This window comes from Streptomyces sp. NPDC005811, assembly GCF_040630405.1.
Taxonomy (GTDB): Bacteria; Actinomycetota; Actinomycetes; order Streptomycetales; family Streptomycetaceae; genus Streptomyces.
Map to the genome: position 1 here is coordinate 1 of NZ_JBEXXK010000003.1, position 171,995 is coordinate 171,995.

153 protein-coding genes, 5 tRNA genes, 3 pseudogenes and 1 riboswitch are annotated in these 171,995 nt (G+C 73.4%); of the genes and pseudogenes, 104 read left to right on the forward strand and 57 right to left on the reverse strand.

What is annotated here, in order from left to right; translation table 11 throughout:
- Positions 1–11: 11 nt before the first annotated feature.
- Positions 12–767, reverse strand: a complete 756-nt coding sequence (locus ABZ490_RS03655) for a CoA transferase subunit A (RefSeq protein ID WP_358983621.1) — start codon at positions 765–767, stop codon at positions 12–14.
- A gap of 179 nt (positions 768–946) precedes the next feature.
- Between ABZ490_RS03655 and ABZ490_RS03660 the strand changes: the two genes are divergently transcribed.
- Positions 947–1,411 (forward strand): MarR family transcriptional regulator, encoded by a 465-nt coding sequence (locus ABZ490_RS03660; protein ID WP_358983623.1) that lies wholly within the window; start codon positions 947–949, stop codon positions 1,409–1,411.
- On the opposite strand, the gene ABZ490_RS03665 is transcribed toward ABZ490_RS03660, so the two are convergent.
- A complete protein-coding gene (locus ABZ490_RS03665; protein WP_358983625.1) occupies positions 1,402–2,412 on the reverse strand; it encodes a DUF3048 domain-containing protein in 1,011 nt (336 codons plus the stop codon). The two genes, ABZ490_RS03660 and ABZ490_RS03665, sit on opposite strands and share 10 nt — an antisense overlap.
- A 184-nt stretch (positions 2,413–2,596) precedes the next feature.
- On the opposite strand from ABZ490_RS03665, the gene ABZ490_RS03670 reads away from it, so the two are divergent.
- On the forward strand, positions 2,597–3,787 hold the full coding sequence (locus ABZ490_RS03670) for a zinc-dependent alcohol dehydrogenase (RefSeq protein WP_358983627.1): 1,191 nt from the start codon (positions 2,597–2,599) through the stop codon (positions 3,785–3,787).
- 1 nt (position 3,788) lies between these two features.
- Here ABZ490_RS03670 and ABZ490_RS03675 read toward each other — a convergent pair whose 3' ends face one another.
- Positions 3,789–4,895, reverse strand: coding sequence for an ATP-dependent DNA ligase (locus ABZ490_RS03675; protein ID WP_358983629.1), 1,107 nt, complete (start codon positions 4,893–4,895; stop codon positions 3,789–3,791).
- Positions 4,896–5,111: 216 nt separating this feature from the next.
- On the opposite strand from ABZ490_RS03675, the gene ligD reads away from it, so the two are divergent.
- Together ligD and ABZ490_RS03685 are read left to right on the forward strand one after the other, a co-directional pair.
- Entirely contained in the window at positions 5,112–6,191 is a 1,080-nt protein-coding gene (gene ligD, locus ABZ490_RS03680; protein WP_358983631.1) for a non-homologous end-joining DNA ligase, read from the forward strand.
- Between the two features lie 181 nt (positions 6,192–6,372).
- Positions 6,373–7,398, forward strand: a complete 1,026-nt coding sequence (locus ABZ490_RS03685; protein WP_358983633.1) for a LacI family DNA-binding transcriptional regulator — start codon at positions 6,373–6,375, stop codon at positions 7,396–7,398.
- 16 nt (positions 7,399–7,414) lie between these two features.
- Here ABZ490_RS03685 and ABZ490_RS03690 read toward each other — a convergent pair whose 3' ends face one another.
- Positions 7,415–8,206 (reverse strand): VOC family protein, encoded by a 792-nt coding sequence (locus ABZ490_RS03690; protein WP_358983635.1) that lies wholly within the window; start codon positions 8,204–8,206, stop codon positions 7,415–7,417.
- Positions 8,207–8,406: 200 nt separating this feature from the next.
- Between ABZ490_RS03690 and ABZ490_RS03695 the strand changes: the two genes are divergently transcribed.
- The 5 genes from ABZ490_RS03695 (at position 8,407) to ABZ490_RS03715 (ending at position 11,490) form a co-directional block, all read left to right on the forward strand.
- Positions 8,407–8,652, forward strand: coding sequence for a WhiB family transcriptional regulator (locus tag ABZ490_RS03695; protein WP_358983637.1), 246 nt, complete (start codon positions 8,407–8,409; stop codon positions 8,650–8,652).
- Between the two features lie 87 nt (positions 8,653–8,739).
- Positions 8,740–8,811: transfer RNA gene (locus tag ABZ490_RS03700), tRNA-Ser, on the forward strand.
- Between the two features lie 8 nt (positions 8,812–8,819).
- Positions 8,820–8,891 (forward strand) — tRNA-Asp (locus ABZ490_RS03705).
- Positions 8,892–8,920: 29 nt separating this feature from the next.
- A complete protein-coding gene (locus ABZ490_RS03710) occupies positions 8,921–10,282 on the forward strand; it encodes an SDR family oxidoreductase (protein ID WP_358983639.1) in 1,362 nt (453 codons plus the stop codon).
- Complete coding sequence (locus ABZ490_RS03715) at positions 10,279–11,490, forward strand: ribonuclease inhibitor (protein WP_358983641.1); 1,212 nt, start codon at positions 10,279–10,281, stop codon at positions 11,488–11,490. The genes ABZ490_RS03710 and ABZ490_RS03715 overlap by 4 nt, the downstream gene beginning before the upstream one ends.
- Here the strand turns inward: ABZ490_RS03715 and ABZ490_RS03720 are convergent.
- Entirely contained in the window at positions 11,471–13,264 is a 1,794-nt protein-coding gene (locus tag ABZ490_RS03720; RefSeq protein ID WP_358983644.1) for an AAA family ATPase, read from the reverse strand. The two genes, ABZ490_RS03715 and ABZ490_RS03720, sit on opposite strands and share 20 nt — an antisense overlap.
- A gap of 20 nt (positions 13,265–13,284) precedes the next feature.
- Entirely contained in the window at positions 13,285–14,685 is a 1,401-nt protein-coding gene (locus ABZ490_RS03725) for a hypothetical protein (RefSeq protein WP_358983646.1), read from the reverse strand.
- 90 nt (positions 14,686–14,775) lie between these two features.
- Between ABZ490_RS03725 and ABZ490_RS03730 the strand changes: the two genes are divergently transcribed.
- A tRNA-Trp gene (locus tag ABZ490_RS03730) sits at positions 14,776–14,851 on the forward strand.
- A 22-nt stretch (positions 14,852–14,873) separates the two neighbouring features.
- Here ABZ490_RS03730 and ABZ490_RS03735 read toward each other — a convergent pair.
- The 5 genes from ABZ490_RS03735 to ABZ490_RS03755 form a co-directional block, all read right to left on the reverse strand.
- Positions 14,874–15,710 carry a hypothetical protein gene (locus ABZ490_RS03735; protein ID WP_358983648.1) on the reverse strand — a complete coding sequence of 279 codons (837 nt, stop codon included), beginning with the start codon at positions 15,708–15,710 and terminating at the stop codon, positions 14,874–14,876.
- Between the two features lie 79 nt (positions 15,711–15,789).
- Positions 15,790–16,764: an acyl-ACP desaturase gene (locus ABZ490_RS03740; RefSeq protein ID WP_358983650.1), complete on the reverse strand. Its 975-nt coding sequence runs from the start codon at positions 16,762–16,764 to the stop codon at positions 15,790–15,792.
- A gap of 220 nt (positions 16,765–16,984) precedes the next feature.
- Entirely contained in the window at positions 16,985–17,761 is a 777-nt protein-coding gene (gene ddaH / locus ABZ490_RS03745) for a dimethylargininase (protein ID WP_358983652.1), read from the reverse strand.
- A gap of 161 nt (positions 17,762–17,922) precedes the next feature.
- Positions 17,923–19,545, reverse strand: a complete 1,623-nt coding sequence (locus ABZ490_RS03750; protein WP_358983654.1) for an ABC-F family ATP-binding cassette domain-containing protein — start codon at positions 19,543–19,545, stop codon at positions 17,923–17,925.
- A 298-nt stretch (positions 19,546–19,843) separates the two neighbouring features.
- On the reverse strand, positions 19,844–20,260 hold the full coding sequence (locus ABZ490_RS03755) for an SsgA family sporulation/cell division regulator (protein WP_358983656.1): 417 nt from the start codon (positions 20,258–20,260) through the stop codon (positions 19,844–19,846).
- A 237-nt stretch (positions 20,261–20,497) separates the two neighbouring features.
- Here ABZ490_RS03755 and ABZ490_RS03760 point away from each other — a divergent pair, with 237 nt between their 5' ends.
- From ABZ490_RS03760 to ABZ490_RS03770, 3 genes are all read left to right on the forward strand, one after another.
- Entirely contained in the window at positions 20,498–21,607 is a 1,110-nt protein-coding gene (locus ABZ490_RS03760) for an oxidoreductase (protein WP_358983658.1), read from the forward strand.
- A 98-nt stretch (positions 21,608–21,705) separates the two neighbouring features.
- Positions 21,706–22,401, forward strand: coding sequence for an endonuclease V (locus tag ABZ490_RS03765; protein ID WP_358983660.1), 696 nt, complete (start codon positions 21,706–21,708; stop codon positions 22,399–22,401).
- Positions 22,402–22,502: 101 nt separating this feature from the next.
- A complete protein-coding gene (locus ABZ490_RS03770; RefSeq protein WP_099054161.1) occupies positions 22,503–22,649 on the forward strand; it encodes a hypothetical protein in 147 nt (48 codons plus the stop codon).
- Between the two features lie 31 nt (positions 22,650–22,680).
- On the opposite strand, the gene ABZ490_RS03775 is transcribed toward ABZ490_RS03770, so the two are convergent.
- Positions 22,681–23,853 (reverse strand): saccharopine dehydrogenase NADP-binding domain-containing protein, encoded by a 1,173-nt coding sequence (locus ABZ490_RS03775; RefSeq protein WP_358983663.1) that lies wholly within the window; start codon positions 23,851–23,853, stop codon positions 22,681–22,683.
- A gap of 218 nt (positions 23,854–24,071) precedes the next feature.
- Here ABZ490_RS03775 and ABZ490_RS03780 point away from each other — a divergent pair, with 218 nt between their 5' ends.
- The 4 genes from ABZ490_RS03780 (at position 24,072) to ABZ490_RS03795 (ending at position 30,122) form a co-directional block, all read left to right on the forward strand.
- Complete coding sequence (locus ABZ490_RS03780) at positions 24,072–25,244, forward strand: CaiB/BaiF CoA-transferase family protein (RefSeq protein WP_358983665.1); 1,173 nt, start codon at positions 24,072–24,074, stop codon at positions 25,242–25,244.
- A gap of 36 nt (positions 25,245–25,280) precedes the next feature.
- Positions 25,281–26,495, forward strand: coding sequence for an acetyl-CoA C-acetyltransferase (locus ABZ490_RS03785; protein WP_358983668.1), 1,215 nt, complete (start codon positions 25,281–25,283; stop codon positions 26,493–26,495).
- A 43-nt stretch (positions 26,496–26,538) separates the two neighbouring features.
- Positions 26,539–28,716, forward strand: a complete 2,178-nt coding sequence (locus ABZ490_RS03790; protein WP_358983670.1) for a 3-hydroxyacyl-CoA dehydrogenase NAD-binding domain-containing protein — start codon at positions 26,539–26,541, stop codon at positions 28,714–28,716.
- Between the two features lie 143 nt (positions 28,717–28,859).
- On the forward strand, positions 28,860–30,122 hold the full coding sequence (locus tag ABZ490_RS03795) for an acyltransferase (protein ID WP_358983672.1): 1,263 nt from the start codon (positions 28,860–28,862) through the stop codon (positions 30,120–30,122).
- Here ABZ490_RS03795 and ABZ490_RS03800 read toward each other — a convergent pair.
- The 3 genes from ABZ490_RS03800 to ABZ490_RS03810 all read right to left on the reverse strand — a co-directional run bounded on the left by ABZ490_RS03800 (position 30,062) and on the right by ABZ490_RS03810 (position 32,875).
- On the reverse strand, positions 30,062–30,772 hold the full coding sequence (locus tag ABZ490_RS03800; RefSeq protein ID WP_358983674.1) for a MerR family transcriptional regulator: 711 nt from the start codon (positions 30,770–30,772) through the stop codon (positions 30,062–30,064). The two genes, ABZ490_RS03795 and ABZ490_RS03800, sit on opposite strands and share 61 nt — an antisense overlap.
- A 388-nt stretch (positions 30,773–31,160) precedes the next feature.
- Positions 31,161–31,328 (reverse strand): hypothetical protein, encoded by a 168-nt coding sequence (locus tag ABZ490_RS03805; protein WP_358983676.1) that lies wholly within the window; start codon positions 31,326–31,328, stop codon positions 31,161–31,163.
- 59 nt (positions 31,329–31,387) lie between these two features.
- The gene (locus ABZ490_RS03810; RefSeq protein WP_358983678.1) at positions 31,388–32,875 is read right to left on the reverse strand and encodes a M1 family metallopeptidase; all 1,488 of its coding nucleotides are present in this window, start codon (positions 32,873–32,875) and stop codon (positions 31,388–31,390) included.
- A gap of 217 nt (positions 32,876–33,092) precedes the next feature.
- Here ABZ490_RS03810 and ABZ490_RS03815 point away from each other — a divergent pair, with 217 nt between their 5' ends.
- Positions 33,093–35,036, forward strand: coding sequence for a Xaa-Pro dipeptidyl-peptidase (locus tag ABZ490_RS03815; protein WP_358983680.1), 1,944 nt, complete (start codon positions 33,093–33,095; stop codon positions 35,034–35,036).
- A 92-nt stretch (positions 35,037–35,128) separates the two neighbouring features.
- On the opposite strand, the gene ABZ490_RS03820 is transcribed toward ABZ490_RS03815, so the two are convergent.
- Positions 35,129–36,097 (reverse strand): FAD-dependent oxidoreductase, encoded by a 969-nt coding sequence (locus tag ABZ490_RS03820; RefSeq protein ID WP_358983682.1) that lies wholly within the window; start codon positions 36,095–36,097, stop codon positions 35,129–35,131.
- Between the two features lie 107 nt (positions 36,098–36,204).
- Here ABZ490_RS03820 and ABZ490_RS03825 point away from each other — a divergent pair, with 107 nt between their 5' ends.
- Positions 36,205–37,845: an ABC-F family ATP-binding cassette domain-containing protein gene (locus ABZ490_RS03825; RefSeq protein WP_358983684.1), complete on the forward strand. Its 1,641-nt coding sequence runs from the start codon at positions 36,205–36,207 to the stop codon at positions 37,843–37,845.
- Between the two features lie 90 nt (positions 37,846–37,935).
- Here the strand turns inward: ABZ490_RS03825 and ABZ490_RS03830 are convergent, their stop codons facing one another.
- Positions 37,936–38,499 carry a putative glycolipid-binding domain-containing protein gene (locus ABZ490_RS03830; protein ID WP_358983686.1) on the reverse strand — a complete coding sequence of 188 codons (564 nt, stop codon included), beginning with the start codon at positions 38,497–38,499 and terminating at the stop codon, positions 37,936–37,938.
- A gap of 63 nt (positions 38,500–38,562) precedes the next feature.
- Positions 38,563–40,980 (reverse strand): Tex family protein, encoded by a 2,418-nt coding sequence (locus ABZ490_RS03835; protein ID WP_358983688.1) that lies wholly within the window; start codon positions 40,978–40,980, stop codon positions 38,563–38,565.
- A gap of 154 nt (positions 40,981–41,134) precedes the next feature.
- On the opposite strand from ABZ490_RS03835, the gene ABZ490_RS03840 reads away from it, so the two are divergent.
- Both ABZ490_RS03840 and ABZ490_RS03845 read left to right on the forward strand, forming a co-directional pair.
- Positions 41,135–42,103, forward strand: a complete 969-nt coding sequence (locus tag ABZ490_RS03840; RefSeq protein ID WP_358983690.1) for a GlxA family transcriptional regulator — start codon at positions 41,135–41,137, stop codon at positions 42,101–42,103.
- A 32-nt stretch (positions 42,104–42,135) separates the two neighbouring features.
- Positions 42,136–42,772: pseudogene (locus ABZ490_RS03845) on the forward strand (DJ-1/PfpI family protein).
- On the opposite strand, the gene ABZ490_RS03850 reads toward ABZ490_RS03845, so the two are convergent.
- Positions 42,759–43,511, reverse strand: a complete 753-nt coding sequence (locus ABZ490_RS03850) for an enoyl-CoA hydratase/isomerase family protein (RefSeq protein WP_358983692.1) — start codon at positions 43,509–43,511, stop codon at positions 42,759–42,761. The pseudogene ABZ490_RS03845 and the gene ABZ490_RS03850 sit on opposite strands and share 14 nt — an antisense overlap.
- A gap of 280 nt (positions 43,512–43,791) precedes the next feature.
- On the opposite strand from ABZ490_RS03850, the gene ABZ490_RS03855 reads away from it, so the two are divergent.
- A complete protein-coding gene (locus ABZ490_RS03855) occupies positions 43,792–44,310 on the forward strand; it encodes an ATP-binding protein (protein WP_358984316.1) in 519 nt (172 codons plus the stop codon).
- A 12-nt stretch (positions 44,311–44,322) separates the two neighbouring features.
- On the opposite strand, the gene idi is transcribed toward ABZ490_RS03855, so the two are convergent.
- From idi to galE, 3 genes are all read right to left on the reverse strand, one after another.
- Positions 44,323–44,916 carry an isopentenyl-diphosphate Delta-isomerase gene (gene idi / locus ABZ490_RS03860; protein ID WP_358983694.1) on the reverse strand — a complete coding sequence of 198 codons (594 nt, stop codon included), beginning with the start codon at positions 44,914–44,916 and terminating at the stop codon, positions 44,323–44,325.
- Positions 44,917–45,090: 174 nt separating this feature from the next.
- Positions 45,091–46,032 carry a cation diffusion facilitator family transporter gene (locus tag ABZ490_RS03865; protein ID WP_358983696.1) on the reverse strand — a complete coding sequence of 314 codons (942 nt, stop codon included), beginning with the start codon at positions 46,030–46,032 and terminating at the stop codon, positions 45,091–45,093.
- Between the two features lie 139 nt (positions 46,033–46,171).
- Positions 46,172–47,134 carry a UDP-glucose 4-epimerase GalE gene (gene galE / locus ABZ490_RS03870; RefSeq protein WP_358983698.1) on the reverse strand — a complete coding sequence of 321 codons (963 nt, stop codon included), beginning with the start codon at positions 47,132–47,134 and terminating at the stop codon, positions 46,172–46,174.
- Positions 47,135–47,458: 324 nt separating this feature from the next.
- Between galE and ABZ490_RS03875 the strand changes: the two genes are divergently transcribed.
- The 20 genes from ABZ490_RS03875 to ABZ490_RS03970 all read left to right on the forward strand — a co-directional run bounded on the left by ABZ490_RS03875 (position 47,459) and on the right by ABZ490_RS03970 (position 68,760).
- The gene (locus ABZ490_RS03875; protein ID WP_358983700.1) at positions 47,459–49,252 is read left to right on the forward strand and encodes a DUF5941 domain-containing protein; all 1,794 of its coding nucleotides are present in this window, start codon (positions 47,459–47,461) and stop codon (positions 49,250–49,252) included.
- Positions 49,249–50,001 (forward strand): phosphocholine cytidylyltransferase family protein, encoded by a 753-nt coding sequence (locus tag ABZ490_RS03880; protein ID WP_358983702.1) that lies wholly within the window; start codon positions 49,249–49,251, stop codon positions 49,999–50,001. Before ABZ490_RS03875 ends, ABZ490_RS03880 begins: the two co-directional genes overlap by 4 nt.
- Complete coding sequence (locus ABZ490_RS03885) at positions 49,989–51,050, forward strand: iron-containing alcohol dehydrogenase family protein (RefSeq protein ID WP_358983704.1); 1,062 nt, start codon at positions 49,989–49,991, stop codon at positions 51,048–51,050. The genes ABZ490_RS03880 and ABZ490_RS03885 overlap by 13 nt, the downstream gene beginning before the upstream one ends.
- Entirely contained in the window at positions 51,028–51,807 is a 780-nt protein-coding gene (locus tag ABZ490_RS03890) for a CDP-alcohol phosphatidyltransferase family protein (RefSeq protein WP_358983706.1), read from the forward strand. Before ABZ490_RS03885 ends, ABZ490_RS03890 begins: the two co-directional genes overlap by 23 nt.
- 32 nt (positions 51,808–51,839) lie before the next feature.
- On the forward strand, positions 51,840–52,685 hold the full coding sequence (locus ABZ490_RS03895) for a glycosyltransferase (protein WP_358984319.1): 846 nt from the start codon (positions 51,840–51,842) through the stop codon (positions 52,683–52,685).
- A 98-nt stretch (positions 52,686–52,783) separates the two neighbouring features.
- The gene (locus tag ABZ490_RS03900) at positions 52,784–53,713 is read left to right on the forward strand and encodes an ABC transporter permease (RefSeq protein WP_340374580.1); all 930 of its coding nucleotides are present in this window, start codon (positions 52,784–52,786) and stop codon (positions 53,711–53,713) included.
- Complete coding sequence (locus ABZ490_RS03905) at positions 53,706–54,494, forward strand: ABC transporter ATP-binding protein (protein WP_358983709.1); 789 nt, start codon at positions 53,706–53,708, stop codon at positions 54,492–54,494. Before ABZ490_RS03900 ends, ABZ490_RS03905 begins: the two co-directional genes overlap by 8 nt.
- 361 nt (positions 54,495–54,855) lie before the next feature.
- Complete coding sequence (gene hpnC, locus ABZ490_RS03910) at positions 54,856–55,776, forward strand: squalene synthase HpnC (RefSeq protein WP_358983711.1); 921 nt, start codon at positions 54,856–54,858, stop codon at positions 55,774–55,776.
- Positions 55,773–56,723 (forward strand): presqualene diphosphate synthase HpnD, encoded by a 951-nt coding sequence (gene hpnD, locus ABZ490_RS03915; RefSeq protein ID WP_358983713.1) that lies wholly within the window; start codon positions 55,773–55,775, stop codon positions 56,721–56,723. The genes hpnC and hpnD overlap by 4 nt, the downstream gene beginning before the upstream one ends.
- Positions 56,723–56,893 carry a DUF6380 family protein gene (locus ABZ490_RS03920; protein ID WP_358983715.1) on the forward strand — a complete coding sequence of 57 codons (171 nt, stop codon included), beginning with the start codon at positions 56,723–56,725 and terminating at the stop codon, positions 56,891–56,893. The genes hpnD and ABZ490_RS03920 overlap by 1 nt, the downstream gene beginning before the upstream one ends.
- The gene (gene hpnE, locus ABZ490_RS03925) at positions 56,890–58,290 is read left to right on the forward strand and encodes a hydroxysqualene dehydroxylase HpnE (RefSeq protein WP_358983717.1); all 1,401 of its coding nucleotides are present in this window, start codon (positions 56,890–56,892) and stop codon (positions 58,288–58,290) included. The genes ABZ490_RS03920 and hpnE overlap by 4 nt, the downstream gene beginning before the upstream one ends.
- A 74-nt stretch (positions 58,291–58,364) precedes the next feature.
- The gene (locus tag ABZ490_RS03930) at positions 58,365–59,429 is read left to right on the forward strand and encodes a polyprenyl synthetase family protein (RefSeq protein ID WP_358984321.1); all 1,065 of its coding nucleotides are present in this window, start codon (positions 58,365–58,367) and stop codon (positions 59,427–59,429) included.
- 118 nt (positions 59,430–59,547) lie between these two features.
- The gene (gene shc / locus ABZ490_RS03935) at positions 59,548–61,794 is read left to right on the forward strand and encodes a squalene--hopene cyclase (protein ID WP_358983719.1); all 2,247 of its coding nucleotides are present in this window, start codon (positions 59,548–59,550) and stop codon (positions 61,792–61,794) included.
- Positions 61,795–62,436: a 1-hydroxy-2-methyl-2-butenyl 4-diphosphate reductase gene (locus tag ABZ490_RS03940; RefSeq protein ID WP_358983721.1), complete on the forward strand. Its 642-nt coding sequence runs from the start codon at positions 61,795–61,797 to the stop codon at positions 62,434–62,436. It begins immediately after the preceding gene.
- Between the two features lie 5 nt (positions 62,437–62,441).
- Positions 62,442–63,464, forward strand: a complete 1,023-nt coding sequence (hpnH, locus tag ABZ490_RS03945; protein WP_358983723.1) for an adenosyl-hopene transferase HpnH — start codon at positions 62,442–62,444, stop codon at positions 63,462–63,464.
- Between the two features lie 4 nt (positions 63,465–63,468).
- On the forward strand, positions 63,469–64,626 hold the full coding sequence (ispG, locus tag ABZ490_RS03950; RefSeq protein WP_358983725.1) for a flavodoxin-dependent (E)-4-hydroxy-3-methylbut-2-enyl-diphosphate synthase: 1,158 nt from the start codon (positions 63,469–63,471) through the stop codon (positions 64,624–64,626).
- A gap of 37 nt (positions 64,627–64,663) precedes the next feature.
- The gene (gene dxs, locus ABZ490_RS03955; RefSeq protein ID WP_358983727.1) at positions 64,664–66,565 is read left to right on the forward strand and encodes a 1-deoxy-D-xylulose-5-phosphate synthase; all 1,902 of its coding nucleotides are present in this window, start codon (positions 64,664–64,666) and stop codon (positions 66,563–66,565) included.
- Positions 66,562–67,947 (forward strand): aspartate aminotransferase family protein, encoded by a 1,386-nt coding sequence (locus tag ABZ490_RS03960; protein WP_358983729.1) that lies wholly within the window; start codon positions 66,562–66,564, stop codon positions 67,945–67,947. Before dxs ends, ABZ490_RS03960 begins: the two co-directional genes overlap by 4 nt.
- Positions 67,948–68,026: 79 nt before the next feature.
- Complete coding sequence (locus tag ABZ490_RS03965) at positions 68,027–68,641, forward strand: XRE family transcriptional regulator (RefSeq protein WP_358983731.1); 615 nt, start codon at positions 68,027–68,029, stop codon at positions 68,639–68,641.
- The gene (locus ABZ490_RS03970) at positions 68,638–68,760 is read left to right on the forward strand and encodes a DUF6126 family protein (RefSeq protein WP_358983733.1); all 123 of its coding nucleotides are present in this window, start codon (positions 68,638–68,640) and stop codon (positions 68,758–68,760) included. Before ABZ490_RS03965 ends, ABZ490_RS03970 begins: the two co-directional genes overlap by 4 nt.
- 22 nt (positions 68,761–68,782) lie before the next feature.
- Here ABZ490_RS03970 and ABZ490_RS03975 read toward each other — a convergent pair whose 3' ends face one another.
- Positions 68,783–69,580, reverse strand: coding sequence for a tyrosine-protein phosphatase (locus tag ABZ490_RS03975; RefSeq protein ID WP_358983735.1), 798 nt, complete (start codon positions 69,578–69,580; stop codon positions 68,783–68,785).
- Positions 69,581–69,801: 221 nt separating this feature from the next.
- Here ABZ490_RS03975 and ABZ490_RS03980 point away from each other — a divergent pair, with 221 nt between their 5' ends.
- From ABZ490_RS03980 to ABZ490_RS04000, 5 genes are all read left to right on the forward strand, one after another.
- Positions 69,802–71,907, forward strand: a complete 2,106-nt coding sequence (locus ABZ490_RS03980; RefSeq protein WP_358983737.1) for an alpha-galactosidase — start codon at positions 69,802–69,804, stop codon at positions 71,905–71,907.
- A 304-nt stretch (positions 71,908–72,211) separates the two neighbouring features.
- Positions 72,212–72,370: riboswitch (cyclic di-AMP (ydaO/yuaA leader) on the forward strand.
- A 4-nt stretch (positions 72,371–72,374) separates the two neighbouring features.
- Complete coding sequence (locus tag ABZ490_RS03985; protein WP_358983739.1) at positions 72,375–73,376, forward strand: peptidoglycan DD-metalloendopeptidase family protein; 1,002 nt, start codon at positions 72,375–72,377, stop codon at positions 73,374–73,376.
- A 174-nt stretch (positions 73,377–73,550) separates the two neighbouring features.
- A complete protein-coding gene (locus ABZ490_RS03990; RefSeq protein WP_358983741.1) occupies positions 73,551–74,132 on the forward strand; it encodes a hypothetical protein in 582 nt (193 codons plus the stop codon).
- Positions 74,116–74,853, forward strand: a complete 738-nt coding sequence (locus ABZ490_RS03995) for a DUF6250 domain-containing protein (RefSeq protein WP_358983743.1) — start codon at positions 74,116–74,118, stop codon at positions 74,851–74,853. The genes ABZ490_RS03990 and ABZ490_RS03995 overlap by 17 nt, the downstream gene beginning before the upstream one ends.
- Before the next feature lie 126 nt (positions 74,854–74,979).
- Positions 74,980–75,765 carry an SGNH/GDSL hydrolase family protein gene (locus ABZ490_RS04000; RefSeq protein WP_358983745.1) on the forward strand — a complete coding sequence of 262 codons (786 nt, stop codon included), beginning with the start codon at positions 74,980–74,982 and terminating at the stop codon, positions 75,763–75,765.
- 29 nt (positions 75,766–75,794) lie between these two features.
- Here the strand turns inward: ABZ490_RS04000 and ABZ490_RS04005 are convergent, their stop codons facing one another.
- Together ABZ490_RS04005 and ABZ490_RS04010 are read right to left on the reverse strand one after the other, a co-directional pair.
- Positions 75,795–76,427 carry a TetR/AcrR family transcriptional regulator gene (locus ABZ490_RS04005; protein WP_358983747.1) on the reverse strand — a complete coding sequence of 211 codons (633 nt, stop codon included), beginning with the start codon at positions 76,425–76,427 and terminating at the stop codon, positions 75,795–75,797.
- 69 nt (positions 76,428–76,496) lie between these two features.
- On the reverse strand, positions 76,497–77,678 hold the full coding sequence (locus tag ABZ490_RS04010) for a Glu/Leu/Phe/Val dehydrogenase dimerization domain-containing protein (protein WP_358983749.1): 1,182 nt from the start codon (positions 77,676–77,678) through the stop codon (positions 76,497–76,499).
- A gap of 145 nt (positions 77,679–77,823) precedes the next feature.
- On the opposite strand from ABZ490_RS04010, the gene ABZ490_RS04015 reads away from it, so the two are divergent.
- The 15 genes from ABZ490_RS04015 to ABZ490_RS04085 all read left to right on the forward strand — a co-directional run bounded on the left by ABZ490_RS04015 (position 77,824) and on the right by ABZ490_RS04085 (position 92,096).
- Positions 77,824–79,041, forward strand: coding sequence for an MBL fold metallo-hydrolase (locus ABZ490_RS04015; RefSeq protein WP_358983751.1), 1,218 nt, complete (start codon positions 77,824–77,826; stop codon positions 79,039–79,041).
- Between the two features lie 526 nt (positions 79,042–79,567).
- Positions 79,568–82,522 (forward strand): ATP-binding protein, encoded by a 2,955-nt coding sequence (locus ABZ490_RS04020; protein WP_358983753.1) that lies wholly within the window; start codon positions 79,568–79,570, stop codon positions 82,520–82,522.
- 65 nt (positions 82,523–82,587) lie between these two features.
- The gene (locus ABZ490_RS04025) at positions 82,588–83,022 is read left to right on the forward strand and encodes a roadblock/LC7 domain-containing protein (protein WP_358983755.1); all 435 of its coding nucleotides are present in this window, start codon (positions 82,588–82,590) and stop codon (positions 83,020–83,022) included.
- 2 nt (positions 83,023–83,024) lie between these two features.
- Positions 83,025–83,396, forward strand: a complete 372-nt coding sequence (locus ABZ490_RS04030; protein WP_358983757.1) for a DUF742 domain-containing protein — start codon at positions 83,025–83,027, stop codon at positions 83,394–83,396.
- Entirely contained in the window at positions 83,374–84,093 is a 720-nt protein-coding gene (locus ABZ490_RS04035) for an ATP/GTP-binding protein (protein WP_358983759.1), read from the forward strand. Before ABZ490_RS04030 ends, ABZ490_RS04035 begins: the two co-directional genes overlap by 23 nt.
- Positions 84,094–84,177: 84 nt before the next feature.
- Positions 84,178–84,738, forward strand: coding sequence for a GAF domain-containing protein (locus ABZ490_RS04040; RefSeq protein ID WP_358983761.1), 561 nt, complete (start codon positions 84,178–84,180; stop codon positions 84,736–84,738).
- Positions 84,739–85,320: 582 nt separating this feature from the next.
- Positions 85,321–86,349, forward strand: a complete 1,029-nt coding sequence (gene tdh, locus ABZ490_RS04045; protein WP_358983763.1) for an L-threonine 3-dehydrogenase — start codon at positions 85,321–85,323, stop codon at positions 86,347–86,349.
- Positions 86,350–86,385: 36 nt separating this feature from the next.
- Positions 86,386–87,579 (forward strand): glycine C-acetyltransferase, encoded by a 1,194-nt coding sequence (locus ABZ490_RS04050; protein ID WP_358983765.1) that lies wholly within the window; start codon positions 86,386–86,388, stop codon positions 87,577–87,579.
- Between the two features lie 31 nt (positions 87,580–87,610).
- Entirely contained in the window at positions 87,611–88,513 is a 903-nt protein-coding gene (locus tag ABZ490_RS04055) for a LysR family transcriptional regulator (protein ID WP_358983767.1), read from the forward strand.
- 46 nt (positions 88,514–88,559) lie between these two features.
- The gene (locus ABZ490_RS04060; protein WP_358983769.1) at positions 88,560–89,144 is read left to right on the forward strand and encodes an XRE family transcriptional regulator; all 585 of its coding nucleotides are present in this window, start codon (positions 88,560–88,562) and stop codon (positions 89,142–89,144) included.
- The gene (locus ABZ490_RS04065) at positions 89,141–89,668 is read left to right on the forward strand and encodes a GNAT family N-acetyltransferase (RefSeq protein WP_358983771.1); all 528 of its coding nucleotides are present in this window, start codon (positions 89,141–89,143) and stop codon (positions 89,666–89,668) included. Before ABZ490_RS04060 ends, ABZ490_RS04065 begins: the two co-directional genes overlap by 4 nt.
- A 30-nt stretch (positions 89,669–89,698) precedes the next feature.
- Complete coding sequence (locus tag ABZ490_RS04070) at positions 89,699–90,055, forward strand: MmcQ/YjbR family DNA-binding protein (RefSeq protein ID WP_358983773.1); 357 nt, start codon at positions 89,699–89,701, stop codon at positions 90,053–90,055.
- A gap of 97 nt (positions 90,056–90,152) precedes the next feature.
- Positions 90,153–90,226: transfer RNA gene (locus tag ABZ490_RS04075), tRNA-Pro, on the forward strand.
- Positions 90,227–90,407: 181 nt separating this feature from the next.
- Positions 90,408–90,746, forward strand: a complete 339-nt coding sequence (locus tag ABZ490_RS04080) for a hypothetical protein (RefSeq protein ID WP_358983775.1) — start codon at positions 90,408–90,410, stop codon at positions 90,744–90,746.
- Positions 90,747–91,445: 699 nt separating this feature from the next.
- Positions 91,446–92,096: a sigma-70 family RNA polymerase sigma factor gene (locus ABZ490_RS04085; protein ID WP_358983777.1), complete on the forward strand. Its 651-nt coding sequence runs from the start codon at positions 91,446–91,448 to the stop codon at positions 92,094–92,096.
- 4 nt (positions 92,097–92,100) lie between these two features.
- Here the strand turns inward: ABZ490_RS04085 and murJ are convergent, their stop codons facing one another.
- From murJ to ABZ490_RS04115, 6 genes are all read right to left on the reverse strand, one after another.
- The gene (murJ, locus tag ABZ490_RS04090) at positions 92,101–93,735 is read right to left on the reverse strand and encodes a murein biosynthesis integral membrane protein MurJ (protein WP_358983779.1); all 1,635 of its coding nucleotides are present in this window, start codon (positions 93,733–93,735) and stop codon (positions 92,101–92,103) included.
- A gap of 60 nt (positions 93,736–93,795) precedes the next feature.
- Positions 93,796–94,185: a (2Fe-2S) ferredoxin domain-containing protein gene (locus tag ABZ490_RS04095; RefSeq protein ID WP_358984324.1), complete on the reverse strand. Its 390-nt coding sequence runs from the start codon at positions 94,183–94,185 to the stop codon at positions 93,796–93,798.
- Positions 94,186–94,199: 14 nt separating this feature from the next.
- Positions 94,200–94,739, reverse strand: a complete 540-nt coding sequence (locus tag ABZ490_RS04100) for an NUDIX hydrolase family protein (protein WP_358983781.1) — start codon at positions 94,737–94,739, stop codon at positions 94,200–94,202.
- Between the two features lie 15 nt (positions 94,740–94,754).
- Positions 94,755–95,888, reverse strand: coding sequence for an amidohydrolase family protein (locus ABZ490_RS04105; protein WP_358983783.1), 1,134 nt, complete (start codon positions 95,886–95,888; stop codon positions 94,755–94,757).
- Position 95,889: 1 nt separating this feature from the next.
- Positions 95,890–97,293, reverse strand: a complete 1,404-nt coding sequence (locus ABZ490_RS04110) for a glutamine synthetase family protein (protein WP_358983785.1) — start codon at positions 97,291–97,293, stop codon at positions 95,890–95,892.
- Between the two features lie 75 nt (positions 97,294–97,368).
- Entirely contained in the window at positions 97,369–98,157 is a 789-nt protein-coding gene (locus ABZ490_RS04115) for an SAM-dependent methyltransferase (protein WP_358983787.1), read from the reverse strand.
- A 150-nt stretch (positions 98,158–98,307) separates the two neighbouring features.
- On the opposite strand from ABZ490_RS04115, the gene ABZ490_RS04120 reads away from it, so the two are divergent.
- A complete protein-coding gene (locus tag ABZ490_RS04120; protein ID WP_358983789.1) occupies positions 98,308–99,162 on the forward strand; it encodes a Cof-type HAD-IIB family hydrolase in 855 nt (284 codons plus the stop codon).
- Between the two features lie 13 nt (positions 99,163–99,175).
- Here the strand turns inward: ABZ490_RS04120 and ABZ490_RS04125 are convergent, their stop codons facing one another.
- The 4 genes from ABZ490_RS04125 to ABZ490_RS04140 form a co-directional block, all read right to left on the reverse strand.
- Positions 99,176–99,886 carry a response regulator transcription factor gene (locus tag ABZ490_RS04125; RefSeq protein ID WP_358983791.1) on the reverse strand — a complete coding sequence of 237 codons (711 nt, stop codon included), beginning with the start codon at positions 99,884–99,886 and terminating at the stop codon, positions 99,176–99,178.
- 114 nt (positions 99,887–100,000) lie between these two features.
- Positions 100,001–102,004 (reverse strand): FtsX-like permease family protein, encoded by a 2,004-nt coding sequence (locus tag ABZ490_RS04130; RefSeq protein WP_358983793.1) that lies wholly within the window; start codon positions 102,002–102,004, stop codon positions 100,001–100,003.
- A gap of 22 nt (positions 102,005–102,026) precedes the next feature.
- Positions 102,027–102,710 (reverse strand): ABC transporter ATP-binding protein, encoded by a 684-nt coding sequence (locus tag ABZ490_RS04135; protein ID WP_358983795.1) that lies wholly within the window; start codon positions 102,708–102,710, stop codon positions 102,027–102,029.
- Positions 102,707–103,075, reverse strand: a complete 369-nt coding sequence (locus tag ABZ490_RS04140; RefSeq protein WP_358983798.1) for a DUF4333 domain-containing protein — start codon at positions 103,073–103,075, stop codon at positions 102,707–102,709. The genes ABZ490_RS04135 and ABZ490_RS04140 overlap by 4 nt, the downstream gene beginning before the upstream one ends.
- Before the next feature lie 137 nt (positions 103,076–103,212).
- Between ABZ490_RS04140 and ABZ490_RS04145 the strand changes: the two genes are divergently transcribed.
- Complete coding sequence (locus tag ABZ490_RS04145) at positions 103,213–104,469, forward strand: amidohydrolase (RefSeq protein WP_358983800.1); 1,257 nt, start codon at positions 103,213–103,215, stop codon at positions 104,467–104,469.
- Here the strand turns inward: ABZ490_RS04145 and ABZ490_RS04150 are convergent.
- Positions 104,463–105,287 carry a lysophospholipase gene (locus ABZ490_RS04150; RefSeq protein ID WP_358983802.1) on the reverse strand — a complete coding sequence of 275 codons (825 nt, stop codon included), beginning with the start codon at positions 105,285–105,287 and terminating at the stop codon, positions 104,463–104,465. The genes ABZ490_RS04145 and ABZ490_RS04150 overlap by 7 nt on opposite strands.
- A 124-nt stretch (positions 105,288–105,411) precedes the next feature.
- Between ABZ490_RS04150 and ABZ490_RS04155 the strand changes: the two genes are divergently transcribed.
- Positions 105,412–106,185, forward strand: coding sequence for a sulfite exporter TauE/SafE family protein (locus ABZ490_RS04155; RefSeq protein ID WP_358983804.1), 774 nt, complete (start codon positions 105,412–105,414; stop codon positions 106,183–106,185).
- 6 nt (positions 106,186–106,191) lie between these two features.
- On the opposite strand, the gene ABZ490_RS04160 is transcribed toward ABZ490_RS04155, so the two are convergent.
- From ABZ490_RS04160 to ABZ490_RS04185, 6 genes are all read right to left on the reverse strand, one after another.
- A complete protein-coding gene (locus ABZ490_RS04160) occupies positions 106,192–106,647 on the reverse strand; it encodes a PaaI family thioesterase (protein WP_358983806.1) in 456 nt (151 codons plus the stop codon).
- Positions 106,648–106,695: 48 nt separating this feature from the next.
- A complete protein-coding gene (locus ABZ490_RS04165; protein WP_358983808.1) occupies positions 106,696–107,370 on the reverse strand; it encodes an enoyl-CoA hydratase-related protein in 675 nt (224 codons plus the stop codon).
- Positions 107,371–107,424: 54 nt separating this feature from the next.
- On the reverse strand, positions 107,425–108,021 hold the full coding sequence (locus tag ABZ490_RS04170) for a TetR/AcrR family transcriptional regulator (protein WP_358983810.1): 597 nt from the start codon (positions 108,019–108,021) through the stop codon (positions 107,425–107,427).
- Positions 108,022–108,164: 143 nt separating this feature from the next.
- A complete protein-coding gene (locus tag ABZ490_RS04175) occupies positions 108,165–110,252 on the reverse strand; it encodes an MDR family MFS transporter (RefSeq protein ID WP_358983812.1) in 2,088 nt (695 codons plus the stop codon).
- A gap of 70 nt (positions 110,253–110,322) precedes the next feature.
- A complete protein-coding gene (gene cobF / locus ABZ490_RS04180) occupies positions 110,323–111,096 on the reverse strand; it encodes a precorrin-6A synthase (deacetylating) (protein ID WP_358983814.1) in 774 nt (257 codons plus the stop codon).
- Positions 111,097–111,141: 45 nt separating this feature from the next.
- Positions 111,142–111,666 (reverse strand): DUF309 domain-containing protein, encoded by a 525-nt coding sequence (locus ABZ490_RS04185; protein ID WP_358984327.1) that lies wholly within the window; start codon positions 111,664–111,666, stop codon positions 111,142–111,144.
- Positions 111,667–111,803: 137 nt separating this feature from the next.
- Between ABZ490_RS04185 and ABZ490_RS04190 the strand changes: the two genes are divergently transcribed.
- Together ABZ490_RS04190 and ABZ490_RS04195 are read left to right on the forward strand one after the other, a co-directional pair.
- Positions 111,804–111,877 (forward strand) — tRNA-Pro (locus ABZ490_RS04190).
- Between the two features lie 78 nt (positions 111,878–111,955).
- Positions 111,956–112,519: a CGNR zinc finger domain-containing protein gene (locus ABZ490_RS04195; protein ID WP_358983816.1), complete on the forward strand. Its 564-nt coding sequence runs from the start codon at positions 111,956–111,958 to the stop codon at positions 112,517–112,519.
- Positions 112,520–112,534: 15 nt separating this feature from the next.
- On the opposite strand, the gene ABZ490_RS04200 is transcribed toward ABZ490_RS04195, so the two are convergent.
- Positions 112,535–113,581 (reverse strand): alpha/beta hydrolase, encoded by a 1,047-nt coding sequence (locus ABZ490_RS04200; protein WP_358983818.1) that lies wholly within the window; start codon positions 113,579–113,581, stop codon positions 112,535–112,537.
- A gap of 192 nt (positions 113,582–113,773) precedes the next feature.
- On the opposite strand from ABZ490_RS04200, the gene ABZ490_RS04205 reads away from it, so the two are divergent.
- From ABZ490_RS04205 to ABZ490_RS04220, 4 genes are all read left to right on the forward strand, one after another.
- The gene (locus ABZ490_RS04205) at positions 113,774–114,760 is read left to right on the forward strand and encodes an aldo/keto reductase (protein WP_358983820.1); all 987 of its coding nucleotides are present in this window, start codon (positions 113,774–113,776) and stop codon (positions 114,758–114,760) included.
- A 56-nt stretch (positions 114,761–114,816) separates the two neighbouring features.
- Complete coding sequence (locus tag ABZ490_RS04210; RefSeq protein WP_358983822.1) at positions 114,817–115,389, forward strand: TetR/AcrR family transcriptional regulator; 573 nt, start codon at positions 114,817–114,819, stop codon at positions 115,387–115,389.
- Positions 115,390–115,509: 120 nt separating this feature from the next.
- Positions 115,510–116,688, forward strand: coding sequence for an acyl-CoA dehydrogenase family protein (locus tag ABZ490_RS04215; protein ID WP_358983824.1), 1,179 nt, complete (start codon positions 115,510–115,512; stop codon positions 116,686–116,688).
- A 2-nt stretch (positions 116,689–116,690) separates the two neighbouring features.
- The gene (locus ABZ490_RS04220; protein WP_358983827.1) at positions 116,691–117,449 is read left to right on the forward strand and encodes an SDR family NAD(P)-dependent oxidoreductase; all 759 of its coding nucleotides are present in this window, start codon (positions 116,691–116,693) and stop codon (positions 117,447–117,449) included.
- 15 nt (positions 117,450–117,464) lie between these two features.
- Here ABZ490_RS04220 and ABZ490_RS04225 read toward each other — a convergent pair whose 3' ends face one another.
- Complete coding sequence (locus ABZ490_RS04225) at positions 117,465–118,250, reverse strand: GntR family transcriptional regulator (RefSeq protein WP_358983829.1); 786 nt, start codon at positions 118,248–118,250, stop codon at positions 117,465–117,467.
- A 422-nt stretch (positions 118,251–118,672) separates the two neighbouring features.
- Here ABZ490_RS04225 and ABZ490_RS04230 point away from each other — a divergent pair, with 422 nt between their 5' ends.
- From ABZ490_RS04230 to ABZ490_RS04250, 5 genes and pseudogenes are all read left to right on the forward strand, one after another.
- Positions 118,673–119,689, forward strand: a complete 1,017-nt coding sequence (locus ABZ490_RS04230; RefSeq protein ID WP_358983831.1) for a sugar ABC transporter substrate-binding protein — start codon at positions 118,673–118,675, stop codon at positions 119,687–119,689.
- On the forward strand, positions 119,689–120,765 hold the full coding sequence (locus ABZ490_RS04235) for an ABC transporter permease (RefSeq protein WP_358984330.1): 1,077 nt from the start codon (positions 119,689–119,691) through the stop codon (positions 120,763–120,765). The genes ABZ490_RS04230 and ABZ490_RS04235 overlap by 1 nt, the downstream gene beginning before the upstream one ends.
- 4 nt (positions 120,766–120,769) lie before the next feature.
- Positions 120,770–121,684: an ATP-binding cassette domain-containing protein gene (locus ABZ490_RS04240; protein WP_358983833.1), complete on the forward strand. Its 915-nt coding sequence runs from the start codon at positions 120,770–120,772 to the stop codon at positions 121,682–121,684.
- 3 nt (positions 121,685–121,687) lie between these two features.
- A pseudogene (locus tag ABZ490_RS04245) lies at positions 121,688–122,055 on the forward strand (hypothetical protein); the annotation flags it as partial.
- A 145-nt stretch (positions 122,056–122,200) separates the two neighbouring features.
- Entirely contained in the window at positions 122,201–122,374 is a 174-nt protein-coding gene (locus tag ABZ490_RS04250; RefSeq protein ID WP_358983835.1) for a hypothetical protein, read from the forward strand.
- Between the two features lie 41 nt (positions 122,375–122,415).
- Here the strand turns inward: ABZ490_RS04250 and ABZ490_RS04255 are convergent, their stop codons facing one another.
- Entirely contained in the window at positions 122,416–123,420 is a 1,005-nt protein-coding gene (locus ABZ490_RS04255) for a Gfo/Idh/MocA family oxidoreductase (RefSeq protein ID WP_358983837.1), read from the reverse strand.
- A 43-nt stretch (positions 123,421–123,463) separates the two neighbouring features.
- On the reverse strand, positions 123,464–124,240 hold the full coding sequence (locus ABZ490_RS04260) for an SDR family oxidoreductase (protein WP_358983839.1): 777 nt from the start codon (positions 124,238–124,240) through the stop codon (positions 123,464–123,466).
- A 230-nt stretch (positions 124,241–124,470) separates the two neighbouring features.
- Between ABZ490_RS04260 and ABZ490_RS04265 the strand changes: the two genes are divergently transcribed.
- Positions 124,471–125,502 (forward strand): LacI family DNA-binding transcriptional regulator, encoded by a 1,032-nt coding sequence (locus tag ABZ490_RS04265; RefSeq protein ID WP_358983841.1) that lies wholly within the window; start codon positions 124,471–124,473, stop codon positions 125,500–125,502.
- A gap of 25 nt (positions 125,503–125,527) precedes the next feature.
- Here the strand turns inward: ABZ490_RS04265 and ABZ490_RS04270 are convergent, their stop codons facing one another.
- Complete coding sequence (locus tag ABZ490_RS04270; RefSeq protein WP_358983843.1) at positions 125,528–125,872, reverse strand: cupin domain-containing protein; 345 nt, start codon at positions 125,870–125,872, stop codon at positions 125,528–125,530.
- 122 nt (positions 125,873–125,994) lie between these two features.
- Between ABZ490_RS04270 and ABZ490_RS04275 the strand changes: the two genes are divergently transcribed.
- From ABZ490_RS04275 to ABZ490_RS04310, 8 genes are all read left to right on the forward strand, one after another.
- Positions 125,995–126,507, forward strand: a complete 513-nt coding sequence (locus tag ABZ490_RS04275; RefSeq protein ID WP_358983845.1) for a hypothetical protein — start codon at positions 125,995–125,997, stop codon at positions 126,505–126,507.
- An 87-nt stretch (positions 126,508–126,594) separates the two neighbouring features.
- Positions 126,595–127,245, forward strand: a complete 651-nt coding sequence (locus tag ABZ490_RS04280) for a GntR family transcriptional regulator (RefSeq protein ID WP_358983847.1) — start codon at positions 126,595–126,597, stop codon at positions 127,243–127,245.
- Between the two features lie 49 nt (positions 127,246–127,294).
- A complete protein-coding gene (locus ABZ490_RS04285; protein ID WP_358983849.1) occupies positions 127,295–128,047 on the forward strand; it encodes a PIG-L deacetylase family protein in 753 nt (250 codons plus the stop codon).
- Positions 128,044–128,748, forward strand: a complete 705-nt coding sequence (locus ABZ490_RS04290; protein WP_358983851.1) for a 4-carboxy-4-hydroxy-2-oxoadipate aldolase/oxaloacetate decarboxylase — start codon at positions 128,044–128,046, stop codon at positions 128,746–128,748. Before ABZ490_RS04285 ends, ABZ490_RS04290 begins: the two co-directional genes overlap by 4 nt.
- Positions 128,745–129,821 carry a 4-oxalomesaconate tautomerase gene (locus ABZ490_RS04295; RefSeq protein ID WP_358983853.1) on the forward strand — a complete coding sequence of 359 codons (1,077 nt, stop codon included), beginning with the start codon at positions 128,745–128,747 and terminating at the stop codon, positions 129,819–129,821. The genes ABZ490_RS04290 and ABZ490_RS04295 overlap by 4 nt, the downstream gene beginning before the upstream one ends.
- Positions 129,818–130,768, forward strand: a complete 951-nt coding sequence (locus tag ABZ490_RS04300; protein WP_358983855.1) for a VOC family protein — start codon at positions 129,818–129,820, stop codon at positions 130,766–130,768. The genes ABZ490_RS04295 and ABZ490_RS04300 overlap by 4 nt, the downstream gene beginning before the upstream one ends.
- A 116-nt stretch (positions 130,769–130,884) precedes the next feature.
- On the forward strand, positions 130,885–132,210 hold the full coding sequence (locus tag ABZ490_RS04305; protein WP_358983857.1) for an aromatic acid/H+ symport family MFS transporter: 1,326 nt from the start codon (positions 130,885–130,887) through the stop codon (positions 132,208–132,210).
- A 108-nt stretch (positions 132,211–132,318) separates the two neighbouring features.
- Positions 132,319–133,107 (forward strand): alpha/beta hydrolase, encoded by a 789-nt coding sequence (locus tag ABZ490_RS04310; protein ID WP_358983859.1) that lies wholly within the window; start codon positions 132,319–132,321, stop codon positions 133,105–133,107.
- 99 nt (positions 133,108–133,206) lie between these two features.
- On the opposite strand, the gene ABZ490_RS04315 is transcribed toward ABZ490_RS04310, so the two are convergent.
- Positions 133,207–133,620 (reverse strand): cupin domain-containing protein, encoded by a 414-nt coding sequence (locus ABZ490_RS04315; protein WP_358983861.1) that lies wholly within the window; start codon positions 133,618–133,620, stop codon positions 133,207–133,209.
- Positions 133,621–133,821: 201 nt separating this feature from the next.
- On the opposite strand from ABZ490_RS04315, the gene ABZ490_RS04320 reads away from it, so the two are divergent.
- From ABZ490_RS04320 to ABZ490_RS04375, 12 genes are all read left to right on the forward strand, one after another.
- A complete protein-coding gene (locus ABZ490_RS04320) occupies positions 133,822–134,361 on the forward strand; it encodes a carboxymuconolactone decarboxylase family protein (protein WP_358983863.1) in 540 nt (179 codons plus the stop codon).
- Positions 134,358–135,845 (forward strand): sugar ABC transporter ATP-binding protein, encoded by a 1,488-nt coding sequence (locus ABZ490_RS04325; protein ID WP_358983865.1) that lies wholly within the window; start codon positions 134,358–134,360, stop codon positions 135,843–135,845. The genes ABZ490_RS04320 and ABZ490_RS04325 overlap by 4 nt, the downstream gene beginning before the upstream one ends.
- A complete protein-coding gene (locus ABZ490_RS04330; RefSeq protein ID WP_358983867.1) occupies positions 135,842–136,858 on the forward strand; it encodes an ABC transporter permease in 1,017 nt (338 codons plus the stop codon). Before ABZ490_RS04325 ends, ABZ490_RS04330 begins: the two co-directional genes overlap by 4 nt.
- Before the next feature lie 33 nt (positions 136,859–136,891).
- Positions 136,892–137,839, forward strand: coding sequence for a sugar ABC transporter substrate-binding protein (locus ABZ490_RS04335; RefSeq protein ID WP_358983869.1), 948 nt, complete (start codon positions 136,892–136,894; stop codon positions 137,837–137,839).
- A 15-nt stretch (positions 137,840–137,854) separates the two neighbouring features.
- Positions 137,855–138,763 carry a LysR family transcriptional regulator gene (locus tag ABZ490_RS04340; protein WP_358983871.1) on the forward strand — a complete coding sequence of 303 codons (909 nt, stop codon included), beginning with the start codon at positions 137,855–137,857 and terminating at the stop codon, positions 138,761–138,763.
- A gap of 123 nt (positions 138,764–138,886) precedes the next feature.
- Positions 138,887–139,801 (forward strand): VOC family protein, encoded by a 915-nt coding sequence (locus ABZ490_RS04345; protein WP_358983873.1) that lies wholly within the window; start codon positions 138,887–138,889, stop codon positions 139,799–139,801.
- Positions 139,802–139,814: 13 nt separating this feature from the next.
- A complete protein-coding gene (locus tag ABZ490_RS04350) occupies positions 139,815–141,263 on the forward strand; it encodes an NAD-dependent succinate-semialdehyde dehydrogenase (RefSeq protein WP_358983875.1) in 1,449 nt (482 codons plus the stop codon).
- Positions 141,260–142,030, forward strand: a complete 771-nt coding sequence (locus ABZ490_RS04355; protein ID WP_358983878.1) for a fumarylacetoacetate hydrolase family protein — start codon at positions 141,260–141,262, stop codon at positions 142,028–142,030. The genes ABZ490_RS04350 and ABZ490_RS04355 overlap by 4 nt, the downstream gene beginning before the upstream one ends.
- The gene (locus ABZ490_RS04360; protein ID WP_358983880.1) at positions 142,027–142,398 is read left to right on the forward strand and encodes a VOC family protein; all 372 of its coding nucleotides are present in this window, start codon (positions 142,027–142,029) and stop codon (positions 142,396–142,398) included. Before ABZ490_RS04355 ends, ABZ490_RS04360 begins: the two co-directional genes overlap by 4 nt.
- 25 nt (positions 142,399–142,423) lie before the next feature.
- Complete coding sequence (locus tag ABZ490_RS04365; protein WP_358983882.1) at positions 142,424–143,209, forward strand: alpha/beta hydrolase; 786 nt, start codon at positions 142,424–142,426, stop codon at positions 143,207–143,209.
- A complete protein-coding gene (locus tag ABZ490_RS04370; RefSeq protein ID WP_358983885.1) occupies positions 143,206–143,676 on the forward strand; it encodes a heme-binding protein in 471 nt (156 codons plus the stop codon). The genes ABZ490_RS04365 and ABZ490_RS04370 overlap by 4 nt, the downstream gene beginning before the upstream one ends.
- A 3-nt stretch (positions 143,677–143,679) precedes the next feature.
- Entirely contained in the window at positions 143,680–144,684 is a 1,005-nt protein-coding gene (locus ABZ490_RS04375) for a methionine synthase II (cobalamin-independent)-like protein (RefSeq protein ID WP_358983888.1), read from the forward strand.
- A 40-nt stretch (positions 144,685–144,724) separates the two neighbouring features.
- On the opposite strand, the gene ABZ490_RS04380 is transcribed toward ABZ490_RS04375, so the two are convergent.
- Complete coding sequence (locus tag ABZ490_RS04380; RefSeq protein WP_358983891.1) at positions 144,725–145,012, reverse strand: antibiotic biosynthesis monooxygenase family protein; 288 nt, start codon at positions 145,010–145,012, stop codon at positions 144,725–144,727.
- A gap of 172 nt (positions 145,013–145,184) precedes the next feature.
- Between ABZ490_RS04380 and ABZ490_RS04385 the strand changes: the two genes are divergently transcribed.
- From ABZ490_RS04385 to ABZ490_RS04405, 5 genes are all read left to right on the forward strand, one after another.
- The gene (locus ABZ490_RS04385; protein WP_358983894.1) at positions 145,185–146,651 is read left to right on the forward strand and encodes an aldehyde dehydrogenase family protein; all 1,467 of its coding nucleotides are present in this window, start codon (positions 145,185–145,187) and stop codon (positions 146,649–146,651) included.
- Positions 146,644–147,864: an L-2-hydroxyglutarate oxidase gene (gene lhgO / locus ABZ490_RS04390; protein WP_358983896.1), complete on the forward strand. Its 1,221-nt coding sequence runs from the start codon at positions 146,644–146,646 to the stop codon at positions 147,862–147,864. Before ABZ490_RS04385 ends, lhgO begins: the two co-directional genes overlap by 8 nt.
- Positions 147,865–147,999: 135 nt before the next feature.
- Positions 148,000–148,860 (forward strand): amidohydrolase family protein, encoded by an 861-nt coding sequence (locus ABZ490_RS04395; protein WP_358983899.1) that lies wholly within the window; start codon positions 148,000–148,002, stop codon positions 148,858–148,860.
- Positions 148,861–148,873: 13 nt separating this feature from the next.
- Positions 148,874–150,583 carry a thiamine pyrophosphate-dependent enzyme gene (locus ABZ490_RS04400; protein WP_358983902.1) on the forward strand — a complete coding sequence of 570 codons (1,710 nt, stop codon included), beginning with the start codon at positions 148,874–148,876 and terminating at the stop codon, positions 150,581–150,583.
- A gap of 14 nt (positions 150,584–150,597) precedes the next feature.
- Entirely contained in the window at positions 150,598–151,668 is a 1,071-nt protein-coding gene (locus tag ABZ490_RS04405; RefSeq protein ID WP_358983906.1) for an Ldh family oxidoreductase, read from the forward strand.
- A 41-nt stretch (positions 151,669–151,709) separates the two neighbouring features.
- Here the strand turns inward: ABZ490_RS04405 and ABZ490_RS04410 are convergent, their stop codons facing one another.
- From ABZ490_RS04410 to ABZ490_RS04440, 7 genes are all read right to left on the reverse strand, one after another.
- A complete protein-coding gene (locus tag ABZ490_RS04410; protein ID WP_358983909.1) occupies positions 151,710–152,654 on the reverse strand; it encodes an alpha/beta hydrolase fold domain-containing protein in 945 nt (314 codons plus the stop codon).
- Between the two features lie 96 nt (positions 152,655–152,750).
- On the reverse strand, positions 152,751–153,818 hold the full coding sequence (locus ABZ490_RS04415; protein ID WP_358983913.1) for a class I SAM-dependent methyltransferase: 1,068 nt from the start codon (positions 153,816–153,818) through the stop codon (positions 152,751–152,753).
- Positions 153,815–154,984, reverse strand: a complete 1,170-nt coding sequence (locus ABZ490_RS04420; RefSeq protein WP_358983916.1) for a nucleotide disphospho-sugar-binding domain-containing protein — start codon at positions 154,982–154,984, stop codon at positions 153,815–153,817. Before ABZ490_RS04420 ends, ABZ490_RS04415 begins: the two co-directional genes overlap by 4 nt.
- Positions 154,981–155,787, reverse strand: coding sequence for an alpha/beta hydrolase (locus ABZ490_RS04425; protein WP_358983919.1), 807 nt, complete (start codon positions 155,785–155,787; stop codon positions 154,981–154,983). The genes ABZ490_RS04420 and ABZ490_RS04425 overlap by 4 nt, the downstream gene beginning before the upstream one ends.
- A gap of 3 nt (positions 155,788–155,790) precedes the next feature.
- Positions 155,791–156,099 (reverse strand): acyl carrier protein, encoded by a 309-nt coding sequence (locus tag ABZ490_RS04430; protein WP_358983922.1) that lies wholly within the window; start codon positions 156,097–156,099, stop codon positions 155,791–155,793.
- Entirely contained in the window at positions 156,096–161,327 is a 5,232-nt protein-coding gene (locus ABZ490_RS04435) for a beta-ketoacyl synthase N-terminal-like domain-containing protein (protein WP_358984333.1), read from the reverse strand. Before ABZ490_RS04435 ends, ABZ490_RS04430 begins: the two co-directional genes overlap by 4 nt.
- Positions 161,328–161,345: 18 nt before the next feature.
- Positions 161,346–168,203 (reverse strand): SDR family oxidoreductase, encoded by a 6,858-nt coding sequence (locus tag ABZ490_RS04440; RefSeq protein ID WP_358983925.1) that lies wholly within the window; start codon positions 168,201–168,203, stop codon positions 161,346–161,348.
- 578 nt (positions 168,204–168,781) lie between these two features.
- Here ABZ490_RS04440 and ABZ490_RS04445 point away from each other — a divergent pair.
- Positions 168,782–169,624: pseudogene (locus tag ABZ490_RS04445) on the forward strand (LacI family DNA-binding transcriptional regulator); the annotation flags it as partial.
- Positions 169,625–169,783: 159 nt separating this feature from the next.
- On the opposite strand, the gene ABZ490_RS04450 reads toward ABZ490_RS04445, so the two are convergent.
- Positions 169,784–170,746 carry an enoyl-CoA hydratase/isomerase family protein gene (locus tag ABZ490_RS04450; protein WP_358983929.1) on the reverse strand — a complete coding sequence of 321 codons (963 nt, stop codon included), beginning with the start codon at positions 170,744–170,746 and terminating at the stop codon, positions 169,784–169,786.
- A 49-nt stretch (positions 170,747–170,795) separates the two neighbouring features.
- Between ABZ490_RS04450 and ABZ490_RS04455 the strand changes: the two genes are divergently transcribed.
- A complete protein-coding gene (locus tag ABZ490_RS04455; protein ID WP_358983932.1) occupies positions 170,796–171,968 on the forward strand; it encodes a CoA transferase in 1,173 nt (390 codons plus the stop codon).
- Positions 171,969–171,995: the final 27 nt, after the last annotated feature.

Sequence of the window (171,995 nt, forward strand, 5' to 3'; positions counted from 1 at the left end):
TGTCCAGGCCATCAGCTGCTCACCGTCCGCTGCTCGATCTTCTTGTCGGCCGCCTGCTCCGGGGTCAGCGCGACCACGCGCTGCACGAAGATGCCCGGCAGATGCACCGCGTCCGGGGCGATCTCCCCGGGCTCCACCAGTTCCTCCACCTCGGCGACCGTGATCCGCCCGGCCATCGCGGAGAGCGGGTTGAAGTTGCGGGAGGCCTTGTTGAAGACCAGGTTGCCGTGGCGGTCGCCCCGGGCGGCCCGGACCAGCGCGAAGTCGGTGCGGATGCCGCGCTCCAGCACGTACGGGGTGCCGTCGAACTCGCGCACCTCCTTCGGCGGGGACGCCAGCGCGACGCCGCCCTCACCGTCGTAGCGCCACGGCAGCCCGCCCTCGGCGACCTGGGTGCCCACCCCGGCGGGGGTGTAGAAGGCGGGGATGCCCGCGCCGCCGGCCCGCAGCCGCTCGGCGAGGGTGCCCTGCGGGATCAGCTCGACCTCGAGCTCCCCGGCCAGGTACTGGCGGGCGAACTCCTTGTTCGCGCCGATGTAGGAACCGGTCACCCGGGAGATCCGCCCGGCGGCGAGCAGGACCGCGAGGCCCGACTCCATCGCCCCGCAGTTGTTGGACACGACCGACAGCCCGCCCACGCCCCGCTCGTACAGGGCCTGGATGAGGACGTTCGGCACGCCGCTCAGTCCGAAACCGCCCACCGCCAGCGACGCGCCGTCCGGCACGTCGGCCACCGCCTCCAGGGCCGTGGCGACCACCTTGTCCATCCGTTGAGCCCCATCTCTGCGAATTAATCAGCGCACTGAGTATTTCAGCGAGGTGCCCCACGCTGCCACTGGCAGGTGAAAGCGTCAAGACCTGGGATGATGACGTGGCGCTTCCGGAGACAGCTGCGGGGGCGGCGAGTATTGTTCAGTACACCGACTAATTCGGACGGGGAGTGCACATGGCCGCGCTGGACCTCACCACCCACCCCGGGCACCTCGCCCGGCGGCTGCAGCAGGCGCACTACCTGCTGTGGAACACGATGGTCTCCGAGGAGATCACCTCCCCCCAGTTCGCCGTCCTCAACGCGCTCGTCGCCGAGCCGGGACTGGACCAGCGCACGGTGGGGGAGCGGGTCGGTCTCGACCGGTCGACCATCGCCGAGCTCATCAGCAGGCTCGGCCGCCGTGGGCTGCTCGACAAGGTCCGCGACCCCCAGGACGGCCGCCGCTCCCTGCTGCGCCTCACGGACGACGGCCTGCGCATCCACCGCAGGCTGACCGTACGCACGGCCCGGATGAACCAGGTCTTCCTCGCCCCGCTCTCCGCCGCGGAACAGGCACAGTTCTTCGACCTCATCCGCAGGGTCTCGGACGCGGCGGAAGGCCTGCGCAACCCCGCGGAACCGCTCGTACCTCAAGGCTGAGCCTTCGCGAAGACCACCCACACCTGCCCCTCGGCGAAGTCGACCGGGTTGCCGTCGGCGGTCGTGAAGTCCGTGCCGTCCCGCGCCGTCGGCCGCTTCCAGCGCACGTCGTAGGCCCGCCCGTCACGGAGCACCTCCGCCGTCCCCGAGCCCACCGTCTCGGTGTACGGCGTGTTGTTGCCGAGGAAGTCGTGGAACGCCGACGCGCGGGTCTTCACGTACTGCACCACCACCGTGGCCGGGGCCACCCGCTGTCCGTCGGCCGTCACCGTCGGCGTGCCGTCCATGGAGACCAGCCAGCGGGCCCGGTCCGCCGACCAGGTGAAGGTGAAGCGGGCCGCCGGATAGCGCACGGTGTGCGAGGCCTGCGTCCGGCCGCCGGAGGGTGCCGGGCCGTAGCGGAAGCCGGTGGTCAGCGCCGCCGCGCCCGGCGCCGACGGCAGCAGCCGGTCCGGGCGGAGGTAGAGGTTGTGCGGGGCGGCCCGGTCCGGGCCGCGGAAATAGGCACCGGACGCGTCGCCCGGCGTCACCGCGTCCAGGGGCGCCCGGTCGATCAGCGGCAGCAGCTTGTGCTGGGCCCCGGAGAACGCCAGCAGCGGCCGCCGGAACTGTTCCAGCAGCTCCAGATCGGACTCACGGGCGCTGCGCACCGGCCCCACCGCCTGCGGCAGCCTGCTCGCGTACACCGCCATCAGCCGGCTCAGCCCGCCCTCGACCTGCTCGACGTAGACGACGTCCGCGGCGTCCACCCCGGTCTGCGGACGGGCCGCGTCCGCGTTGTCGATCTTCACCGCGAGCACCGGGCCGAGGGACGTGGTGGGTGCGCCGGTGCCGTCCGGCCGCCCCGACGTGCTGTGCCCGTCGTCGGGCGACGGGGAGCGGGACGTCGTACAGCCGGCCGTGAGGGAGAGGGAGACGGCGAGGGCGGCGGCGAGCAGGGCGGCGGCCGGTGTCGTCCCGACCACCGCCCTGGAGCGTCTCGCGCGTCGTGCACCCACCATCGCCACCCCGTCTCCGTCCCTCGATTGTGCGCTCGTCCGTTCGGCCGCGCCTGCGTTCGGTACCGCCCGCGCGGGGGCGGGCCCGGTGTGACGGGGCCGCCGGTCCGGGTACCCGGGGACCAGCCGGGAACCGGGGCCCCGGGGCCGCCGGGGCGGACCGGACCGGCGGAGGGAGCGCGCCACCATGAAGGCAGTGACCTGGCAGGGGAAGCGGGACGTCCGGGTGGAGACCGTGCCCGACCCGGGGATCCAGGAACCCACCGACGCCGTCATCCGCATCACGTCCACCGGGCTGTGCGGCTCCGACCTGCACCTGTACGAGGTGCTCACCCCGTTCATGACCCCCGGTGACATCCTCGGCCACGAGCCGATGGGCATCGTCGAGGAGGTCGGCGCCGGGGTGCCCGACCTGAGGGCCGGCGACCGGGTCGTGGTGCCGTTCCAGATCGCCTGCGGCACGTGCTGGATGTGCCTGAACTCCCTGCCCACGCAGTGCGAGACCACCCAGGTCGGCGCCGAGGGCATGGGCGCCGCCGTGTTCGGCTACACCCGGCTGTACGGCGCGGTGCCCGGCGCCCAGGCCGGGTATCTGCGCGTCCCGCAGGCCCAGTTCGGCCCGATCAAGGTTCCCGAGGGCCCGCCCGACGACCGGTTCGTGTACCTCTCCGACGTCCTGCCCAGCGCCTGGCAGGCCGTCGCCTACGCCGAGGTCCCGCCCGGCGGCAGTGTCGCGGTGCTCGGGCTCGGCCCCATCGGCGACATGGCCTGCCGGATCGCGCGGCTGCGGGGCGCCGGGCGGGTGTTCGGCGTCGACCTGGTCGGCGAGCGGCTGCGCCGGGCCCGGGCGCGCGGCGTCGAGACGTACGACCTGCGCGCCTTCGACAGCGAGAAGGAACTGGTCACGGCCCTGCGCGACGAGACCGACGGGCGCGGCCCCGACGCCGTGATCGACGCCGTCGGCACCGAGGCGCACGGCAGCGCGGTCGCCCGCCTGGTCCAGAACGCCGCCGCGCTGATCCCGCGCACCCTCGGCGGCCCCCTGGCGGAACGCTTCAGCGTGGACCGGCTCGCCGCCCTGCACACCGCCGTCGAGCTGGTCCGGCGCGGCGGCACGCTCTCCCTGACCGGCGTCTACGGCGGCACGGCCGATCCGCTGCCCCTGGGCACCCTGTTCGACAAGCAGGTCCAGATCCGCATGGGCCAGGCCAATGTGCGCCGCTGGGCCGACGACATCCTGCCGTACCTCACCGACGAGGACCCGCTCGGCGTGGACGACTTCGCCACCCACCGGCTGCCGCTGACGGAGGCCCCGCACGCGTACGAGATGTTCCAGCGCAAGCAGGACGGCGCGGTGAAGATCCTGATGACGCCGTGACTCAGGGCGCCGTCGGAGGCGCCGGGGGCGGCGGGGACGGCGGAGGCGTGCCGAGGATCTCCGCGAGGTCGTAGCGCACGGGCTCCTCCAGCTGGCCGTACGTGCAGCTCTCCGGGGTGCGGTCCGGGCGCCAGCGGCGGAAACGGGCGGTGTGGCGGAACCGCGCCCCGTTCTCCATGTGGTCGTACGCCACCTCGGCCACCCGCTCCGGCCTCAGCGGCACCCAGGACAGGTCCTTCTTGCCCGACCAGCGGCTCGGCGCCCCCGGCAGCCGGGCCGTCTCATGGGCGGCCTCCTCGGCCCAGGCCGCCCACGGGTGCCCGGTGGGATCCGCCATCCGCGACGGCTCCAGCTCCTCGATCAGCTCGGCCCGGCGCTTCATGGGGAACGCGGCGGACACGCCCACGTGCTGGAGGGTGCCCCGGTCGTCGTACAGGCCCAGCAGCAGCGACCCGACGACCGGCCCGCTCTTGTGCAGGCGGTAGCCGGCGACCACCACGTCGGCGGTCCGCTCGTGCTTCACCTTGAACATGGCCCGCTCGTCCTGCCGGTAGAGCAGGGTGAGCGGCTTGGCGATCACCCCGTCCAGGCCCGCGCCCTCGTACTGCTCGAACCACCGCCGGGCCACCTCGACGTCGGTCGTCGCCGGCGCCAGGTGCACGGGCGGCGTCACCCCCGCCAGCGCCCTGGTCAGCAGTTCCCGCCGGCCGGTCAGCGGTACGTCGAGCAGCGCGGTGTCCGCCAGCGCCAGCAGGTCGAACGCCACGAACGAGGCCGGCGTCCGCCCGGCCAGCGTGCGCACCCTCGACTCCGCCGGATGGATGCGCTCGGTGAGCGCGTCGAAGTCCAGCCGGCCCTCCCGCGCGATCACGATCTCCCCGTCCAGCACGCAGCGCTCGGGCACCCGCTCCTTCAGCGCCTCCACCAGCTCGGGAAAGTACCTGGTCAGCGGCTTTCCGGTGCGGCTGCCCAGCTCGACCTCCGCCCCGTCGCGGAACACTATCGCCCGGAACCCGTCCCACTTCGCCTCGTACTGCATCCCCGCCGGGATCGCCGCCACCGACTTGGCGAGCATCGGCTTCACGGGCGGCATCACCGGAAGATCCATGGCTCCGACTCTACGAGCCGCCCGGGGCGCCCGCACGCCGCACCCATCCGCGCGGGCGACGGCTCCGAAGGAGAGGCGAGGGCCCATTGAAGCTGTGCTCTCGTCCGTCGCCCGGCTGTGGCCGACGCTCCGGCCGGGCGACCATCCCGCACGGCGACCGACGGGGGAGGTTTGCCCGGTATGCGCGTCCTGGGCGGTGCGCCTACCGTGGCTCGCATGGCTGATGCGGTGGAACTGGAGGCGGGCGGCCGGACCGTGCGGCTGTCCAGCCCCGACAAGGTCTTCTTCCCGGAGCGCGGCTTCACCAAGCTGGACCTCGCCCGCTACTACCGGGCCGTCGCGCCCGGCATCCTGCGCGCCCTGCGCAACCGCCCCACCACCCTGGAGCGCTACCCCGACGGCGTGACCGGCGAGTCCTTCTTCCAGAAGCGGGCCCCGAAGAACATGCCCGACTGGATCCCCACCGCCCACATCACCTTCCCCAGCGGGCGCAGCGCCGACGAGATGTGTCCCACCGAGGAGGCGGCCGTGCTGTGGGCCGCCCAGTACGGCACGCTCACCTTCCACCCCTGGCCCGTCCGCCGCGACGACGTGGACCGCCCCGACGAGCTGCGCATCGACCTCGACCCGCAGCCCGGCACCGACTTCGACGACGCCGTCCGCGCCGCCCACGAACTGCGGTCCGTCCTCGACGAGTTCGGCGGTCTGCGGGGCTGGCCCAAGACCTCCGGCGGCCGCGGCCTGCACGTCTTCGTGCCGATCCGGCCGGAGTGGACCTTCACCCAGGTGCGGCGCGCCGCCATCGCCGTCGGCCGGGAGATGGAGCGGCGGATGCCGGACCGGGTGACGATCAAGTGGTGGAAGGAGGAGCGCGGCGAGCGCATCTTCCTCGACTACAACCAGACCGCCCGGGACCGCACCATCGCCTCCGCCTACTCCGTACGGCCCCGCCCGCACGCCCCCGTCTCGGCGCCGCTGCGCTGGGAGGAGGTCGGTGAGGCGCACCCGCGCGACTTCGACCTCGCGACGATGCCGGCCCGCTTCGCCGCACTCGGCGACGTCCACGCCGACATGGACGAGCACGCCTTCTCCCTGGAGTCCCTCCTGGAACTCGCCCGCCGCGACGAGCACGACCACGGCCTCGGCGACCTCCCGTACCCGCCGGAGTACCCGAAGATGCCGGGCGAGCCGAAGCGGGTCCAGCCGAGCCGGGCCCGCAGCGAGGACGCCCCGCCGCCCGCCCGCTCCCACCGCCGCGAGAAGCCGGCGCCCCCGCCGGAGTCGGCGGGCCCCTGAGCCGAAGGGGCTGCCGGGGCTCTCCCCCTGACGACGGGTCACCGCCCGGCCCCGCCCCGCCCCCGCCCGGCGACGAGAGCGCTCTCACCCGACCTCGCCCGGACCTCGCCCGGACCTCGCCCGGACCTCTCCCGGAGCTATCCTGATCCGCACCCACCGAGGTCCGAGGAGGAGCCCCGACGTGACCGAGACCGCGCAGCGTCCCACCCTGGAGGCCGTGGCCGCGCGGGCCGGGGTGTCCAGGGCCACCGTGTCGAGGGTCGTCAACGGCGGGGACGGGGTCCGGGAGCCTCTGGTGGAGCGGGTCCGGCGGGCCGTGGAGGAACTCGGGTACGTGCCCAACCAGGCGGCCCGCTCCCTGGTGACCAGGCGGCACGGCGCCGTGGCCGTCGTCATCGCCGAACCGGAGACCAGGGTCTTCGCCGACCCGTTCTTCGCGCTCCAGCTCCGCGGCATCAGCAAGGAGCTGACCGCCCAGGACAACCAGCTGGTCCTGCTGCTCACCGAGGGCCGCGACGACCACACACGGGTCGCCCGCTATCTCGCCGGCGGCCATGTCGACGGCGCCCTGGTCTTCTCCCTCCACCTCGACGACCCGCTGCCCGGCCTCATCCGGGGCGCCGGTCTGCCGACCGTGTTCGGCGGCCGCCCCGGCTGGAGCGACGGCGAGGCCGGTGTGGCGTACGTCGACAGCGACAACCGCGGCGGGGCCCGCGAGGCCGTACGCCATCTCGTCGGCCTCGGCCGCACCCGGATCGCGCACCTCACCGGCCCCCTCGACCAGACCTCGGCGGCCGACCGCCTCGACGGCTACCGGGACGTCATGGGCGCGGCCGACCCGCGGCTCGTCGTGGAGAGCGACTTCACCCCCGGCGGCGGTGAGCGCGCGATGCGCGCCCTCCTGGAGCGCCGCCCGGACGTCGACGCCGTGTTCGCCGCGAACGACCTCACCGCCTCCGGCGCGCTGCGGGTGCTGCGCGAGCGGGGGCGGCGGGTGCCCGAGGACGTGGCGGTGGTCGGCTTCGACGACATGCTGCCGGTCGCCGAGGCCACCGACCCGCCGCTGACGACGGTCCGTCAGGACATCGAGGAGATGGGCCGGATCATGGCCCGCCTCCTGCTGCGCCGCCTCGACCCGCGCACCTCCGACGAGACCCCGGCCGGAGTGGTCCTGCCGACCACCCTGGTGCGCCGCGCCTCGGCCTGAGCCCGCCCGCCGGCCCTCAGCCCTCCCGCTGCGCGCTTCTGATCACCGCGAAACGCGCCCCGTACGGATCGGCCAGCCGGGCCATCCGGCCCACGCCCTCGACGTCCGCCGCCGGCATCCGGACCCGGCCGCCCCGCGCCTCCGCCTCGGCGGCCACCGCGTCCACGTCCGCGACCTCGAAGTACGGCAGCCAGTACGCCCCGTCCCGCGCCTCGGTCGGATCGTCGGCCAGCGTCACGAACCCGCCGAACATCTCGTCCTCGCCCGCGCCCGGAGGGTTGACACACGTGTACACGCCACCGGGGAAGGGGACCGCGGAGGTCTCCAGACCCATGGTCGTGTAGTAGAAGGCCGCCGCCGCGGCGACATCCGGCGTGTACAGCTCCACCCAGCACAGCGAACCGGGTTCGCCGGCCAGGTCCACGCCCTTGTTCCGACCCGGCTGCCAGAGGCCGAAGGGCACCCCCGCCGAGTCGGCGACGATCGCCATCATGCCCTGTCCCATGACGTCCATGGGGGCGAAGAGCACCCGGCCGTGGGCCCGTTCGGCGGCCTGGGCGGTGGCGTCCACGTCCGACGACTGGAAATAGACCGTCCAGGCCGGGGGACCCTGCGCGGGCGTGGTCTGCATCCCGCCCGCGACCGTTCTGCCCTCCGAGCGGAAGAAGCCGTAACCGCCGGCGTCCGGCCCCGCGGACTCGAAGCGCCAGCCGAACAGGGCGCCGTAGAAGGAGGTGGCGCCGTCGATGTCGGGGGTGCCGAGATCGATCCAGTTCGGAGCACCGTCGACGAAACGGGTGGTGAGCATCTCCGCCCTCCTCACAAGGGTCCCGTTGCCTGCACTGCCGAGTCTTGCACCGCCCACCGACAACCGCAGGGGCGCGTTCCGCGCGCCGCCGTGCGCGGAGGCCTCCCGGGGCGTCATCATCAGGGCGGCCGGAGGCCTGCGTCCGCCCCGTATATCGGGCGTTGATCGAACGTTTTTCGCCGCAGGGCACGATCCTGGCCATGCATACCGACACGATCCCCACGTCCGACCTCGGCTGGCAGAGCCAGGCGCTGTGCGCGCAGACCGGGGCGGACTTCTTCTTCCCGGAGCCCGGCAGCTCGGTGCGCGAGGCCAAGCGCATCTGCGGCATGTGCGACATGCGCGTGGCCTGTCTCGAGTACGCCCTCGCCCACGACGAGCGCTTCGGCGTCTGGGGCGGCCTGTCCGAGAAGGAGCGCCTCCAGATCAGGCGCACGTCCTGCTGACCCGTCACCGGGCGGCCGGCCAGGAGAGGTGCCTCGGAAATCCGGGCGACCGCGTCGCGGGGGTGCGGTTAGGATCCGGGGGCGCCACCGGGCGTAGCGCAGAGGCAGTCGCACCGGCTTGCTCAGCCGGATACGCCGGTTCGAATCCGGTCGTCCGGGCGCGGAGGGGTCCCGTAGAGCAGAGGCAGACTCGCCACCCTGTCAAGGTGGATACGCCGGTTCGAATCCGGTCGGGACCGCGGTACGGCGAGCACGGGGGCGGGGACGGATGGGCGAGGAGAGCGGACGGGCGGCGGTCACCGCGCCGGTCGGCGAGACGGAACTGGCCGCCTTCCACGCGCTGGTCGGCAGACTGCGCGCGCTCCCCGTCGACGATCCCGTACGGCTGCGCGCCGAGCAGGTCGCCGCGTCCTTCGCGCGCGACGGACGGCTGCGCCGCCGCAAGGCCCGCGGCGCCGAGCTGTCGGCCGCCGACGCCGCCGCGATGGCCGCTACCGCCACCGGAGCCCCGGACCGGCGCGAGGACGCGCCCCTGACCGGCGCCGGCACCGGCGACGGAGGCGTGTTCCTGCGGCCCCGCACCTGTTACGTCTGCAAGGTGTCGTATCGACAGGTCGACACCTTCTACCACCGGCTCTGCCCCGGCTGCGCCGCCGACAACACCGCCCGCCGCGCCCTGAGCACCGATCTGCGCGGGCGGCGCGTCCTGCTGACCGGCGGCCGGGTGAAGATCGGCTTCCAGCTGGCGCTGATGATGCTGCGCGACGGCGCGGAGGTCCAGGTCACCTCCCGGTTCCCGCACGACACCGTCCGGCGCTTCCGGGCCGAGCCGGGCAGCGGCCGGTGGCTGGACCGGCTCACCGTCCTCGCCGTCGACCTGCGCGACCCGCGCCAGGTGCTGGGCCTGTGCGAGGACCTGCGCGCCGAGGGCCGGCCCCTCGACATCCTCGTCAACAACGCGGCCCAGACCGTGCGCCGCCCCGCGCAGTCGTACGCCCTGCTCGCGGCCGGCGAGGTCGACGCGCTGCCCGAGGGGGCGCGGCAGGCCCCCGGGTTCGCGCCGATGCGCATGCTCCCCGGCGGGGCCGCCGCGCTGCCCGCGGCCCTGCGCGAGGCCGACGAGGCCGGTCTGCTGCCCGATCCCTCCCCGGAGAACTCCTGGTCGGCGACGCTCGGCGCGCTCGACCCGGCCGAGGTCCTGGAGACCCAGCTCGTCAACGCCCTCGCCCCCGCCCTGCTGTGCGACCGGCTGCTGCCGCTGCTGCTCGCCTCCCCGCACCCGCGCCGGTACGTCGTCAACGTCACGGCCGTCGAGGGCCGGTTCGCCGTGCGCAACAAGATGCCGGGGCACCCGCACACCAACATGGCCAAGGCCGCCCTCAACATGCTCACCCGCACCAGCGCCGCCGAACTCGCCTCCCGGGGTGTCCACATGTGCGCCGTGGACACCGGCTGGATCACCGACGAGAACCCGGCGCCGAAGAAGGCGCGGATGGCGGGCGCCGGCTTCCGCACCCCGCTCGACATCGTCGACGGCGCGGCCCGCGTGTACGACCCGATCGTGCGCGGCGAGGCCGGGGACCCGGTGTCGGGCGTGTTCCTGAAGGACTACCGGGAGGCGGAGTGGTGAACGAGGAGAACCCGGCCGCTGGGTTCGCCGGAGTGCCGCAGGTCGTTCCCCGGCCGCTCGCCGATCTCGCGCCGCTGCTCGACTGGCTGCGCGCCGGGCGGCCGGCGGGGGAGCGGCTGGACTTCACGGCCGGGACCGCGCTGCCGGACGGGCGGCTGGACCTGTGCAAGCAGGGGCTGGGCGCCGAGGGGGCGGCGCTGGTCGCCGAGGCCCTGGCCGACGGCCCGTCGCCGGTACGGCACCTGCTGCTGGGCACCGACGCCCTCGGTGACGAGGGCGCCGCCGCCGTGGCCGGCACCGAGGCGCCGGTGGAGACGCTCTACCTCGGCTGCAACGGCATCACCGCGGGCGGCGCCTGCCGGATCGCCGACCAGCTGCGCGCCTCGCCGCAGGTCGTCACCGGGGTCTGGCTCAAGCGCAACCCGCTCGGCGACGGGGCGGGCCGGGCGGCCGCCGAACTCGTCGGGTCCGCACGGACCCTGCGCACCCTCGACCTCGTCCAGACGGGACTGGACGCGTCCGGCGCCGCACGGCTCGCCGACGCGCTCCTGGCCGCCGCCGACGGCGGCCGGCGCATCGAGCGGCTGTTCGTCGGCGGCAACCCGCTGGGTGCGCCGGGCGCCGAGGCGCTCGCCGCGGTGATCGCCTCGGGGGCCGTCGACGAGCTGTACGTGTCCGCCGCCCGGCTGGGTGACGCCGGCGCCCTCCGGCTCGCCGACGCGCTGTCCCGGGCGCCGTACGGGCGGCTCACCCGGCTGTCCGTCGCCAGCAACGGCATCGGACCGCGGGCCGCGGCCGCGCTGGTGGACGCGGCCACCGCCGCCGGGGTCACCCTGCTGGACCTCGGCCGGGTGCGTGCCGCCGCCGTGCTCGGCGCCGCCGACAACCGGCTCGACCTGGAGGCCGCCGACCGCATCGGCCGGACCCTGGCCGCCGGGGAACACCGCCTCGCCCATCTGTACCTGCGCGACACGGGCCTGCGCAGCCGCGAGGCCCACCGCCTGCTCGACCACGCGCCCCGCGCCGCCACGGCGACCCGTTTCGTCCTCGGCCGGTCCGTCGCGACCAGTGTCAAACGCCGCCTCGCGGCGCTCAGCGCCCATGTCCCGCCCCCGTCCGTGTCCCCCGACGTGGCCGCCGTGCGCAGCGTCCACCGCACGGCACCCCCGGCGGATCCTGACCACGGCCTCACCTCCCCTTCCCCGTGAACACCTCCATCCAGAACCGCTGGTGTTTCTCCGAGGCCCCCACCAGATAGGTCGCCCGCAGCTTCGGCGGCAGATGGCGCACCAGCCGGGCCACCACCGTGCGATGCCGGCGCAGCTGGGACAGCTCGGCGTTGGCGAGGATCTGGTGGACGACGTCACTGTCGTCCGCGCCCTCGTCCGAGTGCGCGGCGGCGCGGCGCAGCCGGGCCTCCCAGGCGTCCGCGTCCCGGGCGAGTTCGCCGAGACCGGTGACCGGCCGGCCGCGGAGGCGGTCGATCAGCGCGGTCAGCGGCACGGGCGCGTACGCGCCGTCGCCGAGGTAGACCGTCGCCATCTCCAGCGGCAGCCCCCGCCGGTGCAGCTTGATCAGCCGCTCCAGGGTGCGTTTGGTGATCCAGGCCCGGCCCTCCTCGTCGATGTCGTGCTTCCACCACTCCAGGACCGTCTCGGCGTCCGCCCCGTACCGCTCCAGCAGCCACTCGTTGGCCGGGATGTCCTCCGGCGCCACCTCCAGGGAGGCCGTGAACCGGGTCGCCTGCGCGATGTTGTTCCGGGACACCAGCAGCTTGCGGCCCAGGTGGTACGGCGGGTTCTGCACGGCTATCTGGGCGCGCAGGTTCTCGATCCGCCGCCCGGCCAGTGACCACTCCTGGGTGATCTCCATCAGCTTCGCGAACGCGGCCCGGTCCTTGGGCCGGTTGTACTCGTCCCACACGATCGCCTTGGGCTCGGGCCCGGTGAACCGCACGGCGAGCAGGTTGTCCAGCGTGCCGGCCGGCGAGGGTACCGGCGCGCACAGGTCCTCGACGTTCGTCACCGGCAGCGAGAAGTACAGCGGGTCCCTCCCGAGCCCCTCGCGGAGCGTCTCGCGCACCAGTTCCGTCTTGCCGCAGCCGGGCGGCCCCTGGAGGAGCACCGTCCAGCGGTTGCGCAGCGCCGCCCGCACCACCTGCCGTACCGGGTCGGGGACGGTGGCCGGGTTGGGCACGCCCAGGGCCTCGGCGATCCGGTCCAGGATCTCGGCCGTGCGGTTCGGCCCGGGTCTGCCGTCCGGTCCGGGCTCGGCCAGCCGCAGCCGCTCCCCGTCGACCAGGGGCAGCCCCCAGCGCAGCGGGAAGCCCTCGCGCGCCTGGGCGAGGACATGGTCGAGGGTGCGCGGGGAGAGCAGCTCGCGCAGGCCGGGGGAGAGCGACGCCCACACGGCGAACACCGGCCGCAGGTCCCACGGGCGGTACGCGGCCGTGAGGTGGCGCCGCCACGACGTGTCGTTCGCCGTGATCCGCATCGTCACCATCCGGTCCAGCAGCGCGAGGTCGCCGCGCCGGGCCGAGGTCTCGGTGAGCGACTCGTTGTCGGTGAGGAAGACCCCGACACAGCCCAGGGCCCGCAGATCGTGCTCGCCCAGCGTCCAGTTGCAGGCGATCTGCATCAGCTGCGACTGGATGGTGTCGCCCGCCTGGAGCGAGTCGTCGATGAGCAGCACGAACGGCCGCCCCGGCGTCAGCTGGCTCATCACCAGCTGACGCAGCACGAGTTCACCCGAGCGGGGGTCGCGTACCGGCGCGTTGACGAGCAGGTCGTCGGGGGTGAGGTTCGCGGCCGGTACGTAGACCAGCGCGGTGTCCGGGCGGGTGCGCGCGAGGTACGAGAAGAACGTCGACGTCTTGCCGATGCCGTGTTCCCCGAAGACCTGGCCGGTCTGGCCGAGGTCGATCATCGCGTCGATGAACGACTCGAGACGCGAGGCGGTCTGCTGCGGTGCTTGCGTGGTCATGTTCCGGTTCCTGTGCTCGGTCACCGTGATCCGGTGGTCACGCGATGGCAGGCCATCGCCGGGGTGTGCCGCTCGGGCCACTCGTCGCCGCCCTCGGTGATCAGCCATATCCACTTGCCGGGCTCGGCCGGGGTGATCGGCGGCGCGTGGCCGTCGGTCAGGACGACGACCGCGTCCGGATTCCCGTCGAAGAGGCGGCCCTTGACCTCCGTACGCCCCTCCACGTGGTCGGCGACCGCCTGGAAGCTCGTGCCTCCGCCGCCGTACACCCTCCCGCCCGGCTCGAACGGCATCACCACGCCGTCGAAGGACAGCCAGTGCGCGTCGACGCCGTCGATCCGCCCGACCAGGTCGGTGAGCCAGCGCACCACGTGGTCCGGCATCGACCCCGAGGTGTCGTACGCGATCACCAGGACCTTCTCGCGGACCGGGCCGCGCCGCGCCAGCATCGGGTCCTGGCCGAGCGCCGCGAGCAGCGCGCCCCTTTTCCTGGGGTACACCAGCCGCTCGCCGTCCCGGAGTCTCGAGGCGAGCACGTCGACCAGCCAGCGCTGCCACCAGTGGACGGTCCCCGTGCGCGTGGTCCCGCCGCGCAGCGCGCCCGCGCCCAGGGTGCCCCACAGCCGGGCCGCCCGCGCCGAGTCGCCCTCGGTCCGGCCCATCAGCTCCAGCAGCTCCCGCTCCGCGCCGGCGTGCCCGCGGCGGGCCGCCAGCAGGGAGTTGAGCAGCGCCGAGGACGTCACCGCGTCGACGGTCTCCTGGTCGGCGGGGACCCGGCCCGTCAGGTGCACACAGAGCCGGTGTTCCACGACCGGCGGACGGTGCATCCGCTTCAGCTCGCCGTAGACCCGCATGTCCGTCTCGGTGAACGCCTCGTAGTCCACCGGCTCCCGCCCGTGGGCCGTCAGGTCCTCGACGTAGGCCTCATGGATCCGCCGCGGGTCGACGCCCGTGGGGCGGCCGTCCAGCAGGGGCAGGGTGTCGCGCTCCAGCCGGACCAGGGCCACATGGTTGACGGCCACCTCCGCGGCCAGCTCGAACAACGGGTCCTCGCGCAGCTCGGGTTCGGCCAGCAGATGCCGGTGGACCAGATGCCTCGCCTCGTGGAACAGGACGAACTTGACGCCGTCCAGGCCCAGTCGGACGAAGAAGTCCGGGTTGTACAGCAGCAGGCAGGTGCCGTCGCCGGAGGCCACCACGGCCGCCGTGTCCACGGCCGTAGTCGGGATCTGGTGGTGGCACCTGGTGTACAGCCAGGACGCCACCGCCGACTCCGTCAGCCCGAAGTCCAGCAGCGCCGCCTCCTTCAGCCGCCGCGCCCGCGCGACGACTTCGGGATCGGCCGGCCGGTAGACCTCCAGCGCCCGGCGGTCGGCCAGGTCCACCACCGGCGCACGCCGCCCCCGCTCTCCGTACCCCATGCCGCAGCCCCCCGTACGACGTTCCCCCAGTACCTCATTGGTAGCAGCCCGCACCGACAACGGGCCAAGGCATTAAGCTCCACGGCAAGGGCGGGGCCGTAGCGCAGCGGCAGCCGCACCGGTCTCCAGAACCGGAACACGCTGGTTCGAATCCAGCCGCCCCGCCCCCCTTCCCGGCCGTGCCGTGCTCAGGCGAGGGCGCCCGCCGTCCGCACCAGTTCCGGGGCGGTCCCGTGGAAGGTCTCGGCGAGCTGGGCCAGGACGGCCCAGGCCTCCTCGCGGTCGCCGAGGTGGGCGCGGACGAGCGGGCGCAGCGCGTCCTCGGCCTCGGGGACGCGGGCCGGGAACATCAGCCGCCCCATGGCGAGGACTTCGAGGACACGGACCGCCGGGCCGTGGCCGGTGGCGTAGGCGGCGGGTCCGTCCAGCACGCCCGCCTCCCGCAGCCGGTGCGTGAACTTGGCGTGCGTGCCGAACCCCGCGCGCAGCGCGGGCGGGCAGTCCGGGCGGGTCGAGAGCGCCCAGCGGGTGTAGCCCGGCAGCGGCTGTCCGGCGTCCGCCTCGGCGACCGTCGCCCAGTCGTCCCGGGTCAGCACCATGGAGCAGGCCGCGCGGGCCGAGGCCATGGAGTCCACCGCGCGCAGGGCGCCCACGAGGCCGTGGCGTAGGTAGCTCTCGGGGATCTCGGGTTCCTCCTCGCCCGCCAGCTCGCGATCCACCGGTACGGGGGCCGTGCGGCCGGGGCCGAACGGCAGCCCGCGGACGACGGCCCGCCGCAGCCCCGTGTTGCTGCCCAGGTGGGGCCAGACCAGGGCGTTCAGCCGGGGGTCGTCCTGCTCCAGCGTCCACAGCGCGACGGACGCCGGTACGGGGGACCAGTTCCAGGCCCGTCTGATCCGCCGCCGGGCCAGCCGCGCGGGTTCGCCGGCGGACAGGCCCGTGCGGGCCCGGACGCGGGCCGCGGTGTCGTCGTCGGTGAGGCCGACGAGGAAGTCGACCGCCAGGCGCGTGGTGTCGTCGAGCATGGCGGCATGATGCCGTACAGCGCCGACAGGGCGCACCGATGTTTCGGTGCGCCCCTCGTCGGTGGGCCGAGCCCGGGTGTCAGGCCCCGGCGCGCGCCGCCATGCGCGCCTTGCGCGCGGCCAGCTTCTCGTCGAACTTCGACGCCTCGGAGTCCAGGGCGTTCATGAACAGGCCCAGCTCCTCCTGCGCCTTCTGCCCCTCGGGGCCGAGGCCGTCGATCTCCATGATCTTCAGGAAGCGCAGCACGGGCTGGATGACGTCGTCGTGGTGGATGCGCAGGTTGTAGACCTCGCCGATGGCCATCTGCGCGGCCCACCGCTCGAAGCCGGGCATGCCGTGGCCGGGCATGCGGAAGTTCAGGACGACGTCCCGCACGGCCTGCATGGTGAGGTCGGGGGCGAGGTCGAAGGCGGCCTTCAGCAGGTTGCGGTAGAAGACCATGTGCAGGTTCTCGTCGGTCGCGATGCGCGCGAGCATGCGGTCGCAGACCGGGTCGCCGGACTGGTGACCGGTGTTGCGGTGCGAGATGCGGGTCGCGAGCTCCTGGAAGGCGACGTACGCGACCGAGTGCAGCATGGAGTGCCGGTTGTCGGACTCGAAGCCCTCGCTCATGTGCATCATCCGGAACTGCTCCAGCTTGTCCGGGTCCACCGCGCGTGAGGCGAGCAGGTAGTCGCGCATCACGATGCCGTGCCGGCCCTCCTCCGCCGTCCAGCGGTGCACCCAGGTGCCCCAGGCGCCGTCGCGGCCGAAGAGGGTGGCGATCTCGTGGTGGTAGCTGGGGAGGTTGTCCTCGGTCAGGAGGTTCACGACGAGCGCGATCCGGCCGATCTCGGTGACCTTGGACTGACCCTTCTCCCAGGCCTCGCCGTCCTCGAAGAAGCCGGGGAAGTTGCGGCCGTCGCTCCAGGGCACGTACTCGTGGGGCATCCAGTCCTTGGTGACCTTGAGATGCCGGTTGAGTTCCGTCTCGACCACTTCCTCGAGCGCGTACAGCAGCTTGGCGTCGGTCCAGACGGCGGGGCTGCCGAGGTGAGGGGAGGCGATCGTCACGAGGTACTCCAGGGGGACAGGAAAACGGAGCAGAAGACTCCGGCGAGCGGATACCGGAACCTACGGGATCGTAGGCTACGAAACCGTAGGTTACGAAGCCGTAGGTTAAGGCTGCTGTAAAGATCGCTGATCAGCCAGGTTCCCCAAGGGATTTCGAGGGGTGCCGAACGGCCCCGGGATCCGCAGGTCCCAGGGCTGAAGAGGTGATCCGCTCACCCGCTCAGGCGTACAGTTCCCGAAGTCGCACCGAGAGGCAAGTCACACACCCCTCCAGCTTCTCGAACTCGCCGATGTCGACCGTGACGGGTTCGAGGCCGAGCTCGGCGAAGAGCTCCGCCGACCGGGGCGCGGCGGCCGACATGAGCACCTTCGGGCCGCCCAGGAGCACCACGTGCGCGCCGGCCTCCTCGGGCACCGACAGGAACCGGGGGAACAGCGAGGGCCGGTCGACGTGCGGGATGTGCCCGATCACCGTGGCGTCGGGCAGCGCGGTGACCGCCGACTTCAGATGCAGCACCTTGCTCACCGGCACGGCGACCACCCGCGCCCCGAGCGGCTCGAACGCCGCCCGCACCTGCTGGAGCCCGGCGGCGTTGGTCCGTCCGCCGCGCCCCACGTAGATCGTGTCGCCGACCTTCAGCACGTCGCCGCCGTCCAGGGTGCCCGGCTCCCAGATCCAGTTCACCGAGCAGCCGAGACGGGCCACGGCCTCCTCGACCCCGTCCGTCTCCGCGCGCCGGGACTCCGCGCCGGAGCGCGCGATCAGGGCGACGTTCTTGTACATGACGACGGCGTCCTCGACGAACACGGCGTCGGGGCAGTCGTCGGCCGGGTCGACCTCGATCGTCTCCCAGCCGTGCGCGCGCAGCGTCTCCGTGTACGCCTCCCACTGGTCGAGGGCGAGGTCGGCATCGATCTTCTCGCGCTCGATGTGGGTCACCAGCCCCTCGGCGAGACGGGGGCCGGGGCGGCGGACGAGGGCTTTCCTGCTGGGCACGGACGGGTCTCCGAATCAGTGGCGGCTCGGGCCCGGCCGGCGGGTCGCGCCGGAGGTCCGACCGGCGCCCCTGACACGGCGCCGGTCCGCCATCATGCAGCGCGGGTCCACCAGGACAAAACCCCTGGCGCCCGCCTGTGCCCCTCCTGAGACCGCCCCGTCTACGCCGGGTCCGCCACCTCCTCCAGGCTGCTCTCGCGCAACTCCCCGTCCAGCAGCAGCCAGCGGGTGATCCCGATCGACTCCAGGAACGGCAGATCGTGACTGGCGACGACGAGGGCGCCCTCGTAGGACTCCAGGGCCGTGGTGAGCTGCCGCACACTCGCCATGTCGAGGTTGTTCGTCGGCTCGTCGAGGAGCAGCAGCTGCGGGGCCGGCTCGGCGAGCATCAGCGCCGCCAGGGCCGCCCGGAAGCGCTCCCCGCCGGACAGCGTGCCCGCGTTCTGGTCCGCGCGGGCGCCCCGGAACAGGAACCGGGCGAGCCGGGCCCGGATCCGGTTGTTCGTGGCGGCCGGCGCGAACCGCGCCACGTTCTCGGCGACCGTCAGCGCGTCGTCGAGGACGTCCAGGCGCTGCGGCAGGAACCGCAGCGGCACGTGCGCGTGCGCCTCGCCCGCGACCGGCGCCAGCTCCCCGGCGACGGTGCGCAGCAGGGTCGTCTTGCCCGCGCCGTTGCGCCCGACGAGCGCCACGCGCTCCGGCCCGCGCAGATCGAGACCGCCCGCCACGCGCGCGCCGTACGCCAGTTCCAGGTCCCGCAGGGTGAGGACCTCACGCCCCGGCGGGACGGCCGTGAACGGCAGCTCGACCCGGATCTCGTCGTCGTCCCGGACCGCCTCCGCGGCCTCGTCGAGCCGCTCCCTGGCCTCGGTGAGGCGCTCCTCGTGCAGGATGCGGTGCTTGCCCGCGGACTCCTGCGCCGCCCGCCTGCGCGCCCCCATGACGATCTTCGGCTCGCGTTTCTGCTCGAACATCTTCTGTCCGTAGCGCTTGCGGCGGGCGAGCTTGACCTGGGCGTCGGCCAGTTCGCGCTTCTGCCGGCGCAGATCGGCCTCCGCGACGCGCACCATGCGCTCGGCCGCCTCCTGCTCTCCGGCGAGGGCCTCCTCGTAGGCGGAGAAGGTGCCGCCGTACCAGGTGATCTCCCCGCCGCGCAGATCGGCGATCTGGTCGACGAGCTCCAGCAGTTCCCGGTCGTGGCTGACCACGATCAGGACGCCCGGCCAGGACTCGACGGCCGCGTACAGCCGCCGGCGGGCGTGGCGGTCGAGGTTGTTGGTGGGTTCGTCGAGCAGCAGGACGTCCGGGCGGCGCAGCAGCAGGGCGGCCAGCCGCAGCAGGACGGACTCGCCGCCGGACACCTCGCCGACGGTGCGGTCCAGGCCGATGTGGCCGAGGCCCAGCTCACCGAGGGTGGCCAGGGCGCGTTCCTCCACGTCCCAGTCGTCGCCGAGGGCCTCGAAGTGCTCCTCCGAGGAGTCGCCGGCCTCGATGGCGTGCAGGGCGGACCGCTGGACGGCGATGCCGAGGACGTCGTCGACGCGCCGGCCGGTGTCGAGCGTGACGTTCTGCGGGAGGTGGCCGACCTCGCCGGAGACCCGCACGGTGCCCTCGGTGGGGGTGAGCAGCCCGGCGACCAGTTTGAGCAGGGTCGACTTGCCGGAGCCGTTGACGCCGACGAGCCCGGTCCGGCCGGGGCCGAAGGAGGCGTCGAGGCCGTCGAGGACGGCGGTGCCGTCGGGCCAGGAGAAGGAGAGGGAGGAACAGGCGATGGATCGTGTCAAAGGGGCCTCGCGGTGTGCGTGTGCGGTCAGGGGCATACGCGTGTCGAGACACCGGAGGGCGGCGACCACCGCGGGAACGGCGGGAGCGGGGGCATACGGAAAGCCCTGTTGCTCAAGGACGGTTCGAGGACGGCTCGAAGACGCCGAGGTCGCACGCAGCGCCCGCACGGGTGCGGGGCATGGTGTCTCAGGACCTCAGACGAGCAACGTCCTTCTCCAATCGGCGGCAACAGGACCGCTTCAGACGATAGGAGGGGCCGGCGGCCGCGTCAAAGGATTAAAACCGGCCGCGCGCGGTTCAGCAGGCGTCCCGCATCAGTTCCGCGAGGTCGTGATCGAGATCGAGCTGGAGGTGCTCCAGACCGACCGGTACCAGCTCCCCGGTGGCGCTCAGGAAGCGGCGGATGTCCGACGAGTGGACGTGCACGACGGCGGTGCCCTCGGGGGCGTGGAACTCCAGCACCGTGCGGCCGTACCCGTACGGGCGGACGCGGACGTCGCCATGGCCCTCGGCGCGTTCCAGACCCGCGGCGAGCAGGTCACGGGCGAAGGTCCAGCAGACCTCGACGCCTTCCAGGGTCGCGGGGGCCGGGAAGGTCATCCGGACGGCGAACGGATCGCTCCGGTCGTAGTGCAGCATGGCGGGGATGCTCGGCATCCGAGGCGCGGCGGCGACCAGGCGGGCCTCAACGGGCTGCTCGATGACGGTGGACAACGCCTTGCTCCCTTGCTGACGAGGGGACGGACTTTCCGGCCGGACGGGGACCGGATACAGGAAGAGACGCTGGAACCGGCCGATCCGTGCACACCGAGGGCGAGTGACCTCGGTCACCGCCTTCATGCACCGGAGTGACACCGGAGTGACACACCTCTCCTGCCGTTGCGGGCAGGGCGGTGGAGGCGGCCGAGGCCCTCTGGACGCCATCGGGGCCGTGGGCTAGCTTCCCGCGCCATGAGGCGCTTGGGGAAGACGCGACGCACGGTAAGGACGGTAAGAACTGCACGAAGGAGGGCGTGGGCCGCCGCGGTGGCGGTCTGCGCGGCGGCGCTGGCCACGCTGCCCGCCGCGCCCGTCCACGCGCACGGCGATCCGCAGTGGGCGCCGAAGGACACCGGCAGTCCCGCGGTCCGCTTCCGTGGGCTGGCCGCGGTCGACCGGCACACCGCGTGGCTGTCGGGCACCCAGGGCACCGTGCTGCGCACCGGCGACGGCGGGGCGAGCTGGCGCGACGTCTCGCCGCCCGGCGCCGCCGACCTGCAGTTCCGCGACATCGAGGCGTTCGACGCGCGCCGCGCGGTGGTGCTGGCGATCGGCGAGGGCGAGGCCTCGCGGGTGTACCGGACCGACGACGGCGGGGCGACCTGGACGGAGTCCTTCCGCAACACCGACGCGAAGGCGTTCTACGACTGCATGACCTTCTTCGACCGCCGCCACGGCCTCGCGATGAGCGACCCGGTGGACGGAAGGTTCCGCATCCTGTCGACCGCGGACGGCGGCCGGTCCTGGACCGTGCTCCCGGACACCGGAATGCCGGCCGCCCTGGACGGCGAGGCCGGCTTCGCCGCGAGCGGCCAGTGCCTGGTCTCCGCCGGGCCGAGGGACGTGTGGCTGGCCACCGGCGGCGCGGCCCGCGCGCGGGTGCTGCACTCCGCCGACCGGGGACGGACCTGGACCGCCGCCGACACCCCCGTCCCGGCGGGCGACCCCGCGCGCGGGGTGTTCGCGCTCGCCTTCCGCGACCGGACGCACGGCCTCGCCGTCGGCGGCGACTACCGCGCCGGTCAGCCCTCCCCGGACGCCGCCGCCACCACGGGCGACGCGGGCCGCAGCTGGCGTCCCGCCGCCGGACCGCCGCCCGCCTACCGCTCCGGCGTGGCCTGGCTCCCGCACCGGCGCGCCGCCGCCCTCGCCGTCGGCCCCACCGGCACGGACCTGACCACCGACGGCGGCCGCACCTGGCGCACCCTCGACACGGGCTCCTACGACACCGTCGACTGCGCCCCCGACGGCGGCTGCTGGGCGGCGGGCGAACAAGGACGGGCGGCACGGCTGGAGCACTGACCGGCCCGGGACGCCGGGACGCCGGGACGCCGGGACGCCGGACCGTCGGGAAACCTGATCGCGGGCCCGCGCGGGGGAGCCGTACGCTCGTCACCACCATGACGACCGTAGACATTCCCGCGGGCTGGCCCGCGACCGAGGAGGAGGCCCGCGCCGTCCAGGACGAGCTGCGGGTCCGCGTGGTGCTCGGCGAACCGGGCCCGCCACCCGGGACCGGCCGGGTGACGGGGGTGGACGTCGCCTACGACGACGAACGGGACGTCGTCGCGGCCGCGGCCGTCGTGCTGGACGCGGCGAGCCTCGACGTCGTCGCCGAGGCCACCGCCGTCGGCCGGATCTCGTTCCCGTACGTGCCCGGTCTGCTGGCCTTCCGCGAGATCCCGACCGTGCTGGCGGCCCTGGGCGCCCTGTCCGTGGCGCCCGGCCTGGTCGTCTGCGACGGCTACGGCCTCGCCCACCCGCGCCGCTTCGGCCTCGCGAGCCACCTCGGCGTCCTCACCGGCCTGCCCACGATCGGCGTCGCGAAGAACCCGTTCACCTTCACGTACGACGACCCGGACGCACCGCGCGGAGCCTCCTCACCGCTCCTCGCGGGCGCCGAGGAGGTCGGGCGGGCCCTGCGCACCCGGCAGGACGTCAAGCCGGTCTTCGTCTCCGTCGGCCACCGCACGACCCTGGCGAACGCCTGCGCCCACACCCTCGCCCTGACGCCGCGGTTCCGCCTGCCGGAGACGACACGCAGGGCCGACGCGCTGTGCCGGCGGGCACTCAAGGAGGCGACGGGCGGGCCCTGACGGGTCCGCCCGGGAACCCGGCCCGAGTACGCGGCCTGAGTACGCGGTCTGAGTATCCGTACGGATGCGGGCGCCGCCCGTCGGCGGCGAGGCTTGGGCCCATGACCACGCACCGTGCCCCGAAGCCCCTCGCCGACCCGGACCGGCCCGTCGAGCGCGCCGTCAACGCCGCCCTGATCCTCGCCGTGCTCGCGGGCCTCGGCTGGATCGTCGGCATGATCTACACGCTCGTCGAGTGGCCGGTCTGAGCCGGCGCGCCGCGAGGGCGGCCGGTGCCGCTCAGCGGCTCGCCGCCACCCGGAAGCGGATGCCCGCGCGGATCAGCCGCTCGGTCAGCGCGTCGCCCATCGCCACCGCCGTGGTGACCTGACCCGCCGTCGGCGGCAGGTCGTCGCAGGCCAGCGCCAGCGCCCCCTCGGCGAACATCTTCGCCGTCTCGTCGTAGCCGGGGTCGCCGCCCGAGACCTCCGTGAACACCCTCCGGCCGCCGCCCTCGCCGACGAACCGGACCGAGAACCAGCTCCGGGCCCGCTTCTCCGCGCTCGGCCCCTCCCCGGGCCTGAGCCGGTCCGACAGCCAGCGGCGGGCGGGCGGCAGCTGGGCGGCCGCGACGACCGTCCCGACGGCCGCGGCCCCGCCCACGGCGACCGGCAGCCGCCGTACGGCCGCGTAGTGGCGGTAGCGGAAATCGGGGCCGTAACGTTCCAGCGCCTTCGCCGACCGGCCCACGATCCGCGGGTCCACCGTCGGCAGCGGCAGCGCCCAGGCGTCCACCTCCGGGGCGAACCGGGGCCCGCCCGCGGACGCGGTGGCCCGCCGGCCCATCAGCCGCGGCTCGTGCCGGCGCCGGTCCCGCGCGGCCGAGGCCATCTGCCTGCGGCGCCCGAACTGGCCCAGCGCCGAGGCGAACGTCCCGCCCGAGAAGGCGGCGTCCGCCGTCACGAAGCCGTCCACGGTCAGCGGCACGCCCTCGGGCAGCTGCCGGACGGTGAAGTACACGCCGAGGTCGTGCGGGACGGAGTCGAAGCCCGCGGCGTGCACCAGCCGGGCGCCCGTCTCCCGCGCGCGGATGTCGTGCCGGACGTACATCAGGTCCAGGAACTCCGGCTCGCCGCTGAGGTCCAGGTAGTCGGCGCCGGTGTCCGCGCAGGCGGCGACCAGGTCCTCGCCGTACTCCACGTAGGGGCCGACGGTCGTGGCCACCACGCGCGCGTGCTCGGCGAGGGCGCGCAGCGAGTCCGGGTCCGCGACGTCGGCGGTGAGCACCCCGGCCGGTACACCGAGCCGCTCGCGCAGCCGCTCCAGTTTCTCCCGGCTGCGGCCGGCGATCGCCCAGCGCAGCTCCCCGGGCGCGTGGGCGGCGAGGTACTCGGCGGTGAGCGTCCCGACGAATCCGGTCGCACCGAAGAGCACGATGTCGTACGGACGGTCCGTCCTCTTTAGCCTGCTCATGACACCCCTTGCCCGTTCATGACACCTCTTGGTCCCGCAGCCCGCGCCGCCGTCGGTGGCTGAGGCTAGCGTGAGGAGTGCGCAGGCCGACGACGGGCCGGAGGCGGCAGGTCGCGCCTAGACTGGCTAAGCGCTTGCTCGCTCCGCTCTTGTGCCCACTGGAACACGTTCTTAACATCACGGGTGTTACATCGGTTGTGTCACAGCAAGGGGGCTGGATGACGACGGCACACACGTCCGGGCACGGCCCGCTCGCCGGAGTGCGCGTGGTGGAGCTCGCCGGCATCGGCCCGGGCCCCTTCGCCGCGATGCTGCTGGCCGACCTCGGCGCCGACGTCGTCCGCGTGGACCGCCCCGGCGGCCCCTCCCTCGGCGTCGACCCGGCCCACGACGTCACCAACCGCAACAAGCGCTCGGTCGTCGTCGACCTCAAGGCACCCGACGGCCCCGCGCGCGTGCTCGACCTCGCCGCCCGCGCCGACGTGCTGATCGAGGGCAACCGGCCCGGCGTCGCCGAACGGCTCGGCGTCGGCCCCGAGGACTGCCACGCCCGCAACCCCCGGCTGGTCTACGGCCGGATGACCGGCTGGGGCCAGGAGGGCCCCCTCGCCCACCGCGCCGGCCACGACATCGCCTACATCGCGCTGACCGGTACCCTCGGCATGATCGGCGCCCCCGACACCCCGCCGCCCGCCCCCGCCAACCTGCTCGGCGACTACGCGGGCGGCTCCCTCTACCTCGTCGTCGGCGTCCTCGCCGCGCTCCACCACGCGCGCGTGAGCGGCACCGGCCAGGTCGTCGACGCGGCGATCGTGGACGGCACCGCCCACCTCTCCACGATGATCCACGGCATGCTCGCGGCCGGCGGCTGGCGGGACCGGCGCGCCGCCAACCTCCTCGACGGCGGCTGCCCGTACTACGGCACCTACGAGACCGCCGACGGCGGGTACCTGGCTGTCGGCGCCCTGGAACCGCAGTTCTACGACGAGTTCACCCGCCTCCTCGGCCTCGGCGACTTCCGGGACGCCCGCAAGGACCGGACCCGCTGGGGCGAGCTGCGCGAGGCGGTCGCCGCCCGCTTCAAGGCCCGCACGCGGGACGAGTGGACGGCCCTGTTCGAGGGCTCCGACGCGTGCGTGGCGCCCGTGCTGTCGCTGCGCGAGGCCCCGCACCACCCGCACCTCGCCGCCCGCGGCACCTTCACCGACCACGGCGGCATCACCCAGCCGGCCCCCGCACCCCGCTTCTCCGCCACCCCCACGGCCGTCCGTTCCGGCCCCGCGCGGCCCGGCGCCGACACCGCGGAGGTGGCCCGCGACTGGGACGTACCGGGGCTGGTGGACGACCTCGCGAAGACCCCCGTGGACGGCCTCCCGCGCCAGGGCGACTGACCCCGTTCGGCCCACCCTCCCCGAAAGGCTTGACCAGTGAGCACCGAAGCGTACGTGTACGACGCGATCCGCACCCCGCGCGGGCGCGGCAAGGCGAACGGCGCCCTGCACGGCACGAAGCCCATCGACCTCGTCGTCGGCCTCATCCACGCCCTGCGCGACCGCTTCCCGGGCCTCGACCCGGCCGCGATCGACGACATCGTCCTCGGCGTCGTCAGCCCGGTGGGCGACCAGGGCTCCGACATCGCGCGGACCGCCGCGATCGCCGCAGGGCTGCCGGACACCGTGGCGGGCGTCCAGGAGAACCGCTTCTGCGCATCGGGCCTGGAGGCCGTCAACCTCGCCGCCGCCAAGGTCCGCTCCGGCTGGGAGGACCTGGTCCTCGCGGGCGGCGTGGAGTCGATGTCCCGGGTGCCGATGGCCTCCGACGGCGGCGCCTGGTTCAACGACCCGATGACCAACCTCGCCGTCAACTTCGTGCCGCAGGGCATCGGCGCCGACCTCATCGCCACCATCGAGGGCTTCTCCCGCCGTGACGTCGACGAGTACGCGGCGCTGTCGCAGGAGCGGGCGGCGACGGCCTGGAAGGACGGCCGCTTCGACCGCTCCGTCGTCCCGGTCACGGACCGCGCCGGCCTCGTCGTCCTCGACCACGACGAGCACCTGCGCCCCGGCACCACCGCCGACTCCCTCGCCGCGCTCAAGCCGTCCTTCGCCGACATCGGCGAGCTCGGCGGCTTCGACGCGGTGGCGCTCCAGACGTACCACTGGGTGGAGAAGATCGACCACGTCCACCACGCGGGCAACTCCTCCGGCATCGTCGACGGCGCCTCCCTGGTCGCCATCGGCTCCCGCGAGGTCGGCGAGCGTCACGGGCTCACCCCGCGCGCGCGGATCGTCTCCGCCGCCGTCTCCGGCTCCGAGCCGACCATCATGCTCACCGGCCCCGCCCCGGCCACCCGCAAGGCCCTCGCCAAGGCGGGACTGACCATCGACGACATCGACCTCGTGGAGATCAACGAGGCGTTCGCCGCGGTGGTGCTGCGGTTCGTCAAGGACATGGGCCTGTCCCTGGACAAGGTCAACGTCAACGGCGGCGCCATCGCCCTCGGCCACCCCCTCGGCGCCACCGGCGGGATGATCCTCGGCTCCCTCGTCGACGAACTGGAGCGCCAGGACAAGCGCTACGGCCTCGCCACCCTCTGCGTCGGCGGCGGCATGGGCATCGCCACGATCGTCGAGCGCGTCTGACCCTCCCCAGCGGCACCCCACAGACTTCTACGGAGACCCCGTCATGACCGAGAGCACCACCATCCGCTGGGAACAGGACCGCACCGGCCTCGTCACCCTCGTCCTCGACGACCCGGACCAGTCCGCGAACACCATGAACGCGGCCTTCCGCGCCTCCCTCGCCGCGGTCACCGACCGCCTGGAGGCCGAGAAGGACACGATCCGCGGAGTCATCCTCACCTCCGCCAAGAAGACCTTCTTCGCCGGCGGAGACCTGCGCGACCTGATCCGCGTCACCCCCGAGACGGCCCAGGAGCTCTTCGACGGCGGCCTGGAGATCAAGCGCAACCTCCGCCGCATCGAGACCCTCGGCAAGCCCGTCGTCGCGGCGATGAACGGCGCGGCGCTCGGCGGCGGCTACGAACTCGCCCTCGCCTGCCACCACCGCATCGCCCTGGACGCCCCCGGCGCCAAGATCGGCTGCCCCGAGGTCACCCTCGGCCTGCTCCCCGGGGGCGGCGGCGTGGTGCGCACCGTCCGCCTGCTGGGCATCGCCGACGCCCTCCTGAAGGTCCTCCTCCAGGGCACCCAGTACGGCCCGCACAAGGCCCTGCAGAACGGCCTGATCGACGACGTCGCCGCCACCCCCGACGAACTCCTCGCCAAGGCCCGTGCCTTCATCGACGCGAACCCCGAGTCGCGGCAGCCCTGGGACAGGCCCGGCCACCGCATCCCCGGCGGCACCCCCGCCCACCCGAAGTTCGCCGCCAACCTGCCCGCCTTCCCGGCCACCCTGCGCAAGCAGACCAACGGCGCCCCCTACCCGGCACCGCGCGCCATCCTCGCCGCGGCCGTCGAGGGCGCCCAGGTCGACTTCGAGACCGCGCAGGTGATCGAGGCCCGCTACTTCGTCGAGCTCGCCGCGGGGCAGACCTCGAAGAACATGATCCAGGCGTTCTTCTTCGACCTCCAGGCCGTCAACTCCGGCGCCAACCGCCCCCGGGGGACCGAACCCCGCCGGGTCCGCCGGGCGGCCGTCCTGGGCGCGGGCATGATGGGCGCCGGCATCGCCTACGCGTGCGCCCGCGCGGGCATCGACGTCGTCCTGAAGGACGTCACCCCGGAGGCCGCCGCCAAGGGCAAGGGCTACTCCGAGAAACTGTGCGCCAAGGCCGTCTCCCGGGGCCGTACGACCCAGGAGAAGGCGGACGCGCTGCTCGCCCGCATCACCCCCACCGCCGACCCCGCCGACCTGGCGGGCTGCGACGCCGTCATCGAGGCCGTGTTCGAGGACACCGCCCTCAAGCACAAGGTCTTCCAGGAGATCGAGCACGTCCTCGCCCCCGACGCGCTGCTCTGCTCCAACACCTCCACGCTCCCCATCACCGCCCTCGCCGAGGGGGTGGAGCGCCAGGAGGACTTCATCGGCCTGCACTTCTTCTCGCCCGTCGACAAGATGCCGCTCGTCGAGATCATCAAGGGCGAACGCACCGGCGACGAGGCGCTCGCGCGCGCCTTCGACCTGGTCCGGCAGATCAGGAAGACGCCGATCGTCGTCAACGACTCGCGCGGTTTCTTCACCTCCCGGGTGATCGGCCACTTCATCAACGAGGGCGTCGCCATGGTCGGCGAGGGCATCGAGCCCGCCTCGATCGAGCAGGCGGCCGCGCAGGCCGGCTACCCGGCCAAGGTGCTCTCCCTGATGGACGAGCTGACGCTCACGCTGGGCCAGAAGATCCGCAGGGAGTCCCGGCGCGCCGTGGAGGAGGCGGGCGGCACCTGGACCGCGCATCCCGCCGAGGCCGTCGTGGACCGTATGGTCGACGAGTTCGGCCGCCCCGGCCGCAGCGGCGGAGCGGGCTTCTACACGTACGCCGAGGACGGCTCCCGCGGCGCCCTCTGGCCCGGCCTGCGCGAGCACTTCACGCGCGCGGGCAGCGAGATCCCCTTCCGGGACATGCAGGAACGCATGCTCTTCTCCGAGGCCCTCGACACCGTGCGGCTCGTCGAGGAGGGCGTCCTGACCTCCGTCGCCGACGCCAACATCGGCTCCCTGTTCGGCATCGGCTTCCCCGGCTGGACCGGCGGTGTGCTCCAGTACGTCAACGGCTACGACGGCGGCCTGCCCGGATTCGTGGCACGCGCGCGTGAGCTCGCCGCCCGCTACGGCGACCGCTTCACCCCGCCCGCCCTGCTGGTGGAGAAGGCGGAGCGGGGGGAGACCTTCACCGACGCCCGCTGACACCCCGTCCGCCGGCATCCCGCGCGCCGGACCCCGTGACCTCCCCAGGGCTCACGGGGTTCGCCCCGTGGGCCCCGCCGCGTAACGCTCCTCGCGCCCCGGTCCAAGAACAGCCGTAGGGACCACGGGAGGAAGGGACGCGCGTGGACGGCACGAGGCGGTCACGGTCGGACTGGCTGGACGCGCTGCGCGCCGTCGCGGCCCTCGTGGTGGTCTTCGACCACGCGTCCGCCACCTTCCTGCCGGAGTTCCGGCGGGACCTCATGCCGCACTTCAACACCAGCCGCTACGGCATCATGGTGTTCTTCCTGGTCAGCGGCTACATCATCCCCGCCTCGCTGGAACGCCGGGGCTCCGTCCGCAGCTTCTGGACCGGCCGGATCCTGCGCCTCTACCCGCTGTGGGCGTTCGCCGTCGGCGCGGTCCTCGTCCTCGGCCTCGCGGGCGTCGCCCCCCTGCGCACCGCCCACGGCGGCGGCAGCCCGGCCGCCACGGCGCTCGCCCATCTCACCCTGCTCCAGGAACTGCTGGGGACGCCCTCTCTGCTGCTCGTCCTGTGGACGCTGTCGTACGAGATGGCCTTCTACCTGCTGGTCGTCGCCCTCTTCACGGTCCGTCAGCACCGGCGGTCGGCGGCGGTCGCCGTCACCCTCGCCGTGCTGGCCGCGGTCGGCGCCCTCACGGGCGGTGGGCTGCCGGTCTCCGCGCTGTCCGGCCTGACCGGCACCGGCCCGCTGACCGCCGCCGCCGCGGCCGTCCTGACCGCCGCCGTGTGCGGCGCGAGCGCCGGCCCGCCCGCCGTGCGCGTGGCCGGGGGAGTGCTGGGCGGGATCCTGGCGCTCGCCCTGGTGACCTTCGACAGCACGGTCCCGCAGTGGGAGAGCCTGGTGATCCTCGCCGTGATGTTCCTCGGCACCGCCGTCCACCGGGCCGAACACGGCGAGAGCGGCCGGCGTGCCGCGGTCCGCGCGGCCGCCGTGGTGCTGCTCTGCGCGGTGGGCAGCGCCTGGTGGTACGGCGACGGACATTACGTCACCCGGCGCGGCTGGATCACCGCGTTCCTGGCGGCCGTGCTCACCTTCGCCGCCGGCTTCGCGGCCCGCAGGCGGCGGATCCCGCGCGGGACGGCCGCACTGGGCGTGATCAGCTACTCGGTCTACCTGCTGCATCCGGTGCTGCTCACGGCGGTCGACGGCACCATCGGCCGGCAACGGCACGACGAGCCCCTGCTCCTGCTGGCCTTCGTCGCGGTGCTGCTGCCGCTGTGCGCGCTGACGTACCGCTGGATCGAGGCGCCCGGCCAGGCCTGGGGCCGCCGGCTGACCCGCGAGCCGCCCGCCGCCCCTCAGCCGCCCGGCTGCGCCTCCGACAGCCACAGCCGCAGCTCGTCCCGCAGCGAACGCTGAAACGTCGTCAGCAGGGCCTGGACGACCAGCGGCCGCATCTGCGCGGTCAGCGAGCGCACATCCTGCGCGTCCCGCTCGGCCACCGCCTCCCGCAGCAGCCCGGACAGCTCCTGCGCCGCCGCGCGCGAGTGCGCGATCAGCGTGGTGCGCGCCGCGAGGATCACCTCCTGCGACAGCGGTACGTCGAGCAGCCGCACCCCGAGCGGCAGCAGACCGGAGTCGACCCGGTACCCGCCGTCGGGCGCGGCCTCCACGACGTCCATCGCCACCAGCCGCCGTACGTCCTCCTCGGACAGCGGCCGCCCCGCCCGCCGCCGGAGGTCCTCGCCGCTCACCGGTTCGCCGGTGCCCGGCGCCCAGGACGCCACCACCGCCCGGTGCACGGCGAGGTCGTCCGCGTCGAGGCCGTCCGGCAGCTGCCCCAGATAGCGCTCGATCGCCGCCAGGGTCATGCCCTGCCGCTGCAGCTCCTCGATCAGCTCCAGACGCGCGAGGTGCTCCGGGCCGTAGTGCCCCACCCGGCGCGGGCCGATCACGGGCGGCGGCAGCAGGCCCCTGGTGCCGTAGAAGCGGACCGTGCGGACCGTGACCCCCGCGCGTGCGGCCAGCTCGTCGACCGTGAGGGGCGGCTCGTCGGTCTCGATCGTCATGCGCAGCAGTATCGCCGTCGCGGGGGCGGCCGTGTGAGAAGCAACGCTCTGTGAACCGGGACACGTGCGATCCCGGGAGCTGCTGATCCCGGTCTTCGCGGCCGCCCTGGTCGGCGGCTGGTCCTCTCCCTCTCCCGCCGCCGGCCGGAGCCGGAGGCGGGGGTGCACTTGTCGTCACACGGTGAGACGTGCGCCCTGAAGGGGCGCGGGGAACTGCGCGACCAGCCCCCCACGGTCTGGAGACGCGTACCGGGGGGAGGGACCGCGGCGAGAGGGAGCAGCTGACCCGGCGGAGCCGCTCGTCACCGAGCGGCTCGTGCGCCGCGGCACAGCCGTGACGGTGTACGACCACGGCGAGGGGTGGCGTCCGCCGCCGCCGTCACCTGCGCTACTTCCGGCGCGCCGCGGTCAGGCCGATCACACCGACGATGACCAGGGGTGCTCCCAGCAGATTCAGGAAGGGCGCCCCCGCGATCAGCCCGATCCCGACGCACAGCGCGCCGATCCCGGTCAGTACCCGCCACACGCCCTCGTTGCCGCTCTGCCCGCCTGCCATGACCTCTCCCCTCGGTCTCCCCGACTCCTTCCCCCGGTGCTACCCGGGGCCGCCCGTGCTCAGTGCCCGTGCACCCCGTTCGTCGCCTCGATCTTCTTCCAGGACTTCGGCCGCACGCCCGTCGCCCGAGCCGCGAGCCCGGCCCGCGCCGCCGCCTCGGCGGGCTTCGCCGGCTGGTACAGCCAGGTGTCGAAGAGCGCGCCGAGCGGCTTGCCGGAGACCTGTTCGGCGTAGGCCCGGAAGTCGGCGATGTCGGCGTTGCCGTAGGCGTGACTCTGCGGCCAGCCCCTGAGGACGGCGAAGAACGCCTCGTCGCCGATCTCGTTCCGCAGCGCCTGCACCGCGAGGGCGCCCCGGTCGTACACGGCGATGTCGAACTGCCGGTCCGCGCCCGGGTCGCCCGGCTTCACCGTCCAGAACGCGTCGTCGGCCGGGTGCGAGGCGTACACGTAGTCGGCGAGCTCCTGCGCCGCGCCCTCGCCCTCGTGCTCGGACCACAGCCACTGCGCGTACCGGGCGAAGCCCTCGTTCAGCCAGATGTCCTTCCAGCCCTTGAGGGAGACCGAGTCCCCGTACCACTGATGGGCCAGCTCATGGACGACCACGGAGGTGTTGGCGCCGTTCGCGAACTGCCGCGGGCTGTAGTACACCCGGCCCTGCGTCTCCAGCGCGAACCCGGTCGTGGTGTTCGGCACGTACCCGCCGGCCGAGGAGAACGGATACGGCCCGAACACACCGCTCAGCCAGTCGACGATCTCCCCGGTGCGCTCCACGCTCGCCCGCGCCGCCCCGTCGTTGTCCCCGAGGTCCTTGCTGTAGGCGTTGACGACCGGGACGCCGCCCTCGGAGGTGCCCGTGGTGAGGTCGAACCTCCCCAGCGCGAGGGTGGCCAGATAGGTCGCCTGCGGCTTGTTCTGGCGCCAGGTGTAGCGGGTCCAGCCCAGGCGGGACGTGGCCGACTGGAGCGTGCCGTTCGAGATCGCCTGGGTGCCGTCCGGCACCGCCACCGACACGTCGTAGGTCGCCTTGTCGAGGGGATGGTCGTTGCTCGGGAACCACCACCAGGCCGACTCGGGCTCGTCCGCCGCGACCGCGCCGTCCGGGGTGCGGTGCCACGTGGAGAAGCCGTACGCGCTCTTCGTCGACGGCACCCCGGAGTACCGGACGACGACGGTCAGGGGCGTGCCCTTCGCCAGCGGCGCCTTCGGGGTGACGACCAGTTCGTGCGCGCCGGACGTGGCGAAGGCGGCGGTGGCGCCGTTCACCCGCACCTCGGAGACGTCCAGCAGGAAGTCCAGGTCGAAGCTCGACAGATCCTCGGTGGTCCGGGCGAGGATCGTGGCGGTGCCCGCCAGCTCGTCCGTCGCCGGACGGTACGTCAGCCGCAGGTCGTAGTGGGAGACGTCGTAGCCGCCGTTGCCGTACGCCGGGTAGTAGGGGTCGCCGATGCCCGGCGCTCCGGGGGAGGCGCCCGCGGCGGACGCCGGGATCGCCAGCAGGACGGACGCCGCGGCGAGTGCGCCGGGCACGAGGAATCTGCGGTGCACGTGAGCTCCAAGTCGTGGGGGTACCAGGGCTGTTCGGAGCCTATTGAGTCCCTGTGCCCGGCCCGCGTCCACCGCCGCCCCTGTCACACGATCGCCATTCGGCCGTCATGACACACCACTCGCATGGACCTGTTCCGGCCACCGCGCCCCCCGCGGTCACAGGCGGCTCACAAACGCCCTCTTCTGCGCGGGTGTTGACCGGGGTACCGTCCCGCGCATGCCGACACGCACGCGCTTCACGATCTGGAGAACGCTCGCGACCGCCGCCCTCACCCTTCTGGTGGCAGGCTTCCTCACCCCGGTGACCGCCCAGGCCGCCCCGCGCGAGAGCCGGCCCGTCTACTCCTACGCCCAGGCGATCCGCGAGGCCGTCTGGGTCGACACCGGCCTCGACGGCGACGGCGACGGGCGGCACGACCGGGTCGCCGTCGACATCGTCCGGCCCGGCGAACCCGCGGCCCGGGGCCGCAAGGTGCCCGTCATCATGGACGCCAGCCCCTACTACTCCTGCTGCGGCCGCGGCAACGAGAGCCAGCGCAAGACGTACGACGCCACCGGGAACGTCGTCCAGATGCCGCTGTTCTACGACAACTACTTCGTCCCGCGCGGCTACGCCGTCGTCGGCGTCGACCTGGCCGGCACCAATCGCTCCGACGGCTGCGTGGACGTCGGCGGCCGCTCCGACATCCTCTCCGCGAAGGCCGTCGTCGACTGGCTGAACGGCCGCGCCAAGGCCTACACCACCCGCACCGGCACCACCACCGCCACGGCGGGCTGGACCGACGGCAGAACCGGGATGATCGGCAAGAGCTGGGACGGCACCATCGCCAACGGAGTCGCCGCCACCGGCGTCAAGGGCCTGAGGACCATCGTCCCGATCGCCGCGATCTCCTCCTGGTACGACTACTACTTCTCCCAGGGCGCCCCCCTCTACGACTCCGGCCCCGATTGGCTCTCCGACTACGTCGACAGCCCCGACGCCCGCGCCAAGTGCGCCGCCGTCCAGCGCGCACTCGTCGACGGAGCCCCGCGCACGGGTGACCGGACCTCCCTGTGGACCGAGCGGGACTACGTCAAGGACGCGAGCAGGGTGCGGGCGAGCGTGTTCCTCGTCCACGGCATGCAGGATCTCAACGTCCGGACCAGGCACTTCGGCCAGTGGTGGGACGCCCTCGCGAAGAACGGCGTCGAGCGCAAGATCTGGCTCTCCCAGACCGGCCACGTCGACCCCTTCGACTTCCGGCGCGCCGCCTGGGTCGACACCCTGCACCGCTGGTTCGACCACGAACTCCTCGGCTACGACAACGGAATCGACCGCGAGCCGATGGCCGACGTCGAACGCCACCCCGACCAGTGGGCCACCTCGAAGGTCTGGCCGCCGACCGGCACCCGGTCCACGATCCTGCGCCCGGCCACCGGCGCCCAGCCGGGCGTCGGCACGCTGGGCCTGCGCCGGGGCACCGGCACCGAGACCTTCACCGACGATCCGCGGCTGAGCGAGACCGACTGGGCCGCGCGGATCGACACGTCCACCCCCGCCAAGGCCGGCTTCGCCACCGGGCCGCTCACCCGCGACCTGCGCCTGTCCGGCTCCTCCCAGGTCACCGTCACCGCGACCCCCACCACGGCGACGGCCCATCTCAGCGCCGTCCTCGTGGACCTCGGCCCCGACACCGTCCGGGACTACGCGGCGGCCGGCGAGGGCATCACCACCCTCACCGACCGCACCTGCTGGGGCGAGAGCACGGCGGGCGACAGCGCCTGTTTCAAGGAGACCGCGGCGAAGACCGCCGACGTCGGCTTCACGGTCCTCAGCCGGGGCTGGGCCGATCTCGGCACCTCCGCCGACCCCGGCAAGGGCGTGCCGCTCACTCCTGGCCGGCGGTACACGATCACCCTCGATCTGGCCGCCACCGACCATGTCGTGCCCGCCGGGCACCGGCTGGCGCTGATCGTCGCGGGCACGGACAAGGACCTCATCGACCCGCCTGCGGATACGCCCACGCTGGGTGTGGATCTGGCCCGGACGTCGGCTCGGGTGCCGTTCGTGGGGGGTGCGGCTGCGTTCGTGGCGGCCACGACCGGGGCGGCCGGGGATGGGATCGGCTCCGGTCCGTTGGACGGTGTGCGTGTGCCGGGTGGTACGTATCGGATTCCCTGACAGCTCCATCGGGTCGTCTGCCGGCTGCGGGTTCGCTGTGGCTGGTCGCGCCCACGCGGCGGAGCCGCACATCGATACGGCCCCGCGCCCCTTCAGGGGGTTGCAGCTGAGGGGGTGGCCAGGTGGGCCGCCTCCTCGGCGCAGCCCCAGGCCACCGTCACGCCCGCGCCGCCGTGGCCGTAGTGGTGGACCAGGAGGCGGCCGTCCGGCAGTGTCGTCCGCTCCAGTCGCACCGTGGGCCGTACCGGGCGCAGGCCCACCCGGTGGGCCAGGATGCGGGCGTCGGCGACCTCCGGGCGCAGGGCCGCGCACCGCCGTACGATCGCCTCGGCCTGGGCCGGGTCCGGCTCCGGGGACCAGTCGTCGTCCTGGGCCGTGCCGCCCAGGAGGAGACGGCCGGGCTGGGGGAAGAGGTAGGCCAGGTCGCCGCCCGAGGTCCCGGCGACGAGCCAGGTGTCGATGCCGGGGTTCTCGACCACGACCAGCTGCCCGCGCTGCGGCCGCACCGACAGGTCGCCGGCCAGTTCCCGCGCGCCGAGGCCCGTGCAGTTGACGACGACCGGCGCCTCGGCCTCGGCGAGATCGGTCACCGTGCGCTCCTCGACCGAGCCGCCCGCCCGCCGCAGCCGCTCCCGCAGCCAGGGCAGATGCACCGCCATGTCGATCAGCGGCAGCCGTGCCCACATCGCGTCCCCGCCCGGGTACTCCCGCTCGGTGGCCCGGCGCACCCCGGCCGGCCGGCCCGCCGTCCAGGCCCGGACCCCGGCCGGGTCGACGCCGCCCATCGCGCCCTCGACCAGCCGCACCCCGGTCTCCCCGGCCCGGCCGGCCAGCTCCTCGTACACCTCCAGCGAGCGCAGCGACCACCGGCGCGCCGCCGCGAGCGGCTCGATGTGGTACGGCCACCAGAGCGCGCCGGCGACCGCCGAGGTGGTCCGCTCCACCGGGTCCCGCGTCCAGAGCCGCACCCGCCGCCCGCGCTCGGCCAGGACGAGGGCCGTCGTCAGCCCGACGACCCCGCCGCCGATCACCACCACATCGTCCCGCCCGGCACTGTCCACGGGCGGACGGTAGCCGAGGCGACGGGGGCGCGGCGAGGGGGCACGGTGAGGGCCGCCGGGAAACCCGTGCGCCCGCCCGGCCGCGCGACCACTAGGATCTACGACCTGTGACCGCCACCCTCGTCGTCAAGAACCTCGCCGCCGGACACGGCGACCGCTCCCTCTTCTCCGGGCTGGACCTCGTCGTCGCGCCCGGTGACGTGATCGGGCTGGTCGGTGCCAACGGTGCGGGCAAGTCCACCCTGCTGCGGCTGCTCGCCGGGCTCGGCGCGCCCGAACAGGGCGAGCTCAGGCTCTCCCCGCCCACCGCGACCGTCGGCCATCTGCCGCAGGAGCCGGAGCGGCGCCCCGGGGAGACCGTGCGCGAGTTCCTCGCCCGGCGCACCGGAGTCGCCGAGGCCCAGCGGGTCATGGACGAGGCGACCCAGGCCCTGGTGGACGGCGCCCCGGGCGCGGACGACGCGTACGCGACCAGCCTGGAGCGCTGGCTCGGGCTCGGCGGCGCCGACCTCGACGAGCGCGCCGAGGAGGTCGCCGACTCCCTCGGCCTCGGTGTCGGGCTGGACCAGCCGATGACCGCCCTGTCCGGCGGCCAGGCCGCCCGCGCGGGCCTCGCCTCCCTGCTGCTGTCCCGCTACGACGTCTTCCTCCTCGACGAGCCCACCAACGACCTCGACCTCGACGGCCTGGAGCGCCTCGAACGCTTCGTGACCGGACTGCGCGCGGGCACCGTCGTCGTCAGCCACGACCGCGAGTTCCTCACCCGCACCGTCACCAAGGTCCTCGAACTCGACCTCGCCCAGCAGCGGATCAACCTCTACGGCGGCGGCTACGACGCCTATCTGGAGGAGCGGGACGTGGCCCGCCGGCACGCGCGCGAGGACTACGAGGAGTACGCCGACAAGCGCTCCGCCCTCCAGGACCGCGCCCAGATGCAGCGGTCCTGGATGGACAAGGGCGTGAAGAACGCCCGGCGCAAGGCGAACAACGACAACGACAAGATCGGCCGAAAGTTCCGCAGCGAGGCCAGTGAGAAGCAGGCCGCGAAGGCCCGGCAGACCCAGCGCATGATCGAGCGCCTGGAGGTCGTCGAGGAGCCCCGCAAGGAGTGGGAGCTGCGCATGGAGATCGCGGCCGCCCCGCGCTCCGGGGCGGTGGTCGCCACCCTGCGGGACGCGGAGGTACGGCGGGGCGACTTCGCCTTCGGCCCGGTGACCCTCCGGATCGACTGGGCCGACCGGGTCGCGGTCACCGGTGCGAACGGCGCGGGCAAGTCGACCCTGCTCGCCGCGCTCCTCGGCCGGATCCCCCTGGACGGCGGGCACGCGGCGCTCGGCTCGGGCGTCCTGGTGGGCGAGGTCGACCAGGCGCGCAAACTGTTCCACGGCACGGAGTCCCTGCTGGACGCCTTCTCCGCGGCCGTCCCCGACACCGAACCGGTCGAGGTCCGCACCCTGCTGGCCAAGTTCGGTCTGAAGTCGGACCACGTCCTGCGGCCGGCGGCCACCCTGTCACCCGGCGAGCGCACCCGCGCCGCCCTCGCCCTCCTCCAGGGCCGCGGCGTCAACCTCCTCGTCCTCGACGAGCCCACGAACCACCTGGACCTGCCCGCCATCGAACAACTGGAGTCGGCCCTCGACGCCTACGAGGGCACGCTCCTCCTCGTCACCCACGACCGCCGCATGCTGGACGCGGTCCATGTCACCCGCCGCCTGGAGGTGGCGTCCGGCAAGGTGACGGAACGCTAGGCGCCTGGCCGGACGCGGGTGCCCGGGCGCTGCCCTCCGGCCTGGCCCGGATGAGGCGCATGAGTCTCGTCGGGCCGTGCCCGACGGCTTTCAAGCGAGCCGTGTGGCCAGGTCAGGGTAGTCCTGTACGAAGCCGTCCCGGTCGAAGATGATCTCGGTGCGGAAGCTGCCGGACGTGAACCGTACCCGGGTGCCCCGTTCGTCCGGTCCGAGGTGGGTGTAGGTCTGCCAGGAGGGTCGTACGGTGAGGGCCGGTACCGACACCCAGGCCGTCAGCAGGCGTCGCTCGCCCGGTGTCCGGTGCAGGTCGTGCCGGAGCACCGGCGGGGTGTTGGTGAGCGGGCACAGGCCCAGATCGCAGTCGACGGCGTCCTGGAAGCCGGGCAGCGGCTCCCCGTCGGCCGTCCAGCCGCCCCGGCCGTCGTGCCGTAGATCCAGCGACCTGGTCCGCTCGGCGGTCTCCACCGTCACCCGCAGCCGCCGGGTCGTGAAACCGTCGGCGGTGTCGAGGTCGTACGACACCCAGTACGGCTCCGGCCGGGTGCCGACCGCGCGCCCCCGGGCCCGCAGCAGGCCCTCGCCGGTCTCGGTCCACGCGGTCTCGTAACCGCCGCTCGCCGTGACGGTCCAGGTGCGGACACGCGAAGTGGTCATACCGTCACTGTACGAGGGGCAAGGGCCCCGGCGCCCTGTCGGGAACCGGGGCCCGCGGTCAGGTCAGCCGCGGCCCTTCTTCGGGTCGAGCAGGCCCGCCTTGCGCAGGGCGTCGGCCATCGCGCTGTTGGCCGGCGGCGGTGCCTGGCGCGAGCCGCCGCCCCCGCGCTGACCGCCGTTCCCGCCGCGCCGGTCGCCCTGCTGCTGCTGCCGCTGCTGCGGCGGGCGTCCGCCGCCCCGCTGCGGCCGTCCGCCGCCGGAGGAGCGGTCCTGGCCCTGGGCGGCCGCCTCGTCGTCCAGCCGGAGGGTGAGCGAGATCCGCTTGCGCGGGATGTCGACGTCGAGGACCTTCACCTTGACGATGTCACCCGGCTTGACCACGTCCCGCGGGTCCTTGACGAACGTCTTCGACAGCGCCGAGACATGCGCCAGCCCGTCCTGGTGGACACCGATGTCGATGAACGCGCCGAAGGCCGCCACGTTCGTCACGACGCCCTCCAGGACCATCCCGGGCGCAAGGTCGGAGATCTTCTCCACGCCCTCCTTGAAGGTGGCCGTCTTGAAGGCGGGCCGGGGGTCGCGCCCCGGCTTCTCCAGCTCCCTGAGGATGTCCCCGACGGTCGGCAGACCGAACGTGTCGTCCACGAAGTCCGCGGGCCGCAGCGAGCGCAGCACCCCCGTGTTGCCGATGAGGGAGGCCACCTCCTGGCCGGAGGTCTTCACCATGCGCCGTACCACCGGGTACGCCTCCGGGTGCACGCTGGAGGCGTCCAGCGGGTCGGAGCCGCCCCGGATCCGCAGGAAGCCCGCGCACTGCTCGTAGGCCTTGGGACCGAGCCGCGACACCTTCTTCAGCTCCGTACGGGAGGAGAACGGCCCGTTGGCGTCCCGGTGCGCCACGATGTTCTCGGCGAGCCCGGAGGTGATGCCGGAGACCCGGGCGAGCAGGGGCGCCGACGCCGTGTTGACGTCCACCCCGACGCCGTTCACACAGTCCTCCACCACCGCGTCCAGCGAACGCGACAGCTTCACCTCGGACAGGTCGTGCTGGTACTGGCCCACGCCGATCGACTTCGGGTCGATCTTCACCAGCTCGGCCAGCGGGTCCTGGAGCCGGCGCGCGATGGAGACCGCGCCGCGCAGCGAGACGTCCATGCCGGGCAGCTCCTGCGAGGCGAACGCGGAGGCCGAGTACACCGAGGCGCCCGCCTCGGACACCATCACCTTGGTGAGCTTCAGCTCCGGGTGCCGGGTGATCAGCTCACCGGCGAGCTTGTCGGTCTCCCGGGACGCCGTGCCGTTGCCGATCGCGACCAGCTCGACCGCGTGCTCCTGCGCCAGCCGCGCCAGCTTGGCGAGCGCCTCGTCCCACTTGTTGGCCGGGACGTGCGGGTAGATGACGTCCGTCGCGACGACCTTGCCGGTCGCGTCCACCACGGCCACCTTCACGCCCGTGCGGAAACCGGGGTCGAGACCCAGCGTCGCGCGCGTGCCGGCGGGCGCCGCGAGCAGCAGGTCCCGCAGGTTCGCGGCGAACACGTTCACCGCCTCGTCCTCGGCGGCCGTGCGCAGCCGCAGCCGCAGATCGATGCCGAGGTGGACGAGGATGCGGGTCCGCCAGGCCCAGCGGACGGTGTCCGTCAGCCACTTGTCGCCCGGCCGGCCGCGCTCGGCGATGCCGAACCTCGACGCGACGATCCCCTCGTACGACGACGGTCCGGGCTGCTCGGAGGGCTCATCCGGCTCCAGGGCGAGGTCGAGGACCTCCTCCTTCTCGCCCCGCAGCATCGCCAGGATCCGGTGCGAGGGCAGCTCGGTGAACGGCTCGGCGAAGTCGAAGTAGTCGGCGAACTTCGCGCCCGCCTCCTCCTTGCCGTCGCGCACCCTGGCGGCCATCCGCCCCCGCCCCCACATCCGCTCGCGCAGCTCGCCGATCAGGTCGGCGTCCTCCGAGAACCGCTCGGTCAGGATCGCCCGCGCGCCCTCCAGCGCGGCCTGCGGATCGGCGACGCCCTTGTCGGCGTCGATGAACGCGGCCGCCGCCGCGAGCGGCTCCACGCCCGGGTCGCCGAGCAGGCCCTCGGCCAGCGGCTCCAGACCCGCCTCGCGCGCGATCTGCGCCTTGGTGCGCCGCTTGGGCTTGTACGGGAGGTAGACGTCCTCCAGCCGCGCCTTCGTCTCGGCGCCGCGGATCTGCGCCTCCAGCGCCTCGGTGAGCTTGCCCTGCTCGCGCACCGACTCCAGGATTGCGGTGCGCCGCTCCTCCAGCTCCCGCAGATAGCGCAGCCGCTCCTCGAGCGTGCGCAGCTGCGCGTCGTCGAGCATCTCGGTCGCTTCCTTGCGGTACCGGGCGATGAAGGGCACCGTCGAGCCGCCGTCCAGCAGCTCCACGGCGGCCTTGACCTGCCGTTCCCGTACGCCGAGCTCCTCGGCGATCCTGCCTTCGATGGACCCTGCTTCGAGGGATCCCGGTGTCGTCACGAGCCCGTACCGCCTTCTCCACTGAGGTTGCGCCGCAATTGTGGCAGGTGGCACCGACAACCCGCCGCCGCCCCGACGACATCGCCCCGCATGGCAGAAAAGGTGGGGTATTCGTCCTTGCCGCCCTCGGCGCGCGCCGCGAAGAATCGTGCCCATGGCGCAGCGCACCGTCCGCACCGTTCTCTTCGTGCTGTTCGACGACGTCCAGAGTCTCGACGTCACCGGCCCCCTGGAGGTCTTCACGGGTGCCGAGCGGCACACCCCGGGCTCCTACCGCGTCCGCACGGCCTCCCTGGACGGTGCCCCGGTGCGCACCTCCAGCGGGCTGACGGTCGTCCCCGACGAGGCCCTCACGCGTGCGCGTGCACCGCACACCCTCGTGGTCCCGGGCGGCCGGGGCGCCCGCCGGGAGATCCCGGAGCTGACCGACTGGCTCCGGGCGCACGCCCCGCGCGCGGAGCGCCTGGTCTCGGTGTGCACCGGCGCGATCCCGCTCGCGGCGGCCGGGCTGCTCGACGGCCGCCGGGTGACGACCCACTGGGCCTACGGCGACACCCTCGCCCGCGACCATCCCGCCGTCCGGGTCGACCCCGATCCGATCTACGTCCGGGACGGCCGGGTCTACACCTCGGCGGGCGTCACCTCCGGCATCGACCTGGCGCTCGCCCTGGTCGAGGAGGACCTCGGGCGGGACGCCGCGCTGGCCGTGGCCCGCCATCTGGTCGTCTTCCTGCGCCGGCCGGGCAACCAGGCCCAGTTCCGTGCCCAGCCGGCCGCCCGGACCGCGCGGAGCGGGCCGCTGCGGGAGATCCAGCACTGGATCACCGAGCACCCCGGCGCCGACCTGAGCGTCGAGGCGCTCGCCGCCCGTGCCCGGCTCTCACCGCGCCACTTCGCCCGTGCCTTCCGCGCCGACACCGGCACCACCCCCGGCCGCTACGTCGACCGGGTCCGCCTCGAACACGCCCGCCGGCTCCTCGAGGACACCGCCGACGGCGTCGAGGAGATCTCCCGCGCCAGCGGCTACGGCACCCCCGAGGCGATGCGGCGCGCCTTCGTCAGGACGCTCGGCACGGCCCCCGCGGAGTACCGCCGCCGCTTCCGCCCGGCATCCGTCCACTGAACCACCGGGAAGGGAACCCGATGCAGAATCCGATGCAGATCGCGATCCTCGTCTACGACCGCTTCACCGCCCTGGACGCCGTGGGCCCCTACGAGATGCTCGCCCGGACCCCGGAGGCGGAGACCGTGTTCGTGTCGCTGCGCCCCGGCCCCGTGCGCACCGACCGGGGCGGCCTCGCCGTCGTCGCCGACCGGGCGCTCGCCGACGTACCCCGCCCGGACGTGCTGGTGGTATCGGGCGGTCCCGGGCAGAGCGACCTGATGGAGCACGAGCCGCTGCTGGAGTGGCTGCGCGCCGCGGACGCCACCAGCACCTGGACGACGTCCGTGTGCACCGGCTCCCTGCTGCTGGCCGCCGCCGGACTCCTGCGGGGCCGCCGCGCCACCTCGCACTGGCTGGCCCTGGAACGGCTCGCGGCGTACGGCGCCGAACCGACCGGCGAACGCGTCGTCGTCGACGGCAAGTACGTCACCGCGGCTGGCGTCTCCGCCGGCATCGACATGGGGCTCGCCCTGCTCGGCCGGATCGCGGGCGACGACCACGCCCGGGCCGTACAGCTGGGCCACGGAGTACGACCCGCAGCCGCCCTACGACGCCGGCGCCCCGCACAAGGCCCCCGCGCACCTCGTCGACGCGCTGCGGTCCCGCAGCCGGTTCATCCTGACGTGACGGTCCAGGTGAAGCGCGGTTCCCGGCGTTCCAGGAAGGCGGCGACGCCCTCCGCGGCGTCGCCGGCGAGCCGGGCCTGCGCGGCCCAGTGGGCGTCGCGGTCCGTGCGGCCGTTCGCGAACTCCTTCGCGGCCGCCTGGGTCAGCCGGGAGCGCGAGACGAGGACCCGGGTGAACTCCGCGACCCGCTCGTCGAGTGCGTCGGGCGGCAGCACCTCGTCGACCAGACCGGTGCGCAGCGCCCGCTCGGTGTCGATCAACTCACCGGAGAACAGCAGGTACTTGGCGGCGGCGGGGCCGACGAGGGCCACCAGCCGGCGGGTGGCGGAGGACGGGTAGACGATCCCGAGGTTGGCCGGTGTCACCCCGAACAGCGCGCCCTCCTCGGCGAACCGCAGATCGCAGGCCGCCGCGAGCTGGGCGCCCCCGCCCACGCAGTGCCCCTTCACGGCGGCCAGCGTCGGCTTGGGGAACGCCGCGAGTGCCTCCTCGGCCCGTACGGCCAGTTCCTGGGCCTCGTCCGGGGAGCCCTGGAGCGTGGAGATGTCGGCGCCCGCGCAGAAGGTGCCGCCCGCGCCGGTCAGCACCAGCGCCCGGACCCCGGGATCGGCGGCCAGCTTCTCCAGCAGCGGCGGCAGCGCGGCCCACATCGGCGCGGTCATGGCGTTGCGCTTCGCCGGGTGGTGCAGGACGACGGTGGCGACCCCGTCGGTGACGCCGTGCAGCAGTTCGGGCTCCATGGCCCGGATGCTAGCCTCCGCGCCCCGGTCCCGGTCACAGCGGCCTCGGGGGACGAAACGGGCGAGGGGGACCGAGGGGGCCGCCGAACCCGTACAACCCGAAGAGTGCGCGAAAGCGGCACCATCGGATCAGGGTCGGTCACGGCCGCGACTTCCCCGGACAAGGGTGGTCGGGAACGCTCGATAATGGCTGACTTCTGGTCAGTCGGGAGGTGTGACGCAGCTCGTTGCCAACACTCGACGTGTGGTGACAATCGAGCGCGAGGGCGGCGACCGGACGATGGACAACCACGGGCGCGGGCCCGACCCACGCCCCGAGGGCGGCGCGGACGCACCTCCCGAGTCCCTGGCGGACCCGGCGCAGCGGCCGCTGCCCTACGAAGGCGTCTGGCGTTTCACCGCACCGGCCGTGGACGCCTCCGTCCCCCAGGCCCGGCACGCCGTGCGCGACCTGCTCCTGCGCCAGGGGGTGCCGGTCTCGGAGGACCTGGTCCAGGGGCTGCTGCTGATCGTCTCGGAACTCGTCACCAACGCCGTCCGGCACGCGGCGCTGCTGTCGCCGACGCTCGCGGTGGAGGTGGCGGTGGGGGCCGAGTGGGTGCGGGTGGCCGTCGAGGACAACCACCCCTACCGCCCGACGGCCCTGGAGGCCGACCACGAGGAGACCAACGGCCGCGGGCTGCTGCTGGTGCGGGAGATCACCAGGGAGGCGGGCGGGGTCTGCGACGTCGAGCACACCTCCGGCGGCGGCAAGGTGATCTGGGCCGCACTGCCGCTCAAGCCCGTACGGCTGCCCTGACCGCCCGTCGGCTCACCAGCCGGCCGACGGCCCCGTCAGCTCCCGCACGGCGGGCCGGGCCGCGTCCAGCACGGTCATGAACCACGCGGAGAACGGATCCTTCGCGTGCCGTTCGGCCAGCTCGTCGGGGGTCACGAAGGCCGTGTCGCCGACCTCCTCCGGGTCCGGCCCGAGCGGCGACTGCACCAGCCCGACGAAGAGGTGGTTGTACTCCTGCTCCACCAGGCCCGACGCCGGGTCCGGATGGTTGTAGCGGACCGTGCCCGCCTCCGCCATCAGCGACGGCGACACCCCCAGCTCCTCGAACGTGCGCCGCGCGGCCGCCGCGAAGGGCGCCTCGCCCGGGTAGGGGTGGCCGCAGCAGGTGTTGGACCACACGCCGGGGGAGTGGTACTTGCCGAGCGCCCGCTGCTGGAGCAGCAGCCTGCCCCGCTCGTCGAAGAGAAATACCGAGAACGCCCGGTGCAGCCGCCCCGGCGGCCGGTGGGCCGCGAGCTTCTCCTCGGTGCCGATCGTCACGCCGTCCTCGTCGACCAGTTCCAGCAAAATCGCTTCCGCGGTGCCGCTCGACGAGCTGTGCGTCGCGGTGGCAGGTGTGATCGGCATACCCATCCTTAGCATCGGTCCTCGCGTCCCCAGTCTGCCGTACGAGCCCGGTCCGCCCGGCGCTTCGCACGAACGCCGCGCCCGTCCCCCGCGGGACGACGGCGGGCCCCGCGGGTGATCTTGCCCGGGGCCCCGGGTGAGGAACCGTCCTGAACAGGTGTGCGAATCACTGGCTCAGTGGCAGAGCCGCGCCTCGTGCTCCGCGTGGCCCACCGGCTCCAGCTGGAAGGTGCAGTGCTCCACGTCGAAGTGGTCGCCGAGGCAGCCCTGGAGCTCGTGCAGCATCTTCTCGTGGCCGATCGCGTTCAGCACGTCCGAGCGCACCACCACGTGCGCCGACAGCACCGGCATCCCCGAGGTGATCGTCCAGGCGTGCAGATCGTGCACGTCCTCCACCCCGTCCAGCGCGACGATGTGGGCCCGCACCTCCGCCATGTCGACGTCCTTGGGCGCCGCCTCCAGCAGCACGTCCAGCGTCTCGCGCAGCAGCTTCACCGTGCGCGGCACGATCATCAGACCGATCACCAGCGAGGCGATCGGGTCGGCGTACTCCCAGCCGGTGGTGAGGATCACCACGGCCGAGATCAGCACCGCGACCGAGCCCAGCGCGTCCGCCGCCACCTCCAGGAACGCCCCGCGCACGTTCAGGCTCTCCGCCTGACCCCGCATCAGCAGCGTGAGCGAGATCATGTTCGCGACCAGGCCGATGGCGCCGAACCAGATCATCAGCCCGCCCTCGGTGCCGGCCGGGGTGACGAACCGCCGCACCGCCTCGTACAGGACGTACCCGCCGACGCCGAGCAGCAGCAGACAGTTGGCGAGCGCGGCCAGGATCTCGGCGCGGGCGTACCCGAAGGTGCGGTTGGTGCTCGCGGGCCGGTTCGCGACGTGGATGGCGAGCAGCGCCATGCCCAGGCCCAGCGCGTCCGTCGCCATGTGCGCCGCGTCCGCGATCAGTGCGAGGGAGTCGGCGAGGAGCCCGCCGACGATCTCGACCACCATGACGCCGAGCGTGATCGCCAGCGCCACGCGCAGTCTGCCGCGGTACGCCGCCGCGGCCGTACCGGTGGTCGGCGCATGCGTGTGTCCGTGGCCGTGGTCGTGCCCAGCCCCCATGGGAAACACCCTCCTGTGGTCGCCCGGGATCACAGTGAACTACGGGTGGGGGGTATCCGGCAACGCGGCACTGAACACCGTTGTCATGTGCCCTGACCTGCGTAAACGAACCGCAGGTCAGGGCACCCTCACTGGCCGCTCAGCCCTGGTGGAGCAGCCAGCCCCGCCAGGCCGACTCCACCATCTCGCGCACCCCGTGCCGGGCCGTCCAGCCCAGTTCCCGCGCGGCCAGCCCGGCCGAGGCGACCGCGCGCGGCGCGTCACCCGGGCGCCGCCCCTCGACCACCGCGGGCCGTGTGTCGCCGGTCACCTCGCCGATCAGCGTGACCAGCTCGCGCACCGAGACACCCTCGCCGCGCCCGATGTTCACGGTCAGGTCGCCCCCGTCGCCGGCCGGCCGGCGGGCCGCCGCGAGATGCGCCTCGGCCAGGTCCGCGACATGGATGTAGTCCCGCACACAGGTGCCGTCCGGCGTCGGATAGTCGTCGCCGAAGATCCGCGGGGCCTGCGCGCGGGTCAGCCGGTCGAAGACCATCGGCACGACGTTGAACACCCCGGTGTCGGCCAGCTCGGGCGCGGCGGCGCCCGCCACGTTGAAGTAGCGCAGACACGTCGTCGTGATGCCGTGCGCCCGCCCGGCCGCCCGCACCAGCCACTCCCCGGCGAGCTTGGTCTCGCCGTACGGGTTCACCGGGGCGCACGGGGTGTCCTCCGTGATGAGGTCCACGTCCGGGTTGCCGTAGACGGCCGCCGACGAGGAGAACACGAACCGCCGCACCCCGGCCTCGGCCACCGCCTCCAGGAGCGTGGCCAGACCGCCGACGTTCTCCCGGTAGTAGCGGGTCGGCTGCGCGACCGACTCGGCGACCTGCTTGTGCGCGGCCAGATGCACCACACCCGTCACGGCGTGCCCGGCCAGGACCTCCTTGAGCAGGGCCGGGTCCAGCGCGGAGCCCCGCACCAGGGCGACGTCCGCCGGCAGCCGGGCCGGAACGCCGGCCGAGAGGTCGTCCAGGACGACGACGCGCTCCCCGGCGCCCGTCATGGCCCGCGCCACATGGGCCCCTATGTATCCGGCTCCGCCGGTGATCAGCCACGTCATGGCCGCCCACCCTATGCCGAGGCCCCGCGCCGCCCGCAATGTCCCCCATGTCAGACACCTGGCCCCGTGGCGCGCGCCCGGGGACCGCCGCGGTTTGTCGGGCGGGCCGCCGATCGATGATGATGATCTCGGCAAAGGCCGGTTCAAACCAGTGCCGTCCGACCGCGTTGACCGGAGCTGAACGGCCGGTGAACGCGGCCTTCCCGGCATCCGATAGCCTCTGCCGACATGCCGCCCGCCCGGCCCCGACCGGGGCACGCCCAGGGCGCCCCCATCGTGTACACGACCGGCGCGGACGCGTCGGGACCCAGGGAGTGAGTTCGGTTGCCGACCGCCATCCTCACCGGTCAGCCGGTCCCCGGATCGTCGATCGAGGGCGATCTGCGCTCCCTCGGCTTCGACGTCCGGCTCGCCGCCGGCAGCGCCGACACCGAGGCGCTGCTCGCCGAGGTGCCGGCCCAGGACCGGGTCGCCGTCGTCGACGCCCGCTTCGTCGGCCATCTGCACGCCCTGCGCCTCGGCCTCACCGACCCGCGCTTCCCGCTCGCCGCGATCCCCGGCGCGCTCACCGCGCAGTCCGCCGGCCGCCCGGCCCTCACCCGCGCGCTGGCCCGCGAGAACGCCGCGGGCGGCGGCACCGCACTCGCCGTGGACAGCCTCGCCGACCGGGTCGTCACCGGCCTCGACGCCGACGGCGAGGGCGTCCACCGCCCCGAGCTCGGCAGCCTCGTCGCCGAGGTCCCCGCCGACCCCCAGGCCCGCAACGAGGCACGGCAGGCCGTCGCCTCCGTCGACGACGAGGCCGTACGCCTGAAGTCGGCCGTGAAGGCCCGCGACGGCTTCTTCACCACGTACTGCATCAGCCCGTACTCCCGCTACATCGCCCGCTGGTGCGCCCGCCGGGGCCTCACCCCCAACCAGGTCACCACCGCCTCCCTGATCACCGCGCTGATCGCGGCCGGGTGCGCGGCCACCGGCACCCGGGGCGGCTTCGCCGCGGCCGGCGTCCTGCTCATCGCGTCCTTCGTGCTCGACTGCACCGACGGGCAGCTCGCCCGCTACTCCCTGCAGTACTCCACGCTCGGCGCCTGGCTCGACGCCACGTTCGACCGGATCAAGGAGTACGCCTACTACGCCGGCCTCGCGCTGGGAGCGGCGAAGGGCGGCGACGACGTATGGGCGCTCGCGCTCGGCGCGATGATCCTCCAGACCTGCCGGCACGTGGTCGACTTCTCCTTCAACGAGGCGAACCACGACGCCACCGCCAACACCAGCCCCACCGCCGCCCTCTCCGACAAGCTCGACAGCGTCGGCTGGACGGTCTGGGTGCGGCGGATGATCGTCCTGCCCATCGGTGAACGTTGGGCCATGATCGCCGTCCTGACGGCCGCCACGACCCCCCGGATCACCTTCTACGCGCTGCTCGTGGGCTGCGCCTTCGCGGCCACGTACACGACGGCCGGGCGGGTGCTGCGCTCGGTGACCCGCAAGGCCAGGCGCACCGACCGGGCCGCGCAGGCGCTGGCGGACCTGACCGACAGCGGCCCCCTCGCCCAGGGGCTGGCCCGCGTCCTGCGCGGCACGGGCGGCCACCTGGCGCCGCTCAGCGCCGCCGGGGGCCTCGTCCTGGTCGTGGCGGGATCCTGGCTGTGGGGACCGGGCTGGTGGACCGTCCTGATGGCCGGTGCCTACGTCCTGGCCTCGGCCGAAGCCGTCTCGCGCCCCCTCGAGGGCGCCCTCGACTGGCTCGTCCCCCCGCTCTTCCGGGCCGGCGAATACCTCACCGTCCTGATCCTCGCGGCGAAGTCCGAGGTGAACGGAGCCCTTCCTGCGGCTTTCGGGCTGGTGGCCGCCGTCGCCTACCATCACTACGACACGGTGTACCGCATCCGCGGCGACGCCGGAGCGCCGCCGGCCTGGCTGGTGCGCGCCGTAGGGGGGCAGGAGGGGCGGACGCTGCTCGTGGCGGTGCTGGCCGCCCTGCTCACCGCCCCGCAGTTCACGGTTGCGCTCACGGTTCTCGCCGTGGCCGTCGCCCTCGTGGTGCTCGTCGAGAGCATCCGCTTCTGGGTGTCCGCAGGGGCCCCCGCCGTACACGACGAAGGAGAACCCGCATGATCGGCCTCGTGCTGGCGGCCGGCGCCGGACGGCGTCTGCGCCCCTACACCGACAGCCTGCCCAAGGCGCTGGTGCCGGTGGGGCCCGCGGGCATAGAGGGCGAGCCCACGGTCCTGGACCTGACCCTCGGCAACTTCGCCGAGATCGGGCTGACCGAGGTCGCGGTCATCGTCGGCTACCGCAAGGAGGCCGTGTACGCGCGCAAGGAGGCGCTGGAGGCGAAGTACGGCCTCAAGCTCACCCTGATCGACAACGACAAGGCCGAGGAGTGGAACAACGCCTACTCCCTGTGGTGCGGCCGTGACGCCCTCAAGGACGGCGTGATCCTCGCCAACGGCGACACCGTGCACCCGGTCTCCGTCGAGAAGACGCTGCTCGCCGCCCGCGGCGAGGGCCGGCGGATCATCCTCGCCCTGGACACCGTGAAGTCCCTCGCCGACGAGGAGATGAAGGTCGTCGTCGACCCCGAGCGGGGCATGACGAAGATCACCAAGCTGATGGACCCGGCCGAGGCCACCGGCGAGTACATCGGCGTCACGCTCATCGAGGGCGACGCCGCCCCCGAACTGGCCGACGCGCTGAAGACCGTGTGGGAGACCGACCCGCAGCAGTTCTACGAGCACGGCTACCAGGAGCTGGTGAACCGTGGCTTCCGGATCGACGTCGCGCCCATCGGTGCCGTCGACTGGGTCGAGATCGACAACCACGACGATCTCGCCCGAGGACGGGAGATCGCGTGCCAGTACTGACCCGGCTCATCCCCTCGCCGCTCGTCGTCGACATCCGCCCGGGTGCCCTCGACGACCTGGGATGCGTCCTCGCCGACGAGCGCATCTCGCACTCCGGCAGGCTCGCCGTCGCCGTCAGCGGCGGCTCGGGCGCCCGGCTGCGCGAGCGGCTCACCCCCCTGCTGCCCGGTGCCACCTGGTACGAGGTCGGCGGCGGCACCCTCGACGACGCCGTCCGGCTGGCCGGCGACATAAAGGCCGGCCACTACGACGCCGTCGTGGGCCTGGGCGGCGGCAAGATCATCGACTGCGCAAAGTTCGCCGCGGCACGGGTCGGCCTCCCGCTGGTCGCCGTGCCCACGAACCTCGCGCACGACGGCCTGTGCTCCCCGGTCGCCACCCTCGACAACGACGCGGGCCGCGGCTCCTACGGCGTGCCCAACCCGATCGCCGTCGTGATCGACCTGGACGTCATCCGCGAGGCCCCGGCACGCTTCGTCCGGGCCGGCATCGGCGACGCCATCTCCAACATCAACTCGATCGCGGACTGGGAACTCTCCAACCGCGTCACCGGCGAGAAGATCGACGGGCTCGCCTCGGCGATGGCCCGCCAGGCCGGCGAGGCGGTGCTGCGGCACCCGGGCGGCATCGGCGACGACGCCTTCCTCCAGGTGCTCGCGGAGGCGCTGGTCCTCACCGGCGTCGCGATGTCGATCTCGGGCGACTCACGGCCCGCCTCGGGCTCCTGCCACGAGATCAACCACGCCTTCGACCTGCTCTACCCCCGGCGCGCCGCCAGCCACGGCGAGCAGTGCGGCCTCGGCGCCGCCTTCGCGATGTACCTGCGCGGGGCGCACGAGGAGTCCGCCTACACGGCACAGGTGCTCCGACGGCACGGACTGCCGGTGCTCCCGGAGGAGATCGGCTTCACCGTGGACGAGTTCGTCCGCGCCGTGGAGTTCGCCCCCGAGACCCGGCCCGGCCGCTACACGATCCTCGAACACCTCGACCTCAAGACCGACCAGATCAAGGACATCTACGCCGACTATGTCAAGGCCATCGGTAGCTGAACTCAGACCGGTCGTCCACCCTCCGGGGGTGAAGGACCGGCGCAGCGGTGAGCACTGGATGGGACGCCTCTACATGCGTGAGGTGTCCCTGCGGGTGGACCGCTACCTGGTGAACACCAGGGTCACGCCCAACCAGCTCACGTACCTGATGACCGTCTTCGGCGTGCTCTCGGCCCCGGCACTCCTCGTGCCGGGGATCCCGGGCGCCGTCCTCGGCGTCCTCTGCGTCCAGCTGTACCTGTTGCTGGACTGCGTGGACGGCGAGATCGCGCGCTGGAAGAAGATGTACTCGCTGAACGGGGTCTACCTCGACCGCGTCGGCGCGTACCTCACCGACGCCGCCGTGCTCGTCGGCCTCGGGCTGCGCGCCGCGGACCTGTGGGGGAGCGGCCGCATCGACTGGCTGTGGGCCTTCCTCGGCACCCTGGCCGCGCTCGGCGCGATCCTGATCAAGGCCGAGACCGACCTGGTCGGCGTCGCCCGCCACCAGACCGGCAAGGAGCCGGTCAAGGAGGCCGCCGCCGAGATGCGCTCCTCCGGCATGGCACTGGCCCGCCGGGCCGCCGCCGCGCTGAAGTTCCACCGGCTGATCCTCGGCATCGAGGCGTCCCTGCTGATCCTGGCCCTGGCGATAGCCGACCAGATCCGCGGCGACCTCTTCTTCACCCGCCTCGGCGTCGCCGTACTCGCCGGCATCGCCCTGCTCCAGACCCTGCTGCACCTGGTTTCGATCCTCGCGTCGAGCAGGCTCAAGTGAGCGCCCTGAAGGTCGGGGCGGTGATCATCACCATGGGCAACCGCCCCGACGAGCTGAGGGACCTGATCGACTCGGTCGCGGGGCAGGACGGCGACCCGGTCCAGGTCGTCGTGGTCGGCAACGGCTCGCCCGTCCCGGACGTCCCCGACGGCGTGCGCACGGTCGAACTGCCCGAGAACCTCGGCATCCCCGGCGGCCGCAACGTCGGCATCGAGGCCTTCGGCCCGGGCGGCCGGGACGCCGACGTCCTGCTCTTCCTGGACGACGACGGCCTGCTGGCCCGCAAGGACACCGCCGAGCTGTGCCGGCGGGCCTTCACCGCCGACCCGGGGCTCGGCATCGTCAGCTTCCGCATCGCCGACCCGGACACCGGAGTCACCCAGCGCCGGCACGTCCCGCGGCTGCGGGCCGCCGACCCGATGCGCTCCTCCCGGGTCACCACCTTCCTCGGCGGCGCCAACGCCGTCCGTACGAAGGTCTTCGCGGACGTGGGTGGACTGCCGGACGAGTTCTTCTACGCCCATGAGGAGACCGACCTCGCCTGGCGGGCCCTCGACGCGGGCTGGATGATCGACTACCGGTCCGACATGGTGCTGTACCACCCCACGACCGCGCCCTCGCGGCACGCGGTCTACCACCGCATGGTGGCGCGCAACCGGGTCTGGCTGGCCCGGCGCAACCTGCCCGCCGTGCTCGTTCCGGTCTATCTCGGGGTGTGGCTGCTGCTCACCCTGGCCCGGCGGCCCTCGCGGTCCGCGCTGAAGGCGTGGTGCGGCGGCTTCCGGGAAGGCTGGACCACACCGTGCGGGCCGCGCAGGCCCATGAAGTGGCGTACGGTGTGGCGGCTGACCAGACTGGGCCGCCCCCCGGTCATCTGACAAGCTCGTCCCAGAGGGCTCCCGGCCGGACCGCGAGCCCCCCGGCTCATGCCGGCCCTGTCAAGGCCGTGCATCGCGAAGACGAAAGTTTCCTACTTGTGAGTGAGACAACGCATGACGGCGGAGTCGCGGTGAGCGCGCTTCCGTCGCCCGACGAGGGCCTGACGGCCGCCCAGCTGGCCGCCAAGTACGGGCTGGCCGTGAGCGGCGCCCGGCCCCCGGTGCGGGAGTACGTCCGCCAGCTCTGGGGACGCCGGCACTTCATCCTGGCGTTCTCCCGGGCGAAGCTGACCGCGCAGTACAGCCAGGCCAAGCTCGGCCAGCTGTGGCAGGTGGCGACGCCGCTGCTGAACGCGTTCGTGTACTTCATGATCTTCGGCGTGCTGCTCAACGCCAGCCGGGGCATGCCCAAGGACGTGTACATCCCGTTCCTGGTCACGGGCGTCTTCGTGTTCACCTTCACGCAGAGCTCCGTGATGAGCGGGGTCCGGGCGATCTCCGGCAACCTCGGCCTCGTGCGCGCCCTGCACTTCCCGCGTGCCTCGCTGCCCATCTCCTTCGCGCTCCAGCAGCTCCAGCAGCTGCTGTACTCGATGCTGGTGATGTTCGTCGTCGTGATCGGCTTCGGCAGCTACCCGGACGCCTCCTGGGCGCTGATCGTGCCGGTGCTGATCCTGCAGTTCGCCTTCAACACCGGACTGGCGCTGGTGTTCGCCCGGGCCGGCGCGAAGACCCCCGACCTCGCCCAGTTGATGCCGTTCGTGATGCGGACCTGGATGTACGCCTCCGGCGTGATGTTCTCCATCCCCGTCTTCCTCGCCGACAAGCCGCAGTGGGTGGCCAACGTCCTGCAGTGGAACCCGGCCGCCATCTACATGGACCTCATGCGCTTCGCGCTCATCGAGGAGTACGGCGCCGAGAACCTCCCCGAGCACGTCTGGGCCGTCGCCGGCGGCTGGGCCCTGCTGCTCGCGGTCGGCGGCTTCCTGTACTTCTGGAAGGCCGAGGAGAGGTACGGACGTGGCTGAGCAGGTACCGGGGCAGCACATCCCCACCGTCATCGCCGACGACGTGCACATCGTCTACCGCGTCAACGGCGCGAAGACGGGCAAGGGCAGCGCCACCGCCGCGCTGAGCCGGATGATCAGGCGGGGCTCCGACGACGAGGCGCGCGGTGTGCGCAAGGTGCACGCGGTCCGCGGTGTCTCCTTCGTCGCCCACCGCGGGGAGGCCATCGGCCTGATCGGCTCCAACGGCTCCGGCAAGTCCACCCTGCTGCGGGCCATCGCCGGTCTGCTGCCGCCGGAGAGCGGCAAGGTCTACACCGACGGCCAGCCCTCGCTGCTCGGCGTCAACGCGGCCCTGATGAACGACCTCACGGGCGAGCGCAACGTCATCCTCGGCGGGCTCGCCATGGGCATGTCCCGGGAGCAGGTCAAGGAGCGCTTCCAGGAGATCGTCGACTTCTCCGGCATCAACGAGAAGGGCGACTTCATCACCCTGCCGATGCGCACCTACTCCTCCGGCATGCAGGCCCGGCTGCGCTTCTCCATCGCCGCCGCCAAGGACCACGACGTCCTGATGATCGACGAGGCCCTGGCCACCGGCGACCGCAAGTTCCAGAGGCGCTCCGAGGAACGCATCCGGGAGCTGCGCAAGCACGCCGGCACGGTGTTCCTGGTCAGCCACAGCAACAAGTCGATCCGCGACACCTGCGACCGCGTCCTGTGGCTGGAACGCGGCGAACTCCGCCTGGACGGACCGACCGACGAGGTCCTCAAGGAGTACGAGAAGTTCACGGGCAAGTAGCGCGTGGCGACCCGGGGCCCCGCCGGAACGGTCCGGCGGGGCCCCGCGTCTGCAAAGGAAGCGTCAACTCCGGGACCGCGTAGGAATCTTGACGCCAATCGGTGTGTTGTTGTGATCTGCGGGACACCCGCGCGAACCTCGCTGCGTTGTACAACGTAAGCTGTGACAGGTCCCGAAACGCGTCAAGTGGGGCGATAATGCGCGACACCCTCGGTCGAGGCTGCCGTGCGGACAGCCGGGCGGCGTGTCCGAAATAGTGTGTCTTGGGTCGGCGGTGTAGAACGGGAGATGTGACGGCAATGGCTACGGAGACTCCCCAGCTCAACGCAGTACGTGCCGTCCCTGCCCCGGGTAGCGAACGATGACGGCGCCGGCCGTGCCCCGTACCGGCGGCCCCGGGCGCGGCACCCTCGACAAGGCCGCCGACGAGAACTTCCCCGTCGCCCCGTTCTTCCTGCCCCGCGCCTGGCGCGAGGACCTCATGGCCGTCTACGGCTTCGCCCGCCTCGTCGACGACATCGGTGACGGCGACCTCGCCCCCGGCGGCGCCGACGCAGCCCTCCTCGGCGTTCCGGCCACCGACGCCGAGGACCGCATGCTCCTCCTCGACGCCTTCGAGACCGACCTGCTCCGCGTGTTCGAGCGGTCCCCCGGACCCCACGGGGAACCCCGCCACCCCCTGCTGCGCGGTCTGCTGCCCACGGTCCGCCGGCACTCCCTGACCCCCGAGCCGTTCCTCGCGCTGATCGCCGCCAACCGCCAGGACCAGCTCGTCAAGCGCTACGAGACCTACGACGACCTCCTCGCCTACTGCGAGCTGTCCGCCAACCCCGTCGGCCGTCTCGTGCTCGCCGTCACCGGCACCTCGACCCCCGAGCGGATCCGCCGCTCCGACGCGGTCTGCACCGCACTGCAGATCGTCGAACACCTCCAGGACGTGGCCGAGGACCTCGGCCGCGACCGGGTCTACCTGCCCGCCTCCGACATGAAGCGCTTCCATGTGCGGGAGGCGGATCTCGCCGCGCCCTCGGCGGGCGCCTCGGTGCGCGCCCTGGTCGCGTTCGAGGCGCAACGCGCCCGCGATCTGCTGAATGAAGGCGCCCCCCTCGTGGGTAGCGTCCACGGCAGGCTGAGGCTGCTGCTCGCAGGGTTCGTGGCAGGGGGACGGGCGGCGGTCCACGCGATTGCCGCCGCCGGATACGACGTACTTCCCGGCCCGCCCAAGCCCGGCAAGCTCCGGCTGCTGCGCGAGGTGGGCGTGACTCTGCGAGGAGAGGGGTGATCCGGACCGTGGAGTCGTCACCGCACGTGTCCGCACCGGTACTCGCCGCCTACAGCTACTGCGAGGCCGTCACCGGACAGCAGGCCCGTAACTTCGCCTACGGGATCCGGCTGCTGCCCACACCGAAACGCCGCGCGATGTCGGCGCTGTACGCCTTCTCGCGCCGCGTCGACGACATCGGCGACGGCGCGCTGGAGGACAAGGTCAAGGCGTCCCGCCTCGAGGACACCCGCGTTCTGCTCGCGCGGGTCCGCGACGGCGAGGTCGACGAGGACGACACCGACCCCGTCGCGGTCGCCCTCGCCCACACCGCGCGGGTCTTCCCGGTCCCGCTCGGCGGCCTGGACGAACTGATCGACGGCGTCCTGATGGACGTACGCGGCGAGACCTACGAGACCTGGGACGACCTGAAGGCGTACTGCCGCTGTGTGGCGGGCGCCATCGGACGCCTCTCGCTCGGTGTGTTCGGCACGGAACCCGGGGCGCGCGGCGCCGAGCGCGCGCCGGAGTACGCCGATACGCTCGGGCTCGCGCTCCAGTTGACGAACATCCTGCGGGACGTCCGCGAGGACGCGGCCGGCGGCCGGACCTATCTGCCCGCCGACGACCTCGCCAAGTTCGGCTGCTCGGCCGGGTTCGACGGGCCGACCCCGCCGGAGGGCTCCGACTTCGCGGGACTCGTGCACTTCGAGGTGCGCCGGGCCCGGGCCCTGTTCGCCGAGGGCTACCGGCTGCTGCCCCTGCTCGACCGGCGCAGCGGCGCCTGTGTCGCCGCCATGGCCGGCATCTACCGGCGCCTCCTCGACCGCATCGAACGCGACCCCGCCGCCGTGCTGCGCGGCCGGGTCTCGCTGCCCGGCCGCGAGAAGGCCTATGTCGCCGTGCGCGGACTGTCGGGACTGGACGCCCGGCACGTCTCACGGCAGACCGTCAGGAGGCATGCCTGATGGGCGCCGTGGGCGACACCGCGGGTCGGGGTGGAGCCGCCGGAGAAACCACAGGAACCTACGGAAAGCGGCACGCAACCCTCCGCTGCGGCGCGGCGTCCCTGAGTGCGACCGCCCGCCGTGCACAGTTCACCTACCACGGCAGGGCGGCAGGGGAGGGTGCACGATGAGCGACGGACGGCAGGGCGCCGACGGACGGCACACGGTCGTCGTCGGCGGCGGGCTCGCCGGGATCACCGCCGCGCTCGCGCTCGCCGACGCGGGCGTGCGCGTCACCCTGCTGGAGGGCCGTCCCCGCCTGGGCGGTCTGGCCTTCTCCTTCCGGCGCGGCGACCTCACCGTGGACAACGGCCAGCATGTCTATCTGCGCTGCTGCACCGCCTACCGCTGGTTCCTCGACCGCATCGGGGGCGCCGCCCTGGCACCTCTGCAAAATCGTCTCGACGTGCCCGTTGTCGATGTCGAACGGCCCGCGGGACGCCGGCTCGGCCGGCTGCGTCGCGACGCCCTGCCGGTGCCCCTGCACCTCGGGCGCAGCCTCGCCACGTACCCGCATCTCTCCCTCGCCGAACGGGCCCGGGTGGGCCGGGCCGCGCTCGCGCTCAAGGGGCTCGACCTCGCCGATCCGGCGCTGGACGCGCAGGACTTCGGCAGCTGGCTGACCGCGCACGGCCAGTCGGCCCGCGCCGTCGAGGCCCTGTGGGACCTGGTCGGGGTCGCCACCCTCAACGCGGTGGCGGGCGAGGCCTCCCTCGCGCTCGCCGCGATGGTGTTCAAGACCGGACTGCTGTCCGACCCGGGCGCCGCCGACATCGGCTGGGCCCATGTCCCGCTGGGCGACCTGCACGACCGGCTGGCCCGCAAGGAACTCGACTCCGCGGGCGTGCGCACCGAGGTCCGCACCCGGGTCACCTCCGTCTCCGCCGAGGAGGACGGGCGCTGGAGCGTCCGGGTTCCCGGCGAGACGCTCACCGCCGACGCCGTCGTCCTCGCCGTACCGCAGGGCGAGACCCGCGATCTGCTGCCGCCCGGGGCGCTGCACGCCCCCGAACGGCTGCGGGAGATCGGCACCGCGCCCATCCTCAACGTCCATGTCGTCTACGACCGCAAGGTGCTGGACGCCCCCTTCCTCGCCGCGCTCGGCACCCCCGTGCAGTGGGTGTTCGACCGCACCGACGCCTCCGGGCTGCGCGAGGGCCAGTACCTCGCGCTGTCCCAGTCCACCGCCCAGGACGAGATCGACACCCCGGTCGCCGAGTTGCGCGCGCGCTATCTCCCCGAACTCGAACGGCTGCTGCCCCGCGCGCGCGGCGCCGGGGTGAGGGACTTCTTCGTCACCCGGGAGCGCCACGCGACGTTCGCTCCCGCCCCCGGCGTCGGGCGGCTGCGTCCCGGCGCCCGCACCGAAGCCCCCGGCCTGTACCTGGCCGGAGCGTGGACCGCCACAGGGTGGCCCGCGACCATGGAGAGTGCGGTCCGCAGCGGCGTGAACGCGGCGGACGCCGTGCTCGGCGCCCTCGGCCGGCCCCGACCCCACCGGCTCTTCGCGTTCGAGGAGGCGGCCTGATGCTCGATCAGCACGGCTCGGCACACCCCCGCACCCCCTCCGGTACCGCAACAAGAGGAGAAACTGTGCCCACTGTGCCTCCGGCCTCGCCGGCCGCTCGCAGGACCGCGGTGGACGTCACCGCGCTCCTGGAGCGCGGCCGCACCCTGGCCACTCCGGTGCTCCGGGCGGCCGTCGACCGGCTGGCGCCGCCCATGGACACGGTCGCCGCCTATCACTTCGGCTGGATCGACGCCCAGGGCAACCCGACCGACGGCGACGGCGGCAAGGCGGTCCGTCCCGCCCTCGCCGTGCTCTCCGCCGAGGTGACCGGCGCCGCCCCCGGGACCGGGGTGCCCGGCGCGGTCGCCGTGGAGCTGGTCCACAACTTCTCGCTCCTGCACGACGACCTGATGGACGGCGACGAGCAGCGCCGGCACCGCGACACCGTCTGGAAGGTGCACGGCCCCGCCCAGGCGATCCTGGTCGGCGACGCCCTGTTCGCCCTCGCCAACGAGATCCTCCTCGAACTCGGCACCGCGGAGGCCGGCCGCGCCACCCGCCGGCTGACCACCGCCACCCGCGCCCTGATCGACGGCCAGGCCCAGGACATCTCCTACGAGCACCGCGACCGCGTCAGCGTCGAGGAGTGCCTGGAGATGGAGGGCAACAAGACCGGCGCCCTGCTGGCCTGCGCCAGCTCCATCGGCGCCGTGCTCGGCGGCGCGGACGAGCGCACCGCCGACACCCTGGAGAAGTACGGCTACCACCTCGGCCTGGCCTTCCAGGCCGTCGACGACCTCCTCGGCATCTGGGGCGACCCGGTCGCCACCGGCAAGCAGACCTGGAGCGATCTGCGTCAGCGCAAGAAGTCCCTGCCGGTCGTGGCGGCGCTCGCGGCGGGCGGCCCCGCCTCCGAGCAGCTCGGCGAGATCCTCGCCGCCGACGCCAAGAGCAGCGACTTCGCGACCTTCTCCGAGGAGGAGTTCGCGGCCCGCGCCGCGCTCATCGAGGAGGCCGGCGGCCGGGACTGGACCGCCGGGGAGGCCCGCCGCCAGCACGCCGTCGCCATCGAGGCCCTGAACGCCGTGGACATGCCCGAGCAGGTGCGGGACCGGTTCACGGCGCTCGCCGACTTCGTCGTCGTACGAAAGAGATGATCACTATCGGTCGAATAGTCCTCGCGTAGTCGCCGGCCGGTGCAGCGAGGCGAGATGCGTACCGGCCGACGGCGTTCCCACAGCAGCACGACTCGCACGACTGCACGAAGGGGAAGCCATGACAGCGACGACCGACGGAAGCGCCGGGGCGGCCCTGCCGCCCCGGGCGGCCGCGGCCAGCGACACCGACATCACCATCCCCGTGGCGGCCGGGGGACAAGAAGCCGCCGCACGCGCCACGCGGCGCGCCACCGACTTCCTGCTCGCCCGCCAGGACCCCGAGGGCTGGTGGAAGGGCGACCTCGAGACCAACGTCACCATGGATGCCGAGGACCTCCTCCTCCGTCAGTTCCTGGGCATCCGCGACGAGGCCACCACCCAGGCCGCCGCCCGCTTCGTCCGGGGCGAGCAGCGCGAGGACGGCACCTGGGCCACCTTCTACGGCGGCCCGCCCGAACTCTCCGCGACCGTCGAGGCGTACGTCGCCCTGCGGCTGGCCGGTGACGCCCCCGACGCCCCGCACATGGCGAAGGCCTCGGAGTGGGTCCGCGCCCAGGGAGGCATCGCCGCCGCCCGGGTCTTCACCCGGATCTGGCTGGCCCTGTTCGGCTGGTGGAAGTGGGAGGACCTGCCCGAACTCCCGCCCGAGCTGCTGTACTTCCCGAAGTGGTTCCCGCTCAGCATCTACCACTTCGGCTGCTGGGCCCGGCAGACCATCGTCCCGCTCACCGTCGTCTCGGCGAAGCGCCCGGTGCGCCCGGCCCCCTTCCCGCTCGACGAGCTGCACACCGACCCCGACCGCCCCAACCCGCCGCAGCCGCTGGCGCCCCTGCACACCTGGGACGGCCTCTTCCAGCGGCTCGACAAGGTCGTGCGCGGCTACCGCACGGTCGCGGTGCGCCGGCTGCGCCGGGCCGCCATGAACTCCGCCGCCCGCTGGATCATCGAGCGGCAGGAGAACGACGGCTGCTGGGGCGGCATCCAGCCCCCGGCCGTGTACTCGGTGATCGCCCTGCATCTGCTCGGCTACGACCTCGAACACCCCGTGATGCGCGAGGGCCTGAAGTCGCTGGATCGTTACGCCGTGTGGCGCGAGGACGGCGCCCGGATGATCGAGGCCTGCCAGTCCCCGGTGTGGGACACCTGCCTGGCCACCATCGCGCTCGCCGACGCCGGTCTGCCCGCCGACCATCCCGCGCTCGTCAAGGCCGCCGACTGGATGCTCGGCGAGCAGATCGTACGGCCCGGCGACTGGTCCGAGAGCCGCCCCCAACTCCCGCCAGGTGGCTGGGCGTTCGAGTTCCACAACGACAACTACCCGGACATCGACGACACCGCCGAGGTGGTCCTCGCGCTGCGCCGGGTGCGCCATCACGACCCCGAGCGGGTGGAGCGCGCGATCGGGCGCGGGGTGCGCTGGAACCTCGGGATGCAGTCCCGTAACGGGGCCTGGGCCGCCTTCGACGTGGACAACACCAGCCCGTTCCCCAACCGGCTGCCGTTCTGCGACTTCGGCGAGGTCATCGACCCGCCGTCGGCCGACGTCACCGCGCACGTCGTGGAGATGCTCGCGGTCGAGGGACTCTCCCACGACCCGCGCACCCGGCGCGGGATCCGCTGGCTGCTGGCCGAACAGGAGCCGGACGGCTCGTGGTTCGGCCGCTGGGGCGTCAACTACGTCTACGGCACGGGGTCGGTGGTGCCCGCCCTGACCGCGGCCGGACTGCCCGCCCGCCACCCCGCCATCCGCCGGGCGGTCGCCTGGCTGGAGCGGGTCCAGAACGACGACGGCGGCTGGGGCGAGGACCTGCGCTCCTACCACGACCCCGCCCGCTGGAGCGGCCGCGGCGCCTCGACGGCCTCCCAGACGGCCTGGGCGCTGATGGCCCTGCTGGCGGCGGAGGAGCGGGACTCCCGGGCCGTGGAGCGGGGCATCGCCTGGCTGGTCCGGACCCAGCGGGAGGACGGCTCCTGGGACGAGCCCTACTTCACCGGCACCGGTTTCCCCTGGGACTTCTCCATCAACTACCACCTCTACCGGCAGGTCTTCCCGCTGACGGCACTCGGCCGGTACGTCCACGGTGAGCCGTTCGCCAAGAAGCCCGCCGGGGCTGCCTCGGCCGGGACCACCTCGGCCGGGACCACCTCGGCCGGGGCTGGCTCGGCCGGGGCTGGCTCGGCCGGGAGCGCCTCAGCCGGGGCTGCCTCCGCCGGGAGCGCCGCCGCCGGGACCGCTTCGGCCGGGACTGTCTCCGCCCGGAGCGCCTCGGCCGGGGCTGCCCCTGCCGGGACCGCTTCGGCCGGGAGCGTCCCGGCCGAGGCTGTTTCCTCCGAGCCCGCTCCCGCAGAGGTCAAGGGGAGCTGAATGAGCACACAGCCCGTCCCCGCCCCGCTGCTGATCGCCTGCGCCCTCGGCATCGAGCACCTCGCCCTGCGCATGGGCGACCGCAGCGGGGCAGGCGGGCCCGTCACCGTCCTGCGCACCGGCATGGGGCCCAAGGCCGCCGAGCGCTCCGTCACCCGGGTCCTCGCCGACCCGGTGCTCGGCGGGGCGGCCGTCCTGGCCACGGGCTTCTGCGCGGGACTCGCCCCCGGGATGCACCCCGGCGACCTGGTCGTCGCCGAGGAGACCCGCGATCCGCGCGGCACCGTGCCCTGTGTGGACACCGAGCTGCTCGTCAAGGAACTCGTGCGCACCCTGCCCGGGCGCACCGTCCACACCGGCCCCCTCACCGGCTCCGACCACGTCGTACGCGGTCATGAGCGGGCCGATCTGCTGGCGACCGGCGCGATCGCCGTCGACATGGAGTCGGCGGCCACGCTCCTGAGCGCCGTGCGCGCGGACGGACGCCCGGTTGCGGCCGTCCGGGTGGTCGTGGACGCTCCAGAACATGAACTCGTCCGTATCGGCACGGTGCGCGGTGGAATATCGGCTTTCCGTGTCCTTCGTTCCGTCCTGCCTGCATTCTTCGAATGGCACCGTAATGTGCTGCTCCCCCGGAGGTGAGCCGAATGGCCATGCCGCTGCGCCAGTCCATCAAGGTCGCTACATATCTCGCTGAACAGAAGCTCCGCAAGCGGGACAAGTTCCCGCTGATCGTGGAGCTGGAACCCCTCTTCGCCTGCAACCTGAAGTGCGAGGGCTGCGGCAAGATCCAGCACCCGGCCGGGGTGCTCAAGCAGCGCATGCCGGTCGCCCAGGCCGTCGGAGCGGTCCTGGAGTCCGGTGCGCCGATGGTGTCCATCGCGGGCGGCGAGCCCCTGATGCACCCTCACATCGACGAGATCGTCCGGCAGTTGGTGGCGAGGCGGAAGTACGTCTTCCTGTGCACCAACGCCATGCTGCTGCGCAAGAAGATGGACAAGTTCAAGCCCTCGCCGTACTTCGCCTTCGCGGTGCACATCGACGGGCTGCGCGAGCGGCACGACGAGTCGGTGGCCAAGGAGGGCGTGTTCGACGAGGCGGTGGCCGCGATCAAGGAGGCCAAGCGGCGCGGCTTCCGGGTCACCACCAACTCGACGTTCTTCAACACCGACACCCCGCAGACCATCGTCGAGGTGCTGAACTTCCTCAACGACGACCTCAAGGTCGACGAGATGATGATCTCGCCCGCCTACGCCTACGAGAAGGCCCCCGACCAGGAGCACTTCCTCGGGGTGGAGCAGACCCGCGAGCTGTTCAAGAAGGCCTTCGCGGGCGGCAACCGGAGCAAGTGGCGGCTCAACCACTCCCCGCTCTTCCTGGACTTCCTGGAGGGCAAGGTCGACTTCCCCTGCACCGCGTGGGCGATCCCCAACTACTCGCTCTTCGGCTGGCAGCGCCCCTGCTACCTGATGAGCGACGGGTACGTGCCGACGTACCGCGAGCTGATCGAGAAGACCGACTGGGACAAGTACGGCCGCGGCAAGGACCCGCGCTGCGCCAACTGCATGGCGCACTGCGGCTACGAGCCCACCGCCGTCCTCGCCACCATGGGCTCGCTCAAGGAGTCGCTGCGCGCGATGCGCGAGACGGTCTCCGGGAACCGGGAGTGAGGGCATGACCGCCGTCCCTCTCGGTGTCCCCGAGGTACCGGTCCGGCCGGTCGCCGCGCGGCGTGTGTCGCGGCGCATCCAGGTCGGGCCGGTGGCGGTCGGGGGCGGGGCCCCGGTGTCGGTGCAGTCGATGACGACGACCCGTACGTCGGACATCGGCGCGACGCTCCAGCAGATCGCCGAGCTGACCGCGTCGGGCTGCCAGATCGTCCGCGTGGCCTGCCCGACCCAGGACGATGCGGACGCCCTGGCGACGATCGCGCGCAAGTCGCAGATCCCGGTGATCGCGGACATCCACTTCCAGCCGAAGTACGTGTTCGCGGCGATCGAGGCGGGCTGTGCCGCGGTGCGCGTGAACCCGGGCAACATCAAGCAGTTCGACGACAAGGTCCGGGAGATCGCGAAGGCGGCGAAGGACCACGGCACGCCGATCCGCATCGGCGTGAACGCGGGCTCGCTGGACCGCCGGCTGCTCCAGAAGTACGGCAAGGCGACCCCCGAAGCCCTCGTCGAGTCCGCCCTCTGGGAGGCCTCCCTCTTCGAGGAGCACGACTTCCGGGACATCAAGATCTCGGTCAAGCACAACGACCCGGTCGTGATGATCGAGGCGTACCGGCAGCTCGCCGCCCAGTGCGACTACCCGCTGCACCTCGGCGTCACCGAGGCGGGCCCCGCCTTCCAGGGCACCATCAAGTCGGCCGTCGCCTTCGGCGCGCTGCTCTCCGAGGGCATCGGCGACACCATCAGGGTCTCGCTGAGCGCGCCGCCGGTCGAGGAGGTCAAGGTCGGCATCCAGATCCTGGAGTCGCTGAACCTCAGGCAGCGGCGGCTGGAGATCGTCTCCTGCCCGTCCTGCGGCCGCGCCCAGGTGGACGTCTACAAGCTGGCCGACGAGGTCACCGCCGGTCTGGAGGGCATGGAGGTCCCCCTGCGGGTCGCCGTCATGGGCTGTGTGGTGAACGGCCCCGGCGAGGCCCGCGAGGCGGACCTCGGTGTCGCCTCGGGCAACGGCAAGGGCCAGATCTTCGTCAAGGGCGAGGTCGTCAAGACCGTCCCGGAGTCGAAGATCGTGGAGACCCTCATCGAGGAGGCGATGAAGATCGCCGAGCGGATGGAGCGGGACGGTGTCGCGGCGGGGGAGCCGGCCGTCACCGTGAGCTGAACAGCACGGAACTGCACGGACCGAAGGGGGCCCGATCGTGACGATCCTGGAGAACATCCGGCAACCACGCGACCTGAGGGCGCTGTCCGAGCCGGAGCTCGGTGAACTGTCCGAAGAGATCAGGGAGTTCCTGGTGCACGCGGTCGCCAGGACCGGCGGGCACCTCGGGCCCAACCTGGGGGTGGTGGAACTCACCGTCGCGCTGCACCGCGTCTTCGAGTCGCCGGCCGACCGCATCCTGTGGGACACCGGCCACCAGAGCTACGTACACAAGCTGCTGACAGGGCGTCAGGACTTCTCCAAGCTGCGCGGGAAGGGCGGCCTGTCCGGCTATCCGTCCCGTGCCGAGTCCGAGCACGACGTCATCGAGAACAGCCATGCCTCCACCGCGCTCGGCTGGGCCGACGGTCTCGCCAAGGCCCTCCAGGTGCAGGGCGAGCAGGGCCATGTGGTCGCGGTGATCGGCGACGGCGCGCTGACCGGCGGCATGGCCTGGGAGGCGCTGAACAACATCGCGGCCGCCAAGGACCGGCCGCTGATCATCGTCGTCAACGACAACGAACGCTCCTACGCCCCGACCATCGGCGGGCTCGCCAACCATCTGGCGACCCTGCGCACCACCGACGGCTACGAGAAGGTCCTGGCCTGGGGCAAGGACGTCCTGCTGCGCACCCCGGTCGTCGGCGCCACCGTCTACGAGTCGCTGCACGGCGCGAAGAAGGGCTTCAAGGACGCCTTCGCCCCGCAGGGCATGTTCGAGGACCTCGGGCTGAAGTACGTCGGACCGATCGACGGGCACGACATCAAGGCCGTCGAGTCCGCGCTCCGGCGCGCCAAGCGGTTCCACGGACCGGTGCTGGTGCACTGCCTCACCGAGAAGGGCCGCGGTTACGAGCCGGCGCTCGCGCACGAGGAGGACCACTTCCACACCGTCGGCGCCATGGACCCCCTCACCTGTGCCCCGCTCACGCCCTCCGGCGGCCCGTCCTGGACGTCGGTGTTCGGCGACGAGATCGTCCGTATCGGCGAGGAGCGCGACGACGTCGTGGCGATCACGGCGGCCATGCTGCACCCGGTGGGACTCGGCGCCTTCGCCGAGCGGTTCCCGGACCGGGTGTGGGACGTCGGCATCGCCGAGCAGCACGCCGCCGTCAGCGCGGCCGGGCTCGCCACCGGCGGGCTGCACCCGGTCGTCGCCGTCTACGCCACCTTCCTCAACCGAGCCTTCGACCAGCTCCTGATGGACGTGGCGCTGCACCGGTGCGGGGTGACGTTCGTCCTGGACCGGGCCGGGGTCACCGGCGTCGACGGGGCCTCCCACAACGGCATGTGGGACCTGTCGGTCCTCCAGGTCGTGCCGGGACTGCGGATCGCCGCCCCGCGTGACGCCGAGCAGCTCCGCGCCCAGCTGCGGGAGGCCGTCGCGGTGGACGACGCGCCGACCCTGGTGCGCTTCCCCAAGGAGTCGGTGGGCCCCGTGATCCCGGCGGTCGACCGGGTGGGCGGCATGGACGTGCTGCACCGGGCCGAGGCGGCCGAGGTGCTGCTGGTCGCCGTGGGCGTGATGGCGCCGGTCTGCCTCCAGGCCGCCGAGCTGCTCGAAGCGCGCGGCATCGCCTGCACGGTCGTGGACCCCCGGTGGGTGAAACCCGTCGACCCGGCCCTGCCCGTGCTCGCCGCCGGACACCGGCTGGTGGCGGTCGTCGAGGACAACAGCCGGGCGGCGGGCGTCGGTTCGGCGGTGGCCCTGGCCCTCGGGGACGCCGAGGTCGACGTGCCCGTACGGCGGTTCGGCATCCCCGAGCAGTTCCTCGCCCACGCCAAACGCGGTGAGGTGCTCGCCGACATCGGCCTCACGCCGGTCGAGATCGCCGGGCGGATCGGCGCGAGCCTCGCACTCCAGGAGCCGGCCGAGCCAGTGAAGGAGAAACACGTATGACCAAGGAGTTCGACCTCGGCGCGCTCCTGGCCGAGCGCGGAGCCGAGCGCTACGAGCTGCACACGAAGTACCTCAACCACCAGCTCCCGCGCATGCTGCACACCATCGGCTTCGACAAGGTCTACGAGCGCGCCGAGGGCGCCCACTTCTGGGACGCCGACGGCAACGACCACCTCGACATGCTCGCCGGGTTCGGGGTGATGGGCCTGGGCCGCCACCACCCCGTCGTCCGCAGGGCGCTGCACGACGTCCTCGACGCCTCCCTCGCCGACCTCACCCGCTTCGACTGCCAGCCGCTCCCCGGCCTGCTCGCCGAACGGCTGCTCGCCCACAGCCCGCACCTGGACCGGGTGTTCTTCGGCAACAGCGGCACCGAGGCGGTCGAGACCGCGCTGAAGTTCGCCCGCCGGGCCACCGGGAAGCCCAGGATCCTCTACTGCGACCACGCCTTCCACGGCCTGACCACCGGCTCCCTGTCGGTCAACGGCGAGGACGGCTTCCGCGAGGGCTTCGACCCGCTGCTGCCCGACACGGCCGTACCGCTCGGCGATCTCGACGCGCTGGCGCGGGAGCTGGGGAAGGGCGATGTCGCCGCCCTGATCGTCGAGCCGATCCAGGGCAAGGGCGTGCACGAGGCCCCGCCCGGCTATCTGCGCGCCGCGCAGGAGCTGCTGCACCGGCACAAGGCGCTGCTCATCGCCGACGAGGTGCAGACGGGCCTCGGCCGGACCGGCGACTTCTACGCCTACCAGCACGAGGAGGGCGTCGCACCGGACCTGGTGTGCGTGGCCAAGGCGCTCTCCGGCGGCTATGTGCCGGTCGGCGCGACCCTCGGCAAGGACTGGATCTTCAAGAAGGTCTACTCCTCGATCGACCGCGTCCTGGTCCATTCGGCGAGCTTCGGCTCCAACGCCCAGGCGATGGCGGCGGGCCTCGCGACCCTGTCCGTCATGGAGAACGAGCAGATCGTCGCGAACGCGCGCGTCATGGGCGAGCGCCTGAAGTCCCGGCTGGCGGCGCTGACCGGCACCTACGAGCTGCTCGCCGACGTCCGCGGCCGGGGCCTGATGATCGGCATCGAGTTCGGCCGGCCGAAGTCGCTGAAGCTGCGCAGCCGCTGGACCATGCTCCAGACCGCCCGCAAGGGGCTCTTCGCCCAGATGGTCGTGGTCCCGCTGCTCCAGCGGCACCGGATCCTCACCCAGGTCTCCGGCGACCACCTGGAGGTGATCAAGCTGATCCCGCCGCTGGTCGTCGACGAGCGGGACGTGGACCGGTTCGTCGACGCCTTCACCGAGGTGATGGACGACGCCCACGGCGGGGGCGGGCTGATGTGGGACTTCGGCAAGACCCTGATCAAGCAGGCGGTGGCCAACCGCTGACCGACCCGGGCCGCCCCGGCTGTTTTGCCTCTGAGGCAAGAAATTTGCCCCAGAGGCAAGATTCCGGCTGAATGGACGTATGAGTTCGCCCGACTCCCCGTCCACCGCGGACGACCTGCCGGCCGTCGCGCCGCAACTGCGCTCCCTGCGCCGCAGGGCCGCCCTCACCCTGGAGGCCGCCGCCCGCGCGGCCGGGCTCTCGCCCGCCCATCTCTCCCGGCTGGAGACCGGGCAGCGCCAGCCCTCGCTGCCGATGCTGCTCGCGCTCGCCAGGGTCTACGGTACGACGGTCTCCGAGCTGCTCGGCGAGACGGTCGCCGACCGGGACGCCGTGGTCCGCGCCACCGAGATGGAACCCACCCGGGCCGGCGGCTGGACGTACTGGCAGGCCGGCGCGTCCGGGCGCGGGATGCAGGCCCTGCGGGTGCACGTCCCGTACGGGTCGCAGGGCGACATCGTGCGGGTGCACCCGGGCGAGGAGTGGCTGCACGTCCTGACGGGCCGGCTGCGGCTGCGCCTCGGCGACACCGTGCATCTGCTCGGCCCCGGGGACAGCGCGCACTTCGACTCGCTGACCCCGCACCGCCTCGCCGCGCAGGACCCCGACGGGGTCGACCTGCTCTTCGTCCACACCCTGTTGCAGAGTCCCACGGCCGCCCTGTGCCTGGGCCCCACCCCTGGAGAGACACCATGACCGACATGGAGGAGCGGTTCCCGCGCAGCCTCTGGATCCGGCTGATCATCTACATCGCGGTGGGGCACGTCCTCGCGGCGTTCATCTGGTTCCTGTTCGAGGCGGGGGCCAACCAGTAGGGGGCCCGCGGCGGGGGCGGCCTCAGTCGAGCAGCCGCTCGCGCAGCCGCTCCCGGGTCTGCGGAGCCAGCTTCAGGCCCTTCTCCAGATAGGGGTCGACCCCGCCCCAGGTCTCGTCGATGGTGTCCAGCGCCGCCGCCAGGTACTCCTCCCGGGCGTCGAACAGGGGGCTGAGCAGCTCCATCACCTCGGGGGTGTACGCGGTCGCCGCCGAGCCGCCGCGCCGCACCTTGTAGCGGCGGTGCTTGGCGTTGGACTCCAGGTAGTCCGCGAGGATCGCCTCGCGCTCCACACCGAGGGCGAGCAGCGTCACCGCGACGGACAGCCCTGCGCGGTCCTTGCCGGCCGCGCAGTGCATCAGCGCCGGCACACTGTCCTCGGCGAGCGCGTGCAGCACGCGCGAGTGCTCGGCCGTACGGCCCTTGATGATCGTGCGGTACGAGGCGATCATCCGGCCCGCGGCCTTGCCGTCGCCGAGGAGGACGCGCAGCTGCTCGATGTCGCCGTCGCGGACCATCTTCCAGAACTCCGCGCCGTCCGCCGGGTCCGACAGCGGCAGGTTCACATGGAGCACCCCCGCCAGCGCGACGTCCGGGCCCTCCAGCTTCTGGTCCGCCGCGTTGCGGAAGTCGAACACCGTGTGCAGGCCCAGGGAGGACAGGAACGCGGCGTCCTCGTCGGTCGCGTGCGCGAGATGGCCGCTGCGGAACAGTACGCCGTGCCGCACCCGCCGCCCGTCGGCGGTCGGCAGACCCCCCACGTCCCGGAAGTTGCGGACACCTGCCAGCTCGGGCTCGGTCGACGGGATCTGCTGCGTCACGGGGGCTCCCTCCCGGTTCGGGCTCCGCCGGTGCGGCTCGGGTGACCGACGGGGCCGATTCGACCATACGACATGGATTCCCCGGGCAACGGGTTGTCCACAGCCGGACGAATCCTTCGTCTCCCCAGGTGAAAGGTTTGTCCACAGACGTTGCCGGGCAGGGCGCGCGCAGCTGATGATGTTGGGGCTTGATCGCACCTGTTCGAATCAGTGGGGGTTTGATGCCCGAGACCGTGAAGCCCGAGATCGCCGCGGGCGGCCGTACCTGGCTCCTTTCGGGGCCTGGGAGCAGCTATGCCCTCCACCTCACCGAGGCCGACGAACTGGTGCATCTGCACTGGGGGCCGAGGATCGCGCTCGCCGACGCGGAGGCGCTGGCGGCCGTGCCCTTCGCGGGCCGCGCGTCCTTCGAGGCCGCGCTGGACGGGCATGAGGAGTACCCGGTGGAGGGCGGCCCCCGCTTCGTCCGCCCCGCCCTGTCCGTGCGCACCGGCACCGGGCGCCGCGGCACCGAGTGGACCTTCGCGTCGTACGAGATCCAGGACACCGACGACTCGGGCGCCGAGCTGCTGTTGCACTTCCGGGACGGCGCCCTGGTGATCACCCTGCACTACCGGATGCGCGGCGACGTCGTGGAGCGCCGGACGACCCTGCGCAACGACGGGGAGGAGCCACTGGAGCTGCTGCGCGCCGACTCCGCCACCTGGACCCTGCCCGAGCGCGACGACTGGCGGCTGTCGCATCTGCACGGCCGCTGGGCGGCCGAGTCCCGTCTCGTGCAGGCCCCGCTGACCTACGGCGAGAAGATCATCGGCAGCCGGCGCGGCCATACCGGCCACCAGTACCTGCCCTGGGTCGCCCTCGACACCGACGCGACCGAGGAGCGCGGCGAGGTCTACGGCTGCGCCCTCGGCTGGTCCGGCTCCTGGCGCATCGCCGTCGCCCAACTCCCCGACGCGCGCGTGCAGATCACCGGCGGCGCCGGACACGACGACTCCGGGCTGCTGCGGCTGGCCGCGGGGGAGTCCTTCACCACGCCCCTGTTCGCCGGACTGTGGACCGACGGCGGCTTCGGCGGGGCCAGCCGCGCCTGGCACGCCTACCAGCGCGCCCACGTCATCCCGGACGCCGGCCGGGACCGGCCGGTGCTCTTCAACTCCTGGGAGGCCACCTTCTTCGACATCTCCGAGGAGCAGCAGGCCACCCTCGCCCGGCGGGCCGCGGCGATCGGCGTGGAGCTGTTCGTCGTCGACGACGGCTGGTTCGGCGCCCGCACCGGCGACCACGCCGGCCTCGGCGACTGGTGGCCCAACCCGGACCGTTTCCCGAAGGGCCTCAAGCCCCTCGCCGACTACGTGCACGCGCTCGACATGCAGTTCGGCATCTGGGTCGAGCCCGAGATGGTCAACCCGGACAGCGAGCTGTACCGGGCGCACCCCGACTGGGTCCAGTTCCAACCGGGACGAAAGCGGACGGAGTTCCGCAATCAGCTCATGCTGAACCTGGCGCGCGAGGACGTCCAGGAGTACCTCTGGGAGCGGCTCGACGGCCTGCTGTCCAGCGCCCCCATCGACTACGTCAAGTGGGACTTCAACCGCTGCTTCACCGACGCCGGCTGGCCGGACGACCCCTACCCGCAGCGCCTGTGGGTGGACCACGTCCGGGCCCTCTACGCCCTGCTGGACCGGCTCCGGGCGGCCCACCCCGGGGTGGCCTTCGAGTCCTGCTCGGGCGGCGGCGGACGGATCGACCTCGGCATCCTCGCCCGCACCGACCAGGTGTGGACCTCCGACAACACCGACCCGCTCGACCGGCTCGACATCCAGCACGGCTTCAGCCAGATCCACCCCGCACGCGTGATGGCCGCCTGGGTCACCGACAGCCCCAACACCCAGCTCAACGGCCGGATCAGCTCGCTGCGCTTCCGGTTCGTCAGCGCCATGGCCGGGGTGCTCGGCGTCGGCGGCGACCTCTCCGAGTGGACCGAGGAGGAACTCGCCGAGGCCCGCCGCTGGGTGGACCTCTACAAGGAGATCCGGCCCCTCGTCCAGCACGGCGACCAGTACCGGCTGCGCCCTCCGGCCGGCGGGCTGAGCGCCGTCCAGTACGTCGGCGGCGACGAGACCGTCGTCCTCGCCTGGCTCCAGGCCCAGCGCTACGGCGAGCCGGTCGCGGCGTTGCGCCTGCGCGGCCTGGACCCGACGGCGTCGTACGAATGCCGCGAAACGGGCGAAGTCCACCGAGGTGCGGTGCTGTTGCACCACGGGCTGCGGACCGGGCTGCGCGGTGACCTCGATGCGACGGTTATCCGCCTGCGTCGCATCTGAGGGTTCTGTCCGAATTGAATCCTTCGTTCCAACTCGCTCTGGAATAAGGGATCCTGGAGGGGTATTACGTGAGCAGGGTCATATTCGTGACCCTGCGTCGCCCGTCATGCTCACGTAATCAAAGTGCTTTTCAAGGGCGTTAGCCGAAATTCCCGGTGCCAGATGCACGGAGCGTCACTGGGAATTCGCACAGCGGATCAAGAGAAAGACGTGAACAGGGCAACCACTGCTTGTTCCTGTGCGTCTTGGTCGCTTACGTTCCAGACCAATCCGGACGGACGCCGAATCCTGCCGCCGCCCGGAATCCGCACACTCACCCGTGCACGGCAGGAGCGGGGGACCCACAGGCAGAACCGCCTGTTCCGGTCTCCGGAACAGGCTTGGGGTAAAGCCGCGACCCGTCGCGGCCGGGCATCTCCAGTCCGCACCCGACAGCTCACCTCGCAGGCGCCGGAGAGGAATTCGCCATGCCCGCGAAGGGTAAGCACCGCCGCCCGAAGACCCAGCGCTTCACCCGCTCCATCGCCGTCGCCGGAACCGGCGGGGCCGCACTCGCCCTCCCGCTCATGGGGGCCACCGGCGCCCACGCGGCCACCCCGCAGTCGGTTTCCCAGGGTGCTTCCCAGGCCGTCGCGCAGACCGTTTCCCAGTCGGTGGCGGACAGTGCCGTCCAGGCCTCCGCCACGACACGGAAGTCCGCCGCGAGCGCCCGGAGCTACACCGTGCGGGCCGGCGACTACCTCGCCAGGATCGCCGACGAGCAGCACGTCGGCGGCGGCTGGCAGAAGCTGTACGCGGACAACCGCGAGGCCGTCGGCAGCAACCCCTCGCTGATCCACCCCGGCCTGAAGCTGTCGCTCGGCGCGAAGGCCGCGAGCACCGAGTCGTCGACCGGCTCCTCGTCGTCGTCCTCGTCGTCCTCGTCGTCCTCGTCGTCTTCTTCGTCCTCGTCGAAGTCGACGCAGTCGTCCTCCTCGCAGTCCTCCGACACGAAGGCGTCGTCGTCCTCGTCCTCCTCGGACACGGCCGCCCGGTCCGCCGAGAGCGCCACCGCCTCCAGCGGCTACACCCTCCCGGTGTCCGGCGCGACCGTCGGCACCGGCTACCGCGTGGCCGGCAGCATGTGGTCCAGCGGCTACCACACCGGCGTCGACTTCGTCGTCCCGACCGGCACCTCCCTCAAGGCCATAGCCGAGGGCACGGTCGTCTCCGCCGGGTGGGGCGGCGCGTACGGCAACCAGGTCGTCATCAAGCTCAACGACGGCTACTACGCCCAGTACGCCCACCTGTCGCAGCTCTCGGTCTCGGCCGGCCAGACCGTGACCGCGGGCCAGCAGATCGGCCTCTCCGGCGCCACCGGCAACGTGACCGGCCCGCACCTGCACTTCGAGATCCGCACCACGCCGAACTACGGATCCGACGTGGACCCGGTCGGCTACCTCCGCTCCCACGGCGTCGCCGTCGGCTGACCCCGCGCCTGACGCGCCCGCCTGACGCGCCCGCCTGACACGCAGAACGAAGGCCGGACCCGAGCCCCGGGCCCGGCCTTCGTTCTGCGTGTTCATGATTGTCGTATTGCGGTCTCGTGGCATCCCTTTTCGCCCCATCGACAGCCGGGCCAGGGTGGGGACACAGTGATCCCCGTGAAGGGCAAGCGCTTTCTGCCAAGAACCGTCGCCCCCGCGGGACAGGCGGCCGACGAGGACGGCCGCCGACTGAACCGCACGCCGCCGCGCAGGTCGACGACGACCTGCCGGGACACCTCGCCGGGCGCGGGGACGTACGCCGTGCGGCACGCTCGGCCCGGCGGCCTCGACGGCGACGGACGGGCGGAGGTGCTGGTGCACACCGCGGCCGGGGCCGACTTCGCCGACGGCGCGACCGGCGCCGAGCGCACCCGGCAGTCCGTACCGGACGGCTTCGTCGCCGACGGCCCCTCCGGCGGGCAGTTCGGCAGCGCCCACCTCGACGGCGAACACCGCAGCCTGGTCACCATGTTGGTGACCCGCGGCGACCTGACCGGCGCCTGTGCACCACGACCGAGCCGACCGGCACGCGGATCCGCGCCCTGGCCCAGAACCCCGCGTACCGCCTCGTCCGGACCGTCCGCGGTGGTCTCCAGTTCGACGTACACCGACCACCATCTCGGCACCGAGACCCGCCGGATCCCCCGTCCCGCCCTCACCACGACCCGAGGAGCCGACCGACGTGACGACCACGCGTAGAGCATTCGGAGCACTGGCGGCGGGCGCCGCCCTGGCGGCCCTCGGCCCGACGGCCGCCGCCGCGTCCGCCACCGGCCATGCCCCAGGTCACGCCAGAGGGTTCCGTCACCGCAGGCTGCTCGCCCGCGACGACTTCCGGCACGGCCTCGGACAGTGGGCCGTGGAACTGGAGCGGGGCGGGACCGTCACGGCCTCGCACGGCGTCCTGGAGGTCGACGTGCCCGCCGGGGCGACCCTGTGGTTCACGCGGCCGTTCGCGGGGCCGTACGTCCTCGAGTACGTCGCCACGCCGGTCTCCGCGGGCGGCGTCAACGACCGTGTCTCCGACCTCAACAACTTCTGGAACGCCGTCGACGTCCGCTCCCCGGACGATCTCTTCGCCACCCCGCGCGGCGGCGCCCTCGCCGAGTACGACTACCTGAAGACGTACTACGTCGGCTACGGCGCCAACACCAACACCACCACCCGGCTGCGCCGCTACGTCGGCGAGGCGGGCGTCCGGCCGCTGGTCTACGACTACACCGAGCCGCTGCTGGTGGCGAACGCGCCGCACCACGTCCGGATCGTGTCCGACGGCTCCACCCAGCGCTGGTGGAACAACGGACGGCTCGTCTTCGACTACGCCGACCCGGAGCCGTACACCCGGGGACACTTCGCCTTCCGCACCACCTGGAGCCATTTCCGCATCGCCAACTTCCGGGCGTGGGCGCTTATTCCCTGATTGACGCAGTCTTTAGGAGTGGCTTATGTCACCGCCCGTCAACCCCTTCCTACGGTCGCGTAGGCCACATTCGAAGGGGAATCATGAACCGTTGTGGCAGACGATTCGAAGAATGACAGCAGATCAGTGATCGGGTCGTACGTGGCGGTGGGGGACAGCTTCACCGAGGGCGTCGGCGACCCCGGCCCCGACGGGGCGTTCGTCGGCTGGGCGGACCGGTTCGCGGTACTCCTCGCGGACCGGCGCCCCGAGGGCGACTTCGCGTACACCAACCTGGCGGTGCGCGGGAAACTGCTCGACCAGATCATGGAGGACCAGCTGCCGCGGGCCGTCGAGCTCGCGCCGGACCTGGTCTCCTTCTGCGCGGGCGGCAACGACATCATCCGTCCGGGCACCGACCCCGACGAGGTCGCCGAGCGCTTCGAGCGCGCGATCGCCTCGCTGACCGCCGTCGCCGGCACGGTCATGGTGACCACCGGCTTCGACACCCGGGGCGTTCCCGTGCTCAAGCACCTGCGCGGGAAGATCGCCACCTACAACGGACATGTGCGGGCCGTCGCCGACCGGTACGGCTGCCCGGTGCTCGACCTGTGGTCCCTGAAGTCCGTACAGGACCGCCGGGCCTGGGACGGCGACCGGCTGCACCTGTCCCCCGAGGGGCACACGCGCGTGGCGCTGCGGGCCGGGCTGGCGCTCGGACTCCAGGTGCCCGCCGACCCGGAGCAGGCATGGCCGCCGCTGCCGCCGCGCGGGACGCTGGACGTGCGGCGCGACGACGTGCACTGGGCGCGGGAGTACCTCGTGCCGTGGATCGGACGGCGGCTGCGGGGCGAGTCGTCCGGGGACCATGTGACGGCGAAGGGCGCGCTGTCGCCGGAGGACATCAGGAACCGGATCGCCTCGGTGGCGTGACGCAGGGCCGGGCGGTCGGGGGCGGCCCTTCAGAGGGGCCCGTCCTCGGCGGCCGCCGGCGCCGGTTCCACCGGTGTGCCCAGCTCCCGGGACAGCGCCTCCTCCACCCACTCCTGCGCCCTCACCCGGGACACCGTGCCGCCGTACGACGTCAGCTGTACGGCCAGACCGTCCAGGAGGGCCGTCAGGCGCAGGGCCGCGGCGGCGGGGTCGGGGCAGGTGAACTCACCCGCGGCCACCCCCTCGGCGATCACCTCGGCCAGCGCGGCCTTCCACGCACGGTCCAGGTCACGGGCGACCTCCCGCAGCGCGGGCTCGCGCAGGCACACCGCCCAGCCCTCGATCCACAGCCGCCAGCCCTTGGCCTGGCCGGTGGGCGCGTACCAGCGCACCGCGGCCCGCAGCCGGCGCAGCGCGGTCGTGCGGCGGCCGAGCAGCTTGCGCAGATGCGCCAGGTCGTCCTCGGCGGCGTACGCGAAGGCGGCGGCGACCAGCTTCTCCTTGGTCGAGAAGTGGTACAGGACCAGCGCGTTGCTCACGCCGAGCGCCGCGGCCACGTCGGCGATCCTGACGGCCGCCACGCCCCGCGCCTCGATCTGCTCGATGGCGGCCCGCAGCAGCTCCTCGCGCCGCTCGGCCACGCTCAACCGGACCCTCGCCACGGCGTCACCCTACACAGGGGCCCTGTGCGGCACCGCTCCGCGCAGCCCGTTCGACCTGCGCCGACGCCCTCAGCGGTGGCTGCCGAACCGCTCCGCGATCACCGGCAGCCGCTCCGCCGCGACCGCGTGCGCGGCGGCCCGCGGGGTCGTCCCGTCCGCCGCGGCGCGCGCCAGGACCAGCTCCACCAGCGCCCGCATCGACCGGCGGGTGTACGCGAACGCCTCGTCCGCGTCCGCGCCGACGTCCCCGAACAGCGTCCACCACCACCAGGCGTTCGTCGCGGAGTTGACCACCACGTCCGGCAGCACCGTCACCCCGCGCGCGTGGAGCGACGCCTCCGCCTCCGGCAGCACCGGCATGTTGGCCGCCTCGGCGATCCAGCGGGCCCTGATCCGCCCCTGCTCGTCGGCGCCGATCGCGTACGACACCGCGGCCGGCACCAGCACCTCCGCCTCGGCCGACAGCCAGGCGTCGCCCGGCAGTTCGCGGTCGCCGGGCCGCAGCACCGCGCGGTCCACCGTGCCGTGGGCGTCGCGCGCGAACAGCAGCGCCTCCACGTCCAGCCCGTCCGGGTTGGCGATCGTGCCCTTGACGTCGGCGACCGCCACGACCGTCAGCCCCGCGCGCGTGAGGAAGCGTGCCGTGGCACCGCCCATGGTGCCGAACCCCTGGAGCGCGACCCGCGTCCCCGCGTACGGCACCCCGGCCCGGTCCAGGGCGGTCAGCACCGACTCGGCGACCCCGCAGCCGCCGGCCAGCTCGTCCAGCCCGATGCCGTCCACCTCGACCGCGAAGGCGTCCGCGAGCCGCGCGCGGGCCGCCGCCTCGTCGTCGAGCAGCGGGTACACCGCCTGCACGGAGGAGACCAGCCCCGCCTCGGTGGCCGCCCGGTCCACCAGGTCCTGGCTCAGCCCCAGGTCCTCGCCGGTGGTCCAGCAGCTCTCCACGTACGGCCGTACCGCCCGCAGATAGCGGACCAGCAGGCCGTACGCCTCCGGGTCCCGGGGATCGCAGTCGATGCCGCCCTTCGCCCCGCCCAGGGGGACGTACCGCGCCTCGGGGTCGTAGTGCAGCGCCTCCTTCAGGCTCATCCCGCGCGCGAGGCCCGTCACCTCCTCCAGGGTGCAGCCCTCCCGCATCCGCAGACCGCCGCTGCACACCCCGCGGACCAGCCGGTCGACCACCAGATGGCCGCGGCGGCCGGTGACCTCGTCCGTCCAGGTGAGGGACAACAGGGGCGCGGCGGGCATGGGGACTCCTCGGACGGGTAGAGCAGGCGGGACGGCTCGCTACTGAACAGTGGGTCAGTATCGGGAGGCCGGGCACGGGCTGTCAACGCGCTGTCGGAGGGGGCGACCATAATGGAATGCCTCAGCGACTCCACCTGGAGGTTCCGTGTCCGGTTTCCGTTCCCTGAGCTCCGGGCTCCGCGCACTGCAGCCCGAGGGCTTCGGCGCGGACCCGAGCGGTGAGCGCATGGCGCGCATCCGCAGATCCCCCCACTTCAAGGACGGGGTCTTCCAGAACCCCGGCGGCCCCGCGCGCACCCGTCCCTCGGGTTCGGCGCTCGACTTCGCCAAGGTGTTCTTCGACAAGGAGCAGCGGCCCCGCCGCGCCCCCTCCGGCACGGTCCCGGTGCACCCCACGACCCTCGCCGACCTCGCCAAGCCGCCCGTCACGGGGCTCCGGGTGACCTGGATGGGTCATTCCAGCGTCCTCGCGGAGATCGACGGCCACCGGGTGCTGTTCGACCCCGTCTGGGGCGAGCGCTGCTCCCCGTTCTCCTTCGCCGGGCCCAAGCGGCTGCACCCGGTTCCGCTGCCGCTGGCCGCGCTGGGCCCGGTCGACGTCGTCGTCATCTCGCACGACCACTACGACCACCTCGACCTGCCCTCGATCAAGGCGCTGGCCGGCACGGACACCCTGTTCGCGGTGCCGCTCGGCGTCGGTGCCCATCTGGAGCACTGGGGGGTGTCGGCGGACCGGCTGCGCGAGCTGGACTGGCACGAGGCGACCAAGGTCGGCGGTCTCACCCTCACCGCCACCCCGGCCCGCCACTTCTGCGGCCGCGGCCTGCGCAACACCCAGCACACCCTGTGGGCCTCCTGGGTGGTCGCGGGCGAGGAGCACCGGATCTACCACAGCGGCGACACCGGCTACTTCGAGGGCTTCCGCGACATCGGGGCCGACCACGGCCCGTTCGATGCCACGATGATCCAGATCGGTGCCTACTCGGACTTCTGGCCCGACATCCACATGACCCCGCAGGAGGGTGTGCGCGCCCACCTCGACCTCCAGGGCGGGGCGCCGGGCGGTGTCCTGCTGCCGATCCACTGGGGCACGTTCAATCTCGCCACGCACGCGTGGGCCGAGCCCGGCCAGTGGACCAAGGACGCGGGCGAGGCGGCCGGCCAGCCCGTCGCGACCCCACGCCCCGGCGAGCCCTTCGAGCCGGCGGGCGAACTCCCCACGGACGCCTGGTGGACGACGGCGTCCCGCCCGATCGCCCGACCGTGGCTTCGGCCCGAGCCGCCCGAGACCGCCGCCGAGCCCGGGACGGAGAAGGGCGCGACCGAGGGCGGCGAGACTCCCGAGGCGGTTCCGGCGGGCTGAGGGGCGGGCGCGGGCCGGAGTCCGGCACGAGGGTCGGTCTCGTGGCGGACCGGCCCCCTCGTGGCGACGTACGTGGCGCTCCGGGCGGTCAGAGGTGGGACAGGCCGGAGCGCGGTGTCGAGACCGGACCGCACCCTCGCCAAATCAAGGCCAAAGTCGATACGGAGAGTGATATTCGGCGGGGTGGTGGCCGGGCCCTCGGGGGTGGGTCCGGGGGTCGGGTGTGTCGTGGTGGAGCACCTGTGGTGGGGGTCGGGGGAGCGGAGGGGGCTCGGTCCCCGGTGTTCGTTCGGGATCGGCTCCGACGTGGTCTGATCATTGTCTTTTCGATCCCGGTCACGTCCGATGATGAGATATCGGACGGCCGTGCGAGGGCTCATACCAGAGCGGGACGTTCCCCGGGGGAGTTTGTCAACTGTCCGCCGCACATGATGCCTTGGTGACTACTGTGAGTGGCCGATGGCGTATGCCCGCCGTGCGTACCCGCGTCAGAAAACAGGCCCACGGACCCAGTACGAGGACACCGATGTCTCACCTCCGCGCACCCGTCGCACGTGCAGACCGCCGTGAGGGCGGGCGGCACGGACGCCCGGTGGCCCGCACCGCACCCGTGCCGGCCGAGACGCACTTAAGGCCCCAGCTGCTGCGGCTCGCCGTGCTGCCGCCGACCGCCGTCGCGCTCAGCGCCTGCGCGGTCGTCCTGTTCACCGTGCGCTCCACCGGCACCCGGCCCGGTCCGGTCCTGTGGGCCGTCCTGGCCGGCGCGGTGGCCGTCACCGGCGTCGGCATCCTCGTCGCGGCCGTCGCCGCCGACCGTGCCGCCCGCTCCGTCAGCGACCGCGTCGCCGCCCTGCGCCGCAGCAGTGCGCGCGGCGAGGCCGACCTGCGCGCGCTCGTCGAGTCGCTGCGCCGCGGCGAGGTCCCCGAGCGGCGCAAGTCGCGCGGCGGGCCGCCCGGGGACGCCGACGACTTCGAGCTGCTCGCCGCCGACCTCGCCCGCGCGCACTCGGGCGCCGTCACGGCCGTCGTCCAGGCCTCCCAGCTGTCCAGCCAGGCCGGCAGCGAACAGAAGCTGGAGGTCTTCGTCAACCTCGCGCGACGGCTTCAGTCCCTCGTGCACCGCGAGATCTCGATCCTCGACGAGCTGGAGAACGAGATCGAGGACCCCGAGCTGCTCAAGGGCCTCTTCCACGTCGACCACCTCGCCACCCGCATCCGCCGCCACGCCGAGAACCTCGCCGTCCTCGGCGGGGCCGTCTCCCGGCGGCAGTGGAGCAACCCCGTCTCCATGACCGAGGTGCTGCGCTCCGCCATCGCCGAGGTCGAGCAGTACTCCCGGGTCAAGCTCGTCCCGCCGATCGACGGCGAGCTGCGCGGGCACGCCGTCGCCGACGTCATCCATCTCCTCGCCGAACTCGTCGAGAACGCCACGGTGTTCTCCGCCCCGCACACCCAGGTGCTGCTGCGCGCCACCCTGTGCACCTCCGGGCTCGCCGTCGAGGTCGAGGACCGCGGCCTCGGCATGCCCGTCGAGGAGCAGGCCCGGATGAACGCGCTGCTCGCCGACCCCGACCAGGTCAACGTCGGACGCCTGCTGGCCGACGGCCGCATCGGCCTGTACGTCGTCTCCCAGCTCGCCCGCCGGCACGGCATCCGGGTCCGCCTCCAGTCCAACATCTACGGCGGTGTCCAGGCCGTTCTCGTCGTGCCGCAGGCCCTGCTGGGAGGTGCCGCGGGGGCCGACGTCGTACCGGCACGCGATCCGCTCGCTCCGACTCCGGCTCCGGAACCCGTGCCCGCCGCCGACCACCGGCAGGCCCCGGCCACGCATGCGACGGCCTCGCGGCAACTGCCGCGCCAGGGATCGGACACGGGACGCGGTCCGGCGGGGCCGGGAGCAGGCGCGGTGCCGCAGCCGACTCCGTCCCGGGGGCAGGGCATGACACCCCGGCGGCCCGGGCCGCCGCAGGGGGAGGACACGGGCGGCTGGGAACGCCTTCCGGTGCCTCCACGGTCGCAGAACGCGGGGGGCGGTGCGGGGCTGCCTCCGGTGTCTCCGGAGGAGCTGGGGGCGGGTGGTGCGGGGCGGTCTCCGGTGTCTCCGCAGGAGCTGGGGGCGGGTGGTGCGGGGCTGCCTCCGGTGTCTCCATGGCAGCAGGACACGGGTGGTGCGGGGCGGCCTCCGGTGTCTCCGCAGGACTTGGGGACGGGGGGTGCGGGGCGGCCTCCGGTGTCTCCGCAGGACTTGGGGGCGGGTGGTGCGGGGCTGCCTCCGGTGTCTCCACGGCGGCAGGACACGGGTGGTGCGGGGCGGCCTCCGGTGTCTCCGCAGGAGCTGGGGGCGGGTGGTGCGGGGCTGCCTCCGGTGTCTCCACGGCACCAGGACACGAGCGGTGCGGGGCGGCCTCCCGGGCACCCGCAGCCGCCGCGGAGCACGCGCGGTACGGAGCGGCCTCCGGTTCCACCGCAGTCGCAGGACGCCGACGCCACCACCGGGCGCCCGCTCAGCGCCCCCCACCACCCGCCGATCACCCCCGAGACCGACGGCTCCCGCGTACCGACCCGCCTCCACGGCGGTGCCGGCGCCGGCACCGGCGCCCCGGCTGCCGGTGGATCCGCCGCACCCACCCCCTCCTCCGAAGCCGCCTCCGAGCACGGCCGGGATTCCGGCTCCCTCGGCGGTCCCGGGCCGTTGCCCGTGCGGGGGGAGCGGCACGACCGGCCCAATCCCGCCGAGGCCGTGCCCGGGATCCGGCGGGCCGACCGGCGGGTCGTGGAGGAGAACGCGGGCATCGCGCCCGTCCCGCGCTCGGGCCCGGTGCGCGGCACCCTGGGCAAGCCCCAACTGCCCCGGCGCCGTGCCCAGGAGCACATCGTGCCCCAGTTGCGCGGCGGCCCGGCCCCCCGGCCGGACGTCGAGCAGCCCGCCGGCCACGACCCCGGTCTGATGGCCGCCTTCCAGCGCGGCATCGGCCTCGCCGAGGCCCAGCAGAGCCTGGAGGCGGAGGTGCTCCAGTCGGCCGTACCGCTCCCGGAGTGGGAGGCCCTGGAACGCAGCGCCTACCCGGCACCCGGCCCCTTCGACCAGCCCCGCACGCCGACCCCGGACTCACCCGCCGCCCCGCCCCACCGGTCCGCCGCCACCGGGTCCCCGGTCGCCGCCCCGGGCGGGCAGGCCGGCCCGCCCCAGGGGTCCGCCACCACCCCGGACAGGTTCGCCGCCCCGTCGCACCGGACCGCCACCGGCGCCCCCGCGACCGCTCCGGGACCACCGCCCGTCGCTTCACCCCACCAGCCCGCCGCCACCCCGGCCTCACCCCCCGGCGGCCCGTCCCGGATAGCCGAGGTGTCCTCCGCGCACGCCTCCGGCGCCCCCCGGGCGTACGGCGCGCGGGACTGGCTGGCCGGGGCCGGGCAGGCCTCCGACCCCGGTTCCGACCACCCCACCCCCCGGCACGACGGGAGCGCACCCGCCGGATGAGTCCCACCCCCACCCCCACCCCCAGCGCTCCCGCAGACCTTCGTACCCCAAGGAGTCGATCCACCATGGCGAGCGACGCGCCGACCGGCCAGGCATCCGATCTCGACTGGCTGATGAGCGGCCTCGTACAGCGCGTACCGCACACCAACAGCGCCGTACTGCTGTCCTGCGACGGACTGGTGAAGTCGGTCCATGGCCTCGACGCCGACAGTGCCGACCACATGGCCGCCCTGGCCTCCGGCCTCTACTCCCTCGGCCGCAGCGCTGGCGTCCGCTTCGGCGACGGCGGGGACGTACGCCAGGTCGTCGTCGAACTCGACGCGACACTGCTGTTCGTCACCACCGCCGGTTCCGGGACCTGTCTCGCCGTGCTCGCCGGACGGGAGGCCGACGCCGCCGTCCTCGGCTACGAGATGGCGATGCTCGTGAAGAGCGTGCGGCCGTACCTGACGACCGCGCCCCGGCAGCACGCCGTCGATGCGTCGGTGACGGGAACTTGAGCGTGGCGGCGGCCGGCGACGGGCCCTGGCTCGACGACGCGGCCGGACGGCTGGTGCGCCCCTTCACGGTCAGCAACGGGCGCACCGAGCCCACCGTCGCCCTCGACCTCATGTCCCAGGTGATGGCCACCGGAGCGAGACCCCTCGGCTATCTCGGCCCCGAGCACGCGACGGCCCTCGACCTGTGCCGGGCCCCCGTCCCGGTCGCCGAGGTCGCCGCCCATCTGAAGCTGCCGGCGGCGGTCACCAAGGTCCTCCTGTCGGACCTCGTCGACTGCGGGGCCCTGACCACCAAGCCCCCCGAGTTCCACCACAACCCCACCGACCGGGCCCTACTGGAGGCAGTGCTCGATGGACTACGACGACAGCTCTGAGAGCGACGAGTGCGATGCGTACGACGCATACGGCGCGGACGCATACGACGCACACGGTGCACACGGTGCGTACGACGCGCGAGAGACGTACGGGCGCTCCGACGACGGCCGCGCCGACCCCTTTCCGACCGCCCTGAAGATCCTCGTCGCGGGCGGCTTCGGGGTCGGCAAGACCACCTTCGTGGGCGCCGTGAGCGAGATCGCCCCGCTCAGCACCGAGGAGCTGCTCACCACGGTCGGTGCCACGACCGACAACCTCGACGGCATCGAGAACAAGGTCGAGACGACCGTCGCCATGGACTTCGGCCGCATCAGCCTGGACCCGCAGCATGTGCTGTACCTGTTCGGGACGCCCGGGCAGGAGCGGTTCTGGTTCATGTGGGACGAGCTGTCCGAGGGTGCCCTCGGCGCGGTCGTCCTCGCCGACACCCGCCGCCTCGAGGAGTGCTTCGCGGCCGTCGACTTCTTCGAGGAGCGCGGCCTCGGCTTCATTGTCGCCGTCAACGAGTTCGACGGCTCCCACCGCTACGACCCCGAGGAGGTGCGCGCCGCGATCGACCTGGACCCGGACATCCCGATCGTGCGCTGCGACGCCCGGATCTCCGCCTCCGGTGTGCAGACCCTGCTCACCCTCGTCCGGCACCTCATCGCCCACGCACCGGGGGCACCCCAGCCGAGCCGCGGCGCCACCATGTGACCCCGCATCCCCAGCCATGGAGCCGCAGATGACGACCTACGCCCACCTCCCCGGCGACCCGGCCCGCCCGCCCGGAGCACGCCCATGAGCTACGACCCGCCCCGCCCGGCCGGTCGCCTGCTGCTCACCCCGGAGGACCGGGACGCCCCCGCCCGCACCCGGAGGCTGCGCCGACTCGGCCTCGGGGAGTGGCCGGAGCCCGCCCTGGACACCTTCGCCGAGCGTCTCGCCGAGCTGACCGGCGCCGCCTACGCCATGGTCAACTTCCTGCGCGAGGAAGGGCAGTTCTTCGCCGGGCTGCACACCCCGGCGGGGGGCGAGCCGGCCCGGGGCGGAAAGCCCGAGGTGGGCAGGCGCCTGCCGCGCGAGTACGGCTACTGCCCGCACGTCGTCGTCCGGCGCAAGGCGCTGGTCCTGGAGGACGTCGCCGACTACCCGCGCTTCGCCGGGAACCCGGTCGTCGACGAGTACGGCATCCGCTCCTACCTCGGCGCCCCGCTCATCGACACGACCGGCACGGTCCTCGGCACGGTGTGCGTCGCCGACCTCGCACCCCGACGCTGGGGCACACCCGGCCTGGAGACCATCAAGGCGACCGCCGCCGACCTCGTCGCCCGCCTGGAGACGGGCACACCACCGGCGTAGGGCCTGCCCGGGCGGCCCACGGGAGCAGGGGCTGCCCGGTGGGCGGCGCGGCCTCTCCCGGAGAAGAACGCCGACCGAGCCTTCCGCGCGGGCGGCGCCTGCCGTCGTGGCGGCGCTTGTCGTCCCGGCGGGGTTTTCGCCCGGTCGTGCCTGTCGTCCCGGCGGTGCTTGTCGTCCCGGTCGAGTCTTTCGCCCGGCGGCGCCTTCGCCTGGCGGTGCGTGTCCTCCCGGCCGAGTCCTTCGCCCGACCGCGGCTCTCGCCCCGACCGCGGCTCTCGCCCCAACCACGCCTCTCACCCCAACCGTGCCCTCGCCCCAACCGTGCCTCTCGCCCCGGCGGTGCCTGTCGTCCTGCGCCCCGCCCCCCGCCGAGCGGGGCCCCGCGCCTGGGGTCGCCGGATGGCCCCGCGTGTTGCCGCGCTTCAAGATCAGGGCGTGAAGGAAACCTGTTGCTCCGCTTAAGAAAAGCTCGATGGACCGGGGCCGCCGGCATGCGGCAGATTGCTGAACGAATCCCTCCCCGGCAGCGGGGCGCCCCGGCCCGTCCGTGCGCCCCCGGGGCCTCATCACAGGAGCCGCAGCTTGAAGGCGCTGGTCAAGGAGAAGGCGGAGCCCGGGCTGTGGCTCCGGGACGTCCCGGAGCCCGAGGCCGGCCCCGGTGACGTACTGATCAAGGTGCAGCGGACCGGTATCTGCGGCACCGATCTGCACATCCGGGCCTGGGACGGCTGGGCGCAGCAGACCATCGGCACCCCGCTGGTCCTCGGGCATGAGTTCGTCGGCGAGGTCGTCGGGACGGGGCGGGACGTCACCGACATCGCCGTCGGCGACCGGGTGAGCGGCGAGGGACACCTGGTGTGCGGCAAGTGCCGCAACTGTCTCGCCGGCCGCCGCCACCTGTGCCGCGCCACCGTCGGCCTCGGCGTCGGCCGCGACGGCGCCTTCGCGGAGTACGTCGTGCTGCCCGCCTCGAACGTCTGGGTGCACCGGGTGCCCGTGGACCTCGACGTGGCCGCGATCTTCGACCCGTTCGGCAACGCCGTGCACACCGCGCTGTCGTTCCCACTGGTAGGCGAGGACGTCCTCATCACCGGCGCCGGACCGATCGGCCTGATGTCCGCCGCCGTCGCCCGGCACGCCGGCGCCCGCAACGTCATGGTCACCGACGTGAGCGAGGAGCGCCTGGAGCTGGCCCGCAAGATCGGCGCGAGCCTCGCCCTCGACGTCTCCCGCTCCTCCATCGCCGACGGCCAGCGTGAGCTGGGGCTGCGCGAGGGGTTCGACATCGGTCTGGAGATGTCCGGTCGGCCGGAGGCCCTCCGGGACATGATCGCCAACATGACCCACGGCGGCCGGATCGCCATGCTCGGCCTGCCGGCCGAGGAGTTCCCGGTCGACTGGGCCCGGATCGTCACCTCGATGATCACCATCAAGGGCATCTACGGCCGGGAGATGTTCGAGACCTGGTACGCGATGTCGGTCCTGCTGGAGGCCGGCCTCGACCTCGCCCCCGTGATCACCGGCCGGTACGGGTACCGCGACTTCGAGGCGGCGTTCGCCGACGCGGCGAGCGGCCGCGGCGGCAAGGTCATCCTCGACTGGACCGCGTAACCCCCTTTCGGCGACGGCACCCAAGGAGCTTCCCCCATGTTCGACTCCGTGCGCGACGACCTGCGCACCACCCTCGACGAGATCCGCGCCGCCGGACTGCACAAGCCCGAGCGGGTGATCGGCACCCCGCAGTCGGCGACCGTCGCCGTCACCGCGGGCGGCCGTCCCGGTGAGGTCCTGAACTTCTGCGCCAACAACTACCTCGGTCTCGCCGACCACCCCGAGGTCGTCGCCGCCGCCCACGCGGCGCTGGACCGCTGGGGCTACGGCATGGCGTCCGTGCGGTTCATCTGCGGTACGCAGGAGGTGCACAAGGAGCTGGAGGCCCGGCTGTCGGCGTTCCTCGGCCAGGAGGACACGATCCTGTACTCCTCCTGCTTCGACGCCAACGGCGGTGTCTTCGAGACGCTGCTCGGCCCAGAGGACGCGGTGATCTCCGACGCCCTCAACCACGCCTCGATCATCGACGGCATCCGGCTGTCCAAGGCCCGCCGCTTCCGGTACGCCAACCGCGATCTGGAGGACCTGGAGCGGCAGCTGAAGGAGGCGTCCGGCGCGCGCCGCCGGCTCGTCGTCACCGACGGCGTCTTCTCCATGGACGGCTATGTGGCGCCGCTGCGCGAGATCTGCGACCTCGCCGAGCGCTACGACGCGATGGTCATGGTCGACGACTCCCACGCGGTCGGCTTCGTCGGCCCCGGCGGCCGCGGCACCCCCGAACTGCACGGGGTGATGGACCGCGTCGACATCATCACCGGCACCCTGGGCAAGGCCCTCGGCGGCGCCTCCGGCGGCTATGTGGCGGCGCGCGCGGAGATCGTCGCCCTGCTCCGCCAGCGCTCCCGCCCGTACCTGTTCTCCAACACCCTCGCCCCGGTGATCGCGGCCGCCTCCCTGAAGGTCCTCGACCTGCTGGAATCGGCCGACGACCTGCGCGTCCGGCTGAGGGAGAACACCGCCCTGTTCCGCCGTCGCATGACCGAGGAGGGCTTCGACGTCCTCCCCGGCGACCACGCCATCGCCCCGGTGATGATCGGCGACGCCGCGAAGGCGGGCCGGATGGCCGAACTGCTGCTGGAGCGCGGGGTGTACGTGATCGGCTTCTCCTACCCGGTCGTCCCGCAGGACAAGGCCCGGATCCGGGTCCAGCTGTCGGCCGCGCACTCCACCGAGGACGTCGACCGCGCGGTGGACGCCTTCGTCGCGGCGCGCGCGGAACTGGAGGGCTGAGGAGCCCCGACATATTGCGATAATCGATCCCATGATCGAGGCGCGGCGGCTCCACATCCTCCGTGCGGTGGCCGACCACCGCACCGTGACGGCGGCTGCCGCCGCGCTGTACCTCACCCCCTCCGCCGTCTCCCAGCAGCTCGCCGCCCTGGAGCAGGAGACCGGGCACCGGCTGGTGGAGCGCGGTGCGAAGGGCGTACGGCTCACTCCGGCCGGCGAGATCCTGCTGGCCCACACCCATGCGGTCCTCGCCCAGCTGGAGCGGGCCGAGGCGGAGCTGGCCGCGTACAGCTCGGGTGAGGCGGGCACGGTCACCGTCGCCGCCTTCGCGACGGGGATCGCCCTGGTCGTGGCGCCCGCGGTGGCCCGGCTGGCCCGCAGCGCGCCCGGGATAAGGATCCGCGTCCAGGACGCCGAGGGGGACGCCAGCCTGCCGATGGTCCTGGACCGGCAGGTCGATGTCGCGGTGGCCGTCGAGTACCGGGGCGCCCCGGCCGCCGACGATCCGCGGCTCGCGCACATCCCGCTGTACGCCGAGCCCTTCGACGCGGTCGTCCCGGTCGCCCACCGCCTCGCCGACGCCGAGGAGGTCCCCCTCGCCGAGCTGGCCAAGGACCCCTGGATCGGCCCCTACCCCGGCAACCCCTGCCATGACGTGGTCGTCCTGGCCTGCGAGAGCGCCGGGTTCCAGCCCCGGCTCGAACACTCCTCCGACGACTTCCGCGCCGTCGTCGCCCTCGCCTCGGCCGACGCGGGCGTGGCGCTCGTCCCGCGCTCGGCCCTGCGCGGCATGGACCTCACCGGTGTCGTCGTCCGCCCGATAGACGGCGCGGCCCCGACCCGCCGGGTCTTCGCCGCCGTACGGCGCGGCGCGGAGGAGCACCCGCTGATCCTGCCGGTGCTGGACGCGCTGCGGGACGCGGCACGGGTGTGAGCCGCCCGTAACGTGCTCGTCTCATATCCGGGATAGCTTCCCGTATATGAGACGTGCCGAGGAGGCGGCGGCCCTGGACGCCGTCGATGCCCGGCTGGGCGCCCGCCTGGCCGAACTGCGCGCCGAACGCGGCTGGTCCCTGGGGGACCTGGCCGAGCGCAGCGGGATCAGCCGCTCCACCCTCTCCCGCGCCGAACGGGCCGAGACCAGCCCGACGGCCTCGCTGCTCAACCGCCTGTGCGCGGTGTACGGGCGGACGATGTCCCAGCTGCTCAGCGAGGTCGAGACGGAGTCCGCGCTGCTGGTACGCGCCGCCGACCAGCAGGTCTGGCAGGACCGCGGCGCCGGCTTCGTACGCAGGTCCGTGTCCCCGCCGCACCGCGGACTGCGCGGCGAACTCGTCGAGGGACGGCTCGCGCCGGGCGCCGACATCGCCTACGACCGCCCGCCCGTACCCGGCCTCGAACAGCACATCTGGGTCCTGGAAGGAGCGCTGGCCCTGACCGACCGGGACGACGAGCACCACCTCGACACGGGCGACTGCCTGCGCCTGCGGGTGTGGGGGCCGACCCGGTTCCGCTGCGTCGGCGACACCGGGGCGCGCTATGTGCTGGCGGTGGTGCTGCCATGACGGCGACCGTGCGGCGCCTGGCCGGGGCCGATCTCCGCCACGCGGCCGAGGAGCTGGCCGTCCTGCTCGTCGACACCGTGGCCGGCGGCGCGTCGATCGGCTTCCTGGCACCGCTGGACACCGCCGAGGCACTCGCCTGGTGGCGCGAGCGGGCCGAGGGCGCCGACGCCGGACGTCTCGCGGTCTGGGCGGCGTACGACACGGACCGCGTGGTCGGCACCGTCAGCCTCGCCTTCCCCGACAAACCCAACAGCCGCCACCGCGCCGAACTCGTCAAGCTCATGGTCCACCGCGACGCCCGCGGCAAGGGCCTGGGCCGCGCGCTCCTCACCACCGCCGAGCGGGCCGCCCTCGCCGCCGGTGTCACCCTGCTCCACCTGGACACCGAGACCGACAGCCCCGCCGAGCGCCTCTACGGCACCGCCGGCTGGACCAGGGCGGGCGTGATCCCCGACTACGCGGCGGACCCGGCCGGCGTCCTGCGCCCCACCACCCTGTACTACAAACGCCTCACCAGCGGCTGACTGTCAGTGCCGGCGGTTACGGTGCGAAGCATGCCCGACGCCGAAGACGTACGCCGTATCGCCCTCTCCCTGCCGGACACCACGGAGAAGGTCGCCTGGAACATGCCCACGTTCCGGGTCGCGGGGAAGATGTTCGCCACCCTGCCCGAGGACGAGACGTCGCTCGCCGTGCGCTGCCCCAAGGAGGAGCGCGACGAACTGGTCCTCGCCGAGCCCGAGAAGTTCTGGATCGCGTCCCACGAGGCACAGTTCGCCTGGGTCCGCGCCCGGCTCGCCGCCGTCGAGGACGAGGACGAGCTGCGCGACATCCTCGCCGACTCCTGGCGCCAGGCCGCCCCGCCCCGCCTCCTCGACGCCTACCCGGAACTGGGCCTGCCCCACCCCTGACCGGCCCCGCACGGAAACGGGTGCGCGACCACCGACCCGAGTGCGGTATGGTTTCCCTGCACGTTCACCCAGGGGAAACCCCAGGTCAGACGGGCAACGGGACGTGGCGCAGCTTGGTAGCGCACTTGACTGGGGGTCAAGGGGTCGCAGGTTCAAATCCTGTCGTCCCGACGTATACAGGACGCTTTCTGTCCAGGTCAGGGCCTTGGATCACATGACGTGAGCCAAGGCCCTCAGCTGTTTCCGGGCACAACCCGAAGATCCGATCTCCGATTGCGGCGGTCATCACGGACATTGACACTGATTTCGCTGTGTGAACCTGTCACGCAGCGAGTAGTCGATGGGAGTAGGGATGTACGAGCCCACGAACGGATTCGCCTGTACAGCCGGTCCTGAGGACTTCACGGCCACCGCAGACCGGGACGGCAAGGGCCGACGCCGGGTCACGGTGAAGGGCACCTGCTCATGCCGAACCCCGGGCTACGAACTCAAGTTGAAACTCGCGCCGCCGCCGCTCATCCCAACTGAAATCCATCTGGATCTCATCGAAGAGGCGCCCGGTGGGACCGTCCCCCAGGTCATCACGCCGACGGACGTGGAGGGAACGTTCGAGATCGGCGACGAAGTGAAGCGGGTGCTCATCACGAACCGCAAAGTGACCGTGGAGATCAAAGAGGCCGCCAGCCTGTGAGCTGGTCCGAGGGAGCTGTGGATTCGCCCAGCTCTCGTGGGTGTCCGTGAGCGTGCTGCCAGGATGAGGCCCCATGATCCCGGGGCGCTGGTCGCGCATGCTGCGGGCCGCTGTGTTCGCGGCCGTCTGTGTGCTGCTCGCCGCCCTGGGCCACGTCATGATGTCGGGCTCTCCGCTGTCCTGGTGGGCGCTGGTCGTCGGGTTCGCCGTCACGGGCGGTGCGGGCCGGTGCCTGACCGGACGTGAGCGGGGCGTGCCGCTGGTGACGGCCGTGGCGCTCGTCGCGCAGGCCCTGCTGCACCTCGCTTTCTCCCTCGCCTCGCCGGTCACCGCCGGCGCCATGAGCGGGATGGATCACATGGGTCCGGCCGACGGGACCCCGTCCGGCGGCATGCCGGCCGCCCACCTGCTGGCCGCCCTGCTGTGCGGGCTGTGGCTGGCCCACGGGGAGCGGGCCGGGTTCCGGTTGCTGCGGGCCGTGGCCGGGTGGCTGACCGCTCCGCTGAGGTGGCCCGCCCACCGGCCTGTCCTGCCCCGTCCTTCCCGCGCCGGGGTGCGCGGTCGTTCGGAGCGGATGCCGCGGCCTTCTCTTCTCGTCCACGCGATCACTTCCCGGGGGCCGCCCGTACGGACCGCCGTCCGCCGAGGACGGCCGGAACCGTACGGCACTTTCCCTCCACCCGAGAAGGACCCACGGCGATGCCCCCTGCTCCGACGACCCCGCACGACAAGAAGACCGGCAGGCACGAGAGCCCCCGCGACCACACCAAGGCCGCCCGGCACGGCACCCGCCGCCGCGCCCACAAGGACGACCCCGCCGACGAGACCACCACGGCCCTCGCCCTGGCCGCCCGGCACGGGGACGCCGGAGCCGTGGAGCAGCTCGTGCGGGCCCTGCACCGGGACGTGCTGCGCTACGTGGCCCATCTGTGCGCCGACCCGCAGGCGGTGGACGACCTGGCGCAGGACACCTTCCTGCGGGCGCTGGGCAGTCTGCACCGGTTCGAGGGGCGGTGCTCGGCGCGGGTGTGGCTGCTGTCGATCGCCCGCCGGGCCGTGATGGACAGCTACCGCTACGCCGCGACCCGCCCGCGCCTCGCGGACCTCCCGGACTGGCGGCCCGCCGTCGAGCTGGCGCAGCCGCGCGGGCTGCCCGGCTTCGACGACGGGATCGTCCTGCGCGAGCTGCTGGAGGCGCTGCCCGCCGACCGGCGCGAGGCGTTCGTGCTGACGCAGCTGCTGGGGCTGCCGTACGAGGAGGCGGCCCGGGTGAGCGACTGCCCGGTGGGCACGGTCCGTTCCCGGGTGGCCCGCGCCCGCGCCGCCCTCGCCGAGCAGGTCACCCGGTGAGGTGTCAGCGGACCCTGCCGAGCCGGCGCAGTTCCTCCACCTGCAGCAGCCGCGCCAGGGCCGCGTAGACCAGGCCGAGGGTGACGGTCCCCGCCGTGAGCGCCAGCGCGGTGGGGACCGTGCCGCCGCCCAGCCACTGGCCGCACGCCCGGTCCGCCGCCCAGCCGCAGGCCGCCGCCAGGGCCGAGGCGCCCATCAGCCGGGTGTACGTCCGGCGCAGGGCCCCGTCGTCGAGCCGGCCGCCGACCCGTCGGCGCACCAGCCGTGCGGTGAGGGCGAGTCCGGCCAGGTAGGACACGGTGTAGGCGCCGGCCATGCCGGTCACCGCCCAGCGGACCGGCAGCAGCAGATGACAGGCGGTGGCCAGCGCGATGTTCACCGCCGCGATCCACACCGCCATGAGGAACGGCGTCCGGGTGTCCCCGAAGGCGTGGAAGCCGCGCAGCAGCAGATACTGCGCCGAGAACGGGATCAGTCCGAGGCCGAACGCCTGGAGCATGTGCCCGAGCGGCTGCGCGGAGGCCGCGTCGGCCGCCCCGTGCGCGAACAGCAGCGTCGCGATCCGCGGGCCGAGCGCCAGGAACAGGAACGCGGCGGGCACGACGACGACCCCGCTCACCCGCAGCCCCCGGGACAGATCGGCGCGCAGATCCGCGATCCGGCCCTCCGCCACGGCCCGGCTCATCCGCGGCAGCAGCGCGGTCACCAGCGACACCGTGACCACCGACTGCGGCAGCATCCAGATGGTCTGGGCGTAGGTGTACGCCGTGTAGCCCGCGCCGGCGTCCGGCAGCGCCTGGTCGGCCGCGTTGGCGTAGTTGGTGACGACGGTCAGGGCGACCAGGTTCGTCAGGACGAACAGCAGCGTCCACTTGGCGGCGTGCACCCCCGAACCGAGCCCGGAGCCGCGCCAGTCGAAGCGCGGCCGGAACCGGAACCCGGCCGCCCGCGCGAACGGCACCAGCGCCAGCGCCTGTACGACGATCCCGGCGGTCGTCCCGACGCCGAGGAGCCGCACCTGGGTGTCGGTGATGTCCTGCACCCGGCCGGGCACGGTCATCAGCCCGAGGTAGGCGCCGAACACCCCCAGCAGCACGATGTTGTTGAGGACCGGCGTCCACATCATCGCGCCGAACCTCTCACGGGCGTTGAGGACTTGGCCGTACATGTTGAACAGCCCGTAGAAGAAGATCTGCGGGAGCAGGAACCGGGCGAAGACGACGGTGAGTTCGTACGCCTCGTGCTGGTCCGGGGTGTCGCGCAGATACACGCTGACGATCTCCGGCGCCGCCCACACCGCCAGCGCGGTCCCGACGGCCAGCACCGACACCACCAGGGTGACCAGCCGCTGCTCGTAGGCGCGGCCGCCGTCCGCGTGCACGGACCGGGCCCGCACCAGCTGCGGCACCAGCACCGAGTTGAGCGCGCCGCCGATCAGCAGGGTGTACAGGCTGGTGGGCACGGTGTTGGCCGTGTTGTACGTCGTCGCCAGCAGACCGGTGCCGAGCGCGGCGCCCTGGAGCACCTGCCGGATCAGCCCGGTCGCCCGGGACACCACCGTGCCCAGCGCCATCAGCGCCGACGACCGGGCCGCCCCGCCGGAACGCGTCCCGGCCCGTTCTTGTGTCGTAGCCCCCATCGGGTCAACCTACGACATCAAGATCCGCGAGCCCAACTCGGCCAATCGCCACGGCAGTTGTCAGCGGCGGCTGCGCACCCGGGCGTCGCGGGGCGGCTGGATGAACTGGAGCTCCAGGGCGACCGGAGGGGAGGCGAGGCCGGGGCCGCCGTCCCGCGCCCAGCGCAGCAGCTCGTCCGTGGAGTCGTCGTCCGAGGCGAACCCGACCCAGGTGGGCCGGCCGCCCGCCCGGCGCCCGGCGGCGGAGGGCTGCACGACGACCACGTTCGCCTGGTCGCAGGGGCCGAGGCAGTCCGTCGTACGGACCTCCAGGGCCCCGTCCGACCCGGCGGCGGCCGCCCGCAGCCGCTCCAGCTGCCCGGCGTGGTCGTGGCCGGGGTGCTTGCGGGCGTCGCCGCAGCAGCAGCCCCTGCACACCACGAGTGTGCAGGGGCGGCGCGGACCGGGCAGCGGGGCCACGGCGCTCAGGACGCCGAGAGACCGACGTGGGCCAGCGCCTGCCGCAGCAGGAACCCGTGCCCGCCCGGCATCTCGCTCTGCACCGCCGGGGAGGCCGCCTCCTGCGGGTCGAACCAGACCAGGTCCAAGGCGTCCTGGCGGGGCTGGCAGTCACCGGTCACCGGCACGATGTAGGCCAGCGACACCGCGTGCTGACGGGGGTCGTGGTACGGGGTGAGGCCCTGCGTCGGGAAGTACTCCGCCACCGTGAACGGCTGGAGGGAGGCCGGCAGCCGGGGCAGCGCCACCGGTCCGAGGTCCTTCTCCAGGTGCCGCAACAGGGCGTCGCGGACCCGCTCGTGGTGCAGGACCCGGCCGGAGACCAGGGTCCGGTTGACGTTTCCGTCGGGTCCGATGCGCAGCAGCAGGCCGATGCTGACGACTTCGCCGCTGTCGTCGACGCGCACGGGCACGGCCTCGACGTACAGGATCGGCATGCGGGCGCGGGCCATCTCGAGCTCGTCTGCGCTCAGCCAGCCGGGCGTGGTCTCGGTCAAATCTGACATTGCTTGATCATACTTTCAGTGTCCGTCGGGAAGCCGGTAGACCCGGCGGGCGTTGTCCGCTCCGGCCCAGCGCGCCAGGCGCAGCGCGTCGGGCAGGCTCAGTTCGTCGGCGTCCACCCGGTCCTGGAGGAGGTCTCCGAGGCCGCGGCGGAACGTCAGCGCTCCGAGGGCATAGAACTCCGACACACCGTAGGCGTCGGAGCTGTACAGCAGTTTGCGGAACGGTGTGATCTCCAACGCTTCCTCCAGCACCGTCCGTGCCCGCACCGGGCCGACGTGGTGCAGGGTGAGCCCCACGTCGAGGTACACCTGCTCGAACACGGCCGCCAGATAGGCGGCCTGCCGCTGGTAGGGCCAGCAGTGCAGGAGCAGCACGGGGATCGTTCCCGCGATCAGGTGCAGCCAGTCCGTCAGATGTGCGGGATCCGCCCGGTGCAGCCGGATGTCGTGGTCGCCGAAGCCCGTGTGCAGCTGCAGCGGCAGGCCGAGGTCGACGGCGGTCCACAGCAGATGCCGTACCAGGACCGGGTCGTCGAGCCGGCCGCCGCGCGCCAGCCACTGCCGGGCCGCCCGGGTGACGTCGGCGTCGGAGGGGCGGGCCGGGTCCAGGTCGAAGCCGGTGCGGTAGGCGGCCACCGACTTCACCCCGACCACGCCCGGCCGGCGCACCGCGTCCAGCGCCGCCGCCCGGAACGCGTCGGCGTACCCGCCCGCGTCGACGCCGCGCGCGGCCACGGACTCCGCCACCGACTCCAGCCGTACGACCTCCCGCGCGGTGCCGCCGCCCGCCCGGGCCAGTGCGGCGGGCGGGGTGAGCGGGAGCGGGGCGAAACCGGTGTCGACGCAGAACACACCGGTGCGGGCCGCCGTCAGGAAGCGGCGGTTCACCTCCTCGGGGCCGAGCGCGGCGCGCCGGGCCAGATAGGTGTCGGCGGGGGCGTGCCGGTCGAGGTCGAGCAGGGGCGCGCAGTGACGGCGCACGGCGACCCCGGCGGGGGTGTCGAAGGGGGAGACGCCGGGCCAGGGCTCGCCCTCGGTGAGCAGCGACTCGAAGCCCGGCCGGTCCAGGGGGCCGGTGGTCACCCCGTGGCAGTGGTGGTCCACCAGTTCCAGCGCGGCCAGCTCCTCGTGGACCGGTCCGGCACCCACCTCAGTACACCCACCGGTAGGCGGCGGCCACCTGCGCGTCGTCCAGCCCGTACGTCGCGTCGATCTCGCCCTGCCGTACGGCGGTCACCGCGTCGGCGAGGACCGGTCCCAGCGCGGCCCGCAGCACCGCGTCCTCGCGGAACTCCGCGACCGCCGCCGCGAGTGAGGTGGGCAGCCGCCGTACGCCCTTCGCCGCGGCCTCCTCGGCGGTGAGGCGGACCGGGTCGCCGGTGATCTCCTCCGGGAGCGCGGCCCGCGCGGTGAGCCCGTCCAGTCCGGCGGCGATCAGACAGCCCAGCAGCAGATACGGGTTGGCGGCCAGGTCGACGGGTTTGACCTCCAGGTTCGCCTGCTCCGACCGCCGCCCGGCCGTGCCCCGCACGAGCCGCAGGGCCGACTCGCGGGTCTCCAGGCCCCAGGCGGTGAACACCCCCGCCCACTGGGAGGGCCTGAGCCGCAGATAGCTGGCCGGGCTGGGCGCGGTCACCGCCGTCAGGGCCGGCAGCCGGGCGAGGACGCCGGCGGCGAAGGCCTCCGCGTCGGCCGTCAGACCGTGCCGCCGCTCACCGCCGGAGTGCAGGTTGCGGCCGTCGCGCCAGGCCGAGAGATGGACGTGCCCGCCGTTGCCGACGCCCTCCGCGGCGACGGCGGGGGAGAAGGAGACCCGCAGCCCGTGCCGGCGGGCCACCGCGCGGATCGTCTGCCGGACGAGGACGCTGCGGTCGGCCGCCGCCACCGGGTCCAGCGCCCCCACCGAGATCTCGAACTGGCCCGGCGCGTACTCCGGATGGATCTGGTCGACGGTCACGCCCTGCGCCTCGCACGCCGCCAGCAGATCGGCGGTGTACTCGCCCAGCTCGATCATCCGGGTCGCGCCGTACGCCGGGCCCGTGGTCGCCGGGACGAACTCCCTGGCGGGCGCGGAGTCCAGCCCGACCGCCCACTCGATCTCGACGGCGGCCCGGAAGTCCAGGCCGTGGTCGCGGGCGGCGTCCGCGACGATCCTGCGCAGGAAGGTGCGCGAGCAGCCCGGGTGCCGCTCGCCGTCCTGGGTGAGGCGGTCGACCGGCGCCCAGGCCCACCCCGGCTGCCCGGCCAGCGCCACCAGCCGGTCCAGGTCGGGGAACAGCCGCAGATCGCCGTCGGGGGAGCCGAGGACGTCGGTGGTGACGATGTGGTCGTCGGCCAGGAAGGTGTCGAACACCGGGGACATCCCGACGCCCCAGGCCACCGCCGACGCCAGCCCCGTCGCCGGGACCGCCTTCACCCGGCCGACGCCCGCGGTGTCGACGTACGACAGGACGATCCCGTGCACGCCCGCGCCGGACAGCTCCCCGCTCAGCGCCGAGGCCCGCTCGACCTCTCCGGGACGCCCGCCGGGGACGGGGTCGGCAAGGGTGCTCATACGTCCTCCGCGGGCTCGTCCGTCAGGAAGTGCAGGGAGTGCAGGAAGTGCTGGGCGTGCAGGGCGTGCAGGAGTTCAGCGTTTCACGGCCACCGCGCCGTACTGCGGCACCACCGCCGCCGCGTCGTCGTCGGCCCGCCAGCGCGCACAGGACACCAGGCCCGGCTCCAGCAGCTCCAGGCCCTCGAAGAACGCGGTGATCTCCGCGCCGGAGCGGGCGGTGATCGGCGGGGTGGCGTTCTCGTTCCAGAACTTCATCGCCGGGATCTGGCCCTCGCCGCCCACCTCCGCGTCGTGCGTCGGGTGGGTGAGCACCAGGTAGCTGCCGGAGGGGACCTGGGCCATGACCTTGCGGACGATGTCCTGGGCCGCCTCGTAGTCCAGCACGAAGTTCAGGATGCCCAGCATCATCACCGCGACCGGCCGGTCGAAGTCGAGGGTGCCGGAGGCCCGTTCGAGGATCGCGGTCGGGTCGTGGACATCGGCGTCGATGTAGTCGGTGGCGCCCTCGGAGGTGCCCGTCAGCAGGGTGCGGGCGTGCGCCAGCACGATCGGGTCGTTGTCGACGTACACGATCTTCGAGTCCGGCGCGATCCGCTGCGCTATCTCGTGCGTGTTGTCGGCCGTCGGCAGCCCGGTGCCGATGTCCAGGAACTGCCGCACTCCTTCCTCCTCGGCGAGGAACCGCACCGCCCGGCCCAGGAACCAGCGGTCCGCGCGGGCGATGTCCCGGATCAGCGGGAACATGCCGGCGACGTGCTCGCCGACCCGCTGGTCGATCTCGTAGTTGTCCTTGCCGCCGATCCAGTAGTTCCACACCCGCGCGTTGTGCGCCACGCTGGTGTCCAGCCGTGCACCGCCCACGTCACCGCTCCTTCGTGCGACCATCCGTCCGGCTGTCCATTGTGCCGCCCCATGATCATCGCTGTCCCGGGATTCGCGGGGTCCCCCGGTAGGGTGACAATCCGGTCACCCCCGTCGCAGCACGCGCGCCCGCAGCACAGGAAGCAGGACATGCCCTACTCGCACGCCCCCCGGCAGGCCGCCCCCGAGCTCCCGGCCGGTCCCCCCGACATCCGGCTCGTCGTCACCGACATGGACGGCACGCTGCTCGACGACGACAAGCGGATCCCCGAGGGGCTGTGGGACACGCTGGCGCGGCTGCGGGAGCGCGGGGTGCTGTTCAGCCCGGCGAGCGGACGCCAGTACGCCACCCTGGCGGCGGAGTTCGCCGAGGTCGCCGACGGGATGGTGTTCATAGCCGAGAACGGCACCTATGTGGTGCGCGACGGGCGGGAACTCAGCTCCGATCCGCTGGAGCCGGCCGTGACCGCGAGGATCGTGCACACCGCGCGGGGACTCGCGGCCGACGGGGTCGACCTGGGCGCGGTCGTCTGCGGGAAGCGGTCCGCGTACGTCGAGCGGACCGACGAGGCCTTCCTGGCCGAGGTGCGCCGGTACTACGTGCGCTGCGAACAGGTCGAGGACCTCACCGCCGTCGACGACGACGTCATCAAGGTCGCCCTCTTCGACTTCGGCGCCGCCGAGGAGAGCACCGCCCCCGGGCTCGCCCCCTTCGCCGACACCCACCAGGTCGTCGTCTCCGGCGAGCACTGGGTCGACGTCATGAACCGCACCGCCAACAAGGGCGCCGCCCTGCGCCGCCTCCAGCGCGAGCTGGGCATCACCCCCGCGCAGACCGTGGTGTTCGGCGACTACCTCAACGACCTGGAGATGCTGGACGCCGCCGACTGGTCCTTCGCCATGGCCAACGCCCACCCCCGGGTCGTCGAGCGGGCCCGCCACCTCGCGCCCTCCAACAACGACAACGGGGTCCTGCGCACCCTCACCCGCCTCCTGGACCTCTGAGGCACGGCCCGGCTCAGGAGCGCGGTCCGGCGTGGCCGTGCTGCCAGGCCCAGGCCGCGATCTCCACACGGTTCCGGGCACCCAGTTTCAGCTGGACGCTGGAGAGATGGGTCTTCACCGTCGACAGGGAGACGTACAGCCCGGCGGCGATCTCCGCGTTGGTCCGGCCCAGCGCGACCAGGCGGACGACGTCCAGCTCACGGTCGGTGAGCGGCTCGGCGGCGGCCGGGCGCGGGGCGGCCGCGGGCGGCTGCGGGGCGGTGAGATGCCGGAGCAGCCGGACCGTGACCGACGGGGAGACCAGGGAGTCGCCCGCGGCGGCGGCCCGGACCGCCTCGGCGAGGAGCGTCGGCCCGGAGTCCTTCAGCAGGAAGCCGCAGGCACCGCCGCGCAGTGCCCCGTACACGTACTCGTCCAGGTCGAAGGTGGTGACCACGACCACCCGCAGCGGGTCCGCCACCCCGGGCCCGGCGAGCAGCCGGGTCGCCTCCAGGCCGTCCAGCCTCGGCATCCGGATGTCCAGCAGGCACACGTCCGGCCGCAGCTCACGGGCGCGTGCCACGGCCTCCTCGCCGTCGGCGGCCTCCGCGACCACCGTGATGTCCGGCTGCGCGTCCAGGAAGAAGCGGAAGCCGGTGCGGACCATGTCCTGGTCGTCGGCGATCAGGACCCGGATGGGAGCGGCCGCGGTGACGCCGGCGCCGACCTGGTTCGGGGGGATCATGGGTCGCATCATGCCTCAGGTCGGTGGCGGGGGAGGGCGGGCAGGCCCGGCCGGCGAACGGGCGCGGCGCACCGCGCGGACAGCCAGGACGGCGCCGCGGCGGACCGACGGCACTCAGTCCGCGCGCTGCGCCGGGTCCGCCGTCACCCGGCGCAGCAGCGGGCGGCTGGCCGTGATCGCGGCGACCATGGCGAGCGCGCCCAGGACGACACAGACCGCGAGCCGCGTCGCGCCGGCCGTGTCGACGGTGGCCCCGGCCATCTCGTTGAGCCGGTAGGAGCCGTACACCCCCATGGCCGTGGTGCCGCCGGCCAGGACCACCAGGGGGATCACCGTCTCCCGGGTGCGGGCCCGGTCCAGCACCTTCAGCGGGGTGCCCGCCAGCCGCAGCAGGCCGTACACCCGGCGCCGGTCGAGGACGTTCGCCGCGGCGGTCAGGCCCGCGGAGGCGGTCGCGACGAGGAAGCTCAGCGCGAGGGTGCCGGTGCTGACGTCGGCGAGGCGGTCGGTGACCACCCGGTCGCTCGCGCCCGCGTAGTCCTGGCCGTAGGGGGCGCGGGCGGGGCCGAGGCCGGTGAGGGCGGTGGCGGCCGTGTCGAGCGCGCGGTCGCCGCCGGAGACGCGCACGATCAGGCCCTTCGACCCGGCCAGCAGGCTGTCGTAGTCGTCCTCGCGGCCGACCGTGACCGTCGCGGCGACCCCGGACTCCTTCAGCAGGGTGCGCGCCTCGGCCGCCGCCCGCCCGCCGTCGGGGGTGAGCACCGCGAGCGTGTCCCGGTGGGCGGACCCGTCGGTGCCCAGCAGGCTGACCGAGAAGAACCCGGCCGCGAACCCGGCCAGCACCAGTCCGCTGACGGTGCGCCAGGCGCCGCGCGGGTCGTCGCTGAGCCTGCGGCCCGCCAGCAGGGTCGCGGGGCGGCGGGCGAACCGGCCGACGAGCCGGCCCAGCCGGTCCACCACCCACGGCCCGAACAGCCAGAACGCGCCGTAGAAGAGCAGCAGCAGGGAGAGCGCCTGACGCGGCGTGACCCCGCCGTCGCCGCCGGAGGAGGTGAGGATGTAGAGCAGGACCGCCACGAACAGGGCGAGCCGGATCAGCCGGGTGCGGCGCGGGTGCGCCTGCTGGGCGACGCCCAGGGGAGCGGTCGCCACCTGCCGCAGCATGGACACCGCGCTCACCGTGATCAGGACGGCGACCGCCGCCACGGCCGCCGCGACCCAGCCGGGTCCGACCCACAGATCGCCGGTGTACCAGGAGCCGACGCCGAACGGGATCCGGGCCAGCGCGGGCAGCAGCGCCGTGTAGGCCAGCGCGCCCGCGAGGGCCCCAGCCGCGCCGACCGCGGCGGCCTCGGCGGCGGTCATCGCGATGATCTGGCGCGGGGTGGCCCCGGCCAGCCGCAGCGCCGCGAGCCGTTGCTCGCGCCGGGCCGCGCCGAGCCGTCCGGCCGCCGCCGACAGCACCACCACGGGCATCGCCAGCAGGACGACCCCCAGCAGCGCCATGCCCTGGTCGGTGGCGGTGAACATGCTCGCCTTCGTCCCGGTGAACCCGGCGATGCGCGCCCGGGCCGTCTGCCCCTCGTCGAACCAGTTCTGGTCGCCCGCGGCGGCCGCGGAGACCTCCGGGGCGTCCGGGGCCCGGCCCACCACGGCGACCGGTTCGTCCGGCGAGGCGAGACCGGCGGCGCCGACCGTGCCGTAGGACCCGGTCCTCGGGAACCGGTCGGCCAGCCGGTCCGCGGGCAGCTCCCGCAGCAGCTTGGCCAGGGCGGGGGAGACGTACACCTCGCCCGGCCGGGGGAAGCGGGCGAGGCCGGGCGGTGCCCCGGTCGGGGGCCGGCCGGGGAGCCGGGCCAGGGACACCACGGTGACGGGTTCGTGCCGTACGTACGTCGTGGTGACGGCCTGGACGGCGGTGGCCTGCCGGGCGGGCTCGGGGGTGCGCCAGGCGGTGCGGTCGGCGCGGGTGCCGGAGCCCAGACAGGCGGCCAGCACCACCAGCATCACGAACGTGCCGGTCGCGGCGACCGCGGCGGCGAGCAGCAGGCTCTGGAGGCCGCGGCGGCCGGAGGAGCGGGCCAGATGCCAGGTCAGGGGCAGGACGGGGGAGCGCATGCGGTTCTCCTGGGCGTCGCGGTCAGGTGACCGTGTACTGGGTGTGGCCGCTGATCCGGCCGTCGCGGACCTGGAGGACCCGGTCGCAGTGGGCGGCGACGTCCGCGTCGTGCGTGACCATCACCAGGGCGGCGCCCTGCTCCCGGGTGACCGAGGTGAGGAGCCGGACGACCTCCGCGCTGGTGCGCTGGTCCAGGGCACCGGTCGGTTCGTCCGCGAACACCACGTCCGGCTCGACGGCCAGCGCGCGGGCGATGGCGACCCGCTGGGCCTGACCGCCGGACAGCTGCCCGGGCCGGCGCCTCTCCAGTCCGTCCAGGCCCAGCGGGGCGAACCAGCGGCGCGCCCGCTCGACGGCCTTCCCGCGCGGGACGCCCTCCAGCATCAGCGGCAGCGCCACGTTCTCCTCCGCCGGCAGTTCGGGCAGCAGCTGGCCGAACTGGAAGACGAACCCGAAGCGGGAGCGGCGCAGCGCGCTCAGCCGGTTCTCCCCGAGCCTGTCGATGCGCGCGCCGCGCAGCAGCACTTGACCGCCGTCGGGGCGGACGATCCCGGCGAGGGTGTGCAGGAGGGTGGACTTGCCGGACCCCGAAGGACCCATGATCGCGAGGGAGTCGCGCTCGCCGACCTCGACGTCCACGCCGGCCAGGGCGGTGGTCTCGCCGTACGTCTTCACGAGGCCGTGGGCGGCCAGGACCGTGCTCATCGCGTGAACGTCCAGGTGACGGAGTGGGCGGACGCCTTCACCACGGTCACCGGGATGTCGACCGTCCTGCCGCCGTCCTCCTCGCCGACGCAGGTGAGGGTGGCGCCGGCCACCGCCTTCAGACCGCCCGGGCAGGTCACGGTGACGTCCGTGCCGACCCAGGGCAGCGGGTGGTACCGGCTCTCGGTGCGGCCCGCGACGATGTTCGCGGCCAGCGCCCTGTGACCGTCGACGAGGACGGTGGTGTACCGGTCGAGCCCGGTGGTCGACTCGGTGCCGGAGAGCAGATGGGTGCCGAGGCCGCCGACGGCCACCACGGCCGCGGCGCCTCCGATCGCGCCCACGAGGAACTTGCTGGACAGCATCGCGTACTCCTGGAAGGGGAGGGGGAGGAAGGGGTCCCAGCCTCGCCGTCCGGGACCGCCCCGCGCCTCGGCCGAACGGCCGGGATCCCAGGGCCGGTTCCTCGACCGTTCGGCCGACCACCCCGTACCCTCCGGCTATGACCGAACCGGCCGTCGTCGCCCGTCTCACCCGGGAGATCACCTCGGGTCTGAAGCAGGGGGACCTGGAGGACTTCTACCGGGACCTGCACCGCCACCCCGAACTCGCCTTCGCGGAACACCGCACCGCGGCGCGGCTCGCCGGCCGGCTGCGGGCCGCCGGGTACGCGGTGACCGAGGGCGTCGCCCGCACCGGGGTGGTCGGGGTGCTGGCCCACGGCGAGGGGCCGGTGGTGTGGCTGCGCGGCGACATGGACGCGCTGCCGGTGCGGGAGGCGACCGGGCTGCCGTACGCCTCGACGGTCGACGGGGTGATGCACGCCTGCGGCCACGACCTCCACATCACCTGGCTGGCCGCCGCGGCCGAGGCCCTCGCCGCCGCCCGGGACCTGTGGTCCGGCACGCTCGTCGTGGTCGGGCAGCCCGCCGAGGAGGCGGAGGGCGGGGCGGCCGCGATGGTCGCGGACGGCGTCCACGAGCGGTTCCCGCGCCCCGACGTGCTGTTCGGGCAGCACGCGGCGCCCGGCCTCGCCGGCTTCTACCCGCACACCCCGGGTCTGACCCTGGCGGCCTCCGACGACCTCGACGTCGTCGTGCACGGGGTGGGCGGACACGGCTCACGGCCCGAATCGACCGTCGACCCGGTGGTCACGGCCGCGTACGTCGTCACCCGGCTGCAGACGGTCGTCTCCCGGGAGGTCGCGGCGGGCGAGTCGGCGGTGCTGACGGTCGGGTCCTTCCACGCCGGGACGAAACCCAACATCATCCCGGCCGAGGCACGGCTCTCGCTGAACGTACGGACCCGCGACGACCGGGTGCGCGAGCGCGTCCTCACCGCGATCCGCCGGATCGTCGAGGGCGAGTGCGCCGCCGCGGGCTGCCCGGTGCCGCCCGAGGTCACGGTCCTGCCCGGCTATCCGAACACGGTCAACGACCCGGTCCTGGACGGCGAGATCGCCGCCGTCCACCGGCAACTCTTCGGCGAGCACACGGTGTTCGACTTCGGCGGCACGATGGGCAGCGAGGACTTCTCGCTCCTCGCGCCGCGGGGCGTGCCGTACGACTACTGGTACGTCACCTCGACCCCCGCCGCCGTCTGGGAGGCGGCGCCGGGCGAGGAGTTGACGGAGAAGTTCGCCAACGTGCCCGGAAACCACAGCCCGTTGTTCGCGCCGGATTCTTCGGTGCTGGTGCCGGGGGTACGGACGCTGGTGTCGGCGGCGCTGTCCCGGCTGGCGTCGGGCTCGCCTCAGTAGGCGGGCCGGAGCGGCCCTCCGTGGCCGAGCGCCCCGTCCAGGAAGCCGGTCAGGTCGGCGAAGACCTCCGTCCGGTTCGTCTCGTGGAACACCTCGTGGCGGGCGCCCGGGTAGATCCGCTCGGTCGGAGCGTCCCCGGCGAGCCGCTCGACACCGGTGCGGCTGCCGGGCAGCGGGACCAGCCGGTCGGCGTCGCCGTGCAGCCACAGCACCGGGAGCGCGCCGACGGGGCCGTCCTCGGCGACGGTCTCCAGGGCCCGTACGAAGGCCTCCAGCGTCGGCCGTTTCATCGGCCCGTGCCAGACCAGGGGATCCGCCGCGTACGCCGTCCCGACCGCCGGGTCACGGGAGAGGGCGGCGGGGCTGACGGGGACGTCGGGGATCTCGGCGTGCGCCAGCAGCCGTCCCGGCAGCTCCCAGGCGCCGATGACCGGCCCGGACAGGACGAGCGCGGCGAGACCGCTGCGGTACCGCTGGGCGTAGCGGGCGGCGATCAGGCCGCCCATGGAGTGCCCGACCACGACCAGCGGCAGGTCCGGGTGGGCGGCCCGGGCGAGCTCCACGACGGCCCGCGCGTCGGTGACCACGTCCTCGAAGTCCTCGATCCGCACCCGTTCGCCGTCGGACCTGCCGTGCCCCATGTGGTCGGGTGCGAACACGGCGGCGCCGTGCGCGGTCAGGACACCGGCGAGTTCCTCGTGGCGGCGGGCGTGCTCGCCGTAGCCGTGCACGAGCAGGGCCAGATAGCGGGCCGCCGGGTTCGGCCACACATGCGCCGTGATCGCTCCGCGGGTGCCCGCGAGGACGTGCTCGGTCATGGCTCCTCCAGCCGGGTCGGGTGCCGTCTCGGAGGGATCCTCCCAGGGCCGCGCCCGGTGATCCGGCCATCTGGCGAGACGGTTCTTACGCCGCCGAATACGTGCGCATAGCATCGGTCTCCGCATGAACACGATGAATCTGTGGCACATCACCGGCTGGGAGTTCGCCGCCCTCGCCCTCGCGGCGCTGCTGGTCGGCTTCTCCAAGACGGCGGTCAGCGGCGCCAACACGGTCAGCCTGGCGATCTTCGCGGCGGTCCTGCCGGCCCGCGCGTCGACCGGGGTCCTGCTGCCGCTGCTGATCGCCGGGGACGTCCTGGCCGTCCTCACCTACCGGCGGCACGCCCACTGGCCCACCCTGTGGCGGCTGTTCCCGGCGGTCGCGGCCGGGGTCGTCCTCGGCACGGTCTTCCTGATGTGGGCCGACGACGGGGCGGTGCGCACCTCGATCGGCGCGATCCTGCTGCTGATGGCGGCCGTGACCGTGTGGCGCCGCCGCACGGCCGAGGCGCCCGTCGACCCCGACGCGGTCGTCACCCGCGCGGGCCGCGTCAAGGCCCGCTCCTACGGCGTCCTCGGCGGCTTCACCACGATGGTCGCCAACGCGGGCGGCCCGGTGATGTCGATGTACCTGCTCTCGGCGGGCTTCCGCAAACTCGGCTTCCTCGGCACCTCCGCCTTCTTCTTCCTCATCGTCAACCTCTCGAAGGTGCCGTTCAGCGCGGGCCTCGGCCTCATCGACGGCCCCTCGCTGCTCCTGGACGCCGCGCTCGCCGTGTTCGTCGTCCCCGGCGCCCTGCTCGGCAAATGGGCCGTCCACCGCATCAACCAGCGCCTGTTCGAGCAGCTCGTCATCGCGGCGACCGTCGTGGGCGGCCTGCAACTGCTCCTGCGCTAGCCGGGGTCAGTCGCCCGGGCCGAGGATCATGCAGGTGGTCGTCGCGTGGGCGATCAGGCGGCCCTGGTCGTCGACGACCCTGCCCTCGGCGGTGGCCGTGCGGCGGCCCGCGTGGACGACCGTGCCCTCGGCGGTCAGGGTCTGGCCGTCCGTGCGGGCGGGCCGTATGTAGTTCACCTTGAGTTCCAGCGTGGTGTAGCCGGTGCCGGCGGGCAGGGTGGTGTGGACCGCGCAGGCGAGGGCCGAGTCCAGCATGGTCGCGGCGATGCCGCCGTGCACGGTGCCGAGCGGGTTGGCGAAGTCGGGGCGGGTGTCGAGCGAGAGCACGGCCCGTCCGTGCTCCACCTCGTCGAAGCGCATCCCGAGCAGCCGCCCGATGGACGGCCGGTCGCCGAGCTTTCCGTCCCGTACGAGACGCAGGAGTTCGAGGCCGGACAGGGCGGAGAGGTCGGTGGTGGTCACGCGGGGTCCTTTCGCGGGGGCTTGCTGGTGTCGCCGTACCGGAGGTGCTCAGTCGCCGAGCGGGTTCTCCCGCTCGCGCAGGGGCGCCAGCACGTGCGCGTACATGCGGGAGCGGATGGTGCGCAGGGTGTCGCCCACCTTCCCGGCCTGGGCCGCGGCGAGTTCGACGGCCGTCGCCCGTACGGCGTCCTCGTCGACCGCGTGGTCCACGATATCGGCCGCCACCGCCTCCCGGCCGCCGTAGCGGCGGGCGGTGACCATGGCCTCGTGCGCGGCCCGCGGGGTGAGCCGGGCCTGCACCAGGGCGGACATGCCGGGCGAGAACGGGATGCCGAGGTCGGCCTCGGGCAGACACCAGAAGCCGCGGTCGGCGCGCATCACCCGCAGATCGTGGGCCAGCGAGAACATCGCGCCCGCGGCGAAGGTGTGCCCCTGGAGCGCGGCCACGGTCACGACCGGCAGGGTCAGCAGCCGGGCGTACAGCGCGTGCACCGAGACCACGTACTCCCGCTGCCGGTCGGGGTGGGCGAACAGCCAGTCCAGGTCGAGGCCGTTGGACCAGAACCGGCCCGTCGCCGCGGTCACCAGGGCCCGCGGGCCGTCCGCCTTCTCCACCTCGTCCAGGGCGGCGTCGACGGCGGCGAGCCAGTCGGGGTGGAAGCGGTTCTCCCCGTCCCCGAGGTCGAGGACGAAGACGTTCTCCTGCCGGTCGAGCGTGGGCATGGCGACTCCTTCAGGATGCAGGATGCAGGACGGGGACGGATCGGCGGACGTGTTTCAGGACCGCGGGCGGGCCGTCCGCAGGGCGTGGTCCAGGAGGTCGTGGATCTCGGCGGCGGCCGCGTCGAGCGGGCCGGTGCTCCGCTCGGCCCGGCACATCACCACCGCCCCCTCCACGGCGGCGACGACGAACGCGGCCAGCCGTCCGCCGCGTTCCTCGGGCAGCCCGTGCCGCACCAGCAGCGTGGTCAGCGCCCGCTGCCAGCGGGCGAAGGCCGCCGCCGCGGAACGGGCCGGCTCCGGGGCGGTGTCGTCGTTCTCCACGGCCACCGCCACGACGGGACAGCCGACACGGAAGTCGCTGCGCAGCAGCCGCTCCCGCCACAGCGTGAAGAACGCGTCCACGGCCCGCAGCGGATCGGGGTCGTCCACGGCGCTCTCGATCAGCCCGGCGATGAAGTCCCCGGCGAACACCACGGCCTCGTCGATCAGTTGCGCCCGCCCGCCCGGAAAGTGGTGGTACACCGAGCCGCGCGGCGCCCCGCTGTGCGCGAGCACCCGGTCGATGCTCACCCCGGCGGCCCCGTGCTCGCCCAGCAGGTCGGCGGCGCCGGCGATCATCCGGTGACGGCTGTCGGTCCTGCGCGGGCTCATGGGCGCACCTCTCCGCAGGCGCGCTCGGTACGGCCTCCTGCTACTGGTCGGTAATTATGCTCCATGACATAGAACATGCAAGGGGCGTCGGCCAGGAACGTGTCGACCATGAACGCGTCGACCGCGAACCGGCCGGAGGTTCCTCAGGGCGCGACGGCCGCCGGTTCGGGTTCCGTACGGCCCCGGGGCGCCTCGTCGCCGAGATCCTCGGCCAGCAGCCGCTTGGAGATGGCGTCCACGGCGGCGCGCAGATCGCTCGGCGCGGGGTGGCCGATGTCCCGGGCCACCCTTTCCTCCAGCCACCGGGCCCAGGCCTCGGTGATCACGCCGGCCTCGCGCACCCCCGCCCCGGTCAGCGAGAGCAGCGAGCCGTCCCGGGTCACGTACCCCTCGTCGACCATGCGGTCGAACACCGGCAGCAGCACCTCGGGCGGCAACCGGCGGCGGGCGGCGACCAGCCCCACGCTGGTGTGGCCCACCATCCGGTCGTGCAGTTCCACCTGCATCACCGCCCAGGCGCCCGCCACGTCCAGCCGGGTGTCGGAGTCCTCGAAGATCCGGCGCGCGGTGTCCAGCCCCGCCCCTCCGATGATCTTCGCGACGGAGGCCTCCAGGACCCGCTGCGCGTTCGCGTCGTGCGGGGAGCCGAACCCCTCGCCCAGGTCGGTGGAGCCCATCCGCGCGCTGTCCCGCAGCGGGACCTGCTGGAGGAACAGGGCGACGACGAAGCCGACCGCCGCGACCGGCACGGTCCACAGGAACACCGTCTGCAGGGTGTCGGCGTACGCCTCGACGATCGGCGCGGCGACCTCGGAGGGCAGCGCGTGCACGCCCTCCGGGCTGGTCGCGGCCCGGGCGACGGCCGCCGGGTCCGGGGTGCCGCCCGCGATGGCCGCGGCGGAGGCGACGCCCTCGCGCAGGTTGGGCGTGAGGGCGTTGGTGTAGATCGTGCCGAAGACGGCCGTGCCGAACGAACTGCCCAGGGTGCGGAAGAAGGTGACGCCGGAGGTGGCGGTGCCGAGGTCGGCGTAGGCCACGGTGTTCTGCACGGCGATCGTCAGCACCTGCATGCACAGACCGATGCCGGTGCCGAGCACGAACATGTAGAGCGACTCCGGCCCGGCGCCCGTGTCCGGCCCCATCAGGGACATCAGAAACAGGCCCAGGCCCATCACCAGCGAGCCGACGATCGGGAAGAGCCGGTACCGGCCGGTCTTGCCGACCACGTTGCCGCTGAAGATCGACGCGATGAGCAGCCCGGCCACCATGGGCAGCGTGCGCACCCCGGAGACGGTGGCCGAGTCGCCGTCGACGTACTGGAGATAGGTCGGCAGATAGGTCAGCGCGCCGAGCATCGCGAAGCCCACGATGAAGCTGAGGACCGAGCAGACCGTGAAGACGGGGCTGCGGAACAGATGCATCGGCAGCATGGGTTCCTTCGCCCGGGTCTCCACCAGGCAGAACAGGGCGAGGGCGACGGCCCCGCCCGCGAACAGCCCGATGACGACACCCGAGTTCCAGGCGTACTCCGTACCGCCCCAGCTGGTCGCCAGGATCAGCGCGCTCGCCCCGGCCGCGATCAGCGCGATGCCCAGGTAGTCGATCACGGGCCGGCCCGCCGAGCGCACCACGGGGATGGTGCGGGCGGCCGCGACGACGACCAGGACCGCGATCGGCACGTTGACGTAGAAGGCCCAGCGCCAGGAGAGATGGTCCGTGAACAGCCCGCCCAGCAGCGGGCCGACGACGGTCGCCACCCCGAACACGGCGCCGATCGCGCCCTGGTACTTGCCGCGCTCGCGCAGCGGGATCACATCGGCGATCAGCGCCATCGCCGTCACCATCAGCCCGCCCGCGCCGACGCCCTGCACCGCCCGCCAGGCGATCAGCAGCGACATGTCGGTGGCCAGGCCGCACAGGAACGAGCCGGTGATGAAGACGATCGCCGAGACCTGGAAGACCACCTTGCGGCCGAACAGGTCGCCGAACTTGCCGACGAGGACCGTCGCCACGGTCTCGGCCAGCAGATACGCCGTGACCACCCAGGACATGTGGGTGGCCCCGCCGAGGTCCGACACGATCGTCGGCAGCGCGGTGCCCACGATCGTCTGGTCCAGCGCCGCGAGCAGCATGCCCAGCACGATCGTCACGAACACGATGTTCCGGCGGCCCGGGTCCAGCACGGGCGGCTGCGCGGCGGAGGAGGGGGCTCTGTCCTCGGCGACGGTCACGACGTCACGATCACACCGGCGGGCCGCCCCCGCATGCCGGACGGGCCGCCCGGGCTATCGTCGGCCGGGGCTACCGCTCGCCCGGGTTGCGGCGCAGCAGATAGGTGTCCATGATCCAGCCCTTGCGCTCGCGCGCCTCGGCCCGCACCCGCTCGATCCGGGGGCCGGCCTCGGCGAGCGGACCGGAGACCAGGATCTCGTCCGGGGTGCCGATGTAGGCGCCCCAGTAGATGTCGATGTCCTCCTCGGCGTACCGCCGGAAGGTCTGGTGGGCGTCCAGCATCACCACCACGTCGTCCACCCCGTCCGGGAACCCCTCGGCGAGCCGCCGACCGGTGGTGATCTGCACCGGGCGCGCCACCCGGTTCAGACCGGTGCGGTGCCGGGCGACCAGCGCCGAGACACTGCTGATACCGGGCACGACGTCATGCTCGAAGGCCACCGTGCCGCGCGCCAGCACCTCCTCCAGGACGCCCAGGGTGCTGTCGTAGAGCGCGGGGTCGCCCCACACCAGGAACGCGCCGCTCTGGTCCTCGCCCAGCTCCTGCGCGATCAGCCGCTCGTAGATGTCCGCGCGGGCGCTGCGCCAGTCGCCGACCGCCGGGGAGTAGGAGGCCCCGCCGGCCCCGCGGTCCCGCTCCGGATCCCGCGCCTCGACCACCCGGTACCCGCCCTCGGGCAGATGGGTCTCGAGGATGTCCCGGCGCAGCCGCGTCAGGTCGCTCTTCACCTCGCCCTTGTCCAGGACGAAGAAGACGTCCGTGCCCCGCAGGGCCCGCACGGCCTGGAGGGTGAGCTGGTCGGGGTCGCCCGCGCCGATACCGATGACATGAATCTTTCGCACGCCACCGAGTCTGCCGTACGCCACGGACCGTGACCGGACCGGGAGTCACCGCAACCGCGGCGCACACCGCCCCGCGTCCACCGAGGCCCCGGTCCGCTCCACCTCGTCGGCCAGCGCCCGCCCCCAGCGGACGACCTCCGGCAGATCCATCCCGTGCACCCGTACCGCTCCCGCGCCCGCCGTCCACTCCTCCACGGCCCCGGCGCCGCGCCGCAGCAGCCGGGGACCGCCGGTGAGGTTGCCCCGGGCCGCGTGGGTCAGTCCGACGGCGAGCTGGGCGAGCCCCCGCCACAGGCCGCGCTCCGCCTCCGGGCCGGTCTTCCAGGCGTCCTCGAAGACCTCGTGCGCATGGAAGGGCCGGCCCGCGTCCAGCAGGGCCTGCGCCTCCGCGACAGTCTCCTCCGGACCGCGCACGATCCCCTCGGGCTGCCGGGCCACCCCCTGCGCCCCGTACGGCAGCGGCCGCCCCAGTCCGTCCCGGGGCCGCGCACTGCGCGCCCGCCCCTCGCCGTCCCGGTCCCGGGCCCCGCCGGCCGGCCCGCCCCTCGCGCCGCCCCGAGTGCTCCCCATGCCGTCCACGCGCTCCCTGCGGTCCGTACGGTCCATACGCCCGATTGTCCCGCGCCCGGGTCCCTTTCGGTGCGGCGCCCGTCGTGGGGTAAAGTGCTGTTCGCGCGATCACGCGGAACTCCGCGAGGGTGGCGCACCGGGACGTGGCGCAGCTTGGTAGCGCACTTGACTGGGGGTCAAGGGGTCGCAGGTTCAAATCCTGTCGTCCCGACTTGCTGGAACAGCAGGTCAGAGGCCGTATCGGAGGCTCCGGTACGGCCTTTTCCGCGTCACCTGTCACCATGGTGACGTGAACCTCGACCATGTCTTTCTCTGCGGAGATCCCGCCCTGGATCTCGCCGCGACCCTGCGGGCCAGGAGGTCGGAGCGGTTCGAGATGTTCGTGTCGCCGGAGCGCCTGGACGCCTGGTTCCTGGAGTCCGGGGTGGTGGACGCCGTCACGCCCAGCGGGGCGGCCGACGTCGACCACGCGAAGCTGCTGCGGGAGGCGATCTACGAGCTGGTTGTCACCCGTCTGACCGGTGATGCCTACGATCGCAGGGCCCTCGCCGTCGTGAACAGCGCGGCCCGCAGGCCCGCCGCCGTCCCGCAGCTCACCCCGGCGGGCCGGTGGACGGACGCGACCCCGCAGGAGGCGCTGTCGACGGTGGCGCGCCATGCCGTCGCGCTGCTCAGCGGTCCGGACGCGCCGCTGCTGAAGGAGTGCGGCAACCCCGAGTGCACCCGCGTCTACCTCGACCGGTCGCGCGGGGTGCGCCGGCAGTGGTGCGGCATGGAGTCCTGCGGCAACCGGCTCAAGGCCGCCGCGTACCGCGCCCGCAGGAGGCGGTCCGCCGCCCCCGCCGAGCGGTGACGGCGGCCCGTCCCGTCAGCCGGCCAGGGCCCGCGCCTCGAGCACGGCGTCCGTGAAGGCCTCCGGCGCCTCCTGGGGGACGTTGTGGCCGACGCCCGCCAGGGTCCGGTGCGCGTAGGGGCCCGAGAACCTGTCCCGGTACATCGCGCCGTCCCCCGCCGGGGTGAACGGGTCGCGTTCCCCGTCGAGGGTGACGGTCGGGACACCGATCACGGGCCGCCGGGCGAGCCGCCGTTCGAGGTCGTCGTACCGTGCCTCGCCCTCCGCCAGGCCCAGCCGCCAGCGGTAGTTGTGGATCACGATGTCGACGTGGTCCGGGTTGTCGAAGGCCGTCGCGGTGCGGGCGAACGCGGCCTCGTCGAAGTCCCAGGTCGGTGAGTTGAACCGCCACACCTGGCGGGCCAGGTCCGTGCGGTAGGCCGGGTTCTCCAGGCCGAGGCGGCCCCGCTCCGTGGCGAAGTAGTACTGGTACCACCAGGCCCACTCGGCCGACGGCGGCAGCGGTGCGCGGTTCGCCTCGCGGTCGGTGATCAGATAGCCGGTGACCGAGACCAGCGCCGTGCAGCGCCCGGGCCACAGCGCGGCGACGACGTCGGCCGTCCGCGAGCCCCAGTCGAACCCGGCGAGGACCGCCCGTTCGATCCCCAGCGCGTCCATCAGCGCGAGCACGTCCAGGGCGACCGCCGACTGCTGGGCGTTGCGCGCGGTGCGCGCCGAGCGGAACCGCGTCGTGCCGTGGCCGCGCAGATACGGCACGACGACCCGGTGGCCCCGCGCCGCCAGCAGGGGCGCGACCTCGGCGTAGCTGTGGATGTCGTACGGCCAGCCGTGCAGCAGGACGACGGCCGGGCCGTGGGCGGGGCCCCTCTCGACGTACCCGATGTCCAGGACGCCGGCCCGGACCTGTCGCAGCGGTCCGAAGAACGGCGCGTCCCCCGAGGGGCGCACGCGGGTGCCGGTCCCGGTGTCGGCGGCCGTCGCCGCCGGTGCGCCCGGGCCCGTGAGGGCGGCGCCGACCGCCCCCGCTCCCGCCCAACCGCCCAAACCCCGCCTGCTGATCATCCGGATGCTCCCTCCGTCGCGGTGTCGTGGCGACCGTCCCATGGGCTGCGTCACCTGTCAAACCGGTGACGCGCGATGCGATGTGTCATATCCCTTGCCTTGAAGCGCACTTCAAGCTGAAGACTCCTCTTCGAGCCGGGCCGCCCACGGTCCGGACGAACGATGCGAGAGAACGATGCGAGAGGAGACGGCATGAAGTACCGCACCCTCGGCACGGACCCCGCCACCCGGCGTGAGGTGAGCGTGCTCGCGCTCGGCGCGATGCTGTTCGGGTCGGTGACCGACGAGGAGACGTCGTTCGCGATCCTCGACCGTTACGTCGAGGCCGGAGGCAACTTCGTCGACACCTCCGACAACTACGCGTTCTGGGTGGACGGCGGCCAGGGCGGCCAGAGCGAGGAGTTGCTCGGCCGGTGGCGGCGCAGCCGGGGCGTCGGCGACGAGATCGTCTTCGCCACCAAGCTCGGCGCCCGCCCGCTCGCCCCCGGCACCGGCTTCACCGACAACCCCGAGGGGCTCTCGGCGAAGGTGATCCGCGAGTCCGCCGAACGCAGCCGGGAACGCCTCGGGGTGGCGAAACTGGACCTCCTCTACGCCCACATCGACGACCACACCGTGCCGCAGCGCGAGACCGTCGAGGCGTTCGCGGAACTCGTCGCCGAGGGCACGGTCGGCCTGCTCGGAGCGAGCAACCAGGCGATGTGGCGCGTGGAGCGGGCCCGTGCCCTCGCCGCCGCGGCCGGCCTGCCCGGCTACGAGGTGCTCCAGTACCAGCACAGCCATCTGCGCCCGCGCACCGACATCCCCGACGACCTCTTCCCGGACGGGAGCCTCGGGCACGCGGGCGCCGAACTCCTCGGCTATCTGCGGGCCGAGCCCGCGCTGACCCTGGTCGCGTACTCCCCGCTGCTCAAGGGGGCCTACACCCGCCCCGACCGGCCGCTGCCCGCGGACTACGACCATCCGGGCACCCCGGCCCGGCTCGCCGCGCTGCGCGAGGTCGCGCGCGAGACCGGGGCCACCGTGAACCAGGTCGTCCTGGCCTGGCAGTCGGGCGGCGAGCTGCCGATCGTGCCCCTGGCCGGCGCGTCCTCCCTCGCGCAACTGGAGGAGAACCTCGCCGCCATGGACCTGGAACTGACCGAGGAGCAGCGGGACCGGCTGGACTCCGTGCACTGAGGGAGGCGGGGGAGAGGGCCCGGCGGGCGGGGCTACCGGCCGGTTACGCTGGGTCCATGCCGTCCACCCGCCGTACCGCCCGACAGGCCGACCTGCTGGAACGACTCGTCGCGCTGCTCACGGCGGAAGGGTTCTCCGCCCTCACCCTGGACGACCTCGCCGAGCGGCTGCGCTGCTCGAAGACCACGCTCTACCAGCTCGCCCGCAGCAAGCAGGGCCTGGTCGTCGAGGCGGTCAAGCACTACTTCCGCGGTGCGACGGAGGCCGTGGAGAAGCGGGTGGCGCAGACCGTGGACCCCTCGGACCGGGTCCGGGTGTACCTCACCACCGTGGCCGAACAGCTGCGCCCGCTCTCCCGCGCCTTCCTCGACGACGTGGCGGACTTCCCGCCCGCCCGCGAGGTGTACGAGGCCAACACGCGAATGGCCGCGGAGCGGGTGCGGCAGCTGATCGCCGAGGGGGTCTCCGGCGGCGCCTTCCGGGACGTGCACACCGCGTTCGTCGGCGAGGTCGCCGCGGCGACGATGCGCCAGATCCAGCAGGGCGAGCTCAAGACGCGCACCGGGCTGACCGACGCGGAGGCCTACGAGCAGCTCGCCTCGCTGATCGTGCACGCCGTCTCCTCCTGATCCGGCCCCCCACTTTCGGGGGTGCCCCGGCATGCCCGGGTGCCGTACTGTGAATGATACGTTCGTACGCACTTCAGTATCATTTCCCGTACTACTCGGTACCACTCCGGGGAGGTCACCATGCCTGCCACTCGCGCCCTGCCGACCGAGGAGGCCGTGGAGCTCGTCCAGCTCACGCGCACCCTCGCCGCCAAGGAGCTCGCTCCCCGGGTCGCCGACGCGGAGGCGGACGGGGCGTTCCCCCGGGACGCGTTCCGCACCCTCGGCCGCAGCGGCCTGCTCGGACTGCCGTTCGCCGAGGAGGACGGCGGGGCGGGACAGCCCTACGAGGTCTACCTCCAGGTGCTGGAGGAGGTCGCCGCGGTCTGGTCGAGCGTCGCCGTGGGCATCTCCGTGCACGCCCTGTCCTGCTTCCCGCTCGCCCGCTTCGGCACCGCGGAGCAGCGGCGCGGCTGGCTGCCGGACATGCTCGGCGGGGAACTGCTCGGCGCGTACTGCCTGTCCGAGCCGCACGCGGGCTCCGACCCGGCGGCCATGCGGACCCGCGCCGTGCGCGACGGCGACACCTATGTGCTGAACGGCGCCAAGGCCTGGACCACCCACGGCGGACACGCCGACTTCTACACCGTCATGGCCCGCACCTCCGAGGACCGCAGCCACGGCATCTCCTGCTTCCTCGTCCCGGCGGACACCCCGGGGCTCAGCGCCGACCCGCCGGAGCGCAAGATGGGGCTGACCGGCTCGGCCACCGCCACCATGCGGCTGGACGACGTCCGGGTGCCGGCCGACCGGCTCATCGGGGAGGAGGGGCAGGGGCTGAAGATCGCGCTCGCCTCCCTCGACCACGGCCGGCTCGGCATCGCCGCCGTGGCCTGTGGGCTCGCCCAGGGCGCCCTCGACCACGCGGTGCGCTACGCCCGGGAGCGGGAGACCTTCGGCAAGCCGATCATCGAGCACCAGGGGCTGGCGTTCGTGCTGGCCGACATGGGCGCCGCGATCGAGTCGGCGCGGGCCACCACGCTGTCCGCCGCCCGGCTGAAGGACCTCGGTCTGCCCTTCACACGCGAGGCGTCGATCGCCAAACTCGTGGCCACGGACAACGCCATGAAGGTGACCACGGACGCCGTGCAGGTCCTCGGGGGGTACGGCTACACCCGCGACTTCCCCGTCGAGCGCTATATGCGCGAGGCCAAGGTCATGCAGATCTTCGAAGGAACCAACCAGATCCAGCGCATGATCATCTCCCGTGCGCTGGACCGTAACGACGGCGGTGTGCTCACCGCCCTCGGCAAGGAGTGATGATGCAGCTCGCCCACACCGCCGCCCTCGTCACCGGCGGTGCCTCCGGGCTCGGCGCGGCCACCGCGAAGGCCCTCGCCGAGCGCGGCGCGCAGGTGTTCGCCCTCGACCTCAAGGACGGCGTCGACCGGGCCCCCGAGGTCGACGGCGTCACCTACGTCCCGGCCGACGTCACCGACCCCGAGCAGGTCCGTGCCGCCGTCGCCGCCGCGGCGGACGCCGGGGTCCCGCTGCGCACGGTCGTCAACTGCGCCGGCATCGGCCCGTCCGCGCGGATCCTCGGCAGGAAGGGCGTCCACGACCTCGCCCTGTACGCCAAGGTGATCCAGATCAATCTGATCGGCACCTTCAACGTCCTCGCGCTCGCCTCCGAGGCCATCGCCGCCACCGAGGCCGACGAGCACGGCCAGCGCGGCGTCATCGTCAACACCGCGTCGATCGCCGCGTACGACGGCCAGATCGGCCAGGCCGCCTACTCCTCGTCGAAGGGGGGCGTCGTCGGACTGACCCTGCCCGCCGCGCGTGACCTGGCGCAGTACGGCATCCGGGTGTGCACCATCGCCCCGGGCATCGTGGAGACGCCGATGCTGGCCACCGTCTCGGAGGAGTACCGGGCGGGCCTCGCGGCCGGGGTGCCCTTCCCGCAGCGGCTGGCGCGGCCCGAGGAGTACGCGCAGCTGGCCCTGTCGATCATCGACCACGACTACCTCAACGGTGAGACCATCCGCATGGACGGCGCCCTGCGGATGGCCCCGAAGTAGCCGGGAGCCGGCTCCTCAGCCCCTGACCAGCAGCTGGAAGTCGAACGCGTACCGGGACGCGCGATAGATGTGCGTCCCGTACTCGACCGGCCGGCCGGTGTCGTCGTACGCCGTGCGCTGCATGGTCAGCAGGGCCGCGCCCGCCTCCTCGCCGAGCAGCCGGGCCTCCTCGGCGGTGGCCGCGCGGGCGCCGACGGTCTGCCGGGCGCTGTGCAGGGTGATGCCCGTCGAGCGCATCAGGTGGTACAGGCCGGTCGCCTCCAGCCGCTCCGTGTCCAGGTCGAACAGGGCCGGGGGCAGGTAGTTGCACAGATGGGCCACCGGTTCGCCGTGCGCCGAGCGCAGCCGCTCCAGCCGGGTGACCTCGGCACCCTCCGCGATCCCGAGGGCGGCCGCCACATCGGGGCCGGCGGGGACCCGTTCGTTGCGCAGGACGTGCGTGGTGGGTCCCTGTCCGGCCGCCTCCAGGTCGTCGTAGAGGCTGCTGAGCTCCAGCGGCCGCTTGACCTGGCTGTGCACGACCTGGGTGCCGACGCCCCGGCGGCGCACCAGCAGCCCCTTGTCGACCAGGGACTGGATCGCCTGGCGGACCGTGGGGCGGGACAGGCCGAGCCGGGTCGACAGGTCGATCTCGTTGCCCAGGAGGTTGCCCGGGGCGAGCGCGCCGTGCTCGATCGCCGACTCCAGCTGCTGGGCGAGCTGGTAGTAGAGCGGCACCGGGCTGGACCGGTCGAGCGCGAAGGGCAGCCCCTCCAGGGCCGAGCCCGCCGTCGCGCGGGTACGTTCACCGGTCTTCGCCATCAACGGCACCTCCTGTGTGCGACGACCGGGCCCGGGTGCGCGGGGTGGGGATCGGCTCCGGTGCGCCCGCTCGGGAGCGGGCCCGGGGGCGAGGCCTGATCGGCCATACGGGACACTCCTCGGGGTGGTCGGGGCCTGGCGTCTCCCAGGTGTAGGTCCCGGTGACCTCCGCTGTCAATGGTTTGTTCTTACATTCGGACCTGATCCTGAGATGATGTCTTAACAAAGTATTGACAGCGGGCCTGACAGGGGATTGGATCCCGTCCCAGCAGTGCACGGGCCGAGTCCATACATCGAACAGAAAACGAACAGTCGCGGACCCGGCCCTATGGCCCCACCCTGAGCAGTAGCGGGCCTTGATCCCAGAGATCCCTTCTCCCTTTCCCGGTCGTTCTCCCGTCGCACAGTGAGGTGCAGGAAAGATGGACAGCTCTTCGCCCCGTTCCCGCAGAATCGCCCCGGTCGTGGCCATGGCCGCGGCGGTGGCCCTGACCCTGGCGGGCTGCTCCAGCAGCTCCGGTGGCAAGAAGGCCGAGGAGAGCGCGGACGGCGCCTCGGCGGGCAAGGCGAGCACCCCGCAGATGACGGTGGCGCTGGTGACGCACCAGTCGCCCGGCGACACCTTCTGGGACATCGTCCGCAAGGGCGCCGAGGCCGCGGCCGCCAAGGACAACGTCAAGCTCATCTACTCCGCCGACCCGAACGCGGGCAACCAGTCCAACCTGGTCCAGAACGCCATCGACCAGAAGGTCGACGGCATCGCCATCACCCTCGCCAAGCCCGACGCCCTCAAGGACGTCGTCGCCAAGGCGAAGGCCGCCAACATCCCCGTGGTCGGCCTCAACTCCGGTGTGAGCGAGTGGCAGAAGCTCGGTCTGATGGAGTTCTTCGGCCAGGACGAGACCGTCGCCGGTGAGGCGCTCGGCAAGCGGCTCAACGAGGAAGGCGCCAAGAAGGCCGTCTGTGTCATCCAGGAGCAGGGCAACATCGGCCTGACCCAGCGGTGCGACGGCGTGAAGAAGACCTTCTCGGGCACCACCGAGGTGCTGAACGTCAACGGCACCGACATGCCGTCCGTGAAGTCCACGATCACCGCCAAGCTCACCCAGGACAAGTCCATCGACTACGTCGTCACGCTCGGCGCCCCCTTCGCCCTGACGGCCGTCCAGTCCGCCTCCGACGCCGGCTCCAAGGCGAAGATCGCCACCTTCGACCTCAACAAGGACCTGACCGGAGCCATCAGCAAGGGCACCATCCAGTTCGCCGTCGACCAGCAGCCCTACCTCCAGGGCTACCTGGCGATCGACTCGCTGTGGCTCTACAAGAACAACGGCAACTACATGGGCGGCGGCGAGGCTCCGGTGCTGACCGGTCCGGCCTTCGTCGACAAGACCAACGTCGACAAGGTCGCCGCGTTCGCCGCGAAGGGCACCCGGTGATCAGCATGACCCACCACGCCGAGCCGGCGGTGACCACACCGCCGGCCCCCGGCCCGAAGGAGACGGACGGCCGGACCGCCCGACGTCCCCTCGCCCTCCGGCTGTTGGCCCGCCCCGAGGTGGGTGTCTTCCTCGGCGCCGTCGCGGTCTACGTGTTCTTCCTCATCACGGCCCCGCCGGTGCGCGAGGCCGGCTCGATGGCCAACATCCTCTACCAGTCGTCCACCATCGGGATCATGGCGCTGCCCGTGGCCCTGCTGATGATCGGCGGCGAGTTCGACCTCTCCTCCGGTGTCGCCGTGATCACCTCGGCGCTCACCGCGAGCATGCTCGCCTACCAGCTGAGCGTGAACGTGTGGGTCGGTGTGGTCGCCGCGCTCGCCGTCTCCCTCGCCGTCGGCTTCCTCAACGGCTGGATGGTGGTGAAGACGGGGCTGCCCAGCTTCCTCATCACCCTGGGCACCTTCCTGATCCTCCAGGGCGTCAACCTCGCGGTGACCAAGCTGGTCACCACCAACGTCGCCACCGACGACATCAGCAACATGGACGGCTTCGACCAGGCGAAGAAGATCTTCGCCTCGTCCTTCGACATCGGCGGTGTCGAAGTGAAGATCACGATCTTCTACTGGCTGGTCTTCGCCGCGCTCGCCACCTGGGTGCTGCTGCGCACCCGGTACGGCAACTGGATCTTCGCGGTCGGCGGCAACAAGGAGAGCGCGCGGGCGGTCGGCGTGCCCGTCACGTTCACCAAGATCTCGCTGTTCATGCTGGTCGGCTTCGGTGCCTGGTTCATCGGCATGCACCAGCTCTTCACCTTCAACACCGTGCAGTCCGGCGAGGGCGTCGGCCAGGAGCTGATCTACATCTCCGCGGCCGTCATCGGCGGCTGTCTGCTGACCGGTGGTGCCGGCTCGGCGATCGGCCCGGTCTTCGGCGCCTTCATGTTCGGCATGGTGCAGCAGGGCATCGTGTACGCGGGCTGGAACCCCGACTGGTTCAAGGCGTTCCTCGGCGTGATGCTGCTCGGCGCCGTCCTGATCAACTTGTGGGTCAGCCGCACGGCGACCCGGAGGTGACCCCATGACATCCACCAACGGAACCGGCACCCACGGGGCGGTCATCGCGGACACCGCCGACCAGGCGGACGGGGCGATCGTCGAACTGCGCAACGCGGGCAAGGCCTACGGCAACATCCGCGCCCTGCACGGCGTGGACCTGAAGGTGTACCCCGGCAAGGTGACCTGCGTCCTCGGCGACAACGGCGCCGGCAAGTCCACCCTCATCAAGATCATCTCGGGGCTGCACCAGCACACCGAGGGCGAGTTCCTCGTCGACGGCACACCGGTGCGGTTCACCAGCCCGCGCGAGGCGCTCGACAAGGGCATCGCCACCGTCTACCAGGACCTGGCGACGGTCCCGCTGATGCCGGTGTGGCGCAACTTCTTCCTCGGCTCCGAGATGACCAAGGGCCCCTGGCCCGTGCGCCGTCTCGACATCGAGAGGATGAAGAAGACCGCCGACGCGGAACTGCGCAACATGGGCATCGTCCTCGACGACCTGGAACAGCCCATCGGCACGCTGTCCGGCGGCCAGCGCCAGTGCGTGGCCATCGCCCGCGCCGTCTACTTCGGCGCCCGCGTCCTCATCCTGGACGAGCCCACCGCCGCCCTCGGCGTCAAGCAGTCCGGTGTGGTGCTGAAGTACATCGCCGCCGCCCGCGACCGCGGCCTCGGCGTCATCTTCATCACCCACAACCCGCACCACGCCTACATGGTCGGCGACCACTTCAGCGTCCTGCGCCTGGGCACCCTGGAGCTCTCCGCCGACCGCAGTGAGGTCAGCCTCGAGGAGCTGACCAACCACATGGCGGGCGGCGCCGAACTCGCGGCCCTCAAGCACGAGTTGTCCCAGGTCCGCGGCGTCGACGTGGAGGAGCTGCCCGAAGAGGCGGACCTCACCGCCCCGGTGGCGGGCGGCGGCGAGGGGAAGTCCTGAGATCTCCCCACGGATCCGGCCCGGCTCACCGACGAGGTGGCCCGGCGGAACCCGAAGGTCTCGGCCGGCACGGTCCTCACCAGGCTGCACCGCGGGCCGTCCGTGTGGGAGTCCAGCTGACGGCCGAGCGGTGGGCCCATACGTCGAGCGTGGATCGGGGCGAGGTGCCGTTCGGGCCGGCGGTGCGGCGCGGGGCGATGTGTGAACCGCCCGGCGGGGTACCCGAGCTGGAGCCGGTGCCGGTCGCGGCCCAGAAGCTCGGTGTCGACCTGTTCGCGATCGTCGAGCAGGACATGGGCCCGTGCGAGCCGGACCAGCCCCTGCCGATCGCGGTGCGCACCCGGCGGTTCCTGCGCTCCTGCGGGGCCTGAGGGGTCCGGCCCGGCGGAGGCGACGAGGGTGGCGACGGATGCCCCGGTGAGTTCTCACCGGGGCATCGTCGTTCCCGGAACGGCGGCGCGGCACGGACGTTGGAGAGGACGGAAGGTGTGCGGAGCCCGGGACGGGGAGGGTGAGATGCAGGAGGAACGGCAGGAAGGCACCGAGGAGGACCGGCGCAGGGTCCGGTTCGGCGCGCTGCCCGAGCGGGTGCGCCCCGAGGACACGGTGGAGGAGCGCCCGGCCGCCCCGCGGGACCCGGCGCGCGACGCCTACGACCCGGACGACTGGCTGGTCCGCTACTGCCTGTGAGGGCGGCCCCGGTCGGGGCCGCCCTCACAGGGTGAGCCGGGTCAGGAGGCCCGGACCTCCGCGATCGTCACGGGGCGGTGCTCGTGCAGCGAGAGCGTGCAGGCCTCGGCGATCCAGCCCGCCTCAAGGGCGTCCTCGATCGTGCAGGGCGAGGGCCGGGTGCCCGCCACGACCTCGGTGAACGCGGTCAGCTCGGCGCGGTAGGCGGCCGTGAAGCGGTCCATGAAGAAGTCGTGCGGGGTGCCGGCCGGGAAGGTGACCCCGGGCTCCACCGAGCGCAGCGGCAGCTTGTCCTCCAGGCCCACGGCGATGGAGTCCGTGAAGCCGTGGATCTCCATGCGGACGTCGTAACCCCGGGCGTTGTGACGGGAGTTGGAGATCACGGCGATCGTGCCGTCGTCGAGGGTGAGCAGGGCGCCGGTGGTGTCGGCGTCGCCCGCCTCCTTGATGTAGTCGGCGCCCCGGTTGCCGCCCACCGCGTACACCTCGGTCACCTCACGGCCCGTCACCCAGCGGATGATGTCGAAGTCGTGGACCGAACAGTCACGGAAGATGCCCCCGGAGGCGGCGACGTACGCGGCCGGCGGCGGTGCCGGGTCCAGGGTGGTGGAGCGGACGGTGTGCAGCTTGCCCAGCTCACCCGAGTGCACGGCGGCCCGCGCGGCGACGAACCCGGCGTCGAAGCGGCGGTTGTAGCCGATCTGGATCGGCACGTCCTTGCCCTGGACGGCCTTGAGGACCTCGACGCCCTCGCTCATGGTCTTCGCGACGGGCTTCTCGCAGAAGACGGGGATGCCCGCCTCGACCCCGGCGAGGATCAGCGCGGGGTGGGCGTCGGTCGCGGCGGCGACGACGATGCCGTCCACGCCGGCGGCCAGCAGGGCCTCGGGTGAGTCCACGACCTCGGCGCCGAACCGCTCCGCGGCGGCCTTGGCGGCCTCCGCGAACGGGTCGGTCACGACGAGCGACTCGACGGCGTCGAGTCCGGAGAGGGTCTCGGCGTGGAAGGCGCCGATGCGGCCGAGGCCGAGGATTCCGATGCGCATGGTGGTGCAGCTCCTTGAGATTCTTGCGGGGGAGGGGTGAGGTCTAGTCGAGGCCGCCGAGCACGTTCTGGTCCCAGTCGATCACCGAACCGGTGACCACGCCGGACCGCTCGGACAGCAGGAACACCACGAAGTCGGCGATCTCGTCCGGCTGGCCGAGCCTGCCCATCGGCAGCCGGGCGGCGGCCTCCTCGCGCCAGTCGTCCCCGGCGCCGTGGAACGCCTTCTGTGTCGCGTCCTCGCCCTCGGTCGCCGTCCAGCCGATGTTCAGGCCGTTGATCCGGACGCGGTCGAAGCGGTGGGCGTGCGCCGCGTTGCGGGTCAGGCCGACCAGGCCCGCCTTGGCGGCGACGTACGGGGCGAGGAAGGCCTGGCCGCCGTGCGCCGAGGAGGTGATGATGTTGACGACCGTGCCGGGCGCCTTGCGGGCGACCATGTCCGCGACCGCCGCCTGCATGGCGAAGAACGGCGCCTTCAGGTTGATCGCGATGTGCTGGTCGAACAGCTCGGGCGTGGTGTCGAGGAGCGTGCCCCGGGAGGTCAGCCCGGCCGAGTTGACCAGGCAGTCGACCCGGCCGTACGCGGCCACGGTCCGGGCCACCGCCGCCTTCGCCTGCGTGGCGTCCGCGAGGTCGGCCCGGACGAAGAGCGCCGTGCCGCCCGCCCCGGTCAGCTCGGCGACCAGGGCCTCGCCGGGCTCCGGCCGCCGCCCGGTGACGGCGACCAGGGCGCCCTCGCGGGCCGCCGCGCGCGCGACGGCCGCGCCCACCCCCTGGCTGCCGCCGTTGACGAGGACGACCTTGTCGTCGAGAAGTCCCATGTGCCGCGTGTCCTTTCAGCCGATGCGCCACTCGGTGCCCCGCCGAAGAGGCGCGCAGCCGTCCGCCCGGCCGGGCACGGCCCTGCACGGAGTGAAGGACATCCTCGTCCCTTCGATGACAACGGCGGCTCAGCACTGCCATTCTTGTCATGACAAACCCGTCGAACAACCGGCAGCCGGCCATCAAAAACCCCTCAAGCGGACCGCCGGGCGACTACGAGGAGCCTTCCGTGGGTCACCCCTTCCCCCTCCGTGAGATCGCACGTCAGGCGGGCCTGAGCGAGGCCACCGTCGACCGGGTCCTCAACGGCAGGGGAGGGGTGCGCGAGTCCACCGCCCAGGAGGTGCGGCGGGCCATCGCCGAACTGCAGCGGCAGCGCACCCAGGTCCGGCTCGTCGGCCGGACCTTCATGGTGGACATCGTGATGCAGGCGCCCGAACGCTTCACCACCGCCGTACGGGCCGCCCTGGAGGCCGAACTGCCCTCGCTGCACCCGGCGGTGCTGCGCTCCCGCTTCCACTTCCGGGAGACCGGACCGGTCGCGGAGCAGATCGCCGTCCTCGACCGGATAGCCCGGCGCGGCTCGCAGGGCGTGATCCTCAAGGCGCCGGACGTCCCCGAGATCACGGCCGCGGTGGGCCGGCTGGTCGCCGCCGGCATTCCGGTCGTCACCCTCGTCACCGACCTGCCCGCGAGCGCCCGGCTCGCCTATGTCGGCATCGACAACCGGGCCGCCGGCGCCACCGCCGCGTACCTCATGGGGCAGTGGCTGGGCGAGCGCCCCGGCAATGTCCTCACCAGCCTGTCCAGCGGGTTCTTCCGCAACGAGGAGGAGCGCGAGATGGGCTTCCGCGGGGTCATGCGGGCCCGGCACCCGGGCCGGACCCTGGTGGAGATCACCGAGGGACAGGGCCTGGACGCCACCCAGTACGACCTCGTCCGGGCCGCCCTGGCCCGGGACCCGGAGATCCGGGCGGTGTACTCGATCGGCGGCGGGAACTTCGCCACCCTGAAGGCCTTCGCCGACGCGCGCCGCGCGTGCGCGGTGTTCGTCGCGCACGACCTCGACCACGACAACACCCGGCTGCTGCGCGACCACCGGCTGTCCGCCGTCCTCCACCACGATCTGCGCCAGGACATGCGCGAGGCCTGCCACACCGTGATGCGCGCCCACGGGGCCCTGCCGCCCGCCGGACCGACGCTGCCGTCCGCGATCCAGGTGGTGACCCCGTACAACATGCCCCAGGCGGCGGGCGGCTGACCCGGGCCCCGGGAGCGGAGGATGCTCAGAGGTTGATCGCGTACGCCTTGCGCAGGGTCTCGTGGACCGTCCAGGTCGTCCGGTCGCCCTCGCGCAGGACCGCCAGGTCGCCCGGGCCGACGGTCAGGGTGGGGCCGCCCTCGATCTCGATGGTCGCCGAGCCGCTGATCACGACGAACAGTTCGTCGGCCTCGGTGTCGGTGACCACGCCCGGTGTGATCTGCCAGACGCCCCGGATCCGCCGGCCGTCCGCCGACTCCCAGACGACCTTGCCGGTCACCTCGGGCGTGCCGGAGACGATCTGCGCCGGGTCGAGCGGCTCGGGTTCGAGGGCGGCGTCGGGGATGTGCAGAGCGAAACTGTGCGTCATGCGGCGACCCTAGCCGCGGGGCGCGCCCGCCCGGTGTGGACACAGTGTGCGGTATCCGCCCGGTCGGGGGGACGGTTCGTCGTGACTGGCAGGCGGGGCGGTGCCGGGTGATCGTGGAGCGCATGGCGGACGACACGGCGGACGCGGCCCGGCCCCACCGGCACGACGCCCACGAGGCGATGCTCTTCGGCGGGGTCTACGGCGCCGTCCTCGCGAGTTCGATGGTGGCCGCGCTCACCCAGTACGGGTACGCCTCCCCGGCCAGGAGCCGCTCCGACGCCGTGTGGCTGCTGGTCACCGCCGGAGCGTCCGCCCTCGCGCACGGCTACGCCCACTACATCGCCGAGCGCACCCCGCACCGCCGCTGGGACGCGCTGCGCGCCCTGCGCGACGAATGGTCCCTGGTCGCGGCGGTCGTGCCGACCGTGGTGGTGCTGGCGGGCGCGGGCTGGGGCTGGTGGCCGGCGAACGGGGTGGAGTACCCGGCGTTCGCCCTCAACATCGCCCTGCTGTTCGCCCTCGGCCTGGTCACCGCCCGCCGCGCGCACCGCTCCTGGGCGGCCGCCCTGCTGGTCGGGGTGCTGGACGCGCTGCTCGGGCTGGTCGTGGTCGTGGCCAACGCCGTCATCAAGTGACCGCCGCCCACAAGTGACCGACAAAATTGTTGACAATCTTGTTTGGCTAGATTTAGGTTCGACAGGCACTCACTCAGGGAGGGCGCAATGCCGAACGAAGCCCGTCCGAGCACCGGGGAGCAGGCCAAGCAGCATGCGCTCGCGCAGCTGCGGCAGGCGATCCTGCACGGCGACATGGCACCGGCGCAGCGGTTGGTGGAGAACGAGCTCGCCGAGCAGTTCGGTGTGACCCGGGCCAGCATCCGCGCGGCACTCATCGATCTGGAGTCCCAGGGACTCGTCGAACGGATCCGCAACCGCGGCTCGCGGGTGCGGGTGGTGACCGTGGACGAGGCGGTCGCCATCACCGAGTGCCGCATGGTCCTCGAAGGGCTGTGCGCCGCGAAGGCGGCCGTCGCGGCCAGCGACGAGCAGCTGATCCAGCTCACCGAGCTGGGGACGGCGATGGCCAAGGCCGTCGCCGACGGCGAACCGGTCACCTACTCCGACCTCAACCACGAACTGCACGTCCGCATCCGGGAGTTCTCCGGCCAGCAGACCGCGCAGGAACTGCTGGAGCGGCTCAACGCCCAGCTGGTGCGCCACCGCTTCCAGCTGGCGCTGAGGCCGGGACGGCCGCAGCAATCCCTGACCGAGCACCTGACCATGATCGAAGCGATCCGGGCCAGGGACCCGCAGGCGGCCGAGACGGCCGTCCGCGCCCACCTCAGCAGTGTGATCGAGGCGTTGCGCGACTGATCACGGCCGCGCGAGGCGGGCGCCCACCTGTCATCAAGGAGAGAACAGCATGACCCAGGCCAACGCGCCCGCCCGCCCACCCCGCTCCACCCTCGTCGTCACCGCCCACGCCGGGGACTTCGTCTGGCGTGCGGGCGGCGCCATCGCCCTGGCCGCCGCGCGCGGGGAGAAGGTCACCGTCGCCTGTCTGACCTTCGGTGAGCGCGGGGAGTCCGCCAAGGCGTGGCGCGAGGGCAGGACGCTCGACGAGATCAAGGCGATCCGCCGGGACGAGGCCGAGCGGGCCGCCGCGACCCTGGGGGCCGAGATCCGCTTCTTCGACGCCGGCGACTATCCGCTCGTCGCGTCCGCCGAGCTGACCGACCGGCTCGTCGCCGTCTACCGCGAGACCCAGCCCGACGTCGTCCTCACCCACCCCGCCGAGGACCCGTACAACGGCGACCACCCGGCCGCCCACCGGATGGCCCTGGAGGCCCGGGTCCTCGCGCAGGCCATCGGCTACCCGGGTGAGGGCGAGATCATCGGCGCCCCGCCGGTCTTCTACTTCGAGCCGCACCAGCCCGAGATGAGCGGCTTCCGCCCCGAGGTGCTGCTCGACATCACCGAGGTCTGGGAGACCAAGCGCAAGGCGATGGAGTGCCTGGGCGCCCAGCAGCACCTGTGGGACTACTACACCGACCTCGCCGTCCGCCGGGGCGTGCAGCTCAAGCGCAACGCCGGCCCCAACCTGGGCCTGGCCCACCGGACGATGGCCGAGGCGTTCATGCGCCCCTACCCGCAGATCGCGAAGGAGCTGGCGTGAGCGGCGTGATCGTCACCGGGCCGCCGAAGGCGGAGCAGAAGGACGTCGACGCGCTGGCCGCCTTCGGGGTGGCCACCGTGAGCGAGGCGATGGGACGGGCCGGGCTGCTCGGGCCGGGCGTCCGCCCGATCCAGCAGGGCGTACGGATGGCCGGCACCGCCGTCACCGTCCTGAGCTGGCCCGGGGACAATCTCATGATCCACGCGGCCGTCGAACAGTGCGGCGAGGGTGACGTCCTGGTCGTCACCACCACCTCCCCGTCCACCGACGGCATGTTCGGCGAGCTGTTCGCGACCGCGCTCCAGCGGCGAGGGGTGCGCGGCCTGGTCATCAACGCGGGCGTCCGGGACACCCAGGAGCTGCGCGAGATGGACTTCCCGGTCTGGTCGCGGGCGGTGTCCGCGCAGGGCACCGTGAAGGCCACCGGCGGCTCGGTGAACGTGCCCGTCGCCATCGACGGCCAGCTGATCCGCCCCGGCGATGTGATCCTCGCCGACGACGACGGGGTGGTGGTCGTCCCGCGCGAGCGCGCCCGGGCCGCGGCGGAGGCGTCCGAGGCCCGCGAGGCCAAGGAGGCCCGCGCCCGCGCCGCCTTCCTCGACGGCGAACTCGGTCTGGACCGCTACGGGTTGCGGGAGACCCTGCGGCAACTCGGCGTCGAGTACCGGACGTACGAGGAGTACGCGGGGGAGTCGCGGTGACCTCCCTGCCCGAGGAGGTGCCCTGTCTGCTGATGCGGGGCGGCACCTCCAAGGGCGCCTACTTCCTCGCCGGCGACCTCCCCGCCGAACCGGCCCTGCGCGACGCGCTGTTGCTGCGGGTGATGGGCAGCCCGGACGAGCGCCAGATCGACGGTCTGGGCGGCGGGCATCCGCTCACCAGCAAGGTCGCGGTGGTGTCCCGGTCCGCCGACCCGCGCGCCGACGTCGACTATCTCTTCCTCCAGGTCGCCGTGGACCGGGCCGAGGTGAGCGACCGTCAGAACTGCGGCAACATCCTGGCGGGCGTCGGCCCGTTCGCCGTGGAGCGCGGACTCGTCGCGGCGGGCGGCCGGGAGACCGCCGTACGGATCCGCATGGTCAACAGCGGCGACCTCGCGACGGCGACCTTCCCGACCCCCGGCGGCCGGGTGCGCTACACCGGCGAGGCCGAGATCTCCGGCGTGCCGGGGACGGCCGCGCCGGTGGTGATCGAGTTCCCGGCGGGGAAGCGTCCGCTGCTGCCCACCGGCAGGGTCCGGGACATGATCGACGGCACCGCCGTGACCTGCGTGGACAACGGCATGCCGACCGTGCTGATGCTCGCGGCGGATCTCGGCGTCACCGGCTACGAGCCGCCCCGGGACCTGGAGGAGGACCTCGCCCTCGCCGACCGGCTGCGCGCGATCCGGCTGGCGGCCGGCCGGCTGATGGGCCTCGGTGACGTCTCCGACACCACCGTCCCCAAGCTCACCCTGCTCGCCCCGCCTCGTGCCGGGGGCGCGGTCGCCACCCGCACCTTCATCCCCGTGCGCTGTCACACCTCGATCGGCGTGCTCGGCGCGGCGGGCGTCGCGGCCGGGCTGCGGATCGAGGGCGGGGTGGCGGACAAGGCGGCCGTACCGCCCGCCGACAGTGACCGACTTCGCATAGAACATCCCACGGGATTCCTCGACATCGACATTACCCTCGGCACCACCCCCGAGGGTCTGCCCACCGTCCGTCGCACCGCCGTGGTCCGCACGGCCCGCAAGATCTTCGACGGCACGGTCTTCCCCACTGGAGGTCAACGATGACTCCGCCGCTCGGCGACATCGCCCACATCGGCCACGCCCAGCTCTTCACCCCGGACCTGGACGCCAGCGTCGCCTTCTTCACCGACTATCTGGGCCTCACGGTCGACGGCGAGGACGGCGACACGGTCTACCTGCGGACCTTCGACGACTACGAGCACCACAGTCTGGTCCTCACCGCCCGCGAGCGGCCCGGCCTCGGCCGGCTCGCCCTGCGCACCTCCAGCGAGGAGGCCCTCCACCGCCGGGTCGCGGCGGTCGAGGCGGCGGGCGGCACCGGCACCTGGACCGAGGACGAACCCGGCCTCGGCAAGCTCTACGTCACCACCGATCCCGACGGCCACGAGCACGCCCTGTACTGGGAGAGCGAGCACTACCGGGCGCCCGAGGGGCTCAGGCCCGCGCTGAAGAACCAGCCCCAGGCCAAACCCAACCGGGGCGTGGGCGTACGGCGCCTCGACCACATCAACTTCCTCGCCGCCGACGTCCTCGCCAACGCCGAGTTCCAGGAGCGCGTCCTCGGCGCCCGGCCCACCGAGCAGATCAGGCTCGACAGCGGCACGGTCGCGGCGCGCTGGCTGACGTACACGAACAAGTCGTACGACGTCGTCTACACCTCGGACTGGACCGGCAGCGTCGGCCGGCTGCACCACATCGCGTTCGCGACGGACACCCGTGAGGACATCCTGCGCGCCGCCGACCTGGCGATCGACACGGGTGTGTTCATCGAGACGGGACCGCACAAGCACGCGATCCAGCAGACGTTCTTCCTCTACGTCTACGAGCCCGGCGGCAACCGCATCGAGCTGTGCAACCCGCTCACCCGGCTGGTGCTGGCCCCCGACTGGCCGCTGATCACCTGGACCGAGGAGGAGCGCAGGAAGGGCCAGGCCTGGGGTCTGAAGACCATCGAGTCCTTCCATACGCACGGGACACCGCCCGTCGTCTGACCATCGGCGCCCACTGCACCGCTGATTGTCGATGAGATTGTTGACAAAAGCGTTGACACTTTTCGGGGTGGGTCTTTAGCTTCTGAGGACCCACCCCGCTCGAGAGGGAAACAACGATGTCCTCCTCCACCCACCCGGCCGCGCGCGGCAGCAGACTGGCCCTCCTGGTCGTCGGCCTGTGCTGGCTGGCCGTCCTGTTCGACGGCCTCGACATGTTCATCTACGGCTCCGTGCTGCCGCACCTGCTGGAGACGAAGACCTTCGGCCTCACCCCGGACACCGCCGGTGACCTGGGCAGCTACGCCACCTTCGGGATGCTCGTCGGGGCCCTCACGGCGGGGACGGTCGCCGACCGGATCGGCCGCAAGAAGCTGATGGTCGGCTGCGTCGTCCTGTTCTCGCTGGCGTCCGGGGTGTGCGCGCTCGCCGGCGGCGTCGAGGTCTTCGGCCTCGGCCGGACCCTCGCGGGCGTCGGCCTCGGCGGCCTGCTGCCCACCGCGATCAGCATGGTCTCCGACTACGCCCCGCGCGGCCGCACCGCCGTCACCATCGGCCTGCTGATGACCGCCCACCACGCCGGCGGCATCCTCTCCGCCTATGTCGCCAAGTGGCTGATCGACCCGGTCGGCTGGCGCGCGGCCTTCTGGGTCTGTGTGACCCCGCTGCTGTTCGCCCCGGTGCTGGCCAGGTTCCTGCCCGAGTCGCTGAGCTTCCTCGTCGCCAAGGGCCGTACCGAGGAGGCGACCGCGCTCGCCGCCCGCTACGACGTCGAACCGCCCGCCGCCGCGTTGGGCCGCAAGTCCGCCGCCGACCGCCTCGACGCCCTCGCCGGTCTCTTCCGTGGCGGCGAGTGGATCCAGACCCTGCTGTACTGGCTGGCCTCCTTCGGCGGCCTCCTGCTGGTCTACGGCGTCGCCACCTGGCTGCCGACCCTGATGCGCGCCGAGGGCTACGCGCTCGCCAACGCCCTGACCTTCGTCGTCGTCTTCAACCTCGGCGGCATCGTGGGCATGCTGGTCGCCGGCCGCGCCGCCGACCGCTTCGGCGCCCCGCGCATCTCCGCGGTCTGGTTCGCGCTCACCGCCGCCGGTGTCTTCCTGCTCAGCGTGCACATGTCGACCGCGATCACGATGACCGTCGTCTTCCTCACCGGTGTCTTCCTCAACAGCGCCCAGACGATGATCTACGCGACGGTGTCGATCCGCTCCACCCCCGACAGCCGCGCCACCGCCGTCGGCTGGACCTCCGGCATGGGCCGCTTCGGCGCCGTCTTCGGCCCCTGGCTCGGCGGCCAGCTGCTCGCCGCTGGCAACGGCGACCGGGGCTTCACCGCCTTCGCGCTCGCCGGTGTCTCCTCCATGGTCTTCATCGGGATCGCGGCCCTGCGCAGCGCGAAGCAGCCGCCCGTCCCCGCCGGCCAGGAGCTGGTGGGCGCGCACTGACCGGCGCGCACGGACACCCGGGGGACACCGCCACGCCGGCCCCGCACCTCGTGTGCGGTGGCCGGCGTTCGGGGTGCGGAGCGCGTCGTACGGGGTCACGCTCGTTGTATGGGTGAGCGTTGGGAGGTCCGCCGCGGAGGACCGGCGGACGCCGCGCACCGGGTGCTGATGATCCCGGGCGGACTGTGCACGACCGAGTTCTGCGCGGACGTCATGGCCGAGCCCGCGGTGGCCGGCCTCGGCACGGTCGCGGTGACCCTGCCCGGCTTCGGCCGCACCGAGCCGCCCGAGGACGTGTCCATGGAGCACTACGCCCGGCTGATGGCGGACTTCGCCGCCGAGGCCGGGTGCGAGGCGGTCGTGGGGCACAGCCTGGGCGCCAACGTGGCGCTGGAGATGGCCGCCCTCGGCCTGTTCCGGGGCCCGCTCGTGCTGCTCTCGCCGAGCTTCTCGCGCGGGGACGAGATGAAGTCCCTGGCGGTGCTGAACGCGGTGGGCCGGGTGCCGGGGCTCGGCGCGATGGTCTGGGCCGGCATGCTCGGACTGCTGCCCCGGGCGATGAAACGCGAACTGCCGCCGCGGCGCGCGGAGGCGCTCGCGGCGGTCATGGCCGACAACGACCCGGCGGCCTGCCGCCGGATCCTCCACGAGTACTACGCCTACCTCGGGCGCCATCCGTCGCTGGTGCAGCGGCTGTGCGGGGCCGGCGTCCCGTCCTGGGTGGTGCGGGGCGACCACGACGAGATCGGCCTGACCGACGAGGAACGGGCAGGCCTCCAGGCCTGCCCGTACGTGCGGATGGTGACGGTCCCCGACGCGGGCCACGCGGTCCTGGTGGAACAGCCGAAGGCCGTGGCCGAGGTCGTCCTGGAGGCGGTGAAGGCGGGGGTGCGCTGAGTCTCGGCCGTGCCTTCAGCCGGACTTCCAGCCGGACTTCCAGCCGGATCCCCAGCCGGATCCCCAGCCGGGTCCTCAGCCGGATCCTAAGCCGGATCCTCAGCCGTCCGACCCCATCCGGTCCTCCGCCGACAGGTGCTCCACCGTCTTCCCGGTCTCGGTGAACGTCCGGGTGACCCGGCCCGAGGAGTACACCCACAGGATCCGCAGCGGCACCGCACCCACGTTGCGGAACAAGTGGGGGACCGGGGAGGGGATGTACGTCGTGTCGTACCGCCCCAGCCTGGTCGCCTCGCCGTCCACCCACACCTCCGCCTCCCCCTCCAGCACGGTGACGTGCTCGTCGCAGTTGTGCGAGTGCAGCGGCGCCCCGGAACCCACCGGGTAGACGCTCATCCCACTGGTGATCCGGTTCTCCCCGGCCGCCGAGGACGTCGTGATGAGCGGGGTTGTCACGACCGCGCCGCCACGGTCGAGGAGGGGGACGGACGCGGCCTTGATGAGGGTCGTCATGGGGAACGACGTTAGGCCGCCCCGCGGCGAACGGGGGGCCTCCAACGTGCAGGTTTACCTTGCATTCCGAGGTGGGTGAGCTTCTCGGACCCGGCTGTACCTTCACCTGGCACCGCACGGCGGCAGGACCCGTGCGGGACGTGCCGGAAAGAAAAGGCAGGTAACGGCCGGATGAGGCTTCCCGTTCTCAGCGAAGAGGAAATGGATGCGCGGCAGCAGGAGCTGGCCGCCCGGATCGCCGGCCGCCGCGGGGCCGTACGCGGCCCCTTCCGGGTCTGGCTGCACAGCCCCGAGATGTGCGAACGGGCCGAGTCGCTCGGCGCCTTCGCCCGCTTCGACTGCGCCCTGCCGAAGCGGCTGCGGGAGCTGGCCCTGCTGCTGGCCGCCCGCAACTGGGACGCCCAGTACTCCTGGAACGCCCATGTCCACCAGGCGATCGAGGCCGGCATCCCCGAGGCCGCCGTGCGGGCGATCGCCGAGAAGCGCGAGGCGGTCTTCGACGACGAGGCCGACCGGGCCTTCTACCGGTTCTGCCGGGAGATCCTGGAGGAGCACTTCGTCGGCGACGACACCTTCGCCGCCGCGCTCGCCCACTTCGGCCCCAAGGGCCTGGTCGACACCATCGGCGCGCTCGGCAACTTCACCATGCTCGGCATGTGCCTGAACGCCTTCCAGGTGGACCTCCAGGCCGACAAGGAGCCCCCCTTCCCGGACATCCGCGGCCACGGACGTGTGCGGTGAAGCCGGTCCTGCGCGTCCGGGGCGTCACCAAGAACTTCGGCGGGGCCGCCGCGCTGCGGGGTGTCGACCTCGATCTGTTCCCCGGGGAGATCCACGCCCTGATGGGCATGAACGGCGCCGGCAAGTCCACGCTCGTGCAGGTGCTGTCCGGGGTCCACCGGGCCGACGGCGGCACGGTCGAGATCGACGGCCGGCCGCAGCCCGGGCTGACCGTGCGCAGGGCCCGCGGACTGGGCGTCTCCTGCGTACCGCAGCGCCGCGAGCTGGCGATGGACCTCACCGTCGCCGAGAACATCCTCCTCGGCGACCTGCCCACCCGGGGCCCCGCCGTGCGCTGGCGGACCGTCAGGGACGAGGCCCGTGCCGCGCTCGCCGCCCTCGGTCTCGCCGTCGACGTGGAGCGCACCGCCGGGTCGCTCACCGTCGCCGAGCAGACCATGGTCGAGGTGGCCCGCGAGGTCCGCCGCGGCGGCCGCGTGCTGATCCTGGACGAGCCCACGGCCTGCCTCGGCGCCCGGGACGCCGGACGGATCCGTGCCCTGGTGCGCACCCTGCGGGACGAGGGCGTCGCCGTCGTCTACATCTCGCACTACCTCGACGAGGTGATGGCCGTCGCCGACCGCCTCACCGTCCTGCGGGACGGGCAGGTCGTCACGAGCGCCCCCGCCGCCGACCTCGACGAGGCCGGACTCGTCCGGGCCATGGTGGGCCGGGACGTCGTCTCCGCCCGTCCCGAGCGCCCCGCGCCCCGGGCCGAAGTCGGCCTCTCCGTCCAGGGGTTGAGCCAGGGCAGGGCCGTGCGGGACTTCGGCGTCGAGGTCCGCAGGGGCGAGATCGTCGCCGTCCTCGGGCCCGCCGGGGACGCCCAGTCCCGGCTGTTCGACCTGCTGTCGGGACGGCGCCGCCCCGACTCCGGCCGGCTCCACGTCGGGGGACGGGAGGTGCCCTTCGGCCGGATCGCCGCCTCGCTCGCCGGCGGACTGCGCTGTGTCACCGGCGACCGCCGCGCCCTCGGCCTGGTCCCGGGGCTCTCCCTGGACGAGAACCTGATGCTCGCCGACGACCGCTTCGCCCGCCGCCGGCTGCACCGCCGTGGCGAACTCGCCCGGCGCGCCGCCCCGTTGCGCCGCGCCTACGGGGTGCGCGCCCTCGCCGGGAACCCGCCGGTGAGCGCGCTGTCCGGGGGCAACCAGCAGAAGGTCCTGCTCGGCAAATGGCTGGAGACACGGCCGGCCGCCTGCTTCCTGGAGGACCCCACCAACGGGGTGGACATCGCGGCGATGGCCGACATCCACGCCCTCCTCGACGACCTCGCCGCCCGGGGCGTGGCCGTCCTGCTCGCCTCCTCCTCCGCCGAGGAGGTCATGCGCCTGGCCGACCGGGTCGTCGTGGTGAGCGCCGGCCGCACGGTCGCCGAGCACGACATCACCGACATCACCCGCGACGAACTCGTCGCCACGGCCCTAGGAGGACAGCCGAGTTGAGCGTCAAGACCCTTCCCGATGCCCCCGCTCCCGTCGCCGAGCCGGCCAGGTCCCGCTTCTCCCCGGGCCGGTTGCGTGAACTGCCGCACGCCGGGCTGATCGCCGTGCTCGTCCTGGTCGTGGTGTTCACCGCCGTGCGGAGCGAGACGTTCGCCACCGACCGCAACCTCGTCAACATCCTCGGCCAGATCAGCGTCAACGCCGTCCTCGCCGCCGGGCTCACCCTGCTGATGACCGCGGGCGGCATGGACTTCTCGATGGGCAGCAACGTCGCCGTCACGGCCGCCGTCGCCGCCAGGCTCCTCGCCGACGGGCGGCCCACGGTGTACGCCGTCCTCGGCGCGCTGCTGCTCGGCACCGCGATCGGACTGGTCAACGGGCTGGTGGTGACCTTCACCCGGGTGGCGCCGTTCGTGGCGACCCTGGCCTCGGCGACCCTGCTCGACGGCGTGGCGCTCCTCGTCCACGACGGCTCCACGATCTCCATCGGCACCCGGATGGCCGCCCTCGGCAGCGGCAAGGTGCTCGGCGTGCCCTGGCTGCTGGTGGTGGCGGTGCTGGTGCTGACGCTGACGGCGCTCGTCATGCGGTTCACGGTGTTCGGCCGGGACGCCTTCGCCATCGGCGGCAACGAGCACGTGGCCCGGCTCAGCGGCATCGACGTCACGGCCCGCAAACTCACCCTGTACGGCCTCACCGGCACCCTCTCGGGCCTGGCCGGTCTGATGATCCTCTCCCGGCTCGGCTCCTCCAGCCCCGGCGGCACCGCGGGACTCTCCCTGCAACTGGCCGTCGTCGCCGCGGTCGTCATCGGCGGCACCTCGCTCGCGGGCGGCCACGGCACGATCGCCGGCACCGCCCTCGGTCTGGTGCTGCTCGGCGTGGTCGCCAACGCCCTCAACCTCCTGGACTTCTCCAGCAATTACCAGCCGGTCTCGGTCGGCGCCGTGCTGCTCGTGGCGGCCGTCGCCAACGCGATGCACAAGGCGCGCTCCGGCTCCGCCCCCCACTGACCTCATCTCCCCCGTCCTGAAAGGCGGTTCACCATGAGACTCCCCGCCCGCACGCCCCGCGTCCTGTTCGCCGGCGTCACCGGCTGCGCCCTGCTGCTGACCGGATGCGGCAAGGGGGACGGCACCACCGGCTCCGGCGGTGTCTCCCTCGGCTTCGTCAACGGCGGCGACACCACCTTCCACAGCTGTCTGCAGAAGGCCGTCGAGGCCCAGGCCGGGACCGAGGGCGCCAAGGTCTACACGGCCAACTCGCACCAGAACGCCGGAACCGAGCTGTCCAACATCGAGGACATGATCTCCCGGGGCGTCAGCGCGCTGATCGTGCAGACGGTCAACGTCGACGCGCTGAAGGGCGACATCGCCAAGGCCAAGGCGGCCGGCGTGCCGATCTACCTCACCTCCGTGGTCACGAGCGACACGGACGACATCCTCGGCGCGGCCGTCGTCGACCTGAAGAAGGTCGGTTCCCTGGACGCCGGCTGGGTCGCCGAGGACGCCGCCGGCAAGGACGTGCAGGTCGGCATCGTCGCGGGCGCGCCGGGCGCGGCCTCGGACCTGCTCGTGGGCGGTTTCCAGGACGCCCTGCCCGCCACCGCGAAGGTGGTCGCCAACCAGCCCGGCATGTTCAACCCGGCGAAGGCCCAGGACGTGGCCGAGAACATGATCCAGGCCAACCCGGACCTCGACTACGCCTTCGTCGCCAACGAGGAGATGGCCTTCGGGGTGCGCAAGGCCTTCGACGCCGCCGGCAAGGACGTCGGGATCGTCACCGTCAACGGCACCGACGAGGGTCTGGCCGCGGTGAAGAGCGGGGAGTTCTCCGCGACCGTCGCGAACTCCGCCCAGGTCATCGGCCGGACCGCGGTCAAGAACGCCGTCGGACTCCTGGACGGCAAGAAGGTTGACAAGATTGCCGACATTCCTCTTCTGTTGGTCACCGACGCCAACCTGGACGAGGCCCCCCAGTACTGCGCGAAGTGAGCGACCGGAGGAACCATGGACCGCCTGCTGCTGATGCACAGCTTTGTCACCGTCGCCCAGGCCGGAAGCTTCAACGGAGCCGCCAGGAAACTCGGCTCGTCGGGGTCGCTGGTCTCCCGGCACGTGGCCGAGCTGGAGCGGCAGGTGGGGGTGCGCCTGGTCAACCGCACCGCCCGCTCGGTGAGCCTCACCGAACCGGGACAGCGCTACGCGGAATTCGCCGCCCGTATCCTCGACGAGATCGACGCCCAGGACGCGGCGCTCGCCGATTCCCACGACCGGGCCGAGGGCACGCTCAGCATCATCTGCCCGAAATGGATAGGCAGCCTGGATCTCGGCGACGCGATCGCCGCCTTTTCGGCGGCCCATCCCAAGATCCAGGTCCGTTTCGAACTCGGCGGAATGTCCGACCGCACCTACGACTTCCTGGACAGCGGATTCGACGTCGCCTTCCACACCCGCGATCTGCGGGATTCCTCCGTGCGTCTGAAGAAGATCTCCTCGCTGCCGTTCGTGCTGTGCGCCGCCCGGGACTACATCGGCCGCCGCGGCGGCCTGGACCACCCCAACGACGTCGCCCACCACGACTGCCTGGTGCACGTCAACGACCCGGTGTGGCGCATCGGCCACGGACACGCCAGCACCCTGCACAAGATCCGTAACATCGCCTTCTCGTCCAACTCCTACCTGGCCCTCCAGAAGGCCGCCGTGCACGGCCGCGGCATCGCCCTGCTGCCCCAGCGCCCGGCCTACGACGACCTCGTCTCCGGCGCCCTGGAGGTGCTGCTCCCCGAACTCGCCGTACCCGACCGTCCGCTCTACGCGATCTACGGGCCCGGATCCGACACCCCGCGCAAGATCAGCGTATTCCTGGACTTTCTCTCCGCGTGGTTCTCGCAGAACCCGATCCCGGCCATCCGATAACCGCGGCCGACGGCGCAACAACGGCGCAACAAAGGGTTGCGTATTCCGTACGGCTCGGACCGTCGACGGCCCGTCCGTCCCGAATCTACGCTCACCGGGCGACCCGGAGAGGACGAGGAATCCATGGGAATCCAGAGAATCGAATCGGTCACCTACGGCATCGACGACCTCGACGCCTGCGTCCGGTTCTTCGACGACTTCGGACTGTTCCTGGTGGAACGGACCGCCGAGCACGCCGTGTTCGAGACGCTCACCGGGCAGACCCTGCACCTCGACACCGCCCCGAGCCCCCTGCTCCCCGGCCCCGTGGAGGACGGGCCCACCCTGCGCGAGGTCGTCTGGGGCGTCGACACGCGCGAGGAGCTACGCCGGCTGGTGGACACCGTCGCCCGGGAGCACCCCGTGCGCGAGAGCGCCGACGGGGTCTTCCACACCGCCGATCGGAGCGGCTTCGGCGTCGGTCTCACCCTGGCCCGGCCGAGGAAGGCCGCCGTCGCCCCGCGCCCCGTCAACACCCCCGGGCACGTCCGGCGCTGGAACACCGCGCTGGAGCCGCTCACCCGCGCGCACCCGCTGCGGATGTGCCATGTCGCGCTCAACATCGCCAGGGCGGGCCGGGAGGACGCCGTCGCCTTCTACACCGGCCTCCTCGGCTTCCGCCCGACGGACGTCGTCGAGCCGATGGGCGTGTTCCTCCAGGCCCCGGGCGACGACGACCAGCACACCATGCTGCTCTGCCACCGCCCCGACCGCGCCGGCGTCAACCACATCGCCTACGAGGTGCCCGGCTTCGACGACGTGATCGAGGGCGCCAATTACATGATCGAACGGGGCTGGCGCGAGGCCCGCCGGCTCGGCCGGCACACGATCGGCTCCAACGTCTTCCGCTTTCTGCACGCCCCGTGCGGGGGCCGCGTCGAGTACGCCGCCGACATGGACCGCGTCGACGACTCCTACGCGACCCGTGTCCACACGACCACCCCGCCGCACCACATCTGGGCGTTGCGCACCCACCGCGACCAGGACACCCCGGCCTGAGAGGCACGCATCCATGACCACCGACCACGGCTACCCCGCCGTCCGCATGTACATCGCGGGCGAGTGGTGCCAGGGCGGGACCGGCTCCACCGCCCCGATCGTGAACCCGGCCACCGAGGAGGTGATCGGAGAAGTACCCCTGGCCACGGCCGCCGACCTGGACCGCGCCCTCGCCGCCGCCGAGGAGGGCTTCCGCGTCTGGCGGGCGACCCCCGTCACCCGGCGCACCGCCGTCCTGCACGCCGCCGCCGAGCTGATCGCCGAGCGGGCCGCCGACCTCGGCCGCGTCAGCACCCTGGAACAGGGCAAACCGCTCGCCGAGTCCACCGGTGAGGCCCGCCGCACCGCCGAGACCCTGCGCTGGCACGCCGACGACGCCCGTCGCGCGTACGGCCGTATCGTCCCCGCGGACCCCGGGACCCTGCTGACCGTACGGCGGGAGCCCATCGGCCCGGTCGCCGCGCTCGTCCCGTGGAACTTCCCGGCCGGCGGACCCAACCGCAAGATCTCCTCCGCGCTGGCCGCCGGCTGCTCCCTCGTCCTCAAGGCGTCCGAGGAGACCCCGGCCACGGCCATGGAGCTGGTCCGGTGCTACGCCGACGCCGGGCTGCCCGCCGGGGTCCTCAACCTCGTCTTCGGTGAGCCCGCCGAGGTCTCCGCCCGTCTGATCGACTCACCGGTCGTGCGGCTGGTCGCCTTCACCGGCTCCGTGCCCGTCGGCAAGTTGCTGGCCGCGCGGGCCGGGCAGGTCATGAAGCCCTCGCTGATGGAACTGGGCGGCCATGCCCCGGTGATCGTCTGCGCCGACGCCGACCCCGTGACCGCCGCCCGCAGAGCGGCGCGGGCGAAGTTCGCCAACGCCGGTCAGGTCTGCACCTCGCCGAGCCGCTTCCTCGTCCACGCCTCCCTGGTGGAGGAGTTCACCGCCGAGTTCGTGAAGGCCGCCGAGGCGGTCGTCGTCGGTGACGGGCTGGCGCCCGGGACCACGATGGGCCCCCTCGCGAACGCGCGCCGGCTCACGTCCCTGGAGCGGCTCACCGCCGACGCCGTCGCACGCGGCGCCACCGTCCGCACGGGCGGCGGCCGCCCGGACCGGCCCGGGTACTTCTTCGCGCCGACCGTTCTCACCGACGTCCCCCCGGACGCGGCGCTGATGAGCGAGGAGCCGTTCGGGCCGATCGCGCCGATCGTGCCGTTCACCCGCCTCGACGAGGCGCTCGCCACCGCGAACGCGCTGCCGTACGGACTGGCCGCCTACGGGTTCACCGCCTCCGCCGCGACCGCCGAGCGGCTCTCGGCCGAACTGGAGGCCGGGATCCTCTCCCTCAACCACTGCGGCGGCTCGGTCCACGAGGCGCCCTCCGGCGGCGTCAAGGACAGCGGCTACGGCCGGGAGGGCGGGCCGGAGGCGCTGGACGCCTACCTGGTCACCAAGCGCGTCTCCCATCTGCTGGCGCCATGAGGTACGCCCGTGTCTCGGTCGGCGGCCGGGCGGTGTGGGGCCGGGTCGGGGAGGCCGACGTCGAGCTGCTGTCCGGGTCCCCGATCGAGGGCGACCCCCGGGTCGTCGGCAGCGTCCCGCGCGCCACCGCCGTCTGGCTCCCGCCCGTGATACCCCCCGTGTTCTACGCCGTCGGCTTCAACTACCCCCGGCACATCGCGCACGCCGGCGCCGCGACCCCCGAGCGTCCCGAGGTCGGCTACCGGGCCAACAACGCGCTGACCGGCCACGGTTCGCCCATCGTCAAACCCGCCGCGGTCGAGGGCAGGTTCGAGGCCGAACCCGAACTGGTCGCCGTCCTCGGCCGCACCCTGCGGCACGCCACCCGGGAGGAGGCCCGCCGGGCGGTCTTCGGCTGGACCGTCGGCAACGACGTCAGCGCCCGCACCTGGCAGCACCGGGACCGCTCGTTCTGGCGCAGCAAGAACAGCGACACCTTCAAGCCGATGGGGCCCTGGATCGAGACCGACGTCGACGCCCTCGCGCAGACGACCACCCTGCGGGTCAACCGCGAGGTCCGGGCCGCGTTCCCCACCGGCGACATGGTCTTCGACCCCTTCGACCACATCGTCGAGATCACCCGCCACCTCACCCTGCACCCCGGCGACGTGCTGTGGATGGGCGCCGAGTCGGCCTGCGGGATCGAGCCGGGCGACACCGTGGAGATCGAGATCAGCGGCATCGGCGTGCTGTCCAACCCCGTACACCTCGAAGGGAATCGAGCATGAGCAAGGAACCCCGCTACATCCACCACGTCAACTTCCCCACCACCGACCCCGACCGGACCGCCGAGTGGTACGCGAAGGTCTTCGGGATGAAGCGGATCCAGCCCAGGTCCAACACCCGCGTGGTGCTGATGACCCGCGGCACCTTCGACCTTCACTTCACGCCGGTCGAGGAGATGGAGCGCATGGCGCCCTATCACTTCGCCGTCGAGGTCGACGACTGGGACGAGTTCCTGGAGCACCTGAAGGAGCTGGGCATCCGGCACACCCGCCCGATCCGGCGCCCCGAGAACCAGTCCACGTTCTGCTACATCCACGATCCCGACCACACCATGATCGAACTCGTGTACCACGCCAGGCGCCCCAACTGACCTGCCACCCAAGGGAGTTCACTCCATGCCCTTCGCCGACTCCGACGGCACCTCCCTCTACTACGAACGGCACGGCAGCGGCCCGGCGATCCTGTTCGTGCACGGCAGCGGCGGCCACCACGCCGCCTGGTGGCAGCAAGTGGCCGCCCTGCGCGACGAGTTCACCGTGGTCACCGTCGACCTGCGCGGCTTCGGCAAGTCCGACTCCTCCATGGCGGAGTTCGACGGCCAGGACTTCCCCGGTGACGTCGTCGCCGTCCTCGACCGGGAGGACCTGACCGACGTCATGCTCGTCGGCCAGTCCATCGGCTCCGTCGCCGCCCTGCGCGCCGGCCTGCTGCGCCCCGAACGGGTCTCCTCCGTCGTCCTCGGCCACTCCCTGGGCGGCATCGCCCACCCGGAACTCAGGGAACTGGCCGCCGCCGACCGAGCCGAGGCGGTCAGGCTCCCCGTCATCGACCGGCTGCTGACCCGGCGCTTCCAGCAGGAGCGCGCCGACCTCACCTTCCTCTTCCAGCAGATGGGCACCTTCAACGCCGCCCGGATGCAGGACCTGCGCAACCTCGACACCGACGGCCCCTCCCTGGAGGAGATCCGGGCCTGCGGCGTGCGGGTCGCGTTCCTCGCGGGCGAACGGGACGCCGTCCTCGGCGTCAGGACCGTCACCCGCGCCCATGAACTCCTCCCCGGCTCCCACCTGGAGATCGTCCCCGGCGCCCCGCACTCCATGTACTGGGAGACGCCGGGCCCCTACAACGCCGCGATCGCCCACCTGCGCCGCACCCTCACCGCACCGAAGGACGCCGTATGACCAGTCTGACCCTGGCCGCCGCCGAGGAGATCGCCGAGGCCGCCCACGCGCGGGCCGAGGCCCTGGGGAAGGCGGTGAGCGTGGCCGTCGTCGACGCAGGCGGCTTCCCCGTCGCCATCCGCCGCGCCGACGGAGCCCGGCCCCTCACCCCGGACATCGCCCGCGCCAAGGCGTACACCGCCGCCGTGATGCAGCGCCCCGGCCCGATGCTGAAGAAGTGGCAGGAGAGCCAGCCCGTGTTCTTCGCCCAGCTCTCCCAGCTCCCCGGCGCCGCCCTGCCGATCATGGCCGCCGAGGGCAGCGTCACCCTCCAGAAGGACGGCGAGATCATCGGCGGCCTCGGTGTCGCCGGCGGCACCGCCGCCGAGGACCAGGAGATCGCCGAGGACGTCCTGAAGTCCCTCGGCTACGACATGGAGTTCGCCGCCTGGGGCGTCGCGGGCGGGCCCGCCGGAAAGGACGCCTGAGCCATGGCCGACACCTTCAACTACCGCATCGACCACCACGGCAGCCTGGTCCGCCCGCCCGGCCTCGCGACCGACGACCCGGGGGCCGTGGACACGGCGGTCCGGGAGGCCGTCGCGTACCAGCGCCGACTGCGCTCCACTGTCGTCACCGACGGCGACTTCCCCCGGGAGGACTTCCGCGGCGCGGTCCTCGACGGGGTGTCGGGCTTCCGCCGTACGGACGAGACCGACGCCGACGGCCTGGTCCGCTGGGTCGCCGAGGCGCTCCCCGAGGCCAAGGGCCCGCTGCTCGCCGACCGGGCGGCCGGGCTCACCGCACTGACGGTGATCGCCGCGAAGGCCTCCCTGCCCTCCCCGGCGTACCTCGCCGCGACGACGTTCCGGCCCGGCCTCGGCGTCCCGTCGGCCCGTGCGCTGGGCGAGGCGCTGGCGGAGATCGTCCAGGCGGAGATCGTGCTCCTGGTCTCCCGGGGCGTACGCCTGATCCAGCTCAACAACCCGCTCCTGCTGGGCCAGTTGGGCACCGATCCCACCGACCCGGGCGCGCTCTCCTTCGAGGACGCGCTCGCGGTGGACGCGTCGGCCGTACGACTCGACGAGCGCCCCGAGGGCGTACGGATCGGCGTCTCGCCGGGCTGGAGCGCACCCGCCGAGGTGGACCGGGCACGGGCGGAGCGGCTCTACGGCACGGTCGGCGCCGACCGCTGGATCCTCCCCTTCGACCAGGGCACCCCGGCCGAACTGGACCTGGTCCGGGCGCTCCCGGACGACCGGGACTTCTGCCTGGGCGTGGTCGACGCGACGGACCCGGAGCTCGAGGACATCGACACGGTGATGGCCCGGATCGACGCGGTGGGCGGGTTCAAGGACCTGGAGGACGGGGCGGTGTCCCCGTCCCGGGGCTTCGCCGACGTGGCGACCCGCCCGCTCCTGACCGCCGAGGACCAACGCCGCAAGCTGGTCCTGGTGGAGACGCTCGCCCGGTACTGCTGGGGCAACGAGTTCTGAAGCGCGCGTGAAGGGGCCGGGCGGGCCCGGCCCCTCGGGGTCACAGCGTTTCGGCGAAGGTCACCGTGCGTTCCGTGAGCAGGGGCCACACGGTCTCCACGATCAACTCCTCGAAATGATCCGCCGCCTTGTGGGCCTCGAATCCGGCGCGGTCCGCGTACCGCTCGTACAACAGGAACCCACCCGGCTCGTCCACCACCGCATGCACCTCGTACCCCTTGTTCGCGGGCTCGCCGAGCGTGCGTTCCCGCATCCTCAGCAACGCCTCCCGCACGGTCGCCTCGTCGGCGGGCGCACAGCGGTAGTGGGCGACGACTGCGTAGGCCATGTCCGTGTCTCCTCGGGTCGGGGTCCGGCCCGGTGATTCCAGCACGGATCATGCGCCGCACGGCCTCCGCGCGGCGCAACCTATGCCTGCCGCCGAGCCCCTGGTGCCCCCGCCCCGACCTGGTGTTCTCTCGCAGTCCGCCCTCTGGCCGACGAAGGAAGTGACCCCGTACATGCGCACCCAGGAAACCCTCTCCGGCGGGGAGTGGGTGACGAGCGGCGACTGGATCGACGTCCTCGACCCCGCAGACCTCCGCACCCCGGTCGCCCGCGTCCCCGCCCTCCCGGCCGAGGACGTGACCCGGGCCTTCGACCACGCCGAGCGCGGGTTCGCCGTATGGAAGCGCACCAGCCCGTTCGAGCGGGCCCGGATCCTCACCGACGCGGCGCGGCTGATCCGTGAGCGCGCCCGGGAGATCTCCGCCGACGTCACCGCGGAGAACGGCAAGACCCTCGCGGAGGCGACCGGTGAGACCCTCAAGGCCGCCGACTTCCTGGAGTACTACGCCGGATGCGCCCGGCAGGGCTACGGCACCCTCCTGCACGACGTACGCCCGCACCACCGTACGCACACCCAGCGCGAGCCGATCGGGGTGATCCTGGTGATCAGCCCCTGGAACGACCCGCTGATCACCCCGGCCCGCAAGCTCGCCCCCCTGCTCGCGGCGGGCAACGCGGCCGTGTTCAAGCCGGCGACGGAGACCCCGCTGGCGGGGCTGCACCTCGCCCGCGCCCTGCACGACGCCGGGCTGCCGGCCGGTGTCCTGAACGTCGTCACCGGACGCACCGCCTCCATCGAGGAGGCCCTGCTCGACGACCCGCGGATCGCCGGCCTCACCTTCACCGGCTCCAACGCCGTCGGCAACCGCATCCGCCGCCGGCTCGCCGACCGCAACGTCCGCTTCCAGGGCGAACTCGGCGGCAAGAACGCGTCCGTGGTACTGGCGGACGCCGATCTGCCGGCCGCCGCGCGGGCCGTGGCGGCGGCCGCGTTCGGGCAGGCGGGGCAGCGCTGCACCGCCACCAGCCGGGTGATCGTCGACCGCCCGGTGTACGAGGAGTTCACCCGGCTCCTCCTCGGCGAGGTGGCGGCGCTGAAGGGCGGCCCGGGCACCGACCCGGCGACGACGCTGGGCCCGTTGTCGAGCCCGAAGCAGCGCGACGGCGTCCTCGCGGCCGTCACCCGGGCCGTCGAGCAGGGCGCCACCGTCCTGACCGGCGGCCGGGCCGACACCGAGGGGGAGCGGGCGCACGGCTGCCATGTGCTGCCGACGGTCCTCGCCGACGTCACGCCCGAGTCCGCGCTCTGGCGCGAGGAGGTGTTCGGACCGGTCCTCGCGCTGCGGGCGGTCGACGGGTTCGACGCGGCCGTCGAGGCCGTCAACGACTCCGCGTTCGGGCTCGCCGCCGCCGTCTTCACCCGCGATCTGGCCCGCGCCCACCGGTTCGCCGACGCGGCCGAGTGCGGGCAGGTCGCCGTCAACACGACCACCACCGGCTGGGACGTCCATCTGCCGTTCGGCGGATTCCGCGACTCCGGTACGGCGTACAAGGAGCAGGGCGAGGAGGTGCTCCGCTTCTCCACCCGCGTCAAGACGGTGGCGATCAACCTCGGGGCCCCGGAGCGCGCCCATGGCTGACGAGACGATCGGGGTCGTGGGCGCCGGCATCGTGGGGCTGGCCACGGCTCGTGAGCTCGCCCTGCGCCGCCCCGGCACCCGTGTCGTGGTGGTCGAGAAGGAGCGGGCGGCCGCGCTGCACCAGACCGGCCACAACTCGGGCGTCGTCCACGCCGGCCTGTACTACCCACCCGGCAGCCTCAAGGCCGGGCTGTGCGTGCGCGGGGTCGCCCTCTTGCGCGCGTACTGCCGGGACCGGGAACTGCCGTACCGGGAGACCGGCAAGCTGGTGGTGGCCGTCCGCCGGGACGAACTCGGCCGGATGGACGCCCTGTTCGAGCGGGCCCGCACCAACCACGTCCCGGATCTGCGCAGGGTCTCCCGGGAGGAGATCCGGGAGATCGAGCCGCACGCCGGGGGGATCGCGGCCCTGCACTCGCCGCGCACCGCGATCACCGACTACCCGGCGATCGCCCGCGCCTTCGCCCGGGACGTCGTCGACTCCGGCGGCGAGGTGCGGTTCGGCTTCCCGGTCACGGGGATCAGGGCGGTGCCCGGCGGGGTGGAGGTGGCGTCCCGGACCTCCTCGGGGGAGGAACGCCTGCGCGTGGACCGGCTGATCCTCTGCGCGGGCCTCCACTCCGACACGGTCGCCGGTCTCGCCCGGGACCGCGGGGAGCCGCGGATCGTGCCCTTCCGCGGCGAGTACATGCTGCTGAGACCGGAGCGCACGCACCTGGTGCGGGGCCTGGTCTACCCGGTGCCGGACCCGCGCTACCCGTTCCTCGGGGTCCACTTCACCCCGCGGGTCGACGGCACGGTGGAGGTCGGCCCGAACGCCGTCCTGGCCCTGGCCCGCGAGGGCTACACCCGCACCCGGATCTCCCCCCGCGACCTCGCCGGCCTCGCCGTCTACCCCGGTACCTGGCGGATGGCGGCCCGGCACTGGCGTACCGGCATCAAGGAGTACCGGGGCTCCTTCTCCACGGCCGCCTTCATGCGGGACGCCGGACTGTACGTCCCCGGCGTGGGCGTCCGGGACGTCGTGCGCGGCGGGGCGGGGGTGCGCGCCCAGGCGCTGGACCGGGACGGCACCCTCGTGGACGACTTCCGCGTCCACCGCCTCGGCCGGGTCACCGCCGTGCGCAACGCGCCCTCGCCCGCCGCGACCGCCTCGATGGCGATCGCCGAGCATCTCGCCGACACCGTCCTCGCCCACCGTTCCGCCTCCTGAAACGCCCTGCGAACAGGGCGGATCCGCGCAAGAACAGCTTGCGCTCCCAGGGGCTCCGCAAGGCCTTTCCGCCCGCCTAGCGTTCCCTGCGCAACGCCCCACCACGTGCCCCACCGAGAGAAGGAAGTACGGGACATGTTCGTCGTCGACACGCAGATCCACATCTGGCTGGAAGAGACCCCGGACCGCCCCTGGGTGCCCGGCGCCCGGGAGCGGATCCGTCTCAACGGCCACCGCGAGGACCCGTTCTCCTACGAGGAGGCCCTGGAGCTGATGGACGAGGCCGGCGTGAACCGCGCGCTGATCCTGCCGCCGTCCTGGGAGGGCGACCGCATCGACTACGCCCTGGAGGCCTGCGAGGCCCACCCGGACCGGTTCGGCATCATGGCCCGCATTCCGCAGGACAAGCCCGACGAGGGCAGGGCCATGCTCCAGGACTTCGCGCAGAACCCGCACGTCAAGGGCACCAGGCTCACCTTCCACCGGCCGCAGGACCGCAACTGGATGATCGACGGCACCAACGACTGGTACTGGCCGGTCGCCGAGGAACTGCGCATCCCCACCATGGTCCACGCCCCGATCTGGAAGCGGGAACTCGGGCAGATCGCCGCGAAGCACCCCGAGCTGAAGATCATCATCGATCACATGGGCATCATGGCCCGCTGTGTCGACGACGCGATCGGCTACTGGGTCTCCGAGACCGCCGACCTGGCCGTCCACCCCAACATCTACGTCAAGGTCTCGGCGCTCCCCGGCTACTCGACGCAGCCCTTCCCGCACGGCAACATCCAGAAGTACGTGCGCGAGATGGTCGACAGGATGGGCCCGCAGCGCTGCTTCTACGGCACGGACATCACCCGGCTGCTGGGCCACGGCATCACCTACACCGACACCATCGAACAGTTCACCAAGCACTGGGACTTCACGCCCGAGGAACTGGAGTGGATCATGGGCCGCGGTATCTCCGAGGTCCTGAACTGGCCGATCGAGGGCTGAGGACACCACGCAGATGACCGACACCACTCCCGCGCCGCGCCTGGACGGCGGTGATGCCTTCGTCGCCGCCTTCGAGGCCGCCGGCGCCGACCATCTCTTCTGCTCCTCCGGCTCCGAATGGGCCCCGGTGTGGGAGTCCCTGGCCCGCCGCCACCGCGACGGCGAGCCGGCGCCCCGGTACCTGGACCTCACCCACGAGACCGTGGCCGTCGGCATGGCCACCGGCTACGCACTCCTCGCCCGCCGCCCCCAGGGGGTGCTGCTGCACGCGGCCCCCGGCCTGCTCCAGGGCTCGATGGCGGTGCACGGCGCGCTCCTCGCGGGCGTGCCCATGGTGGTGGCCTCCTCGGAGTCGACCACCTACGGCGACGCCCCCGGCCACGACCCGGGCGGGCAGTGGTACCGCAACCTGTCGATCGTGGGCGGCCCGCACCATGTCGCCCAGCCCTTCACCAAGTGGGCCAACGAGGCCGCCAGCGTCCACACCCTGCCCACCATGATCACCCGGGCGGCGGAGCTGTCCTGGCGGGCCCCGGCGGGACCGGCCTACCTGAACGTCCCGCTGGAGATCCTGCTGGAGGAGTGGGACGGCCGTACGGCCAAGCCCGTCGTCCCGCCCGGCTCCACCCACAGCTCGCCCGAAGAGGCCGACGCCGTCGCGCAGTTGATCCGCGAGGCGACCCACCCGGTGATCGTCACCGAGACGGCGGGCCGGGAGGCGGGCGGCTTCGAGGCCCTCGTCGCCTTCGCCGAGGCCTGGCAGATCCCGGTCGTCGAGCCCGACTCCGCGGTCTGCGGCAACTTCCCGCGCACCCACCCGCTGCACGCGGGCAGCGACATCGGACCGTGGCTGGACGAGGCGGACCTGATCCTGCTCGTCAACTGCCGGGCCCCCTTCTACCCGCCGTCCCGCCGCCCCGCCCGGGCGACGGTCGTGGTGATCGACGAGGTGCCGCAGCGCCCGCACGTCGTCTACCAAGTCCTCTTCGCCGACCGGTACCTGGAGGGCAACGTCACCAACAGCCTGCGCCAGCTGGCCAAACGGGCCAAGGACCTCGACGGTGCGGCGCTGAGCGCCCGCCGCACGGCCCAGGAACAGCGGCACGCGCGGGAACAGGCCGCCGTCGCCGCCGCCGAAGCACGGGCGGCGGCCGCGGAGGGCATCGACCCGGTACTGGTCGCCGCGACCCTGCGCGGACTGCTCGACGGCAGGGACGGGATCGTCGTGGACGAGACGATCACCCACAGCAGAGTGGTCAAGCGGCATCTGCGCACCTCCGCCCCCGACTCGTACTTCTACGTCCAGGGCGGACTCGGCCAGGGCCTCGCGGTCGCCCTCGGCGTCAAACTCGCCGCGCCGGAGCGCCCGGTGGTGCTCACGATCGGCGACGGCGCGTTCGTCTACAACCCGCTCGTCCCGTCGTACGACGCCTCCAGGACGTACGGACTCCCGCTGCTGGTCGTGGTGTTCAACAACCGCGTCTACCGGTCCATGAACCTCAACCACCGCCGCTTCTACCCCGACGGCGCCGCCGCCGGGACGGGGGAGTGGCTGGGCACCGATCTGCACCGGCTGCCCCGGCTGGCGTCCTTCGCCGAGCCCTTCGGCATGCACACCGAGACCGTCGACACCCCGGACGCGCTCGCCCCCGCCCTGGAGCGCGCCCTCAAGGCCGTGGCCGGGGGCACCACCGCCGTCGTCGACGTCCTCGTCACCCGCTGACCCAGGAGACTCCCATGCCCACCCCCTCCCCGAAGGTCCTGGTGCCCGCGGCGGACCTGTGCGCCTTCTCCGCCGCCCTCCTGGAGAAGGGCGGTCTGAGCGCCGAGCACGCCCGGACCACCGCCGAGGTGTTCGTCTGGGCCGCCCGGCGCGGTGTCGACTCGCACGGCATCGCCCGCGTCCCCGCCTATCTGGACCTGCTGGACAAGGGCGTCGCCAACGCCGCCCCCCGGATCGTCGTCGAGTCGAGCGCCCCGGCCGCGGCCGTCCTGGACGCCGACCGCGCGCCCGGCCCGGTCGCCCTCACCGCCGCCGCCGACGAGGCCGTCACCCGGGCCCGGTCGACCGGGGTCGCGGCGGTCGGCGTACGCCGTACCGTGCACACCGGGGCGATCGGCTACTACGTGTCGCGGATCGCCGAACAGGGCCTGATCGGCATCGGGTTCGTCGCCGGCATGCCGAACATGGGCTACACCGGGGCGAAGGGCGCGGCGGTCGCGACCAGCCCGCTCGCCGTCGCCGTACCGACCGCCCCGGGCTCGCGGCACGCCCCGCCGCTGCTCGACATGGCCACCGCCACCGTCGCCCTGGGAAAGATCCGGCAGGCGAAGGCGTCCGGCAGTCCGCTGCCGGAGGGGGCGGCGGCCACCGAGGACGGCACTCCCACCACCGACCCGGAGCGGGCGGTCATGCCGCTGCCGCTGGGCGGGGCGAAGGGCTCCGGCATGTCGCTGGCGTTCGAACTGCTCACCAGTGTGCTGGTCGGCGCGCCGATCTTCGCCGCCTTCCACTCCGACGACCCGGCGGGCCGCAGGCACCGCCAGAACGCCCTGCTCCTCGCGGTCGACCCGGCGGCCTTCGGCGCCGCGGACGTCTTCACCGAGGACGTCGAGGCGACCCTGGACACCCTGAAGGGACTGCCCGTGGCGGACGGCGCCGAGGGCGTGTTCTACCCGGGCGAACGCAGCGCCGCCGTGGCCGCGGGCCGAGGGGAGCGGGGCATCCCGGTCGCGCCGAAGGTGTGGCGTGAACTGACCGAACGCGCACAGCAGTTGGGGGTCGTCCCGCCGGAAGCCGCCGAATAGGGGGACGGCGGCTCCCGGCGGGACCGCGGCGCCCGCGCCTCTCAGGAGGCGTCGGGCGCGGTGGCCCGGAGGAGATGACGGGCCATCAGGGCGTAGGCGGCACGGGCCTTCTCGTCGTCGCTCGTGTCATAGCCGTGGTCGGCGCCGGCCACGTCGTGGTGCTCGACGAGGGCACCGGCCGCGCGCAGCCGCTCGGCGTAGCGGACCGCCTCGGCGCGCAGCAGGTCGTACTCGGCCGTGACCACCAGCGCCGGCGCGATGCCCCGGAGATCGGCGGTGTCCGAGGGGTGCGCGGGGGAGACGAGCCGGTCGGCGCGCTCCCCGGCGTCGGGCACGTACGACGTGTCGAAGACGTCCGCCATCCAGGGCCGCAGCATCGGCCGGGCGACCGCCGCCTTCTTGTCCCGGGCGGCGGTGGCGAGGTCCAGCGGCGGATAGTGCAGCACCTGGAGGGCGATCGACGGCCCGCCCCGCTCCAGGGCCTGGCGGGCCACGGCCGCGGCGAGGCCGCCGCCCGCGCTCTGCCCGCCCACGGTGAGCCGCGCGCCGTCCCAGCCGTGCTCCGCGCCGTGCTCCGCCACCCAGCGCACGACCTCGTACGCCTGGGTGGTCGGCGCCGGGAACGGGTGCTGCGGCGCGACCACGTACTGCACGTTGACCACGACCACGCCCGCCTCGACGGCGAGGAACCGGCACAGCCCGTCGTCCATCACCGGCATCGACATGACATAGCCGCCGCCGTGGAAGTTGACGTGGACGGGCGGCCGCGTGGCGGTCCCGGCCGGCGGCAGGTACACCGTGACCGGCGCCGGGGCGACCGAGGTCGGCACGGTCGCCCCGCTCGCGTCCCGCGGGTACTCGGGGAACCGGGCCCGCCAGGCGGCCGCGGAACCGGGGCCGCCGGAGCGGCGGCCCGCCAGTCTGGTGAGGCCCTGCATCGTCTTGGCGGCGCGGGTCGCCACCGCCGGTCTGGCCAGGAGGGACATGGGGGTTCCGTTCGTCGGACCGTACCGTCGATCATCAGGATTCCTGTTGATGCGATGGGCCCGAAGCTAGCACGGCGGAACCCGTCTGCCCAGCCGTCAGTCGCGTCGGGCCACGATCCGGTACGCGTTGGACACACCCAGCCGGTGCGCCAGCGGCCGGACGGCGAACCGGTCGAGCAGCGTGCCCGCGATCAGCGCCGGGATGCCCGCGATCAGCAGCGCCGCCCGCAGCGCCCGGCGCGGCCCGCCCGGCCGTGCGGGCAGCCACGGCGCGTCCTCGCGCGGCGCCGCGTGGTCCAGCGCAAGCCAGACGGCGGCCAGCAGATCGACCGGGTCGTGCGGCTCGGCGTGCTGCTCCGCGACCACCGTGAAGCCCAGCTCGGTGAGCCGGTCGCGCAGATTGCCCACCGGCACCAGATGCAGATGCTGCGGCTGGAGCCAGGGCAGCCACCAGCGGCCGAGCAGCCGGGCGTACCGGCTCTCGGGGTCGGGGACCTCGATCAGCAGATGGCCGCCCGGCCGCACCGCCTCCCGCGCGGCCCGCAGCTCACGGTCGGGATCGGTGCTGTGCTCCAGATAGTGGAACATGCTCACCACGTCGTAACGGGCGGCCAGTTCGGGCGCCAGGTCCGGGAAGCCGCCCCGGTGGCCGTGCGCCACCCGGCCCTCCCGCTCGGCGAGTTCGACGCCGTCGGTGAAGTCCAGGCCGTCGAACACCGTGTCCGGCAGCACCTCGCGCGCCGCCGCGCAGAAATGCCCGTGCCCGGTGCCCACGTCCAGCCAGGCCTTCGGCGCGCGGTCGTGCGGCAGCATCGACTCGGCCCGGTTCCGGTACGCCTTCGTCCGCGCCCCGAAGGTCTCCCCGAGCTTCTTCTCCCCGAGGCCGTCGTAGAAGTCCCGGTAGTAGAACTCCAGCCCCTCCGCGTTCAGCCGGGGGTTCTGGAAGACGTGCCCGCAGCCCTCGCAGCGGTCCAGCACGAACCGGCCCGGCTTGTGCTGGAGCAGGTCGGTGGTGCGCAGCCGGGTGGTGAGGGCCTCGCAGCCGCACCACGGGCAGCTGGTGCGCCGGGGCTCCAGGAAGCGCTCCACCCCGGCCGCGAGGTCGGCCCGGTAGCCGGGGCGCAGCGCGGCGATCCGCTCGGTCGGCCGCAGCTCGTCGGTCATCCGGACTCCCTTGCCAGCTCGTCGAGATGGTCCGCGGCGGCCGGTGCGCCGCCCGCGGCACGGAACGCCGAACCGATCCGGTCGGCGGCCGCCCAGTACTCGGGCCCGTGCAGTACGGCGTCCAGGGCGGCGCCCAGCCGCTCCGCGGTGACCCGGCCGAAGCGCACCCGCACCCCGGCACCCGCGTCCACGACCTGCCCGGCGACCACCGGCTGGTCGTCCCGGATGGGGGCGACGACCAGCGGGACACCGTGCCACAGCGCCTCGCACACCGTGTTGTGCCCGGCGTGGCACACCACCGCGTCCACCCCCCGTTCCAGCAGCGCGAGTTGGGGCACGGACGGCACCACCAGCACGTCCTTGTCGTCCTCGCCGCCCTCGGCGGCGCCGAGCGTACCGCCCGGATCGACGATCAACGCCTGCACCTGGTCGGCCCGTTCGCGCAGCGCGGAGCGGCACACGTCGAGAAAACGCTCGCCCACATCGGTGTTGGCGGTGCCGAGACTCACCAGGACGGTGGCCCGTCCGGCGTCGAGCCACTCCCAGGGGAAGCCGGACGCCTCGGGGCGCGCGGTGATCGAGGGACCCACCCAGCGGACGCCCTCGGCCGGGCCCGCCAGCTCCGCCGCGCTGAACCCCAGCACGAGATGCGGGGAGAAGCGCGGGTCGGTCGTCCGCGCGGGATCGCCGAGCAGCGCGCGCAGGGCGGCCAGCCGCCCGTCGACCCACTCCCGCACCTTGGGCAGCCCGGCCAGCGGATCGGTGAACTCCGCCGAGGTCGTCGCCGAGGTCGCCCAGGGCAGCCCCAGCCGCTCGGCGGTGAACGCCCCCGCGAACGCCTGCTGGTCGGCCACCACCACATCCGGCCGGAACTCCTCGGCCGCCGCCCGCACCCCCGGCGCCATCGCCTCGGCCAGCGGCAGCAGATACCACTCCCACAGGAACTTCAGCGCCTCGGGGCCGCGCAGCTCGGCGGGCCGCTCGCCCTTCACGGCACCGGCACACGCGAAGACGCGCGCGTCGGGCCCCGCGAGCCGCCCCACCAGCTCCGGGTCCGGGCACACCCACGCCACCCGGTGTCCCCGCGCGACCAGCTCGGCGGCGACCCCCACGGTGGGGTTCACATGCCCGACCAGCGGCGGCACGACGAACAGGAACCCGCTCACCGGGCCGCCGTCCCCAGGGTCCGCGCCACCAGCGCCAGCGCCTGCTCGCCCACCGTCCCCGAGGCCTCCACGAGGATGGAGTGCTCATGTCCGGGCACGAGCACCGTCCGGCAGTCCGGCAGCAGCCCCTCCAGCCAGGCCGCCTGCCCGGCCAGGTCGGAGTCGCCCCCGTAGAGGGCCAGCACCGGGCAGCGCACCGCCGCGATCTGTTCCTCGGTGAGCACCCGGCTGGCCGGGATGTCCCGGCCGAGCGTCGTCTCCCGCACCAGCCGCGCCGCGCCCCTGGCCAGCCGGGCCGTGTGCTGCCCCCGGTTGGCCGTGACCCAGGCGAGCGCCTCCGGCTCGTGGTGCGCGAGCCGCTCCACCACCCAGCCCAGGATCCGCTCCAGTTTCTCCGCCCAGGCGGGGGTGGCCGGCTCGGACTCGATGAGACAGACGCTGCTCGCCCGCTCCGGATGACGGGCCGCGTAGCCGAACGCGACCGTGCCGCCGTAGGAGTTGCCGACCAGGTGCACCGGCCCGGACACCCCGAGCCGGTCCAGGAGCGCCTCCAGGTCGTCGATGTTGTGGTCCAGGGTGTAGCCCTCGGCGGGGCGCTCGCTGCGGCCGTGGCCGCGCAGGTCGTACATGACGACGTCGAGTCCGGCCGCCGCGAACGCGGGGCCGACGGTGAAGTAGTGGCTGGCCAGGCTGTCGGTGAGCAGCCCGTGCACCAGGACGACGGTGGCGCCGGCCGGGCGGCCCCCGCCGGGACCGAGCCGCTGGACGTGCAACCGGACGGTGCCGGTGTCGACCATCGCCATGGCTCAGCCCGCCTCCGCCGCCTTCAGACTGGTCACCACGTACTCGACGAGCCGGCCGACGGTCAGCTCGATGATCTCGTCGAGCTCCATCCCCGCCAGGAACTCGGCGAAGTTCACCCGCTCTCCGTAGCGTTCCTGGAGCAGTCCCGCCAGGGTCACCAGGTCGATGCTCTCCAGCTCCAGATCGCGGTTGAACGTGGTCTCCCTGCCGATCTCCACGTCGTCGAGGCCGTACTCGTCCTCCAGGAGCCGGGCGAGCATGCCGGTGATGTCGGCGAGGACGCTCTCCTCGTCGGCGGTGACGGGGGTCATCGGTCGTACTCCTTCGGTCGGTCCGCCGGTGCGGGCGCGGGCGTGGGTGGGACGGGGTCCGCCGGGCCGGTGGTCCAGGCGACGACGTACTGCCGGGCGGGCAGGGTGGGCGGGTTGGCGGCGGTCTCGCAGTGCACGGTGTAGGCGCCCGCCAGACGTCCGGCGACGGTCAGCCGGTGCCCGTCCGGGGTCGCCTCCCGCACGCTGAAGTCCCGCGGCCGGCCGCCGAATCCGGTGCCCTCCGCCTTGGCGACGGCCTCCTTGGCCGCCCAGAATCGGGTGAACCAGAGCGCCTCGGGGTCCCCGGCGCCCCCGGCGTGCTCGGCGTGCTCGGTGGTCGGCAACAGGCTTCTCAGCAGCCGGAGTTCGTCCGGGCCCAGGGCCGCTTCGAGGGTCTCGGGTGTGCGCTCCGTGATCTCCTCGATGTCGATGCCGGGGCCCGGTCCGGAGGTGTGCGGGCGCGCGATCGCGACGCCCGCCTCCGCGCAGTGCGCCAGGGAGACGTCCAGCGCGGGCAGGACCCGCCCGTGCACACCGGTGACGTACGGGCGGCCCGACGCGTCGTTGTCCACCCGGAGTTCCGCAGGGAAGACCGGGCCCTCGCCCCGGTCCCACAGCCACCGCCGTACGGCGTCCTTGACGGCGATCCGGCCGAGCAGCCACTGGCGGCGGCCGCGCGGGGCGTGCGCCGCGTACGCGTCACGCTCCCGGCCGCCGAGCGAGTTGCGCATGATCAGCTCGCGGGAGGCGAGGTCCGGCCAGCGCTCGTGCAGCAGCGTCCAGCCGCCCGGCCGGGACTCCGAGAGGGTGTGGCGCTCCGGGAAGCGCTCGACGGGACGGGTCTTCGGGTCGTTGTCGAACCGGCGGTCCTGCCAGCCGTACAGCTCGGCCCAGACCGTGCCGTCGACCGTGAGCTGGACGTCGGCCTCCAGGACGGTGTCGGTGAGCGAGGTGATCCGGACGAGGCACGCGACCTCGGTGCCGGGGGCGGGGTGCGGCCCGTAGAACCGCATCTCCCGCATGCCGACCGGGAACACCACGGTCCGCTCGGTCCGGGTCGCCATGATCCAGTAGCCGAGGATCTGCCCGACGTTGTCCAGCAGCGCGCCCGGCGCGGTCGGGGTGGTGATGATCCCGCGCACCTGCCGGTCGCCGATCGCGGTCAGCTCGGTGACGCCCCGGAACGCGGGGCCGTGGAACATCCAGCGCTCGTCGTAGAGCTGGGCGGCGGAGTGCTCGGGGACGCGTTCGGCGGCGGTGCCGGCCGGCCACGGGGCCGGGGGCGGGGACGGGTGGGAGGCGGCCAGTTCGACCGTGGCGCGGGCGCGGGGGCCGAAGGAGACGGCCATGCGGTCCGGACCCTCCGGGACCGCCGCCACCGGTACGTCGACCGGCGGGGTGGCGGTGAGCCACTCCTCGAACCGCGCGCCGTGCACCGCGACCGGCACCGTACCGGGGGCCGCCTCGGCCGCCGCGTCCATGAGGTGCCGCACGATCGTCGTCGCCGGCACCACCGGCCACCGGTCGGCCACGTCGGGCCAGCCGGGGCGCTGCGGGAAGAAGCAGTGGTCGAGGAGGTGCGGCATGGTGTCGGGGGAGACCCGGACGGTGGTGTGGCGCGGGGCGGGCGCCCTGGGCGCGGGCCGCCGGGCCGAGGCGTCCAGCAGGGCCGCGGCGGTGTCCGCGGTCTCCCGCATGAGCGCGGTCAACTCGGCGGCCAGCGGCGAGTGTGCGGCGAGCGAGTCCAGGGGCGAGGGGAGGCCGCCGGTCGGGGTGCGGCCACCGGTCGGGGTGCGGAGTGCTGCGCGGAGGCCGGGGAGCCGGTCCGGCGGGAGCGACACGAGGGCGCCGCCCAGGTCCAGCCGCACCGGGGGCCGTGCCGGCTGCGCCCGCCGGGAGTGCCGGGCCGGCGCGGGAGCCACGTCCGCGCCCGCCGTCCACACCGCGGTGGCCACCCGGCGCAGCTGGGCCAGGCCCGTGCGGTGGGGGGAGTTGGCGGCGACGACCAGGTGGTCCTGGCCGCCGAGGGTGTCGCCGACGAGGGAGCCGAGCTGACCGGGGCCCGCCTGGACGAACACACGGTGCCCGGCTGCGAACAGGGCCTGCGCCAACTGCCGGAACCGCACGGGCTCCAGCAGATGCCGGACGAACAACTCCCGTATCTCCGACTCCCCTTCGGGGAAGGGCGCTGCGGTCGTGCCGGACCAGACGGGCGTGTGGGGCGACTGGAGCCGGAACCGGTCGGCGGCCTCCTGGATCGGGCCGAGGTGGGGCTCCAGCATCGGTGTGTGGAAGCCCGACCGGAACGGCAGCACCTGGCTGAGCACACCCCGGGAGCGGAACGCGCGGACGAAGTCCTCGACCGCCGCCTCCGGCCCGCACACCATGGACTGGTGGGGCGCGTTGTCATGGGAGAGGACGAGTCCCGACCCGGCCCGGCCCTCCTCGCGCAGCGCCGTCAGCACGCGTTCGGCGGAGGCGCCGATCGCGCCGAAGGCCAGCCCGGGGACGGTGACAGTGTCGGGGTCGAAGCCCGCCATGAAGGTGTCGACCTCGTCGCCCGCGTACAGTCCGCCCGCCGCCATCGCCGTCCACTCGCCGACGCTGTGCCCGGCGACCGCGTCCGGCACGATCCCTGCGCGGCGCAGCGCGGTGTCGAGCAGCCGGCCCACGGCGACGACACCGAAGCCGTGCCGGCCGATGTCCTGGGCCTCCCGGCCGGGGAGTTCGGGGGCGGGCAGGCCGAAGTGGGCGGCGATGTCGTCGACCCGGGGCGTGAAGTCGCCCTCCAGGCCGGGGAAGAGGAACGCCAGCTTTCCGGCTCCGGCACCCAGCAGGGGGCCCGGCCGGAACCAGACGTCGGTGCGGCCGTGCCAGGGACGCCCCTTGCCGACGGCGCGACGGGCCAGCGCGAGCCGTCTGGCGGTGGGGTCGACGATCCCGACCCGGGCCGGGCCCGCGCCGGGGTGCGGACGAGCGGGGTCGAGCCCGGCGGCCCGCACGGTGACGTCGTCGGCGTCCAACAGGGCGGCGAGCCCTCCGGGGGAGCCGGCGGCGAGAAGAAGGATCTGCTCGGGTTCGGTCACCTGGGTGCGCGCGGGGGCGGCGGTCGGCGCGGCTGCGAGGCGGGGGCCGTGCACGGTGGCAGTGGCCGTGCCGGTGGCCGTGCCGGTGGCCGGGGCGGTGGCGGTGGCGGTGGTTGGGGCGGTGGCCTTGGCTGCGGCCCCGGTTCCGGTCCCGGCCTCGGCTCCGGCCCTGGCTCCGGCTCCGGCCCTGGCTCCGGCCTCGGTCCCGGTCCCGGCCTCGGTCCCGGCCTTGGCCCCGGTCCCGGCCTCGGCTCCGGCCTCGGCTCCGGCCTCGGTCCCGGTCCCGGTCCCGGCCTCGGTCCCGGCCTTGGCCCCGGCCTCGGCTCCGGCTCCGGTCCCGGTCCCGGCCCCGGTTCCAGCCTCGGTTCCGGTCCCGGTCCCGGCCTCGGCTCTGGCTCCGGCCTCGGCTCCGGCTCCGGTCCCGGCTCCGGCTCCGGTCCCGGCTCCGGCTCCGGCCTCGGCCTTGGCCCCGGTCCCGGCCCCGGTCCCGGCCCCGGTCCCGGCCCCGGTCCCGGTCCCGGCTCCGGCTCCGGTCCCGGCCTCGGCTCCGGCTCCGGTCCCGGCTCCGGCTCCGGTCCCGGCTCCGGCTCCGGTCCCGGCCTCGGCTCCGGCTCCGGCCCCGGCCCCGGCCTCGGCCCCGGTTCCAGCCTCGGCTTCGGCCCCGGCCCCGGTCCCGGTTGACGGACCGGGGATCGCCCAGGCCCCCGTCCGTGCCCCCGGTCCCGGTGCCTCCTCCAGCACCACGTGTGCGTTGATCCCGCCGAACCCGAACGCGTTGACCGCGGCCCGGCGGACCGGTGCCCCCGGGCCGGTCTCCCACTCCGCCGCCTTCTCCAGGGTGCGGAAGCGGGTGCGGGCGAGGCCGGGATGCGGATCGTCGCAGTGGAGCGTGGGCAGCAGGGTCGCGTGGTGGACGGCCAGGGCGGCCTTGACCAGTCCGGCGACACCCGCGGCGGGCATGGTGTGCCCGATCATCGACTTCACCGAGCCGAGCACCGCGTCGCGCTCGCTGTCGCCGGCTCCCGGCCCGAACACCTCGGCCAGCGTGGTCAGTTCGGCGCCGTCACCGGCGGGTGTCGCGGTCCCGTGCGCCTCCAGCAGTCCGAGCGCGCCGGGTGCCGCGGGGTCGAGCCCGGCGGCCCGCCACGCCTGCCGTACGGCCGCCGCCTGACCGCCGGGATCGGGGTTGACCAGCCCGGCCGCCCGGCCGTCGCTCGCCACGCCGGTGCCCCGGATCACGGCGTAGATCCGGTCGCCGTCCCGCTCGGCGTCCGCCAGCCGCTTCAGGACGACGACCCCGGTGCCCTCCCCGATGAGGATCCCGTCGGCGTCCCGGTGGAAGGGCCGGATGCGCTGGCTCGGGGACAGGGCACGCAGTTGGGAGAACACGCTCCACAACGTGATGTCGTGACAGTGGTGGACGCCTCCCGCGAGCATCAGGTCGCAGCGCCCGGAGGCCAGTTCGCCGACCGCCTGGTCCACGGCGACCAGCGAGGACGCGCAGGCGGCGTCCACCGTGTACGCCGGGCCGCGCAGATCGAGCCGGTTGGCGACCCGGGAGGCGGCGAGGTTGGGCACGAGACCGATCGCCGCCTCGGGGCTGTCCGGCCCCAGCCGCTCGGTGAACGCCTCCCGGACCCGCGCGAGTTGTCCGTCGGTGAGGTCGGGCAGCAGCTCGCCCAGCGTCCGCACGAGCTGTCCCGCCGTACGCACCCGCTGGTCGAGCCGGGCCAGGGCGGGGGTGAGGTAGCCGCCCCGGCCGAGGACGACGCCGACCCGCCCCCGGTCGGGGAGCCGGTCCGTGCCGCCCGCGTCGTCGAGGGCCGCGGCGGCCACGTGCAGGGCGATCAGCTGGTCGGGCTCGGTGCCGGCCACCGAGTTCGGCATGATCCCGAACCGGGTGACCTCCACCTCCGCGAGCCCGTCCACGAACCCGCCCCTGCGGGCGTAGACCCGGTCCGCGCGGGCCGGTTCGGCGGCCGTGCCGGGCCGGTAGTAGTCGGCGTCCCAGCGCCCCTCCGGCACCTCGCCGATCGCGTCCACACCGTCCCGGAGATTGCGCCAGTAGGCGTCCAGACCGGCGGACCCGGGCAGCAGCACGGACATGCCGACGATGGCGACCGGCACGTGACGGGCCGTCACAGGGGATGACGTCACCGGTCACCAGCCCGAAGCGGTGTGGACCACGGCCGTGACCGACGGATCGCCCCACGCCAGCTCCCGCAGCAGCGCCGCGGTCCCCTCCTCGGGGTCGATCAGCCGGATGCCGCGCCGGGCGTACTCGCGGGCCAGGTCGGCCCCGACCATCCCGCCGTGACCGGGCGCGGGCGCCCAGGGGCCCCAGTGCACGGTCACCGCCCGCCGTCCGGTGCGGGCGGCGAAGGCGGCGCCGAGGGTCTCCAGGGCGTCGTTGGCGGCGGCGTAGTCCACCTGGCCCCGGTTGCCGAGGACGGCCGAGATACTGCCGAACAGCACCGTGAACGCGGGCGTGGACGGCAGGTCCTCCAGCGCCGTGAGCAGGGCGTCCGCGCCGGTCGCCTTCGTGCCGTAGACCCGCTGGAAGGACTCGGCGGTCTTCTCCGCGATCAGCCGGTCCTCGATGATCCCGGCCGCGTGCACCACGCCGTCGAGCCGGCCGTGCTCGGCGTGGATCTCCTTGACCGCCTGCACCACGGCCTCGGGCTCCCGGAAGTCGACCGACCGGTAGCGCACCCGGGCGCCGAGCGCGCCGAGTTCGGTGAGGGTCGCGGTGATCTCGCGCTGGGCCAGCAGGAGTTCGGCGGCCCGGTTGATCTCCGCGGGCTTGAGCCCGCCGCGCGCGGCGAGCACGGACCGCAGTTCGGCCGTGGTGCGCGCGGCCGCCGTGTCGGGGGCCTCGGGGCCGTCCGGCGCGGGTGTGCGGCCGAGCAGTTCGAGGCGGCAGCGGGCGGCGCCGGCGAGCGCCGCCGCGAACTGCGCGGTGATGCCCCGCGCCCCGCCCGTCAGCACCACCACCGAGTCCCGCTCCAGGCCGAGCGCGGCCGCCTCCGCGACCCCGTCCCCGGCCGGTCCCGCGCCGGTGCCGGCGAGCGCCCCCAGGGGCTCCTCCACCAGCTCGAAGCCGTACCGTCCGCCCTCCGCACGCACCACCACCGGCGTCCGGTCGGCGGCCACGGCCTCCTCGACCACGGCCCGCGCGACCGCGTCCGGCGCGGCGTCGGCCAGGTCGACCAGCCGGGCGAGCGTCTCCGGATACTCCCGTGCCACGGTGCGGAACAGCCCGCGCAACCCGGCCGAGCGGGCGTCCGGCGCCTCGCCGTCCAGGTGCCGTACGGCCAGCAGCCGGCCCGGACCGCGCCCGAGGGCCGCCTTGAGGACGCCGAACGCGTCGGGCAGCACCGGCACGTCGTCCTCGGGCCCGGCGAGCGCGCCGAGGTACAGCACACCGTCCACCGGCCCGTCCGCCTCGGACAGGGCATGGTCCCGGGCGTGTACGACGACCTCGGCGCCGTGCGCCGCGAGGCGCGCGGCGGCCTCCGGGGCGTCCCCGAGGAAGGCCCAGCGGGTGCCGGAGAGCACGGCGGCCGGGTCGGCCGCGGCCGGGTCGAGCAGGACCGGCCGCAGCACATGGCGCCGGGGCGGCTCACCCGTGACCTCGTCGACAGGTCCGGGGGTACTCGCGGCGGCGGGCCGGGACGTCTCCGGGGCGGCCGGGCCGTCCAGCCGGGACCGGAGCCAGTCCGTCACCGCCGCGGCCGTCCGTGCCTTCGCCAGCTCCTCCAGTTCGGCGTCGTCCAGCGCGGTGAGGTCCGCGGCGCCCCCGGCGCCCAGGCGCTTCGCCAGCTCCCCGGCGATCTCGGCCCGCTTGATGGAGTCGATGCTGAGGTCCGCCTCCAGATCGAGGTCGGGCTCGATCATGTCGACGGGGTAGCCGGTGCGCTCGCTGATGATCTCCAGGACGACCTGCTGGACGTCGGTGTCACCGGCGGGAGCGTGGGCGGGCTCAGGGACGGGGACGGCTGCCGGCACCGGCGCCAGGGCGGCCACCGCCGGGATCACCTGGGGCCGGACCTCGGCGGCCGGCGCCAGGGGCGCCGGGACGTGCGCTCCGGGTGTGGCCCCGAAGTAGGTGAGCAGCACGTCCCGTTGGGCGGTGATCATCTCCCGGCTGGTGCGCAGGAACTCGGAGATCAGCGCGTCCCGGTCGGAGGGGACGCCGTGCGGGGGGTTCGTCGTCACAGTCGGCACAGTCCTTTCGGCGGGGTCCGCGACGCGTCGGGCGGGGGCGAGCGCGCCGGGCAGCAGGGCGCCCGAGGCGGTGCGGACCAGGTGTCCGTCCACCGTCCAGCCGGGCCGCTTCGGTGCCGGGGCGTGGACGGCGTCGACGGCGTCCCGGCCGCGCAGCAGCCCGCCGGTGCGCACCGGCAGACCCGCCACGGCGAGCCGCGCCAGCGCGTCCAGCCAGCCGGCCAGTCCGGCGCCCGGCCGGGGCTCGCAGGCCACCGTGCGGTGCGGCCGGTCACCGAGGATCTGCCCGACCAGCCGGGTCAGCACGGACCCGGGCCCGGCCTCGACGAAGACCCGCGCCCCCGCCGCGTACATCGCCTCGATCTGCTCGGCGAAGGCGACGGGCGCCCCGATCTGTGCGGCGAGCCCGGACCGTACGGCGTCCGGGTCGGCCGGATAGGGGGCGGCCGTGCGGTTGGCCCAGACCGGGAACTCGGGTGCGTGCACCGGCCGTTCGGCGAGCGCCTCGGCGAAGCGGTCGCCGGCCCCGGCGACGAGCGGGCTGTGGAAGGCGCAGGCGACCGGGATCCGTTTCGCCCCGAGGCCCGCCTCGCGCAGCAGCCGTACGGCGTCCGTGACCGCGTCGGTCGGGCCCGAGATCACCGTCTGCTCGGGGGAGTTGCGGTTGGCGAGGACGACCGAGCCGGGCGCCTCCGCCGCCCGCAGGGCCCGTTCCGTCTCCTCGGCGCCCGCGGCGACGGCGGCCATGGTGCCGGGTTCCGGACCGGCGCCGGCGGCGGCGTCCAGGATGGCCGCCGCCCGCTCGGCGCTCAGGTCCAGCAGGGTGTCGGGGTCGAGGGCGCCGGCCGCGCACAGGGCGACCAGTTCGCCGTAGCTGTGCCCGGCGGCCATGTCCGGGCGCACCCCGGCCGCCGTGAGCACGGCGTGCGCGGCGAGCCCGGCGACACCGAGCGCGGGCTGGGCGACGCGGGTGTCGGTCAGCGCGGCCCGCTGCCGCTCCCGTGCGGCCTCGTCGAAGGCGGCCGGCGGGTACAGCGCGTCGGCGTGGGACCGGCCGAGCTCCAGGTAGGGGCGCAACTCGGGGAAGGCCAGGAAGAGTTCGGCGAGCATACCGGGGCGTTGACTGCCCTGGCCGGGGAAGAGGAAGGCGACCGCGCCGTCCTGCGGGTCGTGCGGGTGCAGCCCGTGCCGGGGGTCGGACTCGCCGCGCAGCGCCCGCCGGAGCTTGCCGACGAGGTCGTCGACGTCCGTCGCCACGACCGCGATCCGCACGGGATCGCCGCTCGCGTCCGCCCGCCGGGCCGCGCTCAGCGCCAGGTCGCGCAGCCGCCACGGCCGGCCCTCGGCCTCCGCCGCGCGCAGCAGCTCCTCGATCGCCCGGTGGGCCGTGGCCTCGTCCCGGCCCCGGAACAGGAACAGCTCGGCCGGCCAGGCGTCCAGGCCCCGCACCGGCGGCGCGCCGTCCGCGTGGGCGCTCAGCACGGCGTGGAAGTTGGTGCCGCCGAACCCGAACGCGCTGACCCCGGCGAGCCGTTCCGCGGCGGGCGCCGCCCAGGGCCGGGCCTCGGCGTGGAAGGCGAACGGGCTGGCGTCCGCGTCCCAGGCCGCGTTGGGCGCCTCGACGTGCAGCGTCGGCGGCCGGACACCGGTGTACAGCGCCAGCAACGTCTTGATCATCCCGGCCAGTCCGGCCGCGCACTTGGTGTGCCCGATCTGCGATTTCACCGAACCGAGCACACAGGCACCGGGCTCCGCGCCAGCCTCGCCGAACACCTCGCCGAGGATGCGCAGTTCGGTGCGGTCGCCGACGACCGTCCCGGTGCCGTGGGCCTCGACCAGTCCGACGTCGGCCGGGGAGACGCCCGCGCTGCGGTAGGCCCGCTCCAGCGCCGAGCGCTGGCCCTCGGGGCGGGGGGCGGTCAGGCCGAGGGAGCGGCCGTCGCTGGAGGCGCCGAGGCCCTTGACGACGCCGTAGATCCGGTCGCCGTCGCATTCGGCGTCCGCGAGCCGTTTGAGGACGACACAGGCCACGCCCTCGCCGAGCGCGATGCCGTCCGCCGAGCCGTCGAAGGCCCGGGAGCGGCCGGTGGGGGACAGGGCGTGGACCGAGGAGAACAGCACGTAGTCGTTGATGCCGTTGTGCAGGTCGGCGCCCCCGCAGAGAACCACGTCGGAGGTGCCGCCGACGAGTTCCTTGCAGGCGACGTCCACCGCGGCGAGCGAGGACGCGCAGGCCGCGTCGACCGTGTAGTTGGCGCCGCCGAGGTCGAGCCGGTTGGCGATCCGTCCGGAGATGACGTTGGCGAGCATGCCGGGGAAGGAGTCCTCGGTGAGCCTGGGGAGCTGTTCCTCCAGGCCGGCCGGGACCTTGCCGTAGTACGAGGGCAGCACGGCCCGCAGGGTGGCCGCGTTCGACAGGTCGCTGCCCGCCTCGGCGCCGAACACGACCGAGGTCCGTGAGCGGTCGAACTCCCGTCCGCCGTCGCCGTATCCGGCGTCCTCCAGGGCCCGCCGGGCCGCCTCCAGCGACAGCAGCTGCACCGGCTCGACGCTGCCGAGGGAGGCGGGCGGGATGCCGTAGCGCAGCGGGTCGAAGGGGATCGGCGGCAGGAAGCCGCCCCACTTCGACGGGGTGGACTCGCCGTGGTGGACGGCCGGGTCCCAGCGGTCGGCCGGGACCTCGCCGACCGCGTCGACGCCGCCGACGACATTGGCCCAGAAGGTGGGCAGATCGGGGGCCTGCGGGAACATGCACGCCATGCCGACGACCGCGATGTCCAGCGGGGCCGGCGCCTCGGGCTCCGTGCGGCCCACCGCGGCAGCACCCAACTCGGCGGCCCGCAGGGCGAGATGCCCGGCCGCGCCGGTCGTCACGGACGCGTGCAGCGCGGCGAGGGTCGTGGTGGCCGAGCGCAGCACGGCCACCTCCCCGGCCATGAACATCCCCTCGGCGTACTGGCGTTGTTCGTCGACGGGGGCGAGGGTGCCCGCGCCGTCGCGGGTCACGCCCTTGCTGGCGAGGCGCAGTCGGCCCACGTTGAGGCGCTCCAGCTCCTCCCAGACCTGCCGCTCGGGCACGCCCTCCGCGCGCAGCCGCGCCTCCTGCGCGCGGAAGTCGGCGGCGAACGGGCTCGGCACGCACCGGGTGGCGTGGCCCGGGGCCGACTCCAGGAGTGTGGTGCCCTCGGCGGCCAGGACCTGGCGCTGGAACAGCGGGCGGATCGCGCCGTGCGCCACCGCCTCCTCGGTGAAGAGGTAGGCCGTCCCCATCAGCACCCCGACGGCCGCCCCGCGCGCCGTCAGCGGGGCGGCCAGCGCGGCGACCATCGCGGCCGACCGCTCGTCGTGCACCCCGCCCGCGAAGAACACCTCCAGGTCGGAACCGTCGTTCCCGGCCAAGTGGTCTTCCAGGACGGCGAGTTGGGCTTCCCAGAGGGGGAAGGCGGCGCGCGGTCCCACGTGCCCGCCGCACTCGGAGCCCTCGAACACGAACCGGCGCGCCCCCGCCTGGAGGAACTGCCGCAGCAGCCCCGGCGACGGCACGTGCAGGAAGGTCCGGATGCCGTCCCGCTCCAGGGCCTGCGCCTGGGACGGCCGCCCGCCCGCGATGACCGCGTGCGTCGGCCGCAGCTCCCGCACGGCCTCCAGCTGCGCGGCCCGTACCTCCTCCGGTGCGAATCCGAGCACCCCGACCCCCCAGGGCCGGCCCGCCACCGCGTCCCGGGTCGCCGCGAGCAGCTCCCGGGTCCGTGCCCCGTCCGCCAGGGCCAGCGCCAGGAACGGCAGCGCCCCCTCCGCGGCGACCGCGGCGGCGAAGGACGCCTCGTCGCTCACCCGGGTCATCGGCCCCTGCGCCAGCGGCAGCCGGGTGCCGAGCGCGGCGCTCATCGGCGACCCTGCCCCCAGCGCCCGTACGGCGGTGTCGTCCCGTACGGCGTCCAGCACCGCCTCGCGCAGGGCCCGTACCGTGCGCCGGGCGTCGCCCCAGCGGTCGGCGAAGCGGGCGGCGAGGAAGCCGTCCTGGCCCACCGGGAGGAGCTCGGTGCGCGGATCGCGTGCGCCGAGCAGCGCGGCCACCGCCTCGGGCCCGGCGTCCTCGGGGACCTGGAGGGCGTCGGGACCGCGTCGGCGCAGGACGCGGTGCCCGGCCAGGACGACGGTCTCCGAGCCGTCCATCGCGCGCAGCGCGGCGCCCGCCGGCTCGGGGAGCGCGGAGTCGTCGAGCAGGGCGAGCTGGCTGTCCAGGACGACACCGGCCGCCCCGCCGGCCACCGCGGCGGCGGCCGTGCGCGGACCGATCCCGCCGCACGCCCACACCGGCAGTCCGAGGTCCGGGGCCGCGAGCAGCTGCTGGAGCAGGACGAAGGTGCCGAGCCCGCCGACCCGGCCGCCGCACTCGGTGCCCCGCGCGATCAGTCCGTACGCCCCGGCGCGCGCCGCCTCCCCGGCCCCCGCGCGGTCGGTGACCTCCACCAGGACGCGGTACCGGCCCGCGACCTCGGCCACCGGCCAGGGCGCGTCCGCCGCGAGCACCACGGTGTGCGGTCCGGCGTCCCCGGCGGGGAGATCGGCGGGGGTGAGCCGACAGCCCGGTCCGACTCGCACGCCGTAGGCGCCCGGTGAGGCGCGGCGCAGCCGGGCCAGCGCCTCGCGCGCTCTTCGGTCCCCGGGCCCCAGGTCGAGCACGCCGAGGCCGCCGGCCCGGCCGATCGCCAGGGCGAGACCGGCGTCGGGCGCGCCGAACGGGGTGATGCCGATGATCATGTCCTCGGAACGCGCAGCGGACGTCATGATTCTCCGAATCAACGTGAAACCGCAGGGTGGGGGGTTCAGGACAGCAAAGGCGGTGCACCGCATTCGCGCGGGCACAGGTCACCGCGGAAGGCGGGATCAAAACACTTGCTCGAAACGCGTAGAAAGGTAGTGCTCTTATTACTCACCGGTCAACGATCGAACGATCGGCTGGTAACCAGCCGCAATGATTCGGTCAGTCGTCGGCGGGCGGCCAGGACGGAGGAAATCGGATGAATTCCTTTCGGGCCCGGCCCCGCCCCCTGCCCGGCCGTAATGTGGAAGCGTCAACGACCGAAATAAAATGGGTTCCTTTGGAGCGCTTGTCCGAATCGGAATGCGCTTTTCCCGCCCTCGGCGGGCCGTGGATGACGGGTGAGGAAAATCTGTGTGTCGGGTGACGAGTGTCCGGGAAAGGTCGGGACGGGTCTTGACGTGCGGGTATCCGCCGCCAAGACTGGCGTGACTACGTAGTCAAGCCGGTCTTCGGGAGGTCGTGGACCGGTTTGACTACGTAGTCGCACCCGAACGCGACAGGAGCGCCCATGTCCTCGCCCCGGCCCCGGCGCGGTCCGGGGATGACGGAGGTGGCCCGCGCGGCGGGCGTCTCGCAGAAGACGGTGTCCCGGGTCGTCAACGGCGAACCCCATGTCAGCCCCGAGGTGCGCGAGCGGGTCCTGCGCGCCGTGCGGGAGCTGGACTACCGCCCCAACACCGCCGCCCGCGCCCTCCTGCTGGGCCGCTACCACAGGATCGGCGTCCTCGCCCTGGGCTCCGCGCTGTACGGCCCGACCTCGCTCCTGTTCGGCCTCGAACAGGCCGTACGGCGGGCCGGATACGCCTGCGCCTTCGCCACCACCGCGCCCGGCCGGGGGGTCGCGGCGGCCCTGGAGTCGCTGCTGGAGCAGGGCGTGGACGGCATCGTGCTGGCCGAGCCCATCCACGACGGCCGCTCCACCCGGCTCCCCACCGATCTGCCGGTCGTCAGCCTCGGCACCCCCGTCGAGACGACGGGCGGCCGCAGCACCGTCGTCGAGGCCGACGGGGTCGCCGCCGCCCGGATCGCCACCGCGCATCTCCTGGCCCTCGGCCATCGCACGGTCCACCATGTCCCGGGCCCGCAGGACTGGTTCAGTGCCCGGGACCGGGTGCGCGGCTGGCGCGAGGCGCTGGCCGCCGCGGGGGCCCCCGAGCCGCCCCTGCCCGCCGAGGGCGACTGGAGCCCCGCCTCGGGTTACGCGGCGGGCCGCGCGCTCGCCCGGCTGCCCGGGGTCACCGCCGTGTTCGCGGCCAACGACGACATGGCGATCGGGCTCATCCGGGCCTTCGCCGAGGTCGGCCGGACCGTGCCGCACGACGTGAGCGTGGTCGGCTTCGACGACATCCCCGCGGCCGCCTATCTCTCCCCGCCGCTGACCACCCTGCGCCAGGACTTCACCGCCCTCGCCGAGCATGCCGTCGCCGTCCTCGCCGCCGCGCGGTCGAGGACGGCCCGGTGCCTCCCGAACCCGGCGGCGCGGCGGTCGAGTTGTCGGTCCGCAGCTCCACCGCACCGCCCTCACCCGCAGATTGACGGGGTGTCACTGTGGTCCCGACCGTCCGGCGTGCCGGCCGGTGTCCGTGTCGATCTCGTCGACCAGCCCCCAGTGGAAGGCCTCCGCCGCGCCCAACGCGGTTCCGGTCAGGGCGAGATACGTCGTGCGTCGTCGGCCGATCCGGGGCGGGAGGCTTGCCGTGCCGCCCGCGCCGGGGATCAGGCCCATGCCCAGCTCCGGCAGGCGGACCGTGGTGTCCGGTGCCGCCCGCACCCGGCCCGCGAACGCCGCCAGTTCGATGCCCGCGCCCACACAGGCCCCGTGCAGATGGGCGGTCACCTTCGCCGCGCAGCGCTGGAGCAGCGCGGCGGGGCTGCGGCCGACCCGGACCAGATGGGCGGCGGCGGGATCCCGTGACGTACCGAACTCGGCGAGGTCGCCCCCGGCGCAGAACGCGGGGCCCTCGCCCCGCAGGTCGACCCGGGTGACCGTGGGGTCCGCCACGGCCACCTCCAGCGCCTCGCACAGGGCGTCACGGGTCGCGGCGTCGAAGGCGTTGCGCACCCGGGGCCGGGCCAGGGTGACGGTGAGACGCCCGCCGTCGCGGTGCAGCCGCACCGGCTCGGCGGCCGGGCGCGGGGTGCGCGCGGGGGCGGTGGCCAGCCAGTCGCGGAAACCCGCGCCGCCCTGCAACGCGGAGTACGCGAGCGATTCGAGGACCAGCCGGTCGGGGGCGGGCAGCGCGGCGCCCGCGCGCAGGACCTGGACGAGGGTGACGGCCGCGGCCGGCTGCCGGGCGACCTGCTCGCGCAGGAGCGCGACGGCGGCCCCGGGGTCGGCGCGGCCCACCCAGGGGCGCGGCGGGTCGGGCTCGGCCGTCAGCAGGACGTCGAAGGCCCCGCCCACCGGACGCGGCCGGTCGGCCACTCCCACCAGCACGGCCTGCCCCGGCCGGGGAGGCGGACCGCTGCCGCGGTCCAGGTCGATCAGGCGGAAGGGCGGCTCCATGACCCCCGGAGTGTAATCTTGCCTCACCTCTGAGGAGAAGGGTGTTCGCATGGAGAAGAACGCCACTCTTGAGGCGGGCGCGCCACCCTGGACGCGGTCCGTGGCGCCGTACCTCGCGCCCCTCACCGAGGCGACCGACGACTTCACCTCCCTCACCGGTGTCCCCGTCGATCTGTCCGAGGCCCTCTTCCTCCGGGCCCGCCTCGCCGGGTTCGCCGCGCTCCCCGGCCGGGTCTCGGCGGGCGGCTCCAGCCGGCTCCTCGCCACCGCCGACGGCTGGGCCGCCGTCACCCTGGCCCGCCCCGACGACACGGCCGCCCTGCCCGCCCTGCTTGCCCTCCTCGGAGCGCCCCCGGGGGCCGATCTGCCCACGGCGGCGCGAGGTGTCACGGCAGCGCAACTGGCCGACCGCGCCCAGCTGTTGGGCATCCCGGCGGCTGCGCACGCCTCGGCCGGCGCCGACCGGCCCCCGGTCCGGGCGACCCGCCACGGGTCACGCCGGCCACGCCCCCTCACCGGCCTCCGGGTCGTCGACCTCTCCGCCCTGTGGGCCGGTCCGCTCTGTGCCCGGCTGCTGGGACTCGCCGGAGCGCGCGTGGTGAAGGCGGAGAGCACGACCCGCCCCGACGGCGCCCGCTTCGGGCACCCCGGCTTCTACCGGCTGCTCCACGAGGGCCACGAGAGCCGCGTGCTCGACTTCACCACCCCGGCCCTCGCCGACCTGGTCGCCGAGGCGGACATCGTGATCGAGGCGTCCCGGCCGAGGGCACTGCGCCGGCTCGGCGTCCACGCGGAACGCTTCCTCGCCGCCCGGCCCGGCCGGGTCTGGGTGAGCATCACCGGGTACGGCCGGTCGGACGACCGGGTCGCCTTCGGTGACGACGCGGCCGTGGCGGGCGGCCTCACCGGCCGGGACCGGGCCGGCCGGCCGGTCTTCCTCGGCGACGCCCTCGCCGACCCGGTCACGGGCCTGTTCGCCGCCCACGCCACCGCCCGCTCGCTGGCCGCCGGGGGCGGCGAACTGCTGTGCGTGTCGATGACGGCGTGCGCGGCCCGCCTCGCGGGGGCCCGGGGGACCGGCACCGGGACCGGAGCAGGTGAGGGGCCCGCGTCGGCCGGGCACCGGGGGACAGCGGGACGTCCGGCAGCGGCGCCGCCGGACGCGGACCGGGACGGCGGGGCGCGCCCGTACGGTGAGGCACCCGGGGCCCGGTCGTGCTGATCCGGAACGTGGAGGTGGCCGGGCGCG

Bases quoted from the DNA above. Each gene is read 5' to 3' on its own strand.
- ABZ490_RS03940 (WP_358983721.1), top strand. From the start codon at position 61,795: ATGAGCACACAGCCCGTCCCCGCCCCGCTGCTGATCGCCTGCGCCCTC.
- ABZ490_RS04070 (WP_358983773.1), top strand. From the start codon at position 89,699: ATGCCCGACGCCGAAGACGTACGCCGTATCGCCCTCTCCCTGCCGGAC.
- ABZ490_RS03735 (WP_358983648.1), bottom strand. From the start codon at position 15,710: ATGCTCGACGACACCACGCGCCTGGCGGTCGACTTCCTCGTCGGCCTC.
- ABZ490_RS04020 (WP_358983753.1), top strand. From the start codon at position 79,568: ATGTCTCACCTCCGCGCACCCGTCGCACGTGCAGACCGCCGTGAGGGC.
- ABZ490_RS04230 (WP_358983831.1), top strand. From the start codon at position 118,673: ATGGACAGCTCTTCGCCCCGTTCCCGCAGAATCGCCCCGGTCGTGGCC.
- ABZ490_RS04385 (WP_358983894.1), top strand. From the start codon at position 145,185: ATGCGCACCCAGGAAACCCTCTCCGGCGGGGAGTGGGTGACGAGCGGC.
- ABZ490_RS04085 (WP_358983777.1), top strand. From the start codon at position 91,446: ATGCCCCCTGCTCCGACGACCCCGCACGACAAGAAGACCGGCAGGCAC.
- ABZ490_RS04315 (WP_358983861.1), bottom strand. From the start codon at position 133,620: ATGACGACCCTCATCAAGGCCGCGTCCGTCCCCCTCCTCGACCGTGGC.
- hpnC (WP_358983711.1), top strand. From the start codon at position 54,856: ATGACGGCGCCGGCCGTGCCCCGTACCGGCGGCCCCGGGCGCGGCACC.
- ABZ490_RS03805 (WP_358983676.1), bottom strand. From the start codon at position 31,328: ATGGCAGGCGGGCAGAGCGGCAACGAGGGCGTGTGGCGGGTACTGACC.
- ABZ490_RS04280 (WP_358983847.1), top strand. From the start codon at position 126,595: ATGCCGAACGAAGCCCGTCCGAGCACCGGGGAGCAGGCCAAGCAGCAT.
- ABZ490_RS04010 (WP_358983749.1), bottom strand. From the start codon at position 77,678: ATGCCCGCCGCGCCCCTGTTGTCCCTCACCTGGACGGACGAGGTCACC.
- ABZ490_RS04170 (WP_358983810.1), bottom strand. From the start codon at position 108,021: ATGAGCCCGCGCAGGACCGACAGCCGTCACCGGATGATCGCCGGCGCC.
- ABZ490_RS04365 (WP_358983882.1), top strand. From the start codon at position 142,424: ATGCCCTTCGCCGACTCCGACGGCACCTCCCTCTACTACGAACGGCAC.
- ABZ490_RS04450 (WP_358983929.1), bottom strand. From the start codon at position 170,746: ATGGAGCCGCCCTTCCGCCTGATCGACCTGGACCGCGGCAGCGGTCCG.
- ABZ490_RS04220 (WP_358983827.1), top strand. From the start codon at position 116,691: ATGCAGCTCGCCCACACCGCCGCCCTCGTCACCGGCGGTGCCTCCGGG.
- ABZ490_RS03965 (WP_358983731.1), top strand. From the start codon at position 68,027: ATGAGTTCGCCCGACTCCCCGTCCACCGCGGACGACCTGCCGGCCGTC.
- ABZ490_RS04210 (WP_358983822.1), top strand. From the start codon at position 114,817: ATGCCGTCCACCCGCCGTACCGCCCGACAGGCCGACCTGCTGGAACGA.
- ABZ490_RS03985 (WP_358983739.1), top strand. From the start codon at position 72,375: ATGCCCGCGAAGGGTAAGCACCGCCGCCCGAAGACCCAGCGCTTCACC.
- ABZ490_RS04260 (WP_358983839.1), bottom strand. From the start codon at position 124,240: ATGGGACTTCTCGACGACAAGGTCGTCCTCGTCAACGGCGGCAGCCAG.
- lhgO (WP_358983896.1), top strand. From the start codon at position 146,644: ATGGCTGACGAGACGATCGGGGTCGTGGGCGCCGGCATCGTGGGGCTG.
- galE (WP_358983698.1), bottom strand. From the start codon at position 47,134: ATGACGTGGCTGATCACCGGCGGAGCCGGATACATAGGGGCCCATGTG.
- ABZ490_RS04155 (WP_358983804.1), top strand. From the start codon at position 105,412: ATGAACACGATGAATCTGTGGCACATCACCGGCTGGGAGTTCGCCGCC.
- ABZ490_RS04025 (WP_358983755.1), top strand. From the start codon at position 82,588: ATGGCGAGCGACGCGCCGACCGGCCAGGCATCCGATCTCGACTGGCTG.
- ABZ490_RS03970 (WP_358983733.1), top strand. From the start codon at position 68,638: ATGACCGACATGGAGGAGCGGTTCCCGCGCAGCCTCTGGATCCGGCTG.
- ABZ490_RS04130 (WP_358983793.1), bottom strand. From the start codon at position 102,004: ATGCGCTCCCCCGTCCTGCCCCTGACCTGGCATCTGGCCCGCTCCTCC.
- ABZ490_RS04400 (WP_358983902.1), top strand. From the start codon at position 148,874: ATGACCGACACCACTCCCGCGCCGCGCCTGGACGGCGGTGATGCCTTC.
- ABZ490_RS04310 (WP_358983859.1), top strand. From the start codon at position 132,319: ATGGGTGAGCGTTGGGAGGTCCGCCGCGGAGGACCGGCGGACGCCGCG.
- ABZ490_RS04300 (WP_358983855.1), top strand. From the start codon at position 129,818: ATGACTCCGCCGCTCGGCGACATCGCCCACATCGGCCACGCCCAGCTC.
- ABZ490_RS04370 (WP_358983885.1), top strand. From the start codon at position 143,206: ATGACCAGTCTGACCCTGGCCGCCGCCGAGGAGATCGCCGAGGCCGCC.
- ABZ490_RS04395 (WP_358983899.1), top strand. From the start codon at position 148,000: ATGTTCGTCGTCGACACGCAGATCCACATCTGGCTGGAAGAGACCCCG.
- ABZ490_RS04305 (WP_358983857.1), top strand. From the start codon at position 130,885: ATGTCCTCCTCCACCCACCCGGCCGCGCGCGGCAGCAGACTGGCCCTC.
- ABZ490_RS04455 (WP_358983932.1), top strand. From the start codon at position 170,796: ATGGAGAAGAACGCCACTCTTGAGGCGGGCGCGCCACCCTGGACGCGG.
- ABZ490_RS04140 (WP_358983798.1), bottom strand. From the start codon at position 103,075: ATGCTGTCCAGCAAGTTCCTCGTGGGCGCGATCGGAGGCGCCGCGGCC.
- ABZ490_RS04275 (WP_358983845.1), top strand. From the start codon at position 125,995: ATGGCGGACGACACGGCGGACGCGGCCCGGCCCCACCGGCACGACGCC.
- ABZ490_RS04415 (WP_358983913.1), bottom strand. From the start codon at position 153,818: ATGACCGACGAGCTGCGGCCGACCGAGCGGATCGCCGCGCTGCGCCCC.
- ABZ490_RS04250 (WP_358983835.1), top strand. From the start codon at position 122,201: ATGCAGGAGGAACGGCAGGAAGGCACCGAGGAGGACCGGCGCAGGGTC.
- ABZ490_RS04205 (WP_358983820.1), top strand. From the start codon at position 113,774: ATGAAGTACCGCACCCTCGGCACGGACCCCGCCACCCGGCGTGAGGTG.
- ABZ490_RS04055 (WP_358983767.1), top strand. From the start codon at position 87,611: ATGATCGAGGCGCGGCGGCTCCACATCCTCCGTGCGGTGGCCGACCAC.
- ABZ490_RS04240 (WP_358983833.1), top strand. From the start codon at position 120,770: ATGACATCCACCAACGGAACCGGCACCCACGGGGCGGTCATCGCGGAC.
- ABZ490_RS03780 (WP_358983665.1), top strand. From the start codon at position 24,072: ATGACGACGGCACACACGTCCGGGCACGGCCCGCTCGCCGGAGTGCGC.
- ABZ490_RS03850 (WP_358983692.1), bottom strand. From the start codon at position 43,511: ATGGAGCCCGAACTGCTGCACGGCGTCACCGACGGGGTCGCCACCGTC.
- ABZ490_RS03920 (WP_358983715.1), top strand. From the start codon at position 56,723: ATGGGCGCCGTGGGCGACACCGCGGGTCGGGGTGGAGCCGCCGGAGAA.
- ABZ490_RS03880 (WP_358983702.1), top strand. From the start codon at position 49,249: ATGATCGGCCTCGTGCTGGCGGCCGGCGCCGGACGGCGTCTGCGCCCC.
- ABZ490_RS04405 (WP_358983906.1), top strand. From the start codon at position 150,598: ATGCCCACCCCCTCCCCGAAGGTCCTGGTGCCCGCGGCGGACCTGTGC.
- ABZ490_RS04110 (WP_358983785.1), bottom strand. From the start codon at position 97,293: ATGAGCACCCTTGCCGACCCCGTCCCCGGCGGGCGTCCCGGAGAGGTC.
- murJ (WP_358983779.1), bottom strand. From the start codon at position 93,735: ATGGGGGCTACGACACAAGAACGGGCCGGGACGCGTTCCGGCGGGGCG.
- ABZ490_RS03675 (WP_358983629.1), bottom strand. From the start codon at position 4,895: ATGGATCTTCCGGTGATGCCGCCCGTGAAGCCGATGCTCGCCAAGTCG.
- ABZ490_RS04215 (WP_358983824.1), top strand. From the start codon at position 115,510: ATGCCTGCCACTCGCGCCCTGCCGACCGAGGAGGCCGTGGAGCTCGTC.
- ABZ490_RS04145 (WP_358983800.1), top strand. From the start codon at position 103,213: ATGACCGAACCGGCCGTCGTCGCCCGTCTCACCCGGGAGATCACCTCG.
- ABZ490_RS03840 (WP_358983690.1), top strand. From the start codon at position 41,135: ATGGCGCAGCGCACCGTCCGCACCGTTCTCTTCGTGCTGTTCGACGAC.
- ABZ490_RS03865 (WP_358983696.1), bottom strand. From the start codon at position 46,032: ATGGGGGCTGGGCACGACCACGGCCACGGACACACGCATGCGCCGACC.
- ABZ490_RS03720 (WP_358983644.1), bottom strand. From the start codon at position 13,264: ATGACCACGCAAGCACCGCAGCAGACCGCCTCGCGTCTCGAGTCGTTC.
- ABZ490_RS04165 (WP_358983808.1), bottom strand. From the start codon at position 107,370: ATGCCCACGCTCGACCGGCAGGAGAACGTCTTCGTCCTCGACCTCGGG.
- ABZ490_RS03660 (WP_358983623.1), top strand. From the start codon at position 947: ATGGCCGCGCTGGACCTCACCACCCACCCCGGGCACCTCGCCCGGCGG.
- ABZ490_RS03690 (WP_358983635.1), bottom strand. From the start codon at position 8,206: ATGCTCACCACCCGTTTCGTCGACGGTGCTCCGAACTGGATCGATCTC.
- ABZ490_RS03665 (WP_358983625.1), bottom strand. From the start codon at position 2,412: ATGGTGGGTGCACGACGCGCGAGACGCTCCAGGGCGGTGGTCGGGACG.
- ABZ490_RS04340 (WP_358983871.1), top strand. From the start codon at position 137,855: ATGGACCGCCTGCTGCTGATGCACAGCTTTGTCACCGTCGCCCAGGCC.
- ABZ490_RS03710 (WP_358983639.1), top strand. From the start codon at position 8,921: ATGGGCGAGGAGAGCGGACGGGCGGCGGTCACCGCGCCGGTCGGCGAG.
- ABZ490_RS04185 (WP_358984327.1), bottom strand. From the start codon at position 111,666: ATGGGGAGCACTCGGGGCGGCGCGAGGGGCGGGCCGGCCGGCGGGGCC.
- ligD (WP_358983631.1), top strand. From the start codon at position 5,112: ATGGCTGATGCGGTGGAACTGGAGGCGGGCGGCCGGACCGTGCGGCTG.
- ABZ490_RS03655 (WP_358983621.1), bottom strand. From the start codon at position 767: ATGGACAAGGTGGTCGCCACGGCCCTGGAGGCGGTGGCCGACGTGCCG.
- ABZ490_RS04350 (WP_358983875.1), top strand. From the start codon at position 139,815: ATGACCACCGACCACGGCTACCCCGCCGTCCGCATGTACATCGCGGGC.
- hpnH (WP_358983723.1), top strand. From the start codon at position 62,442: ATGGCCATGCCGCTGCGCCAGTCCATCAAGGTCGCTACATATCTCGCT.
- ABZ490_RS04430 (WP_358983922.1), bottom strand. From the start codon at position 156,099: ATGACCCCCGTCACCGCCGACGAGGAGAGCGTCCTCGCCGACATCACC.
- ABZ490_RS04375 (WP_358983888.1), top strand. From the start codon at position 143,680: ATGGCCGACACCTTCAACTACCGCATCGACCACCACGGCAGCCTGGTC.
- ABZ490_RS04150 (WP_358983802.1), bottom strand. From the start codon at position 105,287: ATGACCGAGCACGTCCTCGCGGGCACCCGCGGAGCGATCACGGCGCAT.
- ABZ490_RS03765 (WP_358983660.1), top strand. From the start codon at position 21,706: ATGACGACCGTAGACATTCCCGCGGGCTGGCCCGCGACCGAGGAGGAG.
- ABZ490_RS03800 (WP_358983674.1), bottom strand. From the start codon at position 30,772: ATGACGATCGAGACCGACGAGCCGCCCCTCACGGTCGACGAGCTGGCC.
- ABZ490_RS04355 (WP_358983878.1), top strand. From the start codon at position 141,260: ATGAGGTACGCCCGTGTCTCGGTCGGCGGCCGGGCGGTGTGGGGCCGG.
- ABZ490_RS04040 (WP_358983761.1), top strand. From the start codon at position 84,178: ATGAGCTACGACCCGCCCCGCCCGGCCGGTCGCCTGCTGCTCACCCCG.
- hpnE (WP_358983717.1), top strand. From the start codon at position 56,890: ATGAGCGACGGACGGCAGGGCGCCGACGGACGGCACACGGTCGTCGTC.
- ispG (WP_358983725.1), top strand. From the start codon at position 63,469: ATGACCGCCGTCCCTCTCGGTGTCCCCGAGGTACCGGTCCGGCCGGTC.
- ABZ490_RS03760 (WP_358983658.1), top strand. From the start codon at position 20,498: ATGAGGCGCTTGGGGAAGACGCGACGCACGGTAAGGACGGTAAGAACT.
- ABZ490_RS04100 (WP_358983781.1), bottom strand. From the start codon at position 94,739: ATGTCAGATTTGACCGAGACCACGCCCGGCTGGCTGAGCGCAGACGAG.
- ABZ490_RS03725 (WP_358983646.1), bottom strand. From the start codon at position 14,685: ATGGGGTACGGAGAGCGGGGGCGGCGTGCGCCGGTGGTGGACCTGGCC.
- ABZ490_RS03790 (WP_358983670.1), top strand. From the start codon at position 26,539: ATGACCGAGAGCACCACCATCCGCTGGGAACAGGACCGCACCGGCCTC.
- ABZ490_RS03695 (WP_358983637.1), top strand. From the start codon at position 8,407: ATGCATACCGACACGATCCCCACGTCCGACCTCGGCTGGCAGAGCCAG.
- ABZ490_RS04050 (WP_358983765.1), top strand. From the start codon at position 86,386: ATGTTCGACTCCGTGCGCGACGACCTGCGCACCACCCTCGACGAGATC.
- ABZ490_RS03980 (WP_358983737.1), top strand. From the start codon at position 69,802: ATGCCCGAGACCGTGAAGCCCGAGATCGCCGCGGGCGGCCGTACCTGG.
- ABZ490_RS04255 (WP_358983837.1), bottom strand. From the start codon at position 123,420: ATGCGCATCGGAATCCTCGGCCTCGGCCGCATCGGCGCCTTCCACGCC.
- ABZ490_RS04320 (WP_358983863.1), top strand. From the start codon at position 133,822: ATGGATGCGCGGCAGCAGGAGCTGGCCGCCCGGATCGCCGGCCGCCGC.
- shc (WP_358983719.1), top strand. From the start codon at position 59,548: ATGACAGCGACGACCGACGGAAGCGCCGGGGCGGCCCTGCCGCCCCGG.
- ABZ490_RS03670 (WP_358983627.1), top strand. From the start codon at position 2,597: ATGAAGGCAGTGACCTGGCAGGGGAAGCGGGACGTCCGGGTGGAGACC.
- ABZ490_RS04270 (WP_358983843.1), bottom strand. From the start codon at position 125,872: ATGACGCACAGTTTCGCTCTGCACATCCCCGACGCCGCCCTCGAACCC.
- ABZ490_RS03855 (WP_358984316.1), top strand. From the start codon at position 43,792: ATGGACAACCACGGGCGCGGGCCCGACCCACGCCCCGAGGGCGGCGCG.
- ABZ490_RS04200 (WP_358983818.1), bottom strand. From the start codon at position 113,581: ATGATCAGCAGGCGGGGTTTGGGCGGTTGGGCGGGAGCGGGGGCGGTC.
- ABZ490_RS04135 (WP_358983795.1), bottom strand. From the start codon at position 102,710: ATGAGCACGGTCCTGGCCGCCCACGGCCTCGTGAAGACGTACGGCGAG.
- ABZ490_RS04425 (WP_358983919.1), bottom strand. From the start codon at position 155,787: ATGGCGATGGTCGACACCGGCACCGTCCGGTTGCACGTCCAGCGGCTC.
- ABZ490_RS03960 (WP_358983729.1), top strand. From the start codon at position 66,562: ATGACCAAGGAGTTCGACCTCGGCGCGCTCCTGGCCGAGCGCGGAGCC.
- ABZ490_RS04065 (WP_358983771.1), top strand. From the start codon at position 89,141: ATGACGGCGACCGTGCGGCGCCTGGCCGGGGCCGATCTCCGCCACGCG.
- ABZ490_RS04440 (WP_358983925.1), bottom strand. From the start codon at position 168,203: ATGACGTCCGCTGCGCGTTCCGAGGACATGATCATCGGCATCACCCCG.
- ABZ490_RS03775 (WP_358983663.1), bottom strand. From the start codon at position 23,853: ATGAGCAGGCTAAAGAGGACGGACCGTCCGTACGACATCGTGCTCTTC.
- ABZ490_RS04380 (WP_358983891.1), bottom strand. From the start codon at position 145,012: ATGGCCTACGCAGTCGTCGCCCACTACCGCTGTGCGCCCGCCGACGAG.
- ABZ490_RS04080 (WP_358983775.1), top strand. From the start codon at position 90,408: ATGTACGAGCCCACGAACGGATTCGCCTGTACAGCCGGTCCTGAGGAC.
- ABZ490_RS03890 (WP_358983706.1), top strand. From the start codon at position 51,028: ATGTCAAGGCCATCGGTAGCTGAACTCAGACCGGTCGTCCACCCTCCG.
- ABZ490_RS04285 (WP_358983849.1), top strand. From the start codon at position 127,295: ATGACCCAGGCCAACGCGCCCGCCCGCCCACCCCGCTCCACCCTCGTC.
- ABZ490_RS03830 (WP_358983686.1), bottom strand. From the start codon at position 38,499: ATGACCACTTCGCGTGTCCGCACCTGGACCGTCACGGCGAGCGGCGGT.
- ABZ490_RS04345 (WP_358983873.1), top strand. From the start codon at position 138,887: ATGGGAATCCAGAGAATCGAATCGGTCACCTACGGCATCGACGACCTC.
- ABZ490_RS04410 (WP_358983909.1), bottom strand. From the start codon at position 152,654: ATGTCCCTCCTGGCCAGACCGGCGGTGGCGACCCGCGCCGCCAAGACG.
- ABZ490_RS04335 (WP_358983869.1), top strand. From the start codon at position 136,892: ATGAGACTCCCCGCCCGCACGCCCCGCGTCCTGTTCGCCGGCGTCACC.
- ABZ490_RS04125 (WP_358983791.1), bottom strand. From the start codon at position 99,886: ATGATCCCCCCGAACCAGGTCGGCGCCGGCGTCACCGCGGCCGCTCCC.
- ABZ490_RS03815 (WP_358983680.1), top strand. From the start codon at position 33,093: ATGCCGACACGCACGCGCTTCACGATCTGGAGAACGCTCGCGACCGCC.
- ABZ490_RS03895 (WP_358984319.1), top strand. From the start codon at position 51,840: ATGGGCAACCGCCCCGACGAGCTGAGGGACCTGATCGACTCGGTCGCG.
- idi (WP_358983694.1), bottom strand. From the start codon at position 44,916: ATGCCGATCACACCTGCCACCGCGACGCACAGCTCGTCGAGCGGCACC.
- ABZ490_RS04035 (WP_358983759.1), top strand. From the start codon at position 83,374: ATGGACTACGACGACAGCTCTGAGAGCGACGAGTGCGATGCGTACGAC.
- ABZ490_RS04225 (WP_358983829.1), bottom strand. From the start codon at position 118,250: ATGGCGAAGACCGGTGAACGTACCCGCGCGACGGCGGGCTCGGCCCTG.
- ABZ490_RS04120 (WP_358983789.1), top strand. From the start codon at position 98,308: ATGCCCTACTCGCACGCCCCCCGGCAGGCCGCCCCCGAGCTCCCGGCC.
- ABZ490_RS04060 (WP_358983769.1), top strand. From the start codon at position 88,560: ATGAGACGTGCCGAGGAGGCGGCGGCCCTGGACGCCGTCGATGCCCGG.
- ABZ490_RS03770 (WP_099054161.1), top strand. From the start codon at position 22,503: ATGACCACGCACCGTGCCCCGAAGCCCCTCGCCGACCCGGACCGGCCC.
- ABZ490_RS04360 (WP_358983880.1), top strand. From the start codon at position 142,027: ATGAGCAAGGAACCCCGCTACATCCACCACGTCAACTTCCCCACCACC.